The organism is Lacticaseibacillus daqingensis (assembly GCF_003946115.1).
GTDB classification, from domain to species: domain Bacteria; phylum Bacillota; class Bacilli; order Lactobacillales; family Lactobacillaceae; genus Lacticaseibacillus; species Lacticaseibacillus daqingensis.
Map to the genome: position 1 here is coordinate 1 of NZ_RHOH01000003.1, position 222359 is coordinate 222359.

The 222359-nt window shown below is 58.7% G+C and carries 245 protein-coding genes, 1 tRNA gene and 1 pseudogene (1 of these 247 running past the window's edge); 72 read left to right on the plus strand and 175 right to left on the minus strand.

Annotated features, from left to right (window positions below; all coding sequences use genetic code 11):
- Positions 1–48: 48 nt before the first annotated feature.
- From EKM88_RS04675 to EKM88_RS04700, 7 genes are all read right to left on the minus strand, one after another.
- Positions 49–1338, minus strand: coding sequence for a replication initiation factor domain-containing protein (locus EKM88_RS04675; protein ID WP_125703664.1), 1290 nt, complete (start codon positions 1336–1338; stop codon positions 49–51).
- 437 nt (positions 1339–1775) lie between these two features.
- Entirely contained in the window at positions 1776–3272 is a 1497-nt protein-coding gene (locus tag EKM88_RS04680; RefSeq protein WP_125703666.1) for a hypothetical protein, read from the minus strand.
- 35 nt (positions 3273–3307) lie between these two features.
- Positions 3308–4024 carry a DNA methyltransferase gene (locus tag EKM88_RS04685; RefSeq protein WP_125584423.1) on the minus strand — a complete coding sequence of 239 codons (717 nt, stop codon included), beginning with the start codon at positions 4022–4024 and terminating at the stop codon, positions 3308–3310.
- Positions 4024–8421 (minus strand): Eco57I restriction-modification methylase domain-containing protein, encoded by a 4398-nt coding sequence (locus EKM88_RS04690; protein ID WP_125703668.1) that lies wholly within the window; start codon positions 8419–8421, stop codon positions 4024–4026. Before EKM88_RS04690 ends, EKM88_RS04685 begins: the two co-directional genes overlap by 1 nt.
- Positions 8421–8777 (minus strand): hypothetical protein, encoded by a 357-nt coding sequence (locus EKM88_RS13245; RefSeq protein WP_164511997.1) that lies wholly within the window; start codon positions 8775–8777, stop codon positions 8421–8423. Before EKM88_RS13245 ends, EKM88_RS04690 begins: the two co-directional genes overlap by 1 nt.
- 280 nt (positions 8778–9057) lie before the next feature.
- Entirely contained in the window at positions 9058–9405 is a 348-nt protein-coding gene (locus EKM88_RS13250; RefSeq protein WP_164511998.1) for a hypothetical protein, read from the minus strand.
- A 4-nt stretch (positions 9406–9409) separates the two neighbouring features.
- A complete protein-coding gene (locus tag EKM88_RS04700) occupies positions 9410–10345 on the minus strand; it encodes a ParA family protein (protein ID WP_125570227.1) in 936 nt (311 codons plus the stop codon).
- A gap of 376 nt (positions 10346–10721) precedes the next feature.
- Here EKM88_RS04700 and EKM88_RS04705 point away from each other — a divergent pair, with 376 nt between their 5' ends.
- The gene (locus EKM88_RS04705) at positions 10722–10928 is read left to right on the plus strand and encodes a hypothetical protein (RefSeq protein WP_125703672.1); all 207 of its coding nucleotides are present in this window, start codon (positions 10722–10724) and stop codon (positions 10926–10928) included.
- Between the two features lie 66 nt (positions 10929–10994).
- Here EKM88_RS04705 and EKM88_RS04710 read toward each other — a convergent pair whose 3' ends face one another.
- From EKM88_RS04710 to EKM88_RS13265, 49 genes are all read right to left on the minus strand, one after another.
- A complete protein-coding gene (locus EKM88_RS04710; RefSeq protein ID WP_125703673.1) occupies positions 10995–11942 on the minus strand; it encodes an N-acetylmuramoyl-L-alanine amidase in 948 nt (315 codons plus the stop codon).
- Entirely contained in the window at positions 11939–12205 is a 267-nt protein-coding gene (locus tag EKM88_RS04715; protein ID WP_125703675.1) for a phage holin, read from the minus strand. The genes EKM88_RS04710 and EKM88_RS04715 overlap by 4 nt, the downstream gene beginning before the upstream one ends.
- On the minus strand, positions 12202–12513 hold the full coding sequence (locus EKM88_RS04720) for a hypothetical protein (protein ID WP_125703677.1): 312 nt from the start codon (positions 12511–12513) through the stop codon (positions 12202–12204). The genes EKM88_RS04715 and EKM88_RS04720 overlap by 4 nt, the downstream gene beginning before the upstream one ends.
- 33 nt (positions 12514–12546) lie before the next feature.
- Positions 12547–12666, minus strand: a complete 120-nt coding sequence (locus EKM88_RS04725) for an XkdX family protein (RefSeq protein ID WP_125703679.1) — start codon at positions 12664–12666, stop codon at positions 12547–12549.
- Entirely contained in the window at positions 12666–13190 is a 525-nt protein-coding gene (locus EKM88_RS04730) for a hypothetical protein (protein ID WP_125703681.1), read from the minus strand. Before EKM88_RS04730 ends, EKM88_RS04725 begins: the two co-directional genes overlap by 1 nt.
- A 15-nt stretch (positions 13191–13205) precedes the next feature.
- A complete protein-coding gene (locus tag EKM88_RS04735; RefSeq protein ID WP_125703683.1) occupies positions 13206–13643 on the minus strand; it encodes a hypothetical protein in 438 nt (145 codons plus the stop codon).
- Positions 13644–13824: 181 nt separating this feature from the next.
- Positions 13825–14271: a hypothetical protein gene (locus EKM88_RS04740; protein ID WP_125703685.1), complete on the minus strand. Its 447-nt coding sequence runs from the start codon at positions 14269–14271 to the stop codon at positions 13825–13827.
- 18 nt (positions 14272–14289) lie between these two features.
- The gene (locus EKM88_RS04745) at positions 14290–15090 is read right to left on the minus strand and encodes a hypothetical protein (RefSeq protein ID WP_125703687.1); all 801 of its coding nucleotides are present in this window, start codon (positions 15088–15090) and stop codon (positions 14290–14292) included.
- Positions 15091–15100: 10 nt separating this feature from the next.
- Complete coding sequence (locus EKM88_RS04750; RefSeq protein WP_125703689.1) at positions 15101–16648, minus strand: phage tail spike protein; 1548 nt, start codon at positions 16646–16648, stop codon at positions 15101–15103.
- Entirely contained in the window at positions 16648–17382 is a 735-nt protein-coding gene (locus EKM88_RS04755) for a phage tail protein (RefSeq protein ID WP_125703691.1), read from the minus strand. Before EKM88_RS04755 ends, EKM88_RS04750 begins: the two co-directional genes overlap by 1 nt.
- A complete protein-coding gene (locus tag EKM88_RS04760; RefSeq protein WP_225418435.1) occupies positions 17369–19696 on the minus strand; it encodes a phage tail protein in 2328 nt (775 codons plus the stop codon). Before EKM88_RS04760 ends, EKM88_RS04755 begins: the two co-directional genes overlap by 14 nt.
- Positions 19686–20267: a Gp15 family bacteriophage protein gene (locus tag EKM88_RS04765; protein ID WP_125703695.1), complete on the minus strand. Its 582-nt coding sequence runs from the start codon at positions 20265–20267 to the stop codon at positions 19686–19688. Before EKM88_RS04765 ends, EKM88_RS04760 begins: the two co-directional genes overlap by 11 nt.
- Positions 20268–20280: 13 nt before the next feature.
- Complete coding sequence (locus tag EKM88_RS04770) at positions 20281–20748, minus strand: hypothetical protein (RefSeq protein WP_125703697.1); 468 nt, start codon at positions 20746–20748, stop codon at positions 20281–20283.
- A gap of 68 nt (positions 20749–20816) precedes the next feature.
- Positions 20817–21308, minus strand: coding sequence for a phage tail tube protein (locus tag EKM88_RS04775; RefSeq protein ID WP_225418436.1), 492 nt, complete (start codon positions 21306–21308; stop codon positions 20817–20819).
- 1 nt (position 21309) lies between these two features.
- Positions 21310–21723, minus strand: coding sequence for a hypothetical protein (locus EKM88_RS04780; RefSeq protein WP_125703699.1), 414 nt, complete (start codon positions 21721–21723; stop codon positions 21310–21312).
- The gene (locus EKM88_RS04785) at positions 21723–22073 is read right to left on the minus strand and encodes a minor capsid protein (protein ID WP_125703701.1); all 351 of its coding nucleotides are present in this window, start codon (positions 22071–22073) and stop codon (positions 21723–21725) included. Before EKM88_RS04785 ends, EKM88_RS04780 begins: the two co-directional genes overlap by 1 nt.
- Positions 22073–22423: a putative minor capsid protein gene (locus tag EKM88_RS04790; protein WP_125703702.1), complete on the minus strand. Its 351-nt coding sequence runs from the start codon at positions 22421–22423 to the stop codon at positions 22073–22075. The genes EKM88_RS04785 and EKM88_RS04790 overlap by 1 nt, the downstream gene beginning before the upstream one ends.
- The gene (locus EKM88_RS04795; RefSeq protein ID WP_125703704.1) at positions 22420–22830 is read right to left on the minus strand and encodes a head-tail connector protein; all 411 of its coding nucleotides are present in this window, start codon (positions 22828–22830) and stop codon (positions 22420–22422) included. Before EKM88_RS04795 ends, EKM88_RS04790 begins: the two co-directional genes overlap by 4 nt.
- Before the next feature lie 13 nt (positions 22831–22843).
- On the minus strand, positions 22844–23098 hold the full coding sequence (locus EKM88_RS04800; protein WP_225418447.1) for an Ig-like domain-containing protein: 255 nt from the start codon (positions 23096–23098) through the stop codon (positions 22844–22846).
- Between the two features lie 26 nt (positions 23099–23124).
- Entirely contained in the window at positions 23125–23985 is an 861-nt protein-coding gene (locus tag EKM88_RS04805) for a capsid protein (RefSeq protein ID WP_125703708.1), read from the minus strand.
- 14 nt (positions 23986–23999) lie between these two features.
- Complete coding sequence (locus tag EKM88_RS04810; protein ID WP_125703710.1) at positions 24000–24587, minus strand: phage scaffolding protein; 588 nt, start codon at positions 24585–24587, stop codon at positions 24000–24002.
- A 124-nt stretch (positions 24588–24711) separates the two neighbouring features.
- Positions 24712–25047: a YjcQ family protein gene (locus EKM88_RS04815; RefSeq protein ID WP_125703712.1), complete on the minus strand. Its 336-nt coding sequence runs from the start codon at positions 25045–25047 to the stop codon at positions 24712–24714.
- On the minus strand, positions 25034–25306 hold the full coding sequence (locus tag EKM88_RS04820) for a hypothetical protein (protein WP_125703715.1): 273 nt from the start codon (positions 25304–25306) through the stop codon (positions 25034–25036). Before EKM88_RS04820 ends, EKM88_RS04815 begins: the two co-directional genes overlap by 14 nt.
- Positions 25307–25315: 9 nt before the next feature.
- Positions 25316–26953, minus strand: coding sequence for a phage minor capsid protein (locus tag EKM88_RS04825; protein WP_125703717.1), 1638 nt, complete (start codon positions 26951–26953; stop codon positions 25316–25318).
- The gene (locus EKM88_RS04830) at positions 26953–28467 is read right to left on the minus strand and encodes a phage portal protein (protein ID WP_225418437.1); all 1515 of its coding nucleotides are present in this window, start codon (positions 28465–28467) and stop codon (positions 26953–26955) included. The genes EKM88_RS04825 and EKM88_RS04830 overlap by 1 nt, the downstream gene beginning before the upstream one ends.
- A gap of 64 nt (positions 28468–28531) precedes the next feature.
- Positions 28532–29872 carry a PBSX family phage terminase large subunit gene (locus EKM88_RS04835; protein ID WP_125703721.1) on the minus strand — a complete coding sequence of 447 codons (1341 nt, stop codon included), beginning with the start codon at positions 29870–29872 and terminating at the stop codon, positions 28532–28534.
- Entirely contained in the window at positions 29826–30650 is an 825-nt protein-coding gene (locus tag EKM88_RS04840; protein ID WP_125703723.1) for a terminase small subunit, read from the minus strand. The genes EKM88_RS04835 and EKM88_RS04840 overlap by 47 nt, the downstream gene beginning before the upstream one ends.
- A gap of 168 nt (positions 30651–30818) precedes the next feature.
- Positions 30819–30893, minus strand: a tRNA-Ser gene (locus EKM88_RS13255).
- A 128-nt stretch (positions 30894–31021) separates the two neighbouring features.
- A complete protein-coding gene (locus EKM88_RS04845) occupies positions 31022–31438 on the minus strand; it encodes an ArpU family phage packaging/lysis transcriptional regulator (protein WP_125703725.1) in 417 nt (138 codons plus the stop codon).
- 82 nt (positions 31439–31520) lie between these two features.
- Positions 31521–31670 (minus strand): hypothetical protein, encoded by a 150-nt coding sequence (locus EKM88_RS13260; RefSeq protein ID WP_164511999.1) that lies wholly within the window; start codon positions 31668–31670, stop codon positions 31521–31523.
- Complete coding sequence (locus EKM88_RS04850) at positions 31667–32026, minus strand: hypothetical protein (protein WP_125703727.1); 360 nt, start codon at positions 32024–32026, stop codon at positions 31667–31669. The genes EKM88_RS13260 and EKM88_RS04850 overlap by 4 nt, the downstream gene beginning before the upstream one ends.
- Before the next feature lie 2 nt (positions 32027–32028).
- Entirely contained in the window at positions 32029–32262 is a 234-nt protein-coding gene (locus tag EKM88_RS04855) for a hypothetical protein (protein ID WP_125703729.1), read from the minus strand.
- The gene (locus EKM88_RS04860; RefSeq protein ID WP_225418438.1) at positions 32249–32539 is read right to left on the minus strand and encodes a hypothetical protein; all 291 of its coding nucleotides are present in this window, start codon (positions 32537–32539) and stop codon (positions 32249–32251) included. The genes EKM88_RS04855 and EKM88_RS04860 overlap by 14 nt, the downstream gene beginning before the upstream one ends.
- On the minus strand, positions 32532–32813 hold the full coding sequence (locus EKM88_RS04865) for a hypothetical protein (protein WP_125703731.1): 282 nt from the start codon (positions 32811–32813) through the stop codon (positions 32532–32534). Before EKM88_RS04865 ends, EKM88_RS04860 begins: the two co-directional genes overlap by 8 nt.
- Positions 32806–33057, minus strand: a complete 252-nt coding sequence (locus EKM88_RS04870) for a hypothetical protein (RefSeq protein ID WP_125703733.1) — start codon at positions 33055–33057, stop codon at positions 32806–32808. The genes EKM88_RS04865 and EKM88_RS04870 overlap by 8 nt, the downstream gene beginning before the upstream one ends.
- A gap of 1 nt (position 33058) precedes the next feature.
- Positions 33059–33250: a hypothetical protein gene (locus EKM88_RS04875; RefSeq protein WP_125703735.1), complete on the minus strand. Its 192-nt coding sequence runs from the start codon at positions 33248–33250 to the stop codon at positions 33059–33061.
- Positions 33247–33531 (minus strand): hypothetical protein, encoded by a 285-nt coding sequence (locus tag EKM88_RS04880; protein WP_125703737.1) that lies wholly within the window; start codon positions 33529–33531, stop codon positions 33247–33249. The genes EKM88_RS04875 and EKM88_RS04880 overlap by 4 nt, the downstream gene beginning before the upstream one ends.
- Complete coding sequence (locus tag EKM88_RS04885; RefSeq protein WP_125703739.1) at positions 33531–33848, minus strand: hypothetical protein; 318 nt, start codon at positions 33846–33848, stop codon at positions 33531–33533. The genes EKM88_RS04880 and EKM88_RS04885 overlap by 1 nt, the downstream gene beginning before the upstream one ends.
- Positions 33845–34447 (minus strand): hypothetical protein, encoded by a 603-nt coding sequence (locus EKM88_RS04890; RefSeq protein WP_125703740.1) that lies wholly within the window; start codon positions 34445–34447, stop codon positions 33845–33847. The genes EKM88_RS04885 and EKM88_RS04890 overlap by 4 nt, the downstream gene beginning before the upstream one ends.
- Positions 34447–34863, minus strand: a complete 417-nt coding sequence (locus EKM88_RS04895) for a RusA family crossover junction endodeoxyribonuclease (RefSeq protein WP_125703742.1) — start codon at positions 34861–34863, stop codon at positions 34447–34449. The genes EKM88_RS04890 and EKM88_RS04895 overlap by 1 nt, the downstream gene beginning before the upstream one ends.
- Positions 34856–35530 (minus strand): helix-turn-helix domain-containing protein, encoded by a 675-nt coding sequence (locus EKM88_RS04900; RefSeq protein WP_125703744.1) that lies wholly within the window; start codon positions 35528–35530, stop codon positions 34856–34858. Before EKM88_RS04900 ends, EKM88_RS04895 begins: the two co-directional genes overlap by 8 nt.
- Before the next feature lie 31 nt (positions 35531–35561).
- Positions 35562–36365, minus strand: a complete 804-nt coding sequence (locus EKM88_RS13670; RefSeq protein WP_125703746.1) for a DnaD domain protein — start codon at positions 36363–36365, stop codon at positions 35562–35564.
- Between the two features lie 55 nt (positions 36366–36420).
- The gene (locus EKM88_RS04910; protein ID WP_125703748.1) at positions 36421–37062 is read right to left on the minus strand and encodes a DUF669 domain-containing protein; all 642 of its coding nucleotides are present in this window, start codon (positions 37060–37062) and stop codon (positions 36421–36423) included.
- Positions 37063–37064: 2 nt separating this feature from the next.
- Positions 37065–38006, minus strand: coding sequence for an AAA family ATPase (locus EKM88_RS04915; RefSeq protein ID WP_125703750.1), 942 nt, complete (start codon positions 38004–38006; stop codon positions 37065–37067).
- Positions 38003–38293, minus strand: coding sequence for a hypothetical protein (locus EKM88_RS04920; RefSeq protein ID WP_125703752.1), 291 nt, complete (start codon positions 38291–38293; stop codon positions 38003–38005). Before EKM88_RS04920 ends, EKM88_RS04915 begins: the two co-directional genes overlap by 4 nt.
- Positions 38294–38304: 11 nt before the next feature.
- Entirely contained in the window at positions 38305–38517 is a 213-nt protein-coding gene (locus EKM88_RS04925) for a helix-turn-helix transcriptional regulator (protein WP_125703754.1), read from the minus strand.
- Between the two features lie 3 nt (positions 38518–38520).
- Positions 38521–39027 (minus strand): hypothetical protein, encoded by a 507-nt coding sequence (locus EKM88_RS04930; RefSeq protein WP_125703757.1) that lies wholly within the window; start codon positions 39025–39027, stop codon positions 38521–38523.
- A 64-nt stretch (positions 39028–39091) separates the two neighbouring features.
- Positions 39092–39274, minus strand: a complete 183-nt coding sequence (locus EKM88_RS04935) for a hypothetical protein (RefSeq protein ID WP_125703759.1) — start codon at positions 39272–39274, stop codon at positions 39092–39094.
- 205 nt (positions 39275–39479) lie between these two features.
- On the minus strand, positions 39480–39791 hold the full coding sequence (locus EKM88_RS13265) for a hypothetical protein (RefSeq protein WP_164512000.1): 312 nt from the start codon (positions 39789–39791) through the stop codon (positions 39480–39482).
- A 115-nt stretch (positions 39792–39906) separates the two neighbouring features.
- On the opposite strand from EKM88_RS13265, the gene EKM88_RS04945 reads away from it, so the two are divergent.
- Positions 39907–40101, plus strand: coding sequence for a hypothetical protein (locus EKM88_RS04945; protein WP_125703763.1), 195 nt, complete (start codon positions 39907–39909; stop codon positions 40099–40101).
- On the opposite strand, the gene EKM88_RS13270 is transcribed toward EKM88_RS04945, so the two are convergent.
- A complete protein-coding gene (locus tag EKM88_RS13270) occupies positions 40098–40235 on the minus strand; it encodes a hypothetical protein (RefSeq protein ID WP_164512001.1) in 138 nt (45 codons plus the stop codon). The two genes, EKM88_RS04945 and EKM88_RS13270, sit on opposite strands and share 4 nt — an antisense overlap.
- A complete protein-coding gene (locus tag EKM88_RS04950; RefSeq protein WP_125703765.1) occupies positions 40232–40456 on the minus strand; it encodes a helix-turn-helix domain-containing protein in 225 nt (74 codons plus the stop codon). Before EKM88_RS04950 ends, EKM88_RS13270 begins: the two co-directional genes overlap by 4 nt.
- Before the next feature lie 141 nt (positions 40457–40597).
- Here EKM88_RS04950 and EKM88_RS04955 point away from each other — a divergent pair, with 141 nt between their 5' ends.
- The 6 genes from EKM88_RS04955 (at position 40598) to EKM88_RS04980 (ending at position 44869) form a co-directional block, all read left to right on the plus strand.
- Positions 40598–41038, plus strand: coding sequence for a helix-turn-helix domain-containing protein (locus EKM88_RS04955; RefSeq protein ID WP_125703767.1), 441 nt, complete (start codon positions 40598–40600; stop codon positions 41036–41038).
- Positions 41039–41488, plus strand: coding sequence for an ImmA/IrrE family metallo-endopeptidase (locus EKM88_RS04960; RefSeq protein ID WP_125703769.1), 450 nt, complete (start codon positions 41039–41041; stop codon positions 41486–41488).
- 11 nt (positions 41489–41499) lie between these two features.
- Positions 41500–42243 (plus strand): hypothetical protein, encoded by a 744-nt coding sequence (locus EKM88_RS04965; RefSeq protein WP_125703771.1) that lies wholly within the window; start codon positions 41500–41502, stop codon positions 42241–42243.
- A gap of 61 nt (positions 42244–42304) precedes the next feature.
- Positions 42305–42793 carry a DUF6978 family protein gene (locus EKM88_RS04970; RefSeq protein ID WP_125703773.1) on the plus strand — a complete coding sequence of 163 codons (489 nt, stop codon included), beginning with the start codon at positions 42305–42307 and terminating at the stop codon, positions 42791–42793.
- Positions 42774–43568: a DUF1828 domain-containing protein gene (locus EKM88_RS04975; protein ID WP_125703775.1), complete on the plus strand. Its 795-nt coding sequence runs from the start codon at positions 42774–42776 to the stop codon at positions 43566–43568. The genes EKM88_RS04970 and EKM88_RS04975 overlap by 20 nt, the downstream gene beginning before the upstream one ends.
- Positions 43569–43690: 122 nt before the next feature.
- Entirely contained in the window at positions 43691–44869 is a 1179-nt protein-coding gene (locus EKM88_RS04980; RefSeq protein WP_125703777.1) for a tyrosine-type recombinase/integrase, read from the plus strand.
- Between the two features lie 190 nt (positions 44870–45059).
- Here the strand turns inward: EKM88_RS04980 and guaA are convergent, their stop codons facing one another.
- Entirely contained in the window at positions 45060–46610 is a 1551-nt protein-coding gene (gene guaA / locus EKM88_RS04985) for a glutamine-hydrolyzing GMP synthase (RefSeq protein ID WP_125703779.1), read from the minus strand.
- Positions 46611–46777: 167 nt separating this feature from the next.
- On the opposite strand from guaA, the gene EKM88_RS13275 reads away from it, so the two are divergent.
- Entirely contained in the window at positions 46778–46921 is a 144-nt protein-coding gene (locus tag EKM88_RS13275) for a hypothetical protein (RefSeq protein ID WP_164512002.1), read from the plus strand.
- Positions 46922–47675: 754 nt separating this feature from the next.
- Here the strand turns inward: EKM88_RS13275 and coaA are convergent.
- The 8 genes from coaA to EKM88_RS05025 all read right to left on the minus strand — a co-directional run bounded on the left by coaA (position 47676) and on the right by EKM88_RS05025 (position 56875).
- Positions 47676–48599, minus strand: a complete 924-nt coding sequence (gene coaA / locus EKM88_RS04990; RefSeq protein ID WP_125703781.1) for a type I pantothenate kinase — start codon at positions 48597–48599, stop codon at positions 47676–47678.
- Positions 48600–48614: 15 nt separating this feature from the next.
- The gene (locus EKM88_RS04995) at positions 48615–48791 is read right to left on the minus strand and encodes a FeoB-associated Cys-rich membrane protein (RefSeq protein WP_125703783.1); all 177 of its coding nucleotides are present in this window, start codon (positions 48789–48791) and stop codon (positions 48615–48617) included.
- 20 nt (positions 48792–48811) lie between these two features.
- Entirely contained in the window at positions 48812–50908 is a 2097-nt protein-coding gene (gene feoB, locus EKM88_RS05000) for a ferrous iron transport protein B (protein WP_164512003.1), read from the minus strand.
- Positions 50901–51386 carry a FeoA family protein gene (locus EKM88_RS05005; protein ID WP_125703787.1) on the minus strand — a complete coding sequence of 162 codons (486 nt, stop codon included), beginning with the start codon at positions 51384–51386 and terminating at the stop codon, positions 50901–50903. Before EKM88_RS05005 ends, feoB begins: the two co-directional genes overlap by 8 nt.
- A gap of 190 nt (positions 51387–51576) precedes the next feature.
- Positions 51577–53256, minus strand: coding sequence for an ATP-binding cassette domain-containing protein (locus EKM88_RS05010; RefSeq protein ID WP_125703789.1), 1680 nt, complete (start codon positions 53254–53256; stop codon positions 51577–51579).
- A gap of 277 nt (positions 53257–53533) precedes the next feature.
- Positions 53534–54007 carry an acyl-CoA thioesterase gene (locus EKM88_RS05015; RefSeq protein WP_125703791.1) on the minus strand — a complete coding sequence of 158 codons (474 nt, stop codon included), beginning with the start codon at positions 54005–54007 and terminating at the stop codon, positions 53534–53536.
- Positions 54008–54010: 3 nt separating this feature from the next.
- Positions 54011–56302, minus strand: coding sequence for an RNA polymerase recycling motor HelD (gene helD / locus EKM88_RS05020; protein WP_125703793.1), 2292 nt, complete (start codon positions 56300–56302; stop codon positions 54011–54013).
- Positions 56303–56722: 420 nt separating this feature from the next.
- On the minus strand, positions 56723–56875 hold the full coding sequence (locus EKM88_RS05025; protein WP_125703795.1) for a Tat pathway signal protein: 153 nt from the start codon (positions 56873–56875) through the stop codon (positions 56723–56725).
- Between the two features lie 72 nt (positions 56876–56947).
- Here EKM88_RS05025 and EKM88_RS05030 point away from each other — a divergent pair, with 72 nt between their 5' ends.
- Entirely contained in the window at positions 56948–58768 is a 1821-nt protein-coding gene (locus EKM88_RS05030; protein ID WP_125703797.1) for a cation:proton antiporter domain-containing protein, read from the plus strand.
- A 298-nt stretch (positions 58769–59066) separates the two neighbouring features.
- Here EKM88_RS05030 and EKM88_RS05035 read toward each other — a convergent pair whose 3' ends face one another.
- Genes EKM88_RS05035 through EKM88_RS05060 form a run of 6 tightly spaced genes read right to left on the minus strand, consistent with a single transcriptional unit; the run spans position 59067 to position 63292 of the window.
- A complete protein-coding gene (locus EKM88_RS05035) occupies positions 59067–60149 on the minus strand; it encodes an SIS domain-containing protein (RefSeq protein ID WP_164512004.1) in 1083 nt (360 codons plus the stop codon).
- A gap of 31 nt (positions 60150–60180) precedes the next feature.
- Positions 60181–60801, minus strand: coding sequence for a hypothetical protein (locus EKM88_RS05040; RefSeq protein ID WP_125703801.1), 621 nt, complete (start codon positions 60799–60801; stop codon positions 60181–60183).
- A gap of 18 nt (positions 60802–60819) precedes the next feature.
- Entirely contained in the window at positions 60820–61638 is an 819-nt protein-coding gene (locus EKM88_RS05045; protein WP_125703803.1) for a PTS system mannose/fructose/sorbose family transporter subunit IID, read from the minus strand.
- Complete coding sequence (locus tag EKM88_RS05050; RefSeq protein WP_125703805.1) at positions 61638–62378, minus strand: PTS mannose/fructose/sorbose/N-acetylgalactosamine transporter subunit IIC; 741 nt, start codon at positions 62376–62378, stop codon at positions 61638–61640. The genes EKM88_RS05045 and EKM88_RS05050 overlap by 1 nt, the downstream gene beginning before the upstream one ends.
- 12 nt (positions 62379–62390) lie before the next feature.
- On the minus strand, positions 62391–62885 hold the full coding sequence (locus EKM88_RS05055) for a PTS sugar transporter subunit IIB (RefSeq protein WP_125703807.1): 495 nt from the start codon (positions 62883–62885) through the stop codon (positions 62391–62393).
- Positions 62882–63292: a PTS sugar transporter subunit IIA gene (locus EKM88_RS05060; protein WP_125703809.1), complete on the minus strand. Its 411-nt coding sequence runs from the start codon at positions 63290–63292 to the stop codon at positions 62882–62884. The genes EKM88_RS05055 and EKM88_RS05060 overlap by 4 nt, the downstream gene beginning before the upstream one ends.
- 71 nt (positions 63293–63363) lie before the next feature.
- On the opposite strand from EKM88_RS05060, the gene EKM88_RS05065 reads away from it, so the two are divergent.
- Positions 63364–64200: a GntR family transcriptional regulator gene (locus tag EKM88_RS05065; RefSeq protein WP_164512005.1), complete on the plus strand. Its 837-nt coding sequence runs from the start codon at positions 63364–63366 to the stop codon at positions 64198–64200.
- A 265-nt stretch (positions 64201–64465) separates the two neighbouring features.
- Here EKM88_RS05065 and EKM88_RS05070 read toward each other — a convergent pair whose 3' ends face one another.
- From EKM88_RS05070 to EKM88_RS05100, 7 genes are all read right to left on the minus strand, one after another.
- Complete coding sequence (locus EKM88_RS05070) at positions 64466–64894, minus strand: Fur family transcriptional regulator (protein ID WP_125703813.1); 429 nt, start codon at positions 64892–64894, stop codon at positions 64466–64468.
- Positions 64895–64952: 58 nt separating this feature from the next.
- Positions 64953–65537 carry an AAA family ATPase gene (locus EKM88_RS05075; protein ID WP_125703815.1) on the minus strand — a complete coding sequence of 195 codons (585 nt, stop codon included), beginning with the start codon at positions 65535–65537 and terminating at the stop codon, positions 64953–64955.
- 90 nt (positions 65538–65627) lie between these two features.
- Positions 65628–66794: a C40 family peptidase gene (locus EKM88_RS05080; protein WP_125703818.1), complete on the minus strand. Its 1167-nt coding sequence runs from the start codon at positions 66792–66794 to the stop codon at positions 65628–65630.
- A 199-nt stretch (positions 66795–66993) separates the two neighbouring features.
- Positions 66994–67353 carry a hypothetical protein gene (locus EKM88_RS05085; protein WP_125703820.1) on the minus strand — a complete coding sequence of 120 codons (360 nt, stop codon included), beginning with the start codon at positions 67351–67353 and terminating at the stop codon, positions 66994–66996.
- Between the two features lie 165 nt (positions 67354–67518).
- Complete coding sequence (gene tyrS, locus EKM88_RS05090) at positions 67519–68778, minus strand: tyrosine--tRNA ligase (RefSeq protein WP_125703822.1); 1260 nt, start codon at positions 68776–68778, stop codon at positions 67519–67521.
- A gap of 1309 nt (positions 68779–70087) precedes the next feature.
- A complete protein-coding gene (locus EKM88_RS05095) occupies positions 70088–71179 on the minus strand; it encodes a metallophosphoesterase family protein (RefSeq protein WP_164512006.1) in 1092 nt (363 codons plus the stop codon).
- A 232-nt stretch (positions 71180–71411) separates the two neighbouring features.
- Positions 71412–72713 carry a pyrimidine-nucleoside phosphorylase gene (locus tag EKM88_RS05100; RefSeq protein WP_125703824.1) on the minus strand — a complete coding sequence of 434 codons (1302 nt, stop codon included), beginning with the start codon at positions 72711–72713 and terminating at the stop codon, positions 71412–71414.
- Between the two features lie 140 nt (positions 72714–72853).
- Here EKM88_RS05100 and add point away from each other — a divergent pair, with 140 nt between their 5' ends.
- Positions 72854–73873: an adenosine deaminase gene (gene add, locus EKM88_RS05105; RefSeq protein WP_125703826.1), complete on the plus strand. Its 1020-nt coding sequence runs from the start codon at positions 72854–72856 to the stop codon at positions 73871–73873.
- 86 nt (positions 73874–73959) lie between these two features.
- Here add and EKM88_RS05110 read toward each other — a convergent pair whose 3' ends face one another.
- Positions 73960–75396 carry an amino acid permease gene (locus EKM88_RS05110; protein WP_125703829.1) on the minus strand — a complete coding sequence of 479 codons (1437 nt, stop codon included), beginning with the start codon at positions 75394–75396 and terminating at the stop codon, positions 73960–73962.
- 229 nt (positions 75397–75625) lie between these two features.
- Complete coding sequence (locus EKM88_RS05115; RefSeq protein WP_125703831.1) at positions 75626–76798, minus strand: GNAT family N-acetyltransferase; 1173 nt, start codon at positions 76796–76798, stop codon at positions 75626–75628.
- 176 nt (positions 76799–76974) lie between these two features.
- Between EKM88_RS05115 and EKM88_RS05120 the strand changes: the two genes are divergently transcribed.
- The gene (locus EKM88_RS05120; protein ID WP_125703833.1) at positions 76975–77211 is read left to right on the plus strand and encodes a hypothetical protein; all 237 of its coding nucleotides are present in this window, start codon (positions 76975–76977) and stop codon (positions 77209–77211) included.
- 3 nt (positions 77212–77214) lie between these two features.
- Here the strand turns inward: EKM88_RS05120 and EKM88_RS05125 are convergent, their stop codons facing one another.
- Positions 77215–77706 carry a hypothetical protein gene (locus EKM88_RS05125; RefSeq protein WP_125703835.1) on the minus strand — a complete coding sequence of 164 codons (492 nt, stop codon included), beginning with the start codon at positions 77704–77706 and terminating at the stop codon, positions 77215–77217.
- 146 nt (positions 77707–77852) lie between these two features.
- Between EKM88_RS05125 and EKM88_RS05130 the strand changes: the two genes are divergently transcribed.
- Positions 77853–78032 (plus strand): hypothetical protein, encoded by a 180-nt coding sequence (locus tag EKM88_RS05130; protein ID WP_125703837.1) that lies wholly within the window; start codon positions 77853–77855, stop codon positions 78030–78032.
- Positions 78033–78236: 204 nt separating this feature from the next.
- Here the strand turns inward: EKM88_RS05130 and EKM88_RS05135 are convergent, their stop codons facing one another.
- The 3 genes from EKM88_RS05135 to EKM88_RS05145 form a co-directional block, all read right to left on the minus strand.
- Complete coding sequence (locus EKM88_RS05135) at positions 78237–79133, minus strand: DMT family transporter (RefSeq protein WP_125703840.1); 897 nt, start codon at positions 79131–79133, stop codon at positions 78237–78239.
- A gap of 22 nt (positions 79134–79155) precedes the next feature.
- Positions 79156–79701, minus strand: a complete 546-nt coding sequence (locus tag EKM88_RS05140) for a DNA-3-methyladenine glycosylase I (protein ID WP_125703842.1) — start codon at positions 79699–79701, stop codon at positions 79156–79158.
- A gap of 166 nt (positions 79702–79867) precedes the next feature.
- Positions 79868–80317 carry a universal stress protein gene (locus EKM88_RS05145; protein ID WP_125703845.1) on the minus strand — a complete coding sequence of 150 codons (450 nt, stop codon included), beginning with the start codon at positions 80315–80317 and terminating at the stop codon, positions 79868–79870.
- A 275-nt stretch (positions 80318–80592) separates the two neighbouring features.
- On the opposite strand from EKM88_RS05145, the gene EKM88_RS05150 reads away from it, so the two are divergent.
- From EKM88_RS05150 to EKM88_RS05160, 3 genes are all read left to right on the plus strand, one after another.
- Positions 80593–80991 carry a helix-turn-helix domain-containing protein gene (locus EKM88_RS05150; RefSeq protein WP_125703847.1) on the plus strand — a complete coding sequence of 133 codons (399 nt, stop codon included), beginning with the start codon at positions 80593–80595 and terminating at the stop codon, positions 80989–80991.
- 72 nt (positions 80992–81063) lie between these two features.
- Positions 81064–81849, plus strand: a complete 786-nt coding sequence (locus EKM88_RS05155) for a tyrosine-protein phosphatase (RefSeq protein ID WP_125703849.1) — start codon at positions 81064–81066, stop codon at positions 81847–81849.
- A gap of 56 nt (positions 81850–81905) precedes the next feature.
- Complete coding sequence (locus tag EKM88_RS05160; RefSeq protein ID WP_125703851.1) at positions 81906–82271, plus strand: hypothetical protein; 366 nt, start codon at positions 81906–81908, stop codon at positions 82269–82271.
- Positions 82272–82552: 281 nt separating this feature from the next.
- Here the strand turns inward: EKM88_RS05160 and EKM88_RS05165 are convergent, their stop codons facing one another.
- Positions 82553–83098, minus strand: a complete 546-nt coding sequence (locus tag EKM88_RS05165; protein ID WP_125703853.1) for a biotin transporter BioY — start codon at positions 83096–83098, stop codon at positions 82553–82555.
- Positions 83099–83326: 228 nt separating this feature from the next.
- On the opposite strand from EKM88_RS05165, the gene EKM88_RS05170 reads away from it, so the two are divergent.
- Positions 83327–83893, plus strand: a complete 567-nt coding sequence (locus tag EKM88_RS05170) for a class I SAM-dependent methyltransferase (protein WP_125703855.1) — start codon at positions 83327–83329, stop codon at positions 83891–83893.
- 45 nt (positions 83894–83938) lie between these two features.
- Here the strand turns inward: EKM88_RS05170 and EKM88_RS05175 are convergent, their stop codons facing one another.
- From EKM88_RS05175 to EKM88_RS05185, 3 genes are all read right to left on the minus strand, one after another.
- On the minus strand, positions 83939–84784 hold the full coding sequence (locus EKM88_RS05175) for a hypothetical protein (RefSeq protein WP_125703857.1): 846 nt from the start codon (positions 84782–84784) through the stop codon (positions 83939–83941).
- Complete coding sequence (locus EKM88_RS05180; protein ID WP_125703859.1) at positions 84765–85112, minus strand: PadR family transcriptional regulator; 348 nt, start codon at positions 85110–85112, stop codon at positions 84765–84767. The genes EKM88_RS05175 and EKM88_RS05180 overlap by 20 nt, the downstream gene beginning before the upstream one ends.
- Positions 85113–85178: 66 nt before the next feature.
- On the minus strand, positions 85179–85910 hold the full coding sequence (locus EKM88_RS05185; RefSeq protein ID WP_164512007.1) for a TIGR02452 family protein: 732 nt from the start codon (positions 85908–85910) through the stop codon (positions 85179–85181).
- Between the two features lie 165 nt (positions 85911–86075).
- Here EKM88_RS05185 and EKM88_RS05190 point away from each other — a divergent pair, with 165 nt between their 5' ends.
- Entirely contained in the window at positions 86076–87449 is a 1374-nt protein-coding gene (locus EKM88_RS05190; protein WP_125703864.1) for a hemolysin family protein, read from the plus strand.
- A 442-nt stretch (positions 87450–87891) separates the two neighbouring features.
- On the opposite strand, the gene EKM88_RS05195 is transcribed toward EKM88_RS05190, so the two are convergent.
- Complete coding sequence (locus EKM88_RS05195) at positions 87892–88665, minus strand: alpha/beta hydrolase (protein ID WP_125703866.1); 774 nt, start codon at positions 88663–88665, stop codon at positions 87892–87894.
- A 197-nt stretch (positions 88666–88862) separates the two neighbouring features.
- Here EKM88_RS05195 and EKM88_RS05200 point away from each other — a divergent pair, with 197 nt between their 5' ends.
- Together EKM88_RS05200 and EKM88_RS05205 are read left to right on the plus strand one after the other, a co-directional pair.
- Positions 88863–90329: an MDR family MFS transporter gene (locus tag EKM88_RS05200; protein WP_404819960.1), complete on the plus strand. Its 1467-nt coding sequence runs from the start codon at positions 88863–88865 to the stop codon at positions 90327–90329.
- Positions 90326–90808, plus strand: coding sequence for a DUF4811 domain-containing protein (locus EKM88_RS05205; RefSeq protein WP_125703870.1), 483 nt, complete (start codon positions 90326–90328; stop codon positions 90806–90808). Before EKM88_RS05200 ends, EKM88_RS05205 begins: the two co-directional genes overlap by 4 nt.
- A 132-nt stretch (positions 90809–90940) precedes the next feature.
- Here EKM88_RS05205 and EKM88_RS05210 read toward each other — a convergent pair whose 3' ends face one another.
- From EKM88_RS05210 to EKM88_RS05225, 4 genes are all read right to left on the minus strand, one after another.
- Entirely contained in the window at positions 90941–91192 is a 252-nt protein-coding gene (locus tag EKM88_RS05210) for a hypothetical protein (protein WP_125703873.1), read from the minus strand.
- 200 nt (positions 91193–91392) lie between these two features.
- Entirely contained in the window at positions 91393–91656 is a 264-nt protein-coding gene (locus EKM88_RS05215) for a hypothetical protein (protein WP_125703875.1), read from the minus strand.
- Positions 91657–91685: 29 nt separating this feature from the next.
- Positions 91686–92366 (minus strand): ABC transporter ATP-binding protein, encoded by a 681-nt coding sequence (locus EKM88_RS05220; RefSeq protein ID WP_125703877.1) that lies wholly within the window; start codon positions 92364–92366, stop codon positions 91686–91688.
- A 13-nt stretch (positions 92367–92379) separates the two neighbouring features.
- Positions 92380–93861 (minus strand): ABC transporter permease, encoded by a 1482-nt coding sequence (locus tag EKM88_RS05225; RefSeq protein ID WP_125703879.1) that lies wholly within the window; start codon positions 93859–93861, stop codon positions 92380–92382.
- A gap of 174 nt (positions 93862–94035) precedes the next feature.
- On the opposite strand from EKM88_RS05225, the gene EKM88_RS05230 reads away from it, so the two are divergent.
- Positions 94036–94482 (plus strand): hypothetical protein, encoded by a 447-nt coding sequence (locus tag EKM88_RS05230; protein WP_164512008.1) that lies wholly within the window; start codon positions 94036–94038, stop codon positions 94480–94482.
- Between the two features lies 1 nt (position 94483).
- Positions 94484–94609 (plus strand): hypothetical protein, encoded by a 126-nt coding sequence (locus EKM88_RS13565; RefSeq protein WP_263853027.1) that lies wholly within the window; start codon positions 94484–94486, stop codon positions 94607–94609.
- Positions 94610–94673: 64 nt separating this feature from the next.
- Here EKM88_RS13565 and EKM88_RS05235 read toward each other — a convergent pair whose 3' ends face one another.
- The 7 genes from EKM88_RS05235 to EKM88_RS05260 all read right to left on the minus strand — a co-directional run bounded on the left by EKM88_RS05235 (position 94674) and on the right by EKM88_RS05260 (position 101209).
- Positions 94674–95387 carry a rhomboid family intramembrane serine protease gene (locus EKM88_RS05235; RefSeq protein ID WP_125703883.1) on the minus strand — a complete coding sequence of 238 codons (714 nt, stop codon included), beginning with the start codon at positions 95385–95387 and terminating at the stop codon, positions 94674–94676.
- Positions 95388–95593: 206 nt separating this feature from the next.
- The gene (locus EKM88_RS13570) at positions 95594–95719 is read right to left on the minus strand and encodes a hypothetical protein (protein WP_263853028.1); all 126 of its coding nucleotides are present in this window, start codon (positions 95717–95719) and stop codon (positions 95594–95596) included.
- Positions 95720–95742: 23 nt separating this feature from the next.
- On the minus strand, positions 95743–96621 hold the full coding sequence (locus EKM88_RS05240; protein WP_164512009.1) for an ATP-binding cassette domain-containing protein: 879 nt from the start codon (positions 96619–96621) through the stop codon (positions 95743–95745).
- 15 nt (positions 96622–96636) lie between these two features.
- Positions 96637–97749: a hypothetical protein gene (locus EKM88_RS05245; protein WP_125703887.1), complete on the minus strand. Its 1113-nt coding sequence runs from the start codon at positions 97747–97749 to the stop codon at positions 96637–96639.
- Positions 97746–98906, minus strand: coding sequence for a hypothetical protein (locus EKM88_RS05250; RefSeq protein ID WP_125703889.1), 1161 nt, complete (start codon positions 98904–98906; stop codon positions 97746–97748). The genes EKM88_RS05245 and EKM88_RS05250 overlap by 4 nt, the downstream gene beginning before the upstream one ends.
- Positions 98907–98918: 12 nt before the next feature.
- Complete coding sequence (locus tag EKM88_RS05255; protein ID WP_125703891.1) at positions 98919–100034, minus strand: hypothetical protein; 1116 nt, start codon at positions 100032–100034, stop codon at positions 98919–98921.
- Entirely contained in the window at positions 100031–101209 is a 1179-nt protein-coding gene (locus tag EKM88_RS05260) for a hypothetical protein (RefSeq protein WP_125703893.1), read from the minus strand. Before EKM88_RS05260 ends, EKM88_RS05255 begins: the two co-directional genes overlap by 4 nt.
- 384 nt (positions 101210–101593) lie before the next feature.
- Here EKM88_RS05260 and EKM88_RS05265 point away from each other — a divergent pair, with 384 nt between their 5' ends.
- The 4 genes from EKM88_RS05265 (at position 101594) to EKM88_RS05280 (ending at position 105234) form a co-directional block, all read left to right on the plus strand.
- Entirely contained in the window at positions 101594–102997 is a 1404-nt protein-coding gene (locus tag EKM88_RS05265; RefSeq protein ID WP_125703895.1) for a DHA2 family efflux MFS transporter permease subunit, read from the plus strand.
- Between the two features lie 421 nt (positions 102998–103418).
- Positions 103419–104225, plus strand: coding sequence for an HAD family hydrolase (locus tag EKM88_RS05270; RefSeq protein WP_164512010.1), 807 nt, complete (start codon positions 103419–103421; stop codon positions 104223–104225).
- Between the two features lie 45 nt (positions 104226–104270).
- Positions 104271–104678 (plus strand): hypothetical protein, encoded by a 408-nt coding sequence (locus EKM88_RS05275; protein ID WP_125703899.1) that lies wholly within the window; start codon positions 104271–104273, stop codon positions 104676–104678.
- A gap of 178 nt (positions 104679–104856) precedes the next feature.
- Entirely contained in the window at positions 104857–105234 is a 378-nt protein-coding gene (locus EKM88_RS05280) for a hypothetical protein (RefSeq protein WP_125703901.1), read from the plus strand.
- Between the two features lie 63 nt (positions 105235–105297).
- Here the strand turns inward: EKM88_RS05280 and EKM88_RS05285 are convergent, their stop codons facing one another.
- Positions 105298–105774: an S-ribosylhomocysteine lyase gene (locus tag EKM88_RS05285; RefSeq protein ID WP_125703903.1), complete on the minus strand. Its 477-nt coding sequence runs from the start codon at positions 105772–105774 to the stop codon at positions 105298–105300.
- 43 nt (positions 105775–105817) lie between these two features.
- Positions 105818–106939, minus strand: a complete 1122-nt coding sequence (locus tag EKM88_RS05290) for a 5-methyltetrahydropteroyltriglutamate--homocysteine S-methyltransferase (protein ID WP_125703906.1) — start codon at positions 106937–106939, stop codon at positions 105818–105820.
- A 490-nt stretch (positions 106940–107429) separates the two neighbouring features.
- Here EKM88_RS05290 and EKM88_RS05295 point away from each other — a divergent pair, with 490 nt between their 5' ends.
- The 4 genes from EKM88_RS05295 (at position 107430) to EKM88_RS05310 (ending at position 109149) form a co-directional block, all read left to right on the plus strand.
- Positions 107430–107723, plus strand: coding sequence for a MazG nucleotide pyrophosphohydrolase domain-containing protein (locus EKM88_RS05295; RefSeq protein ID WP_125703908.1), 294 nt, complete (start codon positions 107430–107432; stop codon positions 107721–107723).
- Positions 107724–107804: 81 nt separating this feature from the next.
- The gene (locus EKM88_RS05300) at positions 107805–107999 is read left to right on the plus strand and encodes a helix-turn-helix transcriptional regulator (RefSeq protein WP_125703910.1); all 195 of its coding nucleotides are present in this window, start codon (positions 107805–107807) and stop codon (positions 107997–107999) included.
- A gap of 2 nt (positions 108000–108001) precedes the next feature.
- Positions 108002–108691: a hypothetical protein gene (locus tag EKM88_RS05305; RefSeq protein ID WP_125703912.1), complete on the plus strand. Its 690-nt coding sequence runs from the start codon at positions 108002–108004 to the stop codon at positions 108689–108691.
- A gap of 11 nt (positions 108692–108702) precedes the next feature.
- Positions 108703–109149: a hypothetical protein gene (locus tag EKM88_RS05310; RefSeq protein WP_125703914.1), complete on the plus strand. Its 447-nt coding sequence runs from the start codon at positions 108703–108705 to the stop codon at positions 109147–109149.
- Positions 109150–109231: 82 nt separating this feature from the next.
- On the opposite strand, the gene EKM88_RS05315 is transcribed toward EKM88_RS05310, so the two are convergent.
- From EKM88_RS05315 to EKM88_RS05330, 4 genes are all read right to left on the minus strand, one after another.
- On the minus strand, positions 109232–109597 hold the full coding sequence (locus tag EKM88_RS05315; RefSeq protein WP_125703916.1) for a hypothetical protein: 366 nt from the start codon (positions 109595–109597) through the stop codon (positions 109232–109234).
- A gap of 68 nt (positions 109598–109665) precedes the next feature.
- Complete coding sequence (locus EKM88_RS05320) at positions 109666–110931, minus strand: hypothetical protein (RefSeq protein WP_125703918.1); 1266 nt, start codon at positions 110929–110931, stop codon at positions 109666–109668.
- 4 nt (positions 110932–110935) lie between these two features.
- Positions 110936–111853: a hypothetical protein gene (locus EKM88_RS05325; RefSeq protein ID WP_125703920.1), complete on the minus strand. Its 918-nt coding sequence runs from the start codon at positions 111851–111853 to the stop codon at positions 110936–110938.
- 66 nt (positions 111854–111919) lie between these two features.
- Complete coding sequence (locus EKM88_RS05330; protein ID WP_125703922.1) at positions 111920–112849, minus strand: alpha/beta hydrolase; 930 nt, start codon at positions 112847–112849, stop codon at positions 111920–111922.
- 152 nt (positions 112850–113001) lie between these two features.
- Between EKM88_RS05330 and EKM88_RS05335 the strand changes: the two genes are divergently transcribed.
- Complete coding sequence (locus EKM88_RS05335) at positions 113002–113436, plus strand: MarR family winged helix-turn-helix transcriptional regulator (protein WP_125703924.1); 435 nt, start codon at positions 113002–113004, stop codon at positions 113434–113436.
- Positions 113437–113595: 159 nt separating this feature from the next.
- Here EKM88_RS05335 and EKM88_RS05340 read toward each other — a convergent pair whose 3' ends face one another.
- The 4 genes from EKM88_RS05340 to EKM88_RS05355 all read right to left on the minus strand — a co-directional run bounded on the left by EKM88_RS05340 (position 113596) and on the right by EKM88_RS05355 (position 116549).
- Entirely contained in the window at positions 113596–114252 is a 657-nt protein-coding gene (locus tag EKM88_RS05340) for an HAD hydrolase-like protein (RefSeq protein WP_125703926.1), read from the minus strand.
- Between the two features lie 83 nt (positions 114253–114335).
- Entirely contained in the window at positions 114336–115490 is a 1155-nt protein-coding gene (locus EKM88_RS05345) for a cation:proton antiporter (RefSeq protein WP_125703928.1), read from the minus strand.
- 16 nt (positions 115491–115506) lie between these two features.
- Positions 115507–116025 carry a GNAT family N-acetyltransferase gene (locus EKM88_RS05350; RefSeq protein WP_125703930.1) on the minus strand — a complete coding sequence of 173 codons (519 nt, stop codon included), beginning with the start codon at positions 116023–116025 and terminating at the stop codon, positions 115507–115509.
- A 188-nt stretch (positions 116026–116213) separates the two neighbouring features.
- Positions 116214–116549: a hypothetical protein gene (locus EKM88_RS05355; RefSeq protein WP_125703932.1), complete on the minus strand. Its 336-nt coding sequence runs from the start codon at positions 116547–116549 to the stop codon at positions 116214–116216.
- A 176-nt stretch (positions 116550–116725) separates the two neighbouring features.
- Between EKM88_RS05355 and EKM88_RS05360 the strand changes: the two genes are divergently transcribed.
- Positions 116726–119062: an HAD-IC family P-type ATPase gene (locus EKM88_RS05360; RefSeq protein ID WP_125703934.1), complete on the plus strand. Its 2337-nt coding sequence runs from the start codon at positions 116726–116728 to the stop codon at positions 119060–119062.
- A gap of 53 nt (positions 119063–119115) precedes the next feature.
- Here EKM88_RS05360 and EKM88_RS05365 read toward each other — a convergent pair whose 3' ends face one another.
- Positions 119116–119565, minus strand: a complete 450-nt coding sequence (locus EKM88_RS05365; RefSeq protein ID WP_125703936.1) for a universal stress protein — start codon at positions 119563–119565, stop codon at positions 119116–119118.
- Positions 119566–119717: 152 nt separating this feature from the next.
- Positions 119718–120065, minus strand: coding sequence for a hypothetical protein (locus EKM88_RS05370; protein WP_125703937.1), 348 nt, complete (start codon positions 120063–120065; stop codon positions 119718–119720).
- Between the two features lie 156 nt (positions 120066–120221).
- Here EKM88_RS05370 and EKM88_RS05375 point away from each other — a divergent pair, with 156 nt between their 5' ends.
- Both EKM88_RS05375 and EKM88_RS05380 read left to right on the plus strand, forming a co-directional pair.
- A complete protein-coding gene (locus tag EKM88_RS05375; RefSeq protein ID WP_125703939.1) occupies positions 120222–121010 on the plus strand; it encodes a transporter substrate-binding domain-containing protein in 789 nt (262 codons plus the stop codon).
- Between the two features lie 189 nt (positions 121011–121199).
- A complete protein-coding gene (locus tag EKM88_RS05380) occupies positions 121200–121904 on the plus strand; it encodes an amino acid ABC transporter permease (protein ID WP_125703941.1) in 705 nt (234 codons plus the stop codon).
- A 78-nt stretch (positions 121905–121982) separates the two neighbouring features.
- On the opposite strand, the gene EKM88_RS05385 is transcribed toward EKM88_RS05380, so the two are convergent.
- The 3 genes from EKM88_RS05385 to EKM88_RS05395 are packed head-to-tail and all read right to left on the minus strand — an operon-like array spanning position 121983 to position 124687.
- Positions 121983–123167 (minus strand): hypothetical protein, encoded by a 1185-nt coding sequence (locus tag EKM88_RS05385; protein WP_125703943.1) that lies wholly within the window; start codon positions 123165–123167, stop codon positions 121983–121985.
- 3 nt (positions 123168–123170) lie between these two features.
- Positions 123171–124070 carry a hypothetical protein gene (locus EKM88_RS05390; RefSeq protein WP_125703945.1) on the minus strand — a complete coding sequence of 300 codons (900 nt, stop codon included), beginning with the start codon at positions 124068–124070 and terminating at the stop codon, positions 123171–123173.
- Positions 124067–124687 (minus strand): ABC transporter ATP-binding protein, encoded by a 621-nt coding sequence (locus tag EKM88_RS05395; protein ID WP_225418440.1) that lies wholly within the window; start codon positions 124685–124687, stop codon positions 124067–124069. The genes EKM88_RS05390 and EKM88_RS05395 overlap by 4 nt, the downstream gene beginning before the upstream one ends.
- Before the next feature lie 311 nt (positions 124688–124998).
- Between EKM88_RS05395 and EKM88_RS05400 the strand changes: the two genes are divergently transcribed.
- Both EKM88_RS05400 and pepF read left to right on the plus strand, forming a co-directional pair.
- Positions 124999–126072 (plus strand): Rgg/GadR/MutR family transcriptional regulator, encoded by a 1074-nt coding sequence (locus EKM88_RS05400; protein WP_164512011.1) that lies wholly within the window; start codon positions 124999–125001, stop codon positions 126070–126072.
- Complete coding sequence (pepF, locus tag EKM88_RS05405; RefSeq protein WP_125703952.1) at positions 126015–127826, plus strand: oligoendopeptidase F; 1812 nt, start codon at positions 126015–126017, stop codon at positions 127824–127826. Before EKM88_RS05400 ends, pepF begins: the two co-directional genes overlap by 58 nt.
- 69 nt (positions 127827–127895) lie before the next feature.
- Here pepF and EKM88_RS05410 read toward each other — a convergent pair whose 3' ends face one another.
- Positions 127896–128390: a flavodoxin domain-containing protein gene (locus EKM88_RS05410; protein WP_125703954.1), complete on the minus strand. Its 495-nt coding sequence runs from the start codon at positions 128388–128390 to the stop codon at positions 127896–127898.
- Positions 128391–128570: 180 nt separating this feature from the next.
- On the opposite strand from EKM88_RS05410, the gene EKM88_RS05415 reads away from it, so the two are divergent.
- A complete protein-coding gene (locus tag EKM88_RS05415; protein WP_125703956.1) occupies positions 128571–129071 on the plus strand; it encodes a thiol peroxidase in 501 nt (166 codons plus the stop codon).
- Between the two features lie 72 nt (positions 129072–129143).
- Here the strand turns inward: EKM88_RS05415 and EKM88_RS05420 are convergent, their stop codons facing one another.
- On the minus strand, positions 129144–130808 hold the full coding sequence (locus EKM88_RS05420) for a malolactic enzyme (RefSeq protein WP_125703958.1): 1665 nt from the start codon (positions 130806–130808) through the stop codon (positions 129144–129146).
- 103 nt (positions 130809–130911) lie between these two features.
- Here EKM88_RS05420 and EKM88_RS05425 point away from each other — a divergent pair, with 103 nt between their 5' ends.
- Together EKM88_RS05425 and EKM88_RS05430 are read left to right on the plus strand one after the other, a co-directional pair.
- Entirely contained in the window at positions 130912–131811 is a 900-nt protein-coding gene (locus EKM88_RS05425; protein WP_125703960.1) for a LysR family transcriptional regulator, read from the plus strand.
- Complete coding sequence (locus EKM88_RS05430) at positions 131801–133165, plus strand: class II fumarate hydratase (protein WP_125703962.1); 1365 nt, start codon at positions 131801–131803, stop codon at positions 133163–133165. Before EKM88_RS05425 ends, EKM88_RS05430 begins: the two co-directional genes overlap by 11 nt.
- Before the next feature lie 106 nt (positions 133166–133271).
- On the opposite strand, the gene EKM88_RS05435 is transcribed toward EKM88_RS05430, so the two are convergent.
- Positions 133272–134180: a magnesium transporter CorA family protein gene (locus EKM88_RS05435; protein WP_164512012.1), complete on the minus strand. Its 909-nt coding sequence runs from the start codon at positions 134178–134180 to the stop codon at positions 133272–133274.
- A gap of 125 nt (positions 134181–134305) precedes the next feature.
- On the opposite strand from EKM88_RS05435, the gene EKM88_RS05440 reads away from it, so the two are divergent.
- From EKM88_RS05440 to EKM88_RS05455, 4 genes are read left to right on the plus strand one after another with little or no spacing between them, the layout of a single operon-like run.
- Positions 134306–134662, plus strand: a complete 357-nt coding sequence (locus EKM88_RS05440) for a DUF488 domain-containing protein (RefSeq protein WP_125703968.1) — start codon at positions 134306–134308, stop codon at positions 134660–134662.
- Positions 134662–135222: a 5-formyltetrahydrofolate cyclo-ligase gene (locus EKM88_RS05445; protein ID WP_125703970.1), complete on the plus strand. Its 561-nt coding sequence runs from the start codon at positions 134662–134664 to the stop codon at positions 135220–135222. Before EKM88_RS05440 ends, EKM88_RS05445 begins: the two co-directional genes overlap by 1 nt.
- 53 nt (positions 135223–135275) lie before the next feature.
- Entirely contained in the window at positions 135276–136223 is a 948-nt protein-coding gene (locus EKM88_RS05450; RefSeq protein ID WP_125703972.1) for an AEC family transporter, read from the plus strand.
- 5 nt (positions 136224–136228) lie between these two features.
- Positions 136229–136717, plus strand: coding sequence for a hypothetical protein (locus EKM88_RS05455; RefSeq protein WP_125703974.1), 489 nt, complete (start codon positions 136229–136231; stop codon positions 136715–136717).
- A 63-nt stretch (positions 136718–136780) separates the two neighbouring features.
- Here the strand turns inward: EKM88_RS05455 and lexA are convergent, their stop codons facing one another.
- Positions 136781–137407, minus strand: coding sequence for a transcriptional repressor LexA (gene lexA / locus EKM88_RS05460; RefSeq protein WP_125703976.1), 627 nt, complete (start codon positions 137405–137407; stop codon positions 136781–136783).
- Between the two features lie 437 nt (positions 137408–137844).
- On the opposite strand from lexA, the gene EKM88_RS05465 reads away from it, so the two are divergent.
- From EKM88_RS05465 to EKM88_RS05475, 3 genes are all read left to right on the plus strand, one after another.
- Positions 137845–138165, plus strand: a complete 321-nt coding sequence (locus tag EKM88_RS05465; protein WP_125703978.1) for a YjgN family protein — start codon at positions 137845–137847, stop codon at positions 138163–138165.
- A 285-nt stretch (positions 138166–138450) separates the two neighbouring features.
- Positions 138451–139449 (plus strand): helix-turn-helix transcriptional regulator, encoded by a 999-nt coding sequence (locus EKM88_RS05470; protein ID WP_125703980.1) that lies wholly within the window; start codon positions 138451–138453, stop codon positions 139447–139449.
- 171 nt (positions 139450–139620) lie between these two features.
- Entirely contained in the window at positions 139621–140556 is a 936-nt protein-coding gene (locus EKM88_RS05475) for a hypothetical protein (protein WP_125703982.1), read from the plus strand.
- A 281-nt stretch (positions 140557–140837) separates the two neighbouring features.
- Here the strand turns inward: EKM88_RS05475 and EKM88_RS13280 are convergent, their stop codons facing one another.
- Both EKM88_RS13280 and EKM88_RS05480 read right to left on the minus strand, forming a co-directional pair.
- Positions 140838–141011 carry a hypothetical protein gene (locus EKM88_RS13280; RefSeq protein WP_164512013.1) on the minus strand — a complete coding sequence of 58 codons (174 nt, stop codon included), beginning with the start codon at positions 141009–141011 and terminating at the stop codon, positions 140838–140840.
- Positions 141012–141149: 138 nt separating this feature from the next.
- Positions 141150–141335 carry a hypothetical protein gene (locus EKM88_RS05480; protein ID WP_125703984.1) on the minus strand — a complete coding sequence of 62 codons (186 nt, stop codon included), beginning with the start codon at positions 141333–141335 and terminating at the stop codon, positions 141150–141152.
- Positions 141336–141573: 238 nt separating this feature from the next.
- Between EKM88_RS05480 and EKM88_RS05485 the strand changes: the two genes are divergently transcribed.
- Positions 141574–142752 (plus strand): AI-2E family transporter, encoded by a 1179-nt coding sequence (locus tag EKM88_RS05485; protein ID WP_125703986.1) that lies wholly within the window; start codon positions 141574–141576, stop codon positions 142750–142752.
- Positions 142749–143228 (plus strand): hypothetical protein, encoded by a 480-nt coding sequence (locus EKM88_RS05490; protein ID WP_164512014.1) that lies wholly within the window; start codon positions 142749–142751, stop codon positions 143226–143228. The genes EKM88_RS05485 and EKM88_RS05490 overlap by 4 nt, the downstream gene beginning before the upstream one ends.
- A 137-nt stretch (positions 143229–143365) precedes the next feature.
- Here EKM88_RS05490 and EKM88_RS05495 read toward each other — a convergent pair whose 3' ends face one another.
- Together EKM88_RS05495 and EKM88_RS05500 are read right to left on the minus strand one after the other, a co-directional pair.
- Positions 143366–144292, minus strand: a complete 927-nt coding sequence (locus tag EKM88_RS05495) for a hypothetical protein (RefSeq protein ID WP_125703990.1) — start codon at positions 144290–144292, stop codon at positions 143366–143368.
- A 74-nt stretch (positions 144293–144366) separates the two neighbouring features.
- Positions 144367–144789 (minus strand): hypothetical protein, encoded by a 423-nt coding sequence (locus EKM88_RS05500; RefSeq protein ID WP_125703992.1) that lies wholly within the window; start codon positions 144787–144789, stop codon positions 144367–144369.
- A 108-nt stretch (positions 144790–144897) separates the two neighbouring features.
- Between EKM88_RS05500 and EKM88_RS05505 the strand changes: the two genes are divergently transcribed.
- Complete coding sequence (locus tag EKM88_RS05505; RefSeq protein ID WP_125703994.1) at positions 144898–145920, plus strand: alcohol dehydrogenase catalytic domain-containing protein; 1023 nt, start codon at positions 144898–144900, stop codon at positions 145918–145920.
- Here EKM88_RS05505 and EKM88_RS05510 read toward each other — a convergent pair.
- The 17 genes from EKM88_RS05510 to EKM88_RS05590 all read right to left on the minus strand — a co-directional run bounded on the left by EKM88_RS05510 (position 145911) and on the right by EKM88_RS05590 (position 163735).
- On the minus strand, positions 145911–146204 hold the full coding sequence (locus tag EKM88_RS05510) for a hypothetical protein (protein ID WP_125703996.1): 294 nt from the start codon (positions 146202–146204) through the stop codon (positions 145911–145913). The genes EKM88_RS05505 and EKM88_RS05510 overlap by 10 nt on opposite strands.
- A gap of 822 nt (positions 146205–147026) precedes the next feature.
- Positions 147027–147704 (minus strand): phosphate signaling complex protein PhoU, encoded by a 678-nt coding sequence (gene phoU, locus EKM88_RS05515; RefSeq protein ID WP_125703998.1) that lies wholly within the window; start codon positions 147702–147704, stop codon positions 147027–147029.
- A 35-nt stretch (positions 147705–147739) separates the two neighbouring features.
- Complete coding sequence (pstB, locus tag EKM88_RS05520; protein ID WP_125704001.1) at positions 147740–148498, minus strand: phosphate ABC transporter ATP-binding protein PstB; 759 nt, start codon at positions 148496–148498, stop codon at positions 147740–147742.
- Between the two features lie 8 nt (positions 148499–148506).
- Positions 148507–149316, minus strand: a complete 810-nt coding sequence (gene pstB / locus EKM88_RS05525) for a phosphate ABC transporter ATP-binding protein PstB (protein WP_125704003.1) — start codon at positions 149314–149316, stop codon at positions 148507–148509.
- Between the two features lie 18 nt (positions 149317–149334).
- Positions 149335–150219: a phosphate ABC transporter permease PstA gene (pstA, locus tag EKM88_RS05530; RefSeq protein WP_125704005.1), complete on the minus strand. Its 885-nt coding sequence runs from the start codon at positions 150217–150219 to the stop codon at positions 149335–149337.
- Positions 150219–151139, minus strand: a complete 921-nt coding sequence (pstC, locus tag EKM88_RS05535; RefSeq protein WP_125704007.1) for a phosphate ABC transporter permease subunit PstC — start codon at positions 151137–151139, stop codon at positions 150219–150221. Before pstC ends, pstA begins: the two co-directional genes overlap by 1 nt.
- Positions 151140–151148: 9 nt before the next feature.
- On the minus strand, positions 151149–152000 hold the full coding sequence (locus EKM88_RS05540; RefSeq protein ID WP_404819962.1) for a phosphate ABC transporter substrate-binding protein PstS family protein: 852 nt from the start codon (positions 151998–152000) through the stop codon (positions 151149–151151).
- Positions 152001–152072: 72 nt separating this feature from the next.
- Entirely contained in the window at positions 152073–153740 is a 1668-nt protein-coding gene (gene pnpS / locus EKM88_RS05545) for a two-component system histidine kinase PnpS (protein ID WP_125704011.1), read from the minus strand.
- Positions 153733–154434, minus strand: a complete 702-nt coding sequence (locus tag EKM88_RS05550; protein ID WP_125704013.1) for a response regulator transcription factor — start codon at positions 154432–154434, stop codon at positions 153733–153735. Before EKM88_RS05550 ends, pnpS begins: the two co-directional genes overlap by 8 nt.
- Positions 154412–155494, minus strand: a complete 1083-nt coding sequence (locus tag EKM88_RS05555) for a PDZ domain-containing protein (RefSeq protein WP_125704015.1) — start codon at positions 155492–155494, stop codon at positions 154412–154414. Before EKM88_RS05555 ends, EKM88_RS05550 begins: the two co-directional genes overlap by 23 nt.
- A 148-nt stretch (positions 155495–155642) precedes the next feature.
- Entirely contained in the window at positions 155643–156530 is an 888-nt protein-coding gene (gene ftsX / locus EKM88_RS05560) for a permease-like cell division protein FtsX (RefSeq protein ID WP_125704017.1), read from the minus strand.
- Complete coding sequence (gene ftsE / locus EKM88_RS05565; protein WP_125704019.1) at positions 156520–157206, minus strand: cell division ATP-binding protein FtsE; 687 nt, start codon at positions 157204–157206, stop codon at positions 156520–156522. Before ftsE ends, ftsX begins: the two co-directional genes overlap by 11 nt.
- A gap of 95 nt (positions 157207–157301) precedes the next feature.
- Positions 157302–158418, minus strand: a protein-coding gene (gene prfB / locus EKM88_RS05570; RefSeq protein ID WP_125704021.1) for a peptide chain release factor 2 whose coding sequence is annotated in 2 segments (ribosomal slippage) — positions 157302–158345 and positions 158347–158418 — 1116 coding nt in all. Because the reading frame shifts where the segments join, the coding sequence is not laid out codon by codon here.
- 150 nt (positions 158419–158568) lie between these two features.
- Entirely contained in the window at positions 158569–160932 is a 2364-nt protein-coding gene (gene secA, locus EKM88_RS05575) for a preprotein translocase subunit SecA (protein ID WP_125704023.1), read from the minus strand.
- A gap of 161 nt (positions 160933–161093) precedes the next feature.
- On the minus strand, positions 161094–161642 hold the full coding sequence (gene hpf / locus EKM88_RS05580; protein ID WP_125704025.1) for a ribosome hibernation-promoting factor, HPF/YfiA family: 549 nt from the start codon (positions 161640–161642) through the stop codon (positions 161094–161096).
- 153 nt (positions 161643–161795) lie between these two features.
- Complete coding sequence (locus tag EKM88_RS05585) at positions 161796–162431, minus strand: ComF family protein (protein WP_225418441.1); 636 nt, start codon at positions 162429–162431, stop codon at positions 161796–161798.
- Between the two features lie 23 nt (positions 162432–162454).
- Positions 162455–163735 (minus strand): helicase-related protein, encoded by a 1281-nt coding sequence (locus EKM88_RS05590; protein WP_125704027.1) that lies wholly within the window; start codon positions 163733–163735, stop codon positions 162455–162457.
- Positions 163736–163762: 27 nt separating this feature from the next.
- Here EKM88_RS05590 and EKM88_RS05595 point away from each other — a divergent pair, with 27 nt between their 5' ends.
- A complete protein-coding gene (locus tag EKM88_RS05595; protein WP_125704029.1) occupies positions 163763–164410 on the plus strand; it encodes a YigZ family protein in 648 nt (215 codons plus the stop codon).
- Between the two features lie 55 nt (positions 164411–164465).
- On the opposite strand, the gene EKM88_RS05600 is transcribed toward EKM88_RS05595, so the two are convergent.
- From EKM88_RS05600 to EKM88_RS05665, 14 genes are all read right to left on the minus strand, one after another.
- Entirely contained in the window at positions 164466–166478 is a 2013-nt protein-coding gene (locus tag EKM88_RS05600; RefSeq protein ID WP_125704031.1) for a KUP/HAK/KT family potassium transporter, read from the minus strand.
- Between the two features lie 192 nt (positions 166479–166670).
- Positions 166671–168227: a ribonuclease Y gene (gene rny / locus EKM88_RS05605; RefSeq protein WP_191988709.1), complete on the minus strand. Its 1557-nt coding sequence runs from the start codon at positions 168225–168227 to the stop codon at positions 166671–166673.
- Between the two features lie 171 nt (positions 168228–168398).
- On the minus strand, positions 168399–169487 hold the full coding sequence (gene recA / locus EKM88_RS05610) for a recombinase RecA (protein WP_125704035.1): 1089 nt from the start codon (positions 169485–169487) through the stop codon (positions 168399–168401).
- An 83-nt stretch (positions 169488–169570) separates the two neighbouring features.
- Positions 169571–170824 (minus strand): competence/damage-inducible protein A, encoded by a 1254-nt coding sequence (locus tag EKM88_RS05615; protein ID WP_125704037.1) that lies wholly within the window; start codon positions 170822–170824, stop codon positions 169571–169573.
- Positions 170825–171498: 674 nt separating this feature from the next.
- Positions 171499–172074 (minus strand): CDP-diacylglycerol--glycerol-3-phosphate 3-phosphatidyltransferase, encoded by a 576-nt coding sequence (pgsA, locus tag EKM88_RS05620; protein ID WP_125704039.1) that lies wholly within the window; start codon positions 172072–172074, stop codon positions 171499–171501.
- A gap of 2 nt (positions 172075–172076) precedes the next feature.
- Positions 172077–172982, minus strand: a complete 906-nt coding sequence (locus EKM88_RS05625; protein WP_125704042.1) for a helix-turn-helix domain-containing protein — start codon at positions 172980–172982, stop codon at positions 172077–172079.
- Positions 172983–173071: 89 nt separating this feature from the next.
- The gene (ymfI, locus tag EKM88_RS05630; RefSeq protein WP_125704044.1) at positions 173072–173800 is read right to left on the minus strand and encodes an elongation factor P 5-aminopentanone reductase; all 729 of its coding nucleotides are present in this window, start codon (positions 173798–173800) and stop codon (positions 173072–173074) included.
- Positions 173797–175092 carry an EF-P 5-aminopentanol modification-associated protein YfmH gene (yfmH, locus tag EKM88_RS05635; RefSeq protein ID WP_125704046.1) on the minus strand — a complete coding sequence of 432 codons (1296 nt, stop codon included), beginning with the start codon at positions 175090–175092 and terminating at the stop codon, positions 173797–173799. Before yfmH ends, ymfI begins: the two co-directional genes overlap by 4 nt.
- On the minus strand, positions 175092–176354 hold the full coding sequence (gene yfmF, locus EKM88_RS05640) for an EF-P 5-aminopentanol modification-associated protein YfmF (protein ID WP_125704048.1): 1263 nt from the start codon (positions 176352–176354) through the stop codon (positions 175092–175094). The genes yfmH and yfmF overlap by 1 nt, the downstream gene beginning before the upstream one ends.
- Before the next feature lie 37 nt (positions 176355–176391).
- A complete protein-coding gene (locus EKM88_RS05645; RefSeq protein ID WP_125704051.1) occupies positions 176392–178686 on the minus strand; it encodes an FtsK/SpoIIIE family DNA translocase in 2295 nt (764 codons plus the stop codon).
- Positions 178687–178804: 118 nt separating this feature from the next.
- Positions 178805–179194, minus strand: coding sequence for a DUF1149 family protein (locus EKM88_RS05650; protein ID WP_164512016.1), 390 nt, complete (start codon positions 179192–179194; stop codon positions 178805–178807).
- 86 nt (positions 179195–179280) lie between these two features.
- Positions 179281–181338: a DNA topoisomerase 3 gene (locus EKM88_RS05655; RefSeq protein ID WP_225418442.1), complete on the minus strand. Its 2058-nt coding sequence runs from the start codon at positions 181336–181338 to the stop codon at positions 179281–179283.
- A 7-nt stretch (positions 181339–181345) separates the two neighbouring features.
- Positions 181346–181855, minus strand: coding sequence for a tRNA (cytidine(34)-2'-O)-methyltransferase (locus EKM88_RS05660; RefSeq protein WP_125704057.1), 510 nt, complete (start codon positions 181853–181855; stop codon positions 181346–181348).
- Between the two features lie 634 nt (positions 181856–182489).
- A complete protein-coding gene (locus tag EKM88_RS05665) occupies positions 182490–183329 on the minus strand; it encodes a methyltransferase domain-containing protein (protein ID WP_125704059.1) in 840 nt (279 codons plus the stop codon).
- Positions 183330–183399: 70 nt separating this feature from the next.
- On the opposite strand from EKM88_RS05665, the gene EKM88_RS05670 reads away from it, so the two are divergent.
- Both EKM88_RS05670 and guaC read left to right on the plus strand, forming a co-directional pair.
- A complete protein-coding gene (locus EKM88_RS05670; protein WP_125704061.1) occupies positions 183400–184347 on the plus strand; it encodes a magnesium transporter CorA family protein in 948 nt (315 codons plus the stop codon).
- Between the two features lie 694 nt (positions 184348–185041).
- Complete coding sequence (guaC, locus tag EKM88_RS05675) at positions 185042–186019, plus strand: GMP reductase (protein ID WP_125704063.1); 978 nt, start codon at positions 185042–185044, stop codon at positions 186017–186019.
- Positions 186020–186075: 56 nt separating this feature from the next.
- Here guaC and EKM88_RS05680 read toward each other — a convergent pair whose 3' ends face one another.
- Positions 186076–186450 (minus strand): PTS glucitol/sorbitol transporter subunit IIA, encoded by a 375-nt coding sequence (locus tag EKM88_RS05680; protein WP_125704065.1) that lies wholly within the window; start codon positions 186448–186450, stop codon positions 186076–186078.
- 174 nt (positions 186451–186624) lie between these two features.
- Between EKM88_RS05680 and EKM88_RS05685 the strand changes: the two genes are divergently transcribed.
- From EKM88_RS05685 to EKM88_RS05695, 3 genes are all read left to right on the plus strand, one after another.
- Complete coding sequence (locus EKM88_RS05685; protein WP_125704067.1) at positions 186625–187662, plus strand: lactonase family protein; 1038 nt, start codon at positions 186625–186627, stop codon at positions 187660–187662.
- A gap of 131 nt (positions 187663–187793) precedes the next feature.
- A complete protein-coding gene (locus EKM88_RS05690) occupies positions 187794–188615 on the plus strand; it encodes an undecaprenyl-diphosphate phosphatase (protein ID WP_125704069.1) in 822 nt (273 codons plus the stop codon).
- Between the two features lie 9 nt (positions 188616–188624).
- Positions 188625–189260, plus strand: a complete 636-nt coding sequence (locus tag EKM88_RS05695; protein ID WP_125704071.1) for a copper homeostasis protein CutC — start codon at positions 188625–188627, stop codon at positions 189258–189260.
- 70 nt (positions 189261–189330) lie between these two features.
- Here the strand turns inward: EKM88_RS05695 and EKM88_RS05700 are convergent, their stop codons facing one another.
- The 5 genes from EKM88_RS05700 to EKM88_RS05720 form a co-directional block, all read right to left on the minus strand.
- Complete coding sequence (locus EKM88_RS05700; RefSeq protein WP_164512017.1) at positions 189331–190200, minus strand: DegV family protein; 870 nt, start codon at positions 190198–190200, stop codon at positions 189331–189333.
- A gap of 138 nt (positions 190201–190338) precedes the next feature.
- A complete protein-coding gene (locus EKM88_RS05705; RefSeq protein WP_125704075.1) occupies positions 190339–191208 on the minus strand; it encodes a DegV family protein in 870 nt (289 codons plus the stop codon).
- 25 nt (positions 191209–191233) lie between these two features.
- On the minus strand, positions 191234–192133 hold the full coding sequence (locus EKM88_RS05710; RefSeq protein ID WP_125704077.1) for an RluA family pseudouridine synthase: 900 nt from the start codon (positions 192131–192133) through the stop codon (positions 191234–191236).
- Positions 192130–192930 carry an NAD kinase gene (locus tag EKM88_RS05715; protein WP_125704079.1) on the minus strand — a complete coding sequence of 267 codons (801 nt, stop codon included), beginning with the start codon at positions 192928–192930 and terminating at the stop codon, positions 192130–192132. The genes EKM88_RS05710 and EKM88_RS05715 overlap by 4 nt, the downstream gene beginning before the upstream one ends.
- On the minus strand, positions 192908–193594 hold the full coding sequence (locus EKM88_RS05720) for a GTP pyrophosphokinase (RefSeq protein ID WP_125704081.1): 687 nt from the start codon (positions 193592–193594) through the stop codon (positions 192908–192910). Before EKM88_RS05720 ends, EKM88_RS05715 begins: the two co-directional genes overlap by 23 nt.
- Positions 193595–193807: 213 nt before the next feature.
- Here EKM88_RS05720 and EKM88_RS05725 point away from each other — a divergent pair, with 213 nt between their 5' ends.
- The 3 genes from EKM88_RS05725 to ald all read left to right on the plus strand — a co-directional run bounded on the left by EKM88_RS05725 (position 193808) and on the right by ald (position 196443).
- On the plus strand, positions 193808–194383 hold the full coding sequence (locus EKM88_RS05725) for a CYTH domain-containing protein (RefSeq protein ID WP_125704083.1): 576 nt from the start codon (positions 193808–193810) through the stop codon (positions 194381–194383).
- 91 nt (positions 194384–194474) lie between these two features.
- Positions 194475–195083, plus strand: coding sequence for a DsbA family protein (locus EKM88_RS05730; protein WP_125704085.1), 609 nt, complete (start codon positions 194475–194477; stop codon positions 195081–195083).
- Positions 195084–195333: 250 nt separating this feature from the next.
- Positions 195334–196443, plus strand: coding sequence for an alanine dehydrogenase (ald, locus tag EKM88_RS05735; RefSeq protein WP_125704087.1), 1110 nt, complete (start codon positions 195334–195336; stop codon positions 196441–196443).
- Here ald and EKM88_RS05740 read toward each other — a convergent pair.
- The 4 genes from EKM88_RS05740 to EKM88_RS05755 form a co-directional block, all read right to left on the minus strand.
- Positions 196423–197469, minus strand: coding sequence for a competence protein CoiA (locus EKM88_RS05740; protein ID WP_125704089.1), 1047 nt, complete (start codon positions 197467–197469; stop codon positions 196423–196425). The two genes, ald and EKM88_RS05740, sit on opposite strands and share 21 nt — an antisense overlap.
- Before the next feature lie 73 nt (positions 197470–197542).
- Complete coding sequence (locus tag EKM88_RS05745; RefSeq protein ID WP_125704091.1) at positions 197543–198886, minus strand: PFL family protein; 1344 nt, start codon at positions 198884–198886, stop codon at positions 197543–197545.
- A gap of 15 nt (positions 198887–198901) precedes the next feature.
- Positions 198902–199168 carry an ACT domain-containing protein gene (locus tag EKM88_RS05750; protein ID WP_125704093.1) on the minus strand — a complete coding sequence of 89 codons (267 nt, stop codon included), beginning with the start codon at positions 199166–199168 and terminating at the stop codon, positions 198902–198904.
- Between the two features lie 176 nt (positions 199169–199344).
- Positions 199345–200196, minus strand: a complete 852-nt coding sequence (locus EKM88_RS05755; protein ID WP_125704095.1) for an alpha/beta hydrolase family protein — start codon at positions 200194–200196, stop codon at positions 199345–199347.
- Positions 200197–200300: 104 nt separating this feature from the next.
- On the opposite strand from EKM88_RS05755, the gene EKM88_RS05760 reads away from it, so the two are divergent.
- Positions 200301–200840, plus strand: coding sequence for an NADPH-dependent FMN reductase (locus EKM88_RS05760; RefSeq protein WP_125704097.1), 540 nt, complete (start codon positions 200301–200303; stop codon positions 200838–200840).
- 81 nt (positions 200841–200921) lie between these two features.
- On the opposite strand, the gene EKM88_RS05765 is transcribed toward EKM88_RS05760, so the two are convergent.
- Positions 200922–201473, minus strand: a complete 552-nt coding sequence (locus tag EKM88_RS05765; RefSeq protein ID WP_125704099.1) for a GNAT family N-acetyltransferase — start codon at positions 201471–201473, stop codon at positions 200922–200924.
- Positions 201474–201625: 152 nt separating this feature from the next.
- Between EKM88_RS05765 and EKM88_RS05770 the strand changes: the two genes are divergently transcribed.
- From EKM88_RS05770 to EKM88_RS05790, 5 genes are all read left to right on the plus strand, one after another.
- The gene (locus EKM88_RS05770) at positions 201626–201955 is read left to right on the plus strand and encodes a PadR family transcriptional regulator (protein WP_125704101.1); all 330 of its coding nucleotides are present in this window, start codon (positions 201626–201628) and stop codon (positions 201953–201955) included.
- A 1-nt stretch (position 201956) separates the two neighbouring features.
- Positions 201957–202979: a permease prefix domain 1-containing protein gene (locus tag EKM88_RS05775; protein ID WP_125704103.1), complete on the plus strand. Its 1023-nt coding sequence runs from the start codon at positions 201957–201959 to the stop codon at positions 202977–202979.
- 146 nt (positions 202980–203125) lie between these two features.
- Positions 203126–204865, plus strand: coding sequence for a 1-deoxy-D-xylulose-5-phosphate synthase (locus EKM88_RS05780; RefSeq protein WP_125704105.1), 1740 nt, complete (start codon positions 203126–203128; stop codon positions 204863–204865).
- Between the two features lie 128 nt (positions 204866–204993).
- Positions 204994–205269, plus strand: coding sequence for an autorepressor SdpR family transcription factor (locus EKM88_RS05785; RefSeq protein WP_125704107.1), 276 nt, complete (start codon positions 204994–204996; stop codon positions 205267–205269).
- Positions 205259–205852, plus strand: a complete 594-nt coding sequence (locus EKM88_RS05790) for a DUF1648 domain-containing protein (RefSeq protein ID WP_125704109.1) — start codon at positions 205259–205261, stop codon at positions 205850–205852. Before EKM88_RS05785 ends, EKM88_RS05790 begins: the two co-directional genes overlap by 11 nt.
- Positions 205853–205925: 73 nt before the next feature.
- Here the strand turns inward: EKM88_RS05790 and EKM88_RS05795 are convergent, their stop codons facing one another.
- Positions 205926–206810, minus strand: a complete 885-nt coding sequence (locus EKM88_RS05795) for an NAD(P)H-dependent flavin oxidoreductase (RefSeq protein WP_125704111.1) — start codon at positions 206808–206810, stop codon at positions 205926–205928.
- 63 nt (positions 206811–206873) lie between these two features.
- Positions 206874–207531: pseudogene (locus EKM88_RS05800) on the minus strand (AIM24 family protein).
- A gap of 192 nt (positions 207532–207723) precedes the next feature.
- On the opposite strand from EKM88_RS05800, the gene EKM88_RS05805 reads away from it, so the two are divergent.
- From EKM88_RS05805 to abc-f, 5 genes are all read left to right on the plus strand, one after another.
- Positions 207724–208893 carry an iron-containing alcohol dehydrogenase gene (locus tag EKM88_RS05805; RefSeq protein ID WP_125704113.1) on the plus strand — a complete coding sequence of 390 codons (1170 nt, stop codon included), beginning with the start codon at positions 207724–207726 and terminating at the stop codon, positions 208891–208893.
- 93 nt (positions 208894–208986) lie between these two features.
- A complete protein-coding gene (locus EKM88_RS05810; protein WP_125704115.1) occupies positions 208987–209832 on the plus strand; it encodes an aldo/keto reductase in 846 nt (281 codons plus the stop codon).
- A gap of 36 nt (positions 209833–209868) precedes the next feature.
- Entirely contained in the window at positions 209869–210486 is a 618-nt protein-coding gene (locus tag EKM88_RS05815) for an SDR family oxidoreductase (RefSeq protein WP_125704117.1), read from the plus strand.
- Positions 210487–210502: 16 nt separating this feature from the next.
- A complete protein-coding gene (locus EKM88_RS05820) occupies positions 210503–211216 on the plus strand; it encodes a L,D-transpeptidase (RefSeq protein ID WP_125704119.1) in 714 nt (237 codons plus the stop codon).
- A gap of 249 nt (positions 211217–211465) precedes the next feature.
- The gene (abc-f, locus tag EKM88_RS05825; RefSeq protein ID WP_125704121.1) at positions 211466–212974 is read left to right on the plus strand and encodes a ribosomal protection-like ABC-F family protein; all 1509 of its coding nucleotides are present in this window, start codon (positions 211466–211468) and stop codon (positions 212972–212974) included.
- Positions 212975–213164: 190 nt separating this feature from the next.
- Here abc-f and EKM88_RS05830 read toward each other — a convergent pair whose 3' ends face one another.
- The 3 genes from EKM88_RS05830 to EKM88_RS05840 form a co-directional block, all read right to left on the minus strand.
- Positions 213165–214181: an alpha-L-fucosidase gene (locus EKM88_RS05830; protein ID WP_125704123.1), complete on the minus strand. Its 1017-nt coding sequence runs from the start codon at positions 214179–214181 to the stop codon at positions 213165–213167.
- 101 nt (positions 214182–214282) lie between these two features.
- Positions 214283–216880, minus strand: coding sequence for an ABC transporter permease (locus EKM88_RS05835; RefSeq protein ID WP_125704125.1), 2598 nt, complete (start codon positions 216878–216880; stop codon positions 214283–214285).
- A 5-nt stretch (positions 216881–216885) separates the two neighbouring features.
- The gene (locus EKM88_RS05840) at positions 216886–217587 is read right to left on the minus strand and encodes an ABC transporter ATP-binding protein (protein WP_125704127.1); all 702 of its coding nucleotides are present in this window, start codon (positions 217585–217587) and stop codon (positions 216886–216888) included.
- Positions 217588–217725: 138 nt separating this feature from the next.
- On the opposite strand from EKM88_RS05840, the gene EKM88_RS05845 reads away from it, so the two are divergent.
- Together EKM88_RS05845 and EKM88_RS05850 are read left to right on the plus strand one after the other, a co-directional pair.
- Positions 217726–218268: a TetR/AcrR family transcriptional regulator gene (locus EKM88_RS05845; protein WP_125704129.1), complete on the plus strand. Its 543-nt coding sequence runs from the start codon at positions 217726–217728 to the stop codon at positions 218266–218268.
- Between the two features lie 68 nt (positions 218269–218336).
- Positions 218337–218885, plus strand: a complete 549-nt coding sequence (locus EKM88_RS05850) for an NADPH-dependent FMN reductase (RefSeq protein ID WP_125704131.1) — start codon at positions 218337–218339, stop codon at positions 218883–218885.
- Between the two features lie 392 nt (positions 218886–219277).
- On the opposite strand, the gene EKM88_RS05855 is transcribed toward EKM88_RS05850, so the two are convergent.
- The 3 genes from EKM88_RS05855 to EKM88_RS05865 all read right to left on the minus strand — a co-directional run.
- The gene (locus tag EKM88_RS05855) at positions 219278–219478 is read right to left on the minus strand and encodes a cold-shock protein (RefSeq protein ID WP_125704133.1); all 201 of its coding nucleotides are present in this window, start codon (positions 219476–219478) and stop codon (positions 219278–219280) included.
- Between the two features lie 242 nt (positions 219479–219720).
- A complete protein-coding gene (gdhA, locus tag EKM88_RS05860) occupies positions 219721–221064 on the minus strand; it encodes an NADP-specific glutamate dehydrogenase (protein WP_125704135.1) in 1344 nt (447 codons plus the stop codon).
- Between the two features lie 183 nt (positions 221065–221247).
- Positions 221248–222359 carry the 3' portion of an APC family permease gene (locus tag EKM88_RS05865; protein WP_404819961.1) on the minus strand. Its footprint extends 304 nt past the window's final position, so only the last 1112 of its 1416 coding nucleotides appear in the window; the start codon falls outside the window, past its right edge; the stop codon is at positions 221248–221250.

The following is a 222359-nucleotide window of genomic DNA, read 5'->3' on the forward strand; positions in this document are numbered from 1 at the left end:
CGCCGACCTTGGGCAATTTCTTCGCCGAGTGGTGTCAAAAACTTCGCATTACTTGGTAAAGCTATATGCCGTCTTCAAGTCGCTCTCTTTTGATGTCTCACTTGGTTCTGAATCCGTCAAAACGCCATTACAGTGGTGCTGATAGTGATGAATCAAGTCCCAGTGCCGTTGCGTCAGCTTGCCGCCGTCAATAATCGCTTTCAGCTCAGTGGTGCCGTTATATTGATCAATCAGCTGCAGCATCTTCAGCGACGGCGCAACTTGTTTCTTCAGCCAGCGGGTAATGTGCTCGTAACTCAATGGTTCAGGATTGGTTGAGAGCCTCAGCTTGTCGCGATAATTGCCGATGAAAGCATCCCAACGCGGATCTGTCGCCCACTGACTTTTGGCTTTGTGGCTCGGCGTCAAGAAGCGCAGGTAACGGTTGATGATGCCGAACACAACTTTCTCTGGATCATGCTCTGCCAACAGATTCTTAATTGCCGCAGCGGCGCGTTTGCGACGTAATCGGACTTCAAAGCGTGTCCGTATCGGCTGATCTTCAATCGCAATCTCAGGGTGCTTCTGGTGTTGCTCAAAGGCCTTGTCGTAAATACAGAAGTACACCTCACTTTGCGGTGACCCCAGATACAAAGTTCTGCCGGATACCTCCCACTGCTTCGTGCGATTATCTCGGAAGCCGTGAAAACGCGAGGTGAATTCATCGCGGTCACACTTCTCAATCAAGGTCGGCACATCGAGTAAACCATTACGATCATTGATGGCGAGGTCAACCCGCGTGAAGTGACCGTCAAGCGCAATGCACGTCTCCAAGAAGTCATACCAAGTCCGGTTCTGCTGGCGCAAATAAGATTCAACATAGCGGCAGCCTTGGCCCTTCAGCTCAATCATTGTGCCACTGTCTTCACTTGGATCATAACCGTCTGCAGTCACATCTTGATACGGCGACAACAACACATCGATTTCACCGCACTTGAAGGTCGCACTGTAACCATAGCGTGCGCCTTCCTTGAGATTGAAGTGATTGAGGTTAATCTGGAACAGTTCGGTCACCAGTTCTTCATAGTCATGCGACTTGAAGGTAACGCCCAAGTAATCAATACAGACGTCAATGTTGTTCTGCCCGGTCAGCGACCGCAGCGCCAACGTCAACCGCAATCGCGCTTGCTTGTTAATCGGGCTCTTCCCTGTCAGCAACTGGTTCAAATGCGACCGACTGTAATCAGCCGTCGTCGCTAATTGTCCCTGAGTAATCTTATGCGTACGCATCTCATCATGAAACTGGTTTAGCCAGTCGGTATTCGTCATCCCGCCGACTAAGTTCAAATCTTTCAGCATGTTAGCTCCTTTCGAAGCGACCTGACAACAAAGCCACCTATCTGCCTACGCAAAGTGGCTTGCCACCGGCGCTTTCGTCCTACTTACGTGTATTTTGTCTTTAATATTTGCCCCCCTATTAGAGACCGGGGGCTTGTGGCGGCCGGCTAACGCCGACCGCTGCCGCTCGCGCTAGCGGCTTTCGCGCTGCACGCCGCGCACGGCGGCATACGTTGCAAGACCCTTCCGGAAGGTCTGTGAGAACTTTCGCTCTCACCATATACAGACGGTTTGTAGGACGCGATTTGAAACAGAAACGTTTTTTGTTACACATTCTTAACAATGATTAGTCGGTAACAACTCACAAATCAATAAAAGATCTCCCTTACAATCAAGGAAGATCTTTGAAGTTGATTCAATATAAAACTGATTAAATGTGTTTAACGTCATAGCCTACTCTACCCATACTGACGCTCTTTATATACCTCGTACGTAACCATTTGCAGCAATCGAACATAGCCTTGGATACTCTTGGCGGTGATTATTGAATTGTTCGTAATCGAGTTAAATTTTATTGATAGCGTTGACAGCGAATCTCGCACCTTTCGGATTACCCATCCGGTGTCAGATGCCCGTAACGATCTCAATGACAGGATTGAAATACGAATACTTTCGGCTCTAGTATCTTCTTCCTCCCGGCGAAAAAATTCTTCTGATGAAATTGAATAGCTATCACTCCAAATCGCAGGACTGCTGGAGAAATAACCAAATATTGGTGCTCTATTAATGCTATCAAGAATTGCTTGACTCCAGTCCTGGTCTAATTCACGGAAATTTTGAATTCGAAATAAACTATAAATCTGGCGGATTACGATTGGATTAGCATGCCGAAAAATAACTTCGATAAGATTATCTAGTCTCATGCCATTATTTCTCAGCTCTGATCCAGAGCTATCAGACTCGTCTATTTTTGTCACGTATTCCCAAAACTGTTTCAACAAATGCGATTGTGCGCGCCCCGCGACATTCTTTTCCAAAACCTGACGAGAATCTATCTTCCAAGGTGTTTGCTGTAACCAATGATCATCCAAAATTCCACGATTTCGTTTCAACAGAAGATTAAACAGTCGGGATGAAAGAAGCTCAAGTTTAAATTCAGATTTTGAATCAATGATTCTTGGTGTCTGCTTCCGAATGGCATGAAATAAAAAGGACACTCGTCTCTCATCTTCCTGTGCATGGATAAATTCGCTATCCAAGATGGCCATCCAGTAAAAATAGAGTGCCGCTTCTGATTCAGAATCAACACAACGAAAGAACTCTGTAAATGCAAAATTTACAAATTCCTGTTCATTACTTCTCGGCATGCAAAAAACAGTCTCAAGATAACGTGTTGTAATTTGGAGGATTTCCTCACGGTAAGATGGCATGTCAAAGTAGTTTTTCAAAAACACTTCGTAAAAGAGCGCCCCATCAGAAAAGCCTTTAACTTGTTTGTCAGCAGGCAAACTCATGGAAGCTAAGAATCTTTGCCACACTCTAATCCGTTCTCGCGAGTCAGTCTTGTTATCCGTCAGCATTTGTCGCCGAAGACGATACTTTATTCCATTCTGCGATGACTCTGTCCAGTCCATCAGCCATCTTATGGAAATCCATAGTAATCGCGTCATTGTTCCCAATCCGGACAAATAGCATATCAGTAGCAGCAACTTTAGATACGGCACAGACCAAAGTAAGGTTGGAACAGCCATTAGACACACGCTAATAAATACTTGGCGCAAGTTGATCACCTTATTTATCAGTACTGCGCGATCCCAACTATCCGATTGTACCGTCTCAAGTAGTAGAATCACTGTTGGCAATAATACAGCTACAAAAATTCCTGCTACCGTCCCCAGTGATGACGAATCAAAGATAACTCCCAATAGATTGTCTATTTCTCGAAGATCTTTCACACTTCAATCCTCCACTATTTTCATTTGCCCTCCAATCAATCCGCTATCATTATCTTTGACTCTTGATATACATCAAATATTGGCACCACCGAATAACTGTAGCTAACACTTACACCTTTGTCTTCATCTATTTCAAACAAAGAGATTTCCTCAGAGCCATGATTCTGATACTGTCCATCTAGTGATGGCCCATCCGTCTTTATTGCATCAAGCGTATACTCGATTCGTTCAACCTTTTGAATACCTCGCTTCATAGGGAGCATATTCCACTCGCTAAAGATAATATCATCACCATTCTTGTTCTTACCAGTCAGGGCGTTTCCCTGGGCCATGTTTGCCTTAACAATCGTCAAGGCACTTTTTACAGCCTTCTTATTCTCAGGCGCATTATACTTTCTCAGTTGCCGCAAGTATTCTTGGTAAAACACTCGATACATATGCGTAACCAAGAGCTCAGTATTATCCACCAACAATTCGATACCATACAGCGAAGTCAAAGCTATCAATGCATTCTGCTCAAACTCTTTTATATGGCTACTCATCTGGCTTGCCAGTTCCAGTTTCCGTGAGAGAATCTCGGTTAAGAACGCTCCTTCCCCTGCCGCAGGTTCAAGAAATGTGGCTGAGAGTGAATGCAAAGCTGGTTGTATTTCCGGCTGATTTAACATTTCATTTACAATACGATGTGGCGTGAAAACTTCTCCATGAGCTTTTACCCGCTGGCTAGACTTAATTAGTCGTTCGTGCACCATTAGTCCATCTCCTGAGCTCTTTTTTGAATAAAGTCTATTTCATTAGCTTCAAACTGATACTTGTTAAATAATTGTTCGTCGATACTTGACACAGAAACAGACCAATCGATATCGGAGTTATTTGAAAAATCTTGAATTGGGACTTTTGCCCACTTATCAGGATTATTATCCTGGGTGATCTTAAGAACTCCCAGTAAGATTCGAACAAATTTTGTCTTCACATACTTAAGTGCGTTCTTCGCCTCTTCTAAGCTATCAAATGCGCCGATACCAATGAAGGATCGAGTATAACCGACATTTGGGCCTCCAATTAGCGGGCTGCTTAGGGCTTCTCCCAAGAATCCACTCCCATTTGATTTAGGCAACATCACCTTAAATTTGTATAGATTTTCACTATCCTGATCAATGTATTTTCGATCTACGTACTTGTATAACCGTTTATTTGAGATTAAGCCTAAAATGCTCAGATCGGTATCCGTTTTTTTGGAATCATGAAAAATCGGAAGTTTTGAGAAGATATTACTTTCCAAGCGCCGATCTCTCCCGCCGCTACTAATTTCTTGCTTCGAATCAGGATACTCTTTGTACAACACATCCAAATTAAGCTTGTTTTGAGAGTATATAATCTGTCGAATATCGCCAGTGACATCAACGTTTCCACTAACTTTTTTAAGAATCGACTGCAACTCCGGATAAGCAGTGAACGTTTCAATTGCTCCAAAATCCTGAGATTCATCTCGAAGAGTAATCACCACTCCACCTTTGATATCAGTCCTCGGAAAAACAGCGCTACTGTCTTGCTCGTACAAAATCACTTTCAGATGCTTATCACTAAGCATCTTCTCATTCCAATCTTTAGGCGTGGCACCTGCACCAAACAAGAATCTGGCTGGTGTGATAAGAACTGTCTTCGGTGCAAGCTCATATGACATATCCATGAACAAGTGGTAAATCGGCTTGTCACTTGAGCTTGTCCCTCCAGCCTGCTCTTGATATGGAGGGTTCCCAATCACTACATCAAACTTCATATACTTGAACGCCTCCTTAATCTTCTTCACGCCAGCATCGATACTTTGCCGTGCTGTTTCAACAATTTCATCTACATACACAATGTGCGTTTGGTAGTGTTTATAACCGGTTAACGTGCGCTCAGCAATCGTCTTTGCCATTGGCGTTTTAGCTACCGCAAAGACATTCCGATCAAGAATATCGGCCCATAAATCTTCCAAGTCTTGCGCAGAGAACTTACCCGCGGTAACTTCATTCAGCTTCTGAAATTCCTGGTAATACAGTGAAGTCGCCACATACAGTGGGTACAGCCCAGTCTTTGAGTTTATTTCGAGAATATGAGCATCATTACTGAAGATCTGATTAGTGAGATCCGTTGTGCGCCATTCGGCAATCTGTTTGCCATCCTTAGTTGAGTTCTGATAGGCATCATCAAAGAAGGAGTAGCCACCAATCGTCTTACCGAGTTGCATATTAACCACTCGCCACGGCGTGAGCACAGTTTCCTTGTCTGGGTTCTTGAAGGTACTGAAAACATCGGCAATCTGCAAAGTTCGCTCAATCGGGTCCAGCTGATCTAGTTCCTTTACGCGATGGCGAATTATGCGTCCTGCTTCAATGAACACTTCGGGGTCATAGTACTTGGAAATCTGACGGAACTTGTCTTTGGTAATCCCTTGCGGCATGAATTCCGACCAAGATTGAGCATCAACCAAATCCACAAACTTATTGATGTCAACGTTCTGGTCGATATCAATATCCATCCCGTAAATCATCATCGGAATACGAATTGAGATACCACGCAGGACTGAAATCATCGATTTACGTTGTTTCTTGAGCGCATTCTTACGGTCAATATCCGCCTGTTCCTCTTCAGAACGCTCCTTCTTCGGCTTTTTTTCTGCCCGAATAGCCTTTTCGTACTGTTCATCATCTAAGCCCTGATGATTCACGTCAATCGTATCCGGCTTCTTTTCAGCCTTACTCTGGCCGACAATCGCCTTGATATCGTTGAACATTTCCAGGTCAGAATTGGTTAGCTTCAACAGCTCATCATTGTACAGAGAATCGTCATCAAAGCCGGACTGAACCGCTTTTTCAGCATAGACCTTCTTCAATTGCGTCAACAGCGTATCAATTTGATACGCCTGCATACCCTGACCTTCTTCACCGATAATTGGGAGGAAGTTCAGCAGCTCACCGAGTTTTGCCCGCTGATCAGAGGTTTGCAGTTTCCCGACACCGGTACTCATCTGCCGAGACGCTGCCATCACTTTCAAAGCACGGTCCGGTGCAAAGTCAAAAATATAGCAGTTCGTCTTACGACCGAACTCTTCATCTTCATAAGGTGTCTGCGCACGAAAGGCAGCCTGCAAGTACTGCATGGCACTATTGGTATTCGAAAGGAATAGTACCCCTGTCCACGGCTTAATCGTGACACCAGTGGTCATCTTGCGCACAGTCAACGTAATGGTGTGCGTACGGGCCGGGTGATCCGTAATGGCATCATTTACCCGCTTCAAATCCGAATCGGTAGCCGTAACCACGTTGTCGCTTGTATCCTTGTCAACGATATTCACGATTTTATAGAAACCAAACACTGGATGGTTTTCTAGCGCCGTCTTCATCGCCTTGGCCGACTTCACAGACGGCATCAGCCACAGGGTGTGGCGTAAATTATTCCGGAACTCCAAAGTTGAGAACGGATAGTTGGAACGTTCATCACGGCTTGAGATATTATCTAGAAATCTGTTCACCTTATCAGCATAGACAAACTTACCGGTCTCATCGTCAACCTTAAAGAACTCACGGAAGTTGAAGGACTTATCGTCATCAAGAAATTCCGGACTCTTGAACCGATTCTTGATTTCGAAAGTGTACATCGAAACAGACGGTAACCCGACATAAGGATTGCGCTCACCATTAGGATGCTCACTGTCCCAGGAATACTTGGCCTGCTGCTCCATTACATAGTCCCATGTATAGACTTCATCCGCATCATACTGATCGAGTAAGTTGAACGGTGTCCCGGATAGTTCCAGCACCCGCGTATACTTCGGCGTGACAACACCATCGATTACCTGTTGGGCAAGATCTGTCTGTGTTCCTTCATGGGCTTCGTCGATGATGACAAGGTCCCATTGAGTATCTTTCACTAGTTGGTTCTTGTCTGCAACCGTGCCGCCAAAAGCCTTGGAGCCACGAAGATCCTGGATACTTGCGAAGTAGACGTATTTCTCCGCTTCACGTTGTAGTGCCTCCAGAGATAAATCTTGGTCACGTTTAGAACCATACTTGTATCCTGATTCAGGCATGCCGATTTTTTCGAAGTCGTCAAACCAGCCCTCTGCTACCACAGGGCGGTGCGTCATAATCAGGACTTTGGCATAGTTCTCCTTTTTGATCAGTTTCAGTGCAGACAGGGTCTTGCCAAACCGCATCTTCGCGTTCCAAAGCATCTTATACTTGGTCTTGAAGGTATTCGCCGTTTTATCAACTGCATCCTGCTGTTCTGGACGTAGCTCAATCTTACCCGTTGCCTGAACCGGCCCATCAATTGACTCGCGACCATTCTTGACGGCGGCAATCGCCTGCTTCACTTGATCGGCACTAACCTGAAACCACTCTTTTGCCCCTTGCTTCTCAAACGCCGCGTCACGCTTAAAGCCCGACTTTAACAGGACCCGGTGAACATCATGATCATCAAACCAGGTATCCGATACTTTGCGGTGCGCTAGTTCGACCCAATCAAGATTGTATGGTACACCAGAAGTCTTCATGTATTGGCTAATTCGATGATGTGCTTCACTGCGAAGGTAATCGCTGTTCGGTGACCAATCTTTCTCCAGATCCTGGCTGGCTGTGGTTTCGCCTACCTTCTCAAGGCCGGTATAACGTGGCCAGTTACCGTCTGAATTATCCCCTGAAAGTGAGTAGATCATATGACGTTCAGAAGTTGAATATAAACTACGCTGGGCCGGTTCAACAAATGGCTGGACCTCACCTTCATAGTCACAATATGTTTTGGCGAACCAGTACATTAGCTGAATCACCTGTTGCAGTGCTGCGACACCGTCTTGCTTGTTATATTGTTCAAGTGTGTGTGACGCTTCATTGCCCGGCTGCTTGATTGCGTACAGCAAATCTACCAGCTGCTGATTCAACAGATGGTGATACTTCACTGTCTTGAGATTCTGCGCGAACGTCGCATCATTGTCGATGTAGTTCTGATCTAGGACAAATTTGACGACATTCTCTGCAATCTTGCGCGCAGAGGTCAGCTCGGACGCATAGTTTCCCATTGCGTATTCCTGTTCAAGGAAGTCCGCAGCGCGGAAGTAGCCCATACTGTCCTCGTTGCCTTGCAAGAAATCAAAGTTGCTACTCATTAGTTACCCTCCAACTTACTCAAAAAGGTTTTATAGCGCTTTTTTCCAATCACAAACTCAAGTTCTGGTTTTCTCACAAAAAAGGCGCTGGAAATGTCATCCGTATACTGACCGAGAATAATGTCAACTAAGATTTCAATCAGCCACATCAAATCAGATTCAGTTGTTTTTCGTTTTTCTTCATTCAACTCTGGACTAGGGGAAAATAATACTTGTAAAGTTGTTGATATCTCCGTTCTGTCATGATGTACAAGTTCACTTGTTCCATGATAGAGTTGTTTGAGTCTTGCAGAATTTACACTTTCTAAGCTAGCGTGCTCAAACATTTTCGCTGTTGTCAATCCACGCTCAGGCAAGTTGATGATTTGTAAACACGATTCTAGAAACGATCTTTCATTTAGTAAAAGTCCTCGGTAATCTTGGAGCGCAATATACTTTGAACAAGCCAGTAACTCTGAAAATGCATTAGTTACCTCGTGTCTTGCAAAGTTTCTGGATGATAGGATTTTAAAAAACAATATCCTTTTCCCTAAAAACGAGATAAATTCAACATCGTACTGGGTATACGAGAAAGAACAGACATCGCAAAAAAAGTCACGAAAACCTGTGAGCTCGCGTCTCAGCAAACTAACCCCCTCAAATTCGAACATACTTAGCTTGTTTCCAGTATGATTCACTATTTTGAAAGTGACTATCAATTACATCCGAACAAAATAGATACAAATTATTTTTAAGTGTAAACTTTTGTTCGGTGCTCATCACTTCGAAGAAGCGAAGCGTTCGTGCCATAGTTAATGTCCGGGATTTCAACACATAATCTTTGAACTCCAAAGAGAAAATAGAATACAGTGCTGGAACCAAATCAGCATTATGAGGAAAAATCTCCTTAGACAAAAGAATCACAACAATGATTCCAGATATTTTATAATCGGATATTATTTTATTCTTCAGATCATTTCTAATTATTATAATTTTATCGTTCATTATTTTACACCTCTGATGTGGCAATTCGCTCCAACAGTTCGACTGTAATTGCCTCAATATCTTCCTTAGAACGCTGATACCGTGTTGGCAAGGTTCCCCCTGTCTTTCCAACTTGAATGTCACTATAGTAATGCATCACTGCATCGAAAATATCCATGCTATTAACAACCTTTTTAGACTCGAAATTTCGCTTGATTGCTTCATATCTTTTTGGGAGATCTGTTTGAACCATGGTATAAATAATCCCCAAGTTTTTAAGGTTAACCCTTTCTTGTCTCACCAGATTTCCAATTGCGTCCTGTAGAGAATCAATTCCGTTAATCGAATATCTATCAATTCTGTTGGGAATAACATAAAAGTCAGATGCCAATAACGCTCCATCAGTATATGTTGTCAAGGTAGGAGGACAGTCTATAATTATATATTCGTAATCGAGTGATTGCTCATTATCAAGCAAAAAATTACTTAGTCTTTTAACTAGGGTATAATCACTGCTTCTGTTAACAAGAACAAGATTCAAATCGCCTGCTATGATATCCAGATTATCTGTAAGTTTTGTGATCAGACCTTCATTATCAGGGCTCGTATACGACTGTCCTAATTCTACTTGGGGAGTAAACAGGCGATATATGGTTTTACGTTCAGCCTTAACTTTGTCATTGTAAAAGTTATGTTCAGAGTCAAATATTGACTTCTTAGCCTCCGCAAGTGTGATCTTCTGCCCTTGGTTATTCGTTGTATAGCTTTGTATAATCTTAGCGGTTTCATCTTGCTTAAAAAAATCAAACATTGCTTGTGTACCGTTAAATTGCGGATCCATATCAATGAAGAGAGTCTTTTTGCCTAAATCATTACTAAGGTAATCAGCAATTCCAATGCTAAGCGTGGTCTTGCCAACTCCACCCTTCATATTAATGAAGCTAATAACTTTTGGTTTCATTTATATTCCCCCAGAACTAGACACCGTTTCCTTAAATTCTACTCTGTAATCGATCTCTTGTCTGCTCACTATTTAAAAATCCCCGCCAACTCAGCCCTCATTCGGCCCAAACTTGGCGGGGATTCTGGCGGGGAACGTAACAATTTCCCCGCCAATCGTATCCTTTGTATCTTCCGAAAACGCCGTTAAATCAACATTCCGGGTTCAATTTACATATACCTTTTATTCCCATTCAACCATAGCTTGCCCCAGCTTCTCGGTCTTTCAGGATCCCGCTACCATATTGCTCCCACGAAGCCCTGAAAACTTCGCTTTCACAGGAGCCTCCGTTGATTATCGGAACATATGTTCGTATAATGGTAGGCGAGGTGATAGCATGAAACTACCTATCCAGATTGATCATTATACGGTCACGCGCAAAGGCGCAGGGCGTGGTATGGTCAAACTGCAGCATAATGGCGAGACGGTTGGCCTACTGGACACTGCCAAGTTGCTTGACGACCTGCCACGGGTAATCGGCCGCAAGCTCACAATCGATGAACAAGTGGCACTGACACTCGCCGTCCCCGGCATCGCTGCGTAATCAGAATAACACAAAATGGCTCACCCCACCATATTGGTAGAGTGAGCCACTTTGTGTTATTCGACCTTACTTAAAGCTGCCCCAATAGCTAGTCCGCTTGGTGCCGCTGGCGGTACCGGTAGGCAGATAGCCATAGCCGCCGGATCGTGGCTGCCGGATCCAAACGTAACCGTCAAAGTAGCCGTAAGCGTCATACTTAACGACCGAACCTTTTGGTAGCACCGCCAGCAAAGAAGCACTCGTAGATGCCGAGCCGCTGCGGAGTTTGATACCGGGCGAGGTCGTAATCGTAAAGCTACCAGTTTGCGCGTGCCAGTTGCTTGGCGCAGGCGCTGGCTTCGGAGCGGAGGCGGTTCCACCAAGTTGCCGATTGACTTCGGCCTGCACTGCGGCGTATTGGCTGCCCAGGGCCGCCTTGCGTGCATCCCCTGAACCGTACTTGCCCGCGATCACCTCAGCGGCGAGCTGAGTGATGGTCTTACCGCTCGGAGCCGGGGTCGGCGTTGGGGTCGTAGCAGGCTGACCCGCAGCCTGCCGCACCAGGTCAATGTAGTGGCTCATGTTGATTCCGCCGGGGCAATCTGTCGGCACGACAGAGTTATGAGGCACGATATGCGTTGCATCAATCGGGATATCGTATCGATCGCAGAGATCGGCACATAGCTTGGCGGAGTTCTTGAGAGTCTCCTCGGCGACGGGCCAGCCCGGCGCCCCGGCGGAGTTAACGTGCTCCAAGCCAATTGAGCGCTGGTTCATCAGCTTGTTGCCCGCGTGCCAGGCGGAGCGTTCCTCTTCCACGCAGCCGATGATCATGGTTGGGGTGATCTCGTAGTGCGCCGAGGTGTTGGCTGGGCCACCCACTAGCCAGGTGTCGAGTGCTCCTTTGTAGTTGGTGCCGGAGTTGTGGTGGATTACGATACGATCGATTTTGTGACGCGGATACGTCGCGCTATTCGCCGGCGAGCCGTTCATCGGCCGAGTATCCACATACGTGGTCAGTTTTGAAAAAGTCATTTTGCTTCCTCCTTCTGTTTTGGTGCGTCATAGGTCAGTGCCTGCGTGCTGTCTGCAACGCCGGCTGTGGTCGGGTCGACTACGACTCCAAGGATGCTTAGCACGGCAAACGCTGCATTGATGATTCCGGTCAGCTGTGCGCCGAGGCCAGCAAAGTCCCAGTTATACCCAAAAGGCGCAGCCACCGCCTGCGCAAGGATAAGAAAAGCTGGCACTAGGGCCAGCCAAAACGAGCGATTTTTAATTCGTACTTTCCAGTTCAATTTCGTTCCTCCTTTTTCCTACGTGTGAGCCCCACCGTGCTGTACAGTGTGCCAATCTCGACATCATGCTGCCCCAGCCGCACATCGTGCTTATCGAGCCGTTTGTCGATGTTGTGGTGCTCTGTCAGCGAGTTTTTGCTCAGGTCGTCAATCGCCTTGCTGAGCAGACTGAGCTGCTGCGACAGCGGGGCCGCAATCTTGTCGCCGAAACTTTTCAACAGGCGATACAGGCCGGTGTAGATTAGCCCGATCAGTGTGCCGACAGCGACGAGTTCCCCCCAAGACAGCCCGAAAATCCCATGTGGCATTAACTTCACTTCCCTCCTAGTGGTGTAGTCACACTAGGCGGCCACCTTGACCTCATCAAATTGAGCTTGGGTAATCCAGCCCAAGCTCACATACAGCGCCATATCGGCGTCAACGAAAAGCCCCATCTTGTAGTAGTCCAAAACGTAATCCATTATTTTGCCTCCTCTGCTTCTGGCTGTGCTTGGCTCGCAGCAAGCTGCTTGGTTAGTGCGACAACCGCGGTCTGCGCAGTGTCTGCCTTTTGGGTAACAGCTGCAAGTTGCTTGGTCAGCATCGCGTTGATCTGGTCTTGCTGGCTTGGCCCGGCCGGCTCAAAGGTCGGCTCAGGTTCCGGCGTGTAGTCAGCAGCTACCACAAGCTTGCCGGCCAAGATGATTGGCTCCTCATGGGTCACCGCATCTTTGACCGCCTGAAGCACCTTGCCGTCGGCAGAGAGCACCTCTTTGACGGCGGGCTCATCGATCACGGTCTTGGTGCCCGTCTGCTTGTCGGTCAGGGTCACCGCCCCGGCGGCTGCCGGCACCTTGGTAGCGTCGATCTCTTCCTGCGTCATGTCGACGTCGATGTAAGACCAGGCGCCGTCTGTGTCCCCAGCCTTGTGCAGGTCAGGATTAGCCCAGGCGATCAGGGTCACTGCGGATCCATCATCGCCCAGATTGATTTTTACTAGTGTCATGTTTTACCTCCATTTTTATGCGGTTGGGAAGTCGTCGTCAGTCTCCCACGACAGTCCGTCGAACCAGGTAACGCCTTTCGATGGACTCCAAACGACAAGCGCACGGCCGTCCGTGTTGAACTGGACCAGCAACACGCTCATCGGGTTTTCTTGACGCACAATCCCGATCAACTGCGTTCGCTTCGGCCGGAACCCAACCGGAATGTCAAACAGCTTCGCGCCTTGCGCACCAAGCTCACCGCTAATGCCGCCATTGATGTACACACGGCCCCCTACGCGCCAGTAGACCGGCGGCCGGTCATTGGCGGTGCCCGTCACGATCGTAAATGTTTTCGGTTCAGTCCGCTGTGTTGCGGCAGTCACCGCATCACTTAGGCCATTGAAGTTGCCATTGAGCATCTTGATCGTCTCATTTCCGGCCATACCGATCTCTGCTTTAATCATATCCGTCATGCTAGTTTCCTCCTTGCGCTGCGCGCCGGAGGCCTGACTAGATGGCAGTCAGATTCAGGCCAGCGGATCGCCGCACGTGTTATTTTTTAGGCTATAAAGCCCGGTATTTAGGCATTCCGCCCCCCCCCCCGAAAATTTCGGAGGTCAAACTAATCTGTGATTTTTGCACTGTTATTTCCTCCTATTCCGGGGTGTCGTCATCTGTTGTGTAGCTTGTCTCAATCCAGTACCAGCCATCGGCTGCCACGGCGCCTGTCGAGTACAGCTTTGACCCGCCAGCATCAATCCGTGCCATCACAGTCTTGCCGCCCTCTGCGGCATTGAGTGTCACCTGGACCTGCCCAATCGGCGTGTAGCCGCCTGGGATAGCCATGATTTGCTGGTTGTTTGCGAGCGCCGCGATCAAGTGGAAAAGCCCACTCATTCGCACACCTGCCGCCTTACGGGTCAGGGTTATGCCACCGCCGCCCTCGGTAAGTGAGCTGCCGGTGAGCGTGTAGGTGCTTTCGTGGGTACGGTCAGCGGTGTTGCTGTCGACCGCGACCTTGACCTTATCGAAGTTGGCCCCGATTGCGGTGCCGCCTTTGGCCATACCTTGCTCGATTTTTGTTAGTGCTAGTTCTACCATCTAAATCATCCTTTCAAGCTACGCGTCTGCTACGAAGCGCAGTGTCTTGTAGCCAGCGGTCAGCGTCCAGCTGCCGTCGGCCATTGCTTTCAGTGTGCCGTCAGCTACCACGTCCTTGTATACGACGGGCAGCGCCACTTTTGCCGTGTTGGCATCAGACCAGCTAATCGCGATGTACGGCACGTCCTGCGGCTCACTACCACCCAGTCCATAAGGACCCGTGCCCAAGCCATCAGGTTCTGTGCCCAGTGCATACTCGTAGTACGACACGCTAATCGGCACCTGGCGGCCGAGATTGACCGGAATGGTTGCCGTGGTACTCGTGTTTGCGACATATGGCGCAATCGCGGCCTCCAGTGATTCAAACCGCGCGTCAAGCGTGGCAAAGTCGCCATACAGATCGCTGTTGCGAGCGGTGATCACCTCCGCTGCGCCGTCGCCGGTGTCAGCCTCAGTCAACTCCTTGATTAGATCGCGATAGGTCGTCTCCTGCGTGGTCATGCGCTTCTCTACATCATCCTGTCTCGTCTTAATCGTAGCCTTAAAGGTGGCGATGTCGGTAGCCAGCTTTCGCGTCGTCTCGATGACCTTGCTGAGGATGTAGCCGCACAGCAGGATCCACTGTGCGATCGATGCGCGCATGTCCTTCAACCATGTCTTGCTCGCCAGTTGTTGGGCGTTGGCCTCCGCCGCCTTGGTGAGCCCGTCTTCGTCCGGCGTCACCGTCAGTGGCGGCGTGGGTGTGGGGTCCTCAAAGTCAACGGTGACCGAGATGTTCTGTTTCTCTTTGGTCCAGTCTAAATCGTTATTGTCTGCCATTTTCTCACCTCTATTCCGTTACAACGACACGCGCAGCCGGGCTGTAAGGGCTGTCGTAGCCGTCCAGCGTTGCCTTGACGCGCACGTAGTAGGTGCCCGCCATTGACGGGTAGAACTTGCCGGTTTTGCCGCTGATGGTGTCGCCAGGCGTCCAGTCGTTCTGGTCCATCGAGATCTCCGGCGTGTAGGTGTCGGCTGGAACTGCACCGGCCACGATGGTGTACTCGATTTGGAGCACGCCGGCCTCAGCCGACAAGACGACAGTCGGCTGGGCCCGCAGCGCCTTGAGCGCCTTCTCGGACTCGGCAAGCGTACCCGCTTGGCCGGTTAGATCTGTCACCTTGTTGTTCAGGCTCGAAATCTGACTGGCAGTCGATGCAAGCCGCGCCTCCGCCGTCTTGGCAGCCAAAGTGATCTGACGCGTATACTGCTCATGTGTCAGCATTACGTCGCCGGCGGCCATGGTCGACTGCGAGGGGTCACACAGGTCAAGGTCCTGCGTCACGATGCGACGATTAGCGTCATAGCTTACCAGCGGGTTGACGATACGGTTGTAATTGCCGCATACAAAGTCATCGACCGCGCCATTCACCATGGATAAATCGGCCGCCGTAATCTGTACCTGATCCTTGACGGGCTTTTGCATCGCAAGCATCGCTTTCCCTTTGGATAACAGGTTAGTTGCGTCAGTCACGTCATCCCATTGCTGCGCAACAGTTATGATGCCGAACTCAGCGATCAATGCTTCATCGCGCAGAAAAGGCGACCCACTGTTCACACTCTCGATGGTAAGACGCGGCGTTGAGGTTTCAGTGCTGCTATTGCCATCGTCATCCGTGGTCGTGCGATCGGCGGCCTTTCCTAATGGTTTGAGCACCGTGAAGATAGCTGTGGGGTCAAGCTTTTGGGTGAGCGACAGCATATTTGATGCAAGCCGGATGACTTGGTTAGATTGCTCAGCGATTTCCGTCATGTAATCCAGATACAAGCCGTCCTCTTCGTGCCTAATGCGAATCTCCCCGCCCAACCGACTAACCAGCTTGTCTTGTATCGTGTCATACGTATCGGTGCCGTCATCGGTATAGCGATACACGTTGTCTGTGGTGTTGGTGACGTTCACCACGCCCAACTGGACCTGCTTCCAGCTTTCTACTTGCGCATTGTGTGCGCTAATCAGCGCGGCCAAAAAATCCCGTGGGCTGATGTCGTGATACTCGGCAAATGGCTGGATGCTGTCATGCAACACATCCTCCAGTCCCATAGCCACTACCACGTTGGTAAGCGTGCCATCCGTAGCCATGTCGCCTGGCTGATACGTCCACACTCGGCCCTCGAAGAGCTGTCGGTGTTTATCTGGTCGCACCACACGCAAAAAGGTCTGCAATGGCTGCACTGTCCCATATAACGGGTTGGTTGGATCTGCGCTGACGGTCAGCGTGTCATAGGTATCGACTGCTTTCCCCAAAGTCGCAGCCATCAGTCTTGGCCCGTCACCGACTTCTGAATGGATTACTTGTTCCGAACCATCCCAGCCCTGGCGCATAAGGATTCGATACATTAAAGCACCTCCTTGTACCAGGTAAACGAAATAGTCCCTGTACCGCCCACAGTCACAAAGTTAACACCGGCTTGCAGTGTCAGTGGATAAGCCTGATTGATCGGAACAGTAGTCCCTTCGACAAGCTCAATATCTGTGCCATTAATGTTTATCGTCACCGTGCCCGTCGTGGTAATGCTTGGCTGCGCAAGTTCGGAACTTGCGTTGATTAGCATCAGGGTCGATGGACCCGCCACTGTGAACTGTGTGTCCTGTGCCACGTCAAGGTCAGCGTTGAGATCATTCCAGCGTTGATTACCCTCGGCCTCTTTCGCCACTCGATATGGATTGCACGTCCATTCAACAGTCAGACGACCGTGTGCTCGCATTTCAGCCCAGTCGAGGGCAGTCACAGGCTCACCCAGGTAGTAATACGCGGGGGCCACATCATCGTATAGCGGCGTGCGTCCCATGCTACTCTCAAGCCAGTTTGCAACTAGGGTTAACTTGTCAGACAGTCCCTGTTTGGTCATAGTCTTAAAATCCCGAATGAGGAACTCAACTTTCAAGGCCCGATCACCGAAAACGGTATGGCCATAAAGGTTACTCAAGTCAATAGGTTTATTGCTATACGGCGGCCGCAACAGCACCGGCGTCCTCTCAGGGAAGCCGACCGTTTTAGCCGTCACAGTCAGGCCGAAGTCGCGGTAGGAGTGCAACCCATTGTATGTGATGCCATACTTAATACCTTGCATTTGCCGTCCCTCCCCGGTCCGAAATTTGTTGGCGCATGCGCTGTGCCGCGCTAGCAAATGGTGCCAGCGCCGGCGCAACGCTTGAGCCGTTGATGACTGGCGACTTGTCGGCAATAGTCTGGAGTAGCTCCAGGGCCTTTGCCGACGTGCCACCGTTGTTTGTGTTGTTGGTGTAGTTGTTGATGGTCTGGGCGCTCGGCACATGGCCATAGGTAGCTCCAGCCAATCTTTCAGCTCCCCCAAATGCAGAAATGTTGGGAATGCTCAAAGAAGCCGCAGATGCAATTTCCCCGGCCATTCCAGACACATTCTTCTTCACATCGGCAAAACGGCTAACTAACGTGGAATTAAATCCACCCATGATAGCGCGGCCTGCTGGTATCAGCAGCTTGGCATCATAACTAATTGGGCCCTTATGCTTCTTGATCCAATCACCAATACTGCCAACGAATTTCTTGCCGGCCTCCCAGACCGCTTTCAAGCCGCCTACGAAACCGTTCATGATTGCCTCACCAGCGCCACGCAAGCTGATGTGACCAAGACCTTCAAAAATACTCTTGATAGCCCCAACCACCCCTGAGATTGTGGTTTTCGCAACGCGTACCGCACCAACGATGCCATCCCAGGCACCCTTCAAGGTCGCCTTCAAGCCCGAACCAGCAGAACCGAGAGAACTAAATACCCCCTTAATGATACTGACAATCGCCGAGATCCCATCGCCAGCTGTCTGGACTGCGGAACGAATACCATTCCAAGCATTGGAGAAAACTGACTTAAGTCCCTTCGCTACTCCACCCAAACCACCAAACATTCCGGCCAGCTTACCGACCCATTCGGCGACCGTGGTCAGTACCGGTGCAACCTGTTGGAAGGCCTCCACCAGTAACCCAATCAGCGGTTGCAAGAATTTGAGTGCGCCAGCCACAAAGTTAAAGGCAGTCGAGATGCCCGACAGAACACTAGAGAATACCCCACCTAGATATGCGCCTAAAATTTGAAAGGCCGGTACAAGAATGGATGCCAACATAGATACAATTGGCTGGGCCGCATTCCAGAGATTGCCAAAGGCCTTAACCACACCATTGATTGCCGGTCCAGCCACGCTCATAAAGGTGGCAAAGCCAGCTTGAAGTGCCGGCAGAATGTTCTCCCCCAGTGCCGCAATACCCGAGAAATTGAGGCTCTTAAGCGTCGCGCCGATTGTCTTACCAACCGACTCCAGCGGTGCCAAGAAACTAGTGAAATCAAAAGTCGCAAAAGAGGCAAAGAGCGGCTGAAGAGCATTGTTGAGATTCCCGAGGGCTTCCCCAATACCGGACCCTACTGGTTTAAAGGCTGCCAAAATACCACTAGCCGCCGCCTTGGCCTGCGGTACCAAATTCTGGATTGCCATTCTGGCACCGCTGGTGTCCAATGTGCCAAACGCCTTTCCAACACCACTGACTGTGCCCAAGATGCCATCGATAATACCCCCGAAATCAATCTTGCCGATTACATCGGTCAACTTGGAGACGGCTGAAATACCGACCTGTGACATCCGATCGAAGGCAGGCTGAAGACTATTGGTCAATGTCTCCTTCAAACCATCTACCGCCTGGTCAACCGTCTTGTACTGTGTCGCCATCTTCGTAAAGTTTGCGTTGGTCCCCGTCTTGGCCACAGCGTCAAAGAACGCCTGGGTCGAGACGTTGCCAGCCTGTATGTCTTTGATCAGTTGACCAGTAGACTTGTGCATCGACTTAGCCACCGCCGCCATACCGGCTGGCGACTGTTCCAACATCAGCTTGAAGTCTTCCCATGCCACCTTTGGCTTAGCTGCCATTTGAGTGGCCTGCTGACTCAAGGTCTTCATGGCTTGTGTTGGATCCTCTGAGGCCGCTGCAAGTCCACCAAACCCCTTCACCAGCTGATCGGTATTCTTAGTCCCTACCGCAGCAAGCTGCGCGTACGTTGATGCCATGTCGGAAGCTGAATATATGGTCTCCTGAGCATACTCTTGCAGTTCTTTCTTGGTAGCCTTGATTTGCGCATCAGGCATGTTGAGGTTCTTCATATTGCCATCGAACGTCTGCCAGGCCTTTGAGGCCTCATTGAGGTCACCAAGCAGGCCGCCAAGAGACTGCTTAAGCAGCCCAAGTCCAGAGGTGATTGCGTTGCTAATCAGGCTGGCGCCCAAGAAGCTCTTGAGCATAGATCCAGTCTTTTGACCAGTTTCGCCGATACCGCCAAGCGCCTTTTCCACCTTTGTGGCGGCATCAATTGCATCTCCACCGTCTGCCTGGATAAGAATCTTTACCGATCCATCACCGCCCATAGCTATCACCTTCTTCGTCAGGCGCATCGGGCAGTGCCAGTTTCCGCTTCTGTTCCCGTAGTTCGGCCTTCTGGTCTCTGTCCTTCACCTTGCTAAGATCAACACTGCGAATTGCCCGTATCCGGTTGAACCGCGTCTCATCGGGAAGCCCATTGAACAATGAGATAAACTCAAACCAGTGAAGCTTGCCTCTTTCCGCAAGCAGGTCTATACCGTACGTCTGGCGAAAGGCTGCATAGATATATCCAGCATCAAACGAAAAGCTAAAGTCCGGGACCTCTTTACTGTGTCGCTCAATCACGTCACCATTAAGGTCGTAGTGCATGACCTTCGCAGTAGCGCCATCCAGCACTTCCTGTACACGGTAAAACGCCTCCGACCATTCATTCACGGGTGGCAGTTTGTCCCGAATCAGTAACTGCAAAAATACTTCGAGTTTGTCTGCATCTAGCATTTGGCTGTCTTCTAAGGCATCCATTGCAATCAAAACGCGATCAAAGGTCATGTCCAGCTGGTAGTTCTTCTCCCCGATGGTCACCGTCTCAGGCGGCTGCTCGTAAAGTTTGAACATCAGCCCACCCCCCTTAACGTCGATGCTTCTTAATGTACTTAGCCTTACGCTTAGCCGATTGGCGCTGCGCTTTGGCCGCTACATTACTGAGTACCTGCTCGATGTAGTTCATCGCTTGCCGATAAAGAATCATCATATTCAAGAAGCTGTTCTTACCAGCCGCAGCCTGCAACTTGTCATACATACCCAGACCAAAGTTCGTATCGAACTGAACCCGCAGCACATCATTAATAGCAGCAATAGCTTCAGGCAGGTCTTCGTCATCGAGTTGATCACCTTTATTAATCAGCTCAGTATAGCGAACTTGAATTTTATCCAACTCACCCTGTGCCTTATCGACAATCTCGGCTGCATGCAGCACAACATCATCAGATGCATCGAAACTCAAAACAAAGTCGGTGATTTTATCTGGGTCATCTTTGTCCTGAATGCCCACCGGAATCTGAATGGTTGAAGACTCAAGAAACAATTTTTCCAGCATTACAAACCTCCTAAAAATAAAAACGGTGGAGTGAGCTGGCCATTGCCGCCCCCTCCACCGTCAAGTGACTACTGACCAGTTTGCTCGCTCCCTGTACCATCATCGACCGGGGCTGTTGCATCTGGTACGGTTACGGTTGGCGTGGCCACGTAATCGAGGTGTCCTTCAAAGTCTTCATAGCTAGTGGCGTCACCGCCACCGGCTTTGATCTCCATCGCCTTAGCCACTCCAATGACTGTTGATCCATCAGTCTCCACGATTTTGTGCCAGACCTTACGCTTCTCGTCATTGGTTTCGCGCCGCATGCCTGCCAGTAATACTTGGGCCTTGTCATCTGCGTTGTAGTACCCCGAGAAGTTCCACACTTCCTTGCGGCCATTTAGAATGGTCTGTGCAGTGCCGTCTCCGGCGTAGTCGCCATAATCATCAGTGTCTTCATCGGAATCGTCTTCGATGGTTTCAACGTCTTTTGCCAATGGCAACCATGCATCCTCTTCGGGTGCAGTGTCGTCTGTATATGGCGCAATAAAGTGCTTGCGTTTTGCGTTCTTTTTACGCATGTTAGTCCTCCTTCTTAACCCGTGGGAAAGTCGTCACATCAGCTGAAAAGTCAACCGTGTGATAGTAAAAACCGGCTTCATCCGCATTAGATTGAGCCGGTTGACTGGTGATGCTAATCGTGTCGAATTGAAAGCTGCCATCACGACTGTCCAGTGCTTCGAGTTCTTCCAAGAACTGAGTCACTGCCCACAACTGGGCAGTAGCGACTTCAATTCGATCAGCTTTGCACTTGATAGCGTATTGATAGAGTAGTCGTTTGTCCTGTTCTCCGTCGAAAAACGCATGAATCACTTGACCACCGGGCATTGATGTAATCGCCGCCGATTCTTTGACAGTTAATACACCAACCGTTGTGGGGATTGAAGGGTGCACCGCCTCTTCAATCGCATCGCGCAAACAAAACGAAAAATCCATTACAATCCAGCCTCCTTCTTGAATGCGTTGACCCACTTTCCCATGTACTTAGTCTTTGCGACTTCGACCCATTTGGGACCGGTACCTGGTGTTGTATATGTCCAGCCGGCCGGCGCGTAGTACTGCCGATGAGCGTACGGCACAAGCCAAGTAACCGAAGACGAGTCCGCGGCAATCAACTGCTTTTTACGCATGTTGTACTTTTGTGGCGGCCCCGCTGGTACAAAGCGGTTAGAGTCCGCACCTACTTGATTAGCCAGCGCTCTACGGCCCCGCTGGAACGCTGATTTGCTCAGTTTCTTGTGTATCTTGATGATATTGGTTTGTACCTTAATCTTGACCCCGCCCATCAGATCACCTTCAACTCAATGCTGAACGGCGTCCCGGTGTCTGGCTCCTGATACGCTGACCAATTCACCACTTTGTACTCGTGACCGTTGTACGTCAGACGGGCTTGTAGCCAGCTATCGTCAATGGCTGGGTAGTTGGTGGTGTACTTGGCAATCAGGAACACGGTGGCGTTGGCCGTGATAGTGCGGTCGGACCCGGTGCCAACAAAGTCCTTGGTCAAATCAACGCGTACCTTCTCCAGTGTCACCGGCTTGGCATAACTCGGGACGTTGTAGTCGCCTTCGTCCAGATATAGTTCAACCGTCACCGTGTCGCGTAGCCATGTCTGATCAGGTTGCAATGCGCTCATAGGTGCATCACCCCCCGGTAAAGCAGGCCAGTGCCGGATAGCGCCCGCAGCGCGTCATCGCAGACAATCGTGCCGGAGACGTTTGCGGCGGTGTCGCCCAGGGTCTTGGAGACTGACGTGTCACCAATTGACTGGCTAACCGACTGCGCCTGACTGGCCTTGTAATCGATGCTGGACTTGATGCCAGTCTCAGCCATGTACCGAACCTGCATCATCACGGCCCGCTTAAAACGCATGACCCGCATTTCAAACTTGTCATCGATGATGGCGTGCTGCTGGTAGTAGTAATTGGTGATCTCGTCCAGGTACTGCCCCGCTAATGCCGCCAGCTCTTCATAGTCAGATGGTGCCTCGGTGACATGCATTGCCTCCACATACTCTGGCGCCTCAACATACAGCTTCGTCATCGTTGATCACCGCCTAAGCTGCTGCAGCGACAGTGACCTTGACAGCGGCTGTGAAGCTACCGCTCGTGGCCGTGATGGTCGCAGTGCCTTCAGCGACCGCCGTGATGGCGCCGTCTGCTGCTACTGTGGCGACCGCCTCATCACTCGAAGCGTAGGTGATCGCGCCGTTGACCGCATCTGCGTCGTCCGCGTCTGCCGGATCAGCGGTGGCGGTGACCGTCTTGGTGTCGCCGACCTTCATGCTAGCTGTAGCCTGGCTCATCGTCAGACCAGTAACTGGCTTAGGGGCCGGCGCTACGCTTTTGGGACTGCACTGACGTAGATCGCGTCCTTGGCATTGTCGAAGACGATAGCATCGTAGTAGTCCAGGCCCTTGATGGTGTCGCGGTACCCATCACGGTCGGAATCTGCGGACACGGTGTCCACGGTCCCATACTTGATGATCGGAGCGACCGCCGTCAGCGGCACAATAATGAACTGGATGGTGTCTTCGATGCTGATACCCGCCAAACGGTCCTTGGTGACCTTGAGGATCGGCACGCCGCCATCGATCTGGGCCACGGTCCGGTTGATACCATTGATGGACTGTTGGTTCGTGGTGAAGGACTTGGTGACGCCACTGGCATTCTTGAGCAGGCGGTACACCGCGGCGCTCACGAACATCACGTAGCCACCCGGCACCTCATGGTCGGTCATGTACTCTTCGGCCGCATCATACAGGTCAAGGATGTTGTCCTTGGATGCCACAGTGGCATCCTTCTTGCCGGCATTGTCGAACAGGACCTGAACCGCCACCTTGTCGCGGTGTGGCACAGTGATCAGGCGCTTGTGTTCGGTGACGATGTTGTTGATTGTCAGGGCCGATGCCTCGGACTGATCCAGACGATCGACATCATAGCCGAACCAGTCTTCGTGGGTCAGCTTGATAGTTTCCTTTTCGATGCTGATTTGGTTACGTGCATTGGTGCCGTTACGCTTGTACGCGGTGGCGTCCACGAAGCCGGACATCTTGTTGATGCGCACTTCATGCGTCCCCACAAAGTCGGCTGCCGTGATGGACTTAGCGCCCTGGGTCAGCACGTCCCAAACTTGGGAATCGGCCTTGAACTCCTGGTCAATGGTGGCAAGGTCCTTACTGTCTAATACAACTGGCATAGTTATGCCCTCCTTTAGATTGTCTTGCCAGCGAGGCGAGCGGCGATTTTGTCGACCATGCTCGTACCGTTGGCTGGGTCTGCATTAGGGTTGCCCTGTGTGGTGATCTGTGGGCTGTTTGGCTTCTTGTCTGCTGGATCCGCCGCCTTGAACAGGAACTTGCTGTCGTCAGCTTCCTTGAGCGCCTTGAGCTGGTCATCCAGCCCGGTCAGGTTGCCCTTGTCATCCAGCTTCAACGCGTCCTTGTTCAGAAGCGCGGTAACCGCCTTGGCGTTGAGTGCGCCAGACTGCAGCAGGGCGAGGTTGGTCGCGCTGTCGAGCTTCACCTGGTTCAGCTGTGCCGCCGCGTCCTTCTCCGCCTGCGTGTTGGCTTCCTTGAGCTTGTCGATCTCAGCCTTGAGTTCGCTATCGCTCTTGTGGTCCTTCTGCAGCTGGTCGAGTTGCCCAGTGACCGTGGTCACCTGTGCCTTGGCCGCGTCACGCTCAGTCGTCAGGCTGGTCACCTGCTCCTTGAGTGGGTTCAGGTCCTTGCCGTACAGTGCCATAGCACCCTTGACTTGCTCATCGTTCAGCCCTAATGCTTTCAATGCTTCTGGATTCATACCGATCTCCTAAGCAGTTGTTGAGCGGGTCTGCTCCCGCGTGGATTTGGGTACAAAAAATAAGCAGTTTATCGACTTACTCAGGTCACAGTGCACAAGAAAACGCCCACCGGTTGGCGAGCGTTTAGAGTCCTGGAATATTACCGACAATATCGGTGATCCCCTTAAATGCGTTCTTCACTTTGCTAATGGTGCTGTTCTCATGCAGGAATGAAATACCTGCTGGGGATATGCTGATGTCATCAGCCAGATGCCATCCTTCCATATCCTCCTCAAATGCCGCATTACGAACCAGCCCCTCATCGCCCAGCGTCTCCATGATGTAGCGCCAATACGATTCCGGAATGCCAATCCATTTGGCACTGAGCTTGTCTGTGTCGACTTCTTCGCCGGCTTTCAGCTGATTGTACAGGTACGTTAGCACGCGATAGACGATCACATAATAATCATTCGATGCCATGATAATCGTCTCCATGTCCAACGAAGTACCTATCCCAAATCGCTTCAATCTTGTAGGTCTCTGGGGTCGCCTCATAATCTTCATCCAAGGTATCCTCAATTAACCCGCCAAAGGTCAAAGCGACATCATCAAAGCTCTTGCCTGGAGCGGGCATGATGATGACCGAATCACCTGAGATTTGTGAGCTGATTACGTTTCGAAATTCGTCATCAGCGCGAGACATCAAATAGCGAAAGTCTTTCTTCGTAAGAGTTACCATATGAGCACCTCACCTTGGATAGACCGTTATAATTTCGCCGTCCTGGTTAAGAACAACTACGCACTGATTTGTCTCAAATCGCGTAGAATGACGCTTGCTATCCACCTGTATCTTACCACCCTCCAGGGAGTCTCGGATAGCGTTAATGGTCACCCCATCACGATGCTGCACCTTACCGTTTTGGTCATGATAATACTTGGTCCCAATCACTCGCTCAATCGAGTGAAGGCTATGGCCTGTGACGGTCATACCATTAGCGGCGGTAACCCCATGTAACTGACTGGCCATCGCCTGGTCAAGCTCCTTATACAAGTCAAAGCCAGCCACAGGCTCAATCAAACGCTCGCGCCTTGCCGTGATGTACCGACGCAATAGTCGGCCCTCACGGCCACCCTTGCGCACCGCACTGACAAATGCGGCTTCGTCTGGCACCCCTGCCTTGCCAAGGGACTTCTGAACCTCTGCATGCCACTGCTTGGCATACACAGTCTTCGAATCGGCAGTCGGAATCGGGTACCGTTTCTCGCGTGAGTAGTCACGGGCCAGAAAGTCATTGTCCTTCACTAGCTGACGCAGGGCTGCCTGATTCTTGCGTATCAGGAGCTTGTACTTCTGCTTGCCCTTGTCATCGTCTAGCCGCTCAGCCAGCTCAAGTTGATTCTTGTAGCCGCGCACCCGTCGTTCAAGGGCACGCTGCTTCTGCTGCACGTGGCCGCGCTCTGCTGCTTCCTTGGGGTCAAACTGCTCTTGGTGATTCGTATTGACGCCAGGAATGAATGGCCACTTAATGTGCATGCAATTAATACCAAACGTGCCGCCGGGTTCGCCATAGCCGTAAGAATCAAGCGGATAGACAACATCACCGTCGGACGTGACGAACCCGGTGGTCCTAGTGGTCACCAGCTTGCCTTGAATCGGTGCGCAGGCTTCCCGGCTGGCAGCGTGGCTGCTCATCAGGAAGATGTCAACGCCATAATCGGCGGCGGCCTGGTCGCGCACCGCTTGAAAGGCGCGGTTGCTGGTCGTGTTGATCACCATGCGCGCATAGCTCTCAAGCGACCAAGTGTGGCCGCCCTTGTCTACCAGCCCACGACTGATACCCTTATCGCGCCATTTGTAGATGGTATCAGATAAGGCCTTGGTTGGCGTTTTAAGCCCGGTTATCACTTCTGCGGTAGTTTCCTTGGCAATCTGTTGAAACGTTTCTACCGCCGGATTCTGGGCCGCGTTAGTGGATAAGAGCGTCTGGTTGATGTTGTTGTCCAAGTCGAGGAACGTCTGGCTCTGATAGCCGTCAAGCACCTGCTTGATGAGGTTCGGCTTAATTTTCCGGCCGGTCGCCTTGGCGAGTGCCCCATACTGCTGCGAGACGATCGAATAACCGCCCGTCTGGAACAGGTCTGTGATCTGCTCCTTGGCGAGGCCGGTGGCTTTGACCAGCTCGGCAACCACATCATCGTTGACCAAATTCAGGTCATTGAGCACCATCATCTGCCATTGCAGGATGTTGGTTTCATCGTAGTCCGCAATCCCGTGAGCACTCAGCCGCTTGACGAAGGCCTGAAAGATAGCCTGTTCCAGATGCGCGTATATGTCGCCGATGAGCGCCTGCTGCGTTTCCAGCTGGTGCTGCGTCACCTTGGGCATTAGGCATCACCGTCCCCAAACATGCCTTCGTTGGTGTCCGGCTGCTTGGCGGCAGTGATCCCAGCAATTTCGGCCGCAATCTTCTTGGCTTGATCTTCGGGCACGCCTTGGATATGCATGATTGCCTGCCAGTCGGTGCATAGGCCCGCCGCCTGCAGCTTGATCCAGTAATCAGCCGTGGCGCCCTTGTCGGTGAAGATGCCATCGTCAAAGTCCACAGCTACCTGGTCGGCGGTTGGTATCGGGCCGGTGTACAGGCTCGAACCATCGATCGTGGTCGCCTCGGCCAGTTCGCAGATCGACACCACCAGCTCCTTGATTGCCCGCTCGACCATCGTCAAATGGCTGTTGCGCGTCTGGTAGGTCATGCTGTTTTCGCTGATCACTTCGGTGGCCGTCTTGACCGCCTGGCCGTCAAAAGAGAAGGTCCCGGCCGACAGCCCTACCTGCATCTCGAGCGTCTTGAGGAACTGGTTCAGGCTGGTCACGTAATCGGTCGCGCGGATTGGCGTTGTCAGGTCAGTCACCTGCATGTGATCAGGATTGCCGGGCACCTGCACGAACATATTCTGGTCCGGGTCGAAGACCTGCTTGGGTGATTCAGTCCCGCCCTTGATGAACGTCACGTCCGTCATATTCTCGGGCACCGCCACGCGCCGCTGACCCATGCGCACCTCCCAGTTAAACTGGTCGTACGCGTCGTTGAGCTGCTTGAGCGTGGTCAGCGCGTTGTCACACACGCCAATGCCAAGCGGGCTGTCGAGGTTCTTGTTGTTGAAGCCGGCGGGCTTGAGGTAGACGAACAGTGGGCGGCTGAAACCGGGCAAGCTGGCTGTGTCGGCCAGCTCCGGGTACAGGGTACCCAGCGGAACCTGCTTACCGATCTCCGTCTTGACCTCAGACCGATACAGCTCGTTCGTGATGGTGTATCCCGCCGGGTGCCATTCGTGGAACTCCAGCAGCGTATAGTAGATGGTGCGGCCCGCCTCCGTCACAGTGGTCGGGGTAGCGATCGCCGCGGCGCTGACGTCATTGGTGTTGCTCCGCAGCGGGAAGAAGTTGGGCGCCTGGATCCAGGCCAGCTTGATACTGCCAGTCTCCGTGTCCACATACGGCCGAATAGCCAGGCCACCCATGGCCAGACAGCTCTCCAGATAGCGCTCGAAGTTCTTGCCGAAGTCGTTGGCCTGCAACACCGACTGCACGAAGTCGTTGGCAGCGTCATGTACCGGGGTGGCCGGCGCGCCGTCTCCCTCAGTCACCTGCCGAGTGTCAACCGACACCTTGCTCTGCTCGTTGTACAGCAGACTAGCCAGGCGCCGGCAGACAACCTGCATCATGTTGAGGCTGACGTATGGGCGCTTGACCTGGTCGCCATAGGTGTTGGAATACTTGACATCCGGGAACGCACCCTTGAAATACAGCTTGTCCCGGTCGATGCGGTCATACTCATGCGCATCCACATTAATCTTAGGGTGATCGGTGATCTTGCTCAGGTTTTGTCCCATGCCCATAGCCACACCCCCTTTCCGAAATAGATTGCGAATCTTGTCGATGAGGCCCACAGGCGCCACCTCCTTAGCGTTTGAGACCTAACCGGCGGCGGTTGTCCAAGCACATGTATTTGAACTCGTCGCACGTGTGGTCATTCTCTTTGATAACCTTCGGGTCGCTTGACTCCATGGTCTTCTCATCCCACTGATACTGCCGGTGCTCATCCATAAAGATCCCGTTGCCCGAGGTATCGATGACATAGACGCGGCCTTGGGCCAGCAGGTCCTGCGCCACGTCGATCATGTCAGCCTCCTTGGCCTTGGCCACCGGGTGCCAGTCATCGTGATAGTCGTGACTGTACTGGTTGCGGATCGCACCCTCAGCCGAATCGATCGTCTTGTTGATGATCGGCGCGTCCGGATAGGCGGCACTGATTTTCAGCAGGAAGGCGTGCATATCCTTCACAAGCTCGCTCGGCGGCTTCTTGTTGACTTGGCGCGCCGGTGAGTAGTAATAGGTGTCCAAGACGTAGACGTTGCCCTTGGCGCTGAAACCATAGCCTGATACGGCTGTCGCCGACTGCATGTGCCCGGTATCGACCGAGAACGCCAAGGCCATGATTTCATCGTCATCTGGCACCGCCTGTATCAAGTGAAACAGGTTCATGTTGTAGACGTTTGTTCCGAGGCCGACAACCTCGCCGAGATACAACCAGCGATAGTAGTCAAAGTCGTTGTCCTTGTACTTCTGGATCAGCTTGAGTGTCTGCTCATCGGTGATCCCAAGCTCATCATCGAGGTAAGTGCTAGTGTCGATGAAGTAGTCATCATCCCCGCGCAGGCTGTCGATCCACTCATTGATCCACTCATACGGGCTCTTGGGCGGGTTGTACGTGTAATACACGGCCACGTGATCGACCCATGGCGAGCGCTGGCGGATGAACGTCGGGTTCGCCTGGTCAAAGACTTCCGGCCCGGTGAAGTTCGCCGCTTCTTCATACCAGACGGCCACAACGTCACGCACGGTGTTGGACTTGAGCTTGTTCGGGTCTTGAGCGCCGTAGAAGTAAAACGTGCTGCCGGTGCGCCGATGGATGATCTCCATCGGTGAGACCCGGAACTCGAACTCATCTGTCATGTGCAGCATATCTAGCGCCCAGACGATCTGCTTGTAAATCGAATCGCGCAGGTACTTGCTGTTCTCGCGGATGCAGATCACGTTGGCCTTATGACCTGCCTGCGTCAGCCGCTTGACCTTGGTCACGATCTTTAGTGACACGGTAGAAGACTTGAAGCTACCACGGCCGCCGTTCAGGATCGAGTACGGCGCGCGCGATCGCCAAAACGGATAGAAGTGCGGCTGCACCATGTCAGACAGCTTAATCTTGATGGTCGTCTTCCGCTTGGTCGCCTGATCCGATGTCATCGATGATTACCGTCCCCTCTGTGGTGTCTCCGTCGCCCGTCATCAGGTCACGCTTGTACTCGGCCAGGTCAGCTTCAGCCTTGGCGCGGCGAGTCACAGCCGCATTCGGCAGGTTTTTAAGCAGCATGTCCATGGCCTTCTGCTTGTCGTAAAGCTCCAGCTTCACGAAACCCTTATCGATCGCCACGGACTTGATCAACGACGTGTCCACGTCTGACTGGGCTTTCAGATGAACCCGGTCGACCTGATAGGTGATCCCGGTAGGTTCCCCATCCTTGATTTCCACCACAGCATCTGACCCAAACTCGACATAGTCACCTATGTCTGCTCGTGCCTGCTTCGCTAAGTCTTGCAGCACGTCCATCTGCGTCATATGCAGCTCGGCGGCCTGCTCGGCTTTGAGCTCATCAATGATTCGCTTGACGCTAACATTTGCTAACAATCTGGGCGCGCTGGCTCTGGCCGTCTCGGCATCAACACCGTAGGCTTTCATATACGCCCAGGTTCCGTTGAATCGCTGGAGATACAGCATTGCGAATAGCTTCTGCTTGTCTGTGGCGTCGCTTTCGGTCACGGCTTTAGGCACCGTTTTCGGGTGCACCCTTTTCTGCTTTTCGGGTGCACCCTTTTTTGCTTCGGGTGCACCCCTTGCCCAGCCATTTCGTGCACGCCAACTCTTGACCGTGTTGAGTGAGACATTGTACTTCGCAGCAATATCCTTGTACTTCATGCCTGACTCATAATCCATTCGAGCTTGCTCTTGCTTTTCCTGCGCCATTACATATCACCACACCTCCCGGAGTTCGCTGCCTTATCGCTTCTTCGTTTCCAGCACGACAGCATACAAAAAGCACCGCCGCCAACAGGCTCGGTGCCGCGTATATGCTGGGACGTTGCCGTTTTCCGCCGGCCGTCGCTAGAACAAAACTCTCGTGCCGAAGCACTAGGTGATCACCCGGAGTCGAACCGGGGCCGTGTTCGCGCAATTCTGCGCGCCGCTCTGCCGCTAAGCTATGATCACACCTACAAGGGGTTCGGCTGGATAAACCGAGCGCCGCAGCTCTCACTTTGGCACATTACCAGTTTAATGCCGATTCTTGAGCTTTTGGGGTACTTATACCGGAACAAACGGGCACTCTGTCCGGACAATTAAGTGAATTTTAACGCCGCACCATGTCGGTACGACTCGGCAAACGTCATCAGCGCCTTGCGCTTAATGTAGTCAACTGAATCGTCACTTGCCAATCCGACACGTGAGGCAATCTCATTTGTTAATAATGGTTCAGGCGTACAGTATGAGTAATAAAGCACCCAGTATTCCTGAAACGAAAGCCACCCCATTGCACGCTGAATCTCGGTCAGTTCATCGCGGGCGTTAAACCCCTCCACCAGCCTCGCCTCAGTACGGTTCTCAAACGAAGCCGTGCGGGGCATACCGTCTAACGATGGCGACTTAATGTCAACAAGTGGCCGTCCTACAATGCGCGAATATCTACGATACTGTTTGAGCACTGCCCGCGCATTGTCGCGGCTTGCCTGCTCTTGAATGTCTGGTACAAGTCCCATCAACCTCGCCACCCCGTATGCTATAATCAGATTTGTCAGAAGTGATCATAGCGGGCCTTACGGGGCGCGCTATTTTTTTGTATCAGTGGAACATCAGATGGAATAATAGCTCGAACCACGCGACCGGCACCGGTGCAAAGCGCTTGAGTAGCAGCCACGTGGCGTAGATCACCATTGCGGTGACTATCAGCCATGCGAGGCGAGTTATGATGCTGCGCATGCGGTCAGTCATACTTCCTCCCACTCGCCGTTGAGCGAACCAGCGTTGCTGTCAAGGTAGGCTTTGTATTTCCGGTTCGGCACGATGGCCAGCACATTGCGGTAAGAGTTGCCCAGCTGTTCGTCTTGCATCGCGTCATCGGCCAACCCAGCGATTAACTCACGGCCAGTAAGTAACTGGTACTGGTCGCCATCCAAGTCGGTGTGGATGTCGTAGTCAGGGCGCGGTGCGTCTGCGGCTGCGGCATAACGGGCAAGCATGGAATTCCGCAGTTCGTCAATTTTTGAATTTGGCATACGCACCACCCTTGCTGTGTTCATTCGCTGTTCAACAACGGCCTCGAACACGTCTTGCTTTGTCTCTGTCATCGTCAATACCACCTATCCATTTTTGCCATTTCACCCAGTACCTCACTAGCCCGTTTCTTGTTCTCGGTGTACTCCTCGCCCATTGCCTCAATGATGCGGCCGCGGTCAGCAGGGGTGATACTGAACCCGTCATGCCCATCAAGGCAGACGTGATACCCGTGCTCGGGTTCACCGTCAAGCGCCGTAACGAAGCTAGTATTCACGATCACGCCGCTGTCTAACTTAATCAGTGTCACCGCTATTTCCCCCTTCGATGTAGTCCTTCACCTTCACACTGTCCACCCACACCTCGGCATTTACTGCGTTGGTGTGTCGGCGCACTGAGTCCAGCACTTTGCTTCGGGCTAATGCAGACCAGGTACTGATGTCTGGCGCCGGGTACATGTTGGCGTCGTAGCAAAGAAACGCTAGAACATGCCCCTGAGTCCGCTTTTCATCGAGCAGGATCTCGTCAGTTTCAATTCCGTGGCCAAGGGTGAACCCCGCCTTGAATCGTTCCGCTAAGCTAATCATCTTTCCTCCAGTCGGCAATGCGCCGAATCTTGCCATTTATCCGCTTGTATCGCTTTGACCCAACCACCACGCTCGTAACGGTGATGCCCTTAACCGCAGCTACAAAGAATGCGCTCTCTGCGTCTTCCTCATCGGTGTACCTTGAGTTGGCCGTGCCATACTTCTGAATCACTTCGTCCCGATAAAGCAACCGGATGGTTTTGTAGTTGTCGGCGTCGAAGCATGCCATCCACTGCTCGTTGTAACGCTTCTCTTCCTCAGTCAGCTCAGTCATGCTTTGCCTCCAATGTTTGAATCATGGCAAGCAGCTCACCGTTAGACTTGATTACCTGCCCCAACAGAACACGGTAGTCAGCTAAGATGTCATCGAGCTTGATTTGGTCGTCATCCGTCATCCAGGGGTCCCAGTTGTCATCGTCCTCGATAATTTCCCAACCGAGCTTGGAGAACTCCTTGGCTCGTCTCTCCAACTTGTCAGCAGCCAGCGACAAAAGCTCATTGTTTGCCTTGGTTTTCATATCATCCCCTGGCCTCCATCTCTTCTGCGATCCAGCAGATGCCAGTGTTCGCGAACAGCATCCCCATCAGGTTGCACATCAGCGCGCCCCAGATGGCGTCCCAGATCATCCCCATCATGAACGCTATGAAGGTGAGCGTGGCGATCAGCAGGAATACCACCAGCAGTCCGGTGATCACTTGTCTGTATGTCATCGCGGCACCTCCATGTCTTTGAGTGGTGTGGTGCCGACCCAGAAGATCATCGCCTCAAGCGCCTTGTTGTTGGCAGCGTTGAAGTCGTCCAGTGTCTTGATGTCCTCGGCCAGTACCAGCTTCTGCCGCACGTAGTCGAGCGCCATGCTCATCTTCGGAAAATAGTGGGCCTGCTGCACAACCACGGTACCGGTCTTGTCCGTATATGGCTGACCAACAGTGTACTGGTACGGGCTGGTCTGGATGATCTGATACTTGTCGATGCTGATCTTGATGCCCATCAGAGCACCCCCTTGAGGTCGTGCACACTGATGACGAAAATCTGATCAGGGTCAGTGTGCTCATCCCAGCCTTCCGGGGTGTATAGCTCAACCTGACCGAAGGGTGTGTCGAACGGCATCAACGGGTACAGTCCAGCTGGATCAAAGTGCATCTTGATCTCTGCGATGGTGTATAGCTCCGCAAACATCGGGTCAGTCATGTAGCCGGACCAGCTGCGCGGCTGGCCATCCCCGGTGCGGGTGCCCCAGAACTCAGGGTGGCGGTTGTCTCCGGTGTGCTTGGTGGTCATCAGCAGGTACTCGCGTCGTGTGCTCATGCCTCTGCCTCCTCTGCCTGTGCCTCACGTGCTTCTAGCTCACGCTCAAAGGCTGCGTCATCGTCATCTCGCAGGTGGTAGTGCGCCTTGTAGTAATTGCCCTGATCGTCTGGATGGCCAAAGCCAAGATCACTGGCGGCGCTCAGGCGCAACCGATTGCCACACTGCGGGCAGCGGATGAACCGCCAGCCGTATGACGCCTTGGTGATCGTGGTGAAACCGCATTGGTCGCACTCTAGGTCTGTCTTCACGCGATCAACGTGAATCGGCTTGTGACTGATCTCCGGCGCCGGGGCCAGGCCGCGGGCGAGCCCTTTCCGCAAGGACGTGACTGCGTCCATCACCTGGTCTGGCGTCATGGTTGGCCGGCTGAGCGGCTGGTAGGGGATGTCGTCCACCACCTCGGCCTCATCGGCCGGGGATGCATCCGCCGGTGCCAGCAACGGTGCCAGGATTCCCCCGTCGAGTGGTGATGCAGGGGATGCGTCATCCCCCAGCATCGCAACGATTTTCAGCAACGCCTTCTCGTGCGCTGGTGTGTCTGTCTTATAGCGAAATTCGATATTAGCCGTGCTCGTGCTGATTTTGATATATGTCATTACAGTTCCTCCACTTCAATTTCGACCCTGGGGCCATCGCCATCGTCATAAAACTTGGCCACGGCGATCTCCACGATCTGATTGTCATCGCACCAGACTATCCCTGTCAGTGCGTCCGATACCGCCTTGTAGTAATTGTCCACGTCCGGCTTCACGGTCGGACGGATGGTGCCGTTCTTCTTTGCTATTTTCTGAGCGCGTGCGCCACTTCGCTGGATAGGCCGGTAAACGGTCAGGCTTACCCGCAAAGCGGCAGACAACGGGTCTCTATGCCATTGCTGACGCGCATAGTGCTGAACCAGTTGCTTATAGCTGCGTGACTTCGCCGGGTCGACCCCACGAACGCCGTATCGCGTATGATAAACGCGCGGCCGCCCTTGCGGCACCGGGTCACCCGGCACGATGAGCTTAGTCATTGTCCTTGTCCTGGCTAAACGTGCGGTACTGACCCTCGAACTCAATCCAGCTGCCGAACTCGACCAGTGCCCCAGGCACCTCAAAGCTAGTGCCTGGCAGGGTTCGGCTCAGGGACAAGCCATAAGCCTCACAGGCTGCCTTCTTGTGCTCGTAATACGTGGTCTCGCCATTGAGCTTGATGGCCCTTGCGGCATAGCGCACAGGCTGTCCGATTCCGAACTCTCGACTAGCGCGCCAAATAGTCTCCGGTCGCTTGCCCAATCGCTTGGCAGCTTGCCCTTGCGACATGCCTTGGCGATACAACACCAGCATCTGCTCAGACAAAGCCTTCCGCCTTGCCCGGGCTGACTCGGACGTCCACTTGACGCCATCGCGCGACCTGCCACGAGCCTGCCCTTGGCGTGCAAATGCTTTGGCGGGTGGGGCCACCTCGGCACGCTCGCTCACGCATTTGCGCGGCACGATCACCCGGCCCGTTAGCGTCAGCCGCTTGAGTTCTCGGCTGAGCTCCGGTGCTCGGCTGACGTCAACCAGTAGCGTGCGCTCGTATGCGGTTTTGACAATAACAGCAGTAAACGATGGCCACGGCTTCGCATCACTCCCAAGTCCCGGGTTCCACCCGGTCACGGTACATGTATCTCCCACATGCAGTTCTTTTGCGCTCATCCTGCGCCTCCTTGCGTGCATTGTTGGCTGGCTAGTCGCCGTTAGCCGATAAGCCTACCTGTTGGGCGGTGAGGTCAGCATAACTGCGCACCCCGTCCGCCAGCCAGTTCTTGAGAATTGCGTCAGTGTACGCCCACTCCTTGCCATGGGCCGCAGTGATCTGCATGGCCTTGGCAACACAGTCGCGATCAAGCTGGCGCACCCAGCTGTCGATGTTGGCCTTGACCGACACAGTCAGGGTGCCGATGTTGGCAGCGTAGTAATCCAGTGCCGGTTGCAGGTGCGTATTCCACTCGCCGCGCTCTGCCTCCGTGAGGTCGACTTCGTTCGCGGGCGTGGTATGCATATACAACAACAACGCCTTTAGGTCTCGTTTAGTCTCGTCTGGTTTAGTCTTGTCTTGTTTAGTGTATGTGCTACTAGGTTGCCTACTGTGTTGCCTACTACCTTGTAAACTAGGTTGCCTACTGTGTTGCCTACTAGGTTGCCCACTATTTGCCATACTGGTTTCAGATTGTACACTATCTTGCCTACTTTGTTGCCTACTATCTGACGTACTGGCGATGTCGACCAGCCGGTACGTGGTTGCCTTGACGCCGTTGGTTTGGAAGTCGATCAGCCCTGACTGCTTTAGCGCGTTCCGGGCTTTGACGATGCCCTGACGGCTTAAACCAGTCAACATTTCGAGTGTTCTGTTCGGCATATTGAATTCGCTTGGCCAGCCTAGCTGGTTGCTTTGATGCACCAGCCCATGCCATAACGCTATCTGTCCTGTGCTTAGCGGATTGACGCTTTGTCGAACGTAGAACTCTCGAAGCAGCTTGAATAGATCCATACGGCTTCCACCCCCTTACCCGCTATCTCGTATTTGTGTCATGCAGCATCCCCCATCAGAACGGCAGATCGTCATCGCTGATGTCAACAGAGGCTCCTGCGACAAACGGCGCTGCCGGTGCCGGCGGGTTCGGGGCCATCGGTGGCATTGGCGGCATTGGTGGCATCTGTGCCCCGGCCGGAGCAGCCGCGCGCCGCTGGTTAGCCGCCTGAATCTCTGCGTAGGTCGGGCGCGGCGCCGCGGCGACCGGCTGCTGGCCACCAGCTTGGTGGTGCTTCACGCGTGGCTGTTCCTGCAATTGTGGGAAGTTGCTCGGCATGAAGAATTTGACCTCGGGGTAGGTCTTACCATTGTTCTGCACGGTCTGTTCAACGCGGACGCGCACGGGGCGGCCCAACATCATCTCGGCCCAGTTCTCGGCGGAGCCAAAGTCATAGCGGTCAGAGAAGCCCCCAACGGCTGCCGTCAGCGCGTTGGCCCGCCACATAGACGAATCCACCAGAACGAAGTTGTCGTAGCGAACCTCGGCACCCTGCCCCGCCTGTTGGACATCCCCGCGCACCGTGTAGTTCATCTGGATCATGCGGTTGCCGGTCGTCTTGGCTTCTTCAAGTGCCCAGGCACTTGGGTAAACTTCGTACTCGCCGTCTTCGAGGGGCTTGATCCCCGTGTTGCTTGCATCAAATGTAAAACTCATAGTTACGCCTCCTGTGGGTTGTTTGCCTGCGCCGCCTTCTGGATCGCGCGCAGGTACTTGTATGTGTACGTCAGTTGGTCAAGCGTCCAGGCAGACAGCTGTTGGCCGTATTGCATCTGAATCTGAGCCAGCGCGTCCAGCAGCGGCTGGTTGCCCAGCGTCAGCTTCACGATTGCCTCATTGGCCTTCACGCGACGCTCATGCTCCTGCGCGGCTAGGTCAACGCCGAGCTCAGCCCAAGCGATGATTTTGTGTCCGACCTCGCGATTGAGTACCTGCGGCGTTTTGAACAGGCTGCTGTTATCCTTCATGGCCTGTGCAATGTGGTCTTGATAGATTTGCCACGTGATGGCGAACTCATACTCAGTGCCGTCCTTCATCTCGGGCTTCAAGCCCACCTTCTCGACCTGTACCTTGCCAGTCTCGGTGCGCGTGACTTCGATGCCCTGCTTGCTCCGGGCGGTGGCGATCACGTGCACGTCACTGCCAGTCAGCAGTTGCAGGAGCTTCTGCTGATCAGGGCCGACCTTCTTCCAGTCGCCCAGCTGGCCGCCATACTCGTCGACCTTGGCCAAGATACCGCCCACGCCGCTCCAAGCACTTGAGGTCGAGTCGATGATGACCACCCGGCACCCCGCCTGCTTGAGTAGGGTGAACGCTTCCTGATAACGGTCGGCGGTGAACGGCGGCTCCAAGTCCACTTTGGTGAAGCTCCCGATCGTCACGCCGTCATGTTCGGTGTTGACGTACAGGCTCGACCGCTGGTGCTCGGTGTCAATCAAACCGATCGCGCCCCAGTGCTTCGCGTCATCATCGTCTGGCTGCATCTTCTCTAGCATCCCCTTGGCGATCAGCAAAGCGCTGAGCGTCTTGCCTGAGCCACTGGCACCCATCAGCAGGATAGGCACCTTGATCTGCGCACGCTGCGCAACGACTACCTTCATCGTGCGTCCCTCCCTTTGGCGGCCTGCGCGTTGACGTCTTGCCACATCGCGGCCTTTCGCTTCTTAGCGGCGCGTGCTACACTGAGAGAGTAAATATTTGAATTAAGGTTCTGATCTCCCGCGGTGGCCGCCGCTGGGGCTTTTTTGTCGTCCTGCCAAAACTCGCGGGTCTCCGCCGGGTCGTGGTCTGGATCTACGGCTTCATCGTCAAAGTACAGGAAGAAGTCGGCTAGCTTGGGATGGTTTGCGATCGTGCGGTCAATCCAGTTATTGAATGCTGTGATCATGGTATGCCTCCTTAGATGTTGTCGATATAGGTCTGAATCTCACTGCGCTTGTAGTAACCGCGGCGCGATGTCGGTGTCAGGTGGTGCTGGCGTGGGAATGATGGGTCTGAGATCAAGTCGTACCAATTAGGTGAGAACACCGTGACGCCGCCAATCATATCTGCGGCTTCGGTCTGCGTGATCAGCTCGCCAGTCGAGCGGCGCATCTTAGTTGCTTCCTGCATGGGCTATCCTCCTAACCGCTTGTTGAAGTCATCAATGTATTTCTGCGGATCCACCTCGGCGTACTCGGCCATCGTGATAAAGGCCGTCAATTCCGCCCCGATTTCCTCGGCGTATTCCTTGAGACCCCGATCGACCAGCTCCGATTCTGGCCGAGTGCGACTTCGCCTGGGCACGATAGCCGCATCACTGAACTGCGGCCAGATCTGCTGGCGCTCGTGCTCTTCCTTCTCCGCCTCGCGCGTTGCCGCAAAGGCGTCATGCTTGATGCGCGGATTGTCCGCGAAGCTGAGGGTGCCGAAGTCGGATCGCGCCGATGAGAGCGCCAGCCACGCTGACTTGAGCACAGCGGCAAAGGCTCGCTTCTTCTCGTGATCAGTTGCGCGCTGGCCCAGCGCATGCTTGCCAACGGTGCTTTCAGCCATATACGTGCGCTTGGCCAACTGCTTTCGGTTAAGCGTCGAGCCATCAATCGCCAGCGCCAGCTGCTGCGAGTATTTTTTGTCTACCACATGATTCACTCCTTTCGTCTACCAGAGCATCCCCGCAGGACGCCCCAGCGCCTCATAGTTGAGGCTAGTTGTTGATGCTGCCGCGGAACTCATTTTGTAGATCCTGAATCATCATGCGAAGCAGGTCCGTCCGTGCTCGCAATCCCGCAGCCTCAATCATGAAGCCGTGCGCCATCGCTGTGGCATAGTCGTCTTGCAGATGATCGTGAATCTCTTCGTACTTGGTGATCAGGTCTTTCGTTTTCATGGTCGTTCTCCTTTCAAGCAAATCATTCGCTCTTTGACATGTGAGATAATCGCCTTTGGAAGGAGGTGATTATATGATGCAGTGCCATCTGGTTTCTAATGGTCGGCGCTTAGAAACGGTTGCGTTACCAGCCATTCCTGCACGTGGAGATGTGATAGCCAATGCTGACCCTAAGTTACCGTATTACCTGGTGCATCGGGTTGAACTATTTGTCGGATCGAGCGATGCGACCGTGCACGTCCAAGAGTTTGCAAATCAATTGTCTGCCGTCATCGATATCGACGGCTTCCGTAATCAGCGTGGTTGGCTTTAACTTTACCCAATAGCAACTCTCTACGAGCTCGCGTGACACAAACACTGCTTCCGAAGTTAGGACTAACTCCTGGCACTCTTCCTGCCAGATGATAAAGCCCCGACGGATAAGCAGTGTTTTTGTATCTTTCTGAATCACTTGGCCGACGACTTCACCGGCAACCTCAAGGACTTCGACTTGATCTGCCGCTTCGTTCTTTGTCATCGTGATACCTCCTCAGTTGCTTGCATGCTTATTCATCTTTCGTTCTTTCAAAATTGACTATCTTCACCAATTCGCTGCTATACTTAGGCCATCCTAGTAAAAGGAGGGATAAGCGATGGCAAGAGCTGATGAAGTAGCTCGCGACTTGGTACTTGGATTGATTACTGCTGGCAAGCTGTCAACACCCGAAAGCGTGACGAATGCTTACCGCCAGATTTTCACCGAAGTAAACGTCTCACACGGCGTTTACACAGTCCGTAATTTGTCGCCGGTTGATTACCGCGACGGCAAATTTTTTAAGAAAGATTAGTCTTTGACTGATTTCACCAGCTCCGCGATGGCTGCAACCATTGCGGAGTTTTTAGTTTCAAAAGCGTGATCAAGTTCTGCGTTAGCCTTGTTTAGAATCTCGATTTGAATAGAACGTTCTGACTTTTCGTTCATCGTGTAACCTCCTTTCCACTTGTACGATTCGTGTGGTCAACTCCATACAAAAGAACATTCGGCGTCGTACCGAGCGCCTCTGCAAAGGCCATTAGTGTTTTAGTTGATCCGTCACGGCGTCCATTTTCAATCGACTGCACCATTGATACTGATCGATGCGATCGTGCTGCGAGTTCTTCTTGCGTCAAGCCTGCAGCGATTCGGGCCTCTTGCAATTTCATCTGCTCACCTCCTTGCGGTTGTCTATGTACATATAGTACACCCACATTTAGTACAAGTAAAGTTGATTATGTACAAATCGTCAAAATTTCATTTCCCTTACTATGAGTACAACATATAATACTAATCGTGGAGGTGTCCTTATGACTACTGGACAACGAATTGCTGAACTCAGGCAAAAGCACTCAATGAGCCAACCCATGTTGGCTGAGAAAATGAACGTTAGCGCAAGTACGATCACCAGCTGGGAAAATGATCGCCGTGGCGTAAAGGGCGACGACCTGGTTCGGCTGTCCCAGCTTTTCAACGTCTCAACTGACTACTTGCTCGGAAATATTGAAAAAGCCAATTACTACTCGTTATCTGGGAAAGAGAAGCTCGATATTGCCGAGCAAGCTCAGCGGATCATCGACGGCCTTGATTCCGACACCGGTGTCAACTTCTATGGCGAACCCGCCACCGATGAGCAAAAACAATCGATGCGCGACATCCTAGAAATGGGCCTGCGGATCAACAAAGAAAAGGCCAAGAAAAAGTTCACGCCGAAGAAGTACCGGAATACCGAGGACAAGGATAGTGAGTAGATGTCTTACGCAACTGACCGCGCCGATGCAACCTATCGCCGCGTTCAGCGTTCCCGTATTTGGGAATCAGCTGAGCCAGCCGACGCTTGCCGTGCGCTCGATATTGATGTAGTACCCCACGAACTGCCCGATGGTATGTACGGGCAGTCCATCATGAGTAACCGATGCGCTACCATCTTCTTGGCCGACGCCATCGATGATCCATTTCGCCAGTATGTTCTATCGCACGAGCTGGGACACTGCGTGATGCACCCTACCGAGAGCACCCCATTCATGCGGCGCAGCATGCACGGTGGATTCATCCCCACTATCGAACGTGAGGCAAACGAGTTTGCCTTTCGGTATCTGCTCAAGCAGTTGGATCACGAGACGCTACTACGAATGTCTCGCACAGATATTCTCGATTATTTTGGAGTACCACAGGAGTATGAGCGATTCATCATTTACTAGGAGGAAAAAACATGCGAATCAATAAACTATTTCGCCTTGCCGCTATTGCGGTGATTGCCGTGGGTGCGGTAATCGCGACAGTAGCTACCACTGACACATCACAGCCACAAGTGGTCATGGCCGCGAAGAAGAAGGTGAAGGTTAAGCTTACCTCAACGGTCTTCTATCCGGATTCATCAAACAAAGCATACGTCACAGGCAAAACCACCCCAAAAGCTAAGGTCAAGGCTGGCTTACTCGGCTACGTAAAAGTCGGCAAGTCTGGTACGTTCAAGCTCAAGGTCAAGGCAAAGGCAAAGGATAAGAAAGTCACTATCACTGCCAAGTTGAGTGGGCACAAGACCACAAAGAAGAAAGTCACCATTAAAGCCAAGGGTTCCGTGGATCCGAAGGTCCAGGCAGAACTGAAAACCATCAACGAGACGATTGCCACCAGGCTTAAGGAAGATCAAGGCTTCGCAGACGGCACGCTCGACGAAAACGGTAATCCGACCAAGAACGGCACCCCAAATGAGGCCTTCACTTGGGCAACATACATCGATAGCATCACAATCGATGCTGATCACCTAGTAACCGCACAGGCCAAGACAGCGGCAATGTCGCTACCTAAAGATGATCAAAAAGCACTGGCGGAACACTCGGGTAAGCTGGCGCTAGCGACACTAGCAGAACTTGACAAAGCTTCTGAACAAGAACTGACCAGCAAGCTCCCTACCAGCCTCAAGGTTGGTAATAGGTTCATCTCACACTACTGAGTAAGACGGCCCGGTCTCGGAACATCGTCCCACAAAAAGAGTGCGGAAAGGACGAAAACACTTGGCAAAATATGATTTAGACAATTTGAGTGACACTGAAATTGAGGAAGTCATGCACTCTCTTAAACATCCCTCAACGATTAAATCGTTTGACCAGTGGTACCAAGATGTTTCTTCCTCACTTTTTCTGGGTCAAACAAACTATGACAACCAGAGAGTTATTGGCGACGTTGATAAGATTCGATATATCCTTCACATCCGAGTCGGCAAATTTGAAAACCGTTACAGCATTCACCTACGCTTTATAGAGAACAACATGCATCTGCTTCGTCTGGATGTTGGCACTGGTCACAGTAACCCAGATGGAACACACATATCCGGCGATCATATTCACATTTATGTCAGCTCTGAAAAGCATGCAAAGTTTTTTGCTACACCATTAGAGAAGAGCGACTTTCCAAATCTTAATAATCTAGCCGATGCCCTCGATGCATTTCTCGACTATACTAACGTAAAAAGGAGGCGGCGAAATGGCACTGACAGCATCTGAACTCGAAAAGACCTATTTTTCATGGTTGCGTGACAAGTATACTTTTTCAGACCTAAGCAGTGACGTGGTGAAGATCGAGACGCCATTTCTCGACTCTGAGTTCGACGACATCGTGCTCTACGCTCAGTCTTTGAAGTCGGGAAAAATCGTTATTACTGATGATGGCTGGACGATTGACAATCTTGAATCAATGGGTATTTCATTTTCCAAGCGTGCAACGACACGGCGTCGACTGCTCGATGAAATATCGGTTAGCTTCGGCGTTGACATCAGCTTTGAAACCAAGGAAATTTCCATCCACACAACGCTTAACGATTTTCCGGAGGCTAAGCATCGCCTTCTACTAGCAATTATGCGAGCGAATGATCTGGCCTTCCTAGCACCAGCCAACGTTAAGGCTTCTTTCGTCGATGACGTCAGGGACTTGCTTGACGAAAACAGAATTCTCTACACGCCAAGCATTTTAATCCCTAGTTCACAGGGGTTGGCAGTTCATTTTGATTTCTCTATTCCAGTTCCAGATGGAAATCAGAAATTACTCCGCACAATTTCATATCCGAACAATCTCAACAATATGAAAATTGCAAACTACGATATAAACCTCGCTAGTCGTACACGGAAAGCTAAGTACATCGTCATCTTGAATGACATAAAGAAGGCTCTGACAAACAAGCCTGTCCTTGATGCAATGGTGGAAGATTCAGATTATCCCTTCGATATTCACAGTTTCACAGATGTCAAGAAAGACCCATCAATTCTGACAAATGCCGCATAACAGCGTTTAGTGCATTACCGGCCCCCTTTCGGAGGCCTTTCTTTCACAGCTAAAAAGAACATACGTTCCCACCATGGCAAGTCTATTGCCACCCATATACTAGACAATCGGAGGATTACCTGATGCCAAAATGGACACCAATCAAGGGCCACACCGGCCTATACGAATACAAAACTCAAAAAGGAACACGCTACGGGGCGCGCCGTACATACACGGATGCAATGGGCAAGCGCCGCGAGTGGCAAACATCAGGCAAGCTCTTCTGGCGAGATGCTGATCGTGATCTCAAGCAATTCGAATCTGATCTCGCCAATGGCAAGGTCGGCCCCATCACTAACCAGAACATCACCGTGGATCAGTATCATCAGCAGCTTGTCCAGCGAAAGCTCAAGCTCGGCGACTGGCGTGAATCAACCCGGCGCGCTCAGATGAACTACTACAAGGGCTACGTTAAGCCAGCATTCGGTAATCGCAAGCTGACCACGATCACACGTAGCGAGTACCAAGCCTACTTGGACGGATTGGCAATCAAGGGCTTGGCTGCGTCAACCATCAAGACGATTGACAGCATCATGAAGAACATCATGAATGACGCTGAGAATCAAGACGTGATCGACAAGAACCGGCTGCGCGGCTTGAAGCTCGGCGGCAAGGAAGCCCGTAGCAAGGAGCTCAGCAATGACCAGATTCAAAAATGGCTCAAACAGGCCACCGAGATGCTCGATGAGTATGAGATGACCATGGTGCTTGTCGATACGCTCGGCCTGCGCCGCGGTGAGGTTATGGGTCTCCGCAACGAATCCATCACCATCACTCATGACGAAGTGAATAATCGCGATCAGGCAGCCATCAAGATTGACTTGCAACGCACGCCCACAACGCTCACGGGCGGGCCGCTTAAGACCAAGTCATCGTATCGCACGATTTGGGTATTCGGTTCACTAGTCGAGCGGCTCAAGTTCGCTATGCTGACAGCGGACAACCTGCGCCAGCGCAATCATATTCAGTCTGACAAGCACTGGTTGTGGCTGGGCGAAAATGGTAACCCCTTCTACCCTGATTACATTGGCCGCCTTGAGCGCGCCGTCAGCGATGAATGCGACATCAAGGTTTACCCTCACCTATTGCGCCACTACTTTGCCACCACGACCATCGCCGGTGAGAAGCCGCAAATTGACGTCATGCACTACCTTGGGCACAAGAATTTGCAGATGACCGCAGACTACACCCGGGCCAGCAAAGAGGCCAGCCTGAACGTCTATTCAGGCATTGATGGGTTCATCAGTTCATTAACCAAATAATAACTTTCAGGTTATATCATGTGGGAACTTTCGAAATTCAAAATCTCCCACGGAATCTCCCACGAATCACTTTGTTTTTAACTGTTTTTAATTGGATTTGATGGAACTCGGAAAAGCAGCAAAAAAGGCCCCGCAACGCGCCAATGCAGGCGTGGTGCGGGGTCTAGCGTGTTATCTATTTAGGGCCGGCTCATTCCCATTCCACGGTAGCAGGTGGCTTGGACGTGATGTCGTAAACGACGCGGTTAATGTGCCCCACCTCGTTAACAATCCGGGCCGAGATCTTCTGCAGCACTTCCCAGTCGATCCGGGCAAAGTCGGCGGTCATCCCATCAATCGAGGTAATAGCACGAATAGCGATGGTGTAGTCGTAGGTGCGGCCGTCACCCATGACACCGACGGAGCGGAAACCTGGGAGGACGGTGAAGTACTGCCAGATGCTTTCGTCCAGACCGGCCTTCTTGATTTCATCGCGGAGGACGGCGTCGGATTCGCGGACGATCTCAAGCTTGTCTTCGGTGACTTCACCGAGGACGCGGATGCCGAGGCCTGGGCCTGGGAACGGCTGGCGCCACACGAGTTCGTGCGGGATGCCCAAGTTCTCGCCGAGCTCGCGGGCTTCGTCTTTGAACAGCTTGTTGAGCGGTTCGATCAGCTTGAACTTCAGGTCTTCTGGCAGGCCGCCGACGTTGTGGTGGGACTTGATGGTCTGGGCGGTGTCGGTGCCGGATTCCACGACGTCGGTGTAAAGCGTGCCTTGGGCGAGGTACTCGATGCCGTCCAGCTTACGCGCTTCGGCGTTGAAGACTTCGATGAAATCGCGGCCGATGATCTTGCGCTTTTGCTCGGGGTCGGTGACGCCCTTGAGGTCACCGAGGAAGCGGTCAGCAGCGTCGACTTTGATGATGTTGACGCCGAGGCCTTTGCCGAGGGAATCCATGACTTGGTCGGCTTCGTTCTTGCGCAGCAGGCCGTGGTCGACGAAGACGGCGGTCAGCTGGCTGCCGATGGCCTTGTTGAGCAAGGCGGCCACGACGGAGGAGTCCACCCCGCCTGAGAGGCCGAGCAGGACTTTTTTATCGCCAACTTCGGCGCGGATGGCGTCGATCTGCTGTTCGATGAAGTCGCCCATGTTCCAGTTGGCCTCAGCGCCGCAGACGTCGAAGGCAAAATGGTGCAGGATCTCGTGGCCGTACTGGGTGTGCTGGACTTCGGCGTGGAACTGGATGCCGTAGAACTTGCGCGCATCGTCGTCCATGGCGGAGATCGGGCAGTTGTCGGAGGTGGCGGTGACGCGGAAGCCGGCTGGGGCTTCACGCACGAGGTCGCCGTGGCTCATCCAGACGGTTTGCTTCGCCGGCAGGTCCTTGAACACGGCTGCGGTCGGGTCGGTGACGGTGATGTCGACCTTGCCGTACTCGCGGTTGGTGGCGGGCTCCACGCGGCCGCCGAGGCGCTGGGCCATCAGCTGCATGCCGTAGCACACGCCGAGGATCGGGATGCCCAAGTTGAAGATCTCGTCGTCCACGCCCAGGGCACCTTCGTCATACACGGAGTTCGGGCCGCCGGAGAAAATGATCCCCTTAGGCGCGATTGCCTTCACTTCTGCTGCGGTGATGGTGTGCGGCTTGAGCTCGGAGTAGATGCCGAACTCACGAATGCGCCGCGTGATCAGTTGGTTGTATTGACTGCCGTAATCGAGGACGATGATCTTGTCATAGTCTTGGGTCGTCTTAGCCACGTTTTGCCACGCTCCTTAATTTTAATATTCCTATGATACTGAAAACTGCGCCATTGGTCAATTCAGTCTGAGAAGCGCCTCATTCTAAGCTTCCATTAAAGCCAAAACCGAATGACGCGCACCAATGCCTTCTCTATTATACTGTTAAATGACAGGAGGGCTAGCCGATGTTGGGATATTTTGCGTTTTGTTGGGTCGTGATCCTCGCCCTGTTCGCGTTCGACCGACGCCGCGCGCGCCGAGTCGCAGTGGGACTGGCCATCGCCTTGGCCGTGGCCCCATTTTTGCTGGTATTTGTAACTGGATGTTGAGAGAAACCCCGCCTTGCGCGCCCCACTTCTGAGGGGGCATACAAGGCGGGGGGGCGTTTTGGGTGTCGTGGCTAGGGTGTGTTTTAAATTCCCGGACTCCGATTATGAACAACCCAGGCATCCACTAAAATGGTTATGTTTGCGACCCACAAATCTCGAAAGACGCGCTACGCAGATATTTTAAAACATGCGCTAGGATCAGAACTCACCAGTTTTGAGCCCACATAAATGAAGACACAAGGACTGACTGAGGTCTCACAATTGTCGTGAGACTTTCCGCTCATCCCACCTATTGCACGAAGCCTCATCACTCACCGCTGAGACATTTCTAGCCAACTCTGTATCTTGGCCAAAATCTCAATTCATGCTGTTCTCAAAAAAGAGACTAGTCAATGTCATCCGCGACCACAAAACGGAGGGCCAGACCGTGAGGCTGGAGGCGGAGGCAGGGGGCGAGCCAGCGTGATGGTGCTGTTGGCCGGCGGTTTTTGCCGGTCTACAGCACGGGCGGGTCCCGAGACCGCTCTTTGGCTCGGGGGAGCCCCACGCGTTCCGCCGCCCCCTGCCGGAGCCGGAAGTCTCACGGTCTGGCCCGGCAAGCAGACCCTAGCAGGGATACGTCACATCGTCGAGCTCCGGACTCGCAACGCGGGCGCGTATAGCGACGCCACCACCATCGAGCCCAAGTTCGGGGCTCAACGGCGGTGGCTAGGCTATCCGTCCCGCTAAGCCCGCGAGTCCTGCGCTCTGGGCCTCAGAACTTCCTCAGCGACACCGCGTCGATGACATGATTCTCGGTTTTATGCAGGATGATGTCAGCGCGGTTTTTGGTTGGGAGGATGTACTCGGTCAGGTTCTTAAGGTTGACGTCGTGCCAGACTTGGCGCGCCATGTTGAAGGCGTCCTCGCGGTCCCCGGTCGCGTACTGGTAGTAGTAGTTGGTCGGGTCGGTGAAGGCGGTGTCCAAAAGCATCCCGAAGCGCTCGAGGTACCACTGCTCGATCAGCTGCGGGTCGGCGTCGACGTAGACGGAGAAGTCGAAGTAATCGGAGACGTAGATCGGCTCTTGGCTCGGCAGCTGGAGGACGTTGATGCCTTCGACGATGAGGATGTCGGGGTGGTCGATCACCTCTTCCTCATCGGGCACGATGTCGTAGATCTGGTGGCTGTACTTGGGCGCGCGCACGGTGCCGGAGTTGTTCTTGACGTTGTTCAGAAAGTGGATCAGGAGGTTCATGTCGTAGCTTTCCGGGAAGCCCTTGCGGTTCAAAATGCCGCGGCGCACGAGCTCCTTGTTGGGATACAGGAAGCCATCGGTGGTGATTAGCTGAATGCGCTTTTCCGGGTAGGCGCGGGCGAGCAGTAGCTGTAGCAGGCGCGCGGTGGTGCTTTTGCCCACGGCCACGGAGCCGCAGATGCCGATGATGAACGGGTGCGTGTGGTGCGGCACGTCCAGGAACTCGCTGAGGTCGAACTCGGCGCGCTGGTAGTCGCGGTAGCGGATGTGCAGCAGGTGGCGCAGCGGCGAGTAGATCGCCTTCACGTCGTCCATGCTGATGGTATCGTTCAGGGAGCGCAGGCTTTCAAGCTCGGCGTCCGAGACGGAGGCGAAGTTGTGGGCGTGAAAGGTCGACCACTCGCCGCGGCTGAACTGGTAGTAATTCATGAGGGATTCCATGGTGAGCACTTACCTCTAGGCGTGTTTTTGGTTGTTTTGTTGGATGCGTTGGGCCTGGTCGAACAACGGGCAGCCGACGTCCGAGCACTTGGAACAGCCAGCGCCCTTCTTGGCTTGGTTGAAAAATTGATTGTACACCACGACGCCAACCAGCGCCGCGATGACGATCGCGAGAATCACAGTTGCCATCATAATCATCTCTCCTTTGAATGTTAGGCCAAAACCGGGGCGTCATGGCGCTCACGCTTGACCAGCAGACCGTAGCCGATGAGTGCCAGCGCGACAAGCAGGAACCCGCCGCCCCACAGGGTCAGGGTGCCGGCAATCAGTTGGCTGGCCTGGTAGACGATGACCGCCAGCAGGTAGGCCACGCCGGTTTGGTAGCCCACGGCGTACCAGGTCCACTTGCCGTCGCCGAACTCCTTGTACATGGTGCCGATCGAGGCGAAGCACGGCGCGCACAGCAGGTTGAACACGAGAAACGCGTAGCCGGCCATCGGGGCGTAGGTGGCACGTAGGGCGTCACCGAAGTTCCCGGGGCCAAAGGCGATGCGCATCGTCCCCACGCAGTTTTCCTTGGCGATCAGGCCGGCCACGGTCGCGACGGTGGCGCGCCAGTCGCCGAAGCCCAGCGGGATGAACAGCGGGGCGAGCAGGCTGCCGAGCGTGCGCAGGAGGCTCTGGTTCTGCGGCACCATCTGCAAGCGCCAGTTGAAGTTGGCGAGGAACCACAGCGCCACGCAGGACAGGAAGATGATGGTGCCCGCCTTGTGGACGAAGGCCGCGGCGCGCTGCCAGACGCTGCGCGCGAGGTTGGCCGCTTTGGGCAGATGGTAGGCCGGCAGCTCCATGACGAACGGCGCTGGGGGGCCGGCGAAGAGCCGCGTTTTTTTCAGGTAAATGCCGGAGCACACGACGGCCAGGATGCTGATGAAGTAGGCGCTCGGCGCGACCCACGACTGGTGCGGGAAGAAGGTGCCAGCGACCAGCGCGATGACGGTCAGCTTGGCCGAGCACGGCATGAAGGTCGTCAGCATGATGCTCATGCGGCGGTCACGGCTGGACTCGATGGTGCGCGTCGCCATGATGCCCGGCACGCCGCACCCCGTCGCGATCAGCATCGGGATGAAGGCCTTGCCGGACAGGTTGAAGCGGTGGAAGAGTCGGTCCATGACGAACGCGATGCGCGCCATGTAGCCGCAGTCCTCCAGCACCCCGAGGCACAGGAACAGCATCATGATCTGGGGCAAAAAGCCGAGGATCGCGCCGATCCCGCCGATCAGTCCGTCGACGATCAGACTCTGCAGCCACGGCGCCACCGCCCACGCGTTGAGCACATGCGTGGCGGCGTCCGGCAGCCAGGCCCCGAACACGGTGTCGTTGAGCCAGTCGGAGCCCAGCGTGCCAACGGTTTGGATCGACACGTAGTACACGGCCCACATGACGGCGGCGAAAATCGGCAGCGCCAGCCAGCGGTTGGTGACGACCCGGTCGATGCGGTCGGACACGGATTCCACGAAATCGCCCTGGTCGATGACGCTCATCGCGATGACGCGGGCGATGAAGTCGTAGCGCGCGTTGACGATGATGCTGTCGGACGCGTCGGCAAAAAGGTGCTCGGCGGTGGTGATGGTCTGCTCGATGTCCGCCTGCTGCTGCGGCGTCAGGGTCACCTGCGCCTGCACCTGAGTATCGCGCTCGAACAGCTTGATGGCGTACCAGCGGCGATCCGCCTCAGGATACGCGGTCAGCTGCGCGGCGATCATGCTGATGGCCGACTCCACGCGCGGGTCGTACTCAGGGTACGGGTACTGACCGGCCCCGGGCTGCTGGGCAGTGGCGACCAGCGTATCGAGGTTGGTTTTGCGTAGCGCGCTGATGCCGATCACCGGCACCTGCAGCGCGTAGCCCAGCTTCTTGAGGTTGATCTGGCGGTTTTGCTGCTTGGCCAAGACGTCCATCATGTTCAGCGCGATGACCAGCGGGCGCCCCGCCTCCATCACCTGCAGCGTCAGGTACAGGTTGCGCTCCAGGTTGGTGGCGTCAACCACGTTGATCACTTTTTCCGGCCGTTCCTGTAGCAAAAAATCGCGGGTGACGAGCTCCTCGCTGGAGTACGGCGACAGCGAATAGGTGCCGGGGAGGTCTTGGAGGATGACGTCACGCGCGGTTTTGAGCCGACCGGCCTTGCGCTCCACGGTGACGCCGGGCCAGTTGCCGACGGCCAAGCGCGCGCCGGTCAAGGCGTTGAACAGCGTCGTTTTACCACTATTGGGGTTGCCCACTAAGGCGACAGTCAACTCAGGCATCGGCAGCCACCCGTTCGACCTGCACGGCCGCCGCGTCTGCCTTGCGCAGGCTCAGCTTGTAGCCGCGTACGGCCAGCTCCAAGGGATCGCCCAGCGGCGCCACCTTGACGAGGTGCACGAGGGTGCCGCGGGTCAGGCCCATGTCCAGCAGGCGCTGGCGCAGCTGGCCGGCGCCCTCAATGCGGCCGACAATGGCGCGCGCCCCGGTGGGTAAAGCGGCCAGTGGTTCGAGCACAGCGTCCTCAAACTGTGTGAGTGGCTGCACGTTGATCTGCGTGGCGATCTCATCTGAGATGGCGAGCCGCTGGCCTTGGAAGTACACCAGCATCCCCGCCGTCTGCTGGGCGGTTTGGATCACGGTCAGCCGCTTGCCGGCCAACAGCCCCATTTCGGCCAGGTGCCGCACCAGAGCCGGCCGGCCGGTCACAGCCATAATGATGAAACTGCTTGGGCGTTCAACGTCAACTAAACGGGTCACGGTGTCCCCTCCTTTGTGCAAGACTGTGCTAAATCACTCCCCTTATTGTAGCGTTTTCTTTCCCGGCTGTGTGGGTTTTGGCACAAAAAAGTCGCGCAGGGTTAAGTGCGCGACTTTCTTGTTTGTCCACCAGACGCGGGCCAGCCAGCTGTACTGCCCCGTTAGTTGTAGGCACTGTTGCCGCCCCTCGCTAGTCCGCCGCCACCAGCTCCAGCCCCTGCAATGCGGTACGCACAGCCGGGGTGGTGACGGGGCCGCGGGCCACGATGCGGCCGGCGTCCAGCACCAGGATGGTGTCGGCTTGGGCGAAGGCGGCTTCGTTGTAGGTGTGGGTGATCATCAAAAACCCCTGCGGCATGGCGAACAGGTCACGGAGCAGGCCGGCGGCGATGTGGGGATCCAGGACGGTGGTCAGCTCGTCAAAAACGTAGTAGTCGGCGCCGCGCAGGAAGAGCCGCGCCAAGGCGAGGCGCTGCTGCTCGCCACCGGACAGGGTCGGGTCGGCCGCGCCGACTGTGGTGTCGAGGCTGTGGGCCGCTAGCCACGGGCCGAGCCCCGCGCGCTGCATGGCAGCGCTCATTGCGGCATCCGAGTAGGTGTCACTGAACAGGCCGAGGTTCTCGCGCACGGTGCCGGTGAACACGTGGCCGGCCTGGGTCATGAAGCCGATGCGCGCATACGCCGCCGCCCGCGCCAGCGCAGTGGCCGGGACACCGAACAGCGTCGCGGTGCCCTCGGTTGGCGCCAACTCACCGAGGAGCAACCGTACCAGGGTCGTTTTGCCACTGCCGCTGGCGCCCACCAGCAACACTTTTTGCCCCGGGGTCAGGGTCAAGTCGAGGGCGGCCAGCACGTCGCGCCCTGCCGCGGTGAAACCGGCCTGGCGCAGCGCGGCGATCGGCGTGGTGACCTGCGGCTGGGCGGTGCCGGCCGCCGCCGCGACCGGGGCGTCGATGAAGGCGGCAAGCTTCTGGGCCGCCCGCGCGCCGCCGATCAGGGTCGGAATGTCCTGGGTCAACGACATCATCGGGAAGGTCAGGTAGCCGGTCAGGGTGCTGAAGACGACCATCTGCCCCATGTCCATCTGGCCGCGCTGCACCATTACGGCGCCGAGGAACCAGGCGGCCATGTAGGTGATGTCGTTGAGCATGGCGGAAATCGCGAAGCTGGTGGCGGCCAGGCGGGTGTTGCGCGTCTGGGCGTTGAACAGCGCGGCATTCAGCTGCTCGTGCTGGTGCTTGGCGGCCGGCCCGGCCAGCGCGTACTTCAGCGTCGCGAAGCCACTGAGCAGGTCGGTGGCCTTGGCGGCGTACGCGTCGATGGCGGCAACCTGCTCATCCGAGGCGCGGCTCAGCACTTTTTTGAGCAAAAACGGAAACACCAGCGCCGGAATGCTGAGCAGGAAAATCAGGCCGGTCACCAGCGGACTAATGGCCAGGGTGGACGCGGTCGCGATCAGCATCTGCACGCTGATGTAAAACAGCCACAGCGCCTCGCCGAAGAAGCTCTGGGTCACGTTGTCCAGCTGCTTGGTCAGCTTGCCGATCATGGTGCCGACGCCCACCTGCGCAAAATCGGCCGGCGACTCAGCGAAGGCGTGCGCCATCAGCGCGGTGCGCGCCCGCTTAGCCGCCCGCCACTTCAGCCGCGGGCGCAGGAACTGGTCGAGCCCGCCGATCGAATCCATCACGATCATGTACAAGACAAAGAAGCCGCCGAGGGTGACCAGGTCCCCCGCCCGCTTGCCGGTGGCGATGTCCACCACCAGCTGTAAGAGAAAGCTCCAGCCCACGTACCCACAGACAGCCATGACGCTGACCGTGAGCGTGAGGGCAAGCTCCCCTTTGTTTTTCGTGAGATACTTTAACATTGACTTCTCCCCTGTGTCGGCAAGGCAAACCAGTCACTGATTCAATTGATCGCGCTCGCTTGCACCGAACCCACACAAACTAAGCCGGCCAAAAATCTGGCCTGCGCCGACGGTTTGCATTGTGAGCCATTAGATGCGCACGAGGCTGATCCCTCTTTTCGTTCTTCTTGGCTTTGATTGTACGCGCCAGATGAGAAAACTGCAATTCATTTCTCATCTAGCGCAACACGAAAACCGCCAACGCAGCGATCAGCGTTAGCGGTCCCTCAAGTCACATTCAGTTCAAACTCAGCGGCACGGCGCCCAAAGCTTGGCGGCGCGCGGTGTTGGTCGCCTTGCGCGCGGCGTAGCCTGCGGCCAAGGCGGCGCCTTCCGGATCATCGGCGACCAGTGGTGGCAGCGTGATGCCAGGCACGGCGACGAAGGTGGAAAAGGCGGTGGCCACCAGCGTCCGCTGGCCGGTGGCGAGGTCCTCGGTGATGGCCTTGGTGAAGACCTCCATTGAGCGGCCACCGGCACCGGTGACGATGCTGTGGTACTCGATGGCATCCCCCAGCCGCGTCGGCGCGAGGAAGGTCATCTGGTCGATGGCGCCGGTCGCCATTTCGCTGCGGGCCAGGCGGTGCGCAGACACGCTGGCGGCCTCATCTAGCCAGTACAGGATCTGGCCGCCGTACAGGGAATCGTGCTCATTCATCTGGGCCGGGAACACGCGGTGCGTGGTGACGGCCTTGGTTTGACTCATTTTCATGCGCTACTTCTCTTCGTAAAGGTCAGCTGGCACTTGCGCCAGCAGCGGCGACAACTCGGGGCTCGCGAACAGGACCAGACGGTGCATCGCGCGGCTGGCAATGGTGTACAGCAACTCGCGCTCGTCCTCCGCGTGAAAATGCGCGGCGTTGGCCTGCCACAGCATCACGGCGTCGAACTCCAGCCCCTTGGCCAGGTACGATGGAACCACGATGACCCCGGCGGCCAGCCGCTGGTTCTCACTCTTGATCAGCGTCACCGCGATGCCGGCCTGCTTCAACGCGTCCGCCACCCGCTCGGCGTCGGCTAGCGTCTTGGCGATGACCGCGGTGGTCAGTTTGGCGGCGTTGTCCGTGTCGATCTGGCTGATCAGCGCCTGCATCAGCTCGTCTTCCGAAGCGCGCCGGTACACGGCCGGCAGCGGGCCCTGGCGGTTGAAGGCGTCGATCTGCTGACCGGACTTCAGGATGGCCTTGGTGAACTCGGTCACCTGCTTGGTCGAGCGGTACGACTGGGTCAGCTGCACGACGCGTGTTTTTTCCGGGTCAAACAGCTTCGCAACGTCCTGGATCAGCGTGTGCGAATCACCCTTGGTGAAAATGGCCTGGTTCAGGTCGCCCAGCAGCGTGAACTTGGCCTTCGGGAAACTCGTGCGTAAGTACGCCAGCTGATACGGCGTGTAATCCTGGATCTCGTCGATGAAAACGTAGCGCATGTTGCGCTCGCCGTGACGGCCGGTCATCAGGTCGTACAGGTACAGGTACGGCGTGGCGTCGGCCATGGTCAGCTGGCGGCTGCGGAAGTCGGTCAAAAAGGCATCGACGTCGGCGTCCCAAGTGATCGCACTCAGCCCGAAGTCGGCGAGGGCCACGAACTGGCCGGCGGCGCGCAGGAAGGCCATGTACTGCCCGCGCACGTTCAGGAAGTGGTTGCGCACGATCGCCGTCTGAATTTCCTTGAAGGCGTCCAGCACGATTTTACGCGCGAAGAACTTGTACTCGGCGTCGGAGTCCTTGAACTCGCTTGGGCCATCGTTTTGAAGCGCGCGGATGCGCTCGTCCGACAGGTTCTCGACGGCTTCTTGCACCCAGTTGGCGCGCATTTCGCTGTCGACGCGCCGGTTGAGCATGTTGATCAGGCGCTCCTTGGTGGCGGTCAGGCGGTTGCCGAGGTGGTAGTTCTCGTTGTAACTGTAAAAGATCTCGGCGATCTTCTTCTTGGAGAAGAAAACCTGATCATGGAAGCGAATGTCGCGGAAGCGCATGCCGCTTGCTTCCAGCGTCTGCGCGTACTGCTTGGTCGCGTTGAAAAAGGCCAGACTACCCTTGAGGCGCGCCACCTTTTTGTCCGTGTCCGTTTTGACCGCCGAGAACTGCGCGAAGAGGTTCTGCACGTCGATGTTCGGCACGCGGCGCGTCACGTACTGGTAGTAGGTGAACTGAACCATGTTCTGCTCGCCCAGCTCCGGCAGCACGTTGCCAATGTAATCGGAGAACAGCTGGTTCGGCGAGAACATGATCACCTGGCTGGCGGTCAGGTTGCCGCGATAGCGATACAGGAGGTAGGCCACGCGCTGCAGCACGGCGCTGGTTTTCCCAGAGCCCGCCGCGCCTTGCACGAACAGCAGATCCGCCGTGGTGTCGCGGATGATCTGGTCTTGCTCGCGCTGGATCGTGGTGACGATGCTCTTCATCTGCGTGTCGGACTTTTCGCCCAGCACCTCGAGCAGCATCTGGTCGCCGATGGTTTCCGTCGTGTCAAACATCGTCTGAATCTTGCCGTCCGCGATCACGAACTGGCGCTTCAAGTCGACGTTAACGGTCTGCGGGCCGTCCGGCGTCTGGTACGTGACCGCGCCGAGGCCGCCGTCATAGTAAATAGAAGAAATCGGTGCACGCCAGTCGTAGATCAGGAACTTGCCCTTGGTGTCAGTGAAGGAACCGAGGCCGATGTAGATCGTCTCCGGCTTGGCGATGCCTTCTTGGAAGTCGATGCGGGCGAAAAACGGGTTAACCGTCAGCCGGCGCACGGTGGCCAGCTGCTGAGTGGACTGCCGCCAGGAGTTCGACCGCTCGTCGAGCATCTGTTGCTGCTGCTGGATGGAGGCCGCCGTTTCGATGGCCTCGGCGTCGTTGCTCAGGTTAATGGAGAAATCGCTGAAGAAGTTCTTGTTCAGCGACTGCTCCTCCGCCTTGGTGCGCGCGATCTCTTCGCTCAGGCGCGCATCCGCCGCCGTCAGCTGCTTCATGATGCCGTCCAGATGGGTCTGTTCCAATGCTTGCTCTTGCTCTGCCATGGAAGCTGTCCCTCCTCAATCAAATTATTGGATATATTATCTTACCACTTTGTCGCCCGCGATGCCACTGTGGGGGCTTGCTTTCAGGTGCCGGGCAGGACAACCTCCGCAGAATTTGGGCTGGAACGTGGTGGCCGCGCTTTGAGCCTCAAAAAGCGAGTCTCAAAGTCGCGGCTTGTTCTAAGTCAACAAAAATCGTTGACTAAGAACAACGACACCACTGAGCCCATTCTGCTGCGGTTGTCCTGCCCTACTGTGGTGCTCTAATGAAACCACGCGATGCCGTATTTGTGACGACACAGCATCCGAGGCTTTCTTGCCCAAATGCTGCAGTCTTGGCTTCGATAAAGGCCAGCGCCTGACCTAACCAGTAATCGTGCACAACTCGCCGCCAAGGGCCATCGCTATCGTCAGTTAGCCCTACCCACGCCCGCCGAACCAGCGGGTGTAGCTGGCGATCAGGGTGCCCACGGCCAGGCCGATGGCGACGCCGAGCAGGATCTTGTGGAACGGCCAGCCGATCAGCAGCCCGATGAGCGCGCCAGTGCCGGTGATGACAGATTTGCGGTTCATGGGAACACTTCCTTTATAATCAGGTATAATTGCGGTATCTTTGACTAACCATTGTACCGGAAAGGCATTGTGATGGAAAGTATTTCACTTTTGATTGTTCTCTTTGCGGCGCTGGTCATCCCCCTGACGATGGCCAAGCTACGCATCACCAGCACCCCGACCGCCGTGGCGGAGATCGTCGTCGGCATCTTGCTGGGCAAAAGCCTGCTGGGCTGGGTCACCGCCACCGCGGTGCTGACGCAGCTGCGCAAGCTCGGGGTCATCGTCCTGATTTTTCTGTCCGGCATGGAAATCGACTTTTCCCTGTTCAAGCCGACGAAAAACGACGACCGCATCGGCCCGGCGAAGCTCGCGCTGCTCGGGTACGCCAGCATCGTGGCGTTGAGCGCCGGCTTCAGCGCGCTGCTCGCCTGGTGGGGGCTGTACGACCACATTGGCTTTGCCACCATCATCTTCTCGACGGTGGCGCTGGGGGTGGTGATCGCGGCGCTCAAGGAAAAGGAGCTGCTGAGCAAACCCTTCGGCCAAACGATGCTGCTGCTGGCGGCGCTGGGCGAAATCGTGCCGCTGATCGCGCTGACGGTGTACGCCAGCCTGGTGGGCTCGGCGTCGCGCTCGGTGTGGTGGCTGCTGCTGATTTTTCTGGCGGCCATCGTCCTCTTGCTGCGCTTTCGCAAGCCGTACCAGTGGTTCGCCAAAATCGATAAGAGCACCACGCAGTTGGACATCCGCCTGGCGTTCTTTCTGATCATCACGCTGGTCACGATCGCCGAGTCGGTGGGGGCCGAGAACATCCTCGGCGCCTTTCTCGCCGGGATGGTGATGAAGTTGCTACGGCCGCGCGAGGAGACGCAGGACAAGCTGACCAGCCTCGGCTACGGCTTTTTCATCCCGATCTTCTTCATCATGACCGGCGCCAACATCGACCTGCACGCCCTGTTGGCCGACCGCCAGAGCCTGGCGCTGATCCCGGTGCTGTTGGTGGGCTTTCTCGTGGCCAAGCTCGGGTTGGTGCCGCTGTTGCGCCTGCGGTTTCGCCAGCATAACGCGCTGGCTGGCACGTTTTTGATCGCCACCACCATCACGCTGGTCATTCCCACACTGACGGTCGGCAAAACGCTGGGTATCATCACGGTGCAGCAAAGTGGCGCGTTCACGCTGGCCGCCATCATCACCTGCGTCACCGCGCCGATCCTGTTCAACCGCTTTTACGTCGCCGAAAAGGAGCCGCTCAAGAAGACGCGGGTGCACTTCATCGGCGTCAACCTGCTGACGATACCGATCGCCCAGCAGCTGTCCCGCGGGCTGTACGACATCACGATGTACACCGACGACCCGGAGAAGTACACGACCTACAACTCCGAGGCCAACGTCCGCCTGCTGCGTCAGTTCTCCGAAGGCGCGCTGCGTGAGGCCGGTGCGTTTGACACCGATATTCTGATGCTCGCCTACTTCGACCACGCCAAGAACTACCAGCTGGCGCAGTGGGCCATCGGGGCCCAGGTGCCGCGCATCATCGCGCGCTTCGAGGCCAAAAACGTGGCAGACGGCCAGTATGATGAGCTGGCCGCACAGGGGGTGGAGATCTTCAACACCTTTGACGCCAATATCTCCCTGCTGCGCAGCCTGATCGAGTCGCCATCGACGCTGAAGATCCTCGACGATACCGAATCCGGGATCTTCGAGATCACGGTCCTCAACCGCCGCTTCACCGGCATGGAGGTCAAAAACCTGCCGTTCATCGACGCCATCACGATCTCGCAGATCTTCCGCGAGAATCACTTCATCGCCCCGCACGGTGACACCCAGATCCACCTGGGCGACCACCTGATCTTCACCGGCAACAAACAGGCCGTCGCCGACATCCGCCGGCAGATGGAGACTCGCAACTAACCGCCACCAGCCGATCACAGACTGGCGCCTGCTCCGCACGCAAAAACCGCGTTTCGCATCGCCAAATAGGCGGGCGGAACGCGGTTTTCAGAATTCTTTGCACCGGCGCTGTGTTGATGTGCAATAACTGCGGTTGAGCCAGCGTGAATGAATTCAAAAGCTCCAACAGCAGAAGGCAAAAGATACACTCTAGGACTTATTGACGCATCCACTGTAGGGAATAGGCATAGATTGATTTTCAACGACTGAAACGTCCTAGCAAATCACGCCAATGGGAAACTATAGAAATCACACTAGGTTAGTTGTTCATGTGACCGGAGATTGACTTATCCTTAACCGGTGAGACGCTGGTGTCAATCCCAACGGCTTTCGAGAGTTGAGCCGAGAGCACTTGGAACGGAACCGTGTAGAAAACAGGAGACAAAAGCGCGGTCGTCTTAACGCTAAACTGAAGGTCTTTGCTAGTAGCATCGAAATCTTCGCCAGAGATAACGAAAACATGTTCCGTCCACGCTCGACGATAGTAAGCCGCAATATCTTTCATCCGGTCGAACTCAGGCCCCGCGTTGCCACCAATAAGAAAGATGTAGTTATCCGAATTATAGGCGCGTAATGGACCATGAAGCTGCTCTTCCATCTCGTAGGCAGTACTCGGCCGGCCAAACGTTTCAAAGAACTTGAGGCGCGCTTCTTGAGCGGTCGGGAAGTTATACCCGTAGCCTGCAATCGAAGATTTCTGCATTTTAACCAGCTCATTCGCAGTGGCTTCGTACCAGTTCTTACTTTCAGCAACGACTGTAGTATAGTCGTTAACTGCCTGCTGGGCATCGGCGTCAAGCAACTTGTATTTTTCGTTGCCAATCAAGCCCTTAGCCTTGGCCACCTCGAGTGCCAAAATGTAGAACTGGAAAAGCGTTTCAGTGTACCCACGAGTCTCAGGTCCAATCTGTTCTTCTTCGCAGACCAAGTGCAAGTAGTGACTTGTTATCCGTTCGATTGGAGCACCAAGCTCTTCAGATACGCCAACGGTCGTATATCCCTCATCCACTGCGCGCTGCAACGCTTCACAAGTGGAGAGAGAATCACCGTGTTGTGACAAACCAATCACCAAAATCTGATCTGGGCGAAAAGCGCTACTTGGGTTTATGCTCTCAGAGTAAGTGAAGATGGTCGGCTCAACCGCAACGCCTTCAATCTGGAGCAACTTAACGAACGTGTTGCGGACGACACGCATCGCGTTATATGACGTCCCAGATCCAGTAAAGTAGATTTTCTTGTAGTCACCTTTAGCCAACAGGTTGATAAAGTCTGCACCGTAGTCTGCCCGTTCATCATAAGCTCGTTGTAGGACCCGTCCGGTATCTTCAATGTGATCCATCATCGTTAATCTAGCCATTAGTAAAAACCTCCAATTAATTTAGTGGTTGAACTTGTCCACGCGCCAATTGACGCAGTTGATTCATGTAAGTTGCTTCGATTAATGGTTCATCTAGTAATTCTGTAAGCCTAGTGAGCCGGTAAAGAAGGACCATTTTCGCTTCTGGTGTTTGCTCTTCTGCCAGCTGTTGGGCCAAGATTGGTTCAAGCTCAGGATCGTGGACAATGTAGATTCTGTGCAAAACATCGAGTTCCGTTCGAACTTCGGAAAATTGGTTCGCCGTTGACTGCAATACAGGCTCTAACGCCAAAGCGGCAGCCTGTTCACCGTTTTCCAAGTCAAACGCATACGCCTTCATCAAGCAGATTACGGTATCTCGATTGCGCACTGGCTGTGCCACCAGTTGAGCAATTGAGGTTTGCAACCGGCTCGTATCTTCCCAAACCAGTTCGTAATTGACTTTCATGATTAGGCGAGTCACGCGATTAAAGAAAAATTTGGCCACCGGTGTAGCGAGCAATGCGGTGTATGCTTGACGGTTACCACGCTGCTGCGCGGCGAGCAACTCTTGTAGCAAGTGAGCGCGAGCGCTCCCTTGCAACCAGGCAACCAAGACGATTGCCAACATAATCAACACGACCAACCAAAGTGCCATTCCGTTACCTCCAAAGGATCATAAAAGACCAACCGTTACGGCAAGAACGGCTAAGACAATCAAGCCAATCAGAATGACCGTTCCGTTAACCTGTTTCTTAAGCAATCCATAGCACCCGAATGTCAATAATAATGGGAGCAGGTCAGGCATCAACGAATCAAACGTGTCTTGCATGCTGACCTTCGTTCCTCCAAGGTGCAAAACGAGTGGGACTTTGATTACAACCATGGAAGCAATCATCGCGCCAATCACAATCAGTCCTAGAATTTTAGCGGATTCAGTCAGCTTTTCAAGTGTGCCATCCTCTTGGATACGAGTGAGAAACTTGTTACCGCCTTGGTAGGTCAATTTAAATCCGTACCAGCGAAGCAGTTCACTCGGGAGCACGTTGATCAAGACGTACAACAACGGCCCAAGCAGGCTTCCTTTGACCGCCAGAGGCGCGCCGACGCCTACCCCAATTACGCGTAGCGTCCCCCAGAACATCGAATCACCAATCCCGGCCAATGGCCCCATAAGGGCAGACTTGACGGCGTTAATTGAGGTGGCATCAAAGTCAGGAGTATTGGCGTTTTGCTCCTCCATCGCACAGCTGATTCCAAGAATCAGCGGTGAAGTGGAGGTTGAACAATTAAAGAATTCAAGGTGTCGTTGGTAGCCAGCCTTAAGGGCCTCGGGGTCATCTCCGTATAGCCGCTTGAGCACTGGGGTCATAGACCAAGCATACCCGAGCGACATCTGTCGTTCGTAGTTGAACGCCCCCAGCAGTTGATAGTGGCGCCACATCACACTGCGCAGGTCTTTTTTTGTCAGTTTCTTTTCACCGTTCGTGTCCATCAGAGCACCTCCTCACGTTGTTGTGGTTTGAACTGGAAGTAGATATAGGCGATGATGCCACCTAGCATCGCAGCGCCGATCATTGGCACCTTCAGGAATGCGACCAGTGAGAACCCTAGAAATAGAAATGGTGCGTATTTCTTGTCATATGTCAGAAGCATCAGCATTGCAATCCCCAGTGCGGGCAAAAGGTTACCAGATTGGGTCAGGCCGTCTTGTATGACCTTGGGAATCGCCTTGACGATTGCTTTAACTGCTGGTGCACCAACCGCGTATCCGACAATAATTGGCACAAATTTGGATAAAAACATAATGGTTGAGCCAGCCCACTGCCCGATTGGCAGCGCCTTCCAATTACCTTGGTCGATTTGATGGTCAACATAATGGGCAAATAGAGCGTTGAAACTACCCGCTGCAATCGCAATCATCTGCGCGATAAGTGCGATTGGAACGGCTAGTGTGAGTGTCGTCTGCCAGCTGGCACCGGTATGTATCGCTAGTGCAGTTGCCAACGCAGAACCCACTACAACGTCGGGTGGCGTCGTGGTGCCAATCCCAACCAGACCCATCCAAACTAATTCAAGTTGACCGCCGAGAATCAATCCGGTACGGAAATCACCCATGACCAGCCCAACCAGAGGCGCAATGATGATTGGGCGATCTAACATGTGTTGTCCACCAAGTCGACTCTCCATGTATACTAACGAGCCAACAAGGGCGACTAATAATCCTTGTACCATATTCAATCCCTCCTAATGTGAAAAGGCCTTTTTGATGCCGGCAAATCCGACGCGTTCTTGCGAAGGAGCCGTTTCAGCAAACACCTCGATGCCAGCAGCATTTAGTGCGCTGGCGGCGGTGAACTCGTCAATCGTCATCTTGACCCCCGCGGTAATAGCGACTGCTTGATCTGTAGCGTAGTGAATGCCGGCTGTTCCGACGTTTACCTTCTTAATGTCTGGGACGACCCGCGAGAGCGTCAATGCATCCGCAATGTTTGCGGTAACGACGAAAATCCTACGCGTCGCATATTTCGAATTATTCAGGATAGTCGCAGCGTCAGCCAAATTCTTGATAGCCATCGTAACCCCCGCGGGTTTAGCCATTTTCATCGTCATCTGTTGTAGATGATTACTGGCCGCTGCATCGTTAGCGACAAGTAAAATGCTGGGTTGCAAAGCATTGGTCCACGATACCGCCACCAAGCCATGAACAAGCCGATCATCTGCACGAACTAGTTCGATCATAGGTCCTCTTCCCCTTCCTGCTCTGCAAGGACATCATTCATATACACAACTTGTGTGCGCGCATTCTCGACCGCTTTACGGATACCATCGTCAGTGATTGGTGTCGGGTGGAGGATGAGCTCTAACAGCAATGATAGGTTGATCCCACTGATTACACGAACGCGGCTGACTGTGAGTTGCTCACAAGTAATGCGATTGACACTACCGCCGGGAAGATCTGTAAAAATAATAATCTCTGCGGGTGACAACTTCTTAAGTAGGGCGCGTAGACGTGGCTCGAATGACGTGTCGCCATCCACGTAAGCTGTCAATGCATGTAGGTTGGAAATATCACCGGCAAAGAAGCAAACAGCTTGAACAAAACCTGAAGCTAAAGTGCTGTGTGTGGCAATGATAAACTGGGTCATCTACAGGACTCCTTTCTCATGAAATTGTAATACGAGATCATGATATCACTGTATATACATTTGTCAACAAGGTGCAAAAAAAAACGTTGGGTGGTATAGTGTTTTATGAACTACAACGACGTTTAATGATTGGGTCTATAAAGCAGCATACAAATCAATATAAATGTATATATCTCAAAGAGGGACACGACGTGATACCAAAGTATAAGCAGGTCGAAGAACGATTCATACGTGAAATCAACAGCGGGAAGCTCACGGTCGGAGCACAGTTACCGGCCGAAACGTTGATCACTGAGGAAACAGGCTTTAGCCGGATGACGGTCAACAAGGCGCTGAAACAGTTAGAGCAGCAAGGTTATATCACACGAGTCTCAGGGAGAGGATCGTTTGTCAAAGCAAAAGCAATGACACGCAATGTTACGGATACCGTGGGGTTCTCTGAGTACATTCGAAGTAAGGGGATGACGCCAGGCTCTCAGTTACTCACCTATACACTGGTAGACTTAGCGGACGATCCAGCGCGCCGCGATGAACTTGAATTGGCCAACCTCGACAAAGTTCATAGAATTGAGCGACTACGCACTGGGGACGATATCCCTATCGCAATCACAGAGGATTATCTTGCGGCTAACTTAATCACGACATTAGACTCCGAGTTGCTCAACCATTCGTTATATGCGTATCTAGCGCGATTAAAAATTCCAATCCTCCAAAATTATGTCGAGATTAAGGCCTGCAGGGCAACGGCACGGCAACAGTCACTACTCAATCTCGACGATGATTTTATACTTGAGACAGTAGCTAACGTCGATACCATTACAACTGCAGGCCAGAGACAGCGCCTGGGTCGTTTTGCCTCGTACTACAACCCTAAACGCTTTACGTATCGGTTCGCTGCAAATAACTGAGGCGATGGCAGAGCCAAATAAAACACTATCAATTAGCGCAGCGCGTGATTGATAGTGTTTTATTTGGCTTAAATTTAAACGCAAATTTAAATGACAAAACTGATAAATCTTATCTGGCTTACTCTCCAAAAAATCATCCCTGATTTTCTTAGCCACGTCAAAAAATTCAGTGAAATAACAAAAAGGCTCCTCATTTCTGAGAAACCTTCAAGGGATAATAATTAAACTTCAACACCAATCGACAAACTTCTGGTTTTTGGCAAACTTATTGCGCCTTGGCGCAGTCGGCACACAGCCCGTAGAGTTCGAGCTTGTGGCCCGCAATGGTGGCGCCGGGCAGCTGGTTTTCAAAATAGCCAAGCGGACACATAGTCAGCTCCTGCACGCGGTGACAATTTTGACAAATGAAGTGGTGGTGGTGCGGGTGCTGGAAGTCACACTGCAACTTGACGGTCGCCTGCTCCCCCTGCACGTCGGCTTCGAGGATGCCGAGCTGCTCAAAGGCCTTGACGTTGCGGTAAATGGTGTCGTGCGACAAGCCGGGGTAGCGGCTGCGCATGTGCTTGTCGACCGCGGTCACGGTCACGTAGCTGTCCGTGTGCGCGGCCAGGTACGCCAGCAGGTCGCGGCGCTGCTTGGTCAGGCGCATTCCGCTGGCCTTGATCTTCTCGATGGCAATAGTGGCACTGGTCATTGGCTCGTCTCCCCTTAATCAGTCTGATTACGATTAAGCCCAGTCTACCACGCTTGGCTCATTCCGACAACTCTACGGCTGCCACCGCGAGCTGTTTCATGAAGGCGTCGATCTGCGCCTGTGCGGCCGCCCAGTCGTCGTTGACGATGACGTGCGCGTACGGTGCCAAGGCAGGCGGCAGCTGCAGGTCACGCTTGTATTCGGGGCTTTGCAGCCGCGCTTCTACCATCTCTGGCTGATCGCCGCGGTGGAGCAAGCGCTGGCGCAACACGCTGGGGTCGTCGATCGTGAGGTATAGCACGGCAATTTTGTTGCCCAGCTGATTCGCGTAGGTGATGGCACCCTTCGTGTCGAGCACGATGCTGACAAAATTGGCCCGCTGCCAGGCCGCGTCCAGCGACTCAAAGGAGCTGCCGTACTGATAGCCGGCGTAGGTCACATGCTCGATGTAGTGCTTGGTCGCAAAACTGGTCGGCGTCTCGAAGAAGTAATCGACCCCGTCCACCTCGCCGGGCCGCTTGGGCCGGGTCGTGTGGGTCATCACCCGCTCAATGTGGTAATGCTCACGCAGGTAGCGACTGACCGTCGTCTTCCCCGTCCCCGTCGCGCCTGTGATCACGATCAACTTTTGTGCCGTCACGATTCATCCTCCAACTGGTTATTTAACGCCCATTGTACCAAAAAAACGCCTGCCGCGGCAGACGTTTCAGAAGTGATGTGAGTTTGACTTAGATTACAGGCGAATGGCGAAGCTTGGGCCCCAACCGGAGATGTTGGCCACTTTAACGACGTCGCCCGTGTTTGGTGCGTGGATATATTGGCTGTTGCTGATGGCCAGTGCCACGTGGTAGGCGCTTGTCCGGCCGCCCCAGAAGAGCAGGTCCCCGGCGCGAACCTGGGAAAGCGGGATCTGAGTGCCCATCATGCCTTGCTCGGCTGCCCGGTGTGGCAAGCTGATGCCGACCTGAGCCGCAACGTACATCGTGAAGCCGGAGCAGTCGAAACCGGCAGGTGAGGCACCGGCCCAAACATAAGGGACGCCTTGATACTGCATGGCGATCCCGACCATGGCGCTTGCGCCACCGCCAACTGGGGTGGCCGGTGCAGGGGTGTTGTTCCCGGCGGCCGGGGTTGTCTTAGGTGCCGTCACCGTCTTAGCGGCTGCCACCGCTGCGGCGGCCTGTGCTGCGGCAGCTTGCGCCGCGCTGTCAGCCTGCGCCTGCAGGGCATCCACTTCGGCTTGGTTGTCGCTGATCTTCTGTTGCAGGGCCGCGGCCTCAGCCGTTGCGTTTTCCTTCAGGCTGTCCAGCTTCACCTTGTCGGCTTCAAGCTGGTTCTTGGTCGCGGTCAACTCGTTTTGCTTGGCGACTTGCGCCGCCTTGAGGTCGTTCATCTTGTTCTTCGCTTCGTTCACGGCATCCAGCGCGTCCTTGTTGGCCTGGTTCAGCTTGGATACGGTCACACCACGGGAGATCAGGTCGGACAGGTTGTCAGACTTGAGCAGGAATTCGAGGTAGACATTCCCAGTCACGGAATCGCCCAATTCCTTTTGGAGGGATTCAAGCTGGTTCTTCAGGGCGTCCTTGCGGTTCGCGATTTCTTCGGTCTGCTTCGCGATCTTGCCGTTGTAGCTCTCGATCGTTGCCTGAGTGGCGTCGATCTTCTTTTGGGCGTCTTCAATGTCTAACATCTTGTTGGACACCTGATCATTGATCTTGGCCAGGTTGTCCTGGGCACTTTGCAGTTGGGCCAAGAGCGAACTGCCCTCGCTCTTTTTGCTCGAAACGGCCGCCTTGGCGTCGCTTACTTTGTCAGCGGAAACGCTGGCCCCGGTACTGAATGTCCCGGCCCCGATGAGGGTTGCGGCGGCAATTACGGTTAAAGTTTTGACTAATTTCATGAACTCACTCACTCCTATTCGATCATCACTGTTGCACAGTATAACAACCGAACGTTACACAATTATTACAAGCAAGTTAACTTCGTAAGTCGCCTAACCGCAATTATGCAACAATGTAACATCTGTCATTTAATTCAAAAACGGGCCGAAACAGTGTCTCGACCCGTTATTTATTCACGTTATCGTTGCCCTCGCCCGCTCAGACGGAACTTGGCCCCGTCACAACCGGAACGACTTCCAAGTGGAGCTGGTAGGTTTCAGTGGCATCCATCACCGCGATCAGAAAATGATCATCCGACAGCCAACTGACTGACAGGCAATCGTTGGTCGCATCCTCCAGACGCGCCAGCGGGTGCACCGGCTGCGCTAAGAACTGGATCACCTCATCAGTCAGCTGGTGAATATCCGCCAGGCCGACCGCGGACAGCTCCGCGACAAGCAGGTGCAGCGCCTTTTTGGCTGCCGCGTCATAGCTGAGCAGTGCCTGATGGTCCGTGCCCGCGTAAAAAACCGCAAGCGACTGATGCTGATAACTGGCCCCGATTACACTGTATTGCATTCCGGTCACCCCCACGTTTGATAATGTCAGTATAACATCTCCCCGGGCCGCGGCCTACCGGCAGTTTGCGCCGGTTGCGTCCAATGACGCCCGTGTCACAATTGCCTCGAATCAAAAACAGTCACGTGCACCGGGTAGCCGTGCGCGTGACTGTTATCTTTCAACTTACGCGATGCGCACCAGGAAGTACTTCTTCTTGCCGCGGCGCACGATGACGAACTGGCCGTCAAAATGGGTGCTCGGGTCCACGGTGAAGTCAAGGTCACGCTGCTTGAGCCCATTGATCGTGATGGCCCCGTTTTGGATGTCCTCGCGGGCCTGACGGCGGCTGGCCTCGATTTTGGTCGTGTCCACCAGCCAGGTGACAATATTTTCTGGCGTCGCCGGCGCGGTCACGGTCGGGAACTGCTTGAAGCCCTGCTCGATCTCGCTGGCGGTCAGGTCCTGCACGTCCCCGGAGAACAGGGCGGCGGAAATGGCCTCAGCCTGGGCAACGGCAGCCTGGCCGTGCACGAAGGCCGTCACCTCTTGGGCCAGGCGGCGCTGCGCTTCCCGCTTTTCCGGGTGGGTGTGGGTCGCGTCAACCAGATCCTGTATCTCGGCCTGGGTCAGGAAGGTGAAGAACTTCAGGAACTTCTCGACATCGGCATCGTCCTGGTTGAACCAGAACTGGTAGAACTCGTACGGGCTGGTCTTATCCGCGTCAAGGTAAACCGCGCCGCCGGCCGACTTGCCGAACTTGGTACCATCGCTCTTGAGCATCAGTGGGTTGGTCAGGCCGTACACTTTGGCGTCGGCGCCTTCAATCTTGTGGATCAGATCGATGCCGGCCGTGATGTTCCCCCACTGATCGGCCCCACCGAGCTGCACCTGCACGTCCTCATGCTTGTAGAGGTGCAGGAAGTCGATGCTTTGAAGGATCTGGTAGGTGAATTCGGTGTAAGAGATCCCGTTTTCCAGACGTGAGGCCACCACTTCCTTGGCCAGCATCTGGTTGACCGGGAACAGCTTGCCGTAATCACGCAGGAAGTCGAGCATCGACAGCTTGGACAGCCAGCTGTAATTGTCCACGATCCGGAAGTTATCCGTGCCAAAAAGGCGTTCCATCTGCGCGGTCAGCTTCTGCTTGTTCTGCTCGATGGTGGCCATCGTCTGCAACACGCGCTCGGAGTTGCGGCCGGACGGGTCGCCGATGGAGCCGGTCCCGCCACCGATCAGGATCACCGGCTTGTGGCCCATCAGCTGGAAGCGTTTGAGCATCATGAACGGGATCAGGTGTCCCACATGCAGGGAATCGCCGGTCGGGTCGGTGCCCACGTAGATGCCCACGTGCTTCTCCGTGGTCAGCTTGCGCAACCCTTCCTCATCCGTCAGCTGGTTCAACGCCCCGCGCCAGGCGAGTTCGTCCAAAATATTCTCAGTCATCCTGTTCCTCCTATAGTTGGGCCCCAAACAAAAATGCCGTCCCTGATCCATCGATCAGGGACGGCATTGGCCGCGGTACCACCCAGGTTATGACAACCGTCATCACTCATTGATGCGTAACGACATCACCCGGGCCCACTGCGACGAGTTGTACTTCGACACGCGCCCTGACCGGTTCGCACCCTCCACCGGCTCTCTGACTCCCAGACGCGCCTCTACTGTGACTCTTCAAGGCTTGATTTTGGCTTCAGTGTAGCATCCGTACAGCGCTTCGGTCAAGGCGCAATCCGCTCTGCCGCCCTTCGCCTGCATTATGTTGGGCAAAGCACGCTAAAGTGGCGCACCATGCCTGGGCACTCGCGGCCAAGGGCACCCCAAGCAGTCAGTGGGGACTTCTTTGGTTACGGGCTTTCCGCCTCGCTTACTGCTTGCCGGTCTTCGTCGCGCGCAGTGGCACATAAGGGTGCGGGCTAAGTCGTCCTGCCAGTCGCGCCTTAGTGCGGGCGCAAGCCATTCGTTGGATCTTCTCACCGAACAAACTTGCTCACGGACTTTCTGCTTTGCTTACTACTTTCCGGTCTTCGTCGAGCTGCGCAAAGCAACGCAGACGTGTCTAGCTACGGACTGGCACTCGGGCCTAAGTACGGGCCCAAGCACCAGTCCTAGGCTAGCCAGTCTGCTAAGTGCGCTTTGCTTCGCTCTGGGTACACAAAAACAGACGTCACCGTGCTTACTTCGCGCGATGACGTCCTAAGTTAAGGTGTTCCCCGGATTCTCTTGATGCTGTGAGTTGGTTCGACCGATTACACTTGTTTCACAAAACGCGCTTCGCTTGTTCTTGTTACTCGTGTACTTGGAGTCGAGAGAATCTGTTGGTTGCTTGGTTAAAACGATACTGCGACACCTCTTACTAACTAACTATATTCACTTGTACGTTTAGACTGCGGTATTGCGTGGTGCGGCCTAATTACTTAGCGTTGTTTGGTGTTATGAAACACCCGATGTGCACCTTTAACTCGCAGTGGTCACGCTTGGTTCGGAGAGTCTCTTTGTCAGACTCGCACCTCCAATTTGGCTGTTGCTTCATTCACACTGTGGTTCTTCTGGTGGCACAGTTTTCTGCTGTACCTAGGCTCTCATTGTGGAACGCTTGTGTTGAACGTTAACCTAGTTCGAGCTGGTGGTTTAACTGTGGTTCACCGAGGAACTGTTCCTTAACTCTGACTAAAGTATAGCATGCGACCCATTTTTATGCAAGCGCTTACGCGTTATTTTTTTGCCCAATTTTTCGCACACATCGAGAATTGGTCTAGTAGGTAAACAATCGTTGCGCGCTCGCCGCGCCGTAGCCGTATTCCGCCAGGGTGCGGCGCTGGGTGTCGAGTGACAAGACATACCCCGCATACTCGGTCGGCGTGTTGATCAGCCGGTTCCACTTGCGGTTGTACCGGGTGGTCAGCCCATGATTGCGTCCCATCAGTGCGCTCACATTCAGCAGGCTGTAGTGAATGCCGTTGATGCGAAAATCCTCTTCCGTGTGCCAGTGCCCCGCCACATACGCAATGATGGTGCCGGTGGTGCCGCGAAAATCGAAGGTCGCCGTGCCTCCAAAATCCGGGTGCTGGCCAAACACGACTCGCCCGCTGAGTTTGGCGTTGAACGCGCGCAACACCTCATGCAGCTGGCGCCCATTGAAGCGCAGCCCCGGCTTGCCTGAGCGGGTCATCGCCGGGGCGTGCCCCATGATCAGCACGTCACGCGTCCCAGCCGTCTGCAGGGCATCGATCAGCTCCTGCACTTGCGCTGCCGTCACCGCAAGGGTCTTTTTGACATCGTAGTTCTTCCGACCGCCCACCCAGCGCACCGGAACATCTGAGGTATTCAGGGTGATCACACGGATATTCGCCCAGTCAAACACCGACAGGCCGTGACGCGAGACGCTCGGGCCGCCGACTTGTGCCTTCATTGGCCGGAAAACGTGCTCGTTAAAGACCCACGGGTGGAAACTGCCGGCAAAGCGGCGATTACGTTCCGCATACTTATCGTTATCATCATGATTGCCTTTGGCGATCACATAGGGCAGTGCCCCTGCCGCGTAATCGTTCACGATGTTGCGGAGCCGCCACAGGGTCAAAAAACTCGGCTCGGAGCCGTCCACCAAGTCGCCGAGGTGCACGCGCCAGTCGATCGGCAGCTCGCCAGCCAACCAGTGCTGCTCCTGCACATGCCAGAAGCCGTTGGGGCCGTAAAACGTGCGCGACAGCTGAGTTCGGTCGTGCGTGTCAGTGATCACGGCCAGATTGAGGCTGGCGCCGGTGATCTTGGGGCGCACCCAGTCGGCGAACTGCGTTAAGTCAGCGCGCACCGAGCGCCGAATCGTAATATTTTGGTGTAACCGCATGGCGAATCCTCCGTTTCGTTGATTGTCCCTATCATACACGTTTTTGGGCGGCTTGCTCGCTTTTTGCGTCTTACCTCACCAAATCCCTATGGTCAGGCGCTGCCAGTGGCTCGCTCAGTGTGTCGCCGCCACGTTGCGCTGATCGCCGGGTGGCGGCATCACACGGCCGACTCGGGGGTCAAAAAACGACCCCACCGCACGCAACAACGCAATCGGTGGGGCCGTTCTTGGCTTACTTAATGATCTGCTTGATCAGTGGCTGCTTGACCGGCGCCACTGGGCCGATGGTGAAAGCCGCCTGAATGGCTTGGGCCACTGCGTCGATATCGTCGCTGTCGGCGTGGATCATGGCCAAGGTGTCCCCGGCCGTGACCGGGGTGCCCACTTTTTTGTGCAGGACCAGGCCAACGGCGAGGTCGAGCACGGAGTCTTTAGTGGCGCGCCCGCCGCCCAGCTGCATCACCGCGATGCCCAGGGCGTTGCTGTCGATGGCGGTGACGAAGCCATCTGTGGCCGCGGTGACCGGCACCTTGTACTTGGCCTGGGGCAAAAGCGTTGGATCGTCCACGACCCGACTGTCTCCGCCTTGGCGTTCGATCAGCTGCTTGAACGCCTTGAGCGCACGGCCGTCTTTCAGCGCGTCCTCACACATCCCCAGCGCGATTTCCAGCGATTCCGCGCGCTTGCCCAGCACCAGCATGTGGGCGGCCAGCGTCAGCGTCAGCTCGCGCACATCCTTGGGGCCGCGGTTCTTCAAGATCGCGATGGATTCGGCGATTTCCAGGCTGTTCCCAATGGTGACGCCAAGCGGCTGATCCATGTCGGTCAAAAGCGCGACCCCGTCGACCCCGGCGGCGTGGCCGATCGAAACTAGCGCACGCGCCAGCTTTTCGGCGTCTGCCTGCGACTTCATGAACGCGCCGTTGCCGACCTTCACATCGAAGACCAGTGCGTTGGTGCCGCTGGCGATTTTCTTGGACATGATGGAGCTGGCGATCAGCGGGATCGACTCAACGGTGGCCGTCACATCACGCAACGCGTAGATGCGGCGGTCAGCGGGGGCCATGTCACCGGAGCTTGAGATGATGGCCTGCCCGATGTCCTGGACCTGCGCCTTGAACTCGGCCTCCGTCTCATGCACGTTAAAGCCCGGGATGCTTTCCAGTTTGTCCAAGGTTCCTCCGGTGTGGCCGAGGCCGCGGCCGGAGATCATCGGGATCGGCACGCCCAGGCAGGCCACCAGCGGCGTCAGCGGGATCGAGATCTTGTCGCCCACACCGCCGGTGGAGTGCTTGTCGACCTTGACGCCTGGGATCTCATCCAGATTCAGGCGGTCCCCCGAGTTCAGCATCGCAAAGGCGAGGTTGGCCTGCTCCGCATCGGTCATCCCTTTGAAGTACGTCGCCATCAAAAAGGCGCTCATCTGGTAATCGGGAATTTTGTCCGCTACGTACTCGGTGATCATCCAATCGATCTCCGCTTGGGTCAAAGTCCCCCCGTCACGCTTCTTGGCGATTAAGTCGACCATTCGCATACTATCCCAGCTTTCTATCTATGATATTCTTAGTATACCGTATTGAGGCGGCGTTTACAGCGCTTTCACTGTGTTATACTTAAAATAACTTATTATTCCTTAAAACGTTCGGCACTACGGTCACAAATTGGGAGGCAATCATGGACAAACCAACGCTGCACAAATTGGGAAAAGTTGAACTCCACTGTCATCTGGACGGCTCGCTGTCGCTGCACGCAATTCGCAAGCTGGCCGCCATGGCCAACATTAGCCTGCCCGCCGCAGACACGGCCCTGCAGGCGCTGGTGTCCGCGCCGGCGGACGCCGAGAACCTGATGGACTACCTGAAGGCGTTCGACTTCGTGCGCCCGCTGCTCCAAACCGAACCGGCACTGCGCCTCGCCGCCTACGATGTGGCCGCCCAGGCCGCTGAGGAAAACGTGCGCTACATCGAGATCCGCTTTGCCCCGGAGTTCTCCATGGATGAAGGCCTCACCGCCACACAGGCGATCAAGGCCGTCACCGCCGGGTTGGCGCAGGCCAACGCCGACTTCGACCTGACGGCCACCGCGCTGATCTGCGGCATGCGGCAGTCGGCGGCCAGCGTGACCGAGCCGATTTTTGCGGCCGCCGCACCGCTGCTCGGTCAAGGGGTGGTCGGGGCCGATTTTGCCGGGAACGAGGCCGACTTTCCCCCAGCCGTTGTCGCTGAGACCGTCGCCTACGCCCAGTCGCTGCACTTGCCACTGACCTTCCACGCCGGCGAGTGCCACTGCGCGCACAACATCGCCGCCGCACTCGCCCTGGGGATCCGCCGCATCGGCCACGCCACCGCCATCTTCGACCAGCCCGCGCTGATTCAGCGCTTCGTTGACAGTGGCGCGACCGCGGAGCTGTGCCTGACTTCCAACCTGCAGACCAAGGCGGCCGCCAGCCTGGCCGAGTTCCCCTATCAGGCGCTCAAGGCGGCCGGCGCCAAGCTCACCATCAACACCGACAACCGCACCGTCTCCCGCACCACCCTGACCCGCGAGTACGACTTGTTCCAGCAGTGCTTCGGCACCACGGCACAGGACTTCCTGACCTTCAACCAAAACGCAGCGGCCGCCGCCTTCATTCCGGCGGCGGCGCGCACCGCGTTAGCCGAGCGGCTGGCCGTGGAGTACGCACCTTACCTGTAAGCCGCACCACCCAAAAACTGGCCCCACCATCAGCGGTGAGGCCAATTTTTGGTGCGGTCAGCAACGGGCTATTTTGCCCGAACGCCCTAAGCGATCGGCTTTTGCCGCCGGGCCAAGGCGGGCAGGATCAGCCCCAGGGCCAGCAAGAGTACCGGGGTCAGAATGTTCAGCGTGAGCTGGAACATCCAGGTGCCCGGCCGAGCCGCGTAATCGATCTTAGGCAGCATGCCCATCACGCAGGCAAAGGCGGTGAAGAAGAAGCACCAGCCCCCAATCACCATGCCGACCTTCGGGTTCTTGACGAACTCGTATTCGGACTTAAACTTCTTGTACTGCTTGTTCAAGAGGATGTAGGCCAGGAACACCCAGAGGTAACGCATCGGCATCACGACGGCGTTCAGGTTCAACAGCCAGTTGTACAGTTCGTTCATGTTGCCGATCCCGATGGACGGGATCACGATCAGCAGGCTGACCAGCACCCCGGTCATCAGGTACCCGTTGGTCGGGGTGCCTTTGGCGTTGAGCTTGCTCAGCTTGGCCGGAATGAAGTGGGCATCGGCGTCACCCAGCAGAATTTTCAGCGGGGCATCGATGGAAAAAGCCAAAGCGGAGATCTGCGCCATGGCTTGCGCCAAGGCGTAGAGGATGACGAAAATGTTGCCGACGCCATAGTACGCCCCGAGCTTGGCAAACGCGAGGTAGGCGCCGTTGGCCATCAGGTCCGCAGGAATGTGGTTGGCGTCAAACAGCATCCCCATCCCAAAGGACCCGAGGATGGCGCACAGCGCAACCATGCCGGCCAACACCAGCATGCCCAGCGGAAACTCCTTGGCGGCGTGCTTCGTGTTGTTGACGTACGGAGAGATTTTTTCCGCGCCGCCGACGGCAAATACGAGCATTGAAATCGTGGTGAAGTAGTTGACATTGAACGTCGGCAGGTAGGTGCTGAGCTTGTCCATGTGCGGTGTCGCGATCGTCGCGTGCGTCATGAACGGCGCAGACACCGCCAGGATAATAAACAGGATGGACATGATGAACATCGCCGTCCCGGCCACGGAACCGATGCGGTTCAGCGTGGTCAACCCGCGCGAGGCCAACCACAAGAACGCGAGGAACAGCACCAGACACAGCGCCGAAACCACTTTGGCGTTCACCTCATTAACGAAGTTCCCGTTCCCCTTGAACAGCCAGCTCAGGGAGATCAGGATCCCCTGCGGCTTCTGGGCGAGGTACGGCACATGCACCACCCAGTAAGTCCAGGCCGCAAAGTAAGCGAGCCGCTTGGTGCTGGTGCGGCTGATCCAGGAGGCCACGCCCCCGTTTTCATCCTTGAACGCCGAGCCGAGTTGACCCACGATCAACGCGTACGGCACGAAGTATAAGACCATGATGAGCACCCAGCTCGTGACCACGGATAGGCCTTGTTGGGCGTAGTTGTTGACGACATTCCCCAGTCCCCAAACCGCGACGAATGCGATCAGGGCGACGTTATACCATCGCAGTTGCTTTTTGGCGTCTGCCATGTTTCCACCTGACTTTCTTCAAAAATGATAATGCTGTGTCCATTTTAGCGGTGCAACCCCACGTTTTTGGTGAACTCGCCACCACAATTCCGTAAGAAAGTCATGAGCGACTAGCCATTTAACGCTTTTTATTTGCCCATTTATGGCGATCGTACCTGGCGCGACATCAAAAAGTGCGCCTGCGATGGCTTTTACCCATCACAGGCGCACAAGAGAAGTGGCACAGGGATTAGAAGTAATCGTACAGCTGTGTCTGCCGCTGCAGGAAGGCGTCGCCAACACTGGCGATCGTGAACGCATCCCCATCGATCAGCCCGAGGTTGGAGGCATCCCGCAGCGTGCGCACGCCAAAGCTGACCTTGACCAGCTGCTCAATGCTCAGGCGCAACGCAGGCGTTGCGGTTGAGGTGGCACGCTCGAAGGTGACCTGGCCGTCGTTGATGGCCAGCTGCCACAACCCGGCGTTGGCCGGAAGAAAGTCATCTTGAATGGCGATCACCACTGGCGCGAGGTCCGAGACCTGGTACGGATAGCGCTGCATAAAGTCCTGCACATCCACGATCCGCGCCATCATGTACGCGCGCACGGTAGTGGTCAGCGCCCCCGGCTCCGGCAGCAAGTCATGCAGCGACTCCGGGTTGCCGGTTGTGTAGACGAACTGCGCAAACGCGGTGCGGTGCGCCGTGATGAAGCGGGCCAGCGCGAGCAGCGCATCCAGGTCATCGTGAAACTGCTCCAGGATCCGGAAGGTGTCGCCATCGCGCTCGTAAATCACGTAACCGGTCGGCCGCTCGCCTAGCATCGCCACGGCCACCTCGCGGTTCGGGTAGTGATCGGCCATGTTGCTCCACCACCAGTCTGCCCGGCGCAGTCCGCCGCGGGTGGCGTCCTTGCTACGACCATAGACGGCCGCCATCGCCTCGATCGCCGCGCGAAACGGCACCCGCGCCACGGTAACAGCGGCCGACACCCGCGGCACCTTCGGTAAGTCGCGCGCTGCGATGGTGTGGGTCACTTGGTCGAACGCGCCTTCGTAGCCGAAACGCCGGTAAAAGGTGCTGGAAAATGGCGCGAGGTATGACAGGGTTTCACCGTTGGCCCGCATGTCCGCAAAGGCCTGCTGCATGATGGCACTGATGCCGCCGTGCCCGCTGGCCTCCGGATAGCTGGACACATAGCCTACCCCGCTCATCTTGTACGTCACGCCGGACAGATCCACCTCAAAGTGGGTGCCGAGCAGCCCACTTTGCAAAGGTGTCCCCACTGCCCAGGCGGCAGAGTGCGCGTACAGGCTCGCAAAGGCCCGGTCGCGGGTCTCGCTTTGGGGTTTATGAAACGCGTAGCGGGCCAGCGCGTAAAACGCGGCTTCGTCTTCCGCAACTAATCGGCGTACTTCAGTCAAAATCGCTCAGCTCCTTTAGGGATGATACCTTCAGTATAGCAAACTCCCAGGCCTGCTTAAGGTTTTCTTAGCCGAAAGGTCACACTTTCGTTACGCCTTGCCCCGCTTTTTGACCACACGTCCTGATTATGATGAAGTTAATCAAATCAGCCAGCGCTTTGGAAAGGATGACTCCCATGGAACTTCAATCAAACGTCTACACCGCCCAGCTTGACCGCATCACGTACCCCACCATCGCGGCGCACACCGAAGACGGTGCGGTGCTGGTGATCGAAACCAACGAAAAACAGCGCCGTGACCCCCAATTCTGGGCGGCCATCAGCGCCATTCTCAAAGCGAAACTCTGGGTGCCGGTTTCCACGCAACTGCACCAATTGTTTGATGCGGACTGGCTGGTGCCGGCTTCCCTGTAGCCCTTACTTCGACTGCTGTGAAGCGAACCGATTGGCCGCCACGATCAGCGTCACGACCGCATCCTTGGACAACGCCGCCGTGATGGTCGCCAGGTGCCCGCTTGTGGCCACCGCCCCGATCACTTCCAACCCGTACTTGATCAGGTTCAAGTCCTTTTTGGGCTGGTACCCGCCTTCAAACACCGGCTCGTGATTATAGGTGAAGTTGATCTCGTCGTTAACGATCGATCCATCGACGTGGTTGACCATGATCCGGTCTTCCAGCTCACGAAGCGGCAGGTCGTCTGCCAGCAGGTTGAGCTTGTGGTCAGACTCCTCCTTGTCGTACTGCCCTTGGTGCATCTCCAAGTAATGGACGGCCGGCTGCGCCAGCACGTTCAAGTAGTCGACCGCGGCCGCGATCCGCTCCAGCGGGAGTTGTTCGTTGTTTTCAAGCAGTGCTTGGGTCTTGGCTTCCAGCCAATCGGCAAGTTCACTGACACCATATTGATCCATGTGTGGCCCTTCCTCTCTGTGACTATCGCACTTATTGTATCATTTTGGTCCGCGGGGGGAAACCAAGCCGCCACGCGCGATTTAACGCTTTTGCAATCATTGCCCGGGGAAAACTATGCGATACTGAAGCTAGAGGAGGGGAGCACATGCCGAATCGTCATCAACCATTACCGCTTTATGACGGCCAGGGCCAGCCGCTCAAGCTGAAGCTCAAGGTCACCTACAAGTTGCGCGTCAAAAACGGCTACATCCTCGGCTTACAACCGGATCAACGCCAGACGCGCCTCCCGAACTTACTCGCGGCGCATCATCCGCTCCAACCCTAAGTCAATCACACAGCGGCTGAGACAAAATGCGGTTTTAGCCCAGAGTATAAGCAAGCAACCCCGCGAAACCCGAACTTAGGTTTTGTGGGGTTGCTTGCTTATACGGCCAGGGCGTCGCATTTTGACTCGTACTATTCCGTAATAGTCGTGATTCATTCTTGGGCCGTTAATTATGTCTCGGCCCCTTCACTTTTTTCAATCGCGCTATGGGGCCTTGGGGGCCGTCATCGCCATGATCACCACCGTCGCAATGATCACCACCCCACCGACCAGCTCCGCCCCACTGAGGTGAAAGCCCATGAACACCACTGCCGTCAGCGTCGCCGCCAGCGGCTCAAAGGCGTCCAGCAGACTCGCCGCGGTGGCCGTGATGAACTGCAGGCTGGCCAGGTACACGAGGTATGCCACAATTGTCCCACCGATCACCACGAAGGCGTAACAGCCCCACCCAGTGGCATCCATTTGCGGAAAATCCTGCCACACCGGTGCTTTGATGCTGACTAAGAGGCCTCCGATCAGCTGGGCCCAGGCGCTGATGACCAGTGGCGAATACCGCGTCAACAAGTCTGCGGGCAACAACGTGTACAGCGCAGCCGCCAGTGCGGCCAGCAATCCCCAAAACAGGGCCTGTGGACTGATGGCCAGCTGCGTCAGGTGCCCCTTGGTCACCACCATCAGGGTGCCAAACATCGCCAAGGCGATAATGGCGACATCTAGCCGCCGCGGCAGCGTGCGCGTCATCACCGCCAGGATCACCAACACCACCACCGGTGATAGGTACTGCAAGATCGTGGCCGTCGGGGCATTGGCCACTGCCACTGCTTTGAAGTAGACGTACTGCATCGCGATCATGCCAAACAAAATGAACGCCACGAGTTGCAGCGCGTCGCGGCGGTTGCGCCACGGCGCCCACAGCGCTTGCGGCGTCCGAAACGCCGCATACGCCAGGGTCACCACCCCGGCGATGACCATTTTGGAACCGATCAGCCACGATACCGACACGCCTTGCGCAAACATCACTTCGCTGGCCGGCCCCGCGATCCCCCATAGACTTGACCCCAGGATCGCAAGCGCGATTCCCAGCCACCGTTTGTGTTGCATGACGCCTCCTATTGGTTGTTCATCAGTCGTGTGCAAGGTGGTCATCGATCACCCCCGCGCCTTGCAGGAAGCTGTACGCGCTGACCGGCCCGATCATCGTGATGCCGTGTTGCTTCATATCCTTTGCCACGCGGGCCGACAGCTCGGTTTGGGCCGGGATCGCCGCCGCCGACTTGGGCCGGTTGACCAGCTGCGCGCCGGCCGTGAACTGCCAAACATACGCATCAAAGCTGCCGAAGTCGGCTTGGATCTGCTGAATGGCGCGCGCATTCGTGACGATCGACGTCAGCTTGCGCCGATTGCGAATCAACCGCGCGTCTTGCATCAGTGGTTCCAGGTCCGCCGGGGTCATCCGTGCCACCTGATCGAGGTCAAAATTGTGAAAGGCTTCATTAAATGCGGCCCGCTTCAACAAGACCAGCTCCCAGTTCAGGCCGATCTGTAGGCTTTCCAGCGCCAGCAGTTCAAACAACGCGCGGTCATCATGTTTGGGCACGCCCCACTCGTGGTCATGATACGCTTTGAGAATGGGGCTTTTGTTCCCCCACCACGTCTCATCTTTTGCCATTTGATCGCCTCCTCAGCCTTAGATTACGCCGAAAGCGGTAAAACACCCGCACAATGCTGGGCACCGTCAGGATAAAGGGCCAGTTTTTCCTAGAGCCGCTAAGTGCGCTTTGCTTCGCTCTGGAACACAAAAATGGTCCGCTTCGTGAGCAGACCACTTGATGCGTTTAGGCTTCGGTCTTGACGATCAGCACATCGCACGGGGCGGTCCGGTTCACGTATTCGGTCACGGAGCCGACCAAGACGCGCTCCATCGCATTGAGGCCCGTGGCCCCGATGATAATGAGATCGGTGTGGTGGTCATGCGGAAAATCGGTGGCGACAACGGTCTTCGGGTTGCCGAAGCGCACGTGGATGGCGACATCGGTCAACCCAGCGGTTTTCGCCCGCTCGGCCAAAGTGTCCAGGTACTTCTCGGCGTCCTGGGTCAGCTGGTAGATCGCATCGCCGGAAATCATGCCACCGTAGCCACCGATGAACTGCTTGGTGTCGAGGACATTCAAGATATCGAGGTGCGCGTGATTCGCCTCCGCGACTTTGACCGCCTTGCGAAAGGCAAGCTCAGCCTCATCGGAACCATCGACTGGCACCAGTAGCGTATTGTATTCCTGGTCCATATGATCACATCCTTGTCTGAATACCTTAAGCGTACCGCCGTGGGGACAGAAAGGCAAGCATTGGCCGACCTGAGCGGCAACCCCGGCGAGGATTGTTTTTACCCTGAAAAAGGGGGTTCAAGTGACGCTAATTATGATTTTTTTGTGAAGTTCAGATAATGATGCTAATAAATGCCAATCCATTCATTGCATTTCATTCCTGATAACGCTACATTAATAGGTGAACCGAATCATCATTCGTGCTCGCATCCTAAAGAATCGTGGTGAAAAATTTTATGACAGAAACAGTTGGCAGCGCCTTACGGCAAATCCGTAAGGGCCGTGGCGAATCGATCGTTGAAGTCGCTAAGGCCACCCACACTTCCCCGGCAAGCTTTACTAAGTGGGAGAACGACCAGACCATCCCAAGTGAGCGGAGTATCCGCAAGCTGGCAGAGTACTACAACACGGACCCGATCAACATCCTGGCACTCGCTTATCCCGATAAGTACGCCAGCCAAAAAGAGGCACAGGTCGACCTGAGTGACCGCAACGTCATCCGCGTTGAGGACCTTTTGAGCGACAAGTGCGTGTTGACTTACAACAATGACGTCTTGGCCCAAAGCAAAAAGGACCTGGTCGCCTCATTCACAGCCGGTTTGATTATCGGAAGCACCGCTTCAACCGAGGAATAACCGTCTGCACCATCATGAGAGGCCGGGCCAACGCTCGGCTTTTTGTTTGCTTCCCCTAAAGGAGGACCCCCGGTGACCCCAATTTTATTAGATATTCACCACGGCTTCAACTTTCGCGACTTGGGTGGTTATGCCACCACGACCGGGCAGCGCGTCAAGCCGGGCCGCCTGATTCGGGCCGGCCGGTTGAACGAGCTGTCCGAACACGATCTGCAGACGCTCACGGACTACGGCCTGGCGATCGATGTCGACTTTCGCTCGCCGCAAGAGCGGACGGAGGCGCCTGACCGCCTGCCGGCTGGCGTCGACTACCAGTTCGCGCCAGTGTTTCCAACAGATGAAACGCAGGTGTCCAAGAAAACCACTGAGCTGCGCGCAAATTTTGCCACCGATCCGGCGGCCGGTTTTCAGCACATGGTCAACATGTACGCGAACTTGGTCGTCCAGGCCAGCGCGCATCAAGCCTACCGCCACTTCTTTGACCTGCTGCTAGCCAACGCCACCCCGGGTGCCTTGCTGTTTCACTGCACCGCCGGCAAGGATCGCACCGGTATGGGGGCCGTTTTTCTGCTGACGGCGCTCGGGGTCGATGCCCCCACCGTTCGCGCCGATTACTTGGCCTCAAACGCGCTACTGACAGTTCCGCGTCAGCGAACCGCAGCCAAAATCCGCGCCACCGGCGGCAGTGACGCCTTGCTCGCCTCTACCAAAGCTCTGGGCTCGGTGGACGCCGCGTACCTTGACGCCGCGCTGACTACCATCACCCACACCTACGGCAGCCTGGCTGCGTACCTCACCGATGTGCTGGGCGTGACCGCCGCGCAAACGCGCGAGTTGCGCCAGCTGTACCTCGAATGAGCATCCCGGCGCGAAAGCGCGTATAATTGAGTTAGCAAACAAAGGGAGGGATACGCATGAAACTATACCAAGGCTTGACGCAAGTTCACGTCAATGACGCGCTCGCAGACGACGCACCCGACTTCAAGATCACGACGGAACTGACGAAACCGCTGAACTTCACCCCATCACTGCTTTATCACTACATCGACGCGGTGTTGCAACCCGGCAGTCGCCACGATCAAAACAATCTCTTGTACGTCACCGACCCTGCCTTTATCGGTGAAAATTTTGACTTCAGCAGCATTGAAGAGACCCACGTCCTCAAAGACTTCGAGGAAAAAATGGCCTTTGCGCGCCGCTTAGTCGCCGACTTGAACCGGCACATCGCCGTGAACATCGACCTGACCAAGCACGAGTTCCAGCTGTTGTTTGTGGACTAAGTGAACGATCGGCGCCTTTGAGGCCGTCACGCTGCTGGCCGATTGAGACTGAGACAAAAAGCGGTTTTAGCCCAGAGTATAAGCATGGCCTCCTGTAAAACCTGCACTTAGGTTTTACAGGAGGCCACGCTTATACGGCTTGCTCTGCTCGTTCGAACATAGTGAGCTACGAGCAGACATGCGGTAGAACGGGCGTCGCTTTTTGTGTCGTACTGTCCTGGAATCGTCGTGGTTCATTCTTGAGCCGTTAATGATGTCGCAGCCCCTTTGAATCCAGTTCGTCAGGCCCGTTGGCGGTGCGTCGCACGCACCACCGGCATCGCCACCGCCACCGCTAGGGCGGCCTTGAGCGCATCCCCCGGCAGGTACACGAGCACGCCTAGGGCACTGGCCGCCAGCGGCACCTGGGTGCTCACCGCCAGCCACAGCGCCCCCAGCACGTTCGGTAGTAACACCGCGCCCAGCCCCATGGCCACACTCAGGCTAAGCCAGCGCGGTCCACGCGCCAATCCGGCCCGCACCCCGGCCACCGCTAAGGGGGTCAGCAACCAGCCGAACATGAAGCCGGCGGTTGGCCCGAGAAAAAGCGCTGCGCCACCGCGGCCCCCGGACAGCACCGGCAGGCCCACGGCGGCCAGGCCGAGCAGCAGGCCGATGGTGGCCGTCGCCGGGCGCACCGGCAGGACTAAAGTGACCAGCATCACGGCAAAATTTTGCAAGACGATCGGCACTGGTAAAAAGCCCACCGTCAGCGGCGGCATGGCCGCCAGCAGAAGCAACAGCGCCAGCATCAACGCCATGCGCGTCAGGATCGAAGTTCGTGTCATTGGTGACTCCTTTCTTAGCCAAAGCAACGTGGTGCATGCGCCAATAGTCAGGCTTGAGGCGCGCTTACGGCGTTAGCCGAGACCTGCGCCAAGTGACGCCGTGGCGCTCAGCAACGCAAACGGTTCTTCGGCAGTCTACCACAGGTGCGTGGGCCGCGCCAAGCACCACCCGCCCTACCGCTTGCCCCACCAAGAATGCTATAATGTTTGCCGAAAGGGCGTGACACCATGGACACTTACCCCAAAATGCGTGAAGGCAAAACGCCGCTGCCGACCAGCACGGGAGGCACCCAGCCGCTGTGGCAGGCACTGGCCGCCAAAGCCCCTAAGCTGAGCGGCCTGCGCGTGCTTGCACTGCACGCCGGTGATGGCTGGTTCTGCCGCTACGCCGTTAATCAAGGCGCCATCGCGGTCCTAGGCGTCGATCATGACGCGGCTGCCGTCAGCGCCGCGCGCGAGTTGGCAAGCTCCGATCGGCTACGCTACCGCATCATGCCGGACGACCGCTTGAACCTGTTGACCGGGCCCTACGACCTGATCCTAGGCACCTTCGACCTGCGCCACGATGACTTGCGCCGCATGACCCACCAGCTGAGCAAACTCCTGCGACCGGGCGGCCAACTGATTGCCGCGGTGGCCACCCCGCTACCGGGGCAGGCCGATGCGACTGGGCTGCAGATCAAAGATATTTTCACCAGTCGGCTCTCCATCGAACAGCTTTACCAGGTTTCCGACACACGCCTGAGCGCCAGCGCCCAGGTGCACTTCATCCTCGGGAGCCGCGTGCGCCATTAAGCCTAAAAATCCGGGTCAACGTCAAGCGTTGGCTCGGATTTTGCGTTACAGCTCATTGTCTTCAGCCATTTTCACCATCGTCACGATCAGGTAGATCACCAGATACAGCACAAACAGTGCGTAGATGGTGACCAAAAAGCCGCCGTGCGACGGCCCGAACGCGTCCGCACTGCGGCGCCACGACACCGCGCTGGACCCGGCCCACATAAGCGCCACCGCCACCGTGTTCAGCGACTTCACGTGCGTGCGCCAGGCCAGCCAGAACCAGGCGATGGCCGCCACTACGGTCAGCCCACCCATGAGCCAGACGTCTTGCGGCCACGGTAGCGCCCACTGCCCCACTGTCAGTGGCCACCGCACCAGCGCCGCCAGCCCCAGCACCCACAAGGCAAGCACGCCGACCAGCGCGCACCGACTGCCCCAGCGTTGGGTGCGGGTCCCAAAGGGCAGCTGCTGCAAGGCGTGCACCACGCCCCAGCACCCGGCCGCCGTCAGCGCAACGGCCCCCAACATCAATTCGGCGTTCAGCGTCATGACGGCCCCAAGCGGTGCCTGCACCACCATCGCCAGCAGCAGGCCGGTCACCACGACCAACCCGGCAAGTGTCCCACGTGGCCCGTAGCCCACGGCGGGTAGCTGCGCCAGCACCGCGTTAGCCATCGCGCGCGGCGCCTGACCGAACACGGTCACCGCAGTCAGCCCGTCTCGTTCAGCGGCCAACAGGTCCGTGCCCATCGCCATCAGTTGCGTGTTCATCGCGGCGCGGTCATGCAGCCACCCTTGCAGCCACATCGCCATGCGCAGCTGCTCGAACCACCGCCGGTCCGCCGGGGTCAGCTGGCGGATCAGTGCGTCCAGCTGCCGCTCCCCCTTAGTCGTTTGCCCCATCATCTTGCCCCTCCTGCGGTGCCAGCACCGCCGCGACCTGACTGCCTAACTGCGCCCATTGTTGCTCAAACTCCCGCAGCGTCCCCTGCCCCTGCGGTGTCAGATGAAAATACCGCCGCGCGGGCCCATCGGCCGATGGGATCAGCCGGCCGACCAGGTCGCCTTGCTTCTCCAGCTTGGCCAAAAGCGGGTACAGAGTGCCCCCGACCACGCTGGTGAACCCGTAATCGTGGAGTGCCTGCATCAGCTCATAGCCGTAGCTCTCCTGGCGCGCCAGGATGGCAAGCACGCAGCCCTCCAGCACCCCTTTTAGTAATTGCGTCTGTGCCATGGGCTCCTCCTAGTTAGTTTTACTATCTACTCGAAGTATCGCGCGGCCACTAGGGTTTGTCAACCCCTAAGCGCGCGGCATCGCCTGGGCGAAGGCGGCCGCGGAACGGCCCGTCACCGCGAACACGACCGTGGCGAACGCGCCCCTGAACTCCGCGCGACGCAGCTGGCGGGCAAAGCATTCGGCCACCGGTGCCACCGGATTGCCAAACGCGCCGGTGCCGTACGCCCCGAGGATCAAGTGACGCACGCCATGCGCCTTGAACGCGCGCAGGGTCTGGTTGATCTGCGCCTCGATCGCTGCCAGCGCCTGCGTTTCCGGCAGGTTCATGAACTGACGGCGATTGGGGTCGGCGATGGTCACGACGTCGAGGTAGTGGGCAACAAGCGGCGCCCCCATCGCGTTCAGCACCTGCCGGCAGTGGGCGGTGTAGAGCAGCTGCGCGGTCAGCCCGTTGTAATCACGCGCCGCCTGGTTTTGCGCGTAGTAACTGCCGGCAAACTGCCGCAGCTCGGGCAACAGGTACGTACACTTGGCGATACTCTGCTCCTGCGCGACGATGCCGAACTCGACGCCACCACCCGGGGTGATGGGACTGGCAAAGTTCATCACCCCAGCGGGTGCTGGCGTCTGCGCCATCACCGCCACCACATCGGCGGCCACCACCCGCCAGGTGACCGGGTCAGCGCCCACCGGCGGGGTCTCGGGCAACAGGGTGCGCTGCCAGTGCGTGCGCGGGCGGTCCGGGTCCGCCTCATACGCCGCCAAACTGTGCTGTAACATCGCGACTTGATCCATTTTGATCACCTCCGTAGCCATTGTACCCCGCCGGCCCAGACAGGCGCTGACCAGGCGACCAAAAAGTGCGGCGCAGGCGTGACAAGTTGCGCGGTTTTCACCCATTGCCCCGGCAACAATGCTAGAATAGTCACAAATACACTGTTGAAATGGGGAATACACAATATGGATAGTGGCCAAGTCGCCTCTAATCTACTGGTGATGGTCATCACCTTCCTGTTCGCCGCGTTCTTCGTGGCGAGTGAATTCGCGCTGGTGCAAAGCCGGCCAAGCGCGTTGGCGGAAATGCTTGAAAACGGCACGGGCAACCGGGCGAAGCTCAAACGTGCCTTACGCATGGTTCACAACCTCAACGAATACCTGTCCACCACGCAAGTCGGCGTGTCCGTTGCAGGCATCATCTTAGGGTGGATCGGGGAAGCAACCGTTGAGTTCCTGCTGGTCGACCTGCTCAAAATCACGCACGTGCAGCTACCCGGCGGCGGTTTGCACGTGTTCGGCGCCGTGTTTGGCGTGCTGCTGTTGACCTACTTTGAAGTCGTGCTGACCGAAATCGTGCCCAAGAACGTCGCGATCGATTTTCCCATCAAGGCGCTGATGTTCGTCGTCACCCCGCTGCACTACTTCCATATCCTGTTCTACCCGTTCGTGTGGATCTTGAACGTGTCCGCCACCGGGTTGGTGCGCCTGCTGGGCATGAAGCCGGCCGAGGAAGGCAATGAGGCCTTCACGCAGGCCGAGATCCTGAACCTCAGCAAGGCCGCCGTCACCACCGGCGAAATGGACCAAAACGATGTCACCTACATGCAGCGCGCGTTTGACCTCAACGACAAAACCGCGCACGACATCATGGTCGACCGCACGAGCCTGGAAGTCGTCGACATCACCGCCACGGTCAAGGAAGTCCTGCGCGACTACCTGACCGAGGGCTACTCGCGCTTCCCGGTGGTCGCAGACGGCGACAAGGACAAGGTGCTCGGCTACGTTTACATCTATGACCTGGTCAAACAGGCGCAAGTCGACCCGAACATCCGCGTGTCCAAGCTGCTGCGCGCCATCGTCACCGTGCCTGAAGTGACCCCGATCCACAACATTTTGCAGCAAATGATCCAAAAGCAGACCCCGATCGTGGTGGTCGTCGATGAATATGGCGGCACCAGCGGGATCGTCACCGACAAGGACATCTACGAGGAGCTGTTCGGGACCGTCAAGGACGAAATCGATGACGTGTCCGACGAATACATCATCAAGACGGATCAGCCGGATGTCTACAAGGTTTCCGGCAAAACGACGCTGTATGACTTCGAGCGCTACTTCCGCACCGAGCTCAAGTCCTTCCAGGAATCCGACATCGTTACCATCGCCGGTTTCTTGATGGAGGACCACCCGGACCTGAAGCTGCACGACAGCGTAACACTTGACCGCTACACCTTCACCGTCACCGAGTTCGCCCGCGGCTTCGCCAACTGGTTCGAGGTCACTGTGGGCCCCGCCATTATCCCGCCGGTGGATGACGACGAGGCCGAGAAAAACAAGTAACCCCGCCAAAGAAGCGCCCGGCCAAATGAGCCGAGCGCTTCTTTGTATGGCCTAGGGTGTGTTTTAAAATATCTGCGTCGCGCGTCTCTTGAAATTTGTAGGTCGTAAACATAACCATTTTAGCGGATGCCTGAGTTATTCGTAATCAGAGGCCGGAGGTACGGCCAGTGCCACTGGAAGCGGAGGCGGATGGCGAGCCAGCGCGCTTGCCGGCAACGCCGCAAGCCACCGTAGGGAGCATCGCGACCGGAGGCGTGTAATTGCTGTTAGCTGGCGGTCTTTGCCGGCTTACAGCAAGGGCGGGTCTGGAGACCGTACTTTGGCTCCAGAGAGCCCCACGCGTTCCGCCGCCACCCACCGGAGCTGGAAGTGGCACTGGCTGGACCGGAGTCCGGGAGTTTAAAACACCCCCTAGACTAATCCGCCAGGCGCCCGCCACGCCTCACCGCGCGGTGAAGAACGCCCGCAGCGCGCGGTCCACCACCGGATTGCCTTCGTTCAGGCGGCTGTGTTGCGCCGCGGCGCCGTGTGCGGCCATCTCCTGGTACGCCACCGGCCAGTCGCGCAGCACCCAGCGGAGGCTGCGCGCCGACTGCACAGTCACCGCCGTGTCCGAGGCCGAGCCATCCCTCACGTCACCGTACAGGTTCAGCACCCGCTGCGCCTGAAACTGCCGGCGCAGTGCCAGCAGGTGCGCAAAGCCGGGGCGCTGCTGGCTTGGCTGGCCGCTGGGCGCTAAGCGCACCTGATGTGGCGGGTCGTTCAGGCGCAACACGCCGTTGTACGGCCCGGCGATCACGGCGTATGCCCCGAGGCTGTGGCCCACCGCGCTGACGGCCCGCACCCCGTACCGCGCCTTCAGTCGCGCGTACACCGCCAGCAGCCACCGGGTGAACGCCGCCGCCCCCGCCTTGTTGGCCTGAAACACCACCTGCACCAGCGGCGCGCCAGCCCCGCCGTGTTCACGCGCAAGGTGCAGCCCGCCGGTGCGATCCACGGTGACCCGCAAGGCGAAGTGGCCGACTCCGGCGCGTTCAAGGCCCTCGATCAACGGTGTGGTCGAGCGCGCCGAGCCCCCGTAACCGTGCACGAACACGATCGGCACGGTCGCGGCTGACAGTGCCGGCCGCTGCGGCATCAGCGTGCTGCCGAGCAGTAGCCCCAGTAACAGCCAGCCCTTCACGAGGCGCTGGCCCAATCGCCTTGTAAGTTTCATCGCGTCGCCTCAGTCAATGAAAATTTTAATTCCGCAAAAAGTCGTCGGGGGTGCGGCCTAAGGCCTGACAGATCGGCCACGCTGGCCGCTCCAGTCACCGGTGCGCCCTTGCGGCCAAATGTGACACCTCACGCGTTTTATCACTGATTATTTGTTAGCCGTGCTATTATAGAACATAAAGTTTTTTTATGAAAGGAATGACCCTTGTGACTCAACCGACTGATATCAACGGTAAGCCGTACCATCGCGGATTGATGGTGGCCACGCTGTTGATCGGGACGTTCACGACGTTTTTGACCCAGACCATCCTGACCACGGCCTTTCCCACGCTGATGCGCGACTTCCATATCAACGCCAGCGCTGTGCAATGGCTCACCACCGGCTTCATGCTCGTCATGGGCATCATGATCCCGGTGTCCGCTTGGCTGCTCAGCAAATTCAACGTCAAGCACCTGTACCTGACCGCTATCGGCATCTTCTTCCTGGGCACGCTGATCTCGCGCTTCGCCCCCACCTTTCAAGCACTCCTGGTCGGCCGCCTCACCCAGGCGGTCGGGGTCGGGATGTCCGCGCCGACCTTCCAAACCGTGATGTACTCGATTTTTCCGCCTGAAAAACGCGGTAGCGCGATGGGCTTGGCCGGCATTGTCATCGGCCTCGCCCCGGCGGTGGGCCCCACGCTGTCTGGCTGGGTGCTGCTCAACCACAGCTGGCGCGCCCTGTTCTCCGTCATCCTGCCGATCGCCGCGCTGGTGTTCCTGCTGGCGCTGTATGCGATGCGCAAGGTGCTGCCGACCACGGATCCTAAGATCGACGTCACCAGCGTGGTGGAATCCACGCTGGGGTTCGGGGCGGTCCTGTACGGTTTTTCCACCGTCGGCGACCGCGGCTGGCTGGACCCGGTGGTGCTGGGCACGCTGATCCTCGGCGTGGCGTTCATCGCCTTGTTCGCTTACCGCCAACTGCACCTGCCTGTGCCGCTGCTGGAGCTGCGCGTCTTTAAAAGCCGCGCCTTCACCCTCAGCGTCATCCTGACCGCCGTGGCCTTCATGTCCATGGTCGGGGTTGAAATGGTGCTGCCAATGTACATCCAGACCATTCGCGGCGAGTCGGCCTTTCACTCCGGGCTGATCCTGTTGCCCGGTGCCATCATGATGGGCATCATGAGCCCAGTCACTGGGAACATTTTCGACCGCATCGGGGCCAAGCGCCTGGCGCAAACCGGGCTGTTCCTGCTACTCGTGGGCACCTTCCCGCTAATCACGCTGACCGCCGACACGCCGATCCTGTTCGTCACGGTCATCTACACCGTGCGCATGTTCGGCATCACCATGGTCACCATGCCCGTCACCACTGCCGGCATGAACGCCCTGCCGCCTGACCTGATCAACCACGGCACCGCGGTCAACAACACCGTCCGCCAAGTCGCCGCCTCGATCGGGACCGCGATCCTCGTGTCGGTGCTGGCCACCGTGACCAGCGCCAATGCGCCAGCTGCCGCGTTGCGCGCCACGGCCCCGCTGAAGTTTGCCGCCCAGCTGGCCAACGCCACCGTGGCCGGCTACCGCGCCGCCTTCGTGGTGTCGCTGATTTTTGCCGCGCTGGGCTTCATCCTCAGCTTCCGGCTGCCAACTGACCGCATCGATGGAGGTGACCCCGCATGATTCTTGTAATTATGGCGCTTGCCGCCATCGCCTACTTCTTCGTCGCGGTGCTCACGCCCCACGGCCCGCGCCGCCGCCTCGGCGTCACCCTGTTGGGGGCGCTGCTCATCCTGTGCGCGCTGGGCATCGCCGCCAACGACGCGACCCATTTTGGCTTCAAAACCGTCACCCAAACGCGCACCACGCCGCTGGTCGGCACCCCTAGCGCCACCACGCTGACCACCCACCGAGTGGGCACCGCCGTCGCCGTGCGCTACCGCACCAACCCGCTGACCACCACCGTCAAGCAGGTCACGCCCAGTGCCACGGTCACGACCAAGATCCGCCGCGGCCCGCAAGCCCACGTGACCACTACCGACCGCGTACTCGCCTACAACGGCAAGTGGGCCGCCTTCCTTTTCGCTTGGAGCGGCCAAGCCGGCCAGCGCTTGCACCGCACCGTCACGTTCACCGTGCCAAGCGGGTGGCAAATCAAATAACAATCGTGGCGCTCATGCCACCGTGAAGCGGCAGTCACTGACCGGCGCGCACCGTTCGGAACCCCCGAATCTGATGCGCGGCACGCAGTGGCTGCCGCTTTGTTGTGTTGATTCAGATTTAGGCAGTGCACGCTAGCATAGCGCACGCACCACAACGCTCACCCAGCCGAAAACAAAAACCATCAGTTCAAACCGCCGCTGAATTTTCCTGATCCCGCTTTGGTGTCTGGCTCGGACAGCGCCCTGCCAGATGAGACCGGTGAGTAACAGGCCCATGAACGCGGCCTTGAGTGGCGAAAAGGGCGACCCAAACCAATGCGCAACGATCAGGGCAAGAAGGCCGCAATCTGCGATTAGAACCAGGATGACACGGGGTTTTTTCATGTCGTGATCACACCTCCTCTGATAATTAGGTAGACGCTCATCCTATCAAACCACACGTTTAGATTGTGTGCAACCGAAATCTTGCGTTTCCAAATTAAAAACGGCACGCCCCCGGGAAAACGCCCGGAAGCATGCCGTTCAACAGGTGCACCATCAGTTCGTCATTATCGCGGCGACAGGCCGCAGCCGCTCAAGGCCAGTCACGGCGTTACCCGCCGGCGCACCGGCTGGTTGCGCCTGAGCCAGTCCTTGAAGAACAGGACCAACCCAAGCGCACCGAGCCCCAGTAGGCCCAGACCCTTAGCGCTCAGCACCGGCCGCACCGCGAACAACAAACCGCTGACCACGAACAACACCGCGTCGCGCGCCAGCAGTTCCGCGCGGGCATTGCGCCCCATGCTCCACAGGCTGGCCGCGATCACTGCGACGGCGATCACTGCTTCAATCAAAATCAATCGTATCATCTTGCGCCCCTTTCCTTACCGATCAACGGCTAAGCCGGCACCGGCGCTGGTTGCTTTTCCCAGGTGAAGGTGCGGTGCTCAAGGCGCAAGACACCATCGCACTGCGCGGCCACGCTGGGCTCATGGGTGACGATGATGACGCACTTGCCCTGCTCGTGGGCGATCTGGTTGAGCAGCGCGATCACAGCGTCCGTGTTGGCCTCATCGAGGTTACCGGTCGGCTCATCGGCCACGACCAGCGGCGCGTCGCACACCATGGTGCGGGCGATGGCCACGCGCTGCTGCTGGCCGCCGGAAAGCTTCTGCACGTTTTTGGTCATCTGCTCTTGAGTCAGGCCGAGCTTCGTCAGCATTCCGGCCGCGTAGGCCTTGGCGCCTTTGTGGCTTGCATTGGTGATGGCCATGGCGGTCATCAAGTTTTCCAAGGCCGACATATAGGTGAACAGGTTGTACGCCTGAAACACGATCGCCACCTTGTCGCGCCGGTAGTTGGTCAGGCCGTGCTGCTTAATGTCGGTCCCTTCGATCAGGATCTGCCCGGCTTTGGGCGCGTCAAGCCCCGCCAAGAGCGACACCATGGTCGTTTTGCCGGAACCGGACTGGCCCACGATGGCGTAGGAGTGGCCGGCCGCAAAGGCCAAGTTCACGTCTTGAAACAGGTACTGGTCCTTATCGGTGTACCAGTACGCGAGTTGTTTGGTTTGTAACATCAGGCTACCTCCGTTAATTGATCAGAATCTTCTTCGGGTTCAGGCGCAAGATGCCACCTGCCCCGGCCAGGATCGCCACGAGGATGATCAGTAGGCCGAGGCCAAAGAGCAGCGCCACGTCTTGCCAGTTCACCTGCGTGGCCAGCTTCGCCTGCTTCGCTTGCGCTTGCTGCGTTGTCGCCCGGCTCGTGCCGCCTGGCATCTGACCGCCTGGGGCCCCGCCAGGCCCACCTTGACCGGTTTGCCCCCCTTGACCACCGCCGCCAGGGCCACCTTGGCCCTGCGTGTTGCTGGTGGTCGTCGTCTGGGCGCTGGCGATCACTTGAGTCGCCAACTTATCGCCAACGAACTTACCGCCGACACTGGCCACGCCCACCCCGATCAGCAGGATGACGAACAGCTCAACGAAGAACTGGGCGATCACCTTGCCGCGCTTTTCCCCAAGGGAGAGCAGGATGCCGATTTCGTAGCGGCGCTCGCGGATCATCAGGATAACGATCAGCGCGAGGATGATGGTGCCGGCGATCGCGACCAGCCAGACGATTTTATCCGCAAAACTGGTCACCGATGCCATGGAGGCCTTGACCATCTGGTACGACTGATCGTCGGCGTTGATGCTATACGCGCTGGAGATCAGCTTCTTGGCCGCCTTTTGCACGCTGGTCACCTTGGCCGGCGTGGACACGGTGAAGGTGACGGAATCGGCGGTGTTCTTGTACTTGCTGCCCTTGAGCGTGTTGGCGAAGGTGTAGCTGGCAAAAATGGTGTTGGCCGGGTCGCTGGCCATCATGCCGCCGCCCATCGCACCGCTGCTGGACGCCGTGGACTTCGCCTTGTAGATGCCGACCACGGTCAGCTTGTAGGTCTTCGTCTTCCCGGTGTTTTGCACCGTGATGGTTGAGCCGACCTTCAGGCTGTTCTGGGTGGCCAGCTCGGAGTTGATCACCACGTTATTAGTGTTCTTGTCCTTGACCGTCAAGCCGCGCCCAGACTTCAGCGTATAGGTCTTGTCGCTGAAGTTGGCACTGCTGGCCGTGGCGGTGACCCCGCTGATCGTGATATCGCCCGTCGATTCTTCCTGGCGCATCGGCCCGGTCATCTGCCCGGTACTGGTGGTGATGGCGTCAAAATTCTTGGCGTTCGCACTGGTCGACACGGTGGCCGAGTAGCTTTCCAACCCTTGCAACTTGGCGATCTTCGCCGCGGTGCTCAGCTTCACCGGGGCCATGTTGAGGCTCGGCCGCGCCGCTGGCTGGCCGTCTGAGCTTGAGCTCTGGCTGGCCCGCATCTTCTGGAACGCCTTTTCGCGGTTGGCGCTGAGCGTCAACGTCGCCCCCACGCTGTCCTTAGCGTTTTGAGTGGCTTGGTTGGCAGCGCTTTTCAGCAACAGGCCGGCCATCACGAATAACATAATGGCACTGGTCACAAGGATCAATAAAGCGGTCCGGCCCTTTTTGGCGCGCAAGTTCAACCACGCACGTTTGATAAAATTCACACAGATTCCTCCCATCTCGGATAACGCGTCGTTCGACAGGATTAACGTTACGGACCAAACGTGGCGATTCTGTGAAAATTGTGAGGGTAAACTCGGCCCGAATTCGGAAGAAATGACGTGGTGGCGCGGGTCGCTTCGACGATGAGATGAGAATTGAATGATTGATCTCTCATTTTGTGGTATGATACGCCCAAGAAAGAGGGGATCGTCATGCGCCGTCAGCACACCCAACCCGACCCCGGCCGCTCGGTTGACGCCACCACGCAGTTGCTCACCGCACACTTATCAACGCAAACCCGGCTGAGTGCGGCCGACCGCGCTTGGGTGCGGCGCCGTCATCGGGACCTCGTACTGCTTTACGTGGAGCTGGCCCTCACCATCGCTTACCTGCTACTCGTCGTGATGGTCAATGTGGTCGCGATCCTCTGGGGCTTTGGTCTGATCCTACTGGCAAGCTTCGTCGTCGTGATCACGGAATGGATCACCGGTTTTTACCACCGGCCACAAGCCGCCAACCGCCCTGAATATGCCGCCCGCGCAGCTGCCGACCAGCTCGTTGGCAATGTCACCAGCAGCGCCCAGAGCCGCTTCCTCGGCCGTCACGCCGCCAAGGAGGATTAAGATGCTTAAGCAAATCTGGCACGCTTTGACCCAGAGCATCGCCACCCTGTTCACGTCGATCGCACAGGAACAGGACCGCCCATCTAATATTCATAACGCGACCCGCAAGCCGCGCCGCCCGAGATAGCGCACAAACAAACGGCCAGCAAGTTGATTGCTGGCCGTTTGTTTGCCCGTTGACCGGGCTATCCCTACAATGGAAGGCTTGGCCTGCGCGACAACAGTAGATGGCTGCCGCGCGAGGCGAAGTTGTTATAAAGGACAAACAGCGTCCCGATCAGAAGTCCTGCGACACTGCCAGAAAAGTGACCGTAGTCGACCAGCGTATAAAAAGCGTCAGAATACATCAACGGATACGCGTATGGGATCAGCTCCAGCAAGACGTACAAGAGCATGATCACAAACGCGGCGATGTTCGCCCGCTTGAACGGGTTGCGCAAAAACAGGAAACCCGGCAGGCAGAAAAACGCAATGCCGGTGAGCCCCGTCGACATGCCCACAAAGAATCCGTGAGCGCCCAGATCACTGAAGTAGATCGGGATATCCCCCTGATGCACACTGACATATCGCACGATCAGTTCACCGAACAAGTTGCCCATTATCCCGGTGGCAAGAAATAAACTCACAAACTTGCCTGGGCGCAAAAATTTACCCACCGGGATCGCCAGCAGAATCAGGAACAGACTGTTTGACAGCAACTCGATGAAGCCGTTGTTACTCAAGAACAGGCTGGTCACATACCGATAACTATTCAGAAGTGTCAGTTTGGTTGCATCGCCGACCAAGTAACCCTCCGAAAAATCGGCGAAGCGAGCACTGAATTGCGTCAATGCGAACAGCAGCCAGCAAACTGCCAGAATAATTGAAACAGGAATCACTAATGGAAATCTACCCTTGATTTTCATGGTTACTCTCCTATTACTTAATAACACCCCACCCAGAAAACTGGGGTCAAACTGAGCCACGATTGTCTCCAGATCATAATACAAAGATAAAAAAGCAACAAATGCTAAGCGTCCGCAACCACCGTGCTGGCCACTTAGACAGATTTGGCGATCGTCGTTGCGGCTCTGACATAACCAGTCACCATCGACTTCCGGAGGACGGCCGTTCAGTCAGCGGCACTGGAGGCGTAGGCGGATGGCGAGCCTGGTGCTTCCGGTCGCTGCGCTTCCGCCAGCAGCGTGCGGGCCATGCCGGCACACACGCCGCCATCCGCCGGAGCTGGAAGTGTCACTGGCTGAACCGGAGTCCGACATTTTACGCTTGCTCTTCCGTCTGCCCGTAAAAGTGGCTGAACTGCTCCTCCAAAGACAGCGGTCCCACGGTGAATGGCACGTTGGCCGCGAAAAGCGCCTGTGCCCAGCTGCCCACCGTCTCACCGGCGACTTCAGCCAGCGGCACGACGTTCAGCTGGTCCGTGTACGCCGTGGCGCCCGGCACCACGTCCGCAGCCCCGGTGAACTTGAGGTACTGGGCCGGGGTCGCGTGGGCGTCCAGGTCGAGGACGAAATGCCCATCCTTGAGGAAAATCGTGCGATCCACGTAGGTCTGCAGGTTGTTCAGCAAGTGCGAAACCAGAATGATCAGCTTGCCTTCCGCCCGCAGCGCCCGCAGTTGCGCGGAAATCAACGCCACGTTCAGCGGGTCGAGCCCGTTCATCACTTCATCCAAGAGCATCACCGGCGGGTTGGCCGCCATCACCATCGCAAAGCACAGCCGCTGCTTCATCCCCAGCGAGTACGTGCGCGTCGGCTGGTCAACATAGTGACCCATGTTTAAGTCAGCGATGATCGTGGCCACGGATTTGGTGTGGTTTTGCCAGCAGTCAGCGTAAAATTGCAGGTGCGCGCGGCCACTGAGGTCTCCGTACAAGTCGTTTTGCTCCGGAAACGCACAGATCAGCGCGTGGTTCTTGCGCGTCTGCGCCTGGCTGGTGTACCCCTGCTCGAACAGCTTGACCTGCCCCTGACTTGGGTGCAGCCGGTTCAGGATCACTTTGAGCAGCGTCGTCTTCCCCATGCCGTTGGGCGCAACCAGTCCGATCAGTGCCCCGCCATCCGCCTGAAGTGTGATGTCGTCAAGCACATTGGGGTGATTGGGAAAATCCAGGTGAATATGGTTGAGTTCTAGCATCATTGTCCTCCTTTGGACTTATCGCGCCAGGCGCTGGGTGCGCCAAGCAAACCAGCCGAGCAATCCGGCACTCCAGAGCAGCATGATCCCATCGGCGCCGATCAGCCCCAGCGCCCAGTTGCCGCCATCGTTTTGAACCGCGCCGGTCATAATGGCCTGTGGGGTCAGGCCCGCCAGCGGCAGCCACGCCCAGTGCGCGATCGCCGGAAACACCAGCGGGACACTGACCACGCCCCAGCCCAGCACCAGGCCGAGCCACACGTTGTGACACCAGCTGTTGAGTAGCAGCATCAAACTGCCCACAAAGCTACTGACCAGCAACGTTTGCGTCAGTAGCACCACCGGGTTGACCCACATCGGCACCGCAGTCAGGCGCGCCCCGAGGCTGAGCGTGAAGGGGTAGCGTAGCGCCCCCAGCCCGCCGACCAGTGCGCCGCCTCCGATCACAAGGCCCATCGCCCCAGCGATAGCCAGCACGGCCAGCCCACTGCGGACCGCCAGCGCCACCGCGGCCTGGACGGGCAGGCCGACCGGCACCGCCGCCTGAATGGACGCATGCCGCGCAGTGGTCAGCCAGCCGTCCGCCATCACCACAACGAGCAAGAACGGCAGGCACAGCATCGCCAGGGGCACGAACTGCGCCAGCGCGCTGGCACTGTCTGCCACCCGACGCTGCACCGGTTGGTCCTGCGCGATCAGCCACTGGCTGACCAGCTGCAGCCGCCGCCCGGCCGCGCGGTTTGGCAGCGCAAGCTCCACCAGTCCGGGGTAGCCGCTGCGGTCACCGGCCACCAGCGCGGCGCCCAAGCGGGTCATCCCGTCACGCACGTTGAAGGCATCGTCCATCGCCCCACCCAGGTACATCACATTGGCGGCTGACCACGCCTGGTCCAGCACCTGGCCAGTTTGACGCACTTGCGGCTGTTCGGGCGTGACATAGCGGTTGACCTGTTGGTAAGCCGCTTTGATCGTGTCTTTGGTCATCAAAGCGCTGTGCGTGAAGTCGCCGAGGCCCTGCGCCTGCGCGGCAGGCACGAAACCGGCGGCTACCAGCACCACCACCAGGATCACCCAGAGGTTGCGCCGAGTATGCGTGACCAGCTGCCAGTTGAGTCGAAACAGCGCCTTCATGCCATCACCCCCTGGTGCTGGGCGTGGCGCACCGCCAGCCACAAGCCGAGCTCAACGCCACCGATCCAAAGGCCAAACACCAGCGCCGCCTGCGCCGCCGTCAAACGGGCCGCGCTGTACCAAAACCCCTGTGCACCGGTGATCACCCGCCCTACCGGCAGATACGTGGTCGGCAGCCACAGCGGCCAAGTGCGCACCGTGCCGCCGTCGCGCACCAGCGTCACAAGCGCCGTGAGCCCCAAAACGGCGGCCAGTCCCACCGCCAAGCCTGTGCGCCGAACCAGCACCTGCAAGAGCATCAGCAAGCGGATCACGAGCCAACTCATCAGCCCCAGCAGCACCGCCAACCAGCCGTCGTACTGCGCCGGCGTGAGTAGGTCAAAAGCAAACTTGTGGCCGGTGTAATGCGCAATAATGGCGCCGTGTCCCAGCCCATTTTGCGGCATTACCCACAAGGCTAGCAGCCCGACAAACGCGAGCACGCCGGCTGCGACCAACGTTAAAACGGCCGCCGCCTTGACGGCGAGCTGCCCGTGCACGGACAACGGTAGCGCCCAAGTCACCGTTTCGTGGCGCCAATCGCGCACCACCACATCCCCGCCGATCAGCATGATCGCCAGCAGGCACGCCCACGGTAGCCACACCGCGCTGACGCGCACCAGGGTCTGGCTGAACGTTTGCTCGTCAAGCCAGGCCTGCGGAAGCGTTGGCGCCACCCGCGCGATGCCCGCCAGCTGCGCCAGCATTCGGCTGACGCCGAAGTGCCCATCACGCACCGGATCGGCGTTCAGGCTGCGGTCGGTGTAGTACACCGCGGGATACGAGTAGTTGTTGGCGTCATAAAAATTCAGGTCCAGCCGCTGCAAGTACACCGTCATCGCCTGCCGCCGTGCTGCCACCGAACCACGTAGGCCGCGCTGAATGGCCTGGTCTTGTCGCAGCGCGGCGGTCGCCAAGCCGTCCAGCGTGGTCGCCGACTGCAGTGTTTTGATTTCCGTGGCCAAAGCGCTCGGGCGCAACCGCTCCGGCGGCAAGCTGGCCGCGTTGAAGCGGACGCCAAAGCTCAGCGTTGCCAGCAACATCAACCCGCCGGCCAGCCACGTCTTGGGCTGGCGCAGCAAAAGGCGCACCTGTTGCCGATAGTATCGCCACCACATCGCAGTCCCTCCTCAGCCAGCCGCCCGCGCGGCCGTCCAACGAAACAGCGCGATGAATGCGCCGGTCCACCCGAGTAAAATCACGCTGACGCCGCCAATGCCCAACGCCCAGTTGCCCGCTTCGGCCTGAAGCGCCCCGCTGAACACCTGCGTCGGCGCGAGGCCCGCCAGCGGCAGGAACCAAAGCGCCTGGCACAGACTAGGGAGCAGCCACGGCAAGCTGAGCAAGCCGACGCCGATCAGTGCACTCAGGTACACGTTTTGCGTCCAGAGGTTCAGGCACAGCATCAGGGTCGCCACGAAGGCGGTGACAAGCCCGGTCATCAGGAGCACGAGCAGCAGCGTCCCCCACAACGGCATCACGCGCAGCCGGTCGCCTAGCGCGATCGCCGTGGGGTACGCGAAGTCCCCTAGGCGGCCTTGCGTTAAGCCCCCCAGCCCAGCGGCCACGACGCTGCCCCCAACAGCCAACCCAACCAGCCCTAGGCGCGTGACCACCTTGGTCGCCGCCTGACCCGCCAGGCCCACCGGAATCGCGGCAGTCACGGACCGGTGCTCGGTCATCATCAGCCACGCATCACAGCACACCGCCACGGCCAGCGCTGGTAACACCGCCAGTAGCACCGGCCAAAACTGATTCAGCGTCGTAGCCGCCGAGTTCACCCGGCGGCTGAGGCGCTGATGCCGCGCGTGGATCTGCTGCGTCACCAAGCGCATTTGCGTGGCCGCGCTAATTGTCGGCAGCGTGCTCGGCTTCAGCCCGGGGTAGCCCGTTTGGGCGCCTTGCACCTGCAACTGAGCCAACTCGATCATGCCGGTTTGCATCCCGTCCTCGTTGCCGAGCACATAACCCCCGTACGCGCGGCCGAATGCTTGCGCTTGCCGGTTGATCTGAAGCGCCGTTGCGCGTTTGGACCCTTTAGAAGGCACCACCGCGCTTTCGATTTGCGCGGCGTTGACCTGAATGCGCTGATGGTTCAGCGACAGCGTCTGCTTCAGGTTGCCCAGGCCAAGTGTCTGCGCGATCACGCAAAAGCTCAGGCCAAACACCAGCACAAGCGCCAGCAGGAACCGATTTTTGAGACTCCGCCAAACGGCGCCTGAATCTAATCGAAACAATGCTTTCATGCCAGTTGCCCCCGTTTCCGCTTGTGCATGATCCAGAGTGTGATGACCAGTTCAATGGCCAGCCCCCAAACCAGAAGAACGCCCCATGCGTTGTGCGGTTGATACATCAGCGCCGCCTCATAACGGTACCCGGTATCGCCGCGCACGACATCGCCAAGCCGCAGGTACGAGGGCAGCAACCACGCCACCCATGGGTGCACGAACCCGATGCCCCGTGAGTAATACAGCTTCGGTAACAGGACGAACAGGCCCCCCGCCACCAGCGCCACATACTCGTTGGGCAACAGGAGCTGAACGGCCATCATCAGCCGCACGACCACCCAGCTCATGACGAGAAGCAACGCGAAGAAGCCGGTGAAGTACTGCGCCTGCGAAATCAGCCCCGTCACCAGGAAGCGCCCGGTGTGCTGCACGACCATCGCCCCAGCCCCCAGGCCGTAGCGCGGCCACGTGAGCGCCGCAATGACCGCCACCGTGACAAGGACCGCAGCTCCGACCACCGTCAGCACTGCCAGCGTTTTGAGCCGCAACCGGGTGCGCCAGGTCAGCGGTAGCTCCCAGTTCAAGGTGTCATGCCGCCAATCATCCGTCAGCACATCATTGGCCAGCGCGAGGCACAGGAGCACGACCCCCAGCGGCAGCCAGGCGTATGAGAGCCGCTCTAGCGTTTGCAAAAACGTCTGCTGATTGATGACGGCAGGCGTCACGGTGACCTTCGGGTGCGCCTGGTAGTAGGTCACGCGCAGTTGGGTCTGGCCCATGTAGTAGCGCGCGTCCTTATCCGTGTACTCGTATTTTTGGGGTTGCTGGTAGTACGGCAGTGGGTAGGAATAGGCGATCCCGCCCATCATGTAATGGCTCAGCAGCGCCTGATACCCTTGCAAAATGGCGTCGCGGTCGCCCGCCTTGATCCCTTTCACTAACTCTGAGACCTGGATGGATTGTCTACCGGTGCGCGAATTCCCCGCGAAGCCATTATTGACGGCCAGCCAATCCTTCAAGTTTTCGTTCTCATTGATCAGGGCCGTCTGATTCAGTGCCTCCGGTGGCAGACTGGTCGCGTTGAAGTGCCAGCCAAACGCAGCCAGCGCGATCGCGGCCAGCCCCAGCGCGGCCAGGTTCTTTTTCCTATGTAAGATCAACTTCAATTGCATGACATAATACGCCCACCGCATGCCGTCGCCTCCCCCGTCGAATTGGTAATAGTTTAGCATTTAATCTTATCAAAATCTCATCTGATTAAAAATTAATTTATTAACCGTTTATCTTAACCAAAATGCCGATTCCCGAAGCCGTTCGCACCCCCTCAAAGGTCCTGATGCTCAGCCAATTCTAATGTGCGTGCCACCGCCACGCCAAAAAGCAATTGCACTTGCAGAAAATCGTGTGCTATACTGACCCTCGTTGTTTTTCCTCGGGTTCCATTAATCTAGATCGCGCTGCGTCGTGCCAACCACCGCAGTGCCACACCCCACCGGCCAATGCTCCGGTGGGGTGTTTTTGCGTCCACAGAGCGACGAACCCGTGGCATCATATCGAATAAGGATGGTATTTTTACAATGATAGCTTCAGAATCTCTCCCGCAGGCGCGCGTGCGCCTTGCGCACCCCGTCCTCGCGATGCTCGGCTTGATGATCGGGGCCTTCGTCGGGATGTTCTCCGAAACCGCGCTGAACATCGCCCTGCCCAGCTTGATGGCCGCCCTGCACGTCGGCCAAGGCACCATCCAGTGGCTCGTCACCGGCTACATGCTGGTGATCGGCATCTGCATGCCCCTTTCCAGCCTGCTCGCACACCGCTTCGCCACTAAGAAAATCGTGCTGGTGGCGCTGGGGGCCTTCATCATCGGCGCCATCGTCTCCGCCACGGCCGGAACCTTTGCCGGGGTGCTGATCGGCCGCATGATCCAGGGCATCGGCACCGGGTTAGTGCTGCCGCTGATGTTCTCGGTCGCGTTGCAGATCTTCCCACCGCACAAGCTCGGCACGGTCATGGGAATGGCCGCCTTGGTGATCATGTTCGCCCCGGCCATCGGTCCGACCCTGACCGGCTTGCTTTTGGCCAAGGCCTCCTGGCACGCTATTTTCTGGCTGTTCGTGCCACTCCTTGCCATCGCCTTCGCGCTGTGCGCGGTGGCCCTGGAAACCGTGTATCCGCAAACCGCGACCGCTATCGACTGGGGCAGCATTACGCTGTCCACCCTTGGCTTCGGTGGCCTGGTCATCGGTGTGTCCTTTGCTTCCGACCGCGGGTGGCTAGCGTGGCCGGTGCTTCTCGCGTTGCTGGTCGGTATCGTCGCCTTGGGCCTGTTCGCGCGCCGGCAGTTGCGCCTTCCCCAGCCGATGCTGAACCTGCGCGCCTTCAACACGCGAGCGTTCACCGTCGGGACACTTTTGGTGATGCTGGACTTCGGGTTGATCCTCGCCGCAATGTACCTGCTGCCGACCTACCTGCAGACCACGATGAAGCTGCCGGTTGCCATGACCGGGCTGGTGATGCTGCCTGGCGGCGTGGTCAATGCGCTGGTCTCGGCCATCGCCGGCCGTTCGTACGACCGATACGGCGCCAAGTGGCTGACGCGCTGCGGCTTCGTCATCGCCATCCTGGGGATCGTGGTGCTGCTGAACACCAACGCCAACAGCGCGATCGGCACCGTGATCGCCGGGCATGTCATCCTGATGATCGGGGCACCGCTGGCGATGTCACCGGCGCAGACTTACGGTCTCAACGCGCTGAGCGGCGCCATGAGTGCGGACGGTAGCGCCATTTTGAACACGCTGCAACAGATCGTTGGGGCCTGTGCCACGGCGATCGCGACCAGCATGCTGGCGCTTGGCCTGGGGCAACGCGCGGGGCTTGCCGGCCACACCTTGGGCGCCCACTACGGTTTCCAATTCGTGCTGGTGATCGCCGTCATCGCGCTGGCCGTTTCCTTCGCAGTGCGCCCGACCACGCGACATTAGCCACGATTTGACCACGCAATCACCCGACTTTCACTAACTTTTCGTCACAAAAACGTCACAGCTTCTCGGTAGTATAGGAAACATAGAAATGAGCTTGCCCCTCACTTCTACCCCAACCCACTTTTTCATTTTCTTTCTCCTGATTTCTGATCAGTCCCCCTGATTAGACCTCCGACCCGCCAGCCTCTAACTGGCGGGTTTTTGCTTGCGCCTCGCCGCTCGGTCGCGCAAAGCAAGCGGCCGTCACGATCTGATCACAGGCCTTCGGTATCTGGCACGATCGCAATACCACTGGCGGCACTTTCTTCCCCCTGCCCACCCCAAAGCCGTGACCGCATGCCGCGGTTTTTTGACGGCCGGTTGTGTTAGCGCTTCAAAACGCTTAGACTGAGGACATCATATACAGTAAAGGATGTTACTCATGTCACCATATGCCATCTTCATGGACGTCGACGGCACGCTTGTCGACCACTCCCAGATTCCCACCCAGGCCACCAAAGACGCCATCGCCCGCTTCCGGGCAGCGGGGCACCACTTTTTCATCGCCAGCGGCCGGCCCCTGTTTTCTGCCCGCGAAATGGCCAACCGCATCGCGCCTGGCCTGAATCTGATCGGGTCCAACGGTTCCGTCACCGACCTGGCCGGTGAGGTCACCCACTGCCACCTCAGTGAGGCCGCCTTGACCGGCATCTATGACGTTGCCACGCACTTCGGCATTCACGCCAACCTGTTCACGCAAGACCGGGTCGTCACCGTGGGCCTGTCCCACAAGCGGCTGGATCAAGACGGGCACAACCGGGTCGCCGGGGATCACCCCGAGCTCAACGTGGTGGTGCAGTCCGCCGCCGAGCTGCGGTCATTTGCCGGCGCAATCACCAACGGCATCTGCTTTGATGACGACCTCACAGAGTTGGCCGCCGTTCGCGCGGCCCTTGGTGCCTACACTGACCTTGACCTCAGCAGCTCCAGCGCCAACAACATCGAGATCACGAAGCACGGCGTCAACAAGGCGACCGCCATTCAGGCCGTCTGCCAGCGACTCGGGATCCCGATGGACCGGACGATGGCATTTGGCGACGGGAACAACGACTTGCAGATGCTGACCACCGTCAACTACGGCGTGGCAATGGGCAATGCCAATGACACCGTCAAGGCCGCCACGAAGTACCATACCTTGGACATTCACCACGATGGCGTCGCCCACTTTTTGACCGACTTTTTCGGCTAGCTGCGGTATAATTAATCTCATAATCCCGAAGGAGGCCCGCTGGCCATGAAAAAAACCATCACGACCCTGCTTATTCTCGGCGTCCTCGGCGGTGCGGCGCTCACCCAGACGCTGAGCACCACCGCGAGCGCCCCGGTGGCCGCCGCCAAGAAAACCAAGGCGGCCCGGTCCGGCGACAACAAGCAGCAGCTGATCAGCTACTTAGAAATCAAAAACGACCAGACCGGCAAAGCCGTCCGCTACGCTCAGGTCTACGCTACAGGTGCCAAGGACAGCGACACCACCACGACTGAAGGCTCTGGGTGGCAACACATGACCTACGCGGACCTGCCGAGTTTTCCGCGCTACAACCTGACCGCCGCTGAAATTCAGCAGAAGGTCGAGGCCGTGGGCGTCACCGCGACCAATGGCCAGACCTGGAGCGTCACCCAGTACGTCGCAAGCGACGACTGATCGCCAAAAGCCGGGACTCATTCGCGCGCGAATCGGTCTCGGCTTTTTGGTGTAGTCACTTAGGCGATCGCGCCAATCAAGCCCAAGTGCCCACCCCTTCCCCGAGCCATGCGTGAAACGCCGCCGACTTGCCTTCCACGCGCGGCCCGGGTACACTAACACTAAAAAGGAGACTGCCATGAAAATCCGCACATTCAACTGGGTGTGGCTCACGGGCACCGCGCTCGGTGTCCTCGCCGTGTACCTGCTTGTCTCCCAAACCGGCTTCCGGGCTGTCGCCGTGGGGCTGACACTGGTTTGGCTCATCGTCAGCCAGACCCTGCTCAATCGCCTGACTCGGCTACGCAAGCAGGCCTTGGCCACCATGTGGGGCCTCGCCGACCAGCTCAACTTTGGGCCCAGCGATGTGCAGGCCCTGGCGCCGCAGTACGGCGTCGCCGACTGGCAGGCCAGCCGGCCAGACAACTACCGCTTCACCCCTGCTAGCAAGGCCGTGGTCGCGGTGACCACCAAGCTCCAAGCCCTTATCGACCGCCAGACAAGCCCCGCGGCCTAATTCAAAAAAGTAGCCCCACAATCGTTTTTCAATGACGATTGTGGGGCTGCTTTTTGATGTGGATTACGCCAGCACGCTGCGGTTGAACGGGTCAACGGCGATGCCCTGGCTGAGGATCAGCTTGCTCCACTCCTTGGCGGAAAAGAGACTGTGGTCCTTGTAGTTGCCGCAGGACTCGATCGTTGTTCCCGGTACGTCCGCCCAGGTAATGTCGTTGGCGATCGCCTCAAGGCTACCCTTGAGCGCCTTGGCCACTTCGGTGGTCGTGGGCGTCCCCCAAGTGATCAGGTGAAACCCGGTGCGGCAACCAAACGGGGAGCAGTCGATCACGCCGCTCATGCGGTCGCGCAACAGGCTCGCCAGCAGGTGCTCGATCGTGTGCAGGCCGCCGGTGGGGATCGCATCCGCGTTCGGCTGAACCAGGCGCAGGTCGAAGTTCGAGAGCTTGTCGCCGTGCGGCCCTTCTTCCACCGCGATCAAGCGCACATACGGGGCCAAAACCTTGGTGTGATCGAGTTCAAAACTTTCTACTTTTGCCATGAGTGCCTCCTATTAACTATCGTGCCTCAAGCATACCATGAATTTAGCCCCAGACGGACTGCGCGATCGATTGCACGAGCTGCAGCTTGGCCCACTGCTGGGCCTCGGTCAGCTTGTTGCCTTCCTGCGTCGAGGCGAAGCCGCACTGCGTGGATAGCGCCAGGTTGGCCAGCGGAATGTCCACTTGGGCCTCATCGAGCCGGTGCGTGATCTGCGCCGGGGCCTCAAGGTCGGGGAACTTGGAGGTGATGACGCCCAGCACCAGCGTCTTGTTGGCGTCCCCGTTCCAGATGGTTTTGAGCGGGGCAAAACTGCCGGAGCGCGGGTTGTCGTATTCGAGGAACAGCCCATCATACGGCAGGTCCTTCAGGTACTCGGCCACGTACTCATATCCGCCGGTGAACAGGTAGGTGGACTGGAAGTTGCCACGGCAGATGTGCGAGGTCACGGTCAAGTCCGCAGGTACTTGCGCCAAGATGCCGGCCAGCAGGCGGTGGGCGCGCTCAGCCAGTGTGACGAACGGCTGAGCGGCCGCCGGGTCATTTTCCGTCTGGCGCAGATTGTGGATCAGATAAGCCCAGTTCGTGTCGTCGATCTGCAGGTAGCGGCAACCCAGATCATAGAAGTGCTGGATCGTTTGCACGTACGCGGCAATGATGGCATCTTCGAAGGCCTCAGGCGTCGGGTAAAAATCGGCCCAGTTGTCGCTGCGATGGTCACGCAGCAGCAAGCTTGGCGTTGGGATCGTCTGCTTGGCCAGCACGCCATCCGGCACGATGCTGTTGAGATAGCTGAAAGCGGCAAAGAACGGGTGGTCGGGGTTGTAGCCCACCGGCCCGGTCAGCTGCGCGTTATCCACCGGCGCAATGTCGCCTTCAAAGTTCTTGTCGTACGTCGCGTGAAGCACGGGGTCGACCCCGGTCAGCCCCCAGAGAAAATCAAGGTGCCAGTACTGGCGAGAGAACTCCCCGTCCGTCACGGCCTTGAAGCCCAGCGCGACCTGCGAATCAACGACGCGCTTGATCTCCGAATGCTGAACCGCCAGCGCGGCCGCGGCGTCGATCCGCCCGGCGGCCAAGTCCGCGTTCGCCTGCTTCAAGGTGGCGGGGCGTAGCAAGCTCCCCACTAAATCGGCGTGAAATGGTGCGTGTGTTGTGTTGGTCATGCTTTTTTCCTCCTTGTGTGTGGGCCGTGCTTCGAATCGGCTTGCGGCCAAAAAAAATCGCCCCCGACTGACTATCAGTCGAGGGACGATCTGCTCGCGTTACCACCCTGTGTTCGTGGGCCAAGCCCACCTCATCGGTACCTGTTGATACCTGGCAATGTAACGGTTGCACCCGGCCTGATGGCGTGAACCCTCAGGCTGCTGATTGGAGCTCATCTTCACTAGGTTGCGCCGTCCCTTTCTCACCATCCGGGTTCTCTTGACCAGCGCGCGCCAGCTACTCTTCTCCGCGAAGCACGTTTATCTGTGTATGCTAGCAATCATAGCCGCTCGCTCTCATCGTGTCAACACCATTTTTTAATTAATTCAGTCACCCCGTCATGCCGAAGGACTCACCGACCGTCAGCCCAGCAAGTGAATTCCGCCGAGATTTACGCGAATTGAGATTGTCTGTGTTATGATAAAACCATTAAAATTCAGGAGGCCCCATATGGAGACGCGCGCCTTACAACAACAGATCCTCGCCAACAAAATCAAGCACCGCTGGAACACTACCGATGTAAACTTTGAGCTGCTGGAACTTTATCAAGAAGTCGGGGAGGCCTTCAAGGCACACCTGCACCACGACCGGGCAAACCTCGCCGAAGAGCTCGCGGATGTGGTGATCTTCGCGCTGGGCATCGCCGAAATCGAGGACTTGGACCTCGGGGCGGCGGTCACGGCCAAGGTCGACACGAACGCACACCGCGTGTACGACGCCGCGGGACACAAGCACCTGGAGTAGCCAGGTGTTTTTTTTCTTGTAAATGACGGATATACTTTACATTTCGTCCGCTATGTCATACACTAGGCCCGAGGTGAGCAAATGAAAAACACAAAGATGCGCGCCGCCCGTGCCGCCGCCGACCTCACGCAGGAGGCGCTGGCCGAGCGGATCGGCGTGACCCGCCAGACCATCGGTGCGATCGAGAAAGGCGATTACAACCCCACCATTCAACTCTGCCTGCGCATCTGTAAGGCACTGGGGACGACCTTAGACGATTTATTCTGGGAGGATTGACGATGCGCCAAACTTTTGATGAGCGTCAACAACAACTGCAACACCGCGGCTACACAGTCGCATTTGGCGTCCTCGCCACCAGCCTGTTGCTGGCGAGCAACGCGGAGCTGTTCATACTTCACCCGTTGTTTGCGACCCAGGCTCTGCTGGTCGGCGTCCCCCTCGTGCTCGTGATCGGTGGGCTGATCAGCTACTTCGCCGCCGTGGACGCGTACCTGACCCCGCAGCTGACGCGCACCATGCCGATGCTGGCCGGCTTCTTCGGCCTCGCGCTGATCGACCACGGGTACGAGATGGTCAGCGACTGGCGCCAAGGGTTCAGCGACCCCGTGTGGGCGCACGGACAACTGCAACAAGGCAGTCTGGACTGGGCGGTGCTCTTGGTCTGGCTGGCGCTCACACTGACGCTCGCGATCAAGTGCACGCGCGAACACTACTGGCACCGCCTCGGCATCACGCGCCTGCACTGGCTGATGCTGGCGGGCTGGGGCGGGCTGCTGGTGCTCACGCTGTGGGTGCGAGCCAACGTGGCGACCGTGCACACCCCGGTCCGCACAACGGTCGAGAACTACGTGCTGATGATCCTGCCGCTGGTGATGCTTCATCAGCTGGATCAAACCCACAAGCGGTGGCCCCTTGTCTTGTCCTGGGGCTGGTTCAGCCTGATGGCGTACCTGCAACTCTTTCACTAGGAGGTTTCATCATGTTCGATGAACGACAGCGTCAACTGCGCGATCGCGCGTTTCGACTTGGCCTAGGGCTTTTGATCGGTGGGCTGGTCGTCGTGTTCGGGGCCGGCTTAGTGCTCGGCCATTCCTTATTCCAGCGGCAGTTCGACCTTGGGGCCATGCTGGTGCTGCTGCCAGCGACGGTGGTCAATTGCGATCTGATCTGGCATGCCGCCTACCTCAAACCCAACCGTAAACATACGATCCTATTCTGGCTGGGCCTGGCGGGTCTTCTGAACCTCGTCGTGCTCGCCCAGCGCCTCTGGTGGGAGTGGCAGGGGCAGTACGGCCGGCCGCTGTGGATACACGGTCAACTGACGTCCGCCATGACCGCCTTAGTGGCGCCGCTTTGCCTGGGTGCGATTGGCCTCGTGGCCCTCGCCCAATGGTGGCGGGAGCGCCGCTTGAACCGACCGGTGTGAGACGAGAAATATTGCCCGGGAAATACCAACGAAAAACGTGCGTCCCACAGTTGAGGACGCACGTTTTTTGCCGATTAGAGCCTCAGTTCACCTTCGTCAGCTTGACGATATTCTCCCGCAAGAACCCAAGATGACCTGGCAACCCTGATGTCGTGATTTTGTACGTTGTCTTCGGGTCAGCGTGTGGGTTAAGGCAGTTCAGTTTGCCGATCAAGAGGTTGGCAGTATCTTCAAACACGATCTTCCTAGTCCCAATCTGAACCGTCACCCGGTTCTCGTGCGAGCTGTGGAAGCGACCGCTAGAAACGCGCGTCACCGCCACAATCGTCCCGGTATAGTGATGTCGATTGAGCGACCAAACCAGAAAAACGATCACGCATACCGCCGCAACGATCAAGCGGAAGACCTTCATTCCCTTAGACTCACCCGGAGTGCTTGAACCAAACATTGTGCGTCCTCTTTTCGACCCGTTTAATTAAGCGCATGATACAACGCCCCCATTGCCGCCACAAACCCTCAATACGGGATCGCATCCCCTTGCTTGAGCCCGGCCTGCACCTGCTGGTAGGCTACGGTAGTCGCAAACGCCGTCACGAGCTGGCGCATGTTGCGCGTGCTGTCGCGAATGGCTGGGTTCTGTGGCTGATGCTGGCCGTTGACCGTGGCAATGCCATATTCTTGGCTGAGGCTCGTGAGCGGTTCGGTGTGGTTCGCCATGTTGTAAAAGGCGCTTTGCTCACCGCTTGTCCACGCATAAAACAGGGCGCTATTCGTATCTTGCCCCTTAATGCGAACGGTTTGGGAGAAGACCAGCAAGTCCGTAGCGACCACGTGGTACTGGTAGTGCACGGTTTTATCCGTCACCATCGCCGCGATCTGGTCTTGCGTCAGCCCGTTCAGCGTCCAATACGTCATGAAAAACAGGGCCGCCTGATCCGCTTGCGTGAGTCCCACCAGCGCACTGACCGGCGCCAACGCGGCGGCGTTCAGGGCGTCGATCGGATAAACGAAGTCACCGCTCGCCGCCTGGGTGTCCGTGCTTGAGGCACTTGAGGCACTCGTGGCGCCACTACTGGCGGTACTGCTGCTCGTCGTACTGCTGCTGGTCGAGGCGGTCGATTGACTGTTCGACGTCGCACTGCTGGCCGCTGGCTGGCGCATTGTGCGCGGGGCCACGGCCCCCGATTCGGTGCCCACCAGCGGCAGCCAGCCGAACATCAGGCTCAACGCCAGCACCGCCGTGAATACGGCCAGCGCGCCTTGCATGCCGTACTTGGCAAGCGTCTCTTGGCGACGCGCGATCGGCGGCGTCCAGTACAGGTCGGTCACACTATCGGCATGCGCCGCGTCCTGTTCGGCGCGCAACGCGGCCAGCTGCTCGGTTTCAACCACCGCCAGACCCAGCGCCACCAGCACGAGCCCGCCGGCGATCAGCGCCAGCGGCCCCGTCAGCTTGCTGGTGTCGCCGAAAGCCAGGGTGCGGGCAAATCGTGCAAGCGTCATTGCGCCGGAATTGCGCAAGGTTTCTGCCAGGCTGACAACCAAGCCCAGCCCGCCAAGCGCGCCAAGCGTTTTGACCAGCACATCCAGCCGGCGCAGGCCGGGATGCGTGCGCACCAAGCCGCGCACGTACACGCGGCGCGCGTGGCGGATCTGCGCCGGCAGCATCATCTTGTGGGTCTCAAGCTGCGCGTCCACCACGGTCGCCTGGGCGCGCCACCAGAGCACCCCCCACCCGAGTCCGGTGAGCAGTGCCGCTCCGAGAATCAAACTCGCGATCATCGGCTCACTCCTTTACCGTTGCCTTGCGTCGTTGCATCAGCCGCATCACCTGCCCGACTAGCGCGAGGCTCAGACCGATCAGGACCACGATCCCGGCCAGACGCTGCCAGGTCGGGGCAAATGTGCTCAGTAGCTGGTGAAACACGATCGGATCGAGCCCGCCGACCGAGCCCCCGAACACATCGGTGAAAGTGCGGGTCCCAACGACCATGGCTCCGAAGCCGCCAAGAAACCCGGTCACATAGGTCACGCGACCGGCAACTTTGAACCAGCGCTGCCAGTTATGGCTGCAGTACAGCATGATCAGCAGCGCGATGACGGCCAGAATCCCCCCCACAATGGCGGCGGTTTGGACCACCAGAATGAGCATGGGATAAACCAGTCCCCACCCTTGCAGCATCAGCTCCTTGATGATCTTGGTCTGCATCATGTCCTGCACCTGCGCCTCGGTTTGAGTCCGCATTTCACCGCTGTACGCGAGGTCACCGGACTGCGCAAACATCGCAATGCGCGCGGTGATGGCGTTGGTCAAAAGCGTAACGTCCAGAGGCGTGGCCGCAGTTGTGCCGCGTGCCACGTACCCAGCCACGACCATCGATGACGCAGGCACCTCGTTAAAGTTGGCGCTGATGGCCAATCCCGTTTTGAGCGCAGACTTCAGCTCACGCTTTGGTGTCACGGGCGTATCTGCGGGGAGCTCAAGCCCCTGGCCCTGCGCCACCGCGAGCACCGCGCTGTTGACCTTCGCCTCAATGGCAGGCAACGAGCGGCGATCGGTCAGCACGCGGTAGACGGCACTGGGCCGCCCAAACGTCAGCGCAAACCCCAACCCGACGGCCCCTACGATCAGGACAATACTGTAAATCAAACTCCAAAACCCCAGCCAGCCGCGGCTGATGGGGGTGTACTTGGCTTCATGCATCGCGATCCCTCCGGCTCTCATTATACCTGAACCGCGCGCGTTTTGGGGCCGCGCCCCCGCACCGGTTTAATTCGCGAAGGCCTGCGTCAGCCAGGCCGTCACGCGTTGCCGGTACGCCTTGGGGTGTTTCTCTAAACTCTCGGCGTGCCCGGCGCCAGGGACCAGCCACAAGGCCTTCTTTGCGGTCGTGGCCGCGTAGTTGCGCTTGGCCATGCTGGTCGGAACGAAGGTGTCCTTGGTGCCGTGAATGAAGAGGATCGGCAGGCGGTCGCGCCGCAACGCTGGGATCGTGGAGGCCGTGAACACGTTGTAGCCGGCCTTCACCGTGGCGGTCAGGGCCACCAGCGGCACCAGTGGCAACCGCGGCAACCCGAACTGACTGTTGGCTTGGTAGCTCAGCTCGTCCATGATGCTGGTGTAGCCGCAGTCCTCAATGATCGTCTTCACCTGCTTGGGCAATTTTTCCCCACTGAGGTACATGACCGTGGCCCCACCCATCGATTCGCCGTACAGCGCGATCTGACTGGTCGGGCCGGTGCGCCGAATCAGCTGGTCGAGCCACTTGAGGTAATCGAGGCGGTCGATCCAGCCGTAGCCGACGTAATCGCCCTGCGATTGACCGTGACCGCGGTCGTCGGGGGCCAGCACATTGTAACCGGCGTCGTGAAACAGCTTGATCTTCATCGCCATGGCCTTGGCGGAACCCATGTAGCCGTGCGCCACGACCACCGTTTGAGTCGTCTTGGCTGCGGCCGGGACATAGATGGCGTGCAAGCGCAGCGCGGCGCCGGCGGCTTGTTCATGCCAGCTTTCCTGCGGTACTTGCTTCAGCCAGACCTGCGCACTGCGCTCGGCCGCACTGGTGTGGTTGCTGAGAAATGTCTTGTGCGCCGGAACGAACGCATACTGATAAAAATACAGGCACACCCCCAGCGTCACGGCTGCCAGCAGCATGCCGAGGGTGATGCCCAATCGATTGAGCCAACGCGGGAACATAGTCGACCTCCTTTGTCTGATAAGCCCCTATGGTAACCAAAACGCTCAAATTCGTCAATGCCATAACCTTTTTTGCCATTTCAAGGCGTATCTTTTGGTCCCCGTTTTGGTTTCTGCTAGACTGAACACAAGTGATTGGAGGAGGCGATAGGATGGATAAAGAAAGCCTGTTGACAGGCTTTATCGATGTATACTTTGGGTCAATCAAGCATGTGGAGTCACTGATCTCACGCCCGGTGGCGGAGTTTCGCCTCTCATTTGAGCAGTATCAGATTCTGCACGACATTGCCAATCAAAACGTAACGAGTCTCACGGAGATCGTCGCGCGGCGCAATGTCACTAAACCCGCGATTGCCCGTCAGCTGGGGATGTTGCGGTCACTCGGTTACGTGACCCAAAAGGTTGCAGCGGACGATCACCGGCGCCACGTGCTGGCACTCACACCAGCGGGGCGCCGCGCGGAAGAAGCCGCGCGAACCGCCGCGCAAGCCGAGCTCGATCGCTGGGTCATGGTGCTCGGGCAAGAAAAACTGGAGGCGATGCTTGGGATGCTGGAAGAAGCCAGCCGCAAGCTCTTCGTCTCCTAAACGCGCAAGTGTGGTGTGGGGACCGCGCTTTTTTTTTGCCCTTAAAGCGCAACCCGGCAGCATCAAACAAAAGCCAAGCACTGCCCCCAAAATGGGCCCAAGCGCCTGGCCAATTTGCGTTATTCTGCTAAGCCCGTGTCGGATCATCGCAACCGGGAATCACCCCAGCGTCCGGCGAATGCCGGCTGGTAGTTCGTCAGGGCGCTCGATGATGGCGTTGGCGCCTGCCCCGGCTAGCTCATCCGCGTCACCGAAGCCGTACAAGACGCCCAGCGTCTTGGTGCCGTTGGCGAGCCCGCCGGCCATGTCCGTGTCCCGGTCGCCGATCATCAGGCTGGCGTTCGGGGTGGCCTCAGCGTTTTCCAGCGCGTAGGCGAGCACCGCGGTTTTCGTGCTGCGAATGCTTTCATCCAGCGTGGCGCCGTACATGCCGGCGAAGTACTCGCCCAAGTCAAAGTGGGCAGCGATCTTATCGATCATCACCTCAGGCTTAGCCGAGGCGATGTTTAGCTGATAGCCCGCTTCCTGCAGCTCGGCCAAGGCGTCCAAGACTCCGGGATACAGGGTCAGCTGGTAGATGCCCTCCGCGGAATAAAATTCCTGGTAGTGCGCGATCGTCTTTTTGACGTCCGCCGCACTCAGCGTTGGGTAGTACTGGTGCAGGCTGGACGTCAGGGACGGCCCGATGAACTTGCGGTAGGTGTCGTCGTCCAGGGTCGGCAGGTCCATGGCCTTGAGCATGTAACGGATCCCGTTCAGGATACCTTCTTCCGAGTCGGCGATGGTGCCATCAAAGTCAAAAAACAAGTGTTTCACGGTGTCTACTCCTTGTGAGCGGTGTCTGCGGCAGTCAACAGTCCTTTATTATACCGGTGTTGTGGCTCGCCGACCACCCCCGCTTACGCCGCGTTCTGGCGTTGCAACGCGCCTTTGATCATGAACGGGGCGATCAGCGTGGTCAAAATGATCACCAGGATCACACTGGAGTAAAAATCGCGGTGCAGCAGCTGGGCGTCAAAGCCGATCTGCGCCACGATCAGCGCCATCTCCCCGCGCGACACCATGCCTGCACCAACGATATTGGCTTCCTGCCGGTTCATCCCCGCCATCAGCGCCCCGGCGCCACACCCCAACCACTTGGTCAAAAGCGCCAGCACCGTTAGAATGACGATGAACCAGAGGTCCCGCCACAGGCCGTCAAAGCGCATGTTCAGCCCGATGGACACGAAGAACACGGGAATGAACACCGCGTAGCCGATGGCCCCGACCGCCCGATCCACCTCGTGGCGGTAAGGCGTTTGGGCCACGGCCACGCCGGCAAAGAAGGCGCCGATGACCGCGGACATGCCGAACACATCCGCAAGGTACGCCATCCCTAGGCACAGCAACAGCGACATGATGGTCACCGCCGCATCTGGAAACAACCGCTCGGCCAGGTGCATCAGGTACGGGGCGAGCCAGCGCACCACCAGGTAGATGACGCCAAAGTACGCCACCTGCTCGACCAGCGTCAGCCACAGCGGTGCATTCGTCACGCTTTCGCCGGTGCCAAACACCCCTACCGCCACACTCAAAATGATGACGGTCAGGATGTCATCGACCACCGCCGCGCCAAGGATCGTGGCGCCGCCCTTGGAATCCAGCGCCTTGAGCTCCTTGAGCACCTCCACCGAGATGGACACCGAGGTGGCGGCAAAGGTGATGCCCAAAAATGTGGCCGCAACAAACGAGAAGCCCCACAGTTCACTGAAGGCAAAAATCAGGGTGACCGGCACGATCACGCCGATCACCGCCACTAGCACGCCCGGGCGAAAGTAGCGTTTGAGCATCGTCATGTCGGACTCAAGCCCGGCGATGAACATCAGAATGATGACCCCGATTTCGGCAAACTCCGCCACCATGTTCGTCGGGTGCACCCACCCCAAAAGGGCCGGGCCCAGCAGAATGCCAGCCAGCAGTTGCCCGATCACGGCAGGAATGCCCAGCTGCAGGCTGAAGTGGCTCAACAGCATCGTAGTCAAGAGAATCAGTGCCAGTGTCCCCAAGTAAGCCATGCCGGTCCCCCTTTTCTCAGTCCATCAACAGTTGATACGCATTGCGCTCCGGCACCGGCTCATCCAGGTACACGATCCCCCGGTACGTGAAGCCGTCGCCCGTAATGACCGCCTGCATGATCTTGTTTTGCGCATGCGTGTCGATGCGTACGTCCCGGGCCCCGCGCGCGTGCGCCTCAGACAACAAGTTGCTCATGAAAAAGCGGCTGAGGTGCTGGCCCCGGATCGTAGCCGACACGGCGAAGCGGTGGATCATCATGTAGCCCACGCTCGGCCACCAGCCGGCGCCGTCGATGCGCGCGTAAAACGGATCGGGACCTGTCAGCAAACTGGCCGTTCCGGCAACCACACCATCGACCAGCAGTAGCCGGTTCGTCCCCGCCGCAATGTCGGCCTGCACCGCCGCCACATCTGGGTACGTGCCCTGCCACTGATTGATCCCCTGCGCCTTCAAGAACGCTCGGGCGTCCGCGATGATGCCCATGATTGCCGCCACATCGGCTTGCGTGCCGGGACGGGTATAGATTGCTGGCATTGTGCCACCTCCAAGAAGATTTAAAGCCCATTGTGCCGCAGTTACAATTAAAAATCAATGAGAATCGTGCGGCGACGTCCCCTTATCATACCGAATCCTGGCCAAGGGCGCAAAGACGCGACCGTCCGGCGCGACGGCCCCACCAAAAAGAGGATGCGGCCTGGCCACATCCCCTGAATCTGATCGACTTAAACTTCCGCGGCTTCCGCTAATAAGCGCGGCGCCCGGGGCCCATGAGGGCGGTGCCCGTCTGGCCCGTGGTGCGGGTGGTGGCGATGATGGCCACACCCAAGGTTGGCGCGCAACTTCACCTGCTTCGTGCGCTCCTTTTCCATCTTCAACTGCTGATGGGTGGTGATGATCTCCGTGGTCCCCACGATTGCCAGGGCAATCGGGATCACATGCAGTGCGGCCAAAGCCACCAGCACCTCTGGTTTAGCTTTGATCACTTCATCAAACGTGTGCAACGGCTCCTGTGCCGTGTCGGCGAGCTGTTTGACCAGCGCCTTCGTGTCTTTAAACATGGGCAAACCACCTCCTCCCTCTATTCTACCAGCTTCCAGCGTTTTTTATCGTGCAACCGGTTTCTAATTTGCCGGCCCGTAAAGTTTGGCTTAATTCAGGGGTTCTCCGCCCGCCCCCAGGCCGAATTTGATTACAATGGAAGTAGTAGGGAAGTAGTAGAAAAGGAGGTGGCCCATTGACCACGCAGACGAATGCCACCACCGGCCTGACGCGCGCCCAAGTCGCCGCGCAAACCAAGGCCGGCGCACACAATCAACCGCTGAAGCCGCTGACTCGCAGCGTCGGCCAGATCATCCGCCAAAACACGCTGACGCTGTTCAACTTCGTCAACCTGGCGCTGGGCGCCTTGATCATCACCACCGGCAGCTACAAGAACCTGCTGTTTCTCGGGGTGGCCATCGTGAACACCGCGATCGGCACGATCCAGGAGATCCGTAGCAAACGCCGCATCGACGCTATGAGCATTTTGGCGGAAACCCCCGCCACCGTGCTGCGTGATGGGCAGTGGCAGGCCATCCCCCAAGCGGCCCTCGTGCTCGGCGACCTCCTTCAGCTCCGGCGCGGCGCGCAGGTGCCCGTTGACGGGCAGGTGACGGCGACCACCGGACTGGAGGCAGACGAAAGCCCCCTGACCGGGGAATCCCACGCGATCAGTAAGCAGGTCGGTGACCCCTTGTTGTCCGGCAGCTTCATCGTGGCCGGCCAGGCCACCATGCAGATCACGGCCGTGGGGGCGGAAACCTTTGCCGCCAAGCTGGCACTTGAGGCCAAGGCCGAGAAGAAAAGTCAAAGTCAGCTGCTGGCCACCATCAACCGGATCATCCGCGTGCTGACCTACACCCTGATCCCCTTGGGCGTGGCGCTGTTCACCGTTTCCATGATTCGCCGCGGCAACTACAACCGGGCCATTCTGTCCACCAGCGCTGCCATGATCGGCATGATCCCCGAGGGGCTGGTGCTGCTGACGAACGTCGCCCTGGCGGTCTCCGCCCGCAACCTGGCCGTCAAGCGTGTGTTGGTGCGCGCCTTACCCGCCATCGAAGCCCTGGCCCGCGTTGATGTGATCTGCCTGGACAAAACCGGCACCATCACCAGCGGCGCCTTGCACGTCACGGGGGCTCATCCGACCGCGGGCCACACCGCGGCCGAACTGACGACCGCGGCCGCCGCCGTCACCTACGCCTTGAACGATGACAACGAAACCGCGCTGGCGATCAAGGCGGCGTATCCGGCCCCTACGGCCACCGCGACCGCCACCGTACCGTTCAGCTCCGCCCGCAAGTGGTCCGGGGCGACGTTCCCCGAAGCCAGTCTCGTGATAGGGGCGCCGGAGTTCCTCTTTCCGACCGGTATCCCGGCCACCGCTGCGCCGGCCATCGCCCACGCCACTGAACAAGGCGCCCGCGTGATCGCGGTGGCCCGCACCGAAGCAGCCCTGACCCCACCCCTCACCGGTCTGGACCTGCTCGGCTGGCTCACCATCGCCGACACCGTGCGCGACACCGCGCCAGCCACCTTCCGCTTTTTTGCCAGCCAAGGCGTAGCCCTCAAGGTGATCTCAGGGGATAACCCGATCACGGTGGCCAATGTGGCCAAGCAGGCCCAGCTCCCGGGCGCGGCCGCCGCCTTGGACATGAGCACCGTGGCGGACACCGCGGACTACCACCCACTGGTGCGAGACTACACCGTCTTCGGACGCGTGACCCCCACGCAAAAGCAGCGGCTGATCGCGGCGCTGCAAGATGACGGGCACACCGTGGCCATGACCGGCGATGGCGTCAACGATGTCTTGGCCCTGCGCCAAAGCGACTGCGGCATCGCCATGGCCAGCGGCGCCGAGGCCGCCAAGTCGATCGCCGACTTCGTGCTTCTCGACTCGAACTTTGACGCGATGACCGGGGTCTTGAACGAAGGCCGCCGTGTCATCAACAACATCGAGCGAGTCGCCTCGATGTACCTGGTCAAAACGATTTTCTCCGTCATCCTGACCGCGATCTTTGTCTTTTTGCCGCTGGACTACCCGATCACCCCGATCAACCTCACCCCGGTCACCGCGATCACCGTCGCGATCCCATCGTTCTTTTTGACCCTGGAACCCAACTTTGACCGCGTCACCGGCCAGTTCATGCAAAAAGTCATGACCATCGCGGCCCCGGCGGCGCTCGCCATCATCGGATACACCTTAGTCATGACTTGGTTTGAGGCCTTCTTCGGCTGGTCGTTCACCACCACCTCCACGCTGGTGGTCTTCATGATCGGCGTCATCGAGGCGCACGTGTTGATCCTCGTATCCCGCCCGTTCAACCGGTACAAGCTGGGCATGCTGATCGCAGTCGCGCTTGCCTTTTTCGTCACCTTCTTCGTGGTCAACGGGCTGTTCTCACTCGCCAACCTCTGGCGCATGGACCTGATGCTGGTGTACCTACCCGCACTCGCCTCAACCGTGCCGGTGTACTACTTCCTGCAGGAGTTTCTCGGCCGCCGTTTCCTGTCTAAGATCAATTGGCGCTGACAAAAACCGCGTGCCCTCACTTGAGGACGCGCGGCTTTTTTCAATGCCTCAGACTACTCAGCCGCCGGGTTGGCGACAATTAGGACGTCACACGGAGCGTTTTCCACCACAAAGCTGGCCACGGAGCCGATAAACATCCGCGACACCAGTTTCTTGCTACTGCGCCCCAAAATAATCAGGGCCGTCTTGTAGTCCCGCGGCGCATCACGTGCGATCACGCTGCGCGGGCTGCCGAAGCGCAGGTGGATCGCGACATCGATGCCTTGCGCCAACAGCGGCTTGGCGATGTCTCGCAACTCTGCCTCCGCGGATTGCTCCGCATTGTAAAGCACCGTGCCATCCACCCCCACGGTTTGGTTGAACCCAATGTGGTACTGCCGAGTGTCGATCACGTGCAGCAAATCGATGCCAACGCCACGGTCCTGCGCGATCGCCACCGCCTTGGCCAGCGCCGTGTCCGCCGCCTGCGACCCGTCTAATGCCACCAAAATCCGTTCGTTCATGCTGTCACGTCCTTTCCGGGGCGCCCATTGTCGCCCACCTACTTTAGTTGTAACACATTGAGGGCGCGCCACGAAAGCGAGACCGGTCACGCAAACGGCCGCCCCCTCATTGGCGGACGGCCGTTTTGTACTGAGTCAGACTGCGCGCGATTTTAGTAATACCGCGAGTGGTTGAAGAAATTCAACCGGGCCACGATCGTGTTCGGATCGCTTTGCTGCGATGGCAGGATCCACAGCCCGATAGAGTCGAGGTCCTTGAGGATGAAGTTGGTCACCGCGATCTCAAGCTCAGCAGGATCGATATTAAAGCCAGCGTCCTTCGCCACTTGCATCGCCTCTTCGAGGTCGATCGTGACCGTATCAACGAAGTGCGTCTTCAGTTGGTCAAACACGGCCTCAACTTGGCCGTTCACATACGCTTCGACCGCCTTGAACACCTTTCCGTTCTTGGCCTGGAGGTCATAGTAGCGCGTCACTAAGTGGTTGTTGTCGATTTCCATAACGTGCCTCCTTATTCGGTATAAGCTTACCGTGATTGTGCGAAGATGGAAAGAAAAAACTGCCCGTGGGTAAAAAACTCATTAGAATCCTCGCACACAAAAAGTAAGTCGTGTATAATTAAGTTTGCTAGTTTTCAGATATTAGGAGGTAATATGATGAAGAAATGGTTGCTTGCATTGGCCAGTGTTGCACTGCTCGGGGCCTTGAGTGCCTGCGGCAGTGACAAGTCCACCACGGATTCGACTGCGGTGAAACTCGTCACCCCCAAAACCTTAACGATCGGCCTGGAAGGCACCTACCAGCCATACAGCTACCACGAGGACGGCAAGCTGACCGGCTTTGAAGTCGCCCTCGGCAAGAAGATCGCCGCCGAGCTCGACCTCACCCCCAAGTTCGTTGAGACCAAGTGGGACTCCCTCATCGCCGGGCTTGACGTCAACAAGTATGATCTCATCTTGAACAATGTCGCCAAAACTCCTGAGCGCGCGGCCAAGTACCGCTTCACCAGCGCCTATACCTCGGGTAAGTCGCAGCTGGCCGTCAAGAAGGACAACACGACGATCCAATCCATTCAAGACATCAAGGGCAAGCAGATGGCCCAGAGTGTGACCTCCAACAACGCGCAAAACGTCAAGAAACTCGGCGCCACCATCGTGCCGGTTGACGGCTTCGCCCAGTCGGTTGCCCTGATCGAGCAGGGTCGTGCTGACGGTACCGTCAACGAGGCCGCCTCGTTCTACGCGTACCTGAAGCAAAAGCCAGACGCCGACATTCGCCTGATCGAAGTCGGGAACGCCATCACGGCCAATCCGGCGCGTGGGCTCCTGCGCAAGGATGAAGCCCCACTGCAAAAGAAAGTCACCGCTGCTATCGACAAGCTCAAGGCAAACGGTGAGCTCGCTAAGCTGTCCAAGCAGTACTTCGGCGGCGACATCACCAAGTAGGCTGGCCCGCTAAGCCCGCGCCACTTCGCTCTGGTTCGTCGAGCTATGTGACGCCACGCGGGAGCGGCTAGCTACGCACAAGCACTCGGGCCTAAGTTCGGGCCCAAGCACTTGCGCTAGGCTACCCGTCCCGCTAAGCCCGCGCCACTTCGCTCTGGTCTTTGTCCTGGTCTTTGAAAGGAGATTTTCATGTCCACCTGGCAGATCGTCACCAAATCGCTGCCCGACTTGCTCGTTGCGATGCTCAAATACACCATCCCCATCACGCTGATCTCCTTTGTGCTGGGGCTCATCCTCGCGCTCGCGGTCGCGTTGGTGCGCATCTCGCCCTCACGCAAACCCGGCATGCGGGCCCTCAAAGGCCTCAGCTGGTTTTACGTGTGGATCTTCCGGGGCACGCCGTTGCTCGTGCAGCTCTTTCTCGTGTTCTTCGGCCTGCCGTACCTCAAGGTCAACGGTCACGCGCTGCTTGAACTCAACGCGTGGACTGCCGGGATCATGACCTTCGCGCTCAACACCGGGGCCTACGCCAGTGAAACCATTCGCGCCGCCATTCTCTCCGTGCCCACCACCCAATGGGAGGCCGCTAAGGCACTGGGGATGAAAAAGTCACTCGTGCTGCGCCTGGTCGTCTTGCCTCAGGCCGTGCGCATCGCGCTGCCACCGCTGTCCAACAGCTTCATCAGCCTGATCAAAGACACCAGCCTGGCCAGCGGGATCACCATCATCGAGATGTTCCAGGTGAGCCAACAGTTCGCCGCGCTGTACTACAACCCGCTCGTGTCTTACACGCTGGTTGCCGTGCTGTACCTGCTTTTGACCACGGTGCTGACCGGGGTGCAAGCGTGGTTGGAGAAACGGACCAGCCGTTACCTGAGCCCTACTGGTGCTTAATCTAAAAGCGTCGTCCAATTTTTCGGACGACGCTTTTTTCTATGGTATTAAGTCCGATGACGGTGCGCGCCAGAAACCTCATGCAACCATTCTGCGTTGTCGCCACTGAACACCGGCGATGAGCAGTGCCAGTCCGACTGTCCAAGCCAAACACGTCAACACGCCGGTTTGCGTTTGCAGTGCGACGTTATCGGTCAAGAACGCGGTTTCTCCTAACGCAATTCCGGCTTGCTTGAAGTAGGTCAGCGGCAACCACGTGATCGGTGGCGTAATCAGAAACAGGGCGACCAGCAACGCACTCCCCACGGCCGTCAGCCATCCATTGGCGATCAGGCTCGCAAGTAGCAGTGTTGCGGCAGTAATGACGGCCGCCAGGGCCACGGTCAGCACCGTTGCGCGACCGATCACCTGCCCCACATCGATGAACCCTGACGCAAACTGATCAAACGGTGCATTGTACACATAGCCATCCAGCGGCAACCGCAACGCCCCAAAGCCTTCGCGTAGCCCCACAACGCCTGTGATGAGTGCCAGCGGCAGCAGGGTGAAGCCGACGAGCCGGCAAAACAGCAGGCCGCCTTGCAGCAACACCTGCGCGACGGTGGACTGACCTTGTAGCCGCAACCAATCACTGTGCGCCCGACCGCGCCCCAGCTCACTGGCAAAATTGCCGCCAAACAACAGCGTGGCAAGCAACAGCAGGTACGCCGGTGCGTTTTGCCGAATCAACCACACCAGGTAATCGAACCCCTGCACCGCAAATTGCGGCGACCACCGCCGCACCGTTTGCTGGTCAATTTTCGGCATGGCGGCCAGTTCTTGGTCGGTGAAGGTCATGCTAAACGGATAAGGGCCAGTTAGGCCGCGCGCCTCGATCAGCCGGCCACGCTCGTACGCCCGTAGCATCTGCGACTGAAACCCATACCAGCCGGTCGCACCGGTGAGATCTGCCGCATTGCGCAGGCTGATGCCTAGGTTATCTGGGGTCTGCGCACGCTTGCCCGACGTGATCCCGAGCGTGGTCACATACCAACGGTTATAGGTGCGCGCAGAGCTGGCCAGCGCTTGTTGTTCCGGCACGAACCATTCATTGCGCTTGACCATTTCGGTGACCGACTGCCGATAGCGCACTAAGAAGCGTTGCTGGGCCGCTTTTTGCTGACTGGCACCAAACACGCCGACCCCAACGATCACCAACACCAGCGGCCAAAGCCACCACCGGGCATGTTGCTTCCGCCACTCAAAGCGAATCCAAGTCCCCATGACCTACCCCCTTCGCCAGTGTGCGCCGAACGCCACCAGCCCCATCATCAGTGCGGCGCCACACCCAAACGTGACAAGCGACCGGCCGAGTTCACTCACCAGCTGAAGCAGCGGGGCCACTTCACCCGGCGCGTGGGTCAGCCAACCTGCCGTGCCGCCGATCAACGGCTGACCCAGCCCAAGGGCTAATCCCATTGCCACCCCCAGTGAAAGGCCAAGCAAAAGCAGCCACAGTCCCATCACGGCCAGCCAGTGTGTCACCGGCCACCCCCAGCGGTTCGGCAGGTTCAACTGCATCCAGTCGTGCTGCGGGCTTAATTGCGGGAATCCCCACGCACTGATCACCAGCAGGACCGCGATCGTGCTCGCAAGCGGCGTGGCCAGAAGCGTCAGCCAATCGACCACAAAATTCGGTGCGCGCGTGGCACTGCCAGATTGCTCAATGCCCAATCCCTGCTGTAAGCACGCACGGTCCTGGCGCAGTTGCGTCTGGGTGGCGGCCGGGACCACGGCCTTCAGGTTCCCGATCCCCACAACTTCACGAAGTGCCACCGGCACTGGACTGAGCTCCAGCTCGGCCTGGCGAATGCGCGCCTGCAAAAACGCGCGGTTGTTTCGCTGACGCAAGGCCCGCTGCTGACGGGTCAATTGCGTCTGCAACTGCGCAGCGGCCTGCATGGCCGGATCACGCACGGTCGGTGGCAGCTCACGCCACATCGCAGTCTGCACCGCGAGCCCCTTTTGGCGTGCCGTCAGCGCCGCTTGCATCGTGTGGCGCAGCTGCGCCTGACGCACCGTTGTCAGCCCAAACACTGCGCCACACAGCAACACCAGCGTCAGCGCGAGCCCCCACGCCAGCCGGCTGGCCCAAAGTCGGCGCCACTCGAACCTAAGGACTGTCATTCCACTGCCTCGTACAGCTCGGCGTACCGCGTTGCCGCCGCCTGCTCGGAACTGACAACTTCATGCTGCAACTGCTGATCGTGCAAGAACCAGATGTCCTGTGTGACCCGGCTTAGCTCGGGCAGGTTGTGCGATGACACCAACACCGTTTTACCTTGGCTTGCCTGCGCCAAAATGGCCTCGTGTACAAGGCGCAAGCAGGTCGGGTCAAGTCCATTCAGCGGCTCATCCAGTAAAATCAGCGGCGCATCGGTCACCAACGCCATCACCATCAACAGTCGCTGTTTCATCCCCAGCGAGTACTTGCGCACACGCCGGTCCAAAAACGCGCTGGCCTTCAGTTGCTCGGCCACAGCGGCGACGTGCGCCTGATCCAGATGATGGGTCGCCGCAACAAAATCCAGGTGCGCCCGACCGGTCAGATAAGGATATAGCACCCGATTATCCTGCAAGTAGGCCACCTGTTTGAACACTTGGCGCGTGGTGTTGGGCTGTCCGTCAATCGTGATGGTGCCCGATTGCGGCCGCAGCAGTCCCGCGATCAGGTTCAGCAGTGTCGACTTCCCACTACCGTTGGGTGCCACCAGCCCAAAGACGCCAGGTGTCAGTAATTGCATCTGCGCGTGTGCGAACACGCTTTGGCGGTGAAATTTAAAACTTAAATCCTCAATGGTTAGCATACCCCTGCCCTCATTCCATGCGTCGCGATGGCCCGCTCAATGAATTGGTCGTGCATCACGCTGGCTTGATGTTGACCTGCCCTCACGCGCACCGATCAGTTTCGCTTGCTGACAATTTATCTTCTTTACAGAATATTATCATAACAACGTCCTTTTAGGTTGGTGAGTTGACTATTTGCAACTGGTTGGTCAAAATTAGATTTGAATTTAATCCGATCAAGAAGGACCGAAAGCGTATGAGTCCAAAGTTGAATCAATCAACACCGCAAACCTATGGCGAATTTTTCCGCCAGATCCGGACCGATCGTCACCTGCTCATGAAAGAGGTCAGCGGAGACATCACGCTTGGAACGGTCTCTCGGTTCGAGCAGGGCAAAGTGGGCATTTCACTGGAGAACTTTCTGACACTGTTACGCAATGTCAATATGGACATCGAAGAGTTCTTTAGTCGCTACCACGCCCAGCAACCCAATGCGACCTCACAGAGAACCGAGTATGAGTTCAAGCTTCAGTTGTTCCGGGTCACCCTCGATGAAAGTGACCGTGCGGCACAGCAGATGCTCAAGGACTGGCAAATCCGCGCAACGCAATCGGGGACCTTGATCGATCATCTCCGCACCATTATCATCAAGGCCTTCATCCTCGACATCCACAATGACTCAAGCGCCCGGCTAACTGAGGCAGACTCATTGGCCGTGCAAACCTATCTGGTACGCACAGAAGTCTGGTACGACTTCGAGTTCGCCCTTTATATTGATACCATCGCCTTTTTAGCCCCGGCCGTTCAAGCGGACTTGCAACGCAAGATGATGACTGGCTTTTTTGCCAAACACAATACGCCGCACTCGCGGATTTTATTCGTACAAGCGCTTTTCAATACGATGATTGCCTCGCTCAACGCGCGTGACTTCACCACCGCCCGGCAACTGATCGCACTGATCGAGGTCAAGCAGCTACCCGCCAACGCATTTTATCTCAGCGCTCAGGTCCACCTGATTCAGCTCTTCCTCGCGGCGCAGGAGCGACCGGAAAAGCAACCGGCACTGGATCAGTTTGTTACGGCGCTGGACGCCATCTCGCCTCATTTTGCCCTCAAGGAGCGACGCTGGTTGGCGACGCTAGTTGGCCACGCTGACAGATTCACCGATATCTTAGCGCGCCCACTCACCGTTTGCTCATTCTGTTATAATGAAGCCAGTTTGTTACGCATCACTCATTCCGACCACGCGTCACTTGCCGTGTCCACTAACAAAGGAGTTTACTCATGCCCACAACCCCACTCACCCGCGCCGCTGTTGACCCCAAGGAAACTTGGGACCTGACGGCCATCTATGCCACCGACACCGAATTCGAGGCCGACATCAACCGCCTCAAGGAACTCACGCACGATTTTGCCAGGATGTACACCGGTCGCCTCACCGAAGCGCCGGTCATCATCGACGCATTGGAAGACTATGCGAACCTCGCGACCATCATCGACCACCTGAACCACTACGCCTTTTTGCCGGCCAGCGCCGACACCACCGACGCGGCCGCAGACGCCCGCGCCAATCGCATCAACACGCTGACCGCCAGCATCAACGGGCAGCTGACGTTTTTGACCGCCGAGCTGCAGCAACAGCCTGCCGCGGTGCTGGACGCCGTGGCCGCTCACGATGAAGACATGGCGGCCTACATTCGCCACATCAAGCTGACTCAAGCCAGCGCCTTGGCCCCGGCGGCGGAAAAAGTGCTCGCCGAGCTCGGGCCAACCTTGGATGCACCGAGCAACATTCGCGGCAACAGCGTGTTTGCCGACATGGACTTCGGTCACTTCACGGTGGCCGGCACGGATTACCCGCTGTCGTTCGTCAGCTACGAGGAGATCTACCAGAAGCACCCCGACACCGCGGTGCGGCGCGCGGCGTACCACCAGTTCTGCGCGACCCTAGCCAAGTATCAAAACGGTATGGCGGCTGGTTACTACGCGCAGGTCGCCAAGGAGAAGGCCCTGGCAACCATGCGTGGGTACGACTCGGTGATCGACTACCTGCTGGCCCCGCAGGAGGTCACGCGCGCGATGTTTGACCGTCAGATCGACGGCATCATGACCGGGCTTGCGCCTGTGATGCGGCGCTACGTCACCCACATCAAGCAACTGTGGGGGCTCGATCACATTGGCTACACCGACCTGCAGATCGACCTTGACCCGACCTTTGCGCCGCAGGTCACGCTTGACCATGCGCCCGATTACGTGCAGGCGGCGCTTGCGCCGATGGGGCCGGATTACCAGGCCTTGATCGGCCGCGCCTTTCCAGAGCGCTGGGTCGATTTTGCCGCCAACGTGGGCAAGGAGTCCGGCGCGTTTGCGACCAAACCGTACGGCGTGCACCCGTATGTCCTGATGAGCTGGAGCGACACCCTGCCGGCCATTTACACGCTGATCCACGAACTTGGACACACCGGTCAGATGAGCCTCGCCGATACCCACCACAGCATCTTGGGTCACGAGCCCTCCACCTACATTGTGGAAGGTCCGTCGACCTTCCACGAGCTGCTGTTGACGCACAGCCTGATCGCGCAGGCCGACTCACCGCGCATGAAGCGCTTCGCCTTATCGCGCCTGCTGTCGGACACCTACTTCCACAACTGCGTCACCCACCTGCTGGAGGCCGCATTCCAGCGTGAGGTCTACCGCCTGATCGACGCGGGTGAATCCTTTGATGCCGCGCGCCTGAACCAGATCAAAAAAGGCGTCCTCCAGCAGTTCTGGGGGGACGCCGTGGACCTCGATGACGGCCAACCGGAGCTGACCTGGATGCGCCAGAGTCACTACTACATGGGGCTGTACTCCTACACCTACTCCGCCGCGATGGTCGTTTCCACCGGTGCGTACCTGCGGGTGAAGGCAGACGGCCAGCCGGCGATCACCGACTGGCAGCACTTCCTGACGCTGGGCGACAGCCTGCCACCGGTCGAAGCCGCCGCCGTGGCCGGGGTGGACATCACCACTGATTCGGCCCTGAAGGCCATGATCGCCTTTCTCGATGACACCGAGCGTCAGATCGAAGCGCTCAGCGCCAGTCTCACAGATTAGCGGAAAGACTTCAAATGCGCGTTGCAAGGGCTGACTCCCAGCCAGTTGCAACGCGCATTTTGCTTGGACTCAATTCAGTAGGCCGAGGTCATCCAGCTTGTGCGCGGCCCGCAGTAGCGGCTTCACCACCTCGATCTGCGGCGGCGCGGCCGTGGGGTTATCCGCCGAGCGCGTCAGGTGAAACATCACGCGCAGCCGCACCGGTAGTGTTTTGGGGTCGACGCGCCCCCGAAAATAGAAGAACTGCGGCGCCTGCGCGCACGCTTGGAAGCTGCGCGCCCGGACGCGGGCCGCATCGACCTGAGCCTCCGCCATCACGCCGGTGCCAAACACCAGCAGATACTCAGGCAACACCGTGGCGTAACGGCGGTAAAACCGCGCAAAGCCGCCAACCGTGTCCCCCCAGAGGTGACCGCCATAAACCACCACTTTGGCTGCGGCCAGTTCTGCTTCGGTGATGAACTTACTGTCGATGACCTCACAGTGAAACTCGCGCGCGATGTGCAACGCATACTGCTGCGTGAAGCCGGTTTGAGACGTATAAACAATCACCATTTTTGCCATCTCCCCGCCTCCTTCGTGGGTACCTGTGTCAAGACTGCTCCTCTGTATTGTAACAGAGCGGCCTTTGCCGGCTCAATTGCACCGCAGATTTGTCATCAAATTGAAACTTAATTGCGTACAATCGAAATAGTTCCGCCAATGTGGTAAACTGGAGGCAGATCAAGTCTAAGGAGGTTCCTCATGCAAATCACCCGTCATGGTACCCCACAAGAAACCAATGGGACGCCGCCGATGATCGGCCACGCTCTGCCGGCCTTCACGCTTCAAACCGCCACCACGCCGCTGACCACCGCTGACCTGACTGGCCACTACAGCCTGATCAGCGTTGTGCCGGACATCAACACGCGCGTCTGCAGCGTCTCAACCAAAAACTTCAACGTCGCCATGGATGCCTTCCCGGATATTCGCTTTTACACGGTGTCCACGAACACCCGCGACCAGCAGCAGAACTGGTGCGCCGCCGAAAACGTGCACCACATCCAGCTGGTGTCCGACGAAAGTGGCGACTTCGGTCGCGCAATGGGCCTGTTCGTGCCGGACAACCACACGGACGCGCGCAGCGTCTGGATCATTGCGCCGACCGGCCACATCGTTTACCGCGAGCTGATCCTTGAGCAAACCGAGGAACCGGACTACGATGCCGCCCTCGCCTACCTCGAGGCACACACGGCTCACGCCTAAGCGATCGTCAAAAGCCCCATGCCCCTGCAACGCGCAAATGCGCGTGTGGGGGCATAGGGCTTTTTTGGCAGGTCAGGCCAGCTTGACGGTGACCGTCTCCGGCAGCGGCTGGTAGTCCGGGTGCCACTGTGCGGCGGCGACGGTGGCGGCGACATCCGTGACGGACTGTTGGTTCAACCCTTCCGCAACGGCCGCCTTGGCCACCGCTTCGGCCACCAGGCACGAGAAGTGGGCCAGATCCTTGACCGGGGGCAGTACCGCCGCCCCGGGCGCGGTCGGGTCGACCAGCCCGCTGAGGCTGTGCGCCGCCGCGGCAATCATACCATCGCTCAGCCGGCTGCTGGCCACGGCGATCGTGCCCAGGCCCAGCCCTGGGTAGATCAAGGCGTTGTTGGCCTGCCCGATCGTGTAGGTCACGCCGTTATCCGTGACCGGCGCCGACGGAATGCCGGTGGCGACCAGTGCCCGCCCCTCAGTCCAGCGAATCAGGTCCGCGGCGGTGGCCTCCATCAACTTAGTCGGGTTGGAAATCGGGAAGATGACCGGGCGCGGCGTGTGGGCGGCCATGTCACGGATCAGGGGCTCGGTGAACGCGCCGGGTTGCGTCGACGTGCCGACCAGAACGGTGGGGTGCACCGCGGCCACCACGTGCGCCAAGTCGGTGAGCGTCTCCGGCGCCGTGAACTCGCGGCGGTCTCGGGCAAACGGTCGCTGCGCCGGCGTCAGCGTGGGGTCGTCGGCAAACAGGAGGCCCTGCTTATCCACCAGGTAAAAGCGCGCCCGGGCTGCTTTTTCACTGAGCCCGGCAGCCTGCATCTGCGCGCAGACCCGCGCCACGATGCCGGCCCCCGCGGTGCCGGCGCCAAAGCAGACGTACACTTGATCCGTCAGCTTTTGCCCCGAGATGTTCAAAGCGCCCAGTAGCCCGGCCAGCACAATGATGCCGGTGCCTTGAATGTCGTCGTTAAACGTTGTCAGCTGATCCTGGTACTGGGCCAGAATGTCGGCCGCATTGGCGCGCCCAAAGTCCTCCCAGTGCAGGTACAGCTTGGGGAACAAGCCTGTGGCCGCGCTGACGAAGCGGTCGACGAACGCGCGGTAAGTCGGCCCCGCCACGCGCGCGTGGCGCACGCCGAGGTACTGCGGATCAGCCAAAAGCGCCGGATTGTTCGTGCCCGCGTCCAGCACCACCGGCAGTACCTGGCTGGGGTCGATGCCGGCCGCCGCGGTGTACACCATCAGCTTGCCCACCGCGATGTCCACCCCTTGCGTCCCCCAGTCACCGATGCCCAAGATCCCTTCTGCGTCGGTCACCACGATCAGCCGGATATCCCGGCCGTTGGCGGCGTGGCGCAGCGCCGCTTCAAGGTGCTCCTGATCGTCGATGCTCAGGTACGTCGCGTTTTGCGGCTCGACAAACCACGCGCTGTAATGCTCGATCGTCTCGGCGATCGTCGGGTCGTACACCACCGGCATGAACTCCGCCACGTGCTCGGCAAACAGCCGGTAAAACAGCACGTGATTGACGTTGAACAGCTGCATCAGAAACTGGCGCTTGGCCAGGTCAGTGGGCTTTTGGCTGTATTGCGCATAGGCCGCGGCCACCTGCTGCGCCAGCGTCTGGACGCTTGGCGGTAGCAGGCCATTGAGCCCATAGGCATCGCGCTCCGCTTGGGTGAATGCGGTGCCCTTGTTCAAAAACGGATCGTGCAGCAGTTGTTGTAAGGTATAAATCATGATGGCCTCCGAGTCAGTTGATGCCTCCAGCCTACCGCACGCAAAAAAAGATAGTCAAATCCGCTGGTTGTGATACGATTTGTTGATATGAGGAGGTGACCCCATGAACACGCGCGACCTCGCGTATTTTGAACAACTGTGCGTCCTTGGCAACTTCTCGCAAGTGGCGGCGCACTTCGGCGTCAGCCAGCCGACCATCACGATGGCCCTGAAGCGGCTGGAAGCCCAGTTTGGCACGCAGCTGATGGTGCGCGATAAGAGCCACGCACAACTGGTGGTGACGCCGGCCGGCCAGCAGCTGGCCGCCCGCGCCCGCGTCATCAACCGCGAGCTCGCCCTGGCGACCGCGGAGCTGGCGCGCGCCGACACGCCAAAGATCCAGCTGGGCCTGCCGCCCATCATCGGGAGCACCTACTTTCCGCGGTTTGCGCCAGCCTTGCGCGATGCGGGGCTGATGCCGCAGCTGGTGGTGCACGAGCACGGCTCCACCCGCCTGCTGACCCAACTGCGCACCGGTCACCTCGATGCCGCGCTGCTTGGCGCCAGCGGCCCATTGGTGGCCCCGGGGTTGCACCGGGAGCACCTGGCCAGCGTGCCCTTCACCTTGGTGGTACCGCGGGATCACCCGCTGGCGGACCGCACCGCCCTCAGCTTTGCTGACACCGAAGCACTCCCGTTTGTCACGCTGACGGAGAGTTTTGTCCACAGCAAGGCACTGGCGTGGTTTGCCAGCACCAGCAACACACCGCCCAACGTGGTGTTCACCACCCCAGACGTGGGCAGCCTCAAGCAGCTCGTGCACGCCCACGTCGGCGTGGCCCTGCTGGCCGCGGTGGCGGTCAGCCCCGCCGATGACCTCGTGGCGATTCCGCTCGACGACCCCGGTCAGCCACGCTTTGAGGTGCAGCTCGTGACCGCCGCGCGACTGGTGCCTCGCCCCACGCTTCGTGATTTCATTCAGATCCTCACCACGCCTCAAGAAGGAGACCCGCATGCGCATTGAAAAAGATTCCCTTGGCCCCGTTGAACTACCTGATGACGTCTGGTGGGGCCCGCAGACAGAGCGTTCCCGCCACAACTTCACCGTCGGCCCCCTGATGCCCGTTGCGGTGATCCGCGGCCTCATCACAATCAAGCAGGCCGCGGCCACCGTCAACGGTCAAACCGGCGCACTGAAAGCGCCAGTCGCCGCCGCCATCGACCAGGCCGCCGCCGCTCTCTTGGCACTCCCTGACGACCAGCTGATGGCGCATTTTCCCCTGCACGTCTACCAAACTGGCAGCGGCACGCAAACCAACATGAACGTCAACGAGGTGCTCGCCCACCGTGCCAGCGCCTTGCTGGGGCAGCTCGTGCGACCCAATGACCACGTCAACTGTGGCCAAAGCAGCAACGATACCTTCCCGACCGCGATGCACCTGGCGGCGTACCCGGCGGTCAGCGCCACCATCGCCGCCACTACGCATCTGCGCAACAGCCTGGCCGAAAAAGCCACCGCGTACACGCACACCGTCAAGCTCGGGCGCACTCACCTGCAGGACGCCACGCCGCTGACGTTCGGCCAGGAGCTCTCCGGCTGGGTCGCCACCCTGGATCAGGACCTGGCCACACTCAAGGTGCTGCAGCCGCAGCTGCTGGGGCTGGCACTCGGTGGGACCGCCGTGGGCACCGGGCTGAACACCACCCCGGCGCAGACTCAGGCGATGGTGGCGGCGATCGCGGCCGCCACCGGGGTGCCGTTCACCAGCATGCCCAACAAGTTCCACGGGCTGGCCAGCCACAGCGAGCTGGCGGCGGTGCATGGCGCACTGCGGACGCTAGCGGCCGATTTGCTCAAAATCGCCAACGACATCCGCTTTCTCGCCAGCGGCCCCCGCGGTGGCTACGGCGAGCTAACGATCCCGGCCAACGAACCCGGCAGCTCCATCATGCCCGGCAAGGTCAACCCGACGCAGGCCGAGGCGCTGACCATGATCGCCACCCGCGTGATGGGCAACGACACCACCCTGACCGTGGCGGCCAGCCAAGGCAACTTCGAGCTCAACGTGTACAAGCCGGTCATCATCGCGAGCTTTCTCGACAGCTGCACCCTGCTGACCGGCGGCATGGCCCAGTTCGACCGCCTGCTGGTGCAAGGACTCACCGCCAACGCCGACCGGATGCGCCAGCTGGTCGACCAGTCGCTGATGCTGGTCACCGCCTTGGCACCGCACATCGGCTACGAAGCCAGCGCGCAGATCGCCCAGGCCGCCCAAGCCCAGGGCCTGACGCTGCAAGCAGCGGCACTGGCATCTGGGCGCGTGACCGCTGCGCAGTACGCCGCGTGGGTCGACCCACTGAAGATGACGAACGCCTGACCCGGCGAGCGCCCCGAATCGCACCTGCCAAAAAGGACGCTCGACCAACCCCCATTCCGTGGGCTGGCTGAGCGTCCTTTTGATCGTGGGCGTACTTCTCTTAACATTAGAAATAGTCCTTGCGCTTCAGCCACCAAGCGGTCAGGCCGCACAGCACCCCGGCGATCAGGATGGTGGCCCAAAAGCCCCAGGCGCGGTCTTGAAACGGCAGCCAAGTGTTTTGCCCCCACAGGCCGGAGACGATGGTCGGGATAGTCATGATGATCGACACGGAAGTCAGCACCTTCATGATCAGGTTCAGGTTGTTGGCCACCACCGCCGAGATCGCCGTGTTGTACTGGTCAAGGATGGCTTCAGTGCTGTGCGCCAGCGTCACCGCTTCGCGCACTTCGATCGCCACGCGTCGCAGCCGCCAGTGGTCCTGCTCGTGGGTGAAGTGCTGTTCGCTGGCCATCAAGGCGTCGATCACCGTTTGACTGCCAGCCAGGGCCGCGCCGAAGAACACGAGGCTTTTGCCCAGCGTCATGATCTCGTACAGCAGGGTGTTGTGCGACGAGCGCCCCACCTTGGCTTCCATCTCCTGCGTTCGCGCAGCGATCACATCCGTGTCCGCGACGAACTGGTGGAGCACCTGCCAGATGAAGTTCAGCGCCAACCCGCTGGCCGAGGACGCCGAGTCTAACGCGGTCAAAAACGCGTTTTTGAGCCGCAGCGGGCCGGCGGTGATGGTGATCAGGTCCTTGTCCACCAGGATTAGCGCCAAGGGCTGTGTGGCAAAGCCGGCGTCCCCATTGGCGCTGACCGTGACCACCGGCTGGCGCAGCACAATGAGCAGCGGTGCGACCGCGTCTCCGGTCAGCCCCTCAGCGTGCGGCTCCTCATGGGGATCCAGCGCGGCCAACAGGTAGTCGTCGGGAATCGCGGCCTGCGCTGCCAGCGCCAGGACCTCGGCTTCTTTAGCGCTTTCATAGTTGTGCCACGCGCCACCGGTCGGGATTGCATAGGTTTGATGCATCGCACTCACCTCCTCTTTTAATTGTAGCCAAACGCGCCAGTCGTCGTCCATGAAAGCGCCGTCGTGACCAGGACGGCTTGACGCGGTGCACCCAGCCTGCTTTAATCGGGGTAGGAGGCGATATGATGGAATACATTCCCGTTCGGATTTACGCGCATGAGCAACCGCAGGGCTACCGCATGCTGGTCGACCGCGTTTGGCCGCGCGGCATCAGTAAGGTCAACGCCGCGTTGGACGACTGGGCCAAAGCCATCGCCCCATCCACCGAGCTGCGCAAGTGGTTCGGCCACGATGAGGCCAAGGCCGAAGAATTCGTCAGCCGCTATGTCGCTGAGTTGGATGCCAACCCCGCCACCCCAGACTTTTTGAAGCAAGTCCAGGCGATCACCGAAGGCCCGGTCCTCTTGCTGTTCGGCGCGAAGGACGAGGCGCACAACAACGCCACCGTGCTGGCAGACTACCTGAAGGAGAAGCTCGGGTGATGCAGCCAAAACCAGACTACCGCAAGCACCAGCTCGCCCGGCTCAAGGCCGCGGCCCCTGAGACCCAGGCGGCCGGGCCTGCCCTGCTGGCGACCCTGATGACCCTGCCGGAGTGGCAGCAGGCCCGCACGATCGCGACCACCGTGGCCAGTCCGATCGAGGTGCCCACCGCGCCGCTGATCCAAGCGGCCCTGGCCGCCGGCAAGCAGGTCTTCCTGCCCAAAACGATGCCGCACCGGCAGATGGCGTTTTTGCCCGACCCCGGCCCTGCCGCCCGCATCACCAGCCCATACGGCATCCCCGAGCCTGCGTACGCCGAAGCGCAGGTCAACAATCAAGTTGACCTCGTGATCGTTCCCGGCATCGCGTACGCCCTGGACACCCACGCGCGCCTCGGCTTTGGCGGCGGCTACTACGACCGCTTCTTGGCGCAGTACCGCGGCGCGACCGTCACGCTGGCGGCCCCGGTGATGGCCCTGTCCACGGCGGCCTGGCCCATTGAAGCCACCGATGTCTTGCTTCAGACGGTGATTACCCGAACCGGCATTCACCGCCTGTGAGCCGCCCTGCGCCGCAAAATCGGCGCAGGTTTTTTAGAAGGAGATTCTGCACATTGTCTGTCTTTTTGGCCAGCCTTGCTGGCGTGAGCGAAATTCTCATTTTGATCGCCATCGGCTACGCGTTGACCGCCGCCGGATGGTTCACCGACCGCAGCAGTCAAGTGATCGCCAAGCTGGTGACGCAAGTGGCGCTACCAGCCTACATGATCGTCACCATCAGTAGCCGTTTCACCGCCCGTGAGCTCCGAGCGCTCCTGCCGGCGCTGCGGTTCCCTGTTTTGTCGATGGCCGTCTTGTTCGGCCTCGCGTTGCTGGCCACGCGGCTGTTGCGCGTGCCTGCGCGCCACCGGGGGCTGTTTCAATCCATGTTCTTCAACTCCAACACCGTGTTCATCGGCCTGCCGGTGAACCTGGCCCTGTTTGGCGCGAAGAGCCTGCCTTACGTGCTCGTCTACTACATGGCCAACACCACGATTTTCTGGACGCTGGGCGTGGCGCTGATTCAGCGCGATGGCCCGCACGCCGCGCGCTTCAACTGGCGCCAAACCCTGGGCAAGATCTTCTCCCCACCGCTGCTCGGCTTCATCGCCGGGGTGCTGCTAGTGTTGCTGCGGCTACGGTTGCCGGCCTTCATCATGACCGACCTCAACTACATCGGCGCGCTGACCATTCCCGGCTCGATGTTTTTCATCGGCATTGCGATGCACCAGGCGGGCCTAGCCCATCTTCACGTCGACCGCGAGTTGCTCGGCGTCTGCGCCGGCCGCTTTGTGCTCGCGCCGTTGGTGATGGCCGCATTGATCGCGCTGGCCCCGGTGCCGCTGATGATGAAGCAGGTCTTCATTCTGCAATCCGCCATGCCGGTGATGACCAACGCCCCGGTGGTGGCCAAGTTGTACGGGGCAGACGCCAACAACGCTGCCATTACTGTCACTGCGACCACCCTGCTCGCGATGCTCGTCATCCCGCTGATCATGGTCGCCGTTCAACACCTCGGGTGATCTGAATGAAAAAACGGTTCTTATTGCTACTTTTGCCCCTCCTCCTGACCGGGTGCCACGCCTTGGCCCCGGCCGACTCACAATCGGCGGCCCCCACCAGCCAAAGCAAGGTCGTCAAAGTGACGAAACCCGCACCGGTCAAAAAGAAAGTCAAACCCAACACCACTGCGAACGTTGACGACCTCACCGGCCACTACTTTGTGAACACGCAGGACCACAATGAAGTCTTGCAGTTTACGGCGGACACCTCTGGCTACATCTTCGACATTCAGCGCCGCGTCACTGGCGGCAACTTCACGTCAGCCGCCGAAGGGCTCTTTAACGCCAAGCTGACCACTGCCGGGGACCAGTACACCATCACCGGCACCGCCCAACCGAACGCCAAGGCCAGCACGCTGACCTTTCAGAAGCTCAGCAGCACCAAGTTGCGTCAGCTGCCGGACGGCCCGACCTACACGCGCGTCAAAAACGATGACCGCAGCACCATCAAGTAACGCTATGCGGCACCAAAAAAAGGGGCCACTGCATTCACATGCAGTGCCCCTTTTTAGTGCGGTTTAGACGAGGACCGGACGGTAAAGGCTCATCACCACGCCGAGGATCACAACAGAATCAAAGTACATGTCCGCCATCGTGTCATTTTCCGGGTGCAGGCGCACCCCGTCACGCTCCTTGAAGAAGCGCTTGACGGTCGCCTCCCCGTCTTCCGTCATCGCCACGACGATCTGCCCGTTCTCGGCGGTTTCTTGCTGCTTGACGATGATCTGGTCACCGTTCAGGATCCCAATTTTGATCATGGAGTTCCCTTGGACACGCAACATGAACAAGTCATCGGCATCGTACGCCAGCTCGTCTGGGATCGGGAAGTAGTCCTCGATGTTCTCGATGGCCGTGATCGGCACCCCGGCGGCCACTGTGCCGACAATCGGGATCCCGCTTTCGCCCACCCCGATGAAGTCGCGCCCACTCTTCGTGATCTCAAGGGTGCGCGGCTTGGACGGGTCCTTCGCGATCAGCCCCGCCTCCAGCAATCGATCCAGGTAGGCCGCCACGGTACTGGAGGAGCTGAGCCCCACCGCCTTACCGATTTCACGGACGGTCGGCGGGTACCCGCGGGTATCGATCGATTCATGAATCGTTGTTAAAATCTGCTTCCACCGCTTCTGGCTCGCTTGCGAAGGCATGGGATCACCGCCATTTCAATTTTTCTGTTTTCAGCATACCAAAGAGAACGTTTGTTTGCAACTTTTGCGGCAAAAAACCCGCGATCTCGCAATTTTTCTCGCTTATTCCGCCACTTTTCCGTACACTAACGCTATACCAGAGCGGCACCAGAGCGACGTGGCGCGGTGATAAGGGTTAGACTAAGGCGGCCTGACGCTTGCGCCCGCACTTAGGCGCGAGTGACAGGATGACTTAGCCCGCACCCTTATGCGCCACGGAGCTCGACGACCCAGAGCGACGCGGCGCGGTGATAAGGGTTGGGCTTTCGACGCATGTCAGGCTGTCACTCTCTGCGTTCGAACAGCCTGATCAAATCCAGCCTGACGCTTGCGCCGGCACTTAGGCACATGACTTGCGCAGCTTTGTGGCGCTCGGTGACAAAGGGGAGGACTTATTAATGGAATACAAATATGGGCGCAGCTCATTTTTCGATGGCGGCTTGCTGGCATACATCGGCTGGGTGTTGCTCGGCGGACTCATCACGGCGTTCACGCTGGGCATCTGCTACCCGTGGGCACTCTGCCTGCTGTACGGGTGGAAAATCAACCACACTGTCATCGATGGCCACCGCATGCACTTTTCTGGGTCTGCGGTGGGCCTGTTCGGCAACTGGCTCAAGTGGCTGTTCTTCACGATCATCACACTGGGCATTTACGGCTTTTGGGTCAGTATCAAGCTTGAAAACTGGAAGGCCAAGAACACGAGCTTTCTGAATTAAAAAAAGAGGTTAAAACAAAAGTGTTTTAACCATAGTATCAGCAAGGCCCCCTGCAAGACTTTTGTAGGGGGCCTTACTTGTACCACTAGACGTTACCTTTTCTCCCCATAACATCTTCGGGGGGTGTCATCATTATTGGGGGGGTTAACCATTTCTCATCCTTGCTTTTTTGTGCTTAGTCAATGATTTTCGCTAAGTGTGCATATTATGAACACGCTAAGCAGTATAAACAAGAGAAGTAATCTCACTTGAGGCATTAACTATCACAACTTTGGGGGTAGCAAAATGACTGACACACCAAGTGTTCACAGCCAGGAACGCATCGTAACGATCTTCCTTCGCCTATTCACAGGGCAAAAATTGACAAAGCAGGCGCTGGCCGACGAGTTTCAAAAGTCGCCGAAGGCCATTCAACGCGACATGATGCAAATTACCAGCGCCATCACGGAAACCAATCTGGCCGACGAGATGGCGATCGTGCAGCAGCCGAAAGGATCCTACGCCCTTAAGCAGGTGCACCCCACAACCCTGACCGATGTACAGATCCAGACGATGTGCCAAGTCATGCTGGCGAGTCGCGCGCTAACGCATACAGAAATGACGGCGCTCATCGCTCAGCTAGTATCGATGGCTATAGATTCTAAACATGTGACGGCACCAATCAAAAGTGATCTCGTGGCCTACCACGGCGTTCCTCAGACCAGCATGCTAGATAAAATCGCCCTGATCACCACCGCGATGCAGAAACGGCAGATCCTGGAATTCACGTACTTTAGAGACACTCAGCAGGTCACCTTACGGCGCAGGCCGACCGCGTTATTCTTCTCCGACCTGTATTTTTGGATGGTGACAGATAACGACCGCGCCTACGATGACATGGACGTAGCCAAGCTGAGTAAGTTTCGCTTGTCTCTGATGAAACAGATCAAGGTCGTTGGGTATTCGACAGACACCTCTCAGGATAAGCATTTTGAGGCCGGCGAATTTCGCCACAAAACCACGCTGCCGTTCTTCGGCAATCCCGTGACGCTGGTCATCGACTACTATTCCGACCCGCAGTACATCGTGGATCGCTTTCCGCATACCGTGGTAGCCGAAAGTGATGACGATAAACCGTCCTGGGCGATGCAAGTTCACCGGATAACCATTCAGGCTAATAACGGCTACGGCACGAAAATGTGGCTCTTGCAGCAGGCCCACATGGTGAAAATCATTAGCCCTTTATCGTTGCGCGACTACGTGATCGAGCGCATGCGCTGGGCGCTGGCCTACTATGACAAATAACGCGCAAAGGTCGCGACTGTCCGATGGTCGCACGTGAAAAAAATTCCGATGTGGTCTTATTGTGACCACATCAGAAGTTATTCTAGTGTCACAGTTCTGACGCGAGGCGTTCATCATGGGCAGAGCTACGTGATCAACGCTTGTGCGGCCAAAAGACTTGGAGGAATTAAAATGAAAAAGATCAAACTGATCATTGCTACTTTATCTCTTGTGGTTGTGGGTGCGGTCGCGGTCGGCTGTTCCAGCCAAACCAAGTCGACCAAGGACAGCTCTTCAAAGATAGCGACAGTAGCCAAGAAGGCCCAAGCGACAAAGAAGACCGAAGCGGCCAAGAAAGCCCCAACAAAAGCGCAACAGTACAAGGCTTATGACAAGAAACAACACGCTATCATCGCTTACTACTCAAGCTTCGTTGGCACGCACTATTACACCTCGGAAGCAATTACGCCTGACGATAACGTTGCGCTGATCTCAATGACTCGGCTCAGCAACACAGAGTATCGCGTCAACATTATGCGATTCGATGGCTCCGCCGACACGACTGAAACTTACACCATGCCTGAAACCGGTGATGCGCAACACATTAACTTCTACGAAAACGAATATACCTCGCAAGGACTCTCAACGCTCCAGTCTGGGACTGTCGGCCCATCCTTAAAAGGACCGATGATGCTAGTCCTATTTGGTACTACTAATGCCTATGACGCCCCAAAGCTGTATGTTCCGGAAGGCTTATCAGTCTACAAACAAGCCGACATCACCACTCGCCCCCTCACCGAATACGGTACGAAAAGTCAAGACCAAGCACTGCTATCTGCGCTTGAGGGCGTCACAATTACCCCCGTGGCCGATGCAAACCAATCGATCACCTTTGATTCAGACAGTCAAGCTCACATGACCAATCAGCCCAAGTCAGCGTCTAACTCACTATTCATTAAGCTGACCAAAGGGACGATCACTTTTGGCACCCGCACGTCGCTAACAAAAGAGATCCCTAGCAAAATCAAATACTCGTTTGAGGATGGTATATTCAAACTCGATCCTGCGTACAAGATTACGCAGCGGGACCATAAATCAATCGTCTACAATAAGCAATATCATTTCTAGACCGCTAGCATGAGGTGCAGCACCCTACTAGGCAAACAGGCTAGTTCGCGTAAACTCTTCGACTGCACTGAGACGCAAACGACCGGCAATCCCTCAAATTGGATTGCCGGTCGTTTGCGTCTACACCGATTGATTCTGATTGCTTAGTCCAAGATTGCCTTGGCCTGCTTGCACCTCTAGTTCTCCCATTCGACGTTCTCCTGCCCATAATCGCCATCGTCAAAACTACCCACGTCAGCGATCTGCTTCTTGAAATCAACGCTCGCAAACATACCGTTATCTCAGGGATTATCTGACTCTGCGCGTTCATAGGTCAACGTCTGACCATTGCCGCCGACAATCAACTTGAACTTCTCGCCAGCGGTGACCGCCAGCTCGCTTGGGATCTTGATGACGAGTGACGTGCCCACCTTGCGCGCCTTGAATTCGCCTAGTTCCTTCTTCTTGACAGCCATGTAAACCGCCTCCTTGTATAATTTAAGCAATGGCGGTGTCCACATACATCGGATATATGTGGCGCCCTCGCGCAAAAAAAAGCTTCACCAAAGTGGCAAAGCTTCGTCTCTCCCGCATCGTCTGCGCGTTTCTTTCGCTTACATCCGGTGCACGACGGGGATGTGTTTCATCTGACGCCGATCACACGCGGTGCGCTTCATCTCGTAGAAGACGCCGGCCACGATGTCGATGGCCATCAAGCCGATGCCGAGCACCGTGTTGACCACAAGTAGCACAAGCGTGAGCGCAACCAGCACGCGCAGCGACCACTTCAGAATCATCATTGTCATTCCTCCCCACTAAGGGCTTTCACCCCTGATCTTTTCGCTTAGTATACGCCGAAATTCCGCTTTGTAAAGGTTAAATTTACATCATTTTTACATTTGGCGCCCGTCTATCGGCATTTCCAACGCTTTATCCCTGATTCACTAGCTGCTTTGTAAACAAAGTTCAGCCCTGCGCCGGATTCGCAATCGCCGCCATAATTCGGTATCATTGAGGTACTACGATACGGAGGGGCTTATGACTAATAAACACACCTGGTTCTACCGCCATTTCCTCGATAACAAGTTTGCCATCGCCGGGTTTAATGTGCTCATGGCGTTGCTGATCATCTGGGTCTTCACCAAGATCGCTTGGGTGTTCCAACCCGTTGCGAACTTCTTGGGCATCGTGGCGCCTCCGTTCGTCTTCGCGGGGGTCCTGTTTTACCTGCTCAACCCGATCGTCACCTGGCTGGTACGCCGCGGCCTGCACCGCAACCTCGCCATCGCCATCGTGTTCATCGGGCTGGTGGGCGTCCTGGCGGCAGCAATTCTCAAGTTGGTGCCCTCGATCGAACGCCAGGTCACCAGCCTGATCAACTACTGGCCGGATTACTGGGCCGCGTTTTCCAAGTGGCTGACCGACCTCAACGCAAACCAGGACCTGATCGCCCAAAAGGACCTGAACCAGCTGGGCAGTGAGATCATGTCCGCGCTGTCAGGCAAGGAGGGGCTCATCGTCTCCGGGACCGTGGCGCAGATCCAAAACCTGGTCGGCATGGTCGGCAACGTCGTGGTCACGGTGGGGACCGCCCCGATCATCCTGTTCTTCATGCTGAAAGACGGTGACAAGTTTACCCCACTGATCCTTCAAGTGGTGCCGAACAAGCTACGCGCCAGCATGACCCAGATGCTTCACGAAATGAACGAAAAAGTCGGCTCGTACGTGCAGGGGCAAATCACGGTGGCGATCGCCGTGGGGATCATTTTCATGGTCGGCTACTCCCTGATCGGGCTGAAGTTCGCCCTGGTGCTGGGGCTGATCGCAGCACCGCTGAACCTGATTCCGTACTTCGGTTCCGCCTTAGCCATGGTGCCCGCACTGATCGTCGGGCTGATGACCAGCCCCAAGATGTTCATCATGGTGATCGTGGTGTTCTTTGTGGAATGGCTCCTTGAAACCCAACTGATTTCGCCGTTCGTGATGGGTAGCAAGCTGGAGATGCACCCGATCACCATCGTCGTCGTCCTGCTGACGGCTGGGAACATGTTCGGGCTGGTCGGCGTCATTCTGGGAATTCCCGGTTTTGCAGTTCTGCGCATCGTTGTGGTACGCTTATTCAGATGGTACCAGCAGGTTTCCGGCCTGTACGAAGACCCGCAGCCTGAACCCAGCGCACCGCTTCCAGCACCCGCGCAACCCGATAAGAAAGCGTGATAACCTTGACTCTGTTTTTGATTCTGCTCGATACCGCCCTGCTCACGTTGGGCGCGTATAACCTGTACTGGCAAGCCCAGATCGATGTGCGCGGCAACTACGCCAGCTTTCAAGTCATCATGGCGGCGATGTTTGCCGTCTGGTTCATGGCCACCGGCGCGGCCAACCTGTTGATGATTATTTTCTTTGCCGCCTTCATCACCCTGACCGTGATGTCCGGCAACTCCGGCCTGACCCCTAACGCGGTGGTGTCCGTTGGCATGGTGCGGCGCGTGTTGCCCTACGCCAAAATGACGGCCATCTCGCTCACCCCACTCGCGTTGCCCAACGGCCGTGAACTGGTCGTGGCCGTGTTCGGCCGCACACCTCGGGGGTTGATTCGTCTGACGTTCAAAACCGACCTACAGACCCTGATGACCACGCTACGGCCACGCGTGCCGGACTCCATCCCGATCACGATTCAAAAAGTCCAGTGACACCCGCGTTGCGCATCTCTCGACAAGTGGTGATGGCGCTTTTGATCGCGTCCCCAAGATGCGCAACTGATCGGCGTGAACGCGGCCACGATCAAGGACATGAAAAGAGGCTGTCAGCCAAATCTGACAGCCTCTTTTCATGTCCGCACGGTGAACAGGCCCAAAATCGTGCGGGTGGGGCGCGGCGCCGGCGGTGTTTCGTACGCCGCGTTGGTCCGCGCCTGCGTCTGCTCCGCCGCCCACGTGGCCGTCTGACATGCCGCCAGCCATGCATCGAGCAGTGCACTTGATTGCCCCTTATTCAGCAAGCGCCGCGGGAGTCGGACCTCAGGCAGCTTATAGTCCGCCGGCCAGGTCGCCGCACGCGGCTTGGCCGGCGCATCGGTGAACCGTACCACGCCATCGATTCGGCGCGCCACCTGGGCAACGTTGGCCGGCGTCACCTGGGGGCCAAACACCAGCCGTAGGTCCACGAGCGCTTCACGCGGCGGCTCGTACAGCGTTTCCAGACTGAAGCGCGTCTGCGCACAGTGTAGATCCAGCGCCAGCAGGTCCTGGGTAAGTTGCTGAATGGCGGGGTCGCTGCGACTCGCGCCGTACACCAGTAGCGTCAGATCCCGGTCTCCAGCCGCCGTCACAAACCGAGCCCCATCCGTGGCGCCGCGGGCGAGGTCCAACTCGATCAGCATTTCTCTCAGTTCAACTAAGCCGGCATCCCCTGCGAGTCGCCCAAAAATCCGGGCATTCAGATCTCGCACCTGGGTCTGGTAACCGGCTAACAGCGTGGCGAGCCGGGCGGTGCGGTAACGCACTTGCGGGGCGACCAGAATCACATCAAATAAGCGGCCAAACGCCAACACGGTGGCCGGCCGAACGGCGTCAACCGAGCCATACACGATCACCAGGTCCGCTTGCGCGCCAAAGGTGGCCGGAGTCGCCAGCGCATTCGTCAAGTCCGTCACACAGGCGGTCAGGGGCTCGGCACTGGCATTGATCGCCTCACCCAGGCGGGCACAAAACAGACTGGAGCTGGCCCCGCCCGCACAACAAATATAGATGAACACCCCATTGCCCCCTTGCCTGTAGCAAAAAAGTCACCGCAACGGCTCAACGCCTGCGATGACCTAATGAGTCAGCCTTACTCTTCAGCCTCTTTGACCGCTTCAATCGGCAACCGGTTGCGGTTATGCCGCAACTGACGGCGGTTTGGGCGACGAATAGCGAATAGCCCCGCCAAGACGACCACCACGCCGGCGGCCCCGCCAATGAACTCGGGGTACACGATGAACCCGATCATGTAGACATAGATCAGCGCCACGATCGCCAAACCGAACACGGTATCGATCAGAAACCGGCTGAAGCGCCCGCTCGGCGCCTCATCGAAATAAGCCAGCAACCAGATCAAGGCAACGAGGCCGACCCCGAAGCTCCCGGTGCTGACCATGGTCAGGGCATCGGTCGGTTGGGTCACGAACCAGGCAAACCCGGTGAAAGCTGCCGCAGCGAGTATCAGCACGGCCCAAGTCCAGCCTGTGCTTGAATTAGAGTGTCTCTTCGTCATCTTCGTCTCTCCCGAACAACCAGTATTTTGATTCAGTGTACCAAAAAACGAGTAAAATAAACATAGTCAGCTGATTACGATTTCAATACAGCTCAAGGAGGTTTCCTCATGCCCACCAATCTTGTCCTTGTTGCCACGCACGGCGGCGCTCTGACCGCGGATAGCTTTCAGGCCCAGTCACAGCCCTGGCCCACGCCGGCACCGACCGATCTGCTGGTTCAAGTCGAAGGCGTTGGACTCAACCCCGTTGATGACAAGCTCCGCGCCAGTATGCCCGCCAACGCCACCCCACGCGTCCTAGGCTTTGACGCGGTCGGCACCGTTGTCGCGGTCGGTGACCTCGTGCCGGACTTCACGCTCGGTGACCGCGTCATCTACGCAGGCACGCAAAAGCGTCCTGGCAGTTTTCAGCAAGTTCAGGCCGTCCGCGCGGCGCTGTGTGCACGCGCGCCACGCACGCTGGCCACTGCCACCTTGGCGGCGCTACCGCTAGTGGGCCTGACCGCCTGGGAGCTGCTGTTTGAAAAAATGGGCTTCACCCCGGCTCCCGGGGCGAACCGGGGCCAATCGCTGCTGATCATCAACGGTGCAGGCGGCGTCGGCACCGTAATGAGCCAGCTGGCAGACTGGGCCGGGGTGACCGTTCTTGCCACCGCCAGCCCCAGCCATTTTGACTGGCTGCGCACGCATGGCGTGACCACCCCCATCGACCGGCACACCGATCTGGTGGCAGCCGTTGCGGCAGCCGGCCACCACTTTGTGACCGGTGTGGCGATCCTTTATGCGCCAGAGCCCTACCTGAGTGTTGCCTGCAGGCTAGTCGCACCGTTTGGTCACGTGGGGACTTTGGTCACGCCTGCTGGCCCGCTGGCGGTCACCGCGCTCAAACCCAAGGCCGCCAGCCTCGACTTTGAGTTCATGTTCGCGAAGTCCGACTACGACGTTGACGTGGCCAGCCAGGGACACATTTTGAGCCAACTCGTCAAGCTCGTTGCGGCTGGCCTAGTCGATCCGGGGGTTGCCACCGAGCTGAGCCCGATCTCGCCCGCCAACCTCGTGGCCGGCTTCACCCAGCTGAACGCCGGGCACCAACACGGCAAGATCGTGCTCACCGGTCCCGTTCACTTGTGATAGCCCAACGCATGCTGAAGCGTGTCTTTGGCCTGTGCCTCACTCAGCTGTGTCGGGTCAAACAAGATGACACCGGTGCCCATGTAGTAGTGAAATTGCCGCATCACCGCGCGGTTCGGCAGCGTCCGGAGCCGCAACTCATCATTCACCTGCGGCAAAAACTCGGCGCACCAAGTCGCGTCCATCATGGCGGGCTCATCACGCTCCGTGACAAAGCCCTGCTCCATGATGAGATCCGCCCCTTCGGCTTTTTGCGCGCGTGTCACATTCTCTGTTGGTTTCATGGCTTCTCCTCCGATCTGCTTCCAGATTACCGGCTTCTTCGCCAGAGTGCAAGCCAACCACTCGTGATCGGGACAACTCAGCCCACACCAAGTGAATTACTTTTTTGGTCCGAGCGACGTTATCGAATAGTGCAGGTCTGGGCCACTAACAATGTTCGAGTGAGCTGTGATTGTTTTTTAATCCCAAAATTAGCGTTTTTTTTGACGAAAAATCGGTTTGGTGGTACGCTCTGGCTCTAAGACTTAGCGGATCATCGAGACGTCGAGGCATCGACGGGCTCCCTCGGTTGGTCAGGCGATTTCCGCGCCAAGTTCCTTTGGCGACGCCACCCCGGCGCGTGCACATGCTTTTCGCCCCGACAGCGCCATCGTCGGACATCAGGGTATAAGCGGAGGACGGTCAGGCACACTTGCAACACCAGGACAACCGCCACCGGTAACGGGGCGCGGCGGCATGAGGGACCGGCCCTTAACCCACCGCCCACCAGCACCGAACGCGGCCCACCTGCAAGTAGGCTTGGCCACACAAGGACGTAACCGAACGCACCGGCCACCGAAGCGCAAGCGACGGTGGCTTTTGTGCGCCTTGAATCTGTCGGACTAAAGCGCCGCACGGTTCAAAAACGAATGATGCCGATCCTGGCAAACCACGCAACCAATACACCGGCCTGCCTCAGCGCTGGCGATGGGTCACGTTTTGCGTTCAGCCGAGCGGAATAGACCAGACAACAAGCAAGGCGCGCCGCCAAACCTGAGTGCAGGTTTGGCGGCGCGCCTTGCTTCTCTTGTCCGCTCGGGTCCCCCTTTTGGGCCACCTTTGCGCTACAGCGTGTCTTCTTTGGCGTTGGAGTTCAGCTCCAGCAACTTGCCGGTCTTGAGGTACAGGATCCACTCGCAGATATTGGTGACGTAATCCCCGATGCGCTCCAAGTAGGAGGACACCAGCATGTAGTCCATCGACCCGACAATCGTGTCAGCGTCGCGGGTCATTTCGTCGATACACAGCTCGTAGATCTGGCTGGAGAACGCGTTGATGCCGTGGTCCTCCTCAGCAATCGCACGCGCCTTGACACTGTCTTCCTTGACGTAGGCTTCCAGGACCTCATCGACCATCTGCTTGACGGCTTGGGCCATGGCCGCGATCTTCTTTTCGATTTCCGGCACGCGGGTCTCACCCTTCATGCGAATCGTCGACTTGGCGATGGACACCGCGTGGTCCCCCATGCGCTCCAGGTCGGAGCTGGCCTTCATGATGGTCACGATCATGCGCAGGTCAGTGGTCACCGGCTGCTGCAAGGCGATCATCTCAAAGCTGCGCTTCTCCAGGTCCACCTCACGCTTGTTGATCTGCTTGTCGCTGGTGATAACTTCGCGCGCCAGTGTTTTGTCATGGTTGACGAAGGCTTTGACCGACTTGAAAATCGCCTCGTTGACCATCATCCCCATTTCGGAGAACCGGACGTGTAACTCGTTGAGTTCATCTGAAAATACTCGCCGCATTGCTGTTTCCTCCCTTATTCGCACGCCAGTCTGGCCTAGCCGAAGCGGCCCGTGATGTAGTCTTCCGTCTCTTTTTGGGTCGGGGTCAAGAAGATCTTCTTGGTCTCATCAACTTCGATCAGCTCCCCTTGCAGAAAAAAGGCGGTGCGATCGGAGATCCGAGATGCCTGATGCATATTGTGCGTTACTAAAATTATCGTATATTGGTCGCGCAATTCCAAGAGCATATTCTCGATCTGCGTGCTGGAAATCGGGTCCAGCGCCGAGGTCGGTTCATCCATCAGGATCACGTCTGGGCGCACCGCGAGCACGCGCGCGATACAGACCCGCTGCTGCTGGCCGCCGGAAAGCGATAAGGCGCTGTCGTGCAGCTTGTCCTTGACCTCATCCCAGATGGCCGCGGCCTTCAGGCTGGTTTCAACGGCCTCATCCAGCGTCGCACGGTCCTTCACCCCAGCCAGGCGCAATCCGTACACCACGTTGTCGTAAATCGAAAACGGGAACGGGTTGGGTTGCTGGAACACCATTCCCACCGCCTTGCGCAGCTGCACAACGTCCTGGTCGGCCGCGTAGATGTCCTGGCCGCGCAGGCGGATGTCGCCGCTGACGTGCGCGGTGGGGATCAGGTCGTTCATGCGGTTCAGCGTGCGCAGGTAGGTGGATTTGCCGCACCCACTGGGGCCGATCAGCGCCGTGATTTCGTGTTCATTGAAGTCGAGGTCAATGCCCTTGAGCGCCTCGAACTTGTCGTAGAACAGGTGCACGTCTTTGCTTGTGATGACCTTGTTTTTCATACTGCCTCCTAGCCGAAGTGCCCCGACACGTAATCGTCGGTGGCCTTGATCTTCGGGCGCGTGAAGATCTTGCGCGTCTCATCGTACTCCAGTGCCTGACCGGCGTAGAAAAAGGCGGTGTAGTCGCTGATGCGCGCCGCTTGCTGCATATTGTGGGTGACGATGATGATGGTGTATTGATCCTTCAGAGCCATCAGTGTGTCTTCCACCGTAGACGTCGAAATCGGATCCAGCGCCGAGGCCGGCTCATCCAAGAGTAAGATGTCTGGTTTCATCGCAATCGCCCGGGCGATGCACAGCCGCTGTTGCTGCCCGCCGGAGAGCGCTAGGCCGCTTTGGTGCAAGTCGTCTTTGACCTGATCCCACAGGGCGGCCTGACGCAGGCTGGTTTCGACCAGTTCGTCCAGCACCGCCTTGCGCTTTTCGCCGAAACGGCGCGGCGCAAAGGTGATGTTGTCGTAAATCGACTTGGCAAACGGATTCGGTCGCTGGAACACCATGCCGATGTGCTTGCGCATCTCGTACACGTCCACGTTGGCCGAGTTGATGTCGATGTCGCGGTACATGATCTGGCCGGTCACCCGAGTGCCTTCGATGGTGTCGTTCATCCGGTTCAAAGAGCGCAGGAAGGTGGACTTGCCCGAGCCACTGGCGCCGATCAGCGCCGTGATCTTGAAGCGTTCAAACGGCAGGCTCGTGCCGTGAATGGCCTCCTTGGCCCCGTAAAAGACGCGCAGGTCTTGGGTCTCGATCGCGATCTCGTGTTCACTGCGGTCGAAGTCTTTGATGTAGCGGTCGTCTAACGCGTAATTATCCATCGAGTTCTCCTTTGACGGTTAGGCCGCCGTCATCTTCTTGTAGATGCGGTTGCCGACATAGCGGGCCAGCAGGTTGAACGCAAGCACCGCGATGATCAGCACCGCACTGGCCCCGGCAGACACCGCCGCCGCATCGGGCTGAATGCCTTCCGAGTTGATCTTCCAGATGTGCACGGCCAACGTTTCCGCCGGTCGGAACGGGTTCAGGGGACTCGCAATGTTCAGCGGGTTCCAGTTGCCAAAATCCAGCGCCGGGGCGCTTTGCCCCGCGGTGTAGATCAGGGCCGCCGCCTCCCCAAACACACGGCCTGCGCCGAGGATCATCCCGGTGATGATGCCGGGCAACGCCTCGGGAATGATCACGTGGATCACCGTTTCCCAACGTGACAGGCCCAGCGCCAAGCCGGCCTCACGCTGGGTGAAGCTGACGGCGCGCAGGGAGTCTTCCACGTTGCGGGTCAACAGCGGCAGGTTGAACATCGTCAGCGCCAGCGCCCCGGACAGGATCGAGAAGCCGAACTTGAACTGAAGTACGAACACCAGGAAGCCGAACAGCCCAACCACAACAGACGGCAGTGAGCTCAGGATCTCGATGGCGGTGCGGATCACGTCGGTCAGCCAGTTCTTCTTGGCGTACTCGGCCAAATAGATCCCGGCGCCCAGCGCCAGTGGGACGGAGATGACCATCGCAAGCAGTAGCAGGTAAAACGAGTTGAACAGCTGAATGCCGATCCCCCCACCCGCCTCGAAGGACTTGGCTGGGCTGGTCAGGAAGTGCCAGGAAATGTGGGGCACGCCCTGAAAAAGAATGTAACCGAGCAGACTGGCCAAGATGACCACGATCACGCCGGCGATGACGTACAGGACACCGGTGGCAAGCTTATCGACTTTTTTCGGTGCCATCACTTCATCTCCCCTTTCTTCCCGATCCAGCGAATCAGCAGGTTAAACGCCAAGGACATCAGCAGGAGCAGCAGCGCCAGCGACCACAGGGCGTTGTTTTCCAGCGAACCCATGACGGTGTTGCCGATCCCCGACGTCAGCACCGAGGTCAGCGTGGACGCCGGGCTGATCAGGTTGTGTGGCAAAAGCGCCGCGTTCCCGATAACCATCTGCACGGCCAGCGCTTCCCCAAAGGCCCGCGCCATGCCGAACACGATCCCGGTCAAGATCCCGGGCATTGCGGCGCGCACCACCACGCGGCTCGTGGTTTGCCAACGCGTGGCGCCCAGCGCCAGGCTGGCCTCACGGTAGTGCCGCGGCACAGCCTTGAGCGCATCGACGGTCATCGAGGTGACTGTCGGCAGGATCATGACGAACAGCACAAAGGTCCCGGCTAGGATCCCGAACCCGGTGCCACCAAACAAGTTGCGAATGAACGGCACCACCACGGACAGCCCGATGAACCCGTACACGACACTGGGGATCCCGACCAGCAACTCGATCACCGGTTGCAGGATCTTCTTCCCCAGGTTCGGCGAAATCTCCGTCATGAAGATCGCCGCCCCCACCGCAAACGGGGTCGCGATGATCGCCGACAGGAAGGTCACGCCAAAGGAACCGACGATCATTGGTAGCGCACCGACTTCCGGGGCCCCATGCGCGTCCTTGATGGCCGGCGACCAGGTGGTTTTGCTCAGGAAGGACCAGAGGTTGACCTTGTTCTCAAAAAAGGTCGCCAGCCCCCGCGAGGCAACGAAATAGAAGATTGCCACGACCACCGCGACAATCAGGCTAATACAAAACAGGCTGATCAGCCGGCCACGGCGTTCGATCTTCGCCGACCGCGACGGGCGTAGCATTGCGTCACGAATTGGATCCATTGCTTCCTCCTATTCCGCGGCCTTCTGGACCACGTTGCCAGCGGCGTCGCGCTCGACTTTCATGCTGGTGACGGGAATGTAGCCCATCTTGGCCACCAGCCGCTTCTGGGTGCTTGGCGCCATCATGTAGGTGACAAAGTCCTTAGTCAGCCCTGTCGGTTGGCCGCGCGTGTACATGTGCTCGTACGACCAGATCGGCCACGCATTGGTGGTCACGTGCTGATCGGTCGGCGTCACGCCATTGAGGGCCAGCGCCTTGACGGTGTCATCCACATACGAGAAAGCGACATACGACACCGCACCAGGCGTGCTGGCCACGATCGAACGCACCATCCCGGTGGAGTCCTGCTCCTGGGCCGCCAGCGGTTGGCGGTCCTGCAAGACCCACTTTTCAAAGGTCGTGCGCGTGCCTGACCCTTGGGCCCGGTTCACAACGACCACCGGTAGGTCCTTGCCGCCCACCTGCTTCCAGTTGGTGATTTCGCCCGTGAACAACCGGCGCAGTTGCACGATGCTCAGATTGCGCACACCCACGCCAGGGTTGGCGATCGGCGTGATCCCAACCACCGCCACCCGGTGATCGACCAACTTCTTGGCGTTGATGCCCGGCTTTTCCTCGGCAAAAAGATCCGAGTTGCCGATTTCCACGGCCCTTTGTTGGATTTGGGACAGGCCGGTGCCAGTGCCCCCACCCTGCACGTTGATAAACACGCCGAGGTGGTCTGTCTGATACTGCTCAGCGGCAGCCTCAACCAGGGGTTGCAAGGCGCTTGACCCCACTGCCGTGATCGACTGACCGCTATCACCACGACCACATCCCGCAAGCAGCGCAACACCGGCGACTGCCAGAAAGCCGAGAATTTTTTTCACAAGGAACCCTCCGTTTTTCATCACTTTCACCAGTCTATCAATCGCGTGTAAATGTTCCGCGCACTAATTGTAAAAAGAAGGTAAATTCAATGGTAAGGTCACGGTGAACGTGGACCCGACACCGAGCTGACTGGCCACGGCCACCTCACCGCCGAGTTGCGTGACCATTTCGGCCACGATGGCCAGCCCCAACCCGGTGCCGCCATTGTGGCGACTGCGGGCCTTGTCCACCCGGTAGAACCGTTCAAAAATCCGGGCCTGATCGGCTTCCGACAGCCCGATGCCCGTGTCTTGCACCGTCAGCTTCAGGCTCTGGGCATCGGTGGTCGCGGTGATGGTCACCGTTCCGGCCGCCCGATTGTAGAACACCGCGTTGTTCAAGAGGTTCCGCACGACCTGGGACAGCTTGGCGGGAACCGTTTGGATCGTCAGGTCCGGCGCGATGTGTGTGGTGACCGTCAGCGCCTTGGCCGCGATCGGCTGCTGAAGCGGCTGAAGCGCCTTAGCCACGAGGTCGGCCACCCCCACCGGCTGCGTGTCGACCGGGCCACCATCCGGCCGTGACAGGGTCAGGATGTCCGTGATCAGTTGCGTCAGGCGCAGACTTTCCGTGTGAATGATGCCGAGGAAGCGGTCAAGGGTCGCCGGGTCGTCCTTGGCGCCCGCCAGCAGCGTTTCCGTGAAGCCACTGATGGCCGTCACCGGCGTCTTGAGCTCATGCGACACATTGCCCACAAAATCCAGCTGCATCTGTTCGACCCGCCGCAGGGTCGAGATGTCGTAGAGGATCACCAGGACCTGCAGCCGGTCGATGCCGGTCAATGCCACCACGCTGGCGTCCACCGCCTGCTGCGTGGTCATCAGCGTCAGCTCCTTGTGGTGCGTGCGCCCGTTGCGGTAGGTGTGCTCGATCATTCGCGCCAGCGCGTACGTTTTGACATCGTCCAGGTAGTTGTGCTGGCGTGGCGAGATCGGGTGCCCCACGAACTGGCTCATTGCCTGATTGGCCATCAGCACCTGACGGTCGGAGTCGATCAGCATGACCCCTTGCGGCAGGTGGTCGATCAAGCGATCAAAACTGGCCTGGCGCAGCGCCACTTTTTGCCGCAAATGCTGCACCGTTTCGGCCAACTGGTTCACCTCATGCCCGATCGGCATAAACGGGGACCCCGGCGTCAGGATCAGCGGCTCAAGCGCATGTTCCTTGCGAATGGCGGTGAGGTTCTGGCTCATCTGTGCGAGGTGGCCCTCCCAGTAGTGCCGCCGCCGGAGCCCCCACGCGATCAGCGCGAGAAAGGCCAGGCTATAGGCCGCGACCAGCGCGGCGCCTAGGCCTGGCGCCACGGTGAACAGCGTGGCCTTCTTCTGCCAGACGCCAATGAACACCGTGTTGCTGCGGCGGCCTACATAAACCTGCTCTGCCTGGCCGCGCACCAAGAGCACCGTGCTTTGGTGCACGATGGTCCGCTTCCGGTCCACCAGGTCCTGCAACAGTTGCTCGCGGGCGGTGGTCGGTGTGCCGCTGAGAACGGTGATGGTCACGTGATTATCCGCGGCCAGTTTCACGGCCATCGACTCGGTTTCACCGACGTCTTGGAAGGTCTTGTACACCGCCGTCAGGTGTGCGGTTTGCTGCGTGTACAGCAGGTGATTGATGCCCACCAAGAGTAAGAAAAAGCCTGCAACGGCAAAAAAGCACGCCCAGGCCCAACGCCGAATGAGCTTAGTCATGCGGCACCTCCATCTGATAGCCGAAACCGCGCACCGTTTTGATGTAGGCCGGCCGCTTCGGATCGGTTTCAATTTTTTCGCGCAGGTGGCTGACTTGAATGTCCACCATCCGTGTCTCAGCGGGATAATCAAAGCCCCAGATGCCGTTCAACAGCGCATCGCGCGACAGGATCTTGCCCAGTCGGCGCGCGAAGTACGCCAGCAATTCGAACTCCTTGGGGGTCAGCGCCAGCGGCTCACCGTTCTTGGTGGCGCGGAAGCTCTCCTCATCGATCATCAGGTCGCCGACCGTCAGCGGCGCCTTAGGGTCCACCGGGGTAACAGGCTTAGTCTGCACCCGTCGCTCGATGGCTTTGATCCGCGCGACGATCTCACGCGGGGAAAACGGCTTGGTCACGTAGTCATCGGCCCCGAGCTCAAGGCCGACGATCTTGTCCGTCTCACTGTCCTTAGCGGTCAGGATCATGATGGGCGTCGCGTTGTTGGCCGCGCGCAACTGGCGCGTGACCTCAAACCCGTCCATCTCCGGGAGCATCAGGTCCAAAATAATGAAGTCAAACGGCATCTGAAGCGCAAGCGTCAGCGCAGCATCGCCATCCGCGGCGGTGGTCACCTTGTAGTGCTCTTTTTCGAGGTTGTACTGGAGTAGTGTCACGATCGCTGGTTCATCATCAACGACTAAGATCTTCTTCATGGTCATCCTCCGCAAATGTAATCATGCCCAACTCGTGAGGGGCACCGTTAAATATCGCTGTTTCGGTCATCTTGATGGCTCCGTCCAGGCGCTGCACCTTGAGCCGACAGTACGTCGGTTGCGTCTGCATCGCCGCGTACAGGTCCGCCTCTGACGCCACGGGCAGGTGATTGCACGTCAGCAAAATGTCCCCGGCCTGCAGCGCCATTTTGCTCGCTGGCGTGTCCGGCTGAATGGCCACGAGCCGCACGCCGCTCGTGGTCTGAGAGATGAAGGTCGCCCCGGCACCGGCTGCCCGGTGCTGCATCCAAGCCAGCCCCAGACTCACCAGCGCCAGCGCGATCAGCCCCCCAAGCGCAGTGGTCGGGCGCCACCAAAGCAGGCCGGCCAGCCCCACCGCAAGCGCGGCCGCCCAGGCGGACTGTTTGGCCCACGCATCGGTGGCCGCGGTCGGCAACTGTTTGCGTGTCGTCACAGCCACGCCGAGCACCAGGGGCACCAGCGCCCACGGCCACGCCACCCCGCTCAGCGGCAGGACAAGGGGCACGCAGTAGAACTGCCGGCGCGTATAGGTTGCGATACGGGCCCCGCGCACGCCATCGCGCACCCGAGGCACGTCAATGGGCGGGTTCAAAAACCGCAACAACCCCGCCTGGGCGGCCCATAACAGCGCGATCAGCGCCACCAGGTGCCAGCCCCACTGCCCCACTGGTGGCACAGCAGTGAGCTGCGGCACCAGTGTGACGGCCAGCACGCCGCTCACGCCCAGCCAAGCAGGGGAAAAGCCCAGCCCGCTGGTGAGAAGCCCCACCGCGACGAGCCCCTCCAGGAGCAACGCCACCGGCAGCGGAAGCCGAAGATCAAGCCCCCAGGCGATGCCGCTGACCAGTATGCCGGTCGCTAAGCCGCCAAGGAGGCCCGCCCACCACCCGGTCCAGTGCCGGTCGATTGCGATGCCAAACATCGCACGTTCACGGCCGAAGCGGCGCCACCGCCAAAATAGTGCGACCAGTCCCGCCAATACGGGCACGCCGAACCCACCAATCAATAAGAATCGCATGCTACGCCCTCTCCCGTCCTCTTTAGTTTAGTATAGCATGGAACCCGTTACTGAAAAAAATAAGTAAATTTCTGGTATCGGTGCCGATACAATCCCTGTAAACACACAAAAACCGCGGCAACTCGGCCGCGGTTCATCGCTTGTTCAGTTAAATGCGCAGGAAGCGCCGCATGGAAACAACCGCACCGAGCGCCCCGATGATGACCCCGATCAAGGCGATCGCCAGGTCAAGCCAAAGGAGAAACGGCATCGAGGCGTATAAGGCGAAGCCGTTGGCCGCAGTCGACAGGTTGGCGCTACGGTACACGAGCCCATACGCGATATCAACGGCCAGGATCGGCAGCAAGGCCCCGAGCAACCCGGTCCAAGCCCCTTCCAAGAGGAACGGCCAGCGAATGTACGCATTGGTCGCCCCGACCAGCCGCATCACGCGGATCTCGTCCTTGCGGGACAGGATCGTGATGCGAATGGTGTTGCTGATCAGGAACACCGCCACGAACAGCAGTAGGATGGTGAAGGCCAGCCCGCCGCGCTGAATCGCATCAACGGTTTGGAAGAGCTTCTTGGCGGTGTTGCCCCCGTATGAGGCCTCCGCCACATACTTGAGCTTGGCCGCCTTTTTGGCCACGTTCACCGTTGCCTTAGGGCTGGTGGTATCCACCAGGAACACGTTGTTCAGCGGGTTTTGGTCGCCGGAGAACATCTTCCACTGCGAGCCGTACGTCCCCACGATCGAATCCAGCTCCTGGTTGGAGGAGCGGTAGGTAATTTTATCGACGCTTGGCAACGCCTTGAGTTCCTTCTTCAGGCTGGCCTGCTGCGCCTTCGTCGTGTTCTTGTCAATGTAGACGCGCACGCGCACATCGTTTTCCACCTGCGTGGAGATGTGGTTGATGTTCAACAGCAGCGCCATGAAGATCCCGACCAACAGCAGCGTCACGGTGACGGCCGAAACGGCGGCCACGGACATCCACCCGTTGCGGCGCAGGCTCTTCAGAGAATCCTTGATGTGGCGCTTAATGACGTTAGACTTCATTCCCGTAAGCGCCTCCTTCCTCATCGCGCACGAGGCGACCCCCGGCGATCTCAAGCAACCGGTGCGGTCGACTGTTGACCAGCTCCCGATTATGCGTCGCCATGATCACCGTCGTGCCGTCTGCGTTGACCCGCTCCAGAATGTCCATGATGTCTTCTGAGGTGTCCGGATCCAGGTTCCCGGTCGGCTCATCCGCGATCACAACATCCGGCGCGTTGACGATGGCACGAGCGATCGCCACGCGCTGCTGCTCGCCCCCGGACAGCTCGTTCGGGAATCGCCGCAGTTTTTGCTCCAGGCCCACGAGCTTCAGCACGTGCAGCACCCGAGGCTTGATTTCAGCCTCGTCTTTTTCGATCACTTCCATCGCGTAGGCCACGTTTTCAAACACGGTCAGCCGCGGCAGCAGCTTGAAGTCCTGGAACACGATGCCGAGCTCACGCCGAAACAGCGGGATATCCTTGTTGGCCATCGTGGCAAAATCGTACTTGCCCACGCTGATCGTGCCCGAGGTCGGGGTCAGTTCGTGGTACAGCATCTTGATGAATGTCGACTTACCCGCGCCGCTGGAACCGATGACGTACACGAATTCCCCGGGGTTGACCGACAAGCTTAAATCTTTGATCGCGATCACGCCGTTGTCGTACTGCTTCATCACGTTTTTAATTTGGATCATGCGCTCGCTCCTTTTTCAAAACTAGGCAAAGTATAGCATGCCAATACGTCAATCTGATAACAGGACGGTTACAGTTTGGCCCGGTCGGCCTGGTCCTATTGCGGATTGTTCTTTGCCAGTTCCCATTGTAAGTAGGCGTAGATGAACGGATCCAGGGCGCCATCCATGACGGCCTGCCCGTTCCCCGTTTCGTAGTTCGTGCGGTGATCCTTGACCATTGTGTAAGGGTGGAAGACATACGAGCGGATCTGGGAGCCAAAGGCCACTTCCATCTGATCACCCTTGATGGCGGCGGCCTCCTGCGCCTTTTTGGCCTGCTCGCGCTGATACAGCTTGGCCTTCAGCATCCCCATCGCCGTGTCCTTGTTCTGGAACTGGCTCCGCTGCGCCTGGCTCGACACCACGATGCCGGTCGGAATGTGGATCAAGCGCACCGCACTGGACGTCTTGTTGATGTGCTGGCCCCCGGCCCCACTGGAGCGGAAGACCTCCATCTTGATGTCGTCGGGGCGGATGTCGATGTCGATGCTGTTATCGAGCTCCGGCATCACATCCACCGAGGCAAAACTGGTGTGCCGGCGCCCGGCCGAGTCAAACGGCGAGATCCGGACAAGCCGGTGCACGCCTTTTTCGCTTCGCAGCATGCCGTACGCGTTCTCACCGCTGATCAGCAGCGTCACGCTCTTGATGCCGGCCTCATCGCCGGCTAGGTAGTCGGCGACCTCAACGCTGAAGCCGCTTTGGCTGGCCCAGCGCTGATACATCCGCAAAAGCATCGATCCCCAGTCCTGCGACTCCGTGCCGCCCGCACCGGGGTGGATCTCGAGGATCGCGTTGTTGGCGTCATACGGCTGGCTTAACAGCAACGTCATCTCGTAGCGCGTCATCTGCTCTTCAAGCGTGTGCAGGTCGCCTTCGACCTCCGCCTGCAGGTCAGCGTCCGGCTCCTCTTGTAGCAGTTCAAAGGCCACGTCGAGGTCATCGAGCTGGTCTTGCAGCTTGATAAAATTGTCGTGCTTAGCTTTCAGTTGGTTGTTGGCGTCGATGACGGTTTGCGCGGCGCGCCGGTCGTCCCAAAAGCCCGGCTCGGCCATGCGGCCCTCATTTTCGGCGATGCGTTCGTTCAGCGCATCGAGGTCAAAGCGACCCCCTAAATTGATTGATTTTGGTCCGCAGTTGGGCCAAGGTGTTACGAATCTCAGCGATTTCCATAGTGGACTTCCTTTCAAGAGTAGTTGGCGTCAGACCATGTGGGCCGGGCCTCATGGCAAAGGCCGCCGCTTCATGGTGCGCCAGGGCAGTGGTCGCCCCATTAAAACAGCCGGGATGCGCGCCCGGCTGTTAAGGGTTGTTGTGGGCGAATTAGCGGCGAATGTTTTGGCGGATCTGGGCCTTCATGAACAGGCGAGTGACGCCATCGTCCATGTTGGCGATCATTTCTTCAAACATGCGGTACGCTTCTTCTTGGTACTCGACCAGCGGGTTCATCTGCCCGTAGCCGCGCAGGCCGACGGATTGGCGCAGCTGATCCAGCACATCGATGTGATCGGTCCACAGCGAGTCAACGACCCGCAGGATGACGACCTTTTCGAATTCAAGCATCTGGTCGGTATCGCCCAGTTGCTTGAGTTTTTCTTCGTAGTTCGCCTCAGCGAGTGCCTGCAGCATGGCGATCAGCTCGTCTTGCGTCTTCCCGTCAAGGCTTGCGCGGTCGAAAGTCTCTTCAGCCACCATGTTCGTGGTGACGTAATCGTAGATGTTATCGAGCTGCCAATCCTTGGCCTCCCCTTGCGTGTGCGCCTGCACAATGCGGGTGATGCAGCGGTTGATCATCGCCATCAAAACAGGCCGCAGCGTGTCGTCTTCGTTGATGACTTGCTGGCGCTGCTTGTAGATGACCTCACGCTGTTCACGCATGACGTCATCGTACTGCAGGGTGTTTTTCCGGGTGTCGTAGTTGTTCCCTTCGACTCGCTTTTGCGCGGATTCAACGGAACGGCTGATCATCCGACTGCGGATGACCTGATCCTCGTCTTCCAGCTTGAAGCGGTCGAGCATCGCCTTGATGCGGTCGGACCCGAAGCGCTTCATCAGGTCATCTTCAAGCGACAGGTAGAACTGGGTCGAACCCGGGTCCCCTTGGCGACCGGAGCGGCCACGCAGCTGGTTGTCGATTCGGCGAGACTCGTGGCGTTCAGTCCCAATGACGGCCAGGCCGCCCACTTCCTTGACGCCAGGGCCGAGCTTGATATCGGTCCCCCGCCCGGCCATGTTGGTCGCGATGGTCACGGCCCCGCGTTGGCCCGCATTCATGACGATCTCGGCCTCGCGCGCGTGGTTTTTCGCGTTCAAGACGCTGTGCGGGATCCCCTCGGCATCCAAAATCGCGGACAGCCGCTCACTGGATTCGATCGCCACAGTCCCCACCAGGATCGGCTGACCCTTGGCGTGGCGTTCCTTGATGTCCTCGGCCACGGCCTTGAACTTCGCATCGAGCGTCGGGTACAGAATATCCGGCGCGTCGACCCGGATCACCGGCTTGTTGGTCGGGATCGAGATGACATTCATGTTGTAGATTTCGCGGAACTCTTCCTCTTCGGTTTTGGCCGTCCCGGTCATCCCGGACAGCTTGTTGTACATCCGGAAGAAGTTCTGGTAGGTGATGGTCGCCATGGTCTGGTTCTCATCTTGGATCTCGACGCCTTCCTTGGCCTCGATCGCCTGGTGCAGGCCATCGGAGAAGCGCCGGCCTTCCATGGCGCGCCCGGTGAACTGGTCGACGATCAGCACTTCGCCTTCGGACACCATGTAGTCGATGTCCTTGAGCATGATGAAGTTGGCCCGCAGCGCCTGGTCCATGTGGTGGGTCAGGGCGGTGTTTTCCGTGTCGTACAGGTTCTTCAGGCCAAAAATCTTTTCGGCCTTGCGGATCCCGTTTTCGGTCAACGCAATGGTCTTGGTCGGCCAGTCGATCTTGTAGTCGTCCTCTTCCTTGAGCGTCTTCACGAAGCGGTCGGCGCGAATGTAGAGCCCGTTACTCTTTTCGGCCCCACCGGAGATGATCAACGGCGTCCGGGCTTCATCGACCAGAATGGAATCGACTTCATCGACAATGGCGAAGTTCAGCGGGCGCTGGACCATCTGCTGCTTGTAAACCACCATGTTGTCACGCAGGTAATCGAACCCGAGCTCACTGTTCGTTGAGTACGTGATGTCCGCGTCATAGGCGGCGCGCTTGTCATCGGAGCTCAGGTCGTGGGTGTTCAAGCCCACGGTTAGCCCGAGCCAGTTGTACAGCTCGCCCATTTCGGTCGCGTCACGGCCACTCAGGTACTCGTTGACGGTGACCACATGGACGCCTTGGCCGCCCAGTGCGTTCAAATAAACCGGCATCGTCGCGGTCAGGGTTTTCCCTTCCCCAGTCTTCATTTCGGCAATATTGCCTTCGTGAAGCGTGATGCCCCCGATGATCTGCACGCGGAATGGGAACAGGCCCAACACGCGCTTGGCGCCTTCGCGGGCCACCGCAAAGGCCTCAGGCAGAATGTCATCCAGCGTCTCACCGTTTTGAACGCGATCCTTCAGCGCAGGCGTCTTCGCCTGGAGTTGTTCGTCGCTCAACGCGGCGTATTCATCTTCGTAACTCTGGACCTTGTCGGCGATCTTGCCGAGGCGGTTGACCTCACGCTTGTCGCTTTCGACCCACTGTTTTAAAACGTTCGCCATGAATAATGTCCTCTCTGTCATGTTGATATGCGCATAATACCTGACAGTATCCTAGTCATTTTAGCATTGATTGTCGACGCTGAAAACCGTCACCACTGATTTGACCGTAAATAAAAAGAACTGGGGCCAGCTTAACGGTCACCCCAGTTCCCCCGATTCACTTATTCGTCGGTCTCGATCAGACCATAGCGGCCATCGCGGCGCTTGTAAACGATGCTGGTGCCGTTCGTATCAGCATCCTCGAAGATAAAGAAGTTATGCCCAAGCATATCCATCTGTAAGATTGCTTCTTGTGAGTCCATCGGCTTCAGCGACACGCGCTTGGTCCGGACCACCTGAAGGCTTTCGTCCTCTTCAGGCGCCTCAGTGGCTGGGGTCGCAACGTCGATCGGCGCAAACCCCTTTTCGCGGGACTTGCGGTTGATCTTCGTCTTGTACTTGCGCACCTGGCGCTCCAGCTTATCGGTCACAAGGTCGATGCTGGCGTACAGGTCCGGACTCGTCTCTTCCGCCCGCAGGGTCAGGTAGGACAGCGGGATCGTCACCTCAACCTTAGCAGTTTTATCTGGGTATACTTTCAAGTTAACGTGCGCGATTGCCTCAACGGAGCTCTCGAAGAACTTGTTCAGCTTGCTGATGCGCTTTTCAACGTAACTCCGAATGGCATCGGTAACCTCGATGTTTTCGCCACGAACGTTGTATGTTAGCATAAAACTTCTCCCCTTTCATCACACTGCCGTTGCCGGCAGGTGCCGAGTGATCAGGTGTTAAGCCCTTTCACCCTTCCTCTATATTATAACGAAGTGCCCCGAATGAAACAAACATTATTCCGGCTCGGTTGCCAAAAGCCCCGACTGACGGCATTAGCGGATCAACGAGAAGCTGCGGATCGTGCCACGGTAGCCAGCCGCCCGCAACGCGGTCTGGGCGTGATACAGGGTCCGGCCCGTGGTGTACAAATCGTCCAGGAGCACCACCGTAGCGGCGGGATGCCGCGGCAGGGTCGCCGTGAAGCTCTGTGGGGTGGCCAGCCGCGCCTCACGCTTTTTTTGCGCCTGCGGCAACGGGGTATCCGCCTTCGTCAGCCACAGCTGCAATGGGAGCCCCGCAAACAGGCCTAGCACCGGATCAAAGCCGCGCTGCTGCAAGTGGTGGGGCTCGCTGGTCACCGGCACCCACGCGATCCCGCGCGCAGGCTGCGGTAGCAAATGCCAGAAGGCTTGATGCAACGCGTAGTTGCCCTGCCCCTTGTACTGCTGGATGAACAGCCGCATCGGCGCATCGTAGCGAAACAACGCGCGGTGATGTAGCAGCGGCAACCCTTGCGCCTGCCAACGACGGCAGTCTGCACACAGCTGCGGCGACTCGGCGCGCCCGCAACCCGGGCAGGCCGTGTGCGTGTCAATGCGCGTGAACGTCGCCTCACACCGCACGCCAAGGCGGGGCAGCCGGAGCGGCTGGGCGCTGAGTAAGGCGGTCAACGTGAAATCCTGCGTCAAGGGGCGCTGACAGTTGACGCACCTCATGCCGTCACCGGCTGCGCATTCATCACCCGGATCTCATGGCGCGCCACCACCATCGCCCACGACCAGTGCTGTGCAATGAACCACACCGGGTCATCGGGACTTGCGGCTGCCCGTCCGGCCCGCCCCGCCATTTGCACCAGCGCGGCCCAGTTGAACTGCGCGTTGTCGGCCGCCAGCACCAGCACCGCACAGCGCGGGATGGTCACGCCGCGCTCAAGGATCGTGGTGGTCACCAGGCAGTCGTATTGCCCTTGGCGAAAAGCCGCCACCTTGGCCAGTCGCGCCGGGTCGCTGGCATGCACGCCAGTGGCTGTCCACCCGTTGGCCTGAAGCTGCGCCGCCAGCGGCGCCACCCAGCGCGTGTCCGGCACAAACAGCAGACAGCGCCGCCCGCTCGCCTGCACCCGAGCCAGCAGGCGCCACACGATTGGCGGCAGCGCGTGCGGAAGGTGGGGCAGCTTCGCCCGCCACACCACTGGCACCGGCAGTGGCGCACCGTGAAACCGCCGCGCCAGGGTGCTCACCCCGATGGCGCCGCGCGCCGCGGCCCGCTGCAAGGCGCGCGGTGGCGTTGCGCTCAAATACACCGTGACCCCGCGCACGGCCTGCTGGCAGGCGTGGGCGAGCATCGGCGTCTGACTGAACGGGAAGGCATCGACCTCATCGATGATCATCAGGTCAAAATGCTGAAAGTAGCGCAGCATCTGATGCGTGGTCGCCACCGTCAGCGGCGCATCGCGGACAGGCCACGGCACGCCCCCGTACGCCACAGCCACCGGCGTGCCGATGAAGGCCGCCTGCAGCCGTGGCGCCAACTCCAGCACCACATCGATGCGCGGGCTGACGACTGCCACCCGCTGCTGTTGGGCCAAACTGGCGGCGATCAGCGGAAACAGCATCTCCGTTTTGCCTGCGCCAGTCACCGCCCAAAAGAGATGGTCCCGCCCGGCCGCAAACGATTCGATGGCGGCCTGCGCGCCAGCCGCCTGCGCCGCCGTCAGCGTCCCATGCCACGTCAGCGGCCCACCAAGCGGGGCCGGGCCGCTGGGAAACCGCCAGAGCTTCGCCCCTAATTCGACGCGACTCATTCCCACACAGGCCGTACAGTAGCCGCCGCCGGCTGGCAGCGGCGCAAACGCGCGCTGGCCACACCGCTGACACTGCCAGCGCCCCCTGACCAATCGCGCGGCCGCCACCGCCGTTGCCTGTGCTACACTAGCTTTATCCGCAACGGTGGCGCACTCGTGTGCCGTCAGTTGCATCCCCAATATTGTCATCTGCATCACCTCACAAGGAGATTACGCATGTCAGACGTTCCGTACCGCACCATTCAACAAGCCGGCGAGCACGAGCTGGTGATCAAAAAATCGCGCTTCATTTGCCACTTGGCGCGCGTCAAAACCGAGGCGGAAGCCCAGGCCTTCATCACGCAGGTCAAAAAGACGCACTACAAGGCCACCCACAACGTCCCCGCCTACCTGCTGGGGGACCATGACGAAATTCAGCGCGCCAACGATGACGGCGAACCCAGCGGTACGGCTGGTGTCCCGATGCTGCAAGTGCTCCAACAGATGCAACTACACGATGTCGTGGCCGTGGTCACCCGCTACTTCGGCGGTATCAAGCTTGGCGCCGGTGGCCTGATCCGCGCCTACGCCAACAGCGTGCAGGAAGCCGTGCACGCTGTTGGCATCGTCCAGCGCGAGCAGCAGCGTGAGCTTGCGGTCACACTGGCCTATCCCCAGCTGGGTGCCGTTGAACACTGGCTTGCGCAGGCTGATCAACCCATCGCGGCCAGCCAGTACGGTGCGGCCGTGACCCTAACGCTGTTTGTGCCGGTTGCCGCGGTGGCGGCCACGCAAGCCGCGCTGATCGACCTGACGCACGGCCAGGCGGCCCTCACACTGGGTGGCTTGCGCCCCGTGGAAGTGCCGGTCACAGCGGCGCATTAAGCACACAAAGAGAGGCGCCCATGCTAGGGCGCCTCTCTTTGTGTGCTTAGTGTCTTTATGCCCGCGGATTAAAAATCTTGTGGTCGGTGAAGTACACCTCGCGCGGCTGGTGAATGAACAGCGGTACGGTTTCTTCCACCACATCGCTGAAGGCCAAACCATACCAGTTGGCGGGGCTGGTCGTCACGTTTTGGAGCCACAGCCGCCCGCCGATCAGGTGGCGCTGCCAGGCCGGGATCGTCTCCGTTGGCATGCCTTGCGCGCGCTCGCGCATGATCACGAAGCGGAAGTCGCCGACGATGCGCTTATCGACCGTCGTGTACCGCTGCTTTTGCGGGGAGATGGCTTGGGCCACCATCAGGTCGTTGACGATCTGGCGCATGTAGACGTTGACGTGCTGCGAACAGCGGAAACCGAGGTATAACTGCACGCTGATAACGTTGCGCGTGTGCAGCATGTCGACCGTGTAGCGCATCTCGTAGGGCTTGTCCGTCTCGTTCATCGTGACGAACCAGTACACGCTGGCGCGCTTGGGCTGCTTATCCAAGATCGAGTACAGCACCGTGCGCTTCAGGCGATAGTTGGCCTTCACCTTCGTCAGGTACACGAGGTTGGTCGTGAACAGTGGGATCGTGTCGTCCTTAGCCAGCGCCGTCAGCTGGTCGACGTAATCGTTCAGCTGAACGTACTCGCTTTGGTCCTGGTAACGCTCGCGGATCTTGTTGCCGAAAAACCAGACGATCATCAGCGCCAGGATCAACAGCATTATGATCAGCGTGATGTATCCGCCGTGCATGAACTTGACCAAGCTGGCCAGCAGAAAAATGCTTTCGATGCCCCCAAAGAACCCAGCGATCAGCCCGGCGCGCAGGCGCGAGCCGTGCAGTGACAGGAACTCAAACAGCAACAGTGTCGTCATCAGCATCGTCACCGTGATGGCCAGCCCGTAAGCCGCCTCCATCGCCTTAGAGGTGCGGAAGAACCAGACGACACTGAGCGTCACCAGACACAAGAACCAGTTGACGCCCGCGATGTAGATCTGGCTGCGCGCCGTGGACGGGTGCGTGATCCCCATGCGCGGCAAAAACTTCAGACTGATCGCTTCATGCACCAGCGTGTACGAACCGGTGATCAGCGCCTGCGAGGCGATGATGGCTGCCAAGGTCGCCAACACGATCGCCACCGGACGCAGGCCGCTGCCGAGCATTTCGTAAAACGGGTTGATGGTTTCCACCCCGGCGTATGCGGCGTCCTGGTAGTGGGTGATCAGCCAAGCGCCCTGGCCGAAGTAGTTCAGCATCAGCGTCACATACACGAAGGGCCAAGTCAGGTAGATGTTATATTTGCCCACATGCCCCATGTCGGAGTACAGCGCCTCAGCCCCGGTGGTGGCCAGGAAAATGCTCCCGAGCAGGAAGATCCCCACCTTGTTGACCGGGCTGAACAAGATCTCAACCGCGTACTTGGGTGACAAGGCCTTCAAGATCTCCCAGTGGCCACCGATGTGCATCAGGCCCACCACCCCGAGGAAGGTGAACCAGATCAGCATCACCGGGCCAAAGGCGTTGCCGATCTTGGCCGTCCCGAAGCGCTGAATCAAAAACAGCGCCAGCAGGACAACGGTGGTGATGATCAGCACCACCATCTGCGAGCCACTGAACTGAAACGGCCCGAAGGTTTGATTCTTCAGCCCTTCCACGGCGCTCGTGACGGTGACCGCCGGCGTCAATGTCCCATCGGCAAGCAGCGCGGCACCCCCGATCAAGGCCGGGATCGCCAGCCACGCCCCACGCTTGCGCACCAGCGCGTACAGGGCAAAGATCCCCCCTTCCCCGTTGTTATCGGCGCGCATCGCCAAGATCACGTACTTGATCGTCGTCAGCAGCATCAAGGTCCAAAAGATCAGGGAAATGGACCCGATGATGTAATCCGGCGACAAAGCCGAGACGTGTCCGGCGTCGGCGATCACCGCGTTCATCACATACAGCGGGGACGTCCCGATGTCGCCGTATACGATCCCCAACGTGATCAAAAGCCCCATCAGGGAAATCTTTTTCTTGGGTGTCATGTCCTCTGCTCCTTTTCGCCTTGGGTTTGGCCCTATCACGACACGTCATGATAGACGCTTCACAATTATGCGTCAACCCTTTCAGCCAGTGTAACACCTTGGTCCCCGCGGCGAAAACCGGTGAACGCCAAACGACCGCCTCACGTTGACCCGCACAGGGGCCGACTTGAGGCGGTCGTCAGTTGACTCACGTTACTTGGCGTACTCGACCGTCCGCTTTTCGCGGATGACGGTCACCTTGATGTGACCCGGGTACTCCAGCTCTTTTTCGATTCGGTTGCGAATATCGCGCGCCAAGACAACGGAGGCCTCATCGGTGAGTTCCTCCGGCTTCACGATCACGCGCACCTCGCGCCCGGCCTGAATGGCAAAGCTGTGGTCCACGCCCTTGTAGGCGTTCGCGATCGCCTCCAACTTCTCCAACCGGTGCAGGTAATTCTCCAGCGACTCCGACCGTGCGCCAGGCCGCGCTGCCGAAATTGCATCGGCCGCCGCGACCAGCACCGCAATGACGCTGGTTGGCGCGACATCGCCGTGGTGTGACGCAATGGTGTTGATCACCACTTTTGGTTCCTTGTACTTCGTGGCCAATTCGACCCCGATTTCGACGTGTGAGCCATCAACTTCGCGGTCGATGGCCTTGCCGATGTCGTGCAATAACCCTGCGCGTCTCGCTAAGGTCACGTCCTCACCCAGCTCGGCGGCCATGACGCCCGCCAGCTTTGCGACCTGGATTGAATGATCCAGGACATTTTGCCCATAACTCGTTCTGAAGTGGAGCCGACCTAACTTCTTGATCAAATCCGGGTGCATGTTATGAATGCCCACATCAAAAATCGCCTGTTCGCCGATTTCACGAATGCGTTCGTCCATCTCTTTGCGGGCCTTATCGACCATTTCCTCGATGCGCGCCGGGTGGATCCGGCCATCTTGGATCAGCTTCTCCAACGCCATCCGCGCAATTTCCCGGCGAATCGGGTCAAAGCCCGAGAGCACCACCGCCTCAGGGGTGTCATCGATGATCAGATCGATCCCTGTGAGCGTTTCCAAAGTGCGAATGTTGCGGCCCTCGCGGCCAATAATGCGGCCCTTCATGTCATCGTTCGGCAAGTTCACGACGGTCACCGTGGTTTCGGCGACGATATCCGAGGCGCTACGCTGAATGGCGTCCGCGATCAGCTTCTTGGCCTCGCGGTCCGCCGTTTCCTTGGCCTCGTCTTCGCTTTCTTTGATCAGTTTTGCGCGTTCATGCGCAAGTTCAGTCTTGGTTTCAGTAATAATTTGTTCTTGGGCTTGGGCTTTGGTCAGTTCCGCAATCCGCTCAAGTTCAGCGTGTTGCGCCGTGATCGTGGCCTCGATCGACTTTTCTCGTGTCTCGAGGTCTAGCTGCCGTTGACTCAAGTTCGTCTCCCGATCCGACAAGCTTTGTTCCTTGCGGTCCAGCGTGTCGTCCCGCCGATCCAGTGTTTCTTCCCGCTGCAACAAGCGGTGCTCCGATTGTTGAACCTCGGCGCGGCGCTCCTTGAGCTCTTCTTCGACCTGACTGCGATAGCGATGGGCTTCATCGCGTGCCTCAACCAATTTCTCTTTCTTGAGGGTCGCAGCTTCTTTTTTGGCGGTCTCAATGATCCCTTCGGCACTGCCTTGGGCCTGATCAAGAGCATTACGGTGGATCCGTTTTTGGATTACGAGCCCGAGCAATAATCCGACTGCTAAAGCGATGACTGCGAGGATTATTGAGACCAGCATTTCTGCGCTCATCTTTTCACCTCCGCATCATCTAAGCGATGTTATTCAATCACATGCATTGATGCTGTTTTTTATTTTTAAAAACGTACACTCAACAATTGTAGCGGTTGAATGAACAGGTGTCAACTGACGCCAAACGGGCGCGGCTCAGCGGCCACGCCCGTTTCAGCATTATTTTTGTGGTTGGTCGAACAGCTCGGTTTCTGCTGCCTTCTTGCCGGATTTCTCGGCGACTGCCTCAAGCCCTTCTTCGGCCTCTTCGTTGGCTTCGTCCATCTCGTAGGCCACCCGAACCTTCTGACGGATCTCCGCCTTCATGTCGGGGTGCTCATCCAAGTAGGTCTTCGCGTTCTCGCGCCCTTGGCCGATGCGCTCCTTGCCGTAGCCGTACCAGGAGCCCGACTTGTCGACGATGTCTTTTTCGACCCCCATGTCGATGATCTCACCGGTTTGGGAGATCCCCTTCCCGTACATAATATCGACTTCAGCGACCTTGAACGGTGGCGCCACCTTGTTCTTGACGACCTTGATCTTGGTGCGGTTCCCGATCACGTTCGTGCCGTCTTTGATCTGCTCGGCCCGGCGCACTTCAAGGCGCACCGTGGCGTAGAACTTCAGCGCGCGACCACCAGGGGTCGTTTCGGGGTTCCCGAACATGATGCCGACTTTTTCGCGGATCTGGTTGATGAACAGCGCGATCGTCTTGGTCTTGTTGATCGAACCGGACAGCTTCCGCAACGCCTGGCTCATCAACCGGGCCTGCAAGCCGACATGGGCATCCCCCATCTCGCCTTCGATTTCGGCGCGCGGCACCAGCGCCGCCACCGAGTCGACGACCACGATGTCAACGGCGCCAGAGGTCACCAGGGCATCGGCGATTTCCAAGCCCTGCTCACCAGTGTCCGGCTGTGACAAAAGAAGCTCGTCGATGTTGACGCCCAAAGCCGACGCGTACTTTGGATCCATCGCGTTTTCGGCGTCGATGTAAGCGGCGGTCCCGCCGGCCTTTTGCACTTCTGCGACCGCGTGCAGCGCGATCGTCGTCTTCCCTGAACTTTCAGGTCCGTAGATCTCCACGATGCGGCCACGCGGGAAGCCCCCGACCCCAAGCGCGTTATCAAGGGCCAAAGAACCACTGGAAATCGTCGAGATGCGCGTGTCGACCTTGTCGCCCATGCGCATGATGGACCCTTTCCCAAAGTTCTTCTCGATCTTCTTTAAGGCAGCGTCAAGCGCTGCTTGTCGTTCATCTTTTGCCACAAAGAACCCTCCATTCAGGTTTGTCTATCGACTAGTGTACAAGAGCGCCGCGGGAAGTGCAAGCAAAAATCGAACAAACGTTCCTATTCGTCTGTCATGGCGTTCAGTGCCTGTAACACGGTGAACAGCCCCGCCTTGACCGCGCGCCCCCGCACGGCCTGCCGGTCCCCCGGAAAATGGTGCACGGACGCGACCGGCGCCTGGCCGCGCTGGGCCAACCCGATCCAGACGGTCCCGGCCACCTGCCCGTCATTGGGCCCGGGACCGGCCACGCCTGTCAGGCTGACGGCCAGATCAGCCCCGACCTGCGTCAATGCCCCTTGCGCCATCGCCTTAGCAGTCGCCTCACTGACGGCCCCATCCCGGTCGATGGTCGCGAGGTCGAGGCCCAGCATACTGGCTTTGGTCGCGTTGGCGTAAGTGACAAAGCCGCCCTTGAACCATTCCGACACCCCGGCCACACTGCCAAGGCTGGCCTGCAAGGCCCCCGCGGTCAGACTCTCAGCCGCTGTCAGCTGACAATGATGCGCCGCCAGCGCCGCCACGACCGTTTGCGGCAGATCGTTGTCATCACCAGTCCCATAGAAGTACTGCCCGACCCGCGCCATCACCTGCGCCTCGATCGGTGCGATCAGCGCCATCGCGGCGGCCTCTGTTGGCGCCTTGGCCGTGAGCCGCAGCGTCACCTCGTAGTCTTTGATGTACGTAGCAAGCGTCGGGTTGGTCTGACCGTCGATCAGGTCCTGCAGGTCCGTGACCAACTGCGATTCCCCAATGCCAAAGAAGCGCAGTACGCGGCTGGCCATCACCTCATGCACCGCCAGCGCGTGCGCAAGCCGTGGGACGAGCTGCGTCACCACCATCGGCTCGAACTCTTTGGGTGGCCCCGGCAGCAGCACATACTGCTTGCCGGCCGCGCGGCTGATCGCCCCGACCGCCAGGCCCACCGCGTTGGGCAGCACCGTGGCCCCGGCCGGATACATCGCCTGCACCCGGTTGTTCGGCGTCATCGGCCGCTGCCACTGCTCGGCGTACGCCGTCAGCTTAGCCAAGGCCGGTTCATCGACCGCCAGCGCCACCCCCAAGTAATCGGCGAGCACCTGCTTGGATAAATCATCTGCGGTCGGCCCGAGCCCACCGATCAGCACCACTAACTCAGCCCGTGAGGCGGCCAAGTCGATGGCGGCCCGTAGCCGCGCCGCGTTGTCCCCGACAACTTGCTGATTGACACTGTCGATGCCCAGCGCCGCCAACCGTTGCGCCAAGAAGCTGGCGTTCGTGTTGACGATCTGCCCCAACAGCAACTCCGTTCCCACTGCAATCAATTCTGCCCGCATGTGTTCACCTCATGATTAGATTACGCTACCGTCTCAGTTTACCACCCACGCACGGCAAAAACACGAGGCGGGGCGTGCTGCCAATGAGGCGATCACTGGCTGAACCGGAATCCGGACCGGCTGCTTTGCTTATTGCTTTTTGGCTTTCGTCAAGCGACACAAAGCAACGCAGCGGCCACTCGTTTCCGTTCTGCTTTGCCTTGGGCCGCAGTAGTATCTTGCTTACGTTCGGCTTTGCCTCACTCCGCAGTAGTGCCTTGCTACATTCAAACACTCGCGCTAAGTGCGGGCGCAAGCAATTGAGCAAACATATGTTTTGAAATATCTGTGTCGCACGCATTTCGATACTTGTTAGTTCGCAAACATGATCAGCTCAGTGGATGTCTGAGTGGTTCATAATCGGAGGACGGAGGTTCAGCCCGTGACACTGGAAGCGGAGGCGGGTGGCGAGCCAGCGTGACGTTGCTGTTAGCTGGCGGTCTTTGCCAGCTTACAGCAAGAGCGGGTCTGGAGACCGCACTTTGGCTCCAGAGAGCCCCACGCGTTCCGCCGCCACCCGCCGGAGCTGGAAGTGTCGCGGGCTGGACCGGAGTTCAGTAGTTTTCCCCCCCCCGCTAAGTGTGCTTGGGGCTGCTTTAGTGTACAAAAAAAGCGGGCACGCGGCCCGCTCAATGTCATTTTCCGAAGGAGTCGGCGAAGACGCCTCGGTTTTTGTAGAAGTATTCGATGCCCGAGTACAGGGTGAAGAAAACCGCGACATAGAACAGCGTGACGCCGATCGGCAGGGTCAGCCCGAAGTCCTTCATCATCAGGAAGATGATAGCAAACATCTGCGTGGTCGTCTTGATCTTACCCGGCCAGGCAGCGGCCATCACTTCGCCCCCGTTCGCCAGAAGCAGGCGCAAACCGGTCACGGCCAGCTCCCGCCACAGGATGATCGCGGTGCCCCATGCGGGGATCGTGCCTTGGGCGGTCAGGAAGATGAAGGCGGTCATGACCAGCAGCTTGTCGGCCAGCGGATCCGCAAACTTCCCGTAGTTGGTGACCAGATGATTGCGGCGCGCAATTTGACCATCCGCAAAATCGGTCAAGGACGCGACCACGAAGATGATCGTCCCGATGACCCAGCTCCAGGCGATCGTGGTGCTGCCCATAGTCACCTGACCGCTGGGCCAATCGAAGACGAGCAGGAGCGTGAACACGGGGATCAAAAACATCCGTACCGTGGTCAGCTTGTTGGGTAAATTCAAGATTAGTCACCTGTGCTTTCTGAATCGGTTGCTGCCGTGAATTGAATCGTCCGCACGATGCGGGTGCCATTGGTGGCATCGACTTTCGTGTCGTTGATGGTGATGCCGGTTTGCGGCATGTTCCCGGACTTCACGCTAAAGGCCGTGGCGCCGTCTGGCAACTCATAGGTGTGGCTCTCACCGGCACTCAGAGTGCCCTGCCAGGCCGTGGCGTTGTTGAGGATGACTGCGACCCAGGCCGCACTGTCCCCCGCCGTCAGCGTCACCTTGTTGCCACTCGCGGGCAGGTTCTTCAGCGTGGCCGTCTGCAGGGTCGTGTTGGACGTCGCAACCGTCACCTCGAGTGCGGCCGCCTTTTTACTGGTACTGCTGCTTGCCTTCTTCTTGCTCGAGCTGGCCGCCTTTTTGCTTGACGAGGACTTACTGGAAGTCGTGCTACTGTCCTTGGTTTCAGACACCGCCACTGACGAGGTGTCCGTCGAGATCGGCTGCTTAGGGCCTTGACTGTTCTTCCACGTCACGAAGTAAATGGCACCGACCAGCAAGATGGCCAAGCCGACTAAGGCAATCTGAAAAGCGTGGCTCTTCAGCTTGTTGACGGGGCTGTTCTCAGCCGCGCGCGTAACCCGCGTCTTGTTTTCAACCGACTGTTCAACGTATTCCTGCGGCTGAGTCTCTGGAATGTCTTGTTGAAATTGTGTGAGGAGCGCGTCGCTGTCCAACCCAACGGTCTCAGCGTACTGCTTGATGAACGCCCGCACGTAAAAGTCGCCGGGAAGCGCATCAAATCGGCCCTCTTCAATCGCGATCAGATAACGTTTCTGAATCTTCGTGATCTGCTGAAGGTCGTCAAGCGTATACCCCTTTTCAATCCGGGCTGACCGCAATTTTTGCCCAATTTCATCCATCAGTTTTCTTCACCCGCTCGTCTTTTTATGTTCATTTTCAGTATAACATGAATCACAGGTCGCATGAATTAAGAAATTGTTAGGCCCCGCTACTGCAGCCAGCCGCCGGTGACATACAGCGTCTGGCCGGTCAAGTATGCCGCTTCGGGTGCCAGGAGCATGCGCACGTAGTACCCGACATCGCCAGGCTCAGCAAAGCGGCCGGCCGGGATCTCGGCCCGCACCGCGGCCAGCGCCGGCGCGTCAAACATCGCGTTCATCTTGGTCGCCACAGCCCCAGGCGCCACCACGTTGACCGTGATGCCGAGGCTTGCCACCTCCTTGGCGTACGCGTGCACGAAGGCGGACTGGCCCCCTTTTACCGCACTGTAGGCCACCTCCATGGCGCTACCGCTACCGCCGTAGACCGAGCCAATGAACACGACCCGGCCGGTGCCGCTTTGCGCCAGCTTGTCCTGCAGACGCGCCAGCAGGGCCATCGGTGTCAGCAGGTGCACGCGCATCAGATCCGTCAGCTCGGGCACGGTGCTGTCTTTGAACAGGTGATAGGTCGTCATCCCCGCGGCAAACACCACGGCATCGAGGCCAAAAAGCTGGGCCACGACCTGGTCGAGGTGGTCGGGATCCGTCAGGTCGTACGCCAAGGGCAGGAAGTCCTGCTGGGGGTACGCGGCGGCGAGTTCCGCGGCCAAGGCGGTCGCCTGCGTCGCATTGCGGTGGTAGTGCAGGTACAGGGACCAGCCCTGCGCCCCCAGCTGGCGCGCCACACTGGTGCCGATGTCGCCGCTGGCCCCCATGATCAGCGCCCAGCGCCTCATTCGCTCACCTCCGGCAGCACATGGCAAACCGACACCGCCGCCAGGTCAAACAACTCGCCGGCGATCGTCTTGAGCTCGTCTAGGGTCACCGCCCGCATGACGTCGGCGAGTTCAAAGGCGTTGACGGCCGTGAAACTCTGAGCGCTCAGCTGCCCCGCAATGCGTTCCAGCGAGTTCAGCGACTGGTAGTACTTGCCAAGCCCCGCCTGTTTGAGCCGGGCGAAGCGGGCTTCGGTCAGGCTCGGCTGGTCCGCCCCTTGCGCCAGCACCGCGACGATGGCATCGGACAGCGCCTGCGGGTCCTCAGTGTCCCCCGCAAACGTGACGTAGTTGAAGGTGCGCGCCACCTGGTAGTCATAGTCAAACGAGTCATCGATCAGCCCGCGGTCGTACCAGTCCTGATACAGCGGGGAGGAATCGCCAAACAGCATCTCCAAAAGCAGTCGCACGGCCACCTGGTAGCGTGTGCCCGCCTGGTCCCCGCCGATGTCGCGCTGCCCCTTGAGCCCCACGGCACTCTTGGGCCGCACCACCGGCAGGTTCAGCGCGCGGTACGGCAAAATGGTCGCCACATCGCCGTCAAACGCCACGCCGCGGGTAATTGGCGTGGCCGGTGCGAAGGACTTAGCCGCCTGATTGGCTTCGATCAGCGCCAAGAGCGCGGCCGGGTCCACGTTGCCGACAATGGTCAGCGTCATGTTGCTCGGCTGATAGAAGGTTTGATAGGCCTGATACAGGGCTTCTGGGGTGATCCGGTCGATGGACTCCAGCGATCCGGTCACATCGTGCGCCACCGGGTGGTCCGGGTAAAGGTTGCCGAGGATGCCGTAGTACAGCAACCAGCCCGGGGAATCCTGATACATCTGAATTTCCTGGCCGATGATGCCCTTTTCCTTGGCCACGGTTTGCGCGGTGAAGTACGGGTCCTGTACAAAGTCGAGCAGCGTGGTCAAGTTCTCCGCCACGGCCTGACTGGTTGAAAACAGGTAAGCCGTGCTGGTCGCCCCGGTGAAGGCGTTGGCCGAGGCGCCAGTGGCCCCGAACAGGTCAAAGGCATCGTGGTCGGCCTTTTCAAACAGCTTGTGCTCCAAAAAGTGCGCGATGCCTTCCGGGTCTTGCACCATCTCGCTACCCCCGACCGGCACATAACGGGTGTCGATGCCACCGTAATCGACGGCAAACTGCGCGTAGGTCTCGTGGTAGTCGGGTTTCGGCACGATCAACACGCGCAGCCCATTGGGGAGCGTCTGCGTGATCAGCGTCTCTGAAACTTCTGGGTAATCTTGCTGCATTAAATCGCCTCCTGGTCCGTGAGCAGGTAAATGGCCTGCAGCGTCATCGCCTCAGCCGCCGCCTGCACCTGCGCCCGCGTGACGGCGTCCACCTGCGCCGCGTAATCGGCGTACGCCATGCGGTGCGCCGGGATCAGCGCGTGCAACAAGCCCTGCCGCGCCAAGAAGCGCGGCGAGTCGTAGGCGATCTGGCGGCCGTTTTTGAGTCCGTCCTTGATTTTTTGGAGCAGCGCATCGGAAAAGTCACCAGTCGCGACCTTCTTGAGCTGGGCCGCGATCAGGTCCTGCACCACGGCCGCATTGGTGCCATCAATGCCGGTTTGCACCATCATCAAGTGACGGAACGGGTCCAGCACACTGCTGGCGTAGTACGCCAGGCTGGCCTTTTCGCGCACGTTCGTGAACAAGAAGGACAGCGGCGAGCCGCCGAACAGCTCGGCGGCCACCAAGGCCGGGTAGTAGTTGGGGCCGTAAAGGTCGATCGGGGTATGATAGGCCAGGTTCATCTTAGCCTGGTTCACGCTCGCCACCTGAGTCTGCGTGCGCACCGTGGCCGCCACCGGCTGATCGGTGATCAAGCTCAGCGGATGCGGATTGCGCGGGGCAAAGCCCATCTGCGCCACCAGCTCCGTTACGGCCGCCGGCTGCACGTCGCCGAGCACGACCAGCTCGATCTGATCAAGTGTCAGCAGCTGCTGGTACGCGGCCTGCAGATCGGTCTCGGTCACCGCGGCCACGGCTTCAGCGGTGCCAAAGCTCGGGGTCGCCTGGTCCGCATCGGCGGCAAAGTACAGCGCCTGCGCGGCCAGGCTCGCCTGCAACTGTCGGTCCTCGGCCAAGCTGCTCAGGTAATCCATCAGATTGTGCCGTTCGCGGGTGACCACCGCCGGGTCAAAGTGGTCCCCGACCCGCTTGGGGTGCAGGAGAACTTCGGCGAGGAAGCGGCAGCCGCGGGCCAGCAGAGGTTGACCCGCCAGCGCATCGGCCACCAGGTCCAACGTCGCGGTGACGCGGTGCACCTGGCCGTCCTTGGACACGCCGATGCCAAAGTTGGCGCCGTACATCAGCTCCAGTTCGGCCGCTAGGGCCGCCTGCGTCGGGTACGCGGCGCTGCTGGTTTCCAGCACGCTGGTCAACAGCGTCCGCGCCGCGTAGGTCATGGCGTCAGTGGGGGCCAAAAAATGCACCGCAATGCGCGTGGTTTTGAATTTTGTCGTTGGAATAACGTTCAGGTAAACGCCTGAAGTCAGTTCGATTCGCAAACGTGTCTCTCCTTTTAAGTCAGTCCGTTAGTCTCGATCAGGGTTGCTCCGGGTCAGGTTGGGCGAACACCTTGCGCGGACGGGAACCGTCGCTTGGCCCCACCACCTGGTTGGCCTCCAGGTCATCGATGAGCCGCGCCGCGCGGTTGTAGCCGATCCGAAAGCGCCGCTGCAGCATGGAAGTCGAGGCGCTCCCTTGCTGGATCACAAAGGTGCGGGCCTCCTCATACAGCTCGTCTTCCGAGTCCGCGTTCGCGTCCGCTTCCACCGTGTCGCTTGGCGCCATGTCTTCTTCGTAAGCGGGATCCACCTGCGCCGTGATGGCCGCAACCACCGCCTCGACGTCGGCCGACGGAATGAAGGCGCCTTGGATGCGGACCGGCTTGCTGGCGTCGATCGGGTCATACAGCATGTCCCCTCGGCCCAGCAGCGTTTCCGCGCCGTTGGTGTCCAGGATCGTGCGGGAATCCACCCCACTGGACACGGCAAAGGCGATGCGGCTCGGCACGTTAGCCTTGATCAGGCCGGTGATGACGTCCACCGAAGGCCGCTGGGTCGCGATGATGATGTGGATCCCGGCCGCCCGGGCCATCTGGGCCAGGCGCACGATCGCGGTTTCCACCTCGTTGCCGGCCACCATCATCAGATCGGACAGCTCGTCAACGATCACGACAATGTACGGCATCCGCGTCAGATTGTCAGCCGTTTGCGCCTTTTGGTTGAACTCGGTCATGTTGCGCACGCCGTTATCGGAAAAGGCCTGGTAGCGCTTGTCCATCTCGGCCAGCACCTTGTTCAAGGCGGACGGCGCCTTTTTGGCCTCCGTCACCACCGGCGTGAGCAGGTGCGGCACGCCGTTGTACACCGACAGCTCCACGCGCTTCGGGTCGATCAGCATCAGGCGCACCTCAGACGGCTTGGCAGTCATCAGAATGCTGGTGATGATCACGTTGATCATCACCGACTTGCCGCTCCCGGTCGCGCCGGCGATCAGCAGGTGCGGCATCTTGGTCAGGTCAAACGTCAGCACATGCCCGCTCACGTCCTTGCCCAGCGGGATCACCAGCGGCTTGCCCGGGTGCGCCGGCGTGTTCGCCAGCACTTCCCGGTAACCCACCGTCGCAATGGTCGCGTTCGGCACTTCGATCCCGATCAGCGGCTTGCCGGGGATCGGCGCCTCGATGCGGATATCCTTGGCCGCCAGCGCCAGCGCGAGGTCATCGGCCAGGTTGACGATTTTGGCCACCTTGACCCCGACGGCCGGCTGGATCTCGTACTGGGTGATGCTAGGTCCCAGTGTCGCAGATTTGACCGTAACATTCACGCCAAAGCTCTCGAGTGTCTGCTTCAGCTTCACGCGGTTCTGCTTGATTTTTTCGACTTCCTGCGATTGATCGGCCGGTGGCACCGCACTCAGCAAGTCAAGGCTCGGCAGCTGGTAGTCCGTTGCGGTCGCGTCGGCATCAAATGCCTCAGTTGCATCCTCAACCGGTTCCACTGAGGGCACCGGCGCAGTCGCGTCAGCGGTGGGCTCAAGCGGCTTGGGCGCAACACTCGGCTGAGCGGGCGCGTGAATTTCAAACTCGTCTTGGGGTAACGGTGTCGGCAGCGGCTTGTCCTCAGGGGCCGCCTGAGCCGGCGGTTCAGTGTCCGCGGCGGCCGGCTTCGACTTAGCCGACGTGGGCGCCTTTTGCGCGTGCGCCTGCTTGAGCGCGGCGAGGCGCGTTTGCGCCCAAGTCACCCCGTTGCCCACGCCGGTGCCGACCCAGCGGCACGCGGCGAAGACCTGGGCCGGCGTGATGCCGACGATCAGGCCGAACCCGATCAGCCCCATCAACACGCCCAGCACCACTGCCCCCACCTCGCTGACCAGCGGGGCGAACACATTGTACACCGCCCCACCGATGAGCCCGCCGCCGACATCCGACGCAGCGGTGCCGCGCGCGAAGTCGCTTTTGAGCAGGCGCCAGGTGGTCAGCAAGAAGTGGCTGTGCACGGCCAGCACGTGCATGGTGGTGGCGGTCAGCACGTTCAGGCTTCCAAGTGCAATCAAGGCCCCGCCGCCCCAGAGCCGCCGCGTCACCGGCGGAAGCGCCCCAGAGAGCAGGCACCATGCGCCCAGCGTCGCTAGCGCTGCGGCCCCCACCTGAAAGGCATTGCCCATGCCAAGTCGCAGGCAGTTGGCCAAAAAGGTGCCGATGATGCCCAGCTTGAAGAAGGCGAGCCCCGCCACGCCAAGAAAGGCAACGCCCACCCAGTTAATGGTGTGGTCCCCTGCCTTCTTCCGCTTCGTTGCGGGTCGTTTTTTGGTTGTTTTACGTCGCGTTGCCATCGCCCGTTCCTCCTTGCCCCGGTCACTGCTCAACCGAAGGGCCCCTGACCATTATACACAAACTCAAACAGGGCTGTGCCGCCATCATGGTTCGGCACAGCCCCGTTCACTGATCGGCTTACTTCGCCGCTTGGAATTCGACGCGCACGCCTTGGCCGCCGATCGCTTTGGTCAGCTCGTAGGTCAGTGCCTGGATCTTGTCGATCGCAGGCTTAGAGACCTGTGCCAGCTCTTCTTGCGGCAGCTCCTGCGCCTCACCGAAGTAATCGAGCATCTGCACGTACAGCGAGATCTCGCCCGAAACTTTGAAGCCATAGCCCTGCGGCTGGAGGTCAAACGGCACAAGCACCTCAAACATATTGCCGTTGGCCAGCTCGGCCTTCTTGGCCTCATCGTTGGGCGTCACCTGGCGCATCGCCACCTGAATGCCTTGTGAGGCGGTTTCGGCTTTGGCCACAAGGTCGAAGTGAAATGATTTGACGGTCAGACTCAGTTGTTTGAATGCCATCGATTGATCCTCCTGACGGCCGGGCATCCCGCCCAGTCCTGCGTATTCTGTCTAACAGTATCGCAATATTGCGCGGCAAACACAAGCTACTTCGCGTCATGTTCGGCCATCGCGGCCTTGAGCGCCAAAGCCAGCGGGCTCTCACCCGGCGTGTCGTTGGCCTGGCTGTACTGCTGCATCAGCCGGGCGGACTCGCGCTTGTTCACCCGCTTGGCCTTGCCCTTGGCCTGACGGATCGCCTCTGTGTTGCCACAGTTCTGACACTTGAAGTAGTCCCCCTTGGCGCCGCTGAGCACCACCATCTTCTTGTGGCACTGCGCGCAGCGGTGGTTTGAGACTTTCGGGTCCCGATAGCGGCTGTAAGCACACTCGGGATTACTGCACAGCAGCCGTACGCCTTGGCGCGTCTGCTTCTCGCGCAACCGCGCCCCGCACTCGGGACACTTCTTTTGGGTGAGCGTGAGGTCTTGGTAATCCGTGGTGCTTTGCTTGATCTCCAGCACCAAGGTCCGCGTTTCCGCCGTGATGTCGGCCATGAACGCGGCCTTGGTCAACTGGCCCGCCTCGATCGCCTTGAGCGCCTGTTCCCACTTGGCCGTCAGCGCAGGACTGACCAAACTCGGGTTGACCAGCTTCAACAGCTGTTGTCCCTTCGCTGTCACGCTGAGGTGCCGCCCTGTTTTGGCCATCAAACCGCTATTTTGCAGCTTTTCGATAATGTCCGCTCGGGTGGCCGGCGTGCCCAGCCCGTACTGGTCCATCTTCCCCAGCAGATCGGCCTCAGTGAGGCGCGCCGGCGCGCTGTTTTGCTTGGCCTGCACCTGCCACGTTCCCGTCACCTGCTGCCCCACCGTCAAAGTCGGGGCCTCGGTCGGCGCCCCGCCCTTGAAGCCAGGAACCAGCACTTGCGTCGTGGTCAGCGTCAGCGTTTCGCTTGCGGCGGTCAGCGTATACGTGTGCACCGCGGCCTCATACGCCGGCTTGAACAGGTCGATGAAGCGGTCGGCGATCAGCCGGTAGAGCTTCAGTTCATCGGCGTCCAAGCGCGTCAAGCGCAGCGGCTCATCCGTTGGGATCAGGCCGTAGTGGTCGCCCACCTTGGCATCGTTATAGGCATAGGCCGGCGCTTGCGCATGCGCCGCCAGTGCGGCCGCAGCCTTGCTGTAGCCGCCGATCGCCTGCAGTCGCCGCGGCATCGTAGCGGCCAAGTCCGTGGTGAGGTAGCGCGAGTCCGTCCGTGGGTAAGTGACGAGCTTTTCGCGTTCGTAGAGCTGTTGCAGGATGTTGAGCGTTTTTTTCGGTGAAAACCCGTATTGACTGTTGGCGACCTGTTGCAACTCATTGAGGTCAAAAGGCAGCGGGGGCTGTTCCACCTGGTGCTTCACCTTGACCGCGGTCACCGTCAGCGGCACCCCGGCGAGCTGCGCCTTGAGCGCCGTTGCTTGGCTCTGCGATAGCCGCGGCGCCAGCTGCGCCACACCGGCGGCAGTCGTCACGCGCAGTTGATAGTAGGTTTCCGGACGAAAGTCGTTGATGGCCTGCTCCTGCGCCGCGACGAACGCCAGCGTGGGCGTCTGCACGCGGCCGGCCGCCAACGAATCCTGATACTTTACCGTCAGCGCCCGCGACACGTTCAACCCGATCAGCCAGTCCGCCTCCGCTCGCGCCAGTGCCGCTTGATACAACGCCTCATAGTCCGCCGCCGGGCGCAGGTGCGCAAACCCCTCCTTGATGGCCGCATCCGTTTGCGAGGAGATCCACAGCCGCTTGAGTGGAAAGGTCACCTGCAGGTAGTCAAAAATGTAGCGCGCCACCAGTTCGCCTTCCCGCCCGGCGTCTGTGGCGATCACCCCGTAGTCAATGTCGGCGCGCTTGGCCAGCCGCTTCACCACGGCCAGCTGCTTGCGCGTGCTCGGCAGGGGTGTGATCTCCTGCTGCGCCGGGATCATCGGCAGCGTGTTGAAGGTCCACGCCGCCCACTCTGGGTGGTACTGCTCCGGCATTTTCAGCGTCAGCAGGTGGCCCAGCGACCACGTGACCAGGGTGTCCGGGCCTTCGAAGTAGCCCTCGTGCTTAGTGGTGGCGCCTAAGACGCGGGCAAGCTCCGCACCGACGCTCGGTTTTTCGGCTAAAACAAGTCTCATCAGGCCCTCACTTCAGTTTGTCATGGGCGTAGGTGTGCTGGCGCTCCAGCCCGGCAAAATCCTGCTGCCGCAGGGCCTCGTATACCACCAATGCCGCACAGTTCGACAGGTTCAGCGCGCGCACATGATCCGTCATCGGAATGCGTACCGCCTTCTCGGGATTCGCGCGCATGAATGGCTCCGGCAACCCCGTGGTTTCCTTCCCAAACAAGAAGTAGTGCTCCACTGTTGGGTCTTGCAGCGCACAGTCCGAGTAAGTCCGGTCCGCAAACTTGGACACCAGGTACAGGTAACGCTGATCTGGCACGGTCGCCAAGAAATCATCCAGTGAGTCGTGGTAAACGACCTTGACACTGTCCCAGTAGTCCAAGCCTGCCCGCTTGAGGTGCTTGTCGTCCGTCTCAAACCCCAGCGGCTTGATCAGGTGCAGGTAGCTGTCCGTTGCCGCGGCAGTCCGCGCAATGTTCCCCGTGTTGGCCGGGATCAGTGGTTCAAACAACACAATATGATTCGCCATAATAGCCTCCTAAAATTCTTAGTCCAGTGTAGCACGCCACCGCGGCGCTGTCCGCAGGTTGCGGGGACACCAAAGTCTGGCCGACGCTTACGCCTCAGTCTGGGCGAAAGCGTTCTCGGGGTCTTTGAATCGTGAGTCATTGGCCGCTAACTTGCTGCCTTACTTCCGTTCGCCTTCGCCTCACGCCGCAGCAGTGCAGTGCTTGCTTGTTGCTTGCCGGCCTTCGTCGAGCGCCGCAAAGCAACAAGCAAGCGTCCAGCCCCGACTGAGCACTCGGGACCAAGAACGCCCCAAGCGCTCAGTCGAAGCTACCCGTTCCGCTAAGTGCGCTTTGTGCTGCTCTGGTCTGCTCGTCGAGCGAAGTGGCGCATGAGGGGGCGGTCTAAGCCGGCCTGCTACTCGCGCCTAAGTACGGGCGCAAGCGTCAGGCTGGCTTAGCCCAACCCTCATAACCGCACCACTTCGCTCTGGGCACAAAAAAACGTATCACCTCGGTGTCCAGCACGGCGAGGCGATACGTTAGTGAAGATTTCCATCGCTAACTTTTATCAATTTCCCAAAAGCAAGCCCTGATAAAAGCCAGAAATAAAAATGCTTAAGAGTAATTTAACACCCGTATCGGGAGATTTCAACCCTATTCTTGACAATTATCAACCTGTAACAATTCGACCTCGACGTGCATGCTGGCCGGCGGGCGCTCCAGCATCGCCTGCCGGCGGTCGGCCGGGGCCTGCCACGCCAACGGGGTCATCGTCATCAGGTCGGCAAACTGTTCCTTATCGAGTAGAAAATCATACGCAATTGTTTGAACAGTTGTTTTAGGATAATGAACAAGAAACCGATCCTTCACGTCGCGGTTCGAGTACTCGGCCTTCGGGGTGCCGGCGTACAAGCCGGCGCGCAACTCGCGCAAGTAGCCGGCGGTCGGGATGATCTTGAACAGCCGGCCGCCTGAACGCAACACCCGGTCGAACTCGGCATACGCCCCCGGCGAGAACAGATCGACCACCACATCGAATGTGGCGGGTAAAAACGGCAACCGCGCCAGATCCGCGACGCAAAAGAACGCCGGCGACATCAAAGCGCCCGCCAGGTTGATGGCCGGGGCGCTGATGTCGAAGCCGACCGCGCTCGCCACGTGTGGGGCCAGCTTGGCCGTCGGCGTCCCTTCGCCGCACCCGATGTCCAGCAGGCGGTCGCTGGCCCGCAGACCAGCCTGGATCGCCGTCAAAAACGGGTCAAAGAACCCCGCGCTCAAGATGCGGCGGCGCGCCGCCAGCATGTGTGCGGTGTACTCGGTGGGCACCGGCTTAGCCAAAAAGTTGACCGTGCCTTTTTTGGCGAGGTCGTAGCGGTGACCGTTCCCACAGACCAAGCTGGGACCCTCGCCGTGCAGTGCTCCCTTGCACACTGGACAGGCGAACAGGTCACCTTGTGTCGTGAGCCAGGCCGCCTTTTCCATGATTTTTCGCATCCCGGCACTCCCCTCTGTATTCCGAGCAGGTTTTCAAGTAGACTAGAGGAAACGTCTGCAGGAGGAAGCCATGCTCTCGACTTACAAATTCGATGATACCGTGGGGCAGCTCAAGTCACAAGACAAAATCGAGGCGGGCGTCTGGATCAACGCCATCGATCCCACCCCAGAGGAGCGCCAAAAGCTCCAGAAAAAGGCCCGGGTGCCGGAACCCTTCCTCCTTTACGGCTTAGACCCCGATGAAGGGGCACGCTACGAGTACGACGAGGATGTCGATGCACACCTGATCATTTTTGATATGCCCGTTGTCGAGCAAGACGCCAAGAAGCGCATCGTCTACAAAACCGAGCCGCTCGCCATCATCATCACCACCACGGCGCTGATCACGCTGGACACCAAGCAGCAACCGCTGCTCGCGCTGTTTGCCGAGGGCCACGTGCCCGGGTTCAACCCGAAGCTCAAGGAAAAGGCGGCGCTTTTGATGATGTACAAAGCGACCGTCGCCTACCTCGCCTACCTGCGGGACATCAACAAGGCGCGCGAGGCACTGGAAACCAAGCTGCAAAACAACCTGAAAAATGAGGAACTCTACGCGTTGATGGGCATCCAGCGCGGCTTGGTGTATTTCATGATGAGCCTCAAAACCGACCGTAACGTGCTGCAAGGTCTGCAGCGCAGCAACCCGCTTCACCTAAACGAGGACAACGCCGATCTGTTGGATGACATCCTGATCGAAAACCAGCAAGGGACCGAAATGGCGCAGATCTCCAACTCCATCATCAACGAAACCGCGGACACCTACAGCTCCATCATCAACAACAACATGAACGGGGTCATGAAGTTTCTGACTTCCTACTCCATTATCCTGACGATCCCCACCTTAGTGTTCTCGTTTTACGGCATGAACGTTGAGCTGCCGCTTGCCAACATGCACGTCTCCTGGATCGTGACCATCATCATCTCGCTGCTCATCGCCATCCTGCTGGGCTTTCAGTTTTGGCGCAAGAAGTACTTCTAAGCGTTCGTTTCGCCGGCCACTGTGCCGGCGTTTTTTGTGCCCAGAGCGGCGCAAAGCGCACTTAGCAGATCAGCTAGCCTAGCCGAGGCGCTTGGGGCGCACTTGGCCCCGAGTGACTTGGCGTAGCTAGATGTATCTGCGTTGCTTTGCGGCGCTCGACGAACCAGAGCGGCGCAAAGCGCACTTAGCAGATCAGCTAGCCTTCCTAACGTATGTCTGCCTGTAACTCACTGCGTTCGAACAGGCAGAGCAAGCCGAGGCGCTTGGGGCGCACTTGGCCCCGAGTGACTTGGCGTAGCTAGATGTATCTGCGTTGCTTTGCGGCGCTCGACGAACCAGAGCGGCGCAAAGCGCACTTAGCAGATCAGCTAGCCTTCCTAACGTATGTCTGCCTGTAACTCACTGCGTTCGAACAGGCAGAGCAAGCCGAGGCGCTTGGGGCGCACTTGGCCCCGAGTGACTTGGCGTAGCTAGATGTATCTGCGTTGCTTTGCGGCGCTCGACGAACCAGAGCGGCGCAGCACGGCCTTAACGGGACGGGTCGCCCGACGCGCAAATAGCTAAAATACGAACGATTGAATTAATTTCCGCTGAAAAGTTGACATTTCCCGAATAACCCCGTATATTTCGACGTGGTGCGAAAAACGTGCCCCGAACCAATTCGATTGTTCGGATTTAAGAAAGGACGATTCAAATGGAAATTTTTGATTACGAAGACATCCAACTGATTCCTAACAAGTGTGTGGTGCGCTCCCGCAAGGAAGTCGACACCACCGTCGAATTTGGGGGGCGGCAATTCAAGCTGCCCGTTGTTCCCGCCAATATGCAAACGATCATCGACGAACCGCTGGCCGAATGGCTGGCGGCCAACGACTATTTTTACGTCATGCACCGCTTCAATCCCGAACGGCGCGCCGACTTCGTTCAGGAGATGCACGCTAAGGGGTTGTTCGCCTCGATTTCGGTCGGCGTCAAGGACGAGGAGTTCGCCTTCATCAAGACGCTGGCCGGCCGCCAGCGGGTGCCGGAATACATCACCATCGATATCGCGCACGGGCACTCCCAGGTCGTGATCGACATGATCCAGCACATCAAGAAATACCTGCCTGACAGCTTCGTGATCGCCGGCAACGTCGGCACCCCAGAAGGTGTGCGCGAGCTTGAAAACGCCGGCGCCGATGCGACCAAAGTCGGGATCGGCCCCGGCAAGGTCTGCATCACGAAGGTCAAAACGGGCTTCGGGACCGGCGGCTGGCAGCTGGCCGCCCTGCGCTGGTGCGCCAAGGCGGCGCGCAAGCCGATCATCACCGACGGCGGGATCCGCACCAACGGGGACATCGCCAAGTCCCTGCGCTTTGGCGCCACGATGTGCATGATCGGTTCCCTATTCGCCGGCCACGAGGAGACCCCGGGCAAGAAGGTCGAGCGCGATGGCGAACTGTTCCAGGAATACTTCGGGTCGGCCTCTGAGTATCAAAAAGGCGCCCACCACAACGTCGAAGGCAAGAAGATCCTCTTACCGGTCAAGGGCTCCATCAAAGACACGTTGACCGAAATGCAAGAGGACCTGCAATCCGCCGTATCCTACGCCGGTGGCCGCGACCTGGGCGCGTTGACCAAGGTCGACTATGTCATCGTGAAGAACTCGATTTTTAACGGCGATCAATACTGACGCTAAAGAAGCCGGCTGGCGCTCCCTATTGGGAGGGCCAGCCGGCTTCTTTGGGTCTAGGCGTTCGTCTGGTAGGTGAGCGTGGTGCCCACCTCAAAGTGCGGCCGCGTGGTCGGCTTCAAGTACAGCGCGTTTTCCAGTCGATCCTCGGCGGGCGGCGCGGTAAACACCAGCGCCACGTGGCCGATGCTTTGCAAACTCGGATTGGCCAGCTGGCCCACCGCGGTGATGGTGAACGGGGTGGCCCCGATCACCAGGGTGTCACCCGTAGCAAGCGTCATCGCGCGCTGCGCCTCAAGGTCTTCGAACTGCTGGATCAGGGTGACCTCGCGCAGCGCCGGGGTCGCCGAATCGTCAAACAGGATCACCAGCGGGTCGTTGGGGGCCAGGGCGGCCGCCCCAATTGCGGTAATTGTCGCTTTGGTTTCCATAGTGTGCCTACTTTCTAAAGGTCTGCCTCCATTCTACCACGAATTGGATTTCGCCGAATCCGCTTTCGCTGGCATGGTATACTAGGCGTGAGCCGGCGGGCCCAGTGCTTGGCCCGCCTGGCAGCAGACCGCCAGCGGCGCAACCGTCAGCGGCATTCAAGGAGGACACTTATTATGAAACAAACCGTTTTGCTCGGCGGCTACACCCGCAAAACCGGCAAAGGCATCACCCGCGCCAGCTTTGACTCGGCCACCGGCCAGCTCACCACCCCGGTTCCCTACATCGAAAGCCTCGGCTCCCCGACCTACATGGCCGTCTCCAAGGCCAACGTGGCCTACGCGGTCGACGCTGGGGATGGCGTGGGCGGCGTGGCAGCCGTTGACCTCAACGGTGCCACCCCCACCGTCCTCAACACAGTGCTCGAACCGGGCTCAAGCCCCGCGCACATCTCGATCGATGAGGCACGGCAGCTCGTGTTCGCCAGTAACTACCACGAAGGGCGCGTCAACGTCTACAAGATCAATGCCGACCACACGCTCACCCCAAGGGATGTCGCGCAGCACCACGGCAGCGGCCCGCGGCCGGAACAAGACGCCAGCCACGTCCACTTCGCCGACCTGACGCCGGATGGACGCCTGGCCGTGATCGACTTGGGCACGGATGAGGTCTACACTTACCCGCTTAGTGACACCGGCAAGCTCGGCACCCCGGTCATCCTCAAGCTGGCGCCGGGCTTTGGCCCCCGGCACCTGGTGTTCCACCACACGCGGCCGATCGCCTACCTGCTCGGTGAGCTGTCCAGCCAGGTAGCCGTTTTGACCTACGACGCGGCCACGGGCACCTTCTTACCTGGACAGACCCAATCGACCATTCCGGCCGACTGGACCGCCCACAACGGCGCGGCCGCGGTGCGCCTCACCCAAGACGACCGCTTCTTGTACCTGTCCAACCGCGGGCACAACAGCCTGACCGCTTACGCCGTGAGTGAAGACGGGTTGCACCTGACCCAGATCCAGCAGCTGTCCACAGAAGGTGAGTTCCCACGCGACTTCAACCTGGACCTGACTGAGTCCTACGTGCTGGCCGTCAATCAGAACACCGATAACGGCACGCTGTACGCTCGTGACGCGGCAACCGGGTTGCTGACCGAAACGCAAAAGGACATCGTGACCCCGGAAGCCGTCAATGTCGTCTTCTTGCCGGCTGAATAGCGCGCCCCTTCACCCCCACCGCTCAGTTTGACGCGGTGGGGGTTTGATTTACCGAAAACTTAACCCCGATCGCTGGCACCGCCGCGCATTCCTTGTATACTAAAAGCATTGGATATTTTGAGGAGGATTCTATGCTAGACATACTAAAGGCCATCATCATCGGGATCGTCGAAGGGCTGACCGAGTTTTTGCCCATCAGCTCGACCGGCCACATCGACCTTGTGAGCCAGCTCATTACGATCGATCAGGGCAAGGACTTTATGGCGATGTTCGAGTACGTCATCCAGTTCGGGGCCATTCTCGCCGTCATCTTACTTTACTTCAACAAGCTCAACCCGCTGGACTGGCGCAAGTCCAAAGCGGAGCGCGACTCGATCTGGGTGCTGTGGTTCAAGGTGCTGGTAGCGATCATCCCCTCGGTCGTCATCGGCCTGCCGCTGAACGACTGGATGGACGCGCACCTGCACACCCCAGTGGTGGTCGCGACCACCCTGATCCTTTACGGGGTCCTGTTCATCATCATCGAGAATCACTTCGCCGGCAAAAAGCCGAAGATCGCCAGCCTGGCCGACCTGACCTTCTCCACCGCCTTTCTGATCGGCCTGTGCCAAGCCCTGTCGATCGTGCCAGGGACCAGCCGCTCCGGGGCCACGATCCTCGGCGCGATCCTGTTCGGGGCCAGCCGCTTTGTCGCCACCGAGTTCTCGTTTTTCCTGGCGATCCCCACGATGTTCGGGGTCTCACTGCTCAAGGTCGGCAAGTTCCTGCTCAACGGCAACAGCTTCACCGGCCTGCAGTGGGAGATCCTGCTGACTGGGACCGTGGTGTCCTTCATCGTCGCCTGGATCGCCATCAAGTGGCTGCTGAAGTTCGTTCAGACCCACGACTTCAAGCCGTTCGGATGGTACCGTATCGCGCTGGGCCTTGTCGTTTTGGCCGTCTTATTCTTCTAGGAGGAAGCCATGATTAAAGAAGTTTGTGTCGAAAATTTCACCAATGTGCCCGCCGCCATCGCCGCTGGCGCCAAGCGCATCGAACTCAACGATAACCTGACCGCAGGCGGTACCACCGTCTCCCGCGGGGTGCTGGCCGAAACCACCCAGTACGCCCACGAACACGACACCAGCGTGGTCGCGATGATCCGCCCGCGCGGCGGCAACTTCGTCTACACTGACACCGAGTTGAAGATCATGGAAGCCGATTTGTTTGAGGCCCAGGCCCTCGGGGTGGACGCCGTCACCTTTGGCGCGCTGACCGACGCCAACTGGCTGGACACCGAAGCCATGGAAAACCTGATCGCGGCTGCGGGGGGGATGACCGTCGTCATGCACATGGCCTTCGACGAAATTCCCGCGGCCCGCCAAGGCGAAGCCATCGACTGGCTGGCCGCGCACGGCGTGGAACGGATCCTCACCCACGGCGGGCCGCTAAGTGCGCCCATCACCGCCATGGTGCCGCACCTCAAGGAACTGACCCAACTCGCCGCGGGCAAGCTGACCATTCTGCCCGGTGGCGGCATCACCGCCGAGAACGTCGACGCGCTGGCCGAAGACTTGGGCCTTCAGGAGTTCCACGGCACGAAGGTGCTCGCTTACTAACGTGGCCATTGCACCACGAAATAATGCCCCTCACACGGCTGGCGCTTTGCCAACGTGTGAGGGGCATTGTTTAGCTGCGGGCCGCCATCGTCATGCCAAACACCGCAACACAGCCATAGCCGGTGTGGGTGGCGATCGTCAGGCTGACCGGGCGCAGGATCAGCGTAGCGTCTGGCACCGCGGCTTGGATCTGGGCGGCCACCGCGTCTGCGGCGGGCCAGTCCCCGGCACTGGCCACGATCAGCGGCTGGGTCGGATCGTCCGCCAAGGCGGCAATGCCCTTGGCGGCGAGCGTGCTCAGGGCCTTTTTGCGCGAGCGCACCTTGCCGGCCAACTGGATCTGCCCACTGGCGTCAAGGCTCAACAACGGCTTGATGTTGAGCATCGTGCCCAGCGCCGCAATCGCGCGTGGCAGGCGCCCCCCGCGGGCCAGGTGGTCGAGGTCGTCCACGGTCACCCAGTGATTCATCTGGCGCTTGTGGGCTTCCAGCCAGTTCACGACCGCTTCAAGCGAGGCGCCGGCTGCTTGCTGGCGCGCGGCGTTGAGCACCAACAAGCCTTCCCCGCCGCTGGCCGCCAGTGAATCGACGATCGCGATCTGGGCATCGGGATACTCCTCTTTGAGCAACTCGCGCGCCTGTTGCGCGCTGGCCAGCGACCCGCTCAGCGCGCCGCAAAACCCGATGTACAAAATCGGGGTGCCTGCCGCCACAAACGGGCGAAAGAACGCCTCATACTCCCCCACGTTGATCTGGGTGGTCGAAACATCCGCGGCAGCGTGCAGCTGGGCGTAAACGTCATCGGTGCTTTGGCGGTCACCTAGGCGGTCCGTGTGCAGGGTGCCGTTAACGGTGTAGTGAAACGGTACCGTCTGGATCTGATGGTCGTCGAGTAATTGCTGCGGCAAGTCACAGCCGGAATCTGTCAGGATTTGATACATGAGGTCCTCCTCTGCGCAACAAAGCGCGATGGAATCGCCAAAAATTGGCGTGCCCTCAGCATACCAGAAAACATTGTATATGGCATTACTATTTTTGCGCGCCAAATAAAAACGCCCACACATGGGCGTTTCGTCTGGTTACTGGCGCTCCGCCGCCCCCATGACAAACGCCGCCACGCACCCAAAGCCGGTGTGACTGGCGATCGTCAGGCCGATCGGGCCGATCTGAATGTTGGCGTCCGGCGCCTTGGCCAGCACGAGGTCGCGCACTGTTTCGGCCGCCGGCCAGTCGCCACTGGTGGCGATCAGCAGCGGCTGAGTCGGGTCGCTGGTCAGCGCTTCAAGCAGTTTCTCAGCCAACGCCGAAAGCGCCTTTTTGCGCGCGCGCACCTTGCCGACCATGCGTAGCTTGCCGGCCGGATCGACGTCCAACAGCGGCTTGATGTTCAAAAGCGTCCCAAGCGTTGCCGCCGTGCGCGACACGCGCCCGCCGTGGTACAGGTAGTCCAGGCTATCCACAGTGAACCATTGTTGCAGGCGCAGCTTGTTGGCGTTCAGCCAGGCCACCAACTCGGCGAGCGGCGTGCCGGCATCGCGCAGGCGGATCGCCTCAAGCACCAGGCGGCCTTCACCGGCACTGGCGGCCAGTGTGTCGATCACCTCGATCACAGCAGCCGGATGGTCCTCCAGCAGGATCGCCTTAGCCTGCGTTGCGCTGGACAGCGAGCCGCTGAGGCCACCGGAGAAGCCGACGTAGACGATCGGCGTGCCTGCTTCAACGTACGGCTTGAAGAAGTTGACGTACTCCCCGATGTTGATCTGCGCAGTGTTGGGCATCACACCCTGCTTGATCTGCGCGTAAAATTGCTCAATGTCGTAGCTAGCACCCATGTCATCCGTCAGCTGCTGGCCCTCGACCTCGAAGTGGAAGGAGACGATGCCCACATCCTTCTCCTTCAGTGTCGCCAGCGGTAAGTCACAGGCAGAATCCGTCAGTAATTGGTACATCGTTCCCACTTCTTTCTCCTCAAAATTAGTCGGCGCACACGCCGACCGCGTGGCCTAAGGATACCATATCGGCCGGTAGCGGTGCCGTCAGATGCAGCGTCTGGTGCAACAGCGGGTGCCAAAATTGCAAGTCCGCGCAGTGCAACGCTTGCCGCTTGATCCCTGTGAGCGGCCCACCGTACAGGTCATCCCCAAACAACGGGTGCCCCACGGCGGCAAAGTGCACGCGGATCTGGTGCGTCCGCCCAGTATGCAGCGTGACCCGGACCAGCGCCGCCTGCGAAGACTGCGCCACCAGCTGGTACTCCGTCACCGACACCTTACCTTGCGGCGTCACGCCGCGCTTCATATAAAATTCGGCGGTGCGCCCGATGCGTAAGCAGAGCCAGCCGTGCGGTGGTAGCGGTGCCGGGTTCGTGCACAGCGCCAGGTACTGCTTTTGCAGATCATCGGAGTGCAGCTGGCGGTCCAGCAAGCTGTGCACGAAGCCGTGCTTGGCAAACAGCATCAGCCCGCTGGTGTCGCGGTCCAGCCGAGTCACCACATGGATCGCGGTGCTTTCCGCATGGGTGTCTGCCAGGTAGGCCTTCACGATATTCGCCATGCTGTCATTGCCCTTGGCCGCATCCGGGATCGAGGCGACACCCGCCGGCTTATTCACCACCAGCAGGTAATCGTCCTCGTACACCACGGTCAGCGGTGCGCGGTACGGCACCACCGTATCCACTGGCACTTCCGGCGCCATTTGGAGCAGTACCGCATCCCCATCCTGAAGCTGAAAGGCCGTGTTGCGCTGACGGCGATTGACGAACACCGCGCCGCCGTGGAACTTGACGCGCTTGAGCTGCGCCCGCGACACGCCTTGGCGCTGCAAGAAGTTTTGCAACTTCAGCGGCGTGCCGTGGTACGTCCACTCGAACCTCATTCCTGCTTGGCCCCGATGAACGCGTCCTCGACCCGGTCCCAGAAGTGCATGTGGCGGTAGCGGGCAAAATGGATCCGCTCATCCGCGATGCGGAAGCGGATCGCCGTGACCAGCTGCGGCGTGATGGTGAACTGGTCGATGGTCATGATGTAATCCTGAAATGGTTCTGGGCGTAGGATCACCCATTCGTCCGGTGCCATGATCATCGGCGCCGCTAGCGTGCGGAACACGCGATTGTTGATGGAGGCGATCTCGGTCACCTGCATCGCGTCCAGCCGCGGGTGGATCACCGCCCCACCGTTACTCTTGGAGTACGCTGTCGAACCGGTCGGCGTCGCCACACACAGCCCATCCCCACGAAAGCTCTCAAAGAAGTTTTCCTTAATGTAGACATCCGTGCGCATTGTGCCACTGGTGCGCTTGAGCGTCGCCTCATTGAGCGCCAGGTAGTGCGACGTCGTGCCGTCCTCGTAGTCCGCCAGAATGTCCAACAGCGGGTAGGACACGCTTTCGCCCGAGTCATTGCGCAACGCCTCGACCAGCCCGTCAATTTCGTAATCGCGCCAGTCGGTGTAAAACCCGAGGTGGCCCGTGTGCACCCCAATGAACCGCACGTGGCTCAGCTGGGCCGCGTAACGGTGAAAGGCCGACAGCAGGGTGCCATCCCCACCGATGGTGATCACCACGTCCGGGTGCACCTCATCGAGGGGGAACTGGGCCGCTGCGAGGGCCTGCCTTAATTTTTGCTCCGCGGCGCGAGACTTAGCGCCGTTATTAGCTACGATCGCGATTCGCATGTTCGTCATCCTCTGGGTCCGGGGTGTTCAACGCCGGCACGTTTTGCCCTTTTCCATAAGAGAAAAGTTGTTGTGCCTCTTGAATTTCCTCGCGGATCTCTGACATCTCCTCGTCCAGCATGAAGGACGCCTCAGCAGCTCGCTTCAGGCGCTCCTTCAACTCGGCGGGGAACTCCCCCTGGTACTTGTAGTTCAGACTGTGTTCGATCGTGGCCCAGAAGTTCATCGACATTGTGCGCACCTGGATCTCGGCCAGGATCCGCTTCTCGCCATCCACCATCTGCACGGGGTACTCGATCACCATGTGGTAACTCCGGTAACCGCTGGGCTTCACATTCGTCACGTAGTCGCGTTCTTCCACGACCTTCATATCCTTGCGCTGGTGCACCAGGCGCACCACCTCGTAGATATCCTCAACGAACTGGCACTGGACCCGCAGTCCGGCAATGTCTTGCATGTCTTGCTCCAGTAGACTGTCGGTGATATAGCGCCGCGCCTGCTTCTCGACGATGGAATCCAGCGGTTTGACCCGGCCGGTCACGATCTCGATCGGTGAGTGCGTGCTGGCCTGCAGGAACTGCATCCGCATCCCACGGAATTTGATTTTCAGCTCCTTCACAGCCTGCTGATACGGCATCAAAAAAGTGTCCCAGTCTCGTTGCATGCGATGGCCTCCCTTGACGTCGCATCAACTGGCGGCGCCGTCTCATAATCCGTTACTAGTTTACCATATAATCACCTCATTCATGGCATCCACCTCAGCGAAGGGGGCTGCGCTAAGATGGCAAAGCGATTAAAACGAGTGAACTGGCTTGACCAAAATGGCCCTTTTAGGCATAACTATAGGTGGGTACCAATTTTATTGGGAGGTGCGTAGATGAAGCAACAAGAGTCGGAATACAAAGTGCTCCTGACGCCTGCGCAGGCGCACGCCATCGCGGCTGCCTACGCCTTTGCCACCCCGTTTCACCAGACCAACACCTACTATGACACAGCGACCGGCGCGCTGCACCAGCTGGGCCTTGGGTTGCGCATCCGCCAGTTTGCAACACATGCCGAGCAGACCCTGAAGGTGCCCACAAGCGGCCCGCGAACGCTGACCGAGCTGACAGACCCGCTGACCGTCACCCAGGCCGCCACCCTCATTGCTCAGCGCACGCTGGCCCACCCAGGCGTTGTGGCGACCGCGCTAGCTGAGCGCGCGATCCCGCTCGCAAGCGTGCACCCGTTCGCGCACGCCACCACCACGCGCCAGCTCGCACCTCAAGCAGAAGGATTGCTTACGCTCGACGCGACGTGCTACGCTAACGGAACGCATGACTTTGAACTAGAATTTGAATTTTCTGACCCTGCGCAAGCAGCCCCGTTCTTCTCGGCGCTGTTGACGCGCTTCGCCATCACACCGGCGCCCCCGGAGAATAAGGTCACCCGAGCAGTACATAACGTGAATTAATCACAAGCGTTTTGATTGCCGCTTTGTAAAATTCTGGTAAAGTTAAGGTATCGAAAACGTATAACGCTTAACCGCGCTTAGGAGGAGCCCCATGCTAGAACTATTTTTATTCGTCAACCCAATCAGTCGGCGATGTCGGCAGGCCGAAGCGGCCGTCTATCGGCTTGTTTCGGAGCTCCAAAGCAAGATCACCGTCCACTTCATTCCCGTGGTTAACTTTCAAGTCATCGACCAATACATGCAAGATGCCGCGCTCGACCATCAGAATCTGGCCACGCGCAACCAGCTGTTCGAAACCGCGTACCAGCTGTCACTAGACTACAAGGCCGCTCAGTTTCAGGGCAATAAAAAAGCCCGCGCACTGCTGATGGCGGAACAGGAAATGCTCGACACGACGCCCCATCACTACGATGCTGGATTCGCCGCGCGCTGCCTGACGGCGCTGGGGCTGGACCGCGAAGCCTTTAACGCCGACCGCGCCCGCGAAGCGATGCACCGCTGTCTCACCTCCGACCAAGGAATCGCCCACGAAATGGGCGTCACCGCGGTGCCATCGGCGGTCCTGATCGACAACGCGCATCCCGATGCCCCCGCGGTTCGCCTTGAGCACCTCAGCAGCTACCAGATGTTCAAAACCGTGTGCGTGCGCCTGCTCACTAATCCTGCATACGGCCGCCAACAGCGCCAACGCGTGCGCTAAGGGTGCCGACCAAATAAGCATTCAGCGCATCAGTCAGCCGCCTTGCAACCCCGAACTGAGGGGTTGTGAGGCGGTGTTCTTTTGTCCCCTGCGCTGCGCGTGCCGCCGGACAGACGCACTGGCGGCACCTTTTAGGGCGCTCTGCGCCGGTCGCTGAGCTGCCCTCATCCCCCTTTTGAGGCGGGCAAGCGTAATGATTGCGCAGATCGTCGCCATCCCCGTATGATAAAGAAAAAGGAGATGGTTAACCATGCAAATCGGTATTCCAAAGGAGATCAAGAACAACGAGAACCGGGTCGCGATCACCCCTGCCGGCGTCATCAACTTGGTGCACGCCGGGCAAAGCGTGGCCGTTGAAACCAGAGCCGGCGTCGTGGCAGGCTACAGTGACCAAGACTACATCGACGCCGGCGCCATCATCGTGGACGCCGCCACCGCCTGGGGCCAGGACATGGTCATCAAGGTCAAGGAGCCGCTGGCCAGTGAGTACCAGTACTTTCGCCCGGGGCTGATCTTGTACACCTATCTGCACCTGGCGGCCAACCGCCCCCTGACGGAAGCGTTGCTGGCCAGCCGCGTGACGGCCATCGGGTACGAAACCATGATCGCGCCGGACGGCAGCCTCCCGCTTTTGACCCCGATGAGCCAGGTGGCCGGCCGCATGGCGGTTCAGTTGGGGAGCCAGTTCCTGCAGACCCAATACGGCGGTAAGGGTGTGCTGCTCGGCAGTGTGCCAGGGGTCGCCAAGTGTCACGTCGTCATCATCGGCGGTGGGGTCGTGGGCCTGAACGCGGCCAAAATCGCGCTGGGGATGGGAGCTCAGGTGACCGTTTTGGACATCAATCCGAAGATCCTGGCGCGCATCGACGACGAGTTCGAGGGCAAGGTGCAGACCCTGTTCTCCGACCACCAAAACCTGACGCTGGCCGTGGCCGCCGCCGACCTGGTGATCGGGGCCGTCCTGATCCCCGGGGCCGTGGCGCCAAAGCTCGTGACTGCCGCGATGATCCGCAACATGGCGCCAGGGTCCGTGGTGGTCGACATCCCGATCGACCAAGGGGGGATCTTTGAAACCACCACGCACGCGACCACCTTTGCCGATCCGGTGTACGTGGTGGACGGGGTGATCCACTATGCCGTGGCCAACATTCCGGGCGCTGTGCCCAAAACCGCGACCGATGCCCTGACCGCTGTGACGATCCCGTACGCGGCCAAGATCGGCAAGCTCGGCGTCACAGATGCGGCCAAGGCCGACCGGATGATCTTCACCGGGGTCAACACCTACGCCGGCGAGCTGACCGAACAAGCCGTGGCCGAAAGCCTGAACCTGCCGTTCCACTCACTGAGCACGCGCCTCTAGCTTCGCTTCAAGCGTTGGGTACCACGCCGGTTGCACCTGCCACGCCCAGCCCGTGGCGGTCGCCTGCAGCGCCCCGCTTTGTTGCAACACCATGAGCCACCGATGGCGGATCGCTGCCACGACCTGCGCCGAGTCGACCAACGGCGTCAGTTGCGTTTCGAACTGACGCCAAAAGGTTGTCTCGGCGTTTTTGGTGATCGCCGGCTGGGCGTCAAACGTCAGCAGCCACCAGGCGCGCAGCTGCCACTCCGGCACTGCCAGTCCCAGCAGGTGGGTCTGTGCCGTATGAACCACCCACGGCACCCCGGCGACGTTGCGGCCGATCGCCGCACTCGCCTGTTGCAGGGCCATCACGCGCCGGTCGCGATGCATCAGCGCGCGCTGCACCCCAAGCGCGGTGTGGGCCGAGGCCGGTGGGAAGGCGCGGACTTGCTGGCGCGTGCGGTCCGGCCAAAACCGCGTGACCGCCAGCCCCAGCGGCGCAAACTGCCACAGCGTCAAGTGCCCCGCCACGACATCCAAAAACCACAGGTGCCAGCCATGCGCTTGACTGTGCGCCAGAAACTTCGCCTGTTTGGCGCTGGGCAGCTGATCAAAGTAGCGCTGGCCCATCACCCACACCACCGGCAACCCCAACTGGTGGTAGCCGGCCGTGCGCGCCCCCAGCCGCTCGGGCGAAAGCGGGCTGCACTGAAACTCCACCACCAGCGGCTTGCCGGCCGGCCACCAGACCACATCCGCGCGCTGCTTGATGGCCGGGTAGTACTGCTCAAGCGTCCCCGCGAACCCGTGGCGCGCGCCGTAATCCAGCAGCCACAGCTTCCCGTTCAGGTGCTCCGCGCTTTCCGGTTCGCTAGCCGCACACGCCGGCCCGCGGTGGTAAAAATGCGCCGGCATCACGCGCCCGTTGCGCACCCCGACCGGCTGGTGGCAGGCCGGGCACACAAAGGGGCCGCGCAAGGCGCGCGCCTGTGCGTGGTTGCGCAGCGTCACCAGCCGCCCACTGACTGCCATCGCGACGAACATGGCCTCACCTCCTCGTTGGAGATTACGCCAAAAAACCGCCACGAGGTCGTGACGGTTTGGTGAAAAGCTCGACTTAGTTTTTGAAGCTGTGGATCGGCGCCGGAATGTGTCCCCCGCGATTGATGAAGACGCTGGCGTCGCCGGTATTGACAGGCATGATCGGCGCGGTGCCGAACAGGCCGCCGAACTCGATCGAATCGCCCACGCCCTTGCCCGGCACGGGAATGACGCGCACGGCGGTGGTCTTGTTGTTGATCATGCCGATCGCGGCCTCATCGGCGATCATACCGCTGATCGTGCTGGCCGGGGTGCTTCCGGGCACCGCCACCATGTCGAGGCCGACGGAACAAACGGCAGTCATCGCCTCCAGCTTTTCGAGCGTGATGTGACCAGCCTTGGCCGCCGCGATCATGTTCGCGTCCTCGGACACCGGAATGAACGCACCGGATAGGCCACCGACCCGCTCAGCCGCCATGACGCCGCCTTTTTTGACCGCGTCATTCAACAGCGCCAAGGCCGCGGTAGTGCCTGGCGTGCCCACATGGCTCAGGCCCAGGGTCTCTAGGATCTCGGCCACTGAGTCGCCTGGGGCCGGGGTCGGCGCCAGCGACAGGTCCACAATGTTGAATGGCACATGCAGGCGCTCTGCGGCCACTTTGCCAACGAACTGGCCCATGCGGGAAACCTTGAAGGCCGTCTGCTTGATGGTTTCGCAGATGGTTTCAAACGTCGCCTCGGGCTGGTCCGCGATCGCCCGCTGCACGACCCCGGGGCCGGACACGCCGGTGTTGATGGCGACATCCCCTTCCGACACGCCCCAGAAGGCCCCGGCCATGAATGGGTTATCCTCCACCGCATTGGCAAAAATGACCAGCTTCATCGCGTTCTCCGGCTGGATCGCCGCCACGTCCTTGACCACCTGGCCCATCAGCTTGATGGCATCCATGTTCAATCCGCTGCGAGTGCTGCCCACGTTGACCGAGGCACAGACCCGGTCGGTGGTGGCCAGCGCCTCAGGCAGACTGGTCATCAGCGCCAGGTCGGCTGGCGTGCAGCCGTTTTGCACCGTAGCGGTGTAACCCCCGATCAGGTCGACCCCGACCGCCTTGGCGGCATCATCCAGCGCTTGGGCCAGCAACCGAAAATCGGGCGCCGGGTCAGCCCCGGCGAGCAACGCCACCGGCGTGACCGCGATGCGCTTGTTGACGATCGGAATGCCGTACTCGTTGCTGATGGCGTCCGCCACCGGCACGAGGTCCTTGGCCTTGGCGACGATCTTGGCGTACACGTGCTGAGCCGTGGTTGCCATGTCCCCGGTGATGCAGTCTAACAGCGAGATCCCCATCGTGATGGTGCGGATATCGAGGTTCTCCTCGCTGATCATCTGGATGGTTTCTTTGATTTGTTGTGTTTCCATGGGTTCCTCCGCGGCTTACAGCTTGTGCATGGCGTCAAAAATTTCTTGGCGCGCGATTTTGACGTCCACCCCAATTTCAACGCCCAGCCCCTGTAAATCGGCCTTGGTGGCGGCAAAGTCCGCCCCTTCCGGTAACTGGGCCAACAGCATCATCGTGAAGGCCCCCTGCATGATGGTTTGCGACACATCCAGGATGTTGACCTGCAACTCGGCCAGTCGCGTGGTGACCGCGGCGATGATGCCGACTTTATCAGTGCCGATAACGGTAATAATCACTTGCATAGCGTCCCCAACTTTCATGTTTCGTTTTAGCCATTATAGCAAACCTGACCGCAAGAAACAGGCCGCACCAAAAAGCGGTTGCACCCAGAATGGAAGGCGGCGGCGCTTGGTGTGCGGCCGATTCTGGAATCGGCGCGCGTCATTCTTGCGCCGTTAATGCGGTGCCAGCCGCCTGCTCACCGGTTCAAGGCGCGGTCAAAAAAGCGCACCGCCGCCGCGGCTTGCGCCTCATGCACCCGGGTGCGCACGCCGCCGGTGGTCGCCTCAAAGTACGGCGCCGGGCCCACCTGATCCGGCAAAAATACGTAATGTCCCCCGGCCACGGTCGCGTACTCGGCATCCGGCACCCACTGGCGGTAGCGCGCCGCATTGGTGGCCGCCGGCGCCAGCGTGTCTCCGGCTGCGGCCACCAGCCGCACCGCGGCCCGCGCCGTCTGCGGTTGCGCGGCCGGCTTGAAGCCCAGCCCCAACGCCGGGGCTAGCGCCAGCACCGCAGCCACCCGAGGCTCGCGCAGAGCGGGCAGCGGGCTGGGGGGGACGAGCCCCTGAATGAGCGGCCGCAAGTCCCCCATCTCAGGAATGACGAATGCCTGCGCGCCAGCGGGCGTCTGGGCCGCCTGTTGAACCGTCGGCCAGTCGACCGTTGCGCCGGCCAACGCGAGCACCGTGTACCCGCCAAACGAAAAGCCGGCCGCCCCCACCCGCGTGGCATCCAAAACGGGACCGTACGCCGCAAGCAGGCGATCTAACAGAACTTGCAGGTCAAGCGGGCGCTCCCAGTACCGGACAAAGTAGGCCGGCTGCGCCGTGGTGGTGCTGTTGCCAAAGTGATCCGGTGCCGCCACCACATAGCCGGCCGCCGCCAGCGCTTCGGCCAGCCACGTGAGACTGAAGCGGCTCCCCCCGGTCCCATGTGACAGCAGGATCACCGGATGCGGCGGCGCCCACGCAGCCGTGTCCGGCCACCAAATGGCGGTGGTCAGGGGCCGCTGCGCCCGCGCCGGGTCGTAATAAGTGCGTTCAAGCATGATCAGGCCTCCTTTTCCCCATTATCGCAGACCGAGCCTCACGCTTGCGTCATACGTGCTCGCGCGGCACAATGAAAGCATCTTATTCAGAAAGAGGGCACAATATGTTCCACCTTGTTGGCATTGTCGGAAACAATTACAGTGGGTCCCTGAACCGCGCGCTGTTGCAGGCCATGCAACGACGTTACGCCGATCAGTTCACGCTGACCCTGCTGGAAACCAAGCCGCTCCCGCTGTTTTCCCAGGACGATGAAACAACCCCCGGCCAGGCCGTGCGCGCTTTCCGCGCCGCCATTGCCACGGCAGACGGCGTGATCATCGCCACGCCGGAACACAATCACAGCCTCCCTGCGGTACTCAAAAACGCGCTGGACTGGTGCTCACGCATCGAACACCCGTTGGAGGATAAGCGCGTGATGGTGGTCGGGGCCTCGCTGGGCCCCATGGGCACCGTCCGCGCGCAGGCGCACCTGCGCCAAATTCTCGACTCCCCGGGCATCGGGGCCCTGACCCTGCCCGGCAACGAGTTTCTCATGGGGCTGGCCGGCAAGCAGTTCGATGCCCAAGGCAACCTGACTGACCCGGCCACCCGCGCCTTTTTGGACACCTGCGTCGCCAACTACCTGGATTTTTTGCGCCACTAACCGATGACAACAAAGGTCAGCACGGCCGCGCCCCGCACTAGGAACGCGGCCGTGCTGACCTTTTCGTTGCACCCTTTGACCTTAGTGCCGCGCCTGCCACTCTGCGCGCAACAGTGACCAGTCATTCAGATCATGCGCGCCGTCCGCGAGCTGAATCCCAGCTCGGCGGCACCCGTCCAGGTGAAAGCCGGCGCGCTTGGCCACGGCGTTACTGGCCGCATTATCGGCCGCCGCCTGAATCACGACGCGCGAACGCCCGTACTCCGTGAATGCCAGCGTGCACATGGCGCCCACCGCGCGATGCACCAGGCCTCGTCCGCGATACGCCGCCCCCAGCCAGTAACCGATGTCGGTGCCACGGTCTTCTTCGGTGAAGCGGTTGAAGCTGATCATGCCCACCGGCACCCCGCCGGTCACCATCACCAAGTCGACCGACTGACCTTGGCCAAAATGGGCCAGCGTCAGGGTCAAAAACGCCTGCTCGGCCGCCACCGAGTCCAGCGCGCTGACCCACGGCAAAAAGCGGCCGAGCCCCGCCCGGTCCGCGTCGATCAGCGCAAACAAGCGCGGCGCATCAATCGCCGGCCGCGGCAGCACCAGCGCCAGCTCATCATCAACCGGATACATGAACATCCGCTCACCCCCAATGAATTAACGCTAGTGTACCCTTTTTCCTCAGCGCGCGGCAACGCACCCAGCACGAAAAATCGGCCCAAAGGACTACTTTATCTGTCGGAGTAATCATGCTATGATTACTCCGACAGATAAAGTAATGAGGTGAGCAGATGATCTCAAGCGATGGCATCCGGGGATACAATGACGCGATCATCCTCGCGGTGCTGGCGGCAGGAGACTCGTATGGCTACCAGATCGCCCACGAGATCCGCCGCCGCACCCAAGACCTGTACGTGATTCGTGAAACCACCCTGTACTCGGCGTTTACCCGACTGACCAAGGCGGGGTACATCACCGCCTACCCAGGGGAGATCAGTTACGGCCGGCCGCGGACCTACTACCACCTGACCCCCGCCGGTCAGGCGTACCTGACGGCCAAGCAGGCGGAGTGGCACCAGGTGCAGCGCGTTGTGACCCAATTTTTGACGGAGGATGAGTGAGATGGAAACCCTTGAGATCTACCTAGACGGGCTGTTCGCCCGCGTGCCGAACACCCCAGCCACGCAAAAGGCCAAGCAGGACCTGCTCGACCTAATGATGGACCACTACCACGAGGAGCTGGCCAAGGGCCAATCCGAAGCGGCCGCGGTCGGGTTAGTCATCAGCGAGTTCGGCGACATCGACGAGTTGCTGGCCACGCTGGAGGTCACCCCGGATGAGACCGCGCCCGCTGCCCCTGCCGAACCGGTGCTCAGCGATGAGGAGGCCACCGCTTTTTGGGCGGGAACGGAGTGCTTCGCCCGCTACCTGGCGCTGGGGATCGCGCTGATCCCGGCCGGGATCGGCGTCACCGCGTGGTTCAGCGGCACAAGCGACACCCTCGCGGCGCTCAGTTTCTTCGGCTGCACGGCACTTGGCGTGGGGCTGATCATCGCGGCCAGCCTCGGCTACCGCGACATCGTGCGCCACGTGCGCGCATACGCGACCGATCAACACATTCGTGACCTGGCCGCGGTTGAGGCCGCAGCGTACAGCCGCCCGCACCTGATCGGCCTGGTCGGCGGGATCATGATGTGCATCCTGTCCGTGGTGCCCCCGATCGTTGATAACGCCGGCAACCATCAAGGCGTGGGGCCCCTGGGCTTCTTTCTGTTCGTGGCCGTGGGCGTTTACTTCATTGTTTACACCAGCATCGTGGCCGGTGGCTTCAAGCGCCTGTTGCGCGGCACGGAAAGCTTTGCCGCGGACGCCGGGGAAGACCCCACCACCCCAAGCGCCCAAGCCATGGCGCGGGCCGCCCGCCACGAGCGACCGAGACACGCCGACCGGCCTACGCGGCCTGAACGGGCCGAGCGACCGGCACCGCAGACCACGCGCGGCGGCCTGCGCGCCTTTTACTGGCCGGTGCTGACCACGCTGTTTTTCCTGTTTGGGTTTCTCGTGCAGGAGTGGCGCATCGCCATCTTCATCTTGATCGTCGGTGGGTTGTTCGAGCGGCCCTTGCTCGGCCGGCAGAAACGCTAAGCTGAGCCAGGGGGCAATTTTGCGCCAACCATCAGGCCTAGGCCCTGGCACTTTGCCAGGGTCCAGGCCGCTTTTTGGTTCAGGTGGTTGACTTCCCCGCGCAACACTTTCAAAATATAAGTATTATGATATTGAGGTGAGGCACAGTGTTACTCGAACAGATTGATTCCCCCAAGGATTTAAAACAGCTTCCCGCCGCCCAGCTCCCGGCGCTGGCACAGGAGATTCGGCAGGTGCTCCTGAACAAGGTGAGCGTCACCGGCGGCCACGTCGGCCCGAACCTCGGCGTGGTGGAACTGACGATCGCGTTTCACCGCGTGTTCGACTCCCCCACCGACAAGGTCGTCTGGGACGTCTCGCACCAAAGTTACCCGCATAAGATCCTGACCGGTCGCAAGCAGGCGTGGCTGGACCCCGCCCACTATGAAGACGTGAGCGGCTTCACTGCACCGGAGGAAAGCCCGCACGATTTCTTCACCATCGGTCACACGTCGACCTCGATCGGGCTGGCGACCGGCATGGCACTGGCGCGCGATCACCGCCACGAACCCGGCAACATTGTCGCGGTCATCGGGGACGGGTCGCTGTCCGGCGGCTTGGCCTTTGAGGCACTGAACAACGCTGCGGTGTTGGCGCACAACCTGATCATCGTGGTCAACGACAACGGCATGAGCATCGCCGAGAACCACGGTGGCTTGTACGCCAACCTGAAGTTGTTGCGCGACACCAATGGCCAAGCCGAGCTGAACTTTTTCAAAGCGATGGGACTGGATTACCGCTACGAACCCAATGGCAACGATGTGGCGGCGATGACGGCCGCCTTCACCGCGGTCAAGGACACCGACCACCCCGTCGTTTTGCACGTGCACACCGAAAAAGGGCTGGGCTACGCGCCCGCCGTTGCCGATAAGGAACAGTGGCACTGGCACGTGCCATTTGACCTGGCCACAGCCCAGCCGCTGCGTCCGCGCACCGGCGTCAGCTACCTCGGCCTGATCCGTGCGCAACTGGCTGCGCGCATCGCCGCACACAACGCGCCGATTTACGCCATCAATGCCGCCATCCCTGGCTCCTTTGGGCTCAAGGACTTTGCCGCGCAGTACCCCGAGCGCTACATCGACGTCGGCATCGCCGAGCAGGAATCGATCACGCTGGCTGCGGGCATGGCGCAGCAGGGGCTGCGGCCGGTCGTCTTCCACTCCGGCACGTTTTTGCAGCGCGCCTACGACCAGCTCAGCCACGACCTGGGCATCAACCGCTTGCCGGCGGTGCTGATCCTGACCGGCGGCGCCGTGTCTGGCGGCGACCCGACGCACCAAGGCACCTTCGACATTCCGATGCTCGCCAACATTCCCAACCTGACCTACCTGACGCCCACCACGCAAGAGGAGCTGACCGCGCAGCTTGACTGGGCGCTGACCCAAACCGCGGGTCCAGTGGCGATCCGGGTGCCGGCGCACGGCGTCCAAAGCGCCCCGCTTGACCCGGCCTTCGCGCCACTCACTCCGCATGTCCTGCATCAAGGCCAAACGGTGGCGCTTCTCGCGCTGGGGTCGATGCTGCCAACCGCCCAAACCGTGGCCACCCAACTGCTGGCCCACGGCATCGACGCCACGCTGGTTGACCCGCGTAGCGCCAACGCCTGGCAGGCCGCGGACCTCCTACCACTGGGGACAGCGCATCGGCTCATTGTCACCCTGGAGGAAGGCAGCCTCGATGGTGGCTTCGGGCAAAAAGTCGCCGCGCTGTTCGGCCCAACGGCGACCCGCGTGCTCCCCTTCGGCGCCAAGCGCCAGTTCAATGCGCGGGAAACCACCCAAGCCCTGCTTCAGCGTGACCAGTTGACGCCGGACCTGATCACGACCGCCATTCTTGCGCAGCTGTAACGCTTCACCGCCACCGAATCTGGTGGCGGTTTTTGCGCCGACCTGATTCGAAAATTTTCGAAATACCACTTGCGCCGGCGACCGCTTGCCGCTACAATTTAGATGAAATTCGAAATAGGAGGTGCGTCATGGCCCTGAATGAGACGCTCAAAGCCATCAATGACCCGGTTCGCCGGGCGATCCTTGACCTGCTCAAAACCAGCGACTGGACCGCCGGAGAGATCGCCGCGAATTTTGACCTCGCCCCGGCCACGGTGTCCTACCACCTCAAGCTGCTGCGTGAGGCGGGCCTGATCACGCTGAACAAGGATAAGAACTTCATCTACTACAGCCTGAACCTCTCCGTGTTTGAGGAGCTGCTGGGCTGGATCTATGCCTTAGGAGGTGGCCCCCATGACCGCTAAATCTGCGCGCCGCACGCTGGCGCAAACCATTCCTGTCATCCTCGCCCCCACCCTGTACGGGGTGGCCGTGTACGCCCAACTGCCGGCCCGCATCGCCGTGCACTGGGGCCTGAACAATCAACCCGATGGCTGGCTGCCGCGCCCAGGCGCCGTCTTCGGCCTGCCGCTTCTCATGGTCGTGTTTCAGCTGATCGTGGTGCTGGCGCCGCGCGATACCGCCAAGGCGCCGCGCTTTGAGCGCGTCACCCACTGGTTGATGCCGGTGCTGACGGTAGTGCTGTACCTCGTGACGATTCAAATTGCGCTCGGCACGGCCATTGACGTCTGGCGGGTGGCCACGCTGCTGATCGGCGCGATGTTTCTGGCCATGGGCAACTACCTGCCCACGGTGCCGGCCGACTACGGTGCGCACTGGCCCAAGCGGCGCACCCTCAGCCGCCGCGCCGCGCGGCTTGAAGGTCACGTGATGGTAGCCGGTGGGCTCGCCATCCTGATCAGCCTGCTGCTGGGGCCGCTGGCCGCCGCCCTGGTGCTTGCGGTCACCTGTGCGGGCCTGCTCGTAGTCCCACTGCTATACCGCTAATTGCCTAAGTCAAAAACGGTCACCGACGCCGCGCAACGTGCGCACACTCGGTGACCGTTTTTGATTGACATCGCTAGGCGTACATCGCCTGCACGATCGCCTGGGCGCTGGCCACCTGAGTCAGCTTGCCCGCAATTTGGCCGGCCATCATCGTCCCGTGGTCGACGTCCCCGGCGATCGCGCGGCCCAGGCTGCCGTCCAGCAGCGCGTGCAGCGCCGCGGCGTCCGCCCCATCAGCCTCGGCCGCAAAGTACGCGGCGGTCAGCGGGTTGGCCAGGCAGCGCACGGCATCCCCCAGCGCGCGTCCCGTGACCACCGTGGCGGTGTCATCGGCCGCGATCAGCGCCTGCTGGTACGCCGGCGCGATGGGCGTCTCCTGGGCCAGCAGAAAGGCCGTGCCGCTTTGCACCCCGACCGCACCCAGGGCTTCGGCTGCCCGCACACCGGTACTGTCCGCGATGCCGCCGGCGGCAAACACCGGCAGGTCGACCGCGGCGGTCACCTGCTGCACCAGGCTGAACGTCGTGCTGGTCCCGATGTGGCCACCGGACTCCATCCCCTCGGCCACCAAGGCGTCCACGCCCAAGGCCACCATTTTGCGCGCGACCTTGACGCTTGGGATCACCGCCACCACCTTGGTGCCGACCGCCTGCAGCGCCGCACAAAAGGCCTTGGGGGTGCCGGCGCTAGTAGTCACGACCGGTACCGGGTGTTCGATCAGATACGGGATCAACGCGGCCATGTTCGGCTGCTGCAGCATCAGGTTCACCCCAAAGGGCTGGTCCGTGGCCGCGCGCACCGCCGCGATGGCAGCGGCGAGCGTGGTGGGCGTCAAGTCCACCGTGGTCAAAACACCGAGGCCGCCCGCGGCGCTGACCGCGCTGACCAACGGGGCGGTTGAAAGCTGTGCCAATGCGCCTTGGATCAAAGGGAGGCGCGTCCCAAGAATTGTCGTCATGCGTGTGCTGTCCTTTCCTTACCGTGCCCCCTCCGCAGGGTGGCACCGCTTAAAAACCGCCGCTCAGTCCGTTTTGGTTGGAATGAAGGGCTTGATCATGTCTGCCAGGGCCTCGACGTTGCGCGTCTGCAGGTAAACGCGGCCGGTGCCGGCGAAGCGGTTGACCAGACCCTCGCCAGTGGTGAACCCAAACGTCCCGCTGGCCACCTCGATGTGGTAGTCCAGGCTGGTCGACCAGGTCCAGCGGGATCAGGTCCCCGTACGCGCTGATCAGCATTTCCCCTTCACCCTGGCTTTCCATGATGAAGAACCCGCCGGTGCCGCCGAACAGGGCGCGGCCCGCGCTTTGGCTGACCATCTGGTAGCTGGCGGTGCTATCGGCGGCCAAAAAGGCGCCGGTGTTCAGGCGCCACTGGTGCGTCGCGTCCACGGGCAACGCCGTGATCGGCCCCGGGTTGCTCGGGGCGATCGCGATCTCGCCGGCGTCTGCGGTGCTGGTAGCGGTGGTGATGAAAAACGATTCGCCCGAGGTCATGCTGCGGCCGATGGCGCTCATCAGGCCCCCCAGTCCCGTTTTGCCGTTGCTGTTCATCTTGCCGGCCAGCGCAATGCGGCCGTTGTGGTAGATCATTGCCCCGGATTCGATCTGCACGCTTTGGCCCGCGTCCAGCCGGACCACTGCCACCGGAAACGGGCTTTCGCCCTTCAGTGTGTACTGCATCGTGTCCTCCTTCATGCCCCACGCACACGGGGGCTGCGACTTCGTTCAAGAACTCACGTCTACCTCTAGTGTACGCGCTACCAAGCGTTTTGGGTAGCCCACCGTCAACGGACAAATCGGCGCATCTGTCCGTGTCGCGATGATTGTGATTTTTGTATCATGACCGTATCAACTGAAACTCGGAGGCAACTGATGAAAACTAACTTTGATTTCTTAATGCCAAGCGTCAACTTCTTCGGCCCCGGCGTCATTGCCAAGATCGGCGCCCGCGCCAAGATGCTGAACATGCGCCGGCCCCTGATCGTCACGGATAAGTTCCTGGCCAGCGTGCCGAACGGCCCCGTCACGCAAACGCTGGCGTCACTGGACGAAGCCGGCGTGGCCTACGCCATCTACGATGAGGTCGAGCCCAACCCCAAGGTCCGCAACATCCAGGCGGCCAAGGCGCTGTATCTGGCCGAGCACTGCGACAGCATCATCACGGTCGGCGGCGGCTCCGCGCACGACACCGGCAAAGGCACCGGCATCATTTTGACCAACGGTGACGACATCACCACGCTGGCCGGGATCGAAACGCTGGATAACGCCCTGCCACCGCTGATGGCGGTCAACACCACCGCCGGCACCGGCTCCGAGCTGACGCGCCACTGCGTGATCACCAACGAGGCGACGCACCTGAAGTTCGTTGTCGTGTCCTGGCGCAACATTCCACTGGTGTCCTTCAACGACCCGGCCCTGCAGCTGGACGTGCCGGCCAAGCTGACCGCCGCCACCGGGATGGACGCCTTCGTGCAGGCGATCGAGCCTTACGTGTCCACCAACCGTAACGCCATCACGGACGGGCAGTGCCTGCAGGCGATCCGCCTGATCGAACAGTCGCTGCGCCAGGCCGTCGCCAACGGGCACGACCTGGACGCCCGCACCAAAATGGTGGAGGCCGAGATGCTTGCGGGGATGGCGTTCAACAACGCCGACCTCGGCTACGTGCACGCGATGGCGCATCAGCTGGGCGGCCAGTACGATGCGCCCCACGGCGTCTGCTGCGCGCTGCTGCTGCCGATCGTCGAGGAATATAACCTGATCGCCTGCCCGGACCGCTTCGCGGAGCTGGCCCGCGCCATGGGCGAAAACACCGATGGGCTGAGCACCCGCGAAGCCGCGGAGCTTGCCATCAAGGCGATGCGCCAGATGGCCAAAGACGTGGGCATTCCGGCCTCCATCAAGGCCTTGGGCGCCAAGCCGGAAGACTTCCCGCTGATGGCCGAAAACGCCTTGAAGGACGGCAACGCCTTTTCCAACCCGCGCAAGGGCACCAAGGAAGACCTGATCGCGCTGTTCCAGCAGGCGTACGACGCCGAATAATTGATTCACCCACAAGGCCGCCGCGTGCGGCCTTTTGCGTCGACAATGGTATACTGAACATGCCCCGCACGTTGGGGAGAAAGGAAACGAATCATGCAAACCATCACACTTGCCGACCGCACCGTCCCGGCGCTGGGCATGGGCACCTGGGGGCTCGGGGAAGGCAGCGCTGCCCAACGCCAACAGGAGCGCGCCAGCCTGCAGTGGGGGCTCGACCACGGGCTGACCGTGATCGACACCGCCGAGATGTACGGCGACGGCGCCGCCGAAACCCTAGTTGGCCAGGCGATCCAGGGCACCCCGCGCGACCAGCTCACGCTGATCTCCAAGTTTTACCCGTGGCACGCGACGGCCCGCAAGATGCGTAGCGCCTTAACCGCCAGCCTCAAGCGCCTGCACACCGACTACCTGGACGTTTACCTGCTGCACTGGCGCGGCACCACCCCGCTGCGTGAGACCCTGGCCGGGCTGGCTGAGTTGCAGCAGGCCGGCCTCATCCGCGCGTACGGGGTGTCCAACTTTGACGTGGCGGACCTCAAGGAAGCGGCCGGATTGCCCGGCGGCAGCGCACTGGTGGCCAATGAGGTGCTGTACAACCTGGCGGCGCGCGGCATCGAGGTTGACCTGCTGCCGTACCATCGCGCCCACCACCTGACGACCATCGGCTACTCGCCGTTTGGCTCAGGCAACGGCCAGCAGATCGCCCTGCCGCGCCCCGTGCAGGCGCTGGCCAAGGCCAAGGGCCTGTCCCCGTGGCAGCTGATGCTGGCATGGACGCTGCGTACCGGCCAGGTCCTCACGATCCCCAAAGCCGCCAGCCTGGCACACATGCAGGCCAATCACGCGGCGCTAGCGGTCACCTGGACTCCGGCCGAGCTGGCCGTTCTCGACCACGCGTTTCCCGCGCCAACGCACAAGGTGCCGCTGGCGATGATTTGATGTCTCTGATCCAGTCCCTCAAGGAGGTCCTCGAAGATGAAAGTATTCGTCGCCGGTGCCCACGGCCAAGTCGGCCAGCACCTTGTTGCACGCCTTTTAGACAATGATGACACGGTGATCGGCGGCTACCGCGACCCAAGCCGGCAGGCCGGCCCGTCAACCGCCGAGTTCACGCCGGTCGCCTTTGACCTGACGGCGCCGGTGGCCACGCTGGCGCAGGCGATGGCCGGCGCTGAAGCCGTGATTTTTGCCGCCGGGTCACAGGGCAAGGACCTGCTGGCCGTTGACCTGGATGGCGCGGTCAAAACCATGGAAGCGGCTGCGGCCAACGGCATCAGCCGCTTCATCCTGCTGAGCGCCTTTGCCGCAGACGACCGGACCCAGTGGCCTGCGCCGCTGACCAACTACTACATCGCCAAGCACTACGCCGATGAGTGGCTGCGACATCGCACCACGCTGGACTACGTGATCGTGCAGCCGACCACGCTGACCAATGCGCCTGCGGCCGGCACCATCAGTCTGGCCCCCGCCCACGCCACTGAGATCAGCCGCGCGGACGTCGCCACAGTGCTGGCGGCCAGCCTGGTTGCCGACCTGCACCGCGAGACGCTGAAGATCACCGGTGGGTCGATTCCGATCGCCCAAGCATTTTAGGGTAAAGGAGCCAGTCATGACTGTTGGGCAAAAATGTCGGGCAACGCTGGCAGCGACCGCGACCTATCTGACCACGCATCACCTCAAACGCTGGGTCAAGCAGACCTTGTGGGGCCTTGGGGCGCTGGCCGTGTTGCTCGTAGGGGCCGCGCTTTTGTGGCGCTTGCAGACCCAACCCCAGGCGGCCGCCAAGGCGCCGCACGCAAGCCGCGCCGCCACTTCCCACCCGCGCACCACCGCCTCATCCAGCCAGGCGTCAAGCCAAAAAGCGGTCGCGGTCAGCAGCGCCCCGGTCATCGACTGGCAGGCCCCATCCGAAAACAAGCCTTACCCGACCGTTGCCGATCACCCGCACCTCAGTATCGTGGTGTCGCTGGCCGATCAGCGCGTGTACTTCAAGGACGGCGCCACCGTCTTGTACACCATGTACGCCTCCTCGGGGATCAACAACACGACCCCGCGCGGGCAATTCGCCATTCAGCGCGAGCGCGGCGACTACTTTTACAACCCTCGCGAGCAGATGGGGGCGCACTACTACACGAGCTTCCTCGATCACGGCACGTACCTGTTTCACAGCGTGCCCACCGACCCCAGCGGCCACTACATTGCCGCCGAAGCCGCCAAGCTCGGCAAGGAACCCGGCTCGCACGGTTGCGTGCGCCTCAGCATTCCCGACGCCAAGTGGCTCAACGAAAACGTGCCGACCGGGGTGCCGGTGACCATTCGCTGACTTGACGGCTGGCTGCGGGGGTGCTAAAGTATCAATTATCTTATAAACGAACGGAGTGACGCCCATTGAAGTAAGCCCATTGTTGATTGTAACCCTGACCCACAGCGCATCGGCGCAGTCTGCGGTTTTTCGACAATGGCTTACCTTAGACGGGCACGTCCTCTCTAAGGGTCAGTCTCGGGGTTCCCGACCTGGCCTTTTTGCGTGCTGTGGGTCCTCACCGACAACTTTGTCGACTGGAGGCCAATCATGCCAACGATTCAACTCACCCATTTCACCTTTGGGTTTGCCACGCAAGCCCAACCGCTGTTTCAAGACGTCAGCCTGAACCTGGACACCGGCTGGCACCTCGGCCTCGTCGGGCGCAACGGCCGCGGCAAAACAACGCTGCTGCGCCTGCTGCAAGGCCAGCTCACCGGCCGCGGCACGCTGGTGATGCCGCGCACCGCGCCGTATTTTCCCCAACCGATCCTTGACCCCAGCCAGCTGACGCTGGACGCCATGCAGGCCGTCAGCACCGCCGAGCAGTGGCAGCTTGAGCGCGAACTGCGCCAGCTCAACGTGGACCCGGCGATCCTGTGGCGTCCTTACGCCGATCTGTCCGGTGGCGAGCAGACCAAGGTGCGCCTGGCGTTGCTGTTCGCCCTGCCCGACCAGTTCGCGCTGATCGACGAACCCACCAACCACCTGGATGCGGCCAGCCGGGCGCAGGTCGCCGCATACCTGAAGCGGCAAAGCGGCTTCATCGTGATCAGCCACGACCGCGACTTTTTGGATGCCGTCACCGACCACACGCTGGCGCTGGACAAGCAAACCGTGACACTGACGGCAGGCAACTATTCCGCCTATGCCAGCGCGAAGGCCAACCAAGACGCCTTCGAACAGGCCACCGACGCGAAGTTGCGCCAGGACATCGCCCGGCTGAAGCAAACCGCGCGCCAAAAAGCGCAGTGGGCCACCAGCCGCGAAGGCGACAAGCACGGCGACCCCCACCAGCCCGGCTCCGGTGCGGTGGCCAACAAGGGCTTCATCGGCGCCCGTGCGGCGCGGGTGATGCAAAAGCGCAAGAACCTGGAACACCGTCTGGACCGCGAGCTGACCGCCAAGGCGCAGCTGCTGCAAAACATCGAGACCGTGCCGGCGCTCACGCTGAACACGGTGCCCGACCACCACGAGGTTTACCTTGACGTGCAAGACCTGTGGCTCGACTACGACGGCCAGCCGCTGTTCGCTCCGGTCAGCTTCACCCTGCGGCGCGGCGACCGGCTGGCCCTCGTCGGCCCCAATGGCAGCGGCAAGTCCAGCCTGATCGCGGCGTTGCTGCACCAGTTCACCGGCACCGTGCATGGCACCATTCGGATCCCTCAGTCGCTCACGCTCAGCGCGCAACGGCAGACCTATGGGGATAACCGCGGGCCGCTTCAGGCCTTCGCTGCGGCCCACCACCTGGATCACGAAACGTTTTTGAACAACCTCAAGAAGCTGGGGGTGCCGCGCGAGGCGTTCACGCTCCCGATCGAGCACCTGAGCGCCGGCCAGCAGAAAAAAGTCGAGCTTGCGCGCTGTCTGGGCACGCCCGCCAGCCTGATGATCTGGGATGAGCCGTTGAACTACCTGGACCTGGCCAACCAAGAACAGCTCACGGCCAGCGTCCTGGCCCACCAGCCAACGCTGCTGGTGGTCGAGCACGATGCCGCCTTTATCCACAAGGTCGCCACCCAGATCGTCACGCTGACGCCCCCGACTGGGGATAAGTGACCCCACTGGGGATAACGGCACACCGGCGAGTCACTTATCCCCCAGCGGTGGGAAAGCCTGTGGGTAACCGGCCGTCGAGTGGTGCAGTTTGTTGCATCATTCCCTGATTTAACTCAAAAAAAGACTGATAATGGGGCGTATATCCCTGTTATCAGCTTTTTTTATTCCCATTGTGGGGAATATCTCTCTACTACATCAACTTGGCCGCTTCCAACAGCGCCGCCTGGGCGCGCGCCGGCACGCGCCCCAGTGGGTCCAGCCCCACATTGAGCAGATAATTGATCCCCAACGCGTTCAAGTGCTGGCGTTTGCCCGCAATGGCCGCCGGCGTCAGCCAGTCCTGGTCATGCGCCGAATATCCCCACGAGTGGTTGGTGGTGCCGGCGGACTCGTACAGCCCGTGCGGCGACGGCTTGGCCCCATTGAGCGCGTTGTAATCTACTTGGGCTGGGGCCACCAGCGCGTCAGGCACCTCGTTGTCGCCCAACTCGACGTAATCGTAGGTGCCATTCCCCAGCCGCGAGTTGATCAGGCAGTCCGGCTGCGCCGCCTTGACCACCGCGTACAGCGCCTGGCTTTGCGCCGTGCTGAGCGTCACCGGCACATCGAACCAGGCGGTCGCAATATCGCCGTAGTGCGTCATCAGCTCGCGGACCTGGGGCACGATTTTGGCGTCAAAGCACTGCGCATAGTCCTTGGCGGCCACATCGGGAAAATCCCAGCGGTTGTCCCAGGTGACGCCAGCCGCCGTGCTCGGGTCCGCGGTGTAGCCGCCGCCGTTCGGCTCGTGCCAATCCAGATCCTGTGAGTAATACACGCCAAAGCGCAGCCCCGCGGCCCGACACGCGGCCGCGAGCTCGCCGATCACATCCCGACCAAACGGCGTGGCAGCCACGACATTGTAGTCATCCACTGCGCTATCGTACAGCGCAAAGCCATCGTGGTGCTTGGCGGTCACGACTAGGTACCGCATCCCCGCCGCCTGCGCCAAGGCGACGAGCGCCGGCGCATCAAAGTACAGCGGATCAAACGCCGTCGCCAGCTTGCCGTACTCGGCGTTGGGGATCTGCCGGTCCGCCTGGAGCCACTCGGCGTACCCAGTGGTGAGCTGCCCGCGGTACTCCCCGGCCAGCAGGCTGTACAGCCCCCAGTGGATCATCATGCCGTACTCGGCGTGGCGGAACCAGTCCGTGTGTGTCGTTGTCATAAGCATCGCCTCCTGTTTGGGCTAGCATACCACGCCAGCGCGGGGCAACCAGTCCAAAAAAACTGGAACGCGGCAGGTTTCCCTTGCCCGTTCCAGTTTTTCTATTCGTTAGACTTCAGCGCTTCGATCATGTCGACGCGGCGCAGCTTACGGTGCGTCACGCCCATCACGATCGCGGTGAAGGCGATCATCAAAAGCGTGGCCGCCACCATCCCGGGCCAGCGGATCACCACGGGGAAGATCACCATCGGTGTAGCGGCCTGCTTGAGGATGAAGGCCAACAGCGCCCAGCCGGCCCCGTAGCCAAACACGATGCCGATCAGCGTCATCACGATGTTTTCCCGCACGATGTACATCGTCACCTCGCGGTCGAAAAAGCCGAGCACCTTGATGGTCGACAGCTCGCGAATGCGCTCGGAGACGTTGATGTTCGTCAGGTTGTACAGGACAACGAACGACAGCACCCCGGACAGCAGGATGAAAATCAGCACCACCGGCGTCATGGTTTGCGCCATCGTGTCGATGCTGGTCAGCTGATCGCTGGTGAAGCTGGTGCCCAGCGCCTCACCGTCGGCCAACAGCGCATGGGCCAGCCGGTCCTGCTGCTTGGCCGTGGCGGCCTTCAACCGCACCAGCAGCCCCGAGACTTTGGCGGGCTGGCCGAACGCGGCGCGGTAGGCCGCCGGGCTCATGTAAGCGAACACGCCCATGTAGTTCGGCGTGACCGCGGCGACCCGGACGCGCACTGGGGCCCCGTTCGTCGGCGTGAAGGTGACGTGCGCACCTGCCTTGACGCCCAGGCGCACCGCGATTTTGCGGCTGATGATCAGGCCGCGCGCCGGAAGCTTGGCGCTCAGCGTCACATAGCGGTCAAAATGCGTGGTGGTCAGCGGGGTGAACAGGTTGACCTCATTGATCTGCGCGCCATTGGCGGTCGCCTTGCCGACGGTGGTGGCGATGGCGGCCGCGCTTTGGAACCGCGCGTCCTTGGCCAGCACCGTGCGCGCCGCTTGGTCGTGGCCGGCCTGCTTCAGCGCCACCAGCGCATCGTAGTGGAACACGCCGCCGTACTGCGCGGTGGCCGTGGCGCTGATCGAGTCGCGCAGCCCGAAGCCGGTCAACAGCAGCGCCGTGCCCCCGGCAATGCCGACGATGGTCATCACCATGCGGCTCTTATACCGGAACAGGTTACGGTAGCTGACCTTCTGGTGAAAACTGAGCCGGCGCCACAGCGGCGTGATCCGCTCCAGCAGGATGCGCTTGGCCGACTTCGGGGCCCGGGGCCGCATCAAGGCCGCCGGTTTTTCCGCCAGCTCCCGGCGCACGACGATGATGGCCGCGCCGACCGTGGCCAGCAGTGCGAATGTCATGGCAAGCGCAAAGATGCCCCACATGAACGGCACCGTCACCACCATTGGAATGCACTGGTGATACAGCGAGATCACCAGCCGCGGCAGGGTCAGGTTGCCGATGACGCCGCCGAGCGTGGCGCCGATCACCCCGGCCATCAGCGCGTAGGTCAGGTAGTTGCGCGCGATCGCCCACTTGGTGTAGCCGAGGGCCTTGAAGGTGCCGATCTGGCCGCGCGCCTCCTCGACCATGCGCGTGATCGTGGTGAAAGTGATCAGCGCCGCGATCAGGAAGAAGAACACCGGGAACACGTTAGCGATGGCCGCAATGCGCTCCGATGAGTCCCCGTAGGCGGTAAATCCGGACAGGTCCGCACGCGTCTGCCAGGTGTATGTGGTTTTAGCGGCCGCTTCGGCCCGCTGGCGCGCCGCGGTCAGCTGCTTCTGGCTGGCGGCCAACTGCGCCTGTTGCGCGGCCAGCGCCGGCGTGCTCGTGACGGCCCCGCCGGACTGCGCGGCGAGCTGGGCCTGCGCGGCCTCAAGTTGGGCCTGGCCCGCATCGAGCTGCGCCTGCTGGGCATCCAACTGCTTGGTCGCGGTGGCTAACAGCGCCTTGGTGCGTGCCGCGGCCCGAGGTTTGAACACCCGCTTGAGCGCTTCGGTGCGCGTTTCGACGCGGTCGGTGTAGGCGTCGCTGTATGTGTTCACAGTTTGCAGGTCAGCAAAGCGCACGTTCAGCAGCGTGGCCACAGAGAGGTTCATCTGCGCGGCGGGGATGTAGGCAAAATACCGCACGGTACCGTCCCCCACATTGGCGGCCCCACGACTCGCATAGTCGATGTACAGCGGTGAATCCGCGAAGCCGACCACCGTGTAGCTGCGGCGCTTGAGTTGCGCACTGGCATCGAAGCGGTAGGTGTCCCCCAGGTGGTAGCCGAAGTCCCGCCGGGCGCGCTCGTCCAGCACGATCTCGCCGGCCTTGGTCGGCAGGTGCCCGGCCCGCAGCGTCAGCCGGTTCTGCGTCGCGCCTTTGGTGTAGCCGTACAGCGCCACCACGTTATCATCGGTGCCCCCGGTGACAAACTTGAACTTGACGGTTTCGGCCTTCGCGCCTGCGACCTTTTCGGCCGTGGTCACATCGGCCTGGGTGAACCCGGTAGTCGACAGCAGCTGCACATCGCTCAGGTGGCTTTGGGTCACCGTGGTGTGCATCGAGTCGTTGAGCCCCGGCCCCGCCGCCTTGACGCCGACGAAAATCAGTGTGCCCAGCAGAATGATCAGGATGATGGCGATGAAGCGCCCGAGGTTGGCGCCGATTTCACGCCACATGTTTTTGGTCATGGGTTTCATCGCGCTCACCACTCGATTTCTTCGACCGGCACGGGGGTCGGGTTGTCCTCAACCGAGCGCACCCGAGCGTCGTTGATGCGGATGACCCGGTCGGCCATCTTGGCCAGTGCCGCGTTGTGGGTGATAATAAGGACCGTTTTGTTGTCGCGTCGGCTCGCCGTCTGCAGCAACCCCAGCACCTGCTTGCCGGTTTCGTAGTCCAACGCCCCGGTCGGTTCATCGCACAGCAAAAGCTTCGGGTTCTTCGCCAGCGCCCGAGCGATCGCCACGCGTTGCTGCTCGCCGCCGGACAGCTGGGACGGGAAGTTGCTCAGCCGCTCACCGAGCCCCACCTCGCGCAGCACCGTGGCCGCGTCTAGGGCGTCTGAGACGATCGAGTTGGCCATCTCCACGTTTTCCAGTGTGGTCAGGTTGGGGATCAGGTTGTAAAATTGGAACACAAAGCCGACTTGCTCGCGGCGGTAAGCCGTCAGCTGGCGGTCGTTGAACTTGGCGATGTCCACGCCGTCGATGATCACCTGGCCGCTGGTCGGTGTGTCCATGCCGCCCAAAATGTTCAGCACGGTCGACTTGCCCGCGCCGCTGGGGCCGAGGATGACGGTCAGTTGCCCTTCCTCACAGGCAAAGCTGAGATCGTTGTTGGCGACAATTTCCGTTTCGCCCATTTGATACCGCTTGAATTCGTTGCGCACTTCGATATAACTCACGATTAGCCTCCATTAACTGCACACAGTGTTGGTATAATCATATTATGCCTGCCTGACCCCCACGCGACAAGCGGCAGTTACCCAGCGCTTTGTTATCAATTAGACACTTATGCCCCATTATGTTGAAAGGAAGCCCTCATGGTCGGAACGAAAAATAATCGGCGCACCCAGTACACCAAGGCGCGCCTGCGCAAGGCCCTGGTCAATCTGCTGGCCACCACCCCGCTGGAGAAAATCACCGTCACGGCACTGTGCGCCGCGGCGGACGTCAACCGCGGCACCTTTTACGCCCACTACGCGGACCCCACCGCCTTATTTCACGCCGTCGAAGCCGACCTGTTGGCGACCATTCGGCCCCTGATCGGCGGTCCCGAAGGCGATCTGACCGGCTGGTTGCCCGCCGTCCTCACCGTCATTCGGCAGGAGGACGCGGCCACCCAGCTGATCCTCGCCAACCTCGCCGACTCGACGCTTTTGCAAACCATTCTCGACCCGCTGCGTCACCGCACCATGGCCGAGTACAGTCGCTGGTTCGGCACCGACGATCCCGTTATGCTGAACTACTACTTCGAGTTTTGCCTCAGCGGCGCCATTCACGTCATTACCACCTGGCTGCGCACTGGTGCGCGGGAGACACCGGAACAGATCGCCACTGTGATCGGGAACATGGCCCCGGGCTGAGCGCAAGCGTCCCAGCCCCGGCCGGCTGCCCCAATCCCTTATAATAAAAGGGAAAGGAGCTGTTTTTTATGACGACCAAAATTGGGTTCATTGTTGGGAGCCTGCGCGAAGGCTCATACAACCGCAAAGCGGCCAAGGCCTTCGCCGCGCTGTTGCCGGCCGACTACGAGGCCGTGTGGCTGCCCATCGGCGACCTGCCGTGGTACAGCGAGGACTTAGACACCGCCACCCCACCCGCCGAGTGGCAGGCGCTCCGCACCGCGGTGGCCCCGCTTGACGGCATCATTTTCTTCACGCCGGAGTACAACCGCTCCGTGCCCGGCGTCCTTAAAAATGCGCTGGACGTGGGCTCACGGCCGTACGGGCACAACGTCTGGGGCGGCAAGCCGGCCCTCGTTGTCAGCGTGTCCCCAGGGGCCATCGGTGGGTTTGGGGCTAACCATCACCTCCGCCAAAGCCTGACCTTCCTCGACATGCCGACCCTCCAGCAACCCGAGGCCTACATCGGCAACGTGGCCAAGCTCATGACCGATGAGACCCACTTCATCGACGGCACCACCCAGTACTTCCAGCTGATCCTCACCAAGTACCTCGACTTCATGAACCGCCTGATCTAAGGTATGTTTTAAGATCCCGGACTCCGGTCCAACCAGTGACACTTCCAGCTCCGGTGGGTGGTGGCGGAACGCGTGGGGCTCCCCCGAGCCAAAGTGCGGTCTCGGGAACCGCCCTTGTTGTAAGCCAGCAAAGTACGCCGACTAACAACAATTTCACGCTGGCTCGCCACCCGCCTACGCTTCCAGTGTCACTGGCTGAACCTCCGTCCTCAATTTGTGAACCATCCAAGTATTGTCATGAATGGCCGCATTGACTGGCCAATACCCATCGAGATTCACGTCAAAATATTTCGCACATCTTTCAAAACTTACCTTCACGGCACCACCGCACGCTAAAGCGGCCTGGCTAAAGAGGCACAAAAAAAACCGCCACAAGGGCGGTTTTCTTTGTATTACAGCTTGTTGACGTTAGCCGCCTGTGGGCCGCGGTCGGACTGTTCTACATCAAAGCTTACGGCTTGGCCTTCGTCGAGCGTCTTGTAGCCGTCACCTTGGATAGCGGAGAAGTGAACGAAAACGTCCTTGCCATCTTCACCAGTGATGAAGCCGTAACCTTTGTCAGCGTTGAACCATTTAACTGTACCTTGTTGCATTGTATGAATCTCCTTCATATTAAACCAAATTTGTGACAAACAGCCGGTAATCAATGAAAGAAATCCATTAATGCCAATACACTTCTGGCTCTCAATTCATCTATCACGGTGACACTAGTATACCACGTTCCGTGAGAAACACCTAATCTTTTGTCCCCACCGCAATTTCCGGGCGCGCACCACTTCGCCAGCCGGGCCAATGCCCCCTCGATCGGTGCGCCAGTGCCCGCCCGTTGACGCGCTTACCAGCCCTGGGCAAACATCGCATCGGCCACTTTGGTGAACCCGGCGATGTTGGCCCCGGCCATGTAGTCGCCAGGCACGCCGTACTCCGCGGCCGCCGCCACGGACTGGGCAAACAGGGTTTCCATGATCTGCTTCAGTTGCCCGTCAACGGTTTCGAAGCTGTCGCTCATGCGGCGCGAGTCCTGGCTCATTTCAAGCGCGGAAACGGCGACGCCCCCTGCGTTCGCGGCCTTGGCCGGACCGTAGTACACGCCTGCCTGCGCGTATGCCGCGATGGCTTCCGGTGTGGACGGCATGTTGGCCCCTTCCGCCACGGCGATCACCCCGGCATCGATCAGGCGCTTCGCTTGGGTCGCATCAATTTCGTTTTGCGTTGCACACGGCAGCGCCACGTCATACGTCAGGTCCGCATCCCAGACGCTCCCCTCGTAGTAGGTCGCAGTTGGCACGACATCTGCGTAGTCGCTCATGCGCCCGCGTTGCACTTCCTTGATGCGCCGCAAGCGCGCCACATCGATACCGGTTGGGTCGACGACGTAACCGTTGGAGTCACTGGCGGTGATCACGGTGGCGCCGTATGCTTGCGCCTTTTCGATCGCGTAAGTGGCTACGTTGCCGGCGCCGGACACGACGATCTTTTTACCCGCCAAGCGCTTGCCGTTCTCCTTGAGCATGGCTTCGGTGTAATAGATCAGCCCGTAGCCGGTTGCCTCAGGCCGCGCCAGGGAGCCACCATAGCTCAACCCCTTGCCGGTCAAAATGCCGCGCTCAGCCCCGCGCAACCGCTTGTACATGCCATACAGGTAGCCGACCTCGCGGCCACCGACCCCGATGTCCCCGGCTGGCACGTCCAGGTCCAGCCCGATGTGGCGCTGCAGCTCGATCATGAAGCTCTGACAAAAGCGCATGATCTCAGCATCGGATTTGCCCTTCGGATTAAAGTCCGCGCCCCCTTTTCCACCACCGATGGGCAGACCGGTCAGCGCGTTCTTAAAGATCTGCTCAAAGCCCAGGAACTTGACGATGGACAGGTTCACGCTGGGATGGAACCGCAGGCCGCCCTTGTACGGGCCGATGGCTGAGTTGAACTGCACACGAAAACCGCGGTTCACTTGCATGTTACCCGCGTCATCCTGCCACGCGACCTGAAACTGAATCGCGCGCTCTGGTTCGGTGATACGCCCGAGAATGTTCGCCTTAATGTACTCGGGATGCGCCTCAAACACCGGGGTGATCGTCTTCAAGAAGTTGCCGACTGCCTCCTGAAATTCGGGTTGATGCGGGTCACGCTTAGCCACCGTTGCCTGAATCGTTGCGAGATAATCCGTTGCCTGAGTCATAATTTCACCTGTCCTCACTTAATTTTCTGTTTAGTTTACCACATTAGAAAGCGCTAAGACGCCTTGACGCACAAACGACACGAAAAAAATATCGTTCGGGTTTAGCCGAAGAACGCCAAACAGCTCGGACCGCCCATGAAGCGGGGTCCGAGCCGTTTGGTGACGTGCTGATCACGCCATCGATCAGTCCTTGGCACTGAGGGTGGAATGGCGAATACCATACGCGAGGTACACCACCAGCCCGATCAGAAACCAGCCGCCGGAGTATAGCTTCGCCTGAATGTCGAGGCCCAAGAAGACGATCAGCGCCCCAATGAAGGCCAGTGCTGGCATCACCGGGTAAAACGGCATCTTGAACGCCGGGTCCGCAATGTCCTGCCCTTCGCGGGGGCGCAGGCGGTAGATGCCCAGGCTCACGAACATGAACGCGATCAGCGTCCCTGCCGAGATCAACTGCGCCAAAAACTGGAACGGGAAGAAGGCCCCGATCACCACCCCGATCACGGCCAAAACGCCCAGCGCGTGATTCGGTAGGCCCTTGTCCACCGTGAGTCGGCCCAAAAAGCGCGGCAACATGCCGTCACGGCCGAAGCTGTACAGCAGCCGACTGCCCGCCATCATCATGCCGATCAGCGCGGTGAACATCCCCACTACAGCCACGGCCTCGATGACGGTGGCCGCCCCTGTGAAGCCGGCGTGCCGCAGCGCCCAGCCGACCGGGTCGGCGACGTTCGCGTAGTGGGAGTAGTGGAACATCCCCACCAGTACCAGCGACACCGCCATGAACAGCGTCACGGCGATGATGAGGCTGCCGATGATCCCGCGTGGCATCGTTTTTTCCGGGTCCTTGGCTTCCGCGGAGTTGGCGGCGATCGAGTCGAACCCGATGTACGCCAGGAAAATCATCGACACGCCGGCATAGATGCCGCGCCACCCACCAAACGCGGTGCCGTTCGGGTTCAGGTGGAAGCTCGGAATGAACGGGACGTAGTTGGCCCAGTGCAGCTTGGTCAGCCCGATCCCCACAAAGGCGAGGATCGCGATCACCTTGAGCACCACCAACACATTTTCGACCCGCGCCGCCTCGGTCACCCCACGCGACAGGATCACCGCAACGATCACGATCACCCCGACGGCGACAAGGTCGACGACCCCACCATCGGTGCCCATCGGATTGCTTAGGCTCTTGGGTAGGCTGAGGCCGAACGTTGTCAGCAGGCCCCGGAAGTTGGCGGACAGCCCCGAGGCCACGAAGGCCACGGCGATGAAATACTCCGCCAAAAGCGCCCAGCCGG

Excerpts from the sequence above, each read along its gene's own strand:
- EKM88_RS04675 (WP_125703664.1), bottom strand. The coding sequence starts at position 1,338 with ATGCTGAAAGATTTGAACTTAGTCGGCGGGATGACGAATACCGACTGG.
- EKM88_RS04685 (WP_125584423.1), bottom strand. The coding sequence starts at position 4,024 with ATGGTGCACGAACGACTAATTAAGTCTAGCCAGCGGGTAAAAGCTCAT.
- EKM88_RS04690 (WP_125703668.1), bottom strand. The coding sequence starts at position 8,421 with ATGAGTAGCAACTTTGATTTCTTGCAAGGCAACGAGGACAGTATGGGC.
- EKM88_RS13250 (WP_164511998.1), bottom strand. The coding sequence starts at position 9,405 with ATGAACGATAAAATTATAATAATTAGAAATGATCTGAAGAATAAAATA.
- EKM88_RS04700 (WP_125570227.1), bottom strand. The coding sequence starts at position 10,345 with ATGAAACCAAAAGTTATTAGCTTCATTAATATGAAGGGTGGAGTTGGC.
- EKM88_RS04705 (WP_125703672.1), top strand. The coding sequence starts at position 10,722 with ATGAAACTACCTATCCAGATTGATCATTATACGGTCACGCGCAAAGGC.
- EKM88_RS04710 (WP_125703673.1), bottom strand. The coding sequence starts at position 11,942 with ATGACTTTTTCAAAACTGACCACGTATGTGGATACTCGGCCGATGAAC.
- EKM88_RS04720 (WP_125703677.1), bottom strand. The coding sequence starts at position 12,513 with ATGCCACATGGGATTTTCGGGCTGTCTTGGGGGGAACTCGTCGCTGTC.
- EKM88_RS04725 (WP_125703679.1), bottom strand. The coding sequence starts at position 12,666 with ATGGATTACGTTTTGGACTACTACAAGATGGGGCTTTTCGTTGACGCC.
- EKM88_RS04730 (WP_125703681.1), bottom strand. The coding sequence starts at position 13,190 with ATGACACTAGTAAAAATCAATCTGGGCGATGATGGATCCGCAGTGACC.
- EKM88_RS04735 (WP_125703683.1), bottom strand. The coding sequence starts at position 13,643 with ATGACGGATATGATTAAAGCAGAGATCGGTATGGCCGGAAATGAGACG.
- EKM88_RS04740 (WP_125703685.1), bottom strand. The coding sequence starts at position 14,271 with ATGGTAGAACTAGCACTAACAAAAATCGAGCAAGGTATGGCCAAAGGC.
- EKM88_RS04745 (WP_125703687.1), bottom strand. The coding sequence starts at position 15,090 with ATGGCAGACAATAACGATTTAGACTGGACCAAAGAGAAACAGAACATC.
- EKM88_RS04750 (WP_125703689.1), bottom strand. The coding sequence starts at position 16,648 with ATGTATCGAATCCTTATGCGCCAGGGCTGGGATGGTTCGGAACAAGTA.
- EKM88_RS04755 (WP_125703691.1), bottom strand. The coding sequence starts at position 17,382 with ATGCAAGGTATTAAGTATGGCATCACATACAATGGGTTGCACTCCTAC.
- EKM88_RS04760 (WP_225418435.1), bottom strand. The coding sequence starts at position 19,696 with ATGGGCGGTGATGGATCGGTAAAGATTCTTATCCAGGCAGACGGTGGA.
- EKM88_RS04765 (WP_125703695.1), bottom strand. The coding sequence starts at position 20,267 with ATGTTCAAACTTTACGAGCAGCCGCCTGAGACGGTGACCATCGGGGAG.
- EKM88_RS04770 (WP_125703697.1), bottom strand. The coding sequence starts at position 20,748 with ATGCTGGAAAAATTGTTTCTTGAGTCTTCAACCATTCAGATTCCGGTG.
- EKM88_RS04775 (WP_225418436.1), bottom strand. The coding sequence starts at position 21,308 with ATGCGTAAAAAGAACGCAAAACGCAAGCACTTTATTGCGCCATATACA.
- EKM88_RS04780 (WP_125703699.1), bottom strand. The coding sequence starts at position 21,723 with ATGGATTTTTCGTTTTGTTTGCGCGATGCGATTGAAGAGGCGGTGCAC.
- EKM88_RS04785 (WP_125703701.1), bottom strand. The coding sequence starts at position 22,073 with ATGGGCGGGGTCAAGATTAAGGTACAAACCAATATCATCAAGATACAC.
- EKM88_RS04790 (WP_125703702.1), bottom strand. The coding sequence starts at position 22,423 with ATGAGCGCATTGCAACCTGATCAGACATGGCTACGCGACACGGTGACG.
- EKM88_RS04795 (WP_125703704.1), bottom strand. The coding sequence starts at position 22,830 with ATGACGAAGCTGTATGTTGAGGCGCCAGAGTATGTGGAGGCAATGCAT.
- EKM88_RS04805 (WP_125703708.1), bottom strand. The coding sequence starts at position 23,985 with ATGCCAGTTGTATTAGACAGTAAGGACCTTGCCACCATTGACCAGGAG.
- EKM88_RS04810 (WP_125703710.1), bottom strand. The coding sequence starts at position 24,587 with ATGAATCCAGAAGCATTGAAAGCATTAGGGCTGAACGATGAGCAAGTC.
- EKM88_RS04815 (WP_125703712.1), bottom strand. The coding sequence starts at position 25,047 with ATGGCATCGAATGATTATTATGTGATCGTCTATCGCGTGCTAACGTAC.
- EKM88_RS04820 (WP_125703715.1), bottom strand. The coding sequence starts at position 25,306 with ATGGTAACTCTTACGAAGAAAGACTTTCGCTATTTGATGTCTCGCGCT.
- EKM88_RS04825 (WP_125703717.1), bottom strand. The coding sequence starts at position 26,953 with ATGCCCAAGGTGACGCAGCACCAGCTGGAAACGCAGCAGGCGCTCATC.
- EKM88_RS04830 (WP_225418437.1), bottom strand. The coding sequence starts at position 28,467 with ATGGGCATGGGACAAAACCTGAGCAAGATCACCGATCACCCTAAGATT.
- EKM88_RS04835 (WP_125703721.1), bottom strand. The coding sequence starts at position 29,872 with ATGACATCGGATCAGGCGACCAAGCGGAAGACGACCATCAAGATTAAG.
- EKM88_RS04840 (WP_125703723.1), bottom strand. The coding sequence starts at position 30,650 with ATGGCGCAGGAAAAGCAAGAGCAAGCTCGAATGGATTATGAGTCAGGC.
- EKM88_RS04845 (WP_125703725.1), bottom strand. The coding sequence starts at position 31,438 with ATGGGACTTGTACCAGACATTCAAGAGCAGGCAAGCCGCGACAATGCG.
- EKM88_RS13260 (WP_164511999.1), bottom strand. The coding sequence starts at position 31,670 with ATGACTGACCGCATGCGCAGCATCATAACTCGCCTCGCATGGCTGATA.
- EKM88_RS04850 (WP_125703727.1), bottom strand. The coding sequence starts at position 32,026 with ATGACAGAGACAAAGCAAGACGTGTTCGAGGCCGTTGTTGAACAGCGA.
- EKM88_RS04860 (WP_225418438.1), bottom strand. The coding sequence starts at position 32,539 with ATGATTAGCTTAGCGGAACGATTCAAGGCGGGGTTCACCCTTGGCCAC.
- EKM88_RS04865 (WP_125703731.1), bottom strand. The coding sequence starts at position 32,813 with ATGACTGAGCTGACTGAGGAAGAGAAGCGTTACAACGAGCAGTGGATG.
- EKM88_RS04870 (WP_125703733.1), bottom strand. The coding sequence starts at position 33,057 with ATGAAAACCAAGGCAAACAATGAGCTTTTGTCGCTGGCTGCTGACAAG.
- EKM88_RS04875 (WP_125703735.1), bottom strand. The coding sequence starts at position 33,250 with ATGACATACAGACAAGTGATCACCGGACTGCTGGTGGTATTCCTGCTG.
- EKM88_RS04880 (WP_125703737.1), bottom strand. The coding sequence starts at position 33,531 with ATGGGCATCAAGATCAGCATCGACAAGTATCAGATCATCCAGACCAGC.
- EKM88_RS04885 (WP_125703739.1), bottom strand. The coding sequence starts at position 33,848 with ATGAGCACACGACGCGAGTACCTGCTGATGACCACCAAGCACACCGGA.
- EKM88_RS04890 (WP_125703740.1), bottom strand. The coding sequence starts at position 34,447 with ATGACATATATCAAAATCAGCACGAGCACGGCTAATATCGAATTTCGC.
- EKM88_RS04895 (WP_125703742.1), bottom strand. The coding sequence starts at position 34,863 with ATGACTAAGCTCATCGTGCCGGGTGACCCGGTGCCGCAAGGGCGGCCG.
- EKM88_RS04900 (WP_125703744.1), bottom strand. The coding sequence starts at position 35,530 with ATGAGCGCAAAAGAACTGCATGTGGGAGATACATGTACCGTGACCGGG.
- EKM88_RS13670 (WP_125703746.1), bottom strand. The coding sequence starts at position 36,365 with ATGGATCTATTCAAGCTGCTTCGAGAGTTCTACGTTCGACAAAGCGTC.
- EKM88_RS04910 (WP_125703748.1), bottom strand. The coding sequence starts at position 37,062 with ATGAGTTTTACATTTGATGCAAGCAACACGGGGATCAAGCCCCTCGAA.
- EKM88_RS04915 (WP_125703750.1), bottom strand. The coding sequence starts at position 38,006 with ATGAAGGTAGTCGTTGCGCAGCGTGCGCAGATCAAGGTGCCTATCCTG.
- EKM88_RS04920 (WP_125703752.1), bottom strand. The coding sequence starts at position 38,293 with ATGATCACAGCATTCAATAACTGGATTGACCGCACGATCGCAAACCAT.
- EKM88_RS04925 (WP_125703754.1), bottom strand. The coding sequence starts at position 38,517 with ATGCAGGAAGCAACTAAGATGCGCCGCTCGACTGGCGAGCTGATCACG.
- EKM88_RS04935 (WP_125703759.1), bottom strand. The coding sequence starts at position 39,274 with ATGAAAACGAAAGACCTGATCACCAAGTACGAAGAGATTCACGATCAT.
- EKM88_RS13265 (WP_164512000.1), bottom strand. The coding sequence starts at position 39,791 with ATGACAAAGAACGAAGCGGCAGATCAAGTCGAAGTCCTTGAGGTTGCC.
- EKM88_RS04945 (WP_125703763.1), top strand. The coding sequence starts at position 39,907 with ATGGCAAGAGCTGATGAAGTAGCTCGCGACTTGGTACTTGGATTGATT.
- EKM88_RS13270 (WP_164512001.1), bottom strand. The coding sequence starts at position 40,235 with ATGAACGAAAAGTCAGAACGTTCTATTCAAATCGAGATTCTAAACAAG.
- EKM88_RS04950 (WP_125703765.1), bottom strand. The coding sequence starts at position 40,456 with ATGAAATTGCAAGAGGCCCGAATCGCTGCAGGCTTGACGCAAGAAGAA.
- EKM88_RS04955 (WP_125703767.1), top strand. The coding sequence starts at position 40,598 with ATGACTACTGGACAACGAATTGCTGAACTCAGGCAAAAGCACTCAATG.
- EKM88_RS04960 (WP_125703769.1), top strand. The coding sequence starts at position 41,039 with ATGTCTTACGCAACTGACCGCGCCGATGCAACCTATCGCCGCGTTCAG.
- EKM88_RS04965 (WP_125703771.1), top strand. The coding sequence starts at position 41,500 with ATGCGAATCAATAAACTATTTCGCCTTGCCGCTATTGCGGTGATTGCC.
- EKM88_RS04975 (WP_125703775.1), top strand. The coding sequence starts at position 42,774 with ATGGCACTGACAGCATCTGAACTCGAAAAGACCTATTTTTCATGGTTG.
- EKM88_RS04980 (WP_125703777.1), top strand. The coding sequence starts at position 43,691 with ATGCCAAAATGGACACCAATCAAGGGCCACACCGGCCTATACGAATAC.
- EKM88_RS13275 (WP_164512002.1), top strand. The coding sequence starts at position 46,778 with ATGTTGGGATATTTTGCGTTTTGTTGGGTCGTGATCCTCGCCCTGTTC.
- coaA (WP_125703781.1), bottom strand. The coding sequence starts at position 48,599 with ATGGAATCCCTCATGAATTACTACCAGTTCAGCCGCGGCGAGTGGTCG.
- EKM88_RS04995 (WP_125703783.1), bottom strand. The coding sequence starts at position 48,791 with ATGATGGCAACTGTGATTCTCGCGATCGTCATCGCGGCGCTGGTTGGC.
- feoB (WP_164512003.1), bottom strand. The coding sequence starts at position 50,908 with ATGCCTGAGTTGACTGTCGCCTTAGTGGGCAACCCCAATAGTGGTAAA.
- EKM88_RS05010 (WP_125703789.1), bottom strand. The coding sequence starts at position 53,256 with ATGTTAAAGTATCTCACGAAAAACAAAGGGGAGCTTGCCCTCACGCTC.
- EKM88_RS05015 (WP_125703791.1), bottom strand. The coding sequence starts at position 54,007 with ATGAAAATGAGTCAAACCAAGGCCGTCACCACGCACCGCGTGTTCCCG.
- helD (WP_125703793.1), bottom strand. The coding sequence starts at position 56,302 with ATGGCAGAGCAAGAGCAAGCATTGGAACAGACCCATCTGGACGGCATC.
- EKM88_RS05025 (WP_125703795.1), bottom strand. The coding sequence starts at position 56,875 with ATGAACCGCAAATCTGTCATCACCGGCACTGGCGCGCTCATCGGGCTG.
- EKM88_RS05030 (WP_125703797.1), top strand. The coding sequence starts at position 56,948 with ATGGAAAGTATTTCACTTTTGATTGTTCTCTTTGCGGCGCTGGTCATC.
- EKM88_RS05035 (WP_164512004.1), bottom strand. The coding sequence starts at position 60,149 with ATGATGGATCACATTGAAGATACCGGACGGGTCCTACAACGAGCTTAT.
- EKM88_RS05040 (WP_125703801.1), bottom strand. The coding sequence starts at position 60,801 with ATGGCACTTTGGTTGGTCGTGTTGATTATGTTGGCAATCGTCTTGGTT.
- EKM88_RS05045 (WP_125703803.1), bottom strand. The coding sequence starts at position 61,638 with ATGGACACGAACGGTGAAAAGAAACTGACAAAAAAAGACCTGCGCAGT.
- EKM88_RS05050 (WP_125703805.1), bottom strand. The coding sequence starts at position 62,378 with ATGGTACAAGGATTATTAGTCGCCCTTGTTGGCTCGTTAGTATACATG.
- EKM88_RS05055 (WP_125703807.1), bottom strand. The coding sequence starts at position 62,885 with ATGATCGAACTAGTTCGTGCAGATGATCGGCTTGTTCATGGCTTGGTG.
- EKM88_RS05060 (WP_125703809.1), bottom strand. The coding sequence starts at position 63,292 with ATGACCCAGTTTATCATTGCCACACACAGCACTTTAGCTTCAGGTTTT.
- EKM88_RS05070 (WP_125703813.1), bottom strand. The coding sequence starts at position 64,894 with ATGACCAGTGCCACTATTGCCATCGAGAAGATCAAGGCCAGCGGAATG.
- EKM88_RS05080 (WP_125703818.1), bottom strand. The coding sequence starts at position 66,794 with ATGAAATTAGTCAAAACTTTAACCGTAATTGCCGCCGCAACCCTCATC.
- EKM88_RS05085 (WP_125703820.1), bottom strand. The coding sequence starts at position 67,353 with ATGCAATACAGTGTAATCGGGGCCAGTTATCAGCATCAGTCGCTTGCG.
- tyrS (WP_125703822.1), bottom strand. The coding sequence starts at position 68,778 with ATGACTGAGAATATTTTGGACGAACTCGCCTGGCGCGGGGCGTTGAAC.
- EKM88_RS05095 (WP_164512006.1), bottom strand. The coding sequence starts at position 71,179 with ATGCGGTTACACCAAAATATTACGATTCGGCGCTCGGTGCGCGCTGAC.
- EKM88_RS05100 (WP_125703824.1), bottom strand. The coding sequence starts at position 72,713 with ATGCGAATGGTCGACTTAATCGCCAAGAAGCGTGACGGGGGGACTTTG.
- add (WP_125703826.1), top strand. The coding sequence starts at position 72,854 with ATGGACAAACCAACGCTGCACAAATTGGGAAAAGTTGAACTCCACTGT.
- EKM88_RS05110 (WP_125703829.1), bottom strand. The coding sequence starts at position 75,396 with ATGGCAGACGCCAAAAAGCAACTGCGATGGTATAACGTCGCCCTGATC.
- EKM88_RS05120 (WP_125703833.1), top strand. The coding sequence starts at position 76,975 with ATGGAACTTCAATCAAACGTCTACACCGCCCAGCTTGACCGCATCACG.
- EKM88_RS05125 (WP_125703835.1), bottom strand. The coding sequence starts at position 77,706 with ATGGATCAATATGGTGTCAGTGAACTTGCCGATTGGCTGGAAGCCAAG.
- EKM88_RS05130 (WP_125703837.1), top strand. The coding sequence starts at position 77,853 with ATGCCGAATCGTCATCAACCATTACCGCTTTATGACGGCCAGGGCCAG.
- EKM88_RS05135 (WP_125703840.1), bottom strand. The coding sequence starts at position 79,133 with ATGCAACACAAACGGTGGCTGGGAATCGCGCTTGCGATCCTGGGGTCA.
- EKM88_RS05140 (WP_125703842.1), bottom strand. The coding sequence starts at position 79,701 with ATGGCAAAAGATGAGACGTGGTGGGGGAACAAAAGCCCCATTCTCAAA.
- EKM88_RS05145 (WP_125703845.1), bottom strand. The coding sequence starts at position 80,317 with ATGGACCAGGAATACAATACGCTACTGGTGCCAGTCGATGGTTCCGAT.
- EKM88_RS05150 (WP_125703847.1), top strand. The coding sequence starts at position 80,593 with ATGACAGAAACAGTTGGCAGCGCCTTACGGCAAATCCGTAAGGGCCGT.
- EKM88_RS05160 (WP_125703851.1), top strand. The coding sequence starts at position 81,906 with ATGAAACTATACCAAGGCTTGACGCAAGTTCACGTCAATGACGCGCTC.
- EKM88_RS05165 (WP_125703853.1), bottom strand. The coding sequence starts at position 83,098 with ATGACACGAACTTCGATCCTGACGCGCATGGCGTTGATGCTGGCGCTG.
- EKM88_RS05170 (WP_125703855.1), top strand. The coding sequence starts at position 83,327 with ATGGACACTTACCCCAAAATGCGTGAAGGCAAAACGCCGCTGCCGACC.
- EKM88_RS05175 (WP_125703857.1), bottom strand. The coding sequence starts at position 84,784 with ATGATGGGGCAAACGACTAAGGGGGAGCGGCAGCTGGACGCACTGATC.
- EKM88_RS05180 (WP_125703859.1), bottom strand. The coding sequence starts at position 85,112 with ATGGCACAGACGCAATTACTAAAAGGGGTGCTGGAGGGCTGCGTGCTT.
- EKM88_RS05185 (WP_164512007.1), bottom strand. The coding sequence starts at position 85,910 with ATGGATCAAGTCGCGATGTTACAGCACAGTTTGGCGGCGTATGAGGCG.
- EKM88_RS05190 (WP_125703864.1), top strand. The coding sequence starts at position 86,076 with ATGGATAGTGGCCAAGTCGCCTCTAATCTACTGGTGATGGTCATCACC.
- EKM88_RS05195 (WP_125703866.1), bottom strand. The coding sequence starts at position 88,665 with ATGAAACTTACAAGGCGATTGGGCCAGCGCCTCGTGAAGGGCTGGCTG.
- EKM88_RS05200 (WP_404819960.1), top strand. The coding sequence starts at position 88,863 with ATGACCCTTGTGACTCAACCGACTGATATCAACGGTAAGCCGTACCAT.
- EKM88_RS05205 (WP_125703870.1), top strand. The coding sequence starts at position 90,326 with ATGATTCTTGTAATTATGGCGCTTGCCGCCATCGCCTACTTCTTCGTC.
- EKM88_RS05210 (WP_125703873.1), bottom strand. The coding sequence starts at position 91,192 with ATGAAAAAACCCCGTGTCATCCTGGTTCTAATCGCAGATTGCGGCCTT.
- EKM88_RS05215 (WP_125703875.1), bottom strand. The coding sequence starts at position 91,656 with ATGATACGATTGATTTTGATTGAAGCAGTGATCGCCGTCGCAGTGATC.
- EKM88_RS05220 (WP_125703877.1), bottom strand. The coding sequence starts at position 92,366 with ATGTTACAAACCAAACAACTCGCGTACTGGTACACCGATAAGGACCAG.
- EKM88_RS13565 (WP_263853027.1), top strand. The coding sequence starts at position 94,484 with ATGCTTAAGCAAATCTGGCACGCTTTGACCCAGAGCATCGCCACCCTG.
- EKM88_RS05235 (WP_125703883.1), bottom strand. The coding sequence starts at position 95,387 with ATGAAAATCAAGGGTAGATTTCCATTAGTGATTCCTGTTTCAATTATT.
- EKM88_RS05240 (WP_164512009.1), bottom strand. The coding sequence starts at position 96,621 with ATGATGCTAGAACTCAACCATATTCACCTGGATTTTCCCAATCACCCC.
- EKM88_RS05245 (WP_125703887.1), bottom strand. The coding sequence starts at position 97,749 with ATGAAGGCGCTGTTTCGACTCAACTGGCAGCTGGTCACGCATACTCGG.
- EKM88_RS05250 (WP_125703889.1), bottom strand. The coding sequence starts at position 98,906 with ATGTGGTGGCGATACTATCGGCAACAGGTGCGCCTTTTGCTGCGCCAG.
- EKM88_RS05255 (WP_125703891.1), bottom strand. The coding sequence starts at position 100,034 with ATGAAAGCATTGTTTCGATTAGATTCAGGCGCCGTTTGGCGGAGTCTC.
- EKM88_RS05260 (WP_125703893.1), bottom strand. The coding sequence starts at position 101,209 with ATGCGGTGGGCGTATTATGTCATGCAATTGAAGTTGATCTTACATAGG.
- EKM88_RS05265 (WP_125703895.1), top strand. The coding sequence starts at position 101,594 with ATGATAGCTTCAGAATCTCTCCCGCAGGCGCGCGTGCGCCTTGCGCAC.
- EKM88_RS05270 (WP_164512010.1), top strand. The coding sequence starts at position 103,419 with ATGTCACCATATGCCATCTTCATGGACGTCGACGGCACGCTTGTCGAC.
- EKM88_RS05275 (WP_125703899.1), top strand. The coding sequence starts at position 104,271 with ATGAAAAAAACCATCACGACCCTGCTTATTCTCGGCGTCCTCGGCGGT.
- EKM88_RS05280 (WP_125703901.1), top strand. The coding sequence starts at position 104,857 with ATGAAAATCCGCACATTCAACTGGGTGTGGCTCACGGGCACCGCGCTC.
- EKM88_RS05285 (WP_125703903.1), bottom strand. The coding sequence starts at position 105,774 with ATGGCAAAAGTAGAAAGTTTTGAACTCGATCACACCAAGGTTTTGGCC.
- EKM88_RS05290 (WP_125703906.1), bottom strand. The coding sequence starts at position 106,939 with ATGACCAACACAACACACGCACCATTTCACGCCGATTTAGTGGGGAGC.
- EKM88_RS05295 (WP_125703908.1), top strand. The coding sequence starts at position 107,430 with ATGGAGACGCGCGCCTTACAACAACAGATCCTCGCCAACAAAATCAAG.
- EKM88_RS05300 (WP_125703910.1), top strand. The coding sequence starts at position 107,805 with ATGAAAAACACAAAGATGCGCGCCGCCCGTGCCGCCGCCGACCTCACG.
- EKM88_RS05305 (WP_125703912.1), top strand. The coding sequence starts at position 108,002 with ATGCGCCAAACTTTTGATGAGCGTCAACAACAACTGCAACACCGCGGC.
- EKM88_RS05310 (WP_125703914.1), top strand. The coding sequence starts at position 108,703 with ATGTTCGATGAACGACAGCGTCAACTGCGCGATCGCGCGTTTCGACTT.
- EKM88_RS05315 (WP_125703916.1), bottom strand. The coding sequence starts at position 109,597 with ATGTTTGGTTCAAGCACTCCGGGTGAGTCTAAGGGAATGAAGGTCTTC.
- EKM88_RS05320 (WP_125703918.1), bottom strand. The coding sequence starts at position 110,931 with ATGATCGCGAGTTTGATTCTCGGAGCGGCACTGCTCACCGGACTCGGG.
- EKM88_RS05325 (WP_125703920.1), bottom strand. The coding sequence starts at position 111,853 with ATGCATGAAGCCAAGTACACCCCCATCAGCCGCGGCTGGCTGGGGTTT.
- EKM88_RS05330 (WP_125703922.1), bottom strand. The coding sequence starts at position 112,849 with ATGTTCCCGCGTTGGCTCAATCGATTGGGCATCACCCTCGGCATGCTG.
- EKM88_RS05335 (WP_125703924.1), top strand. The coding sequence starts at position 113,002 with ATGGATAAAGAAAGCCTGTTGACAGGCTTTATCGATGTATACTTTGGG.
- EKM88_RS05345 (WP_125703928.1), bottom strand. The coding sequence starts at position 115,490 with ATGGCTTACTTGGGGACACTGGCACTGATTCTCTTGACTACGATGCTG.
- EKM88_RS05350 (WP_125703930.1), bottom strand. The coding sequence starts at position 116,025 with ATGCCAGCAATCTATACCCGTCCCGGCACGCAAGCCGATGTGGCGGCA.
- EKM88_RS05355 (WP_125703932.1), bottom strand. The coding sequence starts at position 116,549 with ATGTTTAAAGACACGAAGGCGCTGGTCAAACAGCTCGCCGACACGGCA.
- EKM88_RS05365 (WP_125703936.1), bottom strand. The coding sequence starts at position 119,565 with ATGAACGAACGGATTTTGGTGGCATTAGACGGGTCGCAGGCGGCGGAC.
- EKM88_RS05370 (WP_125703937.1), bottom strand. The coding sequence starts at position 120,065 with ATGGAAATCGACAACAACCACTTAGTGACGCGCTACTATGACCTCCAG.
- EKM88_RS05375 (WP_125703939.1), top strand. The coding sequence starts at position 120,222 with ATGAAGAAATGGTTGCTTGCATTGGCCAGTGTTGCACTGCTCGGGGCC.
- EKM88_RS05380 (WP_125703941.1), top strand. The coding sequence starts at position 121,200 with ATGTCCACCTGGCAGATCGTCACCAAATCGCTGCCCGACTTGCTCGTT.
- EKM88_RS05385 (WP_125703943.1), bottom strand. The coding sequence starts at position 123,167 with ATGGGGACTTGGATTCGCTTTGAGTGGCGGAAGCAACATGCCCGGTGG.
- EKM88_RS05390 (WP_125703945.1), bottom strand. The coding sequence starts at position 124,070 with ATGACAGTCCTTAGGTTCGAGTGGCGCCGACTTTGGGCCAGCCGGCTG.
- EKM88_RS05395 (WP_225418440.1), bottom strand. The coding sequence starts at position 124,687 with ATGCAATTACTGACACCTGGCGTCTTTGGGCTGGTGGCACCCAACGGT.
- pepF (WP_125703952.1), top strand. The coding sequence starts at position 126,015 with ATGCCCACAACCCCACTCACCCGCGCCGCTGTTGACCCCAAGGAAACT.
- EKM88_RS05410 (WP_125703954.1), bottom strand. The coding sequence starts at position 128,390 with ATGGCAAAAATGGTGATTGTTTATACGTCTCAAACCGGCTTCACGCAG.
- EKM88_RS05415 (WP_125703956.1), top strand. The coding sequence starts at position 128,571 with ATGCAAATCACCCGTCATGGTACCCCACAAGAAACCAATGGGACGCCG.
- EKM88_RS05420 (WP_125703958.1), bottom strand. The coding sequence starts at position 130,808 with ATGATTTATACCTTACAACAACTGCTGCACGATCCGTTTTTGAACAAG.
- EKM88_RS05425 (WP_125703960.1), top strand. The coding sequence starts at position 130,912 with ATGAACACGCGCGACCTCGCGTATTTTGAACAACTGTGCGTCCTTGGC.
- EKM88_RS05430 (WP_125703962.1), top strand. The coding sequence starts at position 131,801 with ATGCGCATTGAAAAAGATTCCCTTGGCCCCGTTGAACTACCTGATGAC.
- EKM88_RS05435 (WP_164512012.1), bottom strand. The coding sequence starts at position 134,180 with ATGCATCAAACCTATGCAATCCCGACCGGTGGCGCGTGGCACAACTAT.
- EKM88_RS05440 (WP_125703968.1), top strand. The coding sequence starts at position 134,306 with ATGGAATACATTCCCGTTCGGATTTACGCGCATGAGCAACCGCAGGGC.
- EKM88_RS05445 (WP_125703970.1), top strand. The coding sequence starts at position 134,662 with ATGCAGCCAAAACCAGACTACCGCAAGCACCAGCTCGCCCGGCTCAAG.
- EKM88_RS05455 (WP_125703974.1), top strand. The coding sequence starts at position 136,229 with ATGAAAAAACGGTTCTTATTGCTACTTTTGCCCCTCCTCCTGACCGGG.
- lexA (WP_125703976.1), bottom strand. The coding sequence starts at position 137,407 with ATGCCTTCGCAAGCGAGCCAGAAGCGGTGGAAGCAGATTTTAACAACG.
- EKM88_RS05465 (WP_125703978.1), top strand. The coding sequence starts at position 137,845 with ATGGAATACAAATATGGGCGCAGCTCATTTTTCGATGGCGGCTTGCTG.
- EKM88_RS05470 (WP_125703980.1), top strand. The coding sequence starts at position 138,451 with ATGACTGACACACCAAGTGTTCACAGCCAGGAACGCATCGTAACGATC.
- EKM88_RS05475 (WP_125703982.1), top strand. The coding sequence starts at position 139,621 with ATGAAAAAGATCAAACTGATCATTGCTACTTTATCTCTTGTGGTTGTG.
- EKM88_RS13280 (WP_164512013.1), bottom strand. The coding sequence starts at position 141,011 with ATGGCTGTCAAGAAGAAGGAACTAGGCGAATTCAAGGCGCGCAAGGTG.
- EKM88_RS05480 (WP_125703984.1), bottom strand. The coding sequence starts at position 141,335 with ATGATGATTCTGAAGTGGTCGCTGCGCGTGCTGGTTGCGCTCACGCTT.
- EKM88_RS05485 (WP_125703986.1), top strand. The coding sequence starts at position 141,574 with ATGACTAATAAACACACCTGGTTCTACCGCCATTTCCTCGATAACAAG.
- EKM88_RS05500 (WP_125703992.1), bottom strand. The coding sequence starts at position 144,789 with ATGACGAAGAGACACTCTAATTCAAGCACAGGCTGGACTTGGGCCGTG.
- EKM88_RS05505 (WP_125703994.1), top strand. The coding sequence starts at position 144,898 with ATGCCCACCAATCTTGTCCTTGTTGCCACGCACGGCGGCGCTCTGACC.
- EKM88_RS05510 (WP_125703996.1), bottom strand. The coding sequence starts at position 146,204 with ATGAAACCAACAGAGAATGTGACACGCGCGCAAAAAGCCGAAGGGGCG.
- phoU (WP_125703998.1), bottom strand. The coding sequence starts at position 147,704 with ATGCGGCGAGTATTTTCAGATGAACTCAACGAGTTACACGTCCGGTTC.
- pstB (WP_125704001.1), bottom strand. The coding sequence starts at position 148,498 with ATGAAAAACAAGGTCATCACAAGCAAAGACGTGCACCTGTTCTACGAC.
- pstB (WP_125704003.1), bottom strand. The coding sequence starts at position 149,316 with ATGGATAATTACGCGTTAGACGACCGCTACATCAAAGACTTCGACCGC.
- pstA (WP_125704005.1), bottom strand. The coding sequence starts at position 150,219 with ATGGCACCGAAAAAAGTCGATAAGCTTGCCACCGGTGTCCTGTACGTC.
- pstC (WP_125704007.1), bottom strand. The coding sequence starts at position 151,139 with ATGGATCCAATTCGTGACGCAATGCTACGCCCGTCGCGGTCGGCGAAG.
- pnpS (WP_125704011.1), bottom strand. The coding sequence starts at position 153,740 with ATGACTAAGCTCATTCGGCGTTGGGCCTGGGCGTGCTTTTTTGCCGTT.
- EKM88_RS05550 (WP_125704013.1), bottom strand. The coding sequence starts at position 154,434 with ATGAAGAAGATCTTAGTCGTTGATGATGAACCAGCGATCGTGACACTA.
- EKM88_RS05555 (WP_125704015.1), bottom strand. The coding sequence starts at position 155,494 with ATGCGATTCTTATTGATTGGTGGGTTCGGCGTGCCCGTATTGGCGGGA.
- ftsX (WP_125704017.1), bottom strand. The coding sequence starts at position 156,530 with ATGAAGTCTAACGTCATTAAGCGCCACATCAAGGATTCTCTGAAGAGC.
- ftsE (WP_125704019.1), bottom strand. The coding sequence starts at position 157,206 with ATGATCCAAATTAAAAACGTGATGAAGCAGTACGACAACGGCGTGATC.
- secA (WP_125704023.1), bottom strand. The coding sequence starts at position 160,932 with ATGGCGAACGTTTTAAAACAGTGGGTCGAAAGCGACAAGCGTGAGGTC.
- hpf (WP_125704025.1), bottom strand. The coding sequence starts at position 161,642 with ATGCTAACATACAACGTTCGTGGCGAAAACATCGAGGTTACCGATGCC.
- EKM88_RS05590 (WP_125704027.1), bottom strand. The coding sequence starts at position 163,735 with ATGACAATATTGGGGATGCAACTGACGGCACACGAGTGCGCCACCGTT.
- EKM88_RS05595 (WP_125704029.1), top strand. The coding sequence starts at position 163,763 with ATGTCAGACGTTCCGTACCGCACCATTCAACAAGCCGGCGAGCACGAG.
- EKM88_RS05600 (WP_125704031.1), bottom strand. The coding sequence starts at position 166,478 with ATGACACCCAAGAAAAAGATTTCCCTGATGGGGCTTTTGATCACGTTG.
- rny (WP_191988709.1), bottom strand. The coding sequence starts at position 168,227 with ATGCTGGTCTCAATAATCCTCGCAGTCATCGCTTTAGCAGTCGGATTA.
- EKM88_RS05615 (WP_125704037.1), bottom strand. The coding sequence starts at position 170,824 with ATGCGGGCAGAATTGATTGCAGTGGGAACGGAGTTGCTGTTGGGGCAG.
- EKM88_RS05625 (WP_125704042.1), bottom strand. The coding sequence starts at position 172,982 with ATGGATGAAATTGGGCAAAAATTGCGGTCAGCCCGGATTGAAAAGGGG.
- ymfI (WP_125704044.1), bottom strand. The coding sequence starts at position 173,800 with ATGAGGCGCTGGGCGCTGATCATGGGGGCCAGCGGCGACATCGGCACC.
- yfmH (WP_125704046.1), bottom strand. The coding sequence starts at position 175,092 with ATGCAGCAAGATTACCCAGAAGTTTCAGAGACGCTGATCACGCAGACG.
- EKM88_RS05645 (WP_125704051.1), bottom strand. The coding sequence starts at position 178,686 with ATGGCAACGCGACGTAAAACAACCAAAAAACGACCCGCAACGAAGCGG.
- EKM88_RS05650 (WP_164512016.1), bottom strand. The coding sequence starts at position 179,194 with ATGGCATTCAAACAACTGAGTCTGACCGTCAAATCATTTCACTTCGAC.
- EKM88_RS05655 (WP_225418442.1), bottom strand. The coding sequence starts at position 181,338 with ATGAGACTTGTTTTAGCCGAAAAACCGAGCGTCGGTGCGGAGCTTGCC.
- EKM88_RS05660 (WP_125704057.1), bottom strand. The coding sequence starts at position 181,855 with ATGGCGAATCATATTGTGTTGTTTGAACCACTGATCCCGGCCAACACG.
- EKM88_RS05665 (WP_125704059.1), bottom strand. The coding sequence starts at position 183,329 with ATGCGAAAAATCATGGAAAAGGCGGCCTGGCTCACGACACAAGGTGAC.
- EKM88_RS05670 (WP_125704061.1), top strand. The coding sequence starts at position 183,400 with ATGCTCTCGACTTACAAATTCGATGATACCGTGGGGCAGCTCAAGTCA.
- guaC (WP_125704063.1), top strand. The coding sequence starts at position 185,042 with ATGGAAATTTTTGATTACGAAGACATCCAACTGATTCCTAACAAGTGT.
- EKM88_RS05680 (WP_125704065.1), bottom strand. The coding sequence starts at position 186,450 with ATGGAAACCAAAGCGACAATTACCGCAATTGGGGCGGCCGCCCTGGCC.
- EKM88_RS05685 (WP_125704067.1), top strand. The coding sequence starts at position 186,625 with ATGAAACAAACCGTTTTGCTCGGCGGCTACACCCGCAAAACCGGCAAA.
- EKM88_RS05690 (WP_125704069.1), top strand. The coding sequence starts at position 187,794 with ATGCTAGACATACTAAAGGCCATCATCATCGGGATCGTCGAAGGGCTG.
- EKM88_RS05695 (WP_125704071.1), top strand. The coding sequence starts at position 188,625 with ATGATTAAAGAAGTTTGTGTCGAAAATTTCACCAATGTGCCCGCCGCC.
- EKM88_RS05700 (WP_164512017.1), bottom strand. The coding sequence starts at position 190,200 with ATGTATCAAATCCTGACAGATTCCGGCTGTGACTTGCCGCAGCAATTA.
- EKM88_RS05705 (WP_125704075.1), bottom strand. The coding sequence starts at position 191,208 with ATGTACCAATTACTGACGGATTCTGCCTGTGACTTACCGCTGGCGACA.
- EKM88_RS05710 (WP_125704077.1), bottom strand. The coding sequence starts at position 192,133 with ATGAGGTTCGAGTGGACGTACCACGGCACGCCGCTGAAGTTGCAAAAC.
- EKM88_RS05715 (WP_125704079.1), bottom strand. The coding sequence starts at position 192,930 with ATGCGAATCGCGATCGTAGCTAATAACGGCGCTAAGTCTCGCGCCGCG.
- EKM88_RS05720 (WP_125704081.1), bottom strand. The coding sequence starts at position 193,594 with ATGCAACGAGACTGGGACACTTTTTTGATGCCGTATCAGCAGGCTGTG.
- EKM88_RS05725 (WP_125704083.1), top strand. The coding sequence starts at position 193,808 with ATGAAGCAACAAGAGTCGGAATACAAAGTGCTCCTGACGCCTGCGCAG.
- EKM88_RS05730 (WP_125704085.1), top strand. The coding sequence starts at position 194,475 with ATGCTAGAACTATTTTTATTCGTCAACCCAATCAGTCGGCGATGTCGG.
- ald (WP_125704087.1), top strand. The coding sequence starts at position 195,334 with ATGCAAATCGGTATTCCAAAGGAGATCAAGAACAACGAGAACCGGGTC.
- EKM88_RS05740 (WP_125704089.1), bottom strand. The coding sequence starts at position 197,469 with ATGTTCGTCGCGATGGCAGTCAGTGGGCGGCTGGTGACGCTGCGCAAC.
- EKM88_RS05745 (WP_125704091.1), bottom strand. The coding sequence starts at position 198,886 with ATGGAAACACAACAAATCAAAGAAACCATCCAGATGATCAGCGAGGAG.
- EKM88_RS05750 (WP_125704093.1), bottom strand. The coding sequence starts at position 199,168 with ATGCAAGTGATTATTACCGTTATCGGCACTGATAAAGTCGGCATCATC.
- EKM88_RS05755 (WP_125704095.1), bottom strand. The coding sequence starts at position 200,196 with ATGCTTGAACGCACTTATTACGACCCGGCGCGGGCGCAGCGGCCCCTG.
- EKM88_RS05760 (WP_125704097.1), top strand. The coding sequence starts at position 200,301 with ATGTTCCACCTTGTTGGCATTGTCGGAAACAATTACAGTGGGTCCCTG.
- EKM88_RS05765 (WP_125704099.1), bottom strand. The coding sequence starts at position 201,473 with ATGTTCATGTATCCGGTTGATGATGAGCTGGCGCTGGTGCTGCCGCGG.
- EKM88_RS05770 (WP_125704101.1), top strand. The coding sequence starts at position 201,626 with ATGATCTCAAGCGATGGCATCCGGGGATACAATGACGCGATCATCCTC.
- EKM88_RS05775 (WP_125704103.1), top strand. The coding sequence starts at position 201,957 with ATGGAAACCCTTGAGATCTACCTAGACGGGCTGTTCGCCCGCGTGCCG.
- EKM88_RS05785 (WP_125704107.1), top strand. The coding sequence starts at position 204,994 with ATGGCCCTGAATGAGACGCTCAAAGCCATCAATGACCCGGTTCGCCGG.
- EKM88_RS05790 (WP_125704109.1), top strand. The coding sequence starts at position 205,259 with ATGACCGCTAAATCTGCGCGCCGCACGCTGGCGCAAACCATTCCTGTC.
- EKM88_RS05795 (WP_125704111.1), bottom strand. The coding sequence starts at position 206,810 with ATGACGACAATTCTTGGGACGCGCCTCCCTTTGATCCAAGGCGCATTG.
- EKM88_RS05805 (WP_125704113.1), top strand. The coding sequence starts at position 207,724 with ATGAAAACTAACTTTGATTTCTTAATGCCAAGCGTCAACTTCTTCGGC.
- EKM88_RS05810 (WP_125704115.1), top strand. The coding sequence starts at position 208,987 with ATGCAAACCATCACACTTGCCGACCGCACCGTCCCGGCGCTGGGCATG.
- EKM88_RS05815 (WP_125704117.1), top strand. The coding sequence starts at position 209,869 with ATGAAAGTATTCGTCGCCGGTGCCCACGGCCAAGTCGGCCAGCACCTT.
- EKM88_RS05820 (WP_125704119.1), top strand. The coding sequence starts at position 210,503 with ATGACTGTTGGGCAAAAATGTCGGGCAACGCTGGCAGCGACCGCGACC.
- abc-f (WP_125704121.1), top strand. The coding sequence starts at position 211,466 with ATGCCAACGATTCAACTCACCCATTTCACCTTTGGGTTTGCCACGCAA.
- EKM88_RS05830 (WP_125704123.1), bottom strand. The coding sequence starts at position 214,181 with ATGACAACGACACACACGGACTGGTTCCGCCACGCCGAGTACGGCATG.
- EKM88_RS05835 (WP_125704125.1), bottom strand. The coding sequence starts at position 216,880 with ATGAAACCCATGACCAAAAACATGTGGCGTGAAATCGGCGCCAACCTC.
- EKM88_RS05845 (WP_125704129.1), top strand. The coding sequence starts at position 217,726 with ATGGTCGGAACGAAAAATAATCGGCGCACCCAGTACACCAAGGCGCGC.
- EKM88_RS05850 (WP_125704131.1), top strand. The coding sequence starts at position 218,337 with ATGACGACCAAAATTGGGTTCATTGTTGGGAGCCTGCGCGAAGGCTCA.
- EKM88_RS05855 (WP_125704133.1), bottom strand. The coding sequence starts at position 219,478 with ATGCAACAAGGTACAGTTAAATGGTTCAACGCTGACAAAGGTTACGGC.
- gdhA (WP_125704135.1), bottom strand. The coding sequence starts at position 221,064 with ATGACTCAGGCAACGGATTATCTCGCAACGATTCAGGCAACGGTGGCT.